This window comes from Ramlibacter sp. (assembly GCF_035548915.1).
GTDB lineage: Bacteria > Pseudomonadota > Gammaproteobacteria > Burkholderiales > Burkholderiaceae_C > Ramlibacter.
This window is the reverse complement of record NZ_DASZSE010000037.1, coordinates 1-162,265: the sequence shown is the minus strand read 5'-3', so window position 1 is coordinate 162,265 and position 162,265 is coordinate 1. Positions and strand designations below refer to the sequence as shown.

Sequence of the window (162,265 nt, the reverse complement as noted above, 5' to 3'; positions counted from 1 at the left end):
CGGGATGTCCACGCGCACCGGGCCTTCGCCAGTGATCACCGTCTTGGCGCTCGTGCCGTTGCGGTGGTTGGCGTCCTCGGCGGGCTGGCCCAGATGGTGGCCCAGCTCGGCTCCCATCACGCGCTCGATCAGCGCCTTCTTGAACGCCAGCGTGGCGGCGTTGACCTCCTCGCCGGTCATGGGCCCGGAGACCAACTGGTCCATCAGCTCCTTGGGGATCTTCGGCAGCGCTGCGCTCCGGGCCGCGATCTCCGCGTTCTTCTGCTTCGTTCTGCTTGGCATAAATGCTCCTGGTCGGTCATGTTATGCCTCACACAAAATTCAGGACAGGCTCTAGCAAACCATTTTCGTAGCACACTTTTTTGCACACCAGCTTTTCACCGCCCGCTAGCCCGCATAAACACTGGCTCTGCGACGGACGCCGCTTCTCATAATCCCTTGGTCGCTGGTTCGAGTCCAGCACGCCCTACCAAGAGAGGGTACGGGCATGGACTGCGGCCTTGAGCCGCGTCTTGCGGTCAGCTCGATGCACCTTCATCCCTGTCAAGCAAGCAATCGATGAAGGCCCGAAGTGCCGGTCGTGGATGCCTGCGGTTGGAGTAGTACAGGTAAAGGCCCGGACTCGTGAGCGACCACCCCGCGAGCACTCGTCTCAGTCGTCCCTGCTGCAGTGCCTCGCTGACGTCATCGATGTCATATGCGTAGAGGATTCCCAGGCCCTGCAGCGCCGCCTGGATCACCACGTCCTGGTGGTTCGAGATGAGCGGCCCCTCGACCGGCATCTCGACTTTCTTGCCTCTTCTCTCGAACTTCCACCGGTAGATCCTGCCGCTTCCAGGCAGACGCCAGTTGATGCATGCATGGCGATGCAGGTCGGATGGCGTGCGAGGTTCACCGTGCTGTTCCAGGTAAGCGGGCGAGGCGACCGCCAACATGGTCACGTCCGGGGTGAGGCGCACAGCCGCCATGTCCTTCTCGAGCCGCTCGCCGACGCGAATGCCGGCATCGAAGCGGCCGGAGACGATGTCGACGAGGCCCTCGTCGACCACGACATCCAGCACCACGTCCGGATGCGCGCGGTGGAAACGGCCTAGACGAGGCGCGATGATCTTTCGCGCGGCGATGCCGAGCGTATTGATGCGCAGCGTTCCGGCGGTGCGGCCCGTCGCGGCGATCGCATCAGCGACCGCGCCATCCAGCTCGTGCAACAAGGGTGCGATGCGATCGTGCAGCCGCAGCCCGGCCGCCGTAGGCGCCACGCTGCGCGTTGTCCGATCGAGAAGCCGGACTCCGAGGCGAGCCTCGAGCTGTCGAATGGTCTGGCTCAGTGCCGAAGGGGACAGCCCGAGGTGATCCGCCGCACGCGCGAAGCTCTGCCGCTCGACGATGGCCGAAAAGGCCTTCATTTCGGCAAATTCAGACCCGCGCATTATGTATTCTTCGCTTCATAGCCTGCGAAGATTTTAGATGATTCCTTTATTGAATGATGAACGCCAAACTGGTGTCACCGTCAAGCAGGAGATAGCCATGACCCAACTGAATCTTCCCGAACCCATCGCTGCCTACTTCGAATCCGACAGGGGCGATGCAGAGGCTGTGGCGCGTTGCTTCACCAACGACGCCGTCGTCCGGGACGAGGGACATACCTACACCGGCATCGCCGCGATCAAGGGGTGGAAGAGCGCCGCGTCCACGAAGTACGCCTACACGAGCAGCCCGCTCTCGGCCGTCCGGCAAGGTGACCGGCATGTCGTGACATGCCGCTTGACCGGCGACTTCCCGGGAAGCCCGGCCGATTTGCGCTACGTGTTCCGCCTCGAGCGCGGACGGATCGCATCGCTCGAGATCAAAGCCTAGTCATTCATTCGCGACCCCGTCGACGAACCATGGAGACATTCATGAACTTCGATCTCGAACGGGCCGGACGCCGCACTCTGGTCACCGGTGGAATCGTCGGCCATGCGAGACATCGCCCGCGCTTGATCTTTGTCAGTTCGGCCCACCCCCACCCCACGTAGAGTCAACTCACTTCGAGGGCAAGCCCGTTTCAGCCGTTCCAACAACAACACAGCCCTCGTCACAAGCCCGCCGTCCCGTACGGCGAATCGAACTCCGGATGCGGCGAATCGCCGCTTTCATTCGACACGAGGTGTGAGTTGGAACGAATCATCGGCCCGATGCGGGGCTTCTACATCGCGTCATACGCCTGCCCCATGGGCGAACTCGGCAACATCTTCCTCGGCCACAGCCGAGTGTTCGACAGCACCAAGCCGCGTTCCTTCTGGGACGCGAAGCCCATTGCCGAAGCCATCGAGCCGGTCACCTGCGCGAGCCTGGAAGAAGCGCACCACCGCGCGCTGCTCACGGGCTTGCAGCAGGCACGGTGCCTCGCCGACGCCTGAGCAGCCGCCCGCCCACGCGGAGCAGTCACGCCGCGCGAGCGGCAGGCCCCAGGCCCGGATACTCCCTGCAGCCGAGCTGCTCCGACATCGCCCGCGCCGCCGCCTTCAGCGTGCGTTCGATCCGCGGCAGCAACGACGCCTTGTATTCGCCGGTCGGAATGCCCACACCGATGGCCGCCACCGGTTGCCCGTTCGCACCGAACACCGGCGCCGCCCAGCCCAGCACACCCGCGATCGATTCCTCGTCGGCATAGCCGATGCCCGTGGCGCGCGTGCGCTCGACGGCGGCCTTGGCTTCGCGCAACGAAGTGCGCGTGCGCGACGTCACCGCGGGACGAGGGCCCGAGAGAATGTCGTCGACCTGCGCGGCAGGCATGAAGGCCAACATCGCGCGGCCCACCGCCGAACAGTACAGCGGCCCGCGCTGTCCCACCTGCAGCGTATGCGCGAAGATCGACGGCAGGCTTTCGGTGCAGACGATCACGTATTCGCGCCCCTGCGGCACACCCATGAACGCGAACTGCGCGAGCGCCGTGAACACCTGCGCGACGAGCGGCTGGCCGATGCGCACCAGATTCAGGTTGCGCAGGTACGAGTTGGCAAGCCACAGCACCTGCACGCCCACGGTGAAGACGGCCGTCTCCGGATGCCGCTGCAGGTAGCCCTTCGACACGAGGTCCTGCAGGAGGACCGTGAGGCTGCTCTTCGGAATCTTCAGCTGCTGCGCGAGCGTCGTGTGGGTGCACCCCGCGGGCTTCTCAGCGATGAACTCCATGATCTCCAGAACACGCAGCGCCGACTTCGACATGCCTCTATGCTACGGCCTCTTCGCGAGGCAGCCCTCAGTTCTGAGGAATGTTGGCCGCCTTCACCACGCGGGCCCACCGCGCGATTTCGGCCTTCTGGAAAGCCGCGAATTGCGCGGGCGAATTGCCCACGGGCAGCGCGCCGAGCTTCAGGATCTGGTCGCGCGTCTCCGGCGCGGCCAGCGCAGCGGCCACCGCCTTGTTCAGCGTGGCGATCACGATCTCGGGCGTGTGCGCCGGCGCGAGCAGGCCCCACCACGTGCTCGCCTCGTACGTGGGCACGCCGATCGCTTCGGCGACCGTCGGCACGTCGGGCAGCGCAGGCAGGCGCGTGCGGCTCGTGACGGCGAGCACGCGCAGCTTGCCGGCCTTCACGTGCGGCAATCCCGAGACGGCGCCGAGAAACATCACCTGCACCTGCCCGCTCAGCAGATCGGTGATGGCCTGGCCGCTGTTCTTGTAGAGCACGTGAACGATGTCGGCGTCGGCGGAGATCCTGAACAGTTCGCCCGCCAGATGCGGCGTGGAACCGGTCCCGACCGATGCGAAATTGAGCGTCCCGGGCTTCTGCCTCGCAAGCGCGACCAGCTCCTTCAGCGTGTTCACGGGCACCGAGGGGTGCACCACGACCAGGTGAGGCATGTCGCCCACCAGCGTGATCGGCGCGAAGTCGCGGTCGAGGTCGTAGGGCAGGGACTTGTAGAGACTCACGTTCGCGCTGTCGGCGTTCGTGTTGAAGAGGATCGTGTAGCCGTCGGGCGCGGCCTTCGCGACGGTGTCGGTCGCGAGGATGCCGTTGGCCCCCGGCTTGTTCTCCACCACCACCTGCTGGCCCATCTGCTCGGAAAGCCTGGCCGCGATGATGCGCGCGAATGCGTCCGTGCTGCCGCCGACGCCGTACTGCACGACGAGCCGGATCGGCTTCTCGGGGTAGGCGGCGAGCGCGACCGTGGCGAATGCGGCGGCGAGCAGCGCCACCACGAATCTTGCGAGAACTCTCATGCTTGTCTCCTTGCGTCGTGATTCATCGTCATGCGATCGTGCGCATCATCGTCTGCGGCAGGCCGGCACGGTCGACCCGAAGCGCGAGCAGCGCGCCGGCCAGCGGCTGCGCCGCCAGCTCGCTCTCACCGAGCCCGTAACGGGCACTCGTGACGCAGAGCGTGCGCATGTCCTCGCCGCCGAACGTGCAGCTCGTGGGTTGGGTGACGGGCAGCGCGATCTGTTGTTCGAGCCTGCCATCGGGTCCGAAGCGCTGGATGCATGCGCCGCCGAAGATCGCGCACCACACCGCGCCTTCGCGGTCGACCGTGAGCCCGTCGGGGCCGCCGCGGCCCTCGGGGATTCGCGCGAAGAGTTCGCGCGGTCCGATCGCGCCCTTCCGCGCGTCGAACGCATAGCGGAAGATCGAGCGGCTGTGCGTCTCGGCGAAGTACATGCAGTCTCCCGCAGGGCTCCACGCGATGCCGTTGGAAACGCAGAAGCCGCGATCCATCTCGACCAGCCCGGCGCCCGGCGCGAAGCGATACAGTGCGCCGACGTCGCGGTGCGTCTTGCGGTCCATCGTGCCGATCCAGAGGCGTCCGTTCGCATCGACCTTCGCGTCGTTGAAGCGCTCTTCGGTCGGGCCCAGTTCGGGCGAACCGCTCAGGGGTCGAAGACCCTCCTCTTCGGACCACACCGCGAACCGCGTGCGGAATGCGACGAGAAGCTTCCCTTCGTCGAGCAGCGCGATGCTCCCCGGCGGCTTCGCGAGCGGCCAGGTTCGCACGTCGCCGGAGGACGGCTTCCATTGCCAGAGCGATGGCTTGTCCACGTCGATCCACCACAAGGTCTGCGTGCGCTCGCACCACACCGGGCTCTCGCCGAGCGAGTTGCGCGCCTCGACGCTGCGCATGCTCATGGGGCGACCTCGCGCGGGAAGAACGTGCTCGCGATGCGGCTTTTCTGGATCTTCCCGGTCGTCGTGAGCGGCAGATCCGTCTCGCGGCTGAAGCAGACGAGCGACGGCACCTTGTAGGCGGCGAGCTGGCCGCGGCAATACGCGCGCACCGCCTCCTCGGTCAGTGTCGCGCCGTCGCGCGGAACGATCACCGCCGCGATGGCCTCGTCGCGCGCCGCATCCGGCACGCCCGTCACCAGCGCGAGCGCGATCTGCGGATGCGCCATCAGCACCGCCTCGATCTCCGCGGGTGCCACGTTGATGCCGCCCGTCTTCACGAGCTCCTTCACGCGGCCGCGAAAGTGCAGGCAGCCCTGCGCATCGACGAAGCCGAGGTCGCCGGTGCGAAAGAAACCCTCTTCGTCGAGCGCGGCCGCGGAGGCCTCGGGCATGCGGTAGTAGCCCGGGCTCACGAAACCCTTCACGCGAATCTCTCCCAGCTCACCGGTCGCCACCGCGACGCCGGTGTCGAGGTCGACGATCCGGTGCCGTACGCCCGGCAGGGGCGGCCCCACGCAGGCGATGCGTTGCGCAAGCGGCATGTCGCGCCCCGCGACGTGGCAGTTGCCGTAGATCTCCGTCAAGCCGTACACGTTGCAGATCTCCGTGGCGCCGAGCTTCACGGCGCGCATGATCTGCTCGGCAGTGCCGATGGTGACGCCGGTGCGCAGGCTCGACAGATCGCGTGTGGCGCGGTCGGCGTGCTCGTCCATCGCCTGCACCATGTTCGGTGTGGCGTAGAGCACCGAACAGCGCTCCCGCTCGATCAGCGCGAGCGCCTCGCCGGCATCGAAACTCTCCTGCAGCACCACGCACGCGCCGTGCGTGAACGCGGCCGGCAGCGCGTTCGAACATCCCAGCCCCCAGAAGAGCGAGACGGCGAGCCAGACGCGATCGCCCGCCGTGAGCGCCTGCCTCTGGCCGATCTGGAATGTATTGCGAAGCATGTCGCCGTGCAGCAGCAGCACGCCTTTCGGATGCGCGGTTGATCCGGACGTGTAGAGGATGAAGGCGACGTTATCCGGCGCGGGGCCCGCCCCGATCGGCGCACCGTTCTTCGGCGATGCGACGCCGTCCCAGGGTGTCCAGCCCGCCGGAAGTGCCGCACCGAGCGCGATGCGATGCCGCACCGCGGGAATGCGCCCGCTGCCCCGCAATTCGCCGATGGCCGCGAGATAGTCGTGCTTCAGATAGCGCGGCGCACACACGAGCGCCACGCTGTCCGACTGCTCGAGGGCATAGGCCATCTCGCGCGGCGTCCACCACGTGTTCAGCGCGACCGTCACCGCGCCGGCGCGCGCGATGGCGAAAGCGGCGATCACCCATTCGGCGCGGTTGCCCATGAGAAGCGCGACCTTGTCGCCGCGCCCGATGCCGAGCGCCTGCAGGCCCGCGGCCGCGGCTTCCACCCGCGCATGAAGCTCGCGCCACGTGAGCCGCAAGCGCGCGTCGACGAGCGCTTCGGCCTGCGGCCGGTGCGCCGCCTGGCACACGAGCAGGTCGCAAAGGGTGAGGGCGGGTGGCCCGAAAGCCTGCAAGACGCCAGCTCCTCGTATGCGTTGGGGGGGGGTCGGCCGGTCGCCGAACTCAGTTCACTACGACGATCCTAGTTCACATGGATGAACAGGTCAAGTACACTGCACGCCAGGCGCGGAAGGCGGTTTCGCGCGAGGAGACGACGGACCATGCCCATGCTGGAAAGCCCGCGCGGCCACGCGATCCACTACGAAGTCGACGACTTCACCGATGCGTGGCGCGACGCGCCCTCCCTCGTTCTGCAGCACGGACTCGGCCGCTCGTCCACGCTGTGGCGCGGCTGGGTGCCGTACCTCTCGCGCTGGTTTCGCATCGTGCGGCTCGACCTGCGCGGCTGCGGCCGGTCCGGCGACGCGCCCGCTCGCAGTCTCGACGACTATGTCGAGGACATCCTCGGCGTGGCGGCGCACGTGGAAGCGAGCACGTTCCACTACTGCGGCGATTCGCTGGGCGGCATCCTCGGCATGAAGCTCGCGGCGGAGCATCCGCGCAAGGTGCGCACGCTCACGCTGCTGTCGTCGCCGGTCTTCCTCGACGAGCAGAACCTCTCGCGCGTCGCGCTCGGCCGGCGCGACGTGCATGCGGCGCTCGACGAACTCGGCTCGCAGGGCTGGGCCGATGCGATGCACGACGGGGTGCTCATGTCGCGCGAGCCGAATCCCGCGATGGCCGCCTGGTTCGCGCAGGACATGGGGTCGAGCCGGCTGAATACATTGCACGAGATGTTCAGCGTGGCGATGGCCGCGGACGCGCGGCCGCTCCTGCCTCGCATCGAAGCACCGGTCCTCGGCCTGTATCCGACGCACGGAACGCTCACGAGCACGCTGCAGGAAGAGCTGCTGCGCCAGCACGTGAAGAACCTGCGCTACATCCGCCTGCCGTCGCCCTATCACATGGCCCAGCACGTCGCACCCGCGACGTGCGCGCTGCAACTGCTGCACTTCGCCGCGCAGGCGGACGGGACGGCCTGCCGTGAGTAAGCGGCGCGCTGGCGCGGCGGTCATCGGCGTGGGCCACACGCGGTTCGGCAATCTGCCGGAGCACAGCCCCTACGACCTCGGCATCTGGGCGTTGAAGGAAGCGCTTTCCGATGCGGTCCTCGCCCTCTCGGAAGTGGACGGCCTCATCGTCAACCGCATCCCCGACTACCAGCGGCTGTGCGAGATGCTGGACTTCAACCCGCGCTTCGTGAGCACCACGCCGGGCCAGGGCCGCTTCAGCGGCAACTGCATCGAGCAGGCCGTGGCCGTGCTGCAGGCCGGCCTCGCGAAGACCGTGGCGCTCGTCTACGGCAACAACGGGCGCTCCGGCGGCGACCGCTACGGGGGCGGCTCCGACGTGTACGGCAGCGGCGGCGCGGGCCTGTGGTTTCCCTACGGCATGACCTCGCCCGGCGCGTTCCACGCGATGATGTTCCAGCGGCACATGCACGAGTTCGGCACGACGCCGGACGATCTCGGCCGCGTCGCCACGACGTTGCGCTCGCACGCGCTGCTCAACCCGGCGGCCGTGATGCGCAAGCCCATGACGATGGACGATTATCGCGAAGCGCGCTTCATCGCCGAGCCGTTGCGCCTCCTGGACTACTGCCTCATCAACGACGGCGGCGTGGCGATGATCCTCACGCTCGCGGACCGTGCGGCCGCGGGCGCGAACAAGCCGGTGTACGTGAGCGGATTCGCGCAGGCGTCGCAGTTCGGCGGCTCCACGTTTCCGCCGGAGGACTACTGGCGCGCGCCCATGCAGGCCGCCGCGGCCGACGTGTATGCGAACGCGGGGCGAAGCCGCGACGAGATGGATGCGCTCATGATCTACGACAACTTCACGCCCGTCGTGCTGTTCGCGCTGGAAGGCTTCGGCTTCTGCCCGCCGGGCGAGAGCGGGCGGTTCGTGGCCGATGGACATCTCGCGCTGGGCGGCCGCTTTCCTGCCAACACGAGCGGCGGCCACCTGTCCGAAAGCTACATGCAGGGCTGGGCGCTCAACGTCGAAGCGGTGCGGCAGATTCGCGGGCAATGCGGCGCGCGGCAGGCCGGCACGGTCGACAACGTGCAGTACATCTGCTGCTCGCCGCTCATCACTTCCATCATCTACAGCAGCTCGCCCGAATGAACACCGACCCGAGCAAACCTCTGCCGGACCCGGACGGCGAGAACGGTCCCTTCTGGGAAGGCGCATCGCGCGGCGAAGTGCGCGTGCAGCGCTGCACCGGCTGCGGACTGCTGCGCTTTCCCGCCTGCCGCTACTGTTCCCGCTGCCTGGGCGAGAAGAGTGAGTGGGTGAGAACGAACGGGCGCGGCGAAGTCGAGACGTTCTGCATCTTCCACCGCGCCTACTTTCCGTCCTTCGCTGCCGACATTCCCTACAACGTCGCGCTCGTGCGGCTCGAGGAAGGGCCGAAGATGTTCACGAACCTCGTGGGCCTGGCGCGGGAAGAACTGCGCATCGGGATGAAGGTGCGTGCCGTCTTCGAGCGCGTGTCCGAAGCGGCGGCGCTCGTGAAGTTCGAGCGCGACGCCGGCGGGTGAGGAGCACCCGCGGACCCGCCCGCCAGCGAAGTCAGCGAATCGCCGGCCCTCACGCGCGCGTGCGAGTCGTTCGCATGCAGCCTGCCGCCTTGCGTCATTTCGCAAGCTCCGGATGAAACTCCGCGACGTACTCGCGCACGATGGCCTCGAACGACGTTGCCGGCTCCAGGCCGATGCGCTTCGCGCGTTCGGCGGTGAGCGCCATCGGCCAGCCGGCCACGATCTTTGCGATGCGCTCGTCGTGCTCGAAGCGCACGAGGCTGCGCACCGGGCGGCCCGCGACCTTCTCGAGCGCTTCGAGCATCTCGCCCACGCGCACGTTCAATGCGGGGAAATTGAGCGCGAGCCGGCCGCCGAGCTGTTCGCGGCCGCACTCGAACACGCGGATGAGGCCCTCCACGGTCTTGCCCGGCGACGACACGGGATGCGCCACGTCGGGCGATACGGGGCAGACCGCCGGCCTGCCCGCGAGCGGCTCGCGAATGATGGAGCTGAAGAACGACGACGCCGCGCCATTGGGCTTGCCGGGGCGTACCGTCACGGTCACGAGCCGCGCCGAGCGCCCGTCGATGAAACCCTTGCGGGTGTAGTCGGCCAAGAGGTATTCGCACATGAGCTTGTGCGTGCCGTAGGAGGTCTGCGGCGCGGGCAGGGTTTCATCCGTAACGACCTGGGGCATCTCATGGCCTTCGTCCGCGCCGAAGACGGCGCTGGAACTGGCGAAGACAAAACGCGTCGGCGGATGGCCGCGGGCGGTGCTCGCGCGCACCGCCTCGAGCAGCGCGCGTGTGCTGTCGAGGTTCGACCGAAGACCCAGTTCGAAATCGAGCTCGCATTCGCCGGACACGGCCGAAGCCAGATGGAAGATGCCGTCGTACGTCTCGTCGCGTAACGCTGCGCATTGATCGAGCAACGGGCCGGTGCGGCACTCGACGCGCGCGTCGCGCCGCAGGTCATCCGCGGGCGCGAACTGGTCGAGCAGCACGAGCCGCTCGACGCGCCTGCCGGCAAGATTGCCGCTTTCGAGGATCTTGCGTGCGAGCCGGTTGCCGATGAAGCCGGCGGCGCCGGTGATCAGGATGTTCATGTGGCGTGTCTCTCGGATCGAAGGGCGATGCCGCTGCCGGCACCGGTCAAGATCGCAACTCTCTTCATGCCCGGCACGATAGCCGTTCACGCGCCGCCTGTGCAAGACGACTTGGCCATCCGCCAATGGGGGACGCTCATCGGCTCTCGCGCCCCCTGCGATCCGAACGGATGGAACGCTGTTCGCATCATGAACGCCGCGGTTCACAAACTCCTTGTCGCTGCACGCGCCTCTTCCTATGCTTTCCGTCGAGCCGGGACTGCGTTCAATTGGTGAACAAGCCGGCCCGTTGGAGACAATCATGCGAGCATTCCGCATCGCTGCCGCCTTGGTGGCGGCCATCCTCTTCGCGGCACCCGCGGCCGCGGCCGCCGCGTACCCCGACCGTCCGGTGAAGATCATCGTCCCGTTCGCTCCCGGCGGCGGCACCGACGTGATCGCGCGGGTACTGGCCCAGCGGCTCGGCGCGATGCTCGGGCAGACCTTCCTCGTCGAGAATCGCCCCGGCGGCGGCGCGATGATCGGCGCCGACGCGGTCGCGCGCAGCTCGCCGGACGGCTACACGCTGCTTCTCGGCAGCAACTCCGAGCTCACGATCTCGCCGTCGCTCTACGGCCATGCGCCCTACGATCCCGCGACCGCGTTCGAGCCCATCGCGCTGCTCGGAACTTCGCCCGCCATCCTCGTGGCCAACCTTCGCTACCCGGGCAACACGCTGCCCGATGTCATCGCCGCGGCGCGCGCCAGGCCCAATTCGCTCACGTTCGGCTCGGGTGGCGTCGGCACGCCGCCCGCGCTCGCGGGCGAGCTGCTCAAGTACATGCAGAAGCTGCAGGCCGTTCACGTCCCCTACAAGGGCGGCGGACCCTTGCAGGTGGCGCTGCTCGGGGGAGAAGTCGAGGTGGGCTTCACCACCATCGCGTCCACGCGCGCGCAGCTGAAGTCGCATCAGGTGAAGGCGCTCGCCGTCATCGCGGCGAGGCGCTCGCCGCTCGTGCCCGATGTGCCTTCGGCCGCGGAGCAGGGCATTGCCGACTACGAAGTCGCGACGTGGTACGGCCTCTTCGCGCCGGCGCAGGTGCCGCGCGAAGTGGCGGATGCGCTGCGCGCGGCCACCGCCCGGGCCATGGCCGACCCGGAGATGCTCTCGCGCCTGGACGCACTCGGCGTCGAGCCCGGCGCCGCGGGGCAGGGCGGTGCTTCGTTGCGGGAGCGGATTCGAACGGAGTCGGCGAAGTGGGGCGACCTCATCCGCGCCGCGGGCCTGAAGGCGGAGTGAACGGATGAACGAGACACGCACCATCGCGCGCTTCGCGCATTCGGTCGCCTTCGAGAGCATCCCGCGCTACGCGATCGACAAGGCCATCGATCTGCTGATCGACCAGCTGGGCATCCAGATCGCATGCGCCACGCTGCCGTGGAGCAAGCAGATCGCGCGCATGGTGGAGGCGCTCGGCGGGCGCGAGGATTGCACGATCGCCTACTACGGCTTCAAGACCTCGCCCGACAACGCGGCCTTCCTCAACACGTGCTTCGGCCATGGCTTCGAGATGGACGACGTGCACATGCGCGCGATCCAGCACCCGGGCTGCCTGGGCGTGCCGCCGGCGCTCGCGCTGTGCGAGAAGCTGCATCTCTCCGGCCGCGACCTGCTGCTCGGAATGATCGTCGCCTTCGAGCTGGTCTCGCGCGTTTCGCTCGTGACGGGTGCCGTGCTGCTGCGCCGCGGCTCGAACACGCATCCCATGAACGGCCCCTTCGGCATCGCGGCGGCTTCCGCGCGCCTGCTCGGGCTGGACGAAGAGGGCGTGCTCAATGCCATCGGCATCGCCGGCAGCCATTGCGCGGCGGGCCTGCGCGAATACACGCAGACGGGCGGCAGCCTGAAGCGCCTGCACTGCGGCATCCCGGCGCAGACCGGCGTTCGCTCCGCGCTGCTCGCGCGCGAGGGGCTCACGGGCCCGCCCACGATCCTGGAGGGCAAGTTCGGCTTTTGCCGCGTCTTCTGCGACATCACCGAGCTGGGGCCGATGGTGCAAGGACTCGGCGAGGAATACATGTTCGTGGAGACCGCGTTCAAGCCGTACTGCACCGTGTACTTCATCCAGGCGCCGATCGAGGCGGCGCGGCGCATCATCGGGAAGCACGCGCCCGATCCGAAGCGCATCCGCGAGATCGTGGTGGGCACGTGCGAAGAGGGCATCCTCCACGCGGGCACCATCGTCGAGCCGCGGGACATCGCGTCCGCGCAGTACAGCACCGCCTTCAGCCTCGGGCTGCGCTTCGTGAAGAACGGCAACGGCATGAACGAATACGTGCCCCGCAACCTGGCCGACCCCGAGGTGCTGGAAGTCGCGCGCAAGGTGCGGCTCGAAGTCGATGCGGAGTCGGAACGCGTCTACCCCGTGCGCTGGATGAGCGTCGTGACGGTGGTGATGGAGGACGGCACGCGTTACAGCGAACGCGTGGGCGCGCTGCGCGGCACGCAGGAGCTGCCGATGACGCGCGAGGAGATCAAGGACAAGTTCCGCGCGCTCGTGGCGGGCAGGCTCTCGCGCACGAACGCCGAAGCCCTGCTGGAACGCATCGAAGATGTGGAGCGTGCCGACGACGTGGCGGTCATCGCCAACCTGCTCGTGGCGCGCTAGAAGCGCAGCTTCCCGATCAGCTCGCCGACATCGGAGAGCGTCTCCAGCGACCAGGTGGCGCGCAGCAGCGCCTGCGCGGCCGTGCGGTCCATCCTGCCTTCGCACAGACGGAAGAATTTCTCCTCCACTTCGGCATCGGTCATCGGATTGAGGTGGTGCCCCTTCGGGTACTCGCCCTGCTCGACGAAGCGCTTGCCGGACCGCGACACGGCTTCGATGCGGCTGTCCATGAACCGCGGATACCGTTGCGAAAATTCGGCGTTCTCATGGATGCGGATACGGTCCATGAGTCCCGGCAGGCGCGGATCGCGGATGCGCTCGTCCGAGAACGACGCCACCGAGATTTCGCCATCCATGAGCGTCACGGCCAGCATGTAGGGCAGGCTGTGGTCGGCCGTCTCGCGCGTGGTCGGTCGCCACTTCTCGGGCTCGCTGCCGATCTCGGTGTAGGTGAAGTTGTAGGTCTGCACGTCGATCGAGTCGATCTGCTCCCACGCGACTTTCTTTCGCAGCTGCAGTGCCAGGTAGATCGGCAACTGCGAGTTGTATTCGGTGGGAACGTATTTGATGGCGCTGCGCTCGATCGCGAAGGGTGACGTGCCGTCGCTGAGCGGCACGAGTTCGAACGGCCCCGTCACCTGCTGGAAGATGCCGTGCCTGCCCTCGAAGGCTTCGGTCGGGCCGGTCATGCCTTCGGCGGCGAGTTGCGCCGCGACGATCGCCGAGCGGGCGGCGGCCGAGGCCGCGCAGCCCTTCCACATGGTGAGCTCGCCGCTGCGCGTCTGGCGCGTGGGAACGTTGGGCGTGCACGCGAGCGCGATGGCGTTGCCCATGCGCTCCACGTCGAGACTCATCAGCCTGCCGACACCCGCGGCCGTGCCGATCGAGATGTACAGGCCGTGGTCGAATCCCTTGCGAAAGAGGTTGCACGAATCGGCGAGCGCCATCTCCACTTCGCATGCGACGACGAGCGCGAGGAGTGTCTCTGGCCCCGAGGCCCGCATGGATTCCGCGACCGAGAGGATCGCGGCGAACATGTCGCTCGGGTGCGATGCCTCCAGCGACATGTAGGTGTCGTTGAAGTCGAGGTAGCGCACCATGACGCCGTTGGCGAATGCCGCGGCGTCCACGGAACTCGCGCGGCCGGAACCCCACACCGTCGCGCCCGGCGTGCTCGAGCACCTGTCGGCGATGCGGCATGCGATGCGCACGGGATCGCTTTCGATTGCGCCGATCGCGCAGCCGAAGCTGTCGAGAAGCAGGCGCCTGGCCGCGTGCACGGCGGCAGGCGTGAGCCGCGACGCGTCGAGCGAGGCGGCGAATTCGGCGATCCGCCGGGTGAATCGGTCCATGTCTGAATTGCCCTCGTGTCTCGCGTGTCCCTACTGCATGCCCCTACTGCATGCCTCTACTGCATGCCCGTCCACCCACCGTCCACCGTGACGATGGTGGCGTTCGTGTAGCTCGATCGATCGGACGCGAGAAAGGCGACTGTGTCGGCCACTTCGCGCACCTGCCCGAGGCGCCCGCGCGGAAAGCCCGCCACGAGCTCGCGCCAGCGGTTTTCCTCGCCCAGCTCCTTCAGCGCGCGAGCCTTCCAGCGCGTGGTCTGCCGCGTGGTTTCGATGGCGCCGGGGTTCACGCCCACCACGCGCACGCCGCGGGCGATGCCTTCCACGCCGAGCGCACGCGTCATCGCCATGAGCCCGGCGTTCGCCATGGAACCCGCGACGTAGTTCGGCACGGGCCGCTCGCCCGCGATGCCGATCACGTTCACGATGACGCCACCGCCGCGCTCGCACATGTCCTTGAAGGCCTGGCGCGTCACGTTGAGGAAGCCGAACACCTTCAGCTCCCAGGCGCTGCGCCACGCCTGGTCGTCGATGTCCTGAAGCCGGCCCTGGGGGATCGCGCCGGCGTTGTTCACGAGAATGTCGAGGCTGCCCGCGCTGCGCACCAGTTGCGCGCACTCCTCGGGCCGGGTGAGGTCGGCGACGTGCACGCGCACCTGCACGCCGTGACGCGCGGCGAGCGTCGAGGCGAGCTGCCGCAGATCGGCTTCACTGCGCGCGGCGAGCTCCAGGTCGCAGCCCTCTTCGGCGAGCGCTTCGGCCACGCCCGCGCCGATGCCTCGCGAGGCACCGGTGATCAGCGCGCGCTTGCCGCGCAGTTGCAAGTCCATGGCATCTCCGGTTTCGCGTATCGGCTACGGGTTCAGCAGGGGCGCGCGTCGAACGCCGCCAGGTCCATCATCTTCTCCAGGCCCGGCGCGCTGTCGAGCGAGTGGATCGCCTCGCGCAGTTCGCGCGAACGCACCTGCCCCATGAGCGGCACGCACAACGCGTCGAACTTGGCGTCGGCCTCCTGGCCGGTGAGCGGATCGAACTGGTGTCCGCGCGGGTAGTCGGCTTCCGCCGAATGCGTGCTCCCGTCGCGCGCCGTGATCGTGACGCGCGCGTGCAGCTTGCGCGGAAACATGCGCGTGAATTCGGGGTTCTCGCTCACGCTGATCCTGCGCATGATCGGCCGCAGTTCGGGGTCCGCGATCCGCGCCTCGCGAAAACTTTCGAGCGTGAGTTCGCCGTCGGCCAGGATCGCGGCGAGCATGAAAGGCAGGCTGTGGTCGGCGGTTTCGCGCGTGCGGGGGTCCCACCGCTCGGGCTCGTCGCCCACCTCGGACCAGCCGCGCTGGTAGGTCTCCACGTGGATGCGCTCGATGTCCTGCAGCGCGACGCGGGTGCGAAGCTGCTGCACCATCGCGAGCGGCACGTGGCTGTGGTATTCGGTGGGGTACCACTTGAGACCCGTGCGTTCGACCCCGAAGCGCCCGGGTGACGCTTGCACCGGAGGAAGGATGAACGGCCCCGTCACCTGATCGAACACGCCGTGCCTGCCTTCGAACGCGCGCGGCGGCCCCGTCATGCCGCGCTGCGCGAGGAGCGCGGCGAAGAGTCCCTCGCGTGCGGAAGCGGCCGTCGCGCAGCCCTTCCACATCGAGAGTTCGCCGCGCCGCGTCTGCCGCGTGGGCACGTTCGCACTGGCTGCAATGGCGAACGCGTTGCAAAGCTGCGCTTCGTCCAGCCGCAGCAGCGAGCCGGCGGCCGCGACGCTCGCGAGGACGATGAAGAAGCCATGGTCCCAGCCGCGTTCCGCAAGGCCGAACGTGTCGGTGCACAGCCCGAAGATCTCGCAGCCGGCCGCGATGCCGACGAGCGCGTCCATGCCGCTCGCCCCGAGCCCTTCCGCCAGCGCGAGCGGGGCCGGCAGCATGTCGCTCGCGTGCCCCTCTCCCACCGACGTGTACGTGTCGTTGAAGTCGAGGTAGCGCAGCATCACCGAATTGGCGAAGCAGGCCATCTCCATCGTGGTCGGCGAGCCGCATCCGATCAGCCGGGCCGTCATCCGGCCCTGCGACTCGCGCGCGAGTTCGCGCGAGACGACGCAGGGCTCGGCCTCGTACGCGCCCACGGCGCATGCGATCGAATCCGCGAGCAGCGTCTTCGTCGCATGCAACGCTGCGGGCGTGAGGCGCTCGCGCGTCACCGAGAGCGTGTGGGCCGCGAGCGTGCGCAGCGTCGCGTCGAAGCCGGTATCGGACACGGTCAGCCGAGCTTGATTCCCGCGCGCTGGATCACGTCGCGGTACTTCCGCACTTCGCCGCGGATGAACTCTTCGAGCTGCTGGGGCGTGGAGGGCGACACGTCCACGCCCTGGTCCTCGAGGCGCTTGGCGACTTCAGGCTGGCGCAGGACCGAGATGACGGCCTGGTTCAGCCGCTGCACGATGTCGGCGGGAAGCCCCTTCGGGCCGACGAGGCCGAAGGATTCGGCCATGACGAAGTCCGGAAATCCGCTTTCCTGCATGGTGGGCACCGAAGGCATGCGCTGCGAGCGCGTCGCCGACGCGATGGCGAGCGCCTTCAGCTTGCCCGAGTTCACGATCGGCAGCACGGTGCCGACAGGCGCGAAGAGCAGGTCCACCTGCCCGCTCATCACGTCGGCCATCGCCGGGCCGCCGCCCTTGTAGGCGATGTGCGTCATGTCCGCGCCCGAGCGGATCTTCAGCAGTTCGCCCGCGATGTGGCTGCCCAGGCCGATGCCGCCCGAGGCGAAGTTGACGACCTTGCCCGCCGCCTTGGCGCGCGCGATCAGGTCGCGCACATCCCGCGCCGGGTTGGACGGGTTCACCACCACCACGAGGGGCGACGCGCCGATGAAGACGATCGGCTGGAAGTCGCGGTCGGTGTCGTACGGCAGCTTCGACATGAGCGTTTCGTTGGCCGCGTGCGCGCCGATCGCGGGAATGCCGAGCGTGTAGCCGTCCGGCGCCGCCTGGGCGACGGCGCCCATGCCGATCGTGCCGCCGCCCCCGCCGCGGTTGTCGATGACGATTTCCTGCGCGAGTTCCTTGCCGAGCGGAACCCCAACGATGCGCGCGATGAGGTCGGTCGTTCCGCCGGGCGCGTAGGGGACGACGATGCGGATGGGCCTTTGCGGGCGCCACTGCGCGTGCGCCGCGAGCGCGGGCCATGCGGCCACGGCCGCGACGATCCTGAGCGCCTGGCGGCGGCTCGGTCGATCCGATGCTTTTGTCTCCATCTCGAGTCTCCGCAAGTCATGACGTGAACACGGCGCCGGATTCGGCGCGTCGCGCGTAGGATAGGACCACACCACCCCGGCATCAACCGCTTTCGCGGCGCATGCGTCCACGATATGAACACACGAACGTCCCGCGCCGCCGACCGCCCCACCGACGGCACGCAGAGCCTGCGCCGAGCCTTCCGGCTGCTTTCCGCGCTGTCGCGCATCAACCGCGACGGCGGCTCCGTGGCGGAACTCGCGGAGATGACGGGGCTGAACCGCACCACCGCCCACCGGATGCTGCGCTGTCTGCAGGACGAGGGTGTGCTGCGCTTCGTGCCGCGTTCGCACAGGTACTTCCTCGGCCCGCTCGCCTACGAGATCGGGCTGGCCGCGGCCGAGCAGGTGAAGCTGCGCACGATTTGCGCGCCGGCCATCGCGCGCATCGCCGCGCAGACGGGCGACACGGTGTTCCTGATCGAGCGGGAGCGCTACGACGGCGTGTGCGTCGACCGCGCCGAGGGCACGTATCCCGTGAAGACGCTCGTGATGTCGGTCGGCGACCGCCGCCCGCTCGGCGTGGGCGCGGCGGGGCTCGCGATTCTCGCGGCCGCCGAGGATGCGGACGACGTGGTCGAACACAACGCCGATCGCTTCTCGTCGTTTCCCGGCCTCACGCTCTCGCGGCTGCGGCGCAGCCTGGCGGAGGCGCGCCAGCGCGGCATCGTATGCGGGCAGGCCATCGGCGTGCCGGGTGTGCGCGCCGTCGGCGTCGCGCTCAGGACGCCGACCGGCACGCCGATCGGCGCGCTCAGCATCGCGGCCATCGAGACGCGCATGACGGACAAGCGCGTCGCGCAGATGCACGAACTTCTCGCGCGCGAGGCGGCTGCGCTCACGCGCGCGTTGGCGCGTTGAGCGGCGGCTGAAGTTCCGGGCGCTCGAGCTCCGATGGGAATCGACGCCGTGCGGCGGCGCATTCTCGCGGACAACCCCGCGTCGCTCCACCGCTGAGCTCGCGCCAGGCGCTCGTCGAGCGTCATGCGCTTTTTTTTATGGAAGCAGTCGGATTCCATATTGGCGCCCCCCCGGGGGCGCCACCTACCATGCGGGCGTTCCCCACACACCCCCGACATACGGAGACCTCCGATGAAACTGCTTCGCGCTTCGCTCCTGTACAGCGCTCCCGCGCTCGCCTGCGGCCTGGCCCTCGCGACCGCGCTCGCGCCCGCCCACGCCCAGGACACGTTCAAGGTCGGCCTCGTGAGCCCCATGAGCGGCCCGAACGCCCGCTACGGCGCTTTCGCCAACAAGGGCGCGGCGCTCGCCGCCCGGGAAATCAACGCCGCGGGCGGTGTGCTCGGCCGCAAGATCGAACTCGTCTCGGGCGATAGCCAGTGCGTGCCCGCCGAAGGCGTCTCGGCCACCAAGCGCATGATCAGCTTCGACAAGCTGCCCGTCATCATCGGCGACATCTGCAGCTCCGTCACGCTCGCGATGCAGCCCCTGGCCGAAGAGTCCGGCGTGCTGCTGCTGAACGCCGCGTCGTCCAACCCGACCATCACCTACAAGGCCGGCGTCGGCGGCTTCAAGTGGACCTTCCGCAACTATCCCACGGATGAGGCGCGTGCCGCCATCGTGCTCGACTACTCGGTGAAGCACCGCGGCCTGAAGAACTTCGCCGTGCTCTCGGTGGACAGCGACTACGGCCGCGGCGCGATCAACTTCACCAAGAAGTACCTGCCGAAGTATCCGGACGCGAAGATCCTGAGCGAGGACTACTACAAGGAATCGGAAACCGACTTCCGCCCGGTCCTGAGCAAGATCCGCAGCGAAGGCGCGCAGGCGATCATCATGTACGGCCAGGCCGACACCACGCCGATCGTCGCGCGCCAGATGCTGGAGCTGGGCCTCGCGGGCAAGGTCGTGCTCGTGGGCAACGGCGAATTCAACACCAAGGCGACGATCGCCGCCGCGCCTTCCGTCATGAACGGCTCCGTGGAAGCAGCCGCGTGGCTGCCCGAATGGACCAGCGCGCGCAGCCAGAAGTTCGTCGAGGACTACAAGAAGGCGTACGGCGGCGAGATGCCGAACAACCACGCCTACACGCACTGGGAAACGACGCACCTGCTTGCCGCCGCCATCGGCGCGGCGAAGAGCCTGAAGCCCGAGGACATCCGCAACGCGCTCGCGAAGATCAAGTACGACAGCGCGATGGGCACCGTCACCTTCGACGACCACAACCAGGCCATCCTGCCGATGGTGCTGCTCGAAGTGGAAGGCGGCAAGCCCGTGATCAAGAGCGCCATCGCGGCCAAGGTCGACTACCCGAAGCCCTGAGGCAGGCGAGCCGGCAGGCACGAACACGCAGGAGTCGCCGTGGGCAGCTTCATTTTCGAACAGATCGTCAACGGGATCATCACCGGCTCGACGTACGCGCTCATCGCGGCCGGCATGACGATGATCTTCGGCGTGCTGCGGGCGATCAACTTCGCGCACGGCGAGTACTACATGCTCGGCACGTTCGCCGCGTGGCTCGTGATCGAGCGGCTCGATGCGCCCTACGCCGTCGCCATCGTCGGCGGCGTCGCGGTGGCGGCGCTCATCGCGGCCGTCATCGGACGGCTCGTCATGCAGCGCCTGATCGGCGCGCCCTTCCAGGCCGGCGTGCTCGCGACGCTCGGCGTCTCGCTCATCCTGCAGAACGCGGTGATCCTCGCCTTCGGCGGCGGCTACAAGGTGTTCAACGGCGGCTGGATCGAACCGGTGCAGGTCTTCGGCGTGGGCATGGCTCAGCAGCGCATCGTGCTCATCGTCGTGGCGGTCGCCGTGTTCGCCGCGCTCGAATGGATGGTGCGCGCCACGCGCATGGGCAAGTCGATCCGCGCGGTGTCGCAGAACATCGAGTGCTGCCATGTGAACGGCATCGACGTCGAGGCGGTCGTGCGGCGCACGTTCCTCATCGGCACCATGCTCGCGGCGCTCTCGGGCATCCTCACCGCGCCCGTGAACGTGAGCGTGTACGGCGGCATGGGCGAGTCGATCACGCTCAAGACCTTCGCGGTGATCGTGATGGGCGGCATGGGCAACGTGCGCGGCACGCTGCTCGCGGGCTGTCTCCTCGGCGTCGTCGAAAGCCTGGTCTCGGGCCTCATCGGCCTGCAGTACCGCGACTCGGTCGCCTTCGTCGCGCTGCTCGCGATGCTGATGCTGCGCCCGAACGGCCTCTTCTCCCTCAAATCGCGGTTCTGACGCGCACCCGGCATGACTTCCATGGCTATCACACTCGACACGCCCCACGCACCCAGCCCGCGGCTGCCGGCGGTGCGCTGGGGCCTGGCGCTCGCGGGCCTGGCCGCCTTGCTCGCCGCGCCGCTCGTGCTGGACAACTACTACCTGCACGCGCTCGTGCTCGCGATGATCTTTCTTCTGCCCGCGCACGGGCTGAACCTGATCCTCGGCTACACGGGCATGCTGTCGCTCGCGCAGGGTGTCTTCTTCGGCATCGGCGCCTATGCGTCGGCGCTGCTCGGCATCCACTTCGGCACGGGCTTCGCCGTGAACTTCCTCTTCGCGGGCGTCGTGGCCGCGCTCATCGCGCTGCCGCTCGGCATCCCGGCGCTGCGCCTGCGCGCCACGTCGTTCGTGATGTGCACGCTGGGGTTCGTCGTGATCGCGCAGGCGGTCGCGAAGAACTGGGTGGATCTCACGCGCGGCGACATGGGTCTCTCGGGCGTCGCGCGGCCGAAGCTCGGCTGGGGCGAACACGCGCTTGCGATCGTGCACATCCCGCAGTACTTCTATCTCGTCCTCGCGGTCGCGGCGCTCGCGACGGCGGCTTTCATCGCGCTGGTCCGCTCTCCGGCCGGTCGGTGCATGGTTGCCATCCGCGACAACGAAACGCTCGCGGAATCGCTCGGCATCCCGACCTGGACGTACAAGCTGCTCGTCTTCATGCTGAGCGCCGCCTTTGCCGGCTTCGGCGGCAGCCTCTACGCGCACTACGAAACGGTGGTGAGCCCGCTCGTGTTCCAGATGTACTACTCCAACACGATCCTCGTGATCGTGCTGGGCGGCGGCCTGGGCCGCATCCCCGGCGCGATCATCGGCAGCGTCGTGTTCGTCGCGGTCACGGAGGCGCTGCGCGTCGCGCCGGAACTGCGCATGGTGCTCTACGGCGCCGTGCTGCTCGCGCTGGTATTCGTCTTCCCGCAGGGGCTCGCGCCGATCTTCGAGAAGCTGACCGATGCGCTCTCGCGGCTGGGCCTGAAGCGCGAAGAAGAGCCGGCCGCGGCCGACGCGAAGCCGCAGGGAGCCGAAGATGCTCGCTGAACCCATCCTGCGCGTCGAGGGCCTGCGCAAGAACTACGGCGGCGTGCCCGCGCTGCAAGGTGTCGACTTCGACATCGCGCGCGGCGAAGTGTGCGGCCTGATCGGCCCCAATGGCTCCGGCAAGTCGACGCTCTTCGACTGCTGCACGGGCCTGCAGGCGAGCGACGCCGGCAAGGTCTTCCTGAAGGGCGCGGACATCACCGGCTGGCCGATGAACCGCATCGCCCGCGAAGGACGGCTTCTTCGCAGCTTTCAGAAGACGGTCGTCTTCCAGAGCATGACTTCGGAGGAGAACCTGATCCTCGCGGGACAGATGAGCCGCTTTCCCGGCGTGGCAAGCACGTTCTCCATCGGCGGCAAGTCGCGCGAGCGCATCAGGGCACTGCGCGAACGGGCGCGGGAGCTGATCGAGATCTCGGGGCTTTCGCGCGTGGCGCACCTGCCCGCGGGCAACATGTCCGGCGGCCAGCAGAAGCTGCTTCAGTTCGCGACGATGCTGATGCCCGAGCCGGAACTCGTGCTGCTCGACGAGCCGCTCGCGGGCATCAACCCGATCCTGATCGAGAAGGTGATCGAAAGCATCGTCGCTGCGAACAGGAAGTTCGGCATCACCTTTCTCGTGATCGAGCACAACACCGACGTGCTGATGAGCTTGAGCCATCGCGTGATCGTGCTGCATCAGGGCAGGAAGCTCGCCGACGACGCGCCCGAGGCGATCGTGCGCAACCCCGAAGTGATCGATGCGTACCTGGGGGGCTGACCGATGAACGAAGCAATGAACGATGCACCGCAACTGCGCATCCGCAACCTGGTGGCGGGCTACGCGCACCTGGACATCCTGCAGGACGTGAGCCTCGATGTGCGCAAGGGCGAATTCGTGACGCTGCTCGGGCCCAACGGCGCGGGCAAGTCCACGCTGCTGAAGACGCTCTTCGGCATGACCACGCACAAGGGCGGCTCCATCACGTGGCACGGCAAGGAGATCGCGGGCGGCAAGCCGAAGCAGTTCCTTGCCAACGGCTTCGGCTACGTTCCGCAGGGCCGCTGCAACTTCCCGCAGATGTCGGTGGACGAGAACCTGGAGATGGCCTCCTACACGATCCGCGACGGAAACATCGCGGCCGAACGCAGGTACGTCTACGACCTGTTCCCGATCCTGCACCAGCGCCGCAACGAGTTCGCGGGCAACATGTCCGGCGGCGAGCAGCAGCTCCTCGAAATGGCGATGGCCGTGCTGCGCCGCCCCGAGATCCTGCTCGTGGACGAACCTTCGGTGGGCCTCTCGCCGCAGGCGATCACGCTCGTCTTCAACGAACTCGGGCGGCTGCACAAGGGCGGCCGCACGATCCTGCTCGTGGAGCAGAACACGCGCAAGGCGATGGACGCCGCCGAACGCGCGGTCGTGCTGCGCCTGGGCAAGGTGATCTGGGACAGCCCCACTTCCGCCCTCGGCCACGACGACCTGGGCGACCTCTTCATGACCGGCCGGGTGCAGGAGCCCTCGGCCCATCACGTCGCCGGCATCCACTGATGCCGCGACGCCGACATCCTGGGAAACACTCGACATGAAACTCGCATTCGACACCGGCGGAACCTTCACCGATTTCGCCTTCTCCGACGACGACGGGACGATCCTGTTGCACAAGGTGCTGAGCACGCCCGACGCGCCCGCGCGCGCCGTGCTGCAGGGCATCGACGAACTGCTCGCCAAGGTCCGCCGGGGCGGCTCGCGCCGCGACGGCGAAGGCGCGCTGCAGATCCTCGGCGCGACCACCGTCGTCACCAACGCCGTGCTGGAACGCAAGGGCGTGGATACGGCGTTCATCACCACCGACGGCTTCCAGGACATGCTGCGCATCCGCACCGAGGGCCGCTACGACCTGTACGACCTGCGCATCCAGTATCCCGACCCGCTCGTGCCGCGCGACCGCTGCTTCGGCGTGAAGGAACGCGTCACGGCGGACGGGGACATCGTCACGCCGCTGGACGAAGAGGGCGTGAAGCGCATCGCGGCGCAACTCGTGCAGCAGGGGATCGGGTCCGTGGCGGTGTGCCTCCTGCATGCGTACAAGTACCCCGCGCACGAGGAACGCATCGGCGAACTGCTGGCCGAATTCGCGCCGGGCGTGTCGGTGTCGCTCTCATCGAGCGTGTGTCCCGAAGTGCGCGAATACGATCGCGCCTCCACCACCGTCGCCAATGCGTACACGCGGCCGCTCATGGTGCAGCACGTGGAGCATCTCGAAGGCGAACTCGGCAAGCGCGGCGTGCAAAGCCAGCTGCTGTGGATGACGTCGAGCGGAGGCGTCGTGCCGAGCGCGAGCGCGGGCCGCACGCCCGTGCGCCTGATCGAATCGGGTCCCGCCGCGGGCGCGGTCGCTGCATCGGAGTACGCGCGCACCGCGGGCGAGCGCAGCGTGCTTTCCTTCGACATGGGCGGCACGACGGCCAAGCTGTGCCTCATCCCCGATGGCCAGCCGCAGATCGCGAACGAACTGGAAGTGGCGCGGCACGAGCGCTTCCGCAAGGGCAGCGGCTTTCCGCTGAAGATCCAGTCGATCCACATGATCGAGATCGGCGCGGGCGGCGGCAGCATCGCGGCGAAGAGCAAGCTGGGCCTGCTCTCGGTGGGCCCGCGCAGCGCCGCGGCCGTGCCGGGGCCCGCGTGCTATGGGCGCGGCGGCACCGACCCGACAGTGACCGATGCGGACTTGCTGCTCGGCTACGTCGACGAGCGCTCGTTCCTCGGGGGCGACTTCCCGCTCGATCGGCCCGCCGCGCGCCGCGCGATGGATCGCCTCGCCGACACGCTGGGCATCTCGCTCGAACGCTGCGCGTTCGGCATTCACGACATGGTCAACGAAAGCATGGCCGAAGCGGCCGCGATGCAGGCGACCGACAGCGGTGTGGATCCGCGCACGCTTCCGATGATCGCTTTCGGCGGCGCGGGGCCCGTGCATGCCTACGGCGTGGCGCGCAAGCTCGGCCTGCGCAAGGTGATCTGCCCGCTGGGCGCCGGCGTGACTTCCGCCGTCGGCCTGCTCGGTGCGCCGGTGGCGGCGGATCTGTCGGCGAGCCTGCCGATGTCGATTCCCGCATGGGACGCGAAGAAGGTTCGCCAGATCCTGGACAAGCTCGCGGCGCAGGGCCGCGACGTGGTGCTCGCGAGCGGCGTGGCCGCCGAAGACGTGCGCTTCTCGTACACGGTGGACATGCGTCACGTCGGGCAGGGCCACGAAATCTCGGTGAACCTGCCCGAGGGCGACCCCGCGTCGGCCGCGTTCCTGGACGAACTGCTCGTGCGCTTCCACGATGCGTACATCAAGCTCTACGGCCGCAACGTTTCCGGAACCGATGCCGAAGTGATCACCTGGCGCATCCGCGCGCGCGGCCCCAAAGGCGAAGTGACGCCCAGCCGCATGCGCGCGAGCGCGAAAAGCACCGGCCGCGCGCTGAAAGGCCGGCGGCCGGTCTACTTCCAGGAAGCCGGCGGCTTCGTGGACACGCCGGTCTACGACCACTACGCCATGACCCCGGGCGAACGGTTCGCCGGCCCCGCGATCGTGGAGCAGCGCGAATCGACCGTCGTGGTCGGGCCGAAGGCGCACTTCGGGCTCGACGACCAATTCAACCTGATCATGCACCTGGACTGACGCCATGAGCGACAAACAAGCCGATTTCAACGACCCCATCACGCTGCAGGTGATGTGGGACCGCCTGGTCTTCATCGCCGACCAGGCCGACAGCGCGCTCGGGCGCACAGCGTTCTCGCCGATCGTGCGCGAGAACCACGACTACGTGACGGTGGTGCTCGATGCGAAGGGCCGCGCGCTGTCGCAGTGCACCTGGTCCATTCCCGTCTTCATCACGTCGCTGCCGATGGCCGCGCAGAACCACTTCCTGCCCGCCTTTCCCGCGCACACGCTGCAAGAGGGCGACGTGCTCGCGACCAACGATCCCGCGATCGGCACGGGGCACCTGCCGGACATGGTGATGCTCACGCCGATCTTCCGCGAGGGCGAGATCGTGGCGTACGCGGGCAGCATCGCGCACATGCCCGACATCGGCGGGCGGCCGCAGTCGCCCGATTCGAGCGACATGTTCGAAGAGGGCATCCGCATTCCGATGCTCAAGCTGTACAAGGCGGGCCAGCCGAACACCGACGTGTTCGCCGTGATCGAGGCGAGCGTGCGCCTGCCCAACGAAGTGCGCGGAGACATCCAGAGCATGGTCGCCGCCAACGAGGTGATGAGCCGGGAGCTGCTGCGCTTCATGGACGAATACGGCCTCGCCGATCTCGAAGGCCTCGCGGCGGCGATTCATGGCCGCTCGGAAGCGCACATGCGCAAGGCGATTTCCGCGTGGCCGAAGGGCAGCTACAAGGCCGAAGTGACGATCGACGGATTCGAGTCGGACGTGAAGCTGTGCGTGGACGTGCAGGTGAAGGGCGATTCGATCCACGTCGACTACACCGGCACGTCGCCGGAAGTGGCGCGCGGCATCAACGTCGTGCCGCACTACCGCGTCGCGCATACGGTGTATGCGCTCAAGTGTCTGCTGGACCCCGACACGCCCAACAACGAAGGCTGCATGCTGCCGATCACCGACGAGGCGCCCCTCGGCACGATTCTCAACCCGCATCCGCACGCGCCGGGCGCCGCGCGCAACCTCGTGGGGCACGTGATTCCGAGCCTCATCTTCCGCGCGCTGCAGCAGGTCGTGCCCGACAAGGTGAAGGGCGACAGCGGCGGCGCGCCGATCTGGGGCATCAACTGCCAGGGCCACAAGTCCGACGGCACCGCTTACGGCAGCGCGCAGAATTTCCACGGCGGACAAGGCGGCCGCTCGACGATGGACGGCCTGGACACGCTCAGCTTCCCGTCGAACTGCAAGGTGACCCCGATCGAGATGTACGAGCTCGCGGTGCCGGTGCTCACCGAATGCAAGGAGCTCATCGCCGACTCCGGCGGCGCGGGGAAGTATCGCGGCGGCCTGGGGCAGCGCGGTGTCTTGCGCAACATCTCCGATCGCGAGATGAACGTCTACCTGTCCACCGAGCGCGTGAAGCATCCTTGCTTCGGCGTCGTGGGCGGCGGCGACGGCCGGCCGGGCGCGGTGCGCCGCAACGGCGAGAAGGTGTTTGCCAAGGGCAAGATCACATTGGCGCCCGGTGAGCGGCTTGAACTCGAGTTGCCGGGCGGCGGCGGCTGGGGCAGTCCGCTCGAGCGTCCGCGCGAGCTGGTGGAGAAGGACTTGCGCGAAGGGCTCGTCTCGCCGGAGCATGCGCGCGAGGTCTACGGATTCGAAGGAGGCGCGGCATGAGTGCACTGCGGGGCCAGGTGGCCATCATCACGGGCGGCGGCACCGGCATCGGGCGGTCGGCGGCGCTGCATCTCGCGCGCGAAGGCGCGCAGGTGGTGCTGGTGGGGCGACGTCGCGAACCGCTCGATGCGGTGGCTTCGGAGATCGAACGCACCGGCGGCCGGGCGCGATCGAAGGTGGCCGATCTCACGGACCGCGAGCAGCTGAAGGCGCTCGTGCGCTGGACCGAAAAGGAAGTGGGACCTGTGCGCATCCTCGTCAACAACGCGGGTGCGTCGAGCCAGGTGCGCAACATCCGCTGGATCGACTCCGAGGATTGGGACAGCACGATCGAAGTCAACCTGAATGCGGTGTACGTGCTGTCGCAGGCCGTGTTGCCCGGCATGCTGGAAGCGGGCGGCGGCACGATCGTCACCGTGTCGTCGCTCGCCGCCGTGCGGCCGGGCCTGCTCGGCGGCGCGCCCTATGGCGCGGCGAAGGCGGGCGTGCAGAACCTGATGCGCTATCTCTATGCGACTTTCCGCAACCAGGGCATTCGCGCGACGACCATCCTACCCGGCGAAGTGAACACGCCGATCATGGATACGCGCGTGCGTCCGCCGAGCGCGGACGAGCGAGCGGCCATGGTGGACCCGGACGACGTGGGCCGCGCGATCCTGCTTTGCTGTTCGCTGCCCGCGCGCGCCACGATCGAGGAACTCGTGATCAGCCCGACGCACGCTCGCGATCAGGGCCCCGACATGGAAATCAGCCGCTGGATGGGCGCGCCCGACGGCACGCCCGGCAATCCTTGAGACATCGCGATGAATGACGACTCCCTGAAAACGCGCCTTTCGAGCGGCACGCCGGTCCTGATGGTGAACCCGAATCATGTTTCGCCCACCCTGTGCGAGAAGCTCGTGCGCTCCGGCGCCGATTCGGTGTTCATCGATTGCGAGCACGGCCTCGCGAGCTACGAGGACATCCATCACATGGCCAAGGCCGCGCGCCACGCGGGTGGCTGGGGCATCGTGCGGCCGCAGAACCAGGAGCGCTCGGTCATCACGCGGTGCCTGAATGCGGGTGCCGATGGCTTGATGGTGCCCTTGATCCACACTGCGGCGATCGCGCGCGACGTCGTGCATCACTTCCGGTATGCGGTGCCGGACGACTACCCGCGCAAGCTTCTGATCGGCATGATCGAATCGACCGAGGCGCTGCGCAATCTCGACGAGATTCTCGCGGTGGAAGGCATCGACGTGTTCTTCGTCGGGCCGGGGGATCTCTCGCAGTCGATGGGGTATTCGCCGAACGTGAAGCCCGGTGAGCGGCGCGCGGCGCCCGTGATCGAGGCGGTGCATGCGACGCTCGGAAAGATTCGGGCTGCGGGGAAGGCGGCAGGGACGCTGGTCGTGAAGCACGACGCGGCGCAGCTCGTGGCGGCAGGCGCGCAGCTTCTCTACTATCACGCCGATCCTTTCGTGACGCAGGGCGTGCGGGAGATGCGGGAGATCGCGGCCACGCCTCGCCATTCCCGCGAAGGCGGGAATCCAAGGCTTCCGGACGCCCCTGGATTCCCGCCTTCGCGGGAATGACCTGGGGGTCTGCATGCCTCGAGCAAGTGCCGTTCGTCTTGACTAAGCCGCCTCCTCGATCCCATACGCCTGCGCCGAACTCGCGAGTTCCCGCACGAGCTGCGCGAGGATGTCGGCCACCGCGAGCGCGGCTTCCGACACCTGCTTGTGTTCCGGCACGCACAACGAAACCGCGGCACTGACCGTCGGCTCGGCCACCCGCCGGATCACCGGCGGCTGCGCGCCCTTGAAAGTATTCGCCACCGCCCACGGCAGGATCGTGGCGCCCAGCCCCGCGGCGATCGCTTCGCGCATCGTCGCCACCGATTCGATTTCCGCGGCCACGCGCGGCACGACGCCCGCCTCGTCGAACGCGCGGTCGATCAACTGGCGCAGCAGATGCATGCGCCCGGGCAAGAGCAGTTCGGTGTCCCGCAGCGAAGCGACCGTCACGGCATCCGTCCCGCCGGAGCCGAAACTCGAATCGGGCGGCGCGATCAGAAACAGCTCCTCCTGCAAGAGCGGCTGGATCTTCACGCTGCGCACCGCGGGCGTCCCGTAGATCACGGCCATGTCCATCGCGCCCGACATCACGAGCTCGCTCAGCACGAGCCCGAAGTTGTCGTTGATGAAGAGATTGATGTGCGGATACTCCTCGCGCACGCGCCGCAGGAGCGGCGCCGCGAGCACCGACACGCTGCTGTACGTCGCAAGCCCCACCGACACGCGCCCGCGCACCACGTTCGCCGTGCGCGGCACTTCGTACTCCGCCGCTTCGAGCTGCTTCAGCATGATGAGCGCATGCCGGTACAGCTCGCGCCCCGCATCGGTCGGCGTGACACCGAGCTTGGAGCGGATCAGAAGCTTCTGCTGAAAGTGCTGTTCGAGCAGGCTGATCTGCTGGCTGAGCGCCGGCTGCGCGATCGACAGCTGCTGCGCCGCGCCCGAGAGGCTCTTGCAGTCGACCGCCTTCACGAAGCTGCTCAGGGTCTTGAAGTTGACGGTCATGGGCTGGCCCACCCCGCTTCGAGCTCCGGCGACTGCGTGGCGCCGATGGACACCGCGAGGTCCTGCGCCAGTTCGAGCAGCACGGATTTCACCGCCGCGGCGGCCGGCGACGGCGCGACCCGGTCCGACGTGCACAGGGCGAGCGCGATCTTGTCGATGGGGTCGCAGATGCGCCAGAGCTGCGCACTGCTCGCCTTGCCCACCAGCTGCGCCGCCGACGCCGGCAGGATGGCCGCGCCCAGGCCGCTCGCCACCGAATCCACGAGGCTCGCGGTCGATTCGAGCTCGGCGATCACTTCGGGCACCACCTTCGCGCGCATGAAAGCCTCGTCGATGATCCTGCGCACCACGTTGTGCGGCCGCAGCATGAGAAGTGGCTTCGCGGCGGCCTGCGCGAGCGTCACGGCATCCGTCTCCTCACCGGGCCGCGCCGGCCCCACCAGCACGAAGTCTTCGTAGAGCAGCGGCAGGAACGCGAGGCCGGGCACGGGCCGCGTTCCGTACAGCACGGCCATGTCCATGCGGCCGTCGGCGATCAGATCGGTGAGGGTCGTTCCGAAGTTCTCGTTGAGATGCAGGAGCACTTGAGGAAAGCGCGCGCGGATCGTGCGCAGCAAGGGCAGCGCGAGTCCCGCGGCCGCCGTGCCGGGCGCGAGGCCCACCGAGACCTTGCCCGCCACCGCACGCGAAGCGTTTCGCACTTCGACGCGGGCCTGTTCGAACTGCTTCAGGATGAGCTGCGCGTGCTTGTAGAGGGTCTTGCCGGCTTCCGTGGGACGCACGCCCTTGGCCGTGCGGACGAGCAACTGCTCGTTGAACTCGCCTTCGAGCGTGGCGATCTGCTGGCTGAGCGCGGGCTGGGCGATGTGCAGCACCTCCGAGGCCTGCGTGAGGCTGCCGATGTCGACAATCTTCACGAAGTACTTGAGCCGCCGCAGGTTCACGGGCTCATGGTAGCAAGGCCTGCGCCGGGGTCAATCGCGGTTCACGAGCAGTCGGCGGTCTCGCGCGCGGCCCTCGGGCCTTGCCGGCTTTCCCTCAGGGGATCGGGTCGAACTTCAGTTCCTTCAGCGGAACGACCTTCTCGTTGCGTACCATCTTGTACTCGGTGTTCGGGCCGAGCCACTTGTTCCACGATCACGCCGCGGTTGGCGATGAGAACGGAATCAAACATCGCGCACCTGCTCGATGACGAAGAGCGGGAGGCCGGCCTCCACTTCCGTGCTGGAGGCGACGAGCACCTTGCCACGCGGCAGGCCTCTTCGGCGCGCACTTCGTTGAAGACCTTCATCGCTTCGATGGTGCAGAGGAGGGCGCCTGCTTCGATCACGTCGCCGGGCTTCACGAAGGGCGGCTCGCCGGGGGCGGACCTCAGGTGCACGATGCCGAACATGGGGGACTGGACTTGCGTCGTTGCCGGTTCCGAAGTCGTGGCGTGCCCAAGCACGTCCTGGGTCCCCGCCTGCGCGGGGACGACGAGTTGGTTGGCGTGCGTGGGGACGACGTGTGGGCTGGCCTGCGCGGGGACGACGTACTCCCCTGTCTGCGCCGGACCTGCGGGAGCCCGGCCGACGGCCTCGCTCCCACCCTCCGTCATTCCCGCGGAAGCCGGAATCCAGACGGCGGGAGCCCGGCCGACGGCCTCGCTCCCACCCTCCGTCATTCCCGCGGAAGCGGGAATCCAGGGCGTCGTGGCACCCCCCACCCGTTCCCGCTCGCGCCGGCACAGCGGACGATGCCCGCCTCACGAGCCGCAGCGTCCAGCCTTCCTGACCGATCTCCATCTCATCCAGGTCCGACGCCGCCATGACGTCGATGCAGGCCTTGATCTGCTGCGCGTCCATGAAACGCTCACCCCCGGCACTCGGGAACGGGCGTCACGAGCGGCTGTCCGGCGAAGTGCGCCCGCAGATTCGCGACCACCAGATCGGCCATCGCCTGGCGCGTGCCGAACGTCGCGCTGCCGATGTGCGGCGTGAGCAGCACGTTGGGCAGCTCGCGCAGCCGCTCGTCGATGTTCGGCTCGTTCTCGAAGACGTCGAGCGCGGCGCCCGCGATCGTCTTGCTCCGAAGGGCTTCGATGAGCGCCGCCTCGTCGACCACCGACCCCCGCGCCACATTCACCAGAATCCCATCGGGCCCCAGCGCGCGCAGCACGTCCGCGCCGATCAGCTTGCGCGTCGCGGCACCGCCGGGCGTGATCACCACGAGGTAGTCGCTCGCAGCGGCCAGTTCCACAGCGTTCGGGAAATACGTGAACGGCAGCTCGGCCCGCGCGTTGCGGGCCGTGTATGCGATCTTCATGTCGAACGCCGCCGCGCGACGCGCGATGCCCCTTCCGATCCGTCCGATGCCGACGATCCCCAGACGCGCTCCGGACATCTTCCGCCCGAGAGCAAGCGGCTCGCGGCTCCACGCGCCGCTTCGCACGTGACAGTCCGCCTGCACGAGCTGCCGCGAGATGCCGAGCATGAGCGCGAGCGCGAGATCGGCCACGTCGTCGTTCAGCACGTCGGGCGTATGCGTGACGGGCACGCCGCGCGCCTTCGCTGCCGCGACGTCGACGCCGTCATAGCCCACTCCCATGATCGTCACGACTTCGAGCGCGGGCAGCCGCGCGATGAGATCGCCCGGCAACACCGATTCGCCGCCGCCGAAGACGCCGCGGATGCGCGGCGCCACCTGCGCGAACCGCTCGGGCGCCATGCCCTGGAATTCGTGCACGAGATAGCCGCCCTCGAGTTGCGGCAGCAACAGCGGCGAGGGCTGCGTCATCGCCAGCAGTTCGATCTTCGATTCGCCCGAGGCCGAGGCAGAGGATGTAGCCATCAGTTGATCGCCTTGGCTTCGAGCGCGTCGAGGAAGGAACGATCCCAGCGGCCGCTCCTGATCTCCTCCATCTGCCACTCTTCCTTCTTCTGCTGCGCGAGCGCCTTGTCGATGACGGCGGGGGCATCGGCTGCAGGAAAGGCGAGCAGGCCGTCGAGGTCGCCCACCACGATATCGCCGGGCTGCACGATCATGCCGCCCACGTTCACCGCCACGTTGATTTCGCCGGGGCCGTTCTTGTACGGACCGCGATGGTTCGTGCCGCGCGCGAAGACGGGAAACTCGCGCTCGCCGATTTCGCCCGCGTCCCGGATCGCGCCATCGACCACCACGCCCGCCAAGCCCAGCATCGCGGCGCCGGCAGTCATGATGCCGCCGATGACGGCGTTGGTGAGGTCGCCGCCCGCATCGATCACAAGCACGTCGCCCGGGCGGCAGAAGTCGAAGGCGCGCAGCACGGCGAGGTTGTCGCCGCCGCGCGTGCGGACCGTGACCGCCGTGCCCGCCATCGTGGACTTCGTGGGCTTGTGCCACGCGCGCAGGCCGACGCTGCCCGTGCCGCGATGGATATTGTCCGAAAGCAGCGGCACCGGGATGCCGCGAACGAGCTCGATGAGCTTGGCGTCGGCTTGCGGTGCGGACGGCTGGCGGCGGGCTCCGAATTGGGTCATGTGAGGTCCTCGTGCAGTGAATGCTTGGGTCGCGGCAAAGAAATGCCGACGGATCGAAGCGTAGGCATCGCGCGTGTTCCGCGCAAAGACCGAATGTGTATTTCTAGATAAGGTTCGCTTATGGGAAGCGAACGGCGCGGCTTCAGGCCGTCTCGGAGTTCGGCACCGCCGGCTGCGGCTGCGGCTGCGGCTTGGCCTTCTTCGGCTTCGGGAAGCTGCCCGGCAGCTCCGCGACGAGTTCGAGCAGGATTTCCTTCACCGCGATCGCCGGCTCCGACAGCGGCAGATGGTCCGACTGGCACAGCGCGAGCGGCGCATCGATCGCGGGCTCGACGATGCGCGCCTGCCAGGCATCGCATTCGACGACGAGTTCGCGAGCGAGCGAGGCCGGTGCGACGGTCGCGCCGAGTCCGTCGCCGATCACGGCCCTCAGCGTCGTCGCCGATTCGATTTCAGCCACGACACGGGGGACGAGGCCGGCGGCCGCGAATGCCTCGTCGACCAGCTTGCGCACGTAGTTGTAGCCGCGCGGCACATAGAGGTCGTAGGCGGCGACGGCCTGCACGGTCACCGTTTCGTCCGGCGCGGGCATGGATTGCGGCCCGACCAGAAACAAAGGTTCGCGCATGAGCGGCACGAAGAGCAAGCCGTGGACTCGCACACGGCCGCCATAGAGCACGGCGAGGTCCATCCGGCCGTTCATGATGAGTTCCGAGAGGGTCGTGCCGTAGTTCTCGTTGAGGTAAGGCACGATGCCCGGGTGGCGCGCGCGCAGGATGCGCAGGAGCGGCAAGGAGAGCGTGGCCGCCAGCGTGCCGGGGGCGAGCCCGATCGACACCGATCCCGAAAGGCCGCGGCTGGCCGCCTGCATGTCGACGACGGCCTGGTCGCACTGGCGCAAGATGAGCTGGGCGTGCCGATAAAGCACCTTGCCCGCCTCGGTGGGGGTCACGCCGCGCTTGGTTCGCAGCAGCAGCTGTTGTCCCACTTCACCTTCGAGCGTGGCAAGCTGCTGGCTGAGGGCGGGCTGGGCGATGTGAAGCAGGTCGGCGGCCTGGGTGAGGCTGCCCACATCGACGATCTTCACGAAGTACTTCAGACGCCGCAGGTTCATCGAGACCATTGTCAATCCATAAGCGTTGCCTATCAAGGCAGACCGAAGCCGTCTTGGCGTTCGCGCCCGATGCGATCTAACGTTATGCCCGTCACACCAACACGACAGACCATGAGCACGCCCCTATTCGCCTCGCGCCTGCGCCGCATCAAGCCTTCGCCCAGCACATCGGCCGCGGACCGCGCCAACGAACTGCGCCGCCAGGGCCGCTCGATCGTCAATCTCGTCGTGGGCGAGCCGGACTTCGACACGCCCGCTTTCATCCGCGCCGCGGCCGCCGAAGCGATGAACAAGGGCCAGACCCGCTACACGCTCATGGCCGGCACGGTCGAGCTGCGCCAGGCCATCGTCGCCAAGCTCGAGCGCGAGAACGGGCTCGCATACGGCATGGACGAGATCATCGCCACGAGCGGCGCGAAGAGCGCGATCTACAGCGCCTTCGCCATCACGCTGGAAGCGGGCGACGAAGTGATCGTTCCCGCGCCGTACTGGGTGTCCTACCCCGACATGGTGCTCGCCTGCGACGGCACGCCCGTCACCGTCGCCTGCCCCGAATCGAACGACTTCAAGCTCACGCCCGGGCAGCTCGAAGCGGCCATCACGCCGCGCACGAAGTGGCTGCTGATCAATTCGCCGAGCAACCCGACCGGTGCGAGCTATACCTTCGAAGAGTACAAGGCGCTGGCCGCCGTGCTCGACCGCCACCCGCACGTGCAGGTGATGACGGACGACATCTACGAGCACATCCGCTTCGACGGGGAACGCACGGCGCACATCCTGCATGCCGCGCCGCAGCTGCGCGACCGCACTCTGATTGTCAACGGCGTTTCCAAGACGTATGCGATGACCGGCTGGCGCATCGGCTACATCGCGGGCCCGCGTCCTTACATCCAGGCGCTCGATACGCTGTTGTCGCAGTCGACCGGCACGTGCTGCGCGGTGAGCCAGGCCGCCGCCGCCGCCGCGATGAACGGCGACCAGAGCTTCATCGGCGAGAGCGTCGCGATCTACAGGCAGCGCCGCGACCGCTGCGTGGCGTTGCTGAACGCCGTGCCGGGCCTGAGCTGCCGCTCGCCGGAAGGGGCGTTCTACCTGTACGTGAATTGCTCGGCCTTGATCGGCCGCATGACGCCGCAAGGCACGCGCATCCAGAACGATGCGGACGTGGTGATGTATCTGCTGGAAAGCGAAGGCGTCGCGGCGGTCGCGGGCGTGGCCTACGGCCTGTCGCCTTACTTTCGCATGTCGATCGCGACTTCGATCGAAGTGCTCGAGGAAGGCTGCCGGCGCATCGCGCGCGCGGTCGCGGCGCTCGACTGACCGCCATGGCCAAGATCGTCGTGATGGGTGTGGCGGGCAGCGGCAAATCCTTGCTCGCCGAAAGCCTGGCGAAGCGGCTCGGCTACCCGATGGTGGAAGGCGACGACTATCACCTTCCGGCGAGCCAGGAGAAGATGCGAGCGGGCGTTGCGCTGGAAGACAGCGACCGCGAGCCGTGGCTCGCGCGCGTCGGCGAGCTCATGGCCGCGCACGAAGGCGGCATCGTGGTCGCGTGCTCGGCGCTCAAGCGCAAGTACCGCGATCAGCTGCGCTCGCACGTGCCGGACCTGAAGTTCGTCTACATCGAGATCGACGTGCACACGGCCGCGCGACGCGTGGGCTCGCGCTCCGGGCACCTCTTTCCCACGAGCCTCGTCACCTCGCAGTTCGTCGCGCTCGAGTCACCCGTGGGTGAACCCGGCGTGCTGGAAGTCTCCGCGCTCGCGACGCCGCAGGCGCAGGTCGACGCAGTCGCGCAATGGCTCGCGGCCGACCGATCCGAATCCCCCAGAACGAAAACACCCGCATGAAATCCGTCCTGGACCAATTCAGCCTCGCGGGCCGCGTGGCCCTCGTCACCGGTTCGAGCACCGGCATCGGCTTCGCCCTGGCGCGCGGCCTCGCGGCGGCGGGCGCCGAAGTCGTGCTCAATGCGCGAAACGCCGAGAAGCTCGAGCAGGCGGCGCAGACCTTGCGCGACGAAGGCGCGCGCGTGCACGCGGTTGCCTTCGATGTGACCGACCGCGCGGCCGTGACCGCGGGCGTCGAGCGGATCGAGCGCGAGATCGGTGCGATCGGCATCCTCGTGAACAACGCGGGCCTGCAGCGCCGTGCGCCGCTGGAGGAATTCGCCGAGTCGGACTGGCACACGCTCATGAAGACCAACGTGGACAGCGTGTTCTTCGTCGGCCAGGCCGTCGCGCGCCACATGATCCCGCGCAAGAGCGGCAAGATCGTCAACATCTGCTCGGTGCAAAGCGAGCTGGGCCGCCCGGGCATCGCGCCGTACACGGCCAGCAAGGGCGCGGTGAAGATGCTCACCAAGGGCATGGCGATCGACTGGGGCCAGCACGGCATCCAGGTGAATGGCCTCGGCCCCGGCTACTTCAGGACGGAGCTCACCGAAGCGCTCGTGAACGACAAGGACTTCAGCGCGTGGCTCATCGGCCGCACGCCTTCGCGCCGCTGGGGCGACGTGGAGGACCTCGTGGGCGCCGCGGTGTTCCTGTCGAGCGATGCCTCGCGCTTCGTGAACGGCCACATCCTCTACGTCGACGGCGGCGTGACCGCCACGCTCTGACGCTTCAACAAAGAGAACATGGAAGCACTCGTCATCCACGCACCCGGCGACCTGCGCGTCGAAGAGGTGGCCACGCCTCGCATGCTGCCGAATCAGCTGCGCGTGCGCGTGCGCTGCGGCGGCATCTGCGGGTCCGACCTGCACTACTTCAACCACGGCGGCTTCGGCACCGTGCGCATCCAGCAGCCGATGATCCTCGGGCACGAAGTGGCGGGCGCGATCGAGGCGGTGGGCACGGCGCTCGAAGGCAAGTTCGGCGTGGGCCAGCGCGTCGCGGTGAGCCCGAGCCGGCCCTGCGGGCAGTGCCGCTATTGCCAGCAAGGATTGCAGAACCACTGCCTCGACATGCAGTACTACGGCAGCGCCATGCGCATGCCGCACGTCCAGGGGGCGTTCCGACAGGAACTCGTCGTCGATGCGCAACAGGCACACCTGCTGGCCGATCCGGTGTCGGATGCGGAAGGCGCGATGGCCGAGCCGCTCTCCGTGGCGTTGCATGCGGTGCGGCGGGCCGGGTCGCTGCTCGGCAAGAGCGTGCTGATCACCGGTTGCGGGCCGATCGGCGCGATGCTCGTGATTGCCGCGCGCCGCGCGGGCGCGACGCACATCACGGTGACGGATGTCGCGGCCGCGCCGCTTCGCAGCGCGCGGAAGGTCGGCGCGGATGAAACGATCGACGTGGCGGAGGATGCCGCGATGCTTGCGCGCTACGAAGCGGACAAGGGTCACTTCGACGTGCTCTTCGAAGCGAGTGGCAACGAGCGCGCCTTGACCGCCGCCTTCGCGGTGCTGCGGCCGCGCGCCGTGATCGTGCAGGTGGGGCTGGGCGGGACGATGAACATCCCCATCAACACCATCGTGGCGAAGGAATTCGACGTGCGCGGTGCGTTTCGCTTCCATGAGGAATTCGCGACCGCCGTGGCGCTTCTGAACAAGGGGCTCGTGAACGTGAAGCCGCTGATTTCGGCGAGCCTGCCGTATCGCGATGCGAGCCGCGCGTTCGCGCTGGCGGCGGATCGGTCGCAGGCGATGAAGGTGATTCTGAACTTCGACTGAAGCGGGCGGCGGAACTTGGCGCAACCCAGCTTCGTCATCCCCGCGAAGGCGGGGATCCAAGGCTGCCCGACGCCTGGGATTGCCGCCATGAGCATGAACCTCGTTCACGCTGCGCCATCTCGCGGCCGATTCTCGGGCGGACTTGTGGGTGACGGGCTACATGCATCGGCACAAAGTCACGCAAGATGACCTGACGCGTAGGACGGTCCGAGCGCGCGGAACGTGCCAGGAAAACCCAACGGCGAACCGCACCGGGCGTGCGCGTGCACGCGCTTCGGCAAGGAGCGGCAGGGCCGCATCACCGTGGTCATCTTCGAGGGGGCCCGAGCCGGCTCGAACGGCTCGAACCGGCTTGGGCCGGGTTCAGCCGGCGCTCGCTCCGGCCCCCGGCAGATCGCCCCAGCCGCTCTCGGCCGCGACGGGCGACGTGTCCAGCGCGCGCGCCGCCTGCAGCACGAGCTGCGTGATCTGCTCGGTCGCGAGCTTGTCCGTGGAGAGCACGATGTCGTAGTGCTCCGGCGCTTCGGAGTCCACGTCGTAGAAGCGCTTCAGGTAGTGCGCCCGCGCTTGGTCGCTCGCCTGGATCGTTTCTGCCGCTTCGCGCGGGCTCTTGCCGCCGCTCTTGGCAAGCCAGCGCTTCGCGCGTGCAAGCGGCGAGCCCGTGATGAGCACGCGCAGCACGTCCTTGCGCGGGCCGAGCACGTAGGACGCCGCGTGGGCCACGATCACCACACTGCCTTCGTTCGCGGTCTCGAGGATCGCGTCGCGGATCACCACGCGGATGTCGTCGCTTTCGGTGGGAAGCGTGCGCTGGCCGGGGATGTAGTTGATGAGTTCGCCCATTCCGCCGCGGCGGATGTCCGCGACGAAGTTCGCGAGGAACGACTTGCGCCGTTCGGCGTCGGCCACGACGCTCGGATCGAGGTTGCGCTTTTCGGCCGCGACCTTGAGGATCTCCTCGTCGACGCAGCGAAAGCCCAGTTCGCGCGCGACGTCGGCCGCGATTTCCTCGGCTCCGACCCAGATGGCGCGTGAGATGCAGATCGCACGAAGACCCATACCACTACCTCCTCGTTGAGTCGCGGGCATTGTCATCTGGAAAGGCAGCTTGTGTCCATGCGCCCCTTTCGTTACACGCGGCAACAACTTATGATGCTTGCGGGCGCCTGACTGCGCCTGAGGACCATTCACCTATTCCCGGAGGACCCAATGAGGAAGTTGAAGTACCTGCTGGCATTCGTCTGTGCGCTGATCCTGTCCGCTTGCGGCGGCGGCAGCGAGGAGGATGTTGCTGCCATCTCACCCCAGTCGATGGCGTCGGTTTCGCGCTCGCTCGCGCCCCAGACCGTGACGCCGGTCCAGGCGGCGGACATCTTCATGAACCTGGTGGAGCAGCTGTTGCCCGGGTTCTTTCCGGCCGGCGCATCCAGCATCACGGTTGGGCCGTTCCGCTTCCGGTACTACGCGTCGGTGAACACGTACGTGATCATCATCGTGGGCAGTGGGACCCCGTTGAGCATGAACGGCATCTATGTCGTGGGGGGTGCGGCGGGCGGCACGTTCGCGAACCCGCACGGGTACGGCACGGTGAACCAGTTGCTGCCGTATCTCACGATCGATCCGAATGCGGGCAATGGCGGGGGCAACAATCACACGCTGACGGTGACTGTGTCCGTCGTCGGGACGACCGTCGGGCCTTTCACCCTGCAGAATGTGCCCGCGCCGAACTCGCAGCAATCGTTCTGCGACGGTCTGGCGAACGACACGACCTTCACGCAGATCGCGGCGCAGGGCCAGGGCACGCTCACGATCAACAGCTGCAGCTACAACGGCAGCGTGGGCAATATTTCCGCGACGCTTGACATCACGGTGCAGACCCCTCTCGGCCCATTCACGACCCATGTGCCGTATACGATAACGTATACGTACACCTGACGGGGTTCCACGGGGGCGGGGGCCGGGGCCGGGTGTGCTCGTAGGGTCCGCGAATGCTCGCTCCTGGCACCTTTGCCGGCTGATGCGCTTGCCTCGAGTCGAGGCGGCGCATCTGCATTGCCAATCGGGGCAGTCGGCGATGGCATGACCGCGGTCGGGTTGCCGGATTTCTCGTGACCAATCACCATGCGTTTTGCGGCGGTGGGGAACGGTTCGCGAGACTGCTATAATCTGCGGCTTCGCGGCTGTAGCTCAGTTGGATAGAGTACTTGGCTACGAACCAAGGGGTCGTGGGTTCGAATCCTGCCAGCCGCGCCAAATGAATCAATGGGTTAGCTTCGAAAGAGGCTAACCCATTTTCTTTTTTTGCGCGAGTTTCGCTTGGCTTGCTCCGCCGTCAAAGGTTCGAGACCAGCCGAGCGACCGCGAAGGAAGCCGCGTCTTCATTCCCTAAAAGAAATGATCGCGAACCCGAGGTCGTGGCCGTGGAGTTCGTGCGCGTCGAGCTCGATGAAGCACAAGCGGGCCTGCGCTACGAGAACGGCGTGCTGGTCGAGATCCTGCCGCCCGCGACGCGACGCGGCGCCTCGAGTGGCGCGGCGTCGTCGACGTGCGGGTCGATGTGGTTGAGATCGCGGGCGATCCGCAGCTGTCCGAGGATCTCGCGCATCGCCTGACGCAGACGCAGCTGCGACAAAGCCCGGTGCCTGCGTCGGCGGCCGACTTTCTCAGGTGAATCTCAGATACGCCCGGCATCATGGGGACAAGGTTTAATTCCATGATGACAAATCGCAATGAACATCCGTTGAGCAAGGTCCCGGAGATCACGTTGACCTTCTGGATCATCAAGGTGGCGGCAACCACCTTGGGTGAAACCGGCGGCGACTGGGTGACGATGTCGCTCGATCTGGGCTATCTGATCGGCTGTGCCATCTTCGCGGCGCTTTTCATCGCCCTCGTGGCTGGACAGGTGAAAGCGAAACGGTTCCACCCGGTTCTCTATTGGGCCACGATCGTGGGAACGACGACGCTCGGCACGACGCTCGCTGACTTTGCGGACCGATCGGTAGGGCTTGGCTATCCGGGCGGAGCCGCCATCGTGGCGACGCTGCTCGTCGCGAGCCTGGCTGTCTGGTATCGCAGCGAGGGCAACGTTTCGGTCCGGCATGTCGATACGGCGCGCGTGGAGTGGTTCTACTGGTGCACGATCCTGTTCTCCCAGACCTTGGGGACCGCACTCGGAGATTGGACGGCCGGCAGCGATCGCGGAGGGCTCGGCCTGGGATACGAGAACGGCGCGTTGATCTTCGGCGCCGGCCTCGCGGTGGTCGCGGCGCTGTACTTTTTCACGCGCGTGTCTCGCACCGCGCTGTTCTGGGCTGCGTTCGTGCTGACCCGCCCACTCGGTGCGACCTTGGGCGACTTCCTGGACAAGCCATTGGCCCAAGGCGGGTTGAACATGAGTCGCCTGTACGCGTCGGCGGCGCTGCTGGTGTTCATGGCCTTGTGCATGATGCTTCTGCCGCAGCGCGCGGCCACACGCGACGCAGGAAGGTAGGCATGCGTCACGTCGCTGCGAAAGCAGTCATCCGATGACGCGCGGATGACGCGCGGATGACGCGCGGGTTGCAGGCGCCCCCTTGACCGCCGGGGCGATTGCGGGGTCGCGACAATCGACGCATGTCTTCTTCAATCATGGCCGATGCCCAGTCCGTCGGCGAGGGGATTTCCCCGCCACGATCGCTGGTCGCGTTGCTCGCCGTGAGCGCCGGCTTCGCGGTCGCCGGGTTGTATTACGGCCAGCCTTTGCTGGGCGTGCTCGGCGCCGAGATGCAGGCGAGCCCGCAGCAGCTGGGCCTGTTGCCCACGCTCACGCAACTGGGCTATGCCCTGGGCATCCTGCTGCTTGCGCCTTTGGGCGACCGCTTCGACCGCAAGTGGATCATCCTGTCCAAGGCAGTGGCGCTGGCACTGGCGCTGCTCGCGACCGCGTTCGCACCGGGCGTCGGCCTCATGCTGGCAACGAGTTTCGCGATCGGCATCACGGCCACCATCGCGCAGGACATCGTGCCCGCCGCCGCGACGATCGCACCCGACGAGCACCGAGGCAAGATCGTCGGGAACGTGATGACCGGCTTGCTGCTGGGCATCCTGCTGTCGCGCGTGGTGAGCGGGGTCGTCGCCGAGCACTTCGGCTGGCGCGCCGTCTACTTCACCGCGACGGCGAGCATCGTGGCGATCGGGGTTGCCTGCGCGCTCTGGCTGCCGAACTTCACGCCCACGACGCGGCTGCACTACGGCGCGTTGCTCGGTTCGATGGCGAAGCTTTGGCGCAAGCATCCCGCCTTGCGGCGCGCGGCGCTGTCGCAAGGCCTGATCTTCATGGCATTCGGCGCGTATTGGTCCACGCTCGCCGTGATGCTGCACGAGTCGTTCGGCCTCGGCAGCGGCGCGGCAGGCGCCTTCGGCCTTGCCGGTGCGGCCGGCGCCCTGGCCGCACCGTTGGCCGGCCGGCTCGCCGATCGCAAGGGCCCCGAGATGGTCACGCGCCTGGGCGCGGCGCTGGCTGCAGTTTCGTTCGCGCTCATGGGCCTCGCGCCGTGGCTGCCCGTGCATGCGCAGCTCGCGCTGATCGCGATCAGCGCGGTCGGCTTCGATTTCGGCAGCCAGGCCGCGCTCATCGCCCACCAGACCATCGTGTACGGCGTCGAGCCGCCCGCGCGCAGCCGCCTCAACGCGCTCTTCTTCACGTCCCTCTTCATCTGCATGGCCGCGGGCGCCGCGCTCGGCAGTCACGCCTTGGCGCTGTGGGGGTGGCAGGGCGTGGTCGCGTTGACTTCACTGGCAAGCCTTGGCGCACTCGTAGTCCGTGTCGTGCGCTGAAGCGTGCGATCAAGCACTTCGAGCGCAAGCGCGGCTTCCTCCAGCCGCCTTGGGTGATGGGACAAAGCCAACGATAGGAAGCGCGGCCGACCGCGCACTGACCGGTTCATGACGAATCCGTCATCCGCGCATCAGTCGCGGGTCATGGCTTCCTTCCTAAGCTGGCGCCACTTCCTTCCAGGCACCCAAGATGATTCCACCGATTCACATCCCCGCGCGCGCTCGCGCCTGGTTCGCGCTGGCCGGCTGCACCGTGCTCACCGCTTGCGCCCCCGCGAAATCCGCGGATGGGCCGCCAGCGCCGCCGCAGGTCGCCGTGGTCACGGTTCACCGCACGAGCGTTCCGATGTCGGTCGAGCTGCCCGGCCGCACGTCGCCTTATCTCGTGGCGCAGGTGCGCGCCCGCGTGGATGGCATCGTGCAGCGGCGCGAGTTCACCGAAGGCAGCGATGTCAAGGCGGGTCAGCCGCTGTACCAGGTCGATCCGGCGCCTTACGCGGCCGCACTGGACAGCGCGAGGGCCGCGTTGCAGCGGGCGCAAGCGAACCTCGCATCGACGACCGCGCTCGCCCAGCGCGACCGGATGCTGATCGACGCGAATGCGGTGAGCCGGCAGGACTACGACAACGCGGTCGCCGCGCAAAGGCAAGCCGCGGCGGACGTCGCCACCGCGCAGGCGCAAGTCCGCACGGCGCAGATCAACCTCGACTACACGCGCGTCACCTCGCCGATCGATGGGCGCAGCGGGCTGTCGCAGGTGACGCAAGGCGCGTATGTGCAGGCCGGCGCGGCCACGCTGCTCACGACGGTGCAGCAGATCGACCCGATCTACGTGGACATCTCGCAGCCGAGCGTGGCGGCCGGACGGATCAAGGCGGCGGCGCCTTCGAAATCGAAGGTCACGCTCTCGCTCGACGACGGCACCGCGTATCCGCTGCCCGGCACCTTGGAGTTCAGCGACATCAGCGTCAACGCGGCGACCGGATCGGTGACGATGCGCGCGCTGTTCCCCAATCCGAACTTCGCGCTGCTGCCCGGCATGTTCGTGCGCGCGCATGTCGACGAAGGCACGCTGGACAACGTCGTGCTCGTGCCGCAGGTGGGCGTGACGCACAACCCGCAGGGTGAAGCGACCGCGATGGTCGTGGGCAGCGACAACCGCGTCGCCTTGCGCACGCTGCGTGTGCGCGGCACGCAGGGCGACCAATGGGTCGCCGAAGCCGGCCTCGCCGACGGCGACCGGGTGATCATCGCCGGCTCGCAAAAGGTCCGGCCCGGCACGCTCGTGAAAACGACGAACTGAGGCAACGCGTGGCCCAGTTCTTCATCCGCCGTCCGATCTTCGCGATCGTCATCGCCCTGCTGATCGTTCTGGCCGGGGCCCTGTCGGTCTGGCAGTTGCCGATCGAACAGTTCCCCCCGATCGCCCCGCCGACGGTGCAGATCGGCACGACGTATCCGGGCGCCTCCGCAAGCACCGTCGAGAACACCGTCGTGCAAGTCATCGAACAGCAGATGAACGGCATCGACCACCTGCTGTACATGGCGTCGAACAGCGACGACACGGGTCAGTCGACCACGACGCTCACGTTCGCGCCCGGAACCGACCCCAACATCGCGCAGGTGCAGGTGCAGAACAAGTTGCAGCTCGCGGTGCCGCAGTTGCCGCAGCAAGTGCAGCAGTCGGGCATCCGTGTCACCAAGTCGACCAACTCGTTCCTGATGGTCGCCGCGTTTTACTCGCGCGACCACAGCATGTCGAAGTTCGACATCGCCAACTACGTCGTGTCGCACGTGCAGGACCCGATCAGCCGCATCGACGGCGTCGGCAACCTCAATGTGTTCGGCTCGCAGTATGCGATGCGCATCTGGCTCGATCCGGAGAAACTGAACAGCTTCGGCCTCACGCCGCTCGATGTGATGGCGGCGGTGCAGGGGCAGAACGTGCAAGTCTCGGGCGGGCAGCTGGGCGGCACCCCGGCGGTCGCCCACCAGCAGCTCACGGCCACGATCACCGAATCGACCTTGATGCGCACGCCAGAGCAGTTCGGGGCCGTACTGCTCAAGGCCCTGCCCGATGGATCGCAAGTGCGGCTGCGCGACGTCTCGCGCATCGCGCTCGGCGCGGAGAGCTTCGCCGTGGACGACCAGTACAACGGCCAGGCCGCCTCGGCCCTGGGCATCCAGCTGGCCACCGGCGCGAACGCGCTCGCCACGGCGAAGGCCGTGCGCGCGCGCATCGACCAGCTCCAGCCGTATTTCCCGCCGGGGCTCGAAGTCGTGTACCCAAACGACGTCACGCCGTTCATCCAGATCTCGATGCAGGAGGTGGTCAAGACCCTGTTCGAAGGCATCGCGCTGGTCGTGCTGGTGATGTACCTGTTCCTGCAGAACGTGCGCGCCACGCTGATCCCGGCGATCGCCGTGCCGGTGGTCCTGCTCGGGACGTTCGGGCTGATGGCCGCGGCCGGCTTCACCATCAACACGCTGTCGATGTTCGGCCTGGTGCTCGCGATCGGCTTGCTCGTGGACGATGCGATCGTCGTCGTCGAGAACGTCGAGCGCGTCATGACCGAGGAAGGCCTGTCCGCGAAAGAGGCGACCGCCAAGGCGATGAGCCAGATCACCGGCGCGCTGCTCGGCGTCGCGCTCGTGATCTCCGCGGTCTTCGTGCCGGTCGCGTTCTCCAGCGGGTCGGTGGGTGCGATCTACCGCGAGTTCGCGCTGACCATCGTGGTGGCGATGCTGCTGTCGGTCTTCGTGGCCCTCACGCTCACGCCGGCGCTGTGCGCCACGATACTGCGCCCGTCCGACGCCGCGCAGGGCCATCACAAGGGCTTCTTCGGTGCGTTCAACCGCGGCTTCGACAGCGGCCGCAATGGCTACCTCGCGGGCGTGCGGCGCGTAGTGGCCCGCACCGGCCGCTGGTTGCTGGTGCACCTTGCCATCTTCGTCGCTGTGGGACTTCTGTTCATGAAGCTGCCCACGTCGTTCCTGCCGAACGAGGACCAGGGCTACTTCTTCGTGCAGGTGCAGGCCCCGCCGGGTGCGACGCAGGAGCGCACGGCCGTTGTGCTGAACGACGTCGTGCAGTACCTGCTGAAGGACGAGGCCGCCAGCGTCACTTCCGCATTCGCGGTCAACGGCTACAGCCCCGCGGGGCGTGGGCAGAACCAGGGCCAGGTCTTCGTGCGCCTGAAGGACTGGGGCGAGCGCACCGGCCCGGGCCAATCCGCGCAGGCGCTGGTCGCGCGCGTCTCGTCCCACTTCGCCGCGTACAAGGACGCGTCGATCACCGCGATCAACCCGCCACCGATCCGCGGGCTCGGGTCCTCCGCCGGTTTCGACCTGCAGCTGGAAGATCGCGGCGGCGCGGGCCACGACGCGCTGGTCAAGGCGCGCGACCAGCTGATCGCGATGGCGGCGAAGGAGTCGTCCATCGCGCAACTGCGCGCGAACGGCGTCGACGACATGCCCACCTTCCACGTCGATGTCGATCGCGAGAAGGCTGGCGTGCTGGGCGTGAGCCTCACCGACGTCGACCAGACGTTCTCGATCTCGTGGGGCTCGCGCTTCGTCGACAATTTCCTCGACACCGACAACCGCATCAAGCGCGTGTACCTGCAGGCCGATGCGCCGTTTCGCATGAACCCCGAGGACCTCGACCGCCTGTACGTGCGCGGCTCGGGCGGCGACATGGTGCCGTTCTCCGCGTTCGCGACCGGCCGCTGGACCTACGGTTCGCCGCAACTGCAGCGCTACAACGGTGTGTCGTCGGTCGAGTTGATCGGACAGGCAGCGCCCGGCCAGAGCACGGGCCAGGCGATGCAGGCCATGGAATCGCTTGCGCGGAAACTGCCCGGTGCGATCGGCTTCGAGTGGACGGGCATCTCGCTGCAACAGCAGCAGGCGGGGGCGCAGGCGCCGTTCTTCTACGCGCTGTCGGTACTCGTCGTGTTCCTGAGCCTCGCGGCGCTATACGAGAGCTGGGCGATCCCGGTGTCCGTGATCCTCGTCGTGCCGATCGGTGTGCTCGGTGCGTTGCTTGCGGCCGCGGCCTTCGGGATGACCAACGGCGTGTACTTCCAGGTCGCGCTGCTCACCACGATCGGCCTGTCGGCCAAGAACGCGATCCTGATCGTGGAGTTCGCGCGCGAGTTGCAGCGCGACGGCCGCAGCGCCTTCGACGCCGCGCTCGAGGCCGCGCGCCTGCGGCTGCGCCCGATCCTGATGACCTCGCTCGCCTTCATCCTGGGCGTGCTGCCGCTCGCGCTCGCGCACGGCGCGGGCTCGGCCAGCCAGAACGAGATCGGCGTTGCCGTCATCGGCGGCATGCTCACGGCTACTTTCGTCGCGCCATTCCTGGTGCCGATGTTCTTCTACGTCGTCGCAGGCGGGTGGTGGCGGCGCAGGAACAGGGCCGCGGCTGTGCAACTCGAAAGCGGGCGCGCGGCATGAGGACGACGAGAAGAGTGATCGCCGCCGCGTGCGCCGCGTGCACCGCGTTGCTCGCAGGCTGTGCGCTTCAGCCGGTGTACGAGCGTCCCGCGCTGCCTGTCCCCGATGGCTATCCCATCACGTCGTCGAGCGATCCGGCGGCGCTGACAGCGGCGGACATCGGCTGGCGCGACTTCCTCACCGACTCGCGCCTGCGGCGACTGGTGGAGATGGCGCTTGCGAACAATCGCGACCTGCGCGTCGCGGCGCTCCATGTCGAACAGGTGCGGGCGCAGTACCGTATCCAGCGATCCGCGGTCTCGCCGCAAGTCGGCGCGACGGCCAGCCTGGCGGCATCGGGCGGCGGTCGCGGCACGAGCATGCGCGACTACTCGGTCGGCCTGTCATTCTCCTGGGAGATCGACTTCTTCGGCCACTTGCGCAGCTTGAGCGACGCGGCGCTGGCGCAATACCTCGCGACGCAGCAGGCCCGCAACGCGCTGCGATTGCTGCTCGTGTCGCAGGTGGCGGACCAGTACCTCGCGACGCTGGCCGACGACGAGATGATCGCCGTCACGCGTCGCACGCTCGCGGCCGCGCAGGCGTCGTACGACTTGACGCAGGTGCAGATGCGCGCCGGCACGGTCACCGAACTCGACGTGCGGCAGGCACAGACGGTGGTGGACCAGGCGCGGGCGAACCTCGCCGCGCAGGAACGCGCGCGGGCGCAGGCGGAAAACGCGCTCGTGCTCCTCGTGGGCCGCGCGATTCCAGCCGACCTCCCGCCGCCGACAGCCCTCGATGCGCTGCAGTTCGTGGCCGACATCCCGGCCGGGCTGCCGTCCCAGCTTCTCACGCGCCGGCCGGACATCATGCAGGCCGAGGCGCAACTGCGCGCCGCGAACGCGAACATCGGTGCCGCGCGCGCGGCGTTCTTTCCTTCGATCGGCCTGACCGGCAGCCTCGGCAGCGCGAGCGCAGCGCTCGGTGGATTGTTCGGCGCCGGTTCGCTCGCGTGGGGCTTCCTGCCTTCGATCACGGTGCCGATCTTCAATGCCGGCCGGCTGCAGGCCGAGCTGGACGTCGCGACGATCCAGAAGGACATCGGCATCGCCCAGTACGAAAGAGCGATCCAGTCGGCGTTCCGGGAAGTGGCCGACGGCCTGGCCGCGCGCGAGACTTACGATCGCGAAGTCCAGGCCATGCAGGCGCTCGACGCCGCCGCCGCGCGTTCGCTCGAGCTTTCCCAACTTCAGTATCGTGCCGGCGTGGCCGGCTACCTCACGGTGTTGACCGCGCAGCGCACGTCCTACGACGCCCAGGTCGCGCTCGTGCAGGCGAAGTACGCGCGCATGAGCAACCTGGTGGATCTGTACCGTTCGCTCGGCGGCGGGTGGAGGCCGCGCACGCAGCTCTGAAAGGCGCGGGTGATGCTCCCTGTTCAACTACTTCATGCGCCACGCGGGCGAGATGTGCTCGCGCACGCTGATCGCCGGGAACGTGCGGGACATGAGCATGACTCGCGAGTCGGACGAAATCAGCTCCGCGGTGACTTCGCAAGCTTCATGCGATGGGTGTATCGATCTTCAGGGTGAGTGCTGACCGTAATCTCCAGTGGCTCGCCGCGCGCCCCCAGGTAGCGCCGCACGATCGTGAGCGCCGGCTCGTTGACGCGGGCGCGCAGCGCGCTCGACATCTCCTTCGTCACCCGACCGACCGCAAAGTCGACTTCGGCACTTGCGACCTTTTCGCCGAAGGTATTCTCGATCTGCTCTACGACAGGAATCCGTTCAGCGCCGCGTTGCCTGGCAATTGCGGCGAATCTCGGCGCGATGAAGATGTCCACCCAGCACAACGGCAGGCTGTCTTCTTCGGCAGTGCGAACCGCTCGAATGCGAATCCACTCCGCGCCCACACTGCAGCCCAGCATCTTTGCAGTCTCCTCGTCGGCCACATACGGCCCGCTGCCCAAATGGCGCCGCCGCACGCCGGGCGGGTAGCTGAGCAGCTGCGAAAGGTTACCTACCGACAGCGTGAAGAGGGCGCGGGCTCCGCTGTTGATCACGGTGGTTCCGAAACCGGCGCGCCGCACGATCAACCCCCGGTCGCCCAGGATGCGCAGCGCCTCGCGCATGGTCTGCCGACTGGTCTCGAACCTCACGGCCAGATCGTTCTCCACCGGCAAGTTCGTGCCGATCGGGTACTTGCCTGCACGAATCTCGGCGGCCAGTTCATCTGCAATGACGCGGTAGCGCGCGGGGCGAGGTGGATGAGACATGTCTGAATGGCTGTAAATGTACACGCATTGCTACCACTACCGCTCGGAGGCCTACCTGACCGATCTGCATAAATGTATGTACAAATGCCGATGGCCGTGCTACAGTCGCGCGGTCCCAATCAATGAGGTGTCGCATGCTGCGTCGTTTGCTCCTGTCTGCCACGTTCGGGTTCTTCGCTTTCGCGCACGGGTGGGCCGGCGCACAGACGTACCCGGCCAGACCCGTCCACGTCATCGTGGGCTTTGCGGCCGGCGGACCCACAGATATCCTTGCGCGGCTCACCGGTGAGCGCCTGTCCAGACTGTGGGGGCAGCCCGTCGTGGTGGAGAACCGGCCGGGTGCCGGCGGGCTGATCGCACTGGACGTCGTCAGGCGCGCGCCGGCGGACGGTTTGGTGTTCGGAGTGCTGAACCTCAATCAAATCGTGGCCGAGGAGCTGCTGCCCAAGCCGACATTCGACATCCAGAAGGAGTTGGTGGCCGTCTCCGGTCTCGCGCAGCAGGGCAACGTGCTGGTCGTCAATCCCGCCATCCCCGCGAAGACACCGTCCGAACTGATCGCCTACCTGAAAGCACACCCCGCGATGGCGAACTATGCTTCCGGCGGCAATGGTTCGCCCGCGCATCTGGCAGGCGAGCTGTTCAAGACCCAAGCCGGCGTGCAGATGACGCACGTCGCCTACAAGGGGGCCGCGCCGGCGTTGCAAGACGTCGTGAGTGGGCAGGTGAACCTGATGTTCGCAGCCGCACCGCCCGCTTTGCCGCTGGTCAAAGCCGGCAAGCTTCGTGCGCTGGCGGTGACGAGCGCCAAGCGCATGGCGCAGTTCCCGGATCTGCCGACACTCGCCGAGAGTGGCATCAGCGTGGATGTCCTCGACTGGCAGGGTTTCGTGGTGCCTCGCGGCACGCCGGCCGCCGTGGTGAGCAAGATCAACGCCGATCTTCTGAAAGTCATGGCCGCACCGGACTTCCGGGAGCGGGTCGGCAGCCTCGGCGGAGAGACCGCGGGCGGCACGCCTTCGGAGTTTGCGGCTCACATCGCCGCCGAGACCCGGAAGTGGCGCAAGGTGATCAAGGAATCGGGCATCACCGCCAACTAATCATTTCCCTGCAGAGAGATCATTCCCATGCCGAAAATCGCATCCATCCAGGTCGCCGTCGCTCGCGTGCCGCTCGACAAGGTCACCTCTTTCGCCACCCGCACCGTGAAGGCGCGCGACTACGCGCTCGTGAAGGTCCGCTCCGAGGACGGGCATGAGGGCATCGGGTTCTGCTATGTCGGCAGCACCGGCGGCCCGATCGCCATGGCAGCCGTGAAAGAGCTGCTCGCTCCGGTGCTCCTTGGCCAGGAGTCCCGGCGCAGCGAGGGCTTGTGGAACGAGATGTACAAAGAGGCGATCCTGCAGGGCCGAGCCGGCACCGTGATGCGCGGCATCAGCATCCTCGACACCGCGCTGTGGGACATGAACGCGCGTGCCGCAGGCGTGCCGCTCACGCAGTACATGGGCTGCTGGAGCACCACTTCGGTACCCGCCTACGCCAGTGGCGGTTACTACGTCGAGGGCAAGACGCCTGCCCACCTTGGCGACGAAATGCGCGGCTACGTCGAGGCCGGGTTCAGGGCGGTGAAGATGAAGGTCGGCCGCTTCAGCCCGCGCGAGGAAGAGGCGCGAGTCCGGGCCGCTCGGCAAGCCGTCGGAGAGGACGTGGAGCTGATGCTCGACGCGAACAACGCCTGGAGCGACTTGCCCACGGCGCTGCGCTACGTGGAGCGCTTCGAGCAGTACGACCCCTACTTCATCGAGGAGCCGTTCAGTCCGGACGACATCGCCAACCACGCGCGTCTGGCCCGCAGCACCAGGATCATGGTGGCCACCGGCGAGATCGAGGTCGGCCGCTGGCGCTTCAAGGAGCTGCTGGACCAGGGCGGCGCCCAGATCCTCCAGACTGACGCCGCCGTTTGCGGCGGTATCACGGAGTGGCGCCGGATCGCGGCTTTGGCGGATGCCTACGGCGTCACGATATGCCCGCATTGGTTCCACGACCTCCACGTTCATCTCGTTGCCTCTGCTGCGAACTCCCGCTATGTCGAGTACTTCCTGGACGACCAGGTGCTGAACTTCAAGCGCCTGGTAAACCGGCAGCTGGAGTTCAAGCAAGGCAACTTGCTGGTGCCGACGGGACCTGGGCTCGGGTTCGAATTCGATGAGCAGGCCGTCTCGCGCTATGCGCTTGGCGAGGGCTGGGTGAACTGTCGCTGAACGGGAAGGAGACGCCATGAAGCCCCTGTACTGCGAGGAAGCATGCCGCATCGTCGCCGGCATCGCCCAGGAGGACGTGCTGATCATCACCATGTCCACCATGAAGACGCTTCCCGGAATTGCCCCGAATGCCAACTTCGTGAGCTGCGTTCCCCTCATGGGGGGCTCGGCATCTCTGGGGCTTGGCGTCGCGGCTGCCCGGCCCGACGTGCGCGTTTGGGTGCTCGATGGCGATGCCAGCCTGCTGATGGAACTGGGCTCGCTCGTCACGGTGGCCGAGGCCATGCCGAAGAACTTCGTTCATCTGCTGTTCAACAACAGCGTGCAGTACGGCGGGACCGCCAACCTCGCGATCCCGCAAGCCGGCAAGGTGGACTTCTGCGGCATGGCTCGGGCTGCCGGATACCGGCGCGTGATGCAGATCGATTCAGCCGAGGAACTGCAGTCCGCTCTCGCCGCGCTGCCGCCCGATGGTGGCCCGGTGTTCGCCTCTGTTCGTGTCGAGCCGGACGCGCCCTACTATTCGGCCGCGACACCCCAGCGCGAGATTCCCGACAACCAGATCACCCGCATGGGCGACGAGGCACGCCGCGTGCGGGCGGTGCTTGCCGCCACGACGCGCTGAAAGGGCCACGATGAGAAACGATATCGACCTCTCGAAGTATTCCGTCGCGGCGCGACACATCCTGGACATCTTTCGCGCAAAGCAGATCACGCACGTCACCACCGTGCCCGATTACGCCCAGTTCTCGGTGCAGATGCGGTTGGAGGAAGGCTACCTGCCCGACACCCGCGTGATGCGATGCTGCACTGAAGACCAGGCCGTCGAATGCGCCGCCGGACTGTGGATCGGCGGAAAGAAGCCTGTGGTGATCATGCAGAACCAAGGGTTCTATGCCTCCATCAATGCCATCCGCGCGGTTGGCATCGATGCGAAGCTGCCCCTGCCGCTCATGATCGGTCCGTGGGGGCGCGAGTTTGCCAACCTCGGAAAGGACCCGCGAACATCGCGTCGCCGCGTGATCGCCATGCTCGAGCCCGTGCTGGACGCGATGGACATTCGCTACTGGCGGGTCGAGTCGCCGGCGGACCTGCATCACGTCGGTGCGGCGCTGGACCATGCGTATGCAATGAACGCTCCGGCAGCGATCCTTCTAGGCGCCTATACCGGCTGGTAGCGATTTCGGTCGCCTGGGCCATCCGCGGCGACGCTCGATCGCCCTGCACTGCCGAATCGAAGGCAGCGCACACACGATCGGTCGCCGTACGAGCCTTCGCCCTGACCGTTCACCGCACCAAAGTCCTGAAGAAATCCCTGCGCCCCGAAACATCGTGCCGCGTCGATACGGTCTGCGACGGACCGCGCTGGAGAAACAGTCCGCTGCCGCGCTCCGCGTGCAATTCGCCTTCCGCGACGACCACGCGTCCGCGGCTCATCACGGTCTCGGGCCAGCCCCGCAGGGTCATGCCCTCATACGGCGTGTAGCCCACGTTGTCGTGCAGGTCTGCGGCGCGCACTTGCGTCACGCGTTCGGGGTCCCAGATCGCAAGGTCGGCATCGAGCCCTTCTGCGATCGAGCCTTTCCGGCCCGCGAGGCCGTAGATCGCCGCATGGTTCGTGGCCGTGAGCGCGACGAACTGCTCGATCGAGATGCGCCCCTTCAGCACGCCTTCCGAAAACAGCAGCGGCATGCGAAGTTCCAGTCCCGGCACGCCATTGGCCATCTCCTTGAACGTGGTCTTGTCGCCCTTGGGGAGTTTGCCCGATTCGTCGAAGCGATAAGGTGCATGGTCCGACGAAAATACCTGGAACGTGTTCTCGCGCAACCCGCGCCACAAAGCCTCCTGCGACTGCGCATCGCGCGGTGGCGGGCTGCAGCAATACTTGGCGCCCTCGAGGCCTTCGCGGTCCGCGTCGTCGGCCGTGAGAAACAGGTATTGCGGGCAGGTCTCGCCGTAGATGCGCACGCCCAGCACCTGCGCATCGTGGATCGCCGCGGCCGCTTCCCGGCCGGAGACATGGACGATGAGAAGGGGCACATCCAGCACCCGCGCAAGATGGATCACGCGGTGCGTGGCCTCGGCCTCGGCGAGCGCGTCGTGCGCGACCGTGTGGAACCTGGGCGCCACGTGGCCGCGCTCCAGCAGTCGCTTCGAGATCCAGCGGATCACATCGTGGTTCTCGGCGTGCACCATCACCATCGCACCGCCGCGGTCCGCGGCGTCCATCACTTCGAGCAGCTGGAAATCGTCCAGTCGCAAGGCGTCGTAGGTGGTGTAGACCTTCAAAGACGTGAGGCCCTCGCGGATCGCGATCGGCAGTTCCCGCCCGAGCACGTCCGGCGTGGGGTCGGTGAGGATCAGGTGGAAGCCGTAATCGACCACGGCCTTCGGGCCGGCACACGCGTGGTAATCGGCCACGACCTTCAGCACCGAGTTGCCGCGATGCTGCGCAGCGAATGGAATGATCGTGGTCGTGCCGCCGAAAGCGGCGGAGACCGTTGCCGAATGGAAGTCGTCGGCGCACATGCGCCCCATGCCCGAGAGCTGTTCGACGTGGCAGTGGCTGTCGATGCCGCCCGGCAGGACCCACTTCCCCGTGGCATCGATTTCGCGTCTTCCTCGCGCCAGACCGCTTCCCAGGGCGACGACGCGGCCCTCGAATACCCCGATATCGGCATCGAAGGTCTCTTGCGCCGTCGAAACCCGGCCGCCTCGCACCACGAGATCGAAATTCATGTGAAATCCTGTTGACATACAGTTGGGATCCCAATAGTATCCATCTGGGCTCCGGCAAACAAGACAGCCAGATGCCTATTGGAGCACCATCTTGGATTTCGGGATTCGCGATCGAACGGCGTTGGTTCTGGGTGCGGCGGGTGGCCTCGGAAGCGCCATCGCCCGCAAGCTGGCAGGCGAGGGCGCGCAGGTCGTTCTCGCGGACCGAGACGAAGCCGCGCTGCGTTCGGTGGCCGAGGCGCTCGTCGCTTCCGGGGCGCGAGCCGCCTGCATGCCTTGCGAGCTGGGTGATCGCGCCGGTGTCGAGGCGGCGCTCGCCCGCATCGAACCCGCCATCGGGCCGATCGACATACTGGTCAACAACACTGGCGGTCCACCTCCCGGTTCGATCCTCGGGCAGACAGCGCAATCCTGGGCCGCGCACTTCGAGTCGATGGTGCTGGCGGTGATCCATCTCACGGACCGGCTGGTGCCTGCGATGCGCTCGCGGCGCTGGGGCCGCGTGATCACCAGCACCTCGTCGGGCGTGATCGCGCCGATCCCGCAGCTCGGGCTTTCCAATTCACTGCGATCCGCGCTCGTCGGCTGGTCCAAGACGCTCGCGGCCGAAGTCGCAGCCGACGGAGTCACCGTCAACGTCACCGTTCCGGGCCGCATCGCTACTGCTCGCATCCGCGAGCTCGACGAAGCCAAAGCGAAGCGCGAGGGCATCGACGCGGCGGAGGTCGGCAAGGCCAGCATGGCTTCGATTCCCGCGCGCCGCTACGGCAACCCCGACGAATACGCCAGCGTGGTCGCGTTTCTCGCGAGTGCGCCGGCTTCCTATGTGACCGGATCCGTCATCCGCGTGGATGGCGGACTCATCGCGAGCGTTTGATCGCTCCCATCACCCCGCAAACATGCCGCAAACCTTGACCACGGACGCGAAGGGCGTCTACGCCATCGCCGCCACGCCTTTCCTGGAGGACGGATCGATCGACTTCGAAAGCATCGACACGCTGGTGGAGTTCTATCTGTCGCACGGCGTGCATGGCATCACCGTGCTCGGCATGATGGGTGAAGCGCCCAAGCTCACGGGCAGCGAGTCCCTGGCGGTGGCCGAGCGCTTCATCCGGCGCGTGGCGGGGCGCGTGCCCGTCGTGGTGGGCGCGAGCGCCTCCGGCTTTGCGCCGATGGCGGAACTCAGCAAGGCCGTGATGGACATGGGGGCGGCCGGCATCATGGTCGCGCCCGCTGCCTATGTGCGCGGAGATGCGGCCATCCATCGTTACTTCGAAGGCGTGATGGCCTCGGTCGACCGCGGGACGCCGGTCGTGGTGCAGGACTTCCCTCAGGCCACCGGCGTGCACATGTCGCCCTCCGCGTATGTGCGGCTGGCGGACGAATTCCCGTCCATCGTGATGCTGAAGCACGAAGACTGCCCCGGCCTCGACAAGATCACGACCATCCGCGCAACGGCGAGGCGCAGAACGAGCCTGCTTGTGGGCAATGGCGCGCTCTACTACGTGCAGGAACTCGAGCGCGGCGCCGACGGCGCCATGACCGGCTTTGCCTACGTCGAGATGCTCGTGCGGGTGCACGACCTGTTCTCGCGCGGCGAACGGCAGCAGGCCGAAGACCTGTTCGACATCTACTTGCCGCTCGTGCGCTTCGAACAGCAGCCGGGCTTCGGCCTGGCCGTGCGCAAGGAAGTCCTCGCGCGCCGTGGCGCCATCGCCAATGCAACGCAGCGCCGGCCGGCCATTCCATTCAGTGCCACCGACCGGCAGCAGCTCGATGGTCTCGTCGAGCGGCTGCATCGAAGGCTTTCCTGAAGGAGCCACCATCCTTCGCATCCTCAGGAGCCCTCCATGCATGCACCGAGCCTGGTCCGCGCGCGAGCTTCCGGCGATGACAACGTTGCATCGCGCGCTCATTTTCCGCAGCGTCGCCTGATCATGGGACGCTTGCGCAAGCTTGCGGTGCCCACCTTGCTGGTGGCGACCTGGCTCGCGCTGTCGCTGAACCATGCGGTGGACCCGCTCTACCTGCCGTCTCCGTCGGACCTGTGGGAAGCCATCGAGGCGCTCTGGCCGCGCCTGCCCTCCGCGTTCGTCTCGAGCGTGTCGGTGACGCTGGCCGGCTTCGTGGCAGGCAGCGTCACCGGCATCCTGTGCGGGTTGGCCATGGCTGCGAGCAAGACGGTTCGCTACCTCTTCGGCGGGTTGCAGGAGGCGATTCGCCCCGTGCCGACCTTCGCGCTCATCCCGCTTTTCGTGCTCTGGTTCGGCCTGGGCAAGGCGCCGCAGATCGCGATGGTCATGTTCGGCAGCGCGATCCTGCTGAGCCTGGCCACCATCGAGGCCGTGCGCAACGTCCCGCCCATCTACGTCCGCGCGTCCCTGCTGCTCGGCGCCGGACGGCTCACGGTCTATCGCACCGTGATCCTTCCGGCCATCGTGCCGCACATCTTCGGCGCACTGCGCGCCGCTGCCGTTGCTTCGTGGGGCCGAGACGTCGCGGCCGAATACGTGGGCGCGCAAGACGGCCTCGGCTATCTCATGATCGTCCAGTCCCAGTACTTCGATACCGCGAGCATGTGGGTGATCATCTTCATCTACAGCCTCCTCGCGATCTCGTTCGATGCGCTCCTGCGTGCGGCACAGCGGCCGCTCACCCAGTGGACGGATCGCAACGCGGAATCCGGCGTCGTTGCCAATGTGTTGGGTCAAACCAGATCATGAAAGGAACTGCTGTGACCATCGATATTCAGCGTAGAGGCCTCTTGCTCGGCTCGTTGGGCGCCGCGGCGCAGATCGTGTCGCCGGGGCTCGCCCGTGCGGCCGAGCTGCAGACGGTTCGCATCGGCCTGCATCCGGTCCTGGACTACCAGCCCTGGGCGATCGCCAAGGAGATGGGCCTGGACAAGGAGCAGGGGCTTTCCTTCGAGATCGTGAGCGTCGCGGCCCAGGCCAACGGCGCCGCCGCGCTGCGGCAGGGTGCGATCGACATCGCATCGGGTTCGCAGGTCGGAACCTTCGCCTACTACAAGGCGATCCCGAACATGCGCACGTGGATCGTGCTGAATCGCTTCAAAGGCTTCATCCTCGTGGGCCGCAAGGGAGGTGTCGAAACGTATTCCTCGCTCGCGGCAAAAGCGGGGCCCGAGGCGGCGCGGCTGCAGATCCTGAAGAGCATGAAGGGCAAGTCCTTCGCGATCAACCCCGTCAGTTACCTCGCCCTGGTGAAAGCCTGTCTCGGCCAGGTCGGCATGACGACGTCCGACGTGAAGCTCTTCGAGTTCCCGGACGATGCCAAGGCGGCGCTCGCGTTCGAAAAGGGCGTGGGCGATTTCTACATGGGCAGCCTCCCGCAGGAAATCAAGCTCCTCGGCCAGCCCGACCTGTACGTGAACGTCGGCGGCGCCGAGATCCTCGGCCCGGCCGGCCTCTGGTACTCCGCGATGATGGGCATGGAGCCGTGGCTGAGCGACAACCGCGAAACGGTGCTCAAGCTGCACGCGATCTGGTATCGCACCGCGCGCTACCTCAACGAGAAGCAGGCGAAGGTCCTGCCGCTGTGGGCATCCAACATCAACTCGCGCGCCGCCGCCTCGTTCACGAGCGACGACATCATGAAGATGTCGAAGTTCCTCGAATATCCGTCCATCGAGCAGGCGAAGGCGGAGGTCTTCAACGACAAGTCGGACCTCGGCTGGCGCAAGGCGATGTCGTTCTACGGGCCGCAGAACACCGACCGGCTGCCGAGCGACTTCACGACCGGCAAGTACCAGCGCGAGCAGGAATTCTTCGAGGCATTCCTCGCGCGGCGCGACCTCGTGAGCTGGGTCAACGCGCCCCTCAAGTAGAGAAACCGCCATGGGCCAGCCCCGGATCCGCATCGAAGGTTTGTCGGTTGCCTACCAGCAAGGGCAGCCGATCCTGCACAACATCAACCTCGACATCGCCAAGGGCGAGATCATTTCGCTGATCGGCGCGAGCGGCTGCGGGAAGTCGACATTGCTGAACGTCATCGCCGGCCTGCTCGCAGCCCACTCGGGCCGCGTGCTGCTCGATGGCAAGCCGATCGATGGGCCGGCCGCGGACCGGGTCATGGTGTTCCAGGACGATGCCGTGTTTCCCTGGATGCGCGTGCGTGCGAACGTCGAGTACGGGCTGCGCATCAAGGGGCTCGGTGCAGCGGAGATGGCGAGGCGCGTCGACGAAGTCCTGGACCTCGTCGAGCTCAAGGCGTGGCAGAACGCGTATCCGAAGGAGCTCTCGGGCGGGATGCGCAAGCGGGTCGACCTGGCTCGCGCCATCGCGGTCGATCCGCAGGTGCTGCTGATGGACGAGCCGTTCGGCGCCCTCGATGCCATGACGAAGGAGCGGCTGCAGGTCGAATACCTGAACATCTGCGAACGCATCGGGATCACTTCCGTCTTCGTGACGCACGACCTCGAGGAGGCGATCTTCCTCGGCGACCGGGTGGTGGTGCTCGGGCGCAACCCCGGCCACATTGCGTCGGTACTCGATGTCGAGTTCGCGCACCCGCGCGATATCGCGATCAAGCGTACCGCGGCGTTCCAGTTCCAGCGCGGGCGGCTGAACTCGCTGATCCGATGATTGCCATGGACGATGACGCGAGGGAAGCGGCATGCAGCACCTGAAATCGACGGCCCTGCGCCTGCTGGTGCCCGCCTTCCTGCTCGCGGCTTGGCTCTGGGTCGTTTCCGAGCATCTGGTCCGGCCGATCTTCGTTCCGGCGCCGGCCGATTTGTGGAGGTCGCTGCTCGGCCTGCTGCCGGGGCTTCCGTCGGCGCTGCCCGCCAGCGTGCTGATGACGCTGGCCGGCCTGCTCGTGGGCACGGCGCTGGGTGTGCTCACCGGCCTGACGATGGCCTACAGCCGGCTCGCACGCGAGCTGTTCGGCGGCCTCGTCTCCTTCGTGGCGCCCATTCCGATCTTCGCGCTGATCCCGCTGTTCGTGCTTTGGTTCGGCATCGGTCGCATGCCCCAGATCGCCATCATCACGATCGGCACCTGGGTGATCATCAGCGTGATGACCATGGAGGCGATCAAGAATGTGCTGCCGGTGCATATCCGCGCGGCGCTGATCTTCGGGGCGGACCGCAAGACCATCTATCGCACCGTGGTGGTCCCTTCCATCTTGCCGCACATGCTGGGCGCCATCCGGGCCGCCGCGGCCGCGTCGTGGGGCCTCGATGTCGCGGCCGAATTCATCGGCGCGCAGACCGGGCTCGGCGTGATGATCATCGCGCGCCAGCAGTATCTCGACACGGCTTCGATGCTCGTGCTGATCGCGATCTACAGTGCGCTCGCGATCGTGCTCGATCGCATCATCATCCGCATCGAGCGGCCATTCACCGCATGGACGGCGCGGCACGGCAATCTGGGCGCCGCGGGCAAGTTGATGGGTACGGAGTAAACATGGACAAAGCGCTATTGCAGGAAGAGGACTCGCCGGAAACCCTGGTGCAGACGACGACGGACGTGATCCGCGAGAAGATCGTCTCGCGGCAACTGCGCGGCGGCGCGAGCCTCAACGAACGGCGGCTATCCGAACAACTGGGCCTGTCGCGCACGCCGGTGCGCGCCGCGCTGCGCCAGCTCGAAGGCGAGGGCCTGCTCGGGCGCGAGGGCCGCACGGTCTTCGTGCGCACCATCACCTTCGAGGAGGTGATGCAGATCCTGGCCGTGCGCCTCGTGCTGGAGATCGAGGCTGTGCGGCTCGCGATCGGGCGATTCGAGCCTGCCCTGATCGCCGAAATCCGAAAGGAGCTGCTCGCCATGACCGACTCGGCGTCGGTCGGCAACGACAAGCACTGGGAGATCGACGACAAGCTGCACCTCGGCATCGCACGCGCGAGCGGCAACGATCTCCTGCACGGCATGATCATGGGCCTCAGAATGCGTACGCGGATGTTCGGGACCAAGCGCATTCCGATGCGCTTCGAGCCCGGCCGGCAGGAGCATCTCACCTTGCTCGACGCCATCGGGGCCGGCGATTCCGAAAGGGCGATCGCGGCCATGCGCGCGCACCTGACCAACACACGCGACAGCATCGTTGCCGCCGTCCAAGGAGGAACGCTATGACCGTTTCCCGAGAGGGCCGCCTGCAGGGCCATGTTTCCGTCATCACCGGCGCGAGCTCCGGCATCGGCCGCGCGGTCGCGCTGCGCTTCGCCCGCGAGGGCGCGCGCACGCTGCTCGTCGACACGGATCGCGCAGGGCTCGATGAAGTCGCTCGCGAGATCGGCCGGGTCGATGCCGAAGCGCGCACCGTCTGCGCCTCGGTCGACGACGAGGCCGCGGCCACTGCGGCCGTCGGCGACACCGTCGGCCGCTGGGGACGCATCGATTCGCTGGTGGCCGTGGCCGGCATCTCGGTCGGAGGCCAGGCATTGCAGACCTCGGTGGCGGACTGGGACAAGGTGTTCTCGGTGAACGTCAAGGGCACGTTCGTGTGGTGCAAGGCCGTGCTGTCGCCGATGTGCGAGCAGGGCGCGGGAAGCATCATCACGGTCGCGTCGCAGCTCGCCCTTGCGGGCGGCCGCAACAACGCGTCCTACGTCGCATCGAAGGGCGCGATTCTGAGCCTCGCGCGGTCGATCGCGCTGGACTATGCCGAGCGCGGCGTGCGGGCCAACGCGCTGGTGCCGGCGGCCATCGATACGCCGATGCTCCAGCGCTCGTTCAAGCGTGCGCCGGACCCCGCCGCCGCCGAGCAGCGGGCCAAGGCCCGCCACCCCGTCGGACGTTTCGGCACTCCGCAAGAAGTGGCCGCCGCCGCGCTGTTCCTCGCCTCCGGCGAGTCGTCTTTCACCACCGGCGGCACGCTTGCCGTCGACGGCGGCTGGCTCGCCGCCTGATCGTTTCAAAGGCACGCCAGCATGACCAAGTTCACGACAGCAGACCAGATCGCCGCGCGCATTCCGGACGGTGCGGTCGTCGCCATTCCCGGCAATGCGAGCATCCTCGTCGTCGACCACTTGCTCCAGGCCATCGAAAGGCGCTTCCTGAAGGAAGGACATCCGCGCGGACTCACGGCTTATCTGCCTTGCACCGCCAGCCTGGGCCCGGGCACGGGGCTGGATCGGCTCGCGCACGAGGGATGCCTGAAACGCATCATCGCCGGCTCCTACCCGATCTACCAGGGCTCGCCGATCGTCGAGCTGGTCGCGAGCGGCAAGGTCGAAGCCTACAACCTGCCCATGGGCATTCTCTATGCGCTGCTGCGCGAGACGGCGGCCGGCCGCGACGGCGTGCTGACCGAAGTGGGGCTCGGCACGTTCGTCGATCCGCGCCAAGGCGGCGGACGCCTCAATGCAGCCACCACGGAGGAACTCGTCGAGCTGGTGCAGTTCCAGGGGCGCGAGCGTCTCTTCTATCGCGCGATCCCGATCGATGTCGCCCTTCTGAAGGCCACCTCCGCCGACGCGAACGGCAACCTGTCGATGGAGCAGGAGCCTCAGACGCTCGGTGCTCGCGCCATGGCCATGGCCGCGCGCGCCAGCGGCGGCATGGTGTTCGCACAGGTCACGCGCGAATCCGGCCCGGCCGGGCTTCATGCCCGCTCGGTGGTCGTTCCCTCGAACCTCGTCGACCAGGTGGTGCTGGCACCCGAAGCGCCCCAGTCGGGCGCTTCGCTCCACGATCCCTCGATCACCGGGGAGACGCGCGTGCCGCTCGATGTCGAGCGCATGCCGGTCGGTCCGGAACGCATCATCCTCATGCGCGCGGCCCAGCACATCCGCCCCGGCTGGTTCGTCAACGTCGGCGTCGGCATCGGCATCGACCTCGCGCGGCTGCTGCACCAGGCGAAGTCGCAAGGCGCGATCATGCTGAGCACCGAACATGGCGCCATGAACGGCCTGCCGATGCACCAGCCGACCTTCGGCGCGCACAAGAATCCGGAAGTGATCATCGATCCGACGGACATGTTCGACATGTACGACGGAGGCCTGCTCGATGCGACGTTCCTCGGAATGGCCGAGGCCGACGAGCTGGGGAACATCAACGTCAGTCGCTTTGGCGGCCGGCTCATGGGCTGCGGCGGCTTCATCGACATCACGAGCCGCACGAAGAACCTGTTCTTCTGCGGCCTGCTGGCGGCCGCGGGTGCCAACGTCTCGGTGGAGGAAGGGCGGCTGCGCATCCACCGCGAAGGCCGCATCAAGAAGCTCGTGAAGCGCGCGCAGCAGATCACCTTGAACGGCCCCGCGGCGCTGAAGAAGGGGCAATCCGTCACGCTCATCACCGAACGCGGGCTCTTTCGCCTGACCGAGCGCGGCTGGATCCTGCACGAAGTGGCGCCCGGTGTCGACCCGGCGCGCGACATCGCGCCCATGATGGAGTTCGAATTGCAGGTGGCGCGCGACCTGCGCGAGTACGAAGCGCCCGTGCTGACGGAAGCGGGATCCGATGCGTGGCTGCGCGAGAAGATCGGCGTCGAGGCCGTGCAAGGATGACCGTGGCCTCCCCGCGCCTGTACTGCTTCTGCGGCGGCTATCTCACGTACGACCAGAGCATCATGACCTTCATGAATGGCATGGGCACGTCGATCGAGGTGCCGACGCTGTTCTTCCTGATCGACCATCCGCAGGGCAAGGTGCTCTTCGAAACCGGATTGCACCCCAACGTCGCAACGGACCCCCGAGCGCACTGGGGCGGCCGCGCCGATGCGCTGAAGCCGCGCATGCGGCCCGACCAATCCGCCGTCGCGCAGCTCGCACGGCTCGGCGTGCGGCCGGATGACATCCGCTACGTCGTGATGTCCTGCCTCATGTACGACCATTGCGGCGGCATGACCTCGTTTCCCGACGCGACCTTCGTCGTCCAGTTCCAGGAGCTGCAGGACGCGTGGTGGCCCGACCGGCGCTACATGAAGAGCTACAACGACGCCGAAATCCTGCCGACGCGGCACCTGCGGTTCCGCGAGCTGCACGGCGAAGACCTCGACCTGTTCGGAGATGGCAGCGTCGTTGTCCTGTCCATTCCATCTCACACCCGCGGCGAGCAGGGACTCGTGGTGCGGCTTGCGCGCACGGGCAGCGTGGTGTTTCCCGCCGGGGCCATCCCGCAGCGTGCCAATCTCGAACACAACATCATGACGGGCACTCCCCGAGCAGGCCCGGCCGTGGCCTATCGGTCCACCGACAAACTCCGCGGCATCATCGAGCGAGAGCGCGCGATGGTCATCTTCCACCACGATCCACACGAGTGGGAACAAATCAAGCAGGCCCCCGATTTCTATGACTGAACCAACCACCGTCCCTGCCGCCACCGTGCCCCGGAACCTGTTCTGGGAGGACGTCGACATCGGCCGCGTGTACGAGTCCGGCTGCCGGCGCATCACGCAAGCGGATATCGACGCATTCGGCCAGGTCACCGGCGACTTCCATCCGCTTCACTCGGATGCGGAGTTCTGCAAGTCGACTCCGTACGGGCGGCCCATCGCCCATGGCCTGTTCGGCGTATCCCTGATGGAGGGCCTGAAGAACCAGCTGAAGCTGTACGACAAGACCTCGATCGGCTCGCTGGGCTGGGACAAGATCCGCTTCATCAAGCCGCTCTTCCCCGAAGACACCGTGCACCTGGACATCACCTTCATCAGCAAGCGCGAGACGCGCAAGCCCGATCGCGGCGTGGTGGTCGAGCGGATCGAGCTGAAGAACCAGCGCGGAGAAGTGCTGTCGCAAGCCGAACACGCCAGCCTCTTGCTGCGCAAAGGCGCCTGATCGGTCTGCGCTCATCGGGCCCCAGCGGGGCAGACGCATGGATGCGGTCGAGCAGAGGCCGCTGGCGCTGTCTCAAGCGGGCGCGTCGATGAGCTCCGATCGCATCATGAGGGCGCAGGCCCCCAGAAGTGGCAGCGCGCAGAAGCACCACTTGTCGATCTCTGTGAACAGGAAGGCGGCGAGACCGCACCCCGCGGCGAACAGCACAACGTTCGACGTCATCGTCTTCAGACGTGCGCGGATGGCTGCGGGCCTTTCCGGAGGATCGCCATGAAGCATGTCGCCCAGATCGAGCATGATCTGCGTCGTCGAGACGGTCATCACGGTCGAGGGCGGTGTGTGAGACAGATGAATTCGATGTGCGGCGTTCTGCACGGCCATCGCGGTCACAAGGATCATCCCGAGGGCAAGCGCAACCCCGGTATCGGTGTTTTCAAACGGCCCCGCCCAAGCCGCGATGCCCGCTGCCACGATCAGCAATGCGAGCTGCAGTGTGAGCATGCTGCGCAGTTCCGGCCTTTTCGCCGCTCGCCAGCGCAAGCCCATGAGCCTCACGAGGAGCACGGTCAGGCAGAAAGTCGGCAGGGCAAGAATCTTCGCGAGCGTGCCACCGCTGCCGAGGACCCATGCGGAGCCGAGAGTCACGAAGTTCCCGGTGACGTGGGACGTGAACAGCCCGCCGAGGGCGAGAAAGCCGCTCGTGTCCGCGTAGCCTGCCATCAGGCTGAGAATTCCGGGCAGTGAGAGTCGCATGAGCGGATTCCTCCGGATCGATTTCGCCGTGCCGATGCCGCTTGCCCATGCGGGGCGGCACATGCTGCCGGGTCCGCCGGCACTCTTCGAGTCTTTACGTAGGCACAACATGCGCTACACATTCGCAGCCGCACGAGCCCGTAACGTACGCGCATGATCCATGCCCCATGCGCGCGCCGCGCCGCGCTCTGCGTGCTCATAGTAACGATTGGCGTCGGTGCCTTGGCGCAAGGCTTTCCCGGCGGCGGCGCGGGCCGGGGCGAAGGCCGCATGCACGGTGGCAATCGGCAATCGCAGCGAAGCGATGCTTCTGCGATGCCGCGCGAAATCGAGTTGCAGCCGCACGCCCTGGTGCTGTTCGCCGTCGCGCTGGAGCGCGACGCCGCATCGATAGCGAGCACCCCCGCCGCCGCATCGGCATTGCGGGACTTCATCCGCGACTTGAAGGACTTCGCCGCGCTCGACGACCGCCATGTGCGCGAGCGCATCGGCTGGGCGCACGCCACCGTGCACGCGAGCGTCGACCTGCAGCGCGACCTCGATGAGGACCGCGAAGCCGCCGGGGAGGTGGCCGCGGCGGCGGGCGACTTGCTCTCGCGCTGGAAGGCGTTGGACGAGCAGCTCGACGACGCGCAGCGCACGCGCGTGCAGTCGCTCTACGGCGCGGCACTGATGGATGCAGCCAAGCTCGCTTCGCAGCGAGCCGCGCCTCGCTGAGCACCGGGAAGACGTCAACGTTCGTGAGGCTGGGCGATCGCACGCTCGGGCGGCGCCATGAACGACGGCGCGATCGGCTCGCCGATGCAGCGCCTGAGGATCGCATCGATGTCGCGCAGGGTGGCGGTGTCGATGTGCCAGCCGGCGACGTCGCCGATCGCGTCGAGCTGCTCGGGACTGCGGGCGCCCCACAGCGCGATCGTGGGCCCTTGGTCGAGCACCCAGCGCACCGCGAGCGCGAGCACGGACTTGTCGAAGCGCTCGCGCGCGAGCCGTGACAATTCGTCCACGGCGGCCAGGTAGTGCCTGAATCGTGCGCCGTTGAATTTCGGATCGATCTTTCGCAAGTCGTCGCCGCGGAAGGTCGTATGGATGTCCATGCGCCCGCTCAGCAAGCCCCGGCACAACGCGCCATAGCACAGCACCGAGAGCCCCGTGCGGCTCGCATAAGGCAGCACGCCGTCTTCCATCTCGCGCTCGAACAGGTTGTACGGCGGTTGCACGGCGTCGAGTTCGGCCGCCGCGCGGAAAACGCTCATCTGCGCCGGCGAGAAGTTGCTGACGCCGATCGCGCCGAGCTTGCCTTGCGTGCGCAGCATTTCCAGCGCGGTCGCGGTCTCCTCGAGCGGCGTTTGCGAGTCGGGCCAATGCACCTGGTACAGGTCGATGTGATCGGTGCCCAGGCGGCGCAGGGAGTCCTCGACTTCGGCACGGATGCGCGTTGCGCGCGAATCGCGGAACACCTGGCCGCCTCGCCATGCGAGGCCGCCCTTCGTTGCGATGCGCACGCGGCTGCGCAGCGGGCCGGCCAGCGCCTTGCCGACGATCTCCTCGGAGCGGCCGAAGCCGTACACCGGCGCAGTGTCGATGAGCGTCACGCCCGAATCCACCGCGCGGCGAATGGTGGCGATGGCTTGCGCTTCATCCGTGCCGCCCCACATCCAGCCGCCGATGGCCCAGGTGCCCAGCGCGATGCGCGAGACTTCGATGCCCGATGCGCCGATCGTGGTCGTTTCCATGTTTCAACCTTTCGTGATGGAATGAATCCACGATACGCGGCGCTGCGTACCCCGCGCTGACCGGTGCATGACGATTCCGTCATTCGCGCATACCCAGGAGAGCCCTGCTGGCGCGCGCATGACACGATTGAAATGTCCGGGTCATCCACGGGGCCGCCGATCGGGCCATACTTGCGAGAACGACGCCATCTCCCCATGCGCATCCTCATCGTCGAAGACGAACCCAAGACCGCCGCCTACGTCCGCAAGGGCCTCACGGAGCAGGGCTACGTCGTGGACGTGGCGAGCGACGGCTTCGACGGCCTGCATCTCGCGACCACCAGCAACTACGACCTCGTGCTGCTCGACGTGATGCTGCCCGGCCTGAACGGCTGGGAACTGCTCGAGGGCCTGCGCGAGCGGCAGGCCACGCCGGTGCTGTTCCTGAGCGCGCGCGACGAGGTGGAAGACCGCGTCAAGGGGCTGAAGCTCGGTGCGGACGACTACCTCGTGAAGCCCTTTGCGTTTTCCGAATTGCTCGCGCGCGTGCAGAACATCCTGCGCCGCGCGCCGCAGCAGCGCGAGCAGCCGCTGCGCTTCGCCGACCTCGAGGTCGACCCCTTGCGGCGGCGGGTGTCCCGCGCCGGCGACCGCATCGACCTCACGGGCAAGGAGTATGCGCTGCTCAACTACTTCATGCGCCACGCGGGCGAGATTTGCTCGCGCACGCTGATCGCCGAGAACGTGTGGGACATGAATTTCGACAGCGATACGAACGTCGTCGACGTGGCCGTGCGGCGCCTGCGCTCGAAGATCGACGATCCGTATGCGCAGAAGCTGATCCACACCATTCGCGGCGTCGGCTACGTGTTCGACGTCCGCTCGCCGTGAAGCAGGCTGCCGCCCGCGCGCTCGGCGCCGTGCGCCATTCGCTCACCGCGCAGATCAGCCTGGCCGTCGCGCTGGTGTCGGTGCTGATGATCCTGTTCTTCGGCACGATGGTGGACCGCTTCCTCGCGCGCGAGCTGCGCGAGCGCAACGAGCTGCTGCTGTCGACGAACATGCTCTTCATCCGCGACGAGCTTGCGGCGGCCGGCGACGCCGCGGACGTGCAGCGGATCGTCGATATCGCGACCCGGCGCACGCCGTGGCTGCATGCGGTGGCCGTCGACGACGCCGGCCGTGTCGTCGCGCAGTCCAAGGGCGTGGCGATTCCGCTGTCGGCGATTCCCCCCGGCGCGGCCAGCGAGATATGGCAAGCGGCGGATGGAACGCGCTACCGCGTCATCGGCCTGCGGATCGCGCCGCTGCGTGTCGGCCTGGCGGTCGAGACCACGCCCACGCGCGAATTGCGATCGCGCAACTGGGCCAACCTGCAGATCGCCCTGTGGGCCGCCGCCGTGCTGGCGAGCCTCTTTGGCGTCTGGATCGCGCGGCAGATCCTCACGGACGTGCGGCGCTTCGGTGCCACCGCGAGCCGCATCAATGCGCTCGAGTTGCGCGAGCGCCTGGACCTGGGAAGCGTCCCCACGGAACTGGTCGAATCGGCTGTCGCCTTCAACCGGATGCTGGATCGCCTGGAGGCCGGCTTCGACCGCCTCGCGCAGTTCTCGTCCGAGCTCGCGCACGACTTGCGCACCCCGATCGGCAACCTCATGGGCGAGGCGCAGGTCGCCCTCTCCCGCTCGCGCAGCGCCGACGAATACCGCGCGGTGATCGAATCCTCGGTCGAGGAGTACGAGCGGCTCTCGCGTATGATCGGCAACATGTTGTTCCTGGCGCGCGCGGACAACAATCCGGCGGCGATCGAGTTGCGGTGGATCGATCTCGACGCGGCGCTGGAGCGCGTGATCGGCTACTTCGAATTGCTGGCCGAAGAGCGCGGCGTGTCGCTTCGCCTCGAGGTGCGCGCACCGGCGGGCGCCGGGCATCGCGCGTGGGCCGACGAGACGATGCTCGTGCGCGCCGTGAGCAACCTGGTCTCGAACGCGCTGCACTACGCGCCACGCGAGACGGTCGTGCTGATCTCCGCGGCCGTCGACGCGCAAGGCGCCTGCGCGCTGCATGTGCAAAACGAGGGCCCTGCGATCGCGCCCGGGCACCACGCGCTCATCTTCGAACGCTTCTATCGCGTCGACGCCTCGCGCCAGGGCTCGGCGTCGGGATCGGGGCTCGGCCTGGCGATCGTGCGTTCGATCATGGACATGCACGCAGGCCGCGCTTGCGTCGAAAGCGCGCCGGGACGGCCTACGGTGTTCACGCTCGAGTTTCCGGCTGCGCCTCGCGCGCGTGCATGACGCGATCGTCATGCGCACCGACTCACGGGCCCGAAACCGCCGCGACGCGCTCGAGGATTCCGTGGATCTCGCAGTGGTGGCTCACGTGGTAGCCGCGGCCGCCCAGGATGCGCAATCCGGGCGCCGCGGGGGTGCTTGCCGTGCGGACCACGACGTCGAACAGGTCGCCGCTGCGAATCGAGCGCAAGGCCGCGCGGAGCAGCCGATGGCGGTGCTCGCGGCGGATGCGGGCAAATACCAGCGCAAGCTCGAGCTGGCCTGCGGCCGGAAGGCCGAGCATCGCGGCTGCCTCCCTGCAGAGCGTCGCCATGCCGTTCGCCAGATCCACCGACCAGAAGCCCAGGCAGGCGCGTTGCGCTTCGCGGCCGATCATCGACTTTCCCTTGTGTGCCGCAATACTTCTTGCGCGCCGATCTTCGTCGGGCGCGGGCGCGCGCGCAAATGAATTCAGCGCATCGCCCCCATGCCCAAATCGAATGGCACACCGCCAATGTCGATCCATACTCGTCCCATGAGTGCACTAGGAGGTGTCGACCTGCGGCGCTTGCGCATGTTCGTACGCGTGGTCGACGAGGGCGGCTTCTCGTCTGCCGCCAAGGCGATGTTCAGCACGCAGTCCACCGTCAGCAAATCCGTGCAGCAGCTCGAACGCGGGCTGGGCGTGACCCTGCTCGATCGCAGCGGGCCGGGGGTGCTGCTCACGGATGCGGGTACGTTCGTCTACGAACATGCGCGGAAGATCCTCGCGGAAGTGGCGGAGCTCTTCGATGGCGTCGACGAGATTCGCGCAGTGCGGCAAGGGACGCTCAGGATCGGCCTTCCGCGCATGGGCATGAACGCGCTGTTCGCGAAACGCTACGCCGCGTTCCGCGAGCTCCATCCCCTGGTCGAGCTGGATATCGTGTCGTTCTCCGTCTGCGAGCTGCTCGCGAAGCTGCGCGCGGGCGAGCTGGACGTCGCCGTCACGATCGCGCCGCTGCCGGGCGACTTCGAGAGCCGGTCGATCCTGTCGTCGCCGACCACGGTTCTGATGCCTGAATCTCATCGCATGGCCGCGAGGCAGGTGGTGGCGATGAGGGACCTCGCCGGTTCGCCGCTGGTCCTGTTCGAGGAGGGGACGCCGATCGAGGAAGCGATCTTCGAAGGCCTCGAACGCTGGGGTGCAAAGCCGGTGGTCGCCTGGCGCACGAGCCAGATCGACCTGTTGTACGGACTGGTCGCGACCGGCGTGGGCGTCGCTTTCGTTCCGAGCGCTGTGGCACGCACGCGCAAGCACCCGGAAGTTCACACCGCCTCGTTGGCTTGCAAGGATATCCGCTGGGACTTCGTGCATGCATGGCGGCGCGGGGCTTACCTGTCGCATTCGGCGCGCGCGTGGCTCGCGTTGCCGGATTCGCCTGCGCCCATCAATTGACAGCGTTGACGAAAACGAGCGCGAATGTCCGGCATTCCAGCGCTCACAGTTCGATCAGGACAAAGAAGGCGGCCCGCGTGGACGCGCGCGAGCTCAGACATCGCTGGTCCGCGGGGCCGCGAGAGTGCCTTCGGGTGCTTCATCCTCGAAGCCGGGCGCGATCGCGAGTATCCGATCTGGCCAACGAAAGGAACTGCCCCGGGGTCACACCGCAGACGACCTTGAAGTGCCGCGACAAGTGGCTCTGGTCGTAGAACCCCGCTTCGCTCGCCGCGCATGCGGGCGGGACACCCCGCCGCATCAACTCTTGCGCGCGCTCGACCCGCCTGCGGCAAATGTAGCGGTGCGGCGAAACGCCCACCTGTTGACGGAACACCGTCGCAAAGCGCCACACGCTCAAGCCCGCGAGCTGCGCAAGCTCCGAAAGCATCAACGGCCGGCTCAGGTTCTGGTCGATGTAGTCACGCGCTCGTTGCACGGCAGCAGCCGAGCGCGCGCGTGGCATGGGTAGGGCAGCCTGGCACATGCCGAGAGCTTAGGATGAGCCCGCAGCCGTTTGCACGCGCATTGAGCCCGCGCGCCAGCAGCAAATGTCGAATCGCGGGTGCGCGCAGCAAAAGCTGCTGCGCCGCCCGTGTGCAGGCTATTGCGCGCTGATTGGGGCTATTGCGCGCCCTGCATGAGGCGCTCGATGGGGTAGTAGTTCTTCACGAACGGCGTCTTGATCACGATGTAGCTGAAATACTTCTCGATGCCGATGTTGCGCTCGAGCAGCCCCTCGATGATTTCCTGATAGTGGTTCACGCCGCGCGTGACGAACTTCAGCAGGTAGTCGTAGCCACCGGACACGAGGTGACATTCGACGATTTCGTCCACCGGCCGGATGTTCGTCTCGAACAGCACGAAGTCTTCGCGCTTGTGGTCCTGCAAGGTCACTTCGGTGAACACGATGAGTGTGTCGCCGAGTTTTTCCAGCCGGATCTGCGCGCCGTAGCCCGCGATGTAGCCCGCCTGCTCGAGCCGCTTCACGCGCACGAGGCAAGGGCTCGGCGACAAGCCCACGGCATCGGCGATCTCGACATTCGTCGCGCGTCCGTTCTTCTGCAGGTGACAAAGGATGCGCAGGTCGAGCCGATCGAGCTTCGGGGTGCCGGTGGCGGTGTTCATCGTCGACCCGTTCTAGGGAAGTTATGTGCCCGAGTCAAGTCCAGCGTCGCATCTGCTAGGCTCAGTAGCCGCGGGAGCGGTCCACAAGACCCTGCATCGGCAACCCTTCATGATAGCGGCGCAGGTTGTCCAGGAGCGCTGCGGCCGCCGTCTCGTCCTGCGTTTCGCTCGCCACGTGGGGAGTGAGCCAGATGCGTGGATGCTCCCAGAAGGCGTGGCCGCGCGGCAGCGGCTCAGGTTCGCAAACATCCAGGATCGCGGCGCAGAGGTGCCCCGCATCGAGCGCGGCCAGCAGGTCGGCTTCCACCAGGTGACCGCCGCGCGCCGCGTTGACTACCGAAGCCCCCGCGGGCAATGCGTCGAAAACGTTCGTGTTCAGGATGGCGCGCGTCTCGCCGGTGAGCGGCAGCAGGCACACGAGGATGTCGGTTCGCGCGATGAACTCGGCGAGCTCGGCCTCGCCCGCATAGCAGCGCACGCCGGGCTCTTCGCGTCGCGAGCGATTCCAGCCGGCGCAGTCGAACCCGAGCGTGCGCAATTGCGCGAGCGCCGCGCAGCCGAGCTGGCCCATGCCCATCACGCCGACGCGCCTCGTCGACGCCGGCTGCACCGAGTGTTGCTTCCACTCGCCGCGCCGCTGCTGCCCCAGGTAGAGCGGCGCTCCACGGTGCAGCGACAGCACCGCCCATGCGACGTATTCCGCCATGCAGGCCACCAGCCCGGGCTCCACCATGCGCACCACACGAACTTCGGCCGGTAGCGCGGACAGGTCGAACTGATCGACCCCGGCGCCCACCGAGAAAAGCACTTCGAGGTTGGGGAAGGTCTGCGCCAAGTCCTCGGGCGCCTGCCACGTGGCGAGAAAGCGCACCTCGCGCGCATCGCCGACGTCGGGCCATGTGCGAAACGGCAGTTGCGGCATGCGGCGCGCGAAGGCGTCCGACCAGACGGCCCCGCGGCGGGCCGCGCCCTTGTACACGAAGGCCATATTCAGCCGAGCGCCTGCGTGACGAGCGCCCAGCCGCCTTGCCGGGGTCCACGCTCGAGCGTGCCACCGCGCACCATGGTCGTCGCGCTGGCCACCCGCGGCAGGCCTTGCGCTTCGAGCCATTCCGGCAGGCCGCTCGCCGCATCGACGTCGATCCTCAGGAACTTGCCCGCGTAGCGGCTGCACCAGTATGCGATGAGGGCCTTGGCACTCTCGAGGTCCGGCGCGACGACGGGGCCGATGGCGTGGCCGCGGCCGAAGCGCCGCACGGTGGCGAAGCCGGCCGTGTCGCCGTCGCTCGCGAGCACGACAGTGTCCGAGTGGGAAAGAAGCCGGCGGATCATCGCGTCGCGCGGCATGCCTCCCGCACGTGTGTCGAGCGCGATGAGCGTGTCCGCGTCGTTGCGGTTCAGGGGCCGCAGCCGCTTCCCGTCGGCGAGCGCGACCACCTGCGACTGCGAGGCCGTCCCCTGGTGCTGCCGCACTTCGCCGGTGATCTCGAACCCCATCCGCTCGTACACGCCGCGGCCTTCGGCGGTCGCATGGAGAAGAACGGTCCGGCCGCCCAGGGTCGCCATCAGGGCATGCATCAGGTGCTGGCCGAGACGCTGCCCTTGCATGCGCGGCGTCACCATGACGTGACCCACGGTGGCATGGCGCGGGCCCCACAGCCAGCGCAGCGCGGTGCCCACGAGTTCGCCGTCGCGCATCGCGACGATTCCTTCGGCGTGGCTGAAGGCAAAGCGCCAGTCCTCGATGCGAAACGGCCACTGGAATCCGTGCGACAGCGCCTGCGCATCCGCGATGTCGTCGGCCGTCATGCGGCGCAGGGACACGCCGTCAGGCAATGCGCGGCCCACCGCATCGTGTGCGGCCTTCGTGTCCAGGACCTGATCGGGCATGGGTGCTCCTTTGACTGTCGCCCGCAATCATCGGGGCGCCCGTGCCCGGCGGCTTGTACGAATTTGGCGCGGCCGCTTCGCATCGCCAGGACGGCACAAACCGCCTGCGCCGCCCCGCACATCCGGGGAATGCTGTGCGGCGGCGGGCCACAACCGCAACATCTGCGGCGGCGGCTGCCTAGCATTCACTCCATCATCCCACCGAGGCGACGACCATGACCTTCCGACCCAAGTACATCACCTTCGACTGCTACGGCACGTTGACCAACTTCCGCATCAACGACATGCCGGCGAAGCTCTACGGCGAGCAGCTCACCGGCGAGCGCCTGGAACGCTTCAAGAAGGATTTCACGGCATACCGCCTCGACGAGGCGATGGGGGACTGGAAGCCGTACGACCAGGTGCTGAAGGCCGCGCTGCGCCGCACCTGCAAGCGCCACGGCATCGCGTACAGCGACGAGGATGGGCAGGCGTGCTACGAGGCGGTGCCCACCTGGGGCCCGCATGCCGATGTGCCCGAAGCGCTCACGCGCGTGGGCAGGGAGATCCCGCTGGTCATCCTGTCGAATGCGATGAACGAGCAGATCCACTCGAACGTGCGCAAGCTCGAAGCGCCGTTCCACAAGGTGTACACGGCGCAGGACGCCGGTGCGTACAAGCCGCGCCTGCAGGCGTTCGAGTACATGCTCGACCAGCTCGGCTGCGCGCCGGGCGAAATCCTGCACGTGTCCTCCAGCCCGCGCTACGACCTCATGTCGGCGCACGACCTGGGCATCGTCAACAAGGTGTTCGTCAACCGCAACCACGAGCCCAAGCCCAACGCGGCGTACACGCACGTCGAAATCCGCGACATCACCGGTCTGCCCGCGCTGGTTGGACTGTGATGGAAGTGCGCTCGACACTGGGGGCCCTTGCGACGCCGTGCCTCGTGCTCGACGCCGACAGGATGGAGCGCAACGTCGCGCGCCTGAAGACGCGCCTGCGCGGCCTGGGCGTGCCGCTGCGCCCGCACCTGAAGACCGCCAAATCGGTCGAGGTGGCCCGGCGCGTGATGGAGTCGCCTTCCGGTCCCGCCACGGTGTCGACGTTGAAAGAAGCGGCGCAGTTCTTCGATGCCGGCGTTCGCGACATTCTCTATGCGGTGGGGATCGCGCCGGCCAAGCTGCAGCAGGTGGTGGACTTGCGTGCGCAAGGCGCCGACCTCACGGTCGTGCTGGACACGGTGGCGCAGGCGCAAGCCGTGGCGCAGGCATCGCGCCGGGCCGGCGCGCGCATTCCCGCGCTGATCGAAATCGACTGCGACGGCCATCGCTCCGGCGTGCTGCCCACGGATCGGGAGCGGCTGGTCGCGATCGGCCGCGCACTCGAGGACGGCGCGCAATTGCGCGGCGTGATGACGCATGCCGGGGCGAGTTACGGGGCGCGCGGCGCCCAGGCCCTGCGCGAGTGCGCGGAGATCGAACGGCGCGCTGTCGTTGACGCGGCGGCGATCCTTCGTGCGGCGGGGCTGCCTTGTCCTGTGGTGAGCGTCGGGTCCACACCCACCGCCCACAATGCCACCGACCTGACCGGCGTGACCGAAGTGCGCGCCGGCGTCTTCATGTTCTTCGACCTCGTGATGGCGGGTGTCGGCGTGTGCGATGTCGACGACATCGCCCTGTCGGTGCTCGCCACCGTGATCGGCCACCAGCGCGAGAAGGACTGGATCCTCATCGATGCGGGCTGGATGGCGATGTCGCAGGATCGCGGCACGCGCAAGCAGGCGGTGGACCAGGGCTACGGGATCGTCTGCGATCTGTCCGGTGTTCCCTATCCCGACCTGATCGTTGTGGACGCCAATCAGGAGCACGGCATCGTTGCGATGCGCACCGGCTCCGGCGCCGGGCTGCCCGACCTCGCGATCGGCGAGCGCGTGCGAATTCTGCCCAACCACGCTTGCGCGACCGGCGCGCAACATTGCGCGTATCACGTCGTGCGCGGGTCGTCGGACACGGTCGAGGCTCGGTGGCCGCGTTTCGGGGGATGGCAATGAAACTCGCTTCGTATTGGCACGAGACAGCCCCGCGCTTCGCCGGGGCCGTGCAGACGCCGCCCGACGGCCGCGCGGATGTGGTCGTCGTGGGCGGGGGTTTCACCGGCCTTTCCGCGGCCCTGGCGTTGGCGAAAAAGGGCGCGCAAGTCGTTGTGCTGGAGGCCGAGCGCGTGGGGGGCGCTGCTTCGGGCCGCAACGGCGGCCACGTGAACAACGGATTCGCCCAGGACTACGGCACGATGTGCGCGCGGCTCGGGACCGAGCGCGCGAACATGCTGTACCGCAGCTTCGACGCCGGCGTGGACACTGTCGAGCGGATCATCGGCGAGGAAGGCATCGACTGCAACTTCCGCCGCACCGGCAAGCTCAAGCTCGCGGCAAAGCCCGCGCACTACGACAAGCTCGCGCGCTCGCAGGAACTGCTGGCGCGCGAGGTCGACCCGGACACGCACATGGTGTCGAAGGCCGCGCTCTCCGATGAACTGGGTTCGGACGTCTATCACGGCGGGCTCGTGTACCGCAAGAGCGCGGGCATGCACATGGGCCAGTTCGTCCACGGGCTGGCGAGCGCAGCTGCGCGCAAGGGTGTGCGCATCCACGAGAACACAGCTTTGACCGCGCTTCGCCGCACGGCAGCGGGGCATGAAGTGCAAACACGCGGCGCGCGCATCCAGGCGCGCCAAGTCCTGCTCGCGACCGGCGCGTCGACGGTGGGTCCTCTCGCCTGGTTCCGGCGGCGCATCGTTCCGGTGGGCGCCTACATCATCGTCACGGAGCCGCTGCCTCGGGATGTCGTCGACCGCATCCTGCCGCAGCGGCGCAACGCGACGAACACGCGCAATCTCGTCAACTTCTTCCGCATCACGCCGGACAACAGGCTTCTCTTCGGCGGCCGTGCGCGGTTCGCCGCCCCCGGCCCGGCATCGGACAGGAAGAGCGGGGAAATCCTGCGCCGCGACATGGTCGCGACCTTCCCTTATCTGTCGAACGTGCGCATCGACTTTTGCTGGGGCGGCCTGGTCGACATGACCCGCGACCGCCTGCCCCGCGCCGGCGAGCGCAACGGCGTCTACTACTCCATGGGCTACAGCGGCCACGGCACGCAGATGTCGATCCTGATGGGAACGATCATGGCGGAGGTCATGGACGGCCGCGCCGACCTGAACCCGTGGAGGAACTTCGACTGGCCCGCCATTCCCGGCCACATCGGCCCGCCCTGGTTCCTGCCGCTGGTGGGCGCCTATTACCGCCTCAAGGACCGCTTCCAATGAACCTGCACGGCCAGTTCTACATCGAGGGTGCATGGCGCGACGCGCAAGGCCGCGAGACGACGGGTGTGGTCAACCCGGCAACCGGGCAGGTCATCGCCGAAGTGCATCTCGGCAACGAAGAAGATGTCGCGATCGCCGTCGCCGCTGCCCGGCGCGCGTTCGCGCAGTGGTCGCAGACAACCCCTGCCGAGCGCGCGGCCCTGCTGGATCGTCTTCACCGCATCGTGCTCGAGCGGCGCGAACAGCTCGCCCAGGCGATGGCCTGCGAGATGGGAGCTGCCATCAGCCACGCCCGAAGCGCGCACGTGGGTTTCGCCGCTGAACATATCCGCGTGGCACGGGACAACGCCGCTGCCTACCCCTTCACTGTGCTGCGGGGGACCACGGCCATCGTGCGCGAGCCCATCGGCGTTTGCGCGCTCATCACGCCCTGGAACTGGCCGCTCTACCAGATCACCGCGAAGGTCGCGCCCGCATTGGCCGCCGGCTGCACGGTGGTGCTCAAGCCGAGCGAACTGTCGCCGTTGACGGCGCTCCTGTTCGCACAGGCGGTGCACGACGCGGGGTGCCCGCCCGGTGTCTTCAACCTCGTCAACGGCACGGGCCCCGTCGTGGGCACTGCGCTCGCGGAGCATCCCGACGTCGACATGATCTCCATCACGGGCTCGACGCGTGCGGGGGTGCTCGTCGCGCAGGCGGCGGCGCCGACAGTGAAGCGCGTGGCGCAGGAGCTGGGCGGCAAATCGCCCAACGTGCTCTTGCCCGATGCGGATTTCGCACGCGTGGTGCCGCTGGGCGTCGCAGCGGCGATGCGCAATGTCGGCCAGTCCTGCAGCGCGCCCACGCGCATGATCGTCCCGCGCTCGCGCCTGCGCGAAGTCGAAAGCCTCGCCGCGGCAGCCGTGGCCGAATTCGTCGTCGGCGATCCGCTCGACGAGCGCACGACCCACGGCCCGATCGCCAACCACGCGCAGTTCGAGCGCGTGCAACACATGATCCGCGTCGGCATCGACGAAGATGCCCGGCTCGTCTGCGGCGGGCCGGGGCGGCCGGAAGGGCTCGCCACCGGCCTGTACGCACGTCCGACAGTTTTCTCGAACGTCCGCACCACGATGGCAATCGCGCAGGAAGAAATCTTCGGGCCGGTGCTCGCGATCCTGCCCTACGACACCATCGATGAAGCGGTCGCCATCGCGAACGACACGGTGTACGGCCTCGGCGCACACGTGCAAGGCGCCGACATCGAAACGATGCGCGCGGTGGCGCGGCGCATCCGCTGCGGCCAGGTGCACCTGAACCATCCCGCCTGGGACCCCAACGCCCCGTTCGGCGGGTACAAGCGCTCGGGCAACGGCCGCGAGTACGGCGTCGAGGGGATGGAGGAATACCTGGAGACGAAGGCCGTCCTGGGCTGGGGCGCCGCCTGAGGCAGCATGCCGCCGCAAGGCGTGCCGGCGCACCCCGTGAACGAAGCGGGATCCGCTGCTGCGGGGAGTGAAAGCGGCATTTCCTCGGCTGCGTGGTTCCTACACTCGTCGCATGAGCTTCATGCCGAAATTCATCAGCTTCGATTGCTACGGGACGCTCATCAACTTCGAGATGGGCCCCGCGGCGAAGCGGCTGTTCGCGGGCCGTGTGCCGGACGATCGCATGCCGGCCTTTCTGGAGAGCTTTCGCGCCTTTCGCCTCGATGAAGTCCTGGGCGCATGGAAGCCCTTCCACGAGGTCATCGAAAACGCCGTCCGTCGTGCATGCAAGGCACATGGCGTGAACTGTCGCGACTCCGACGCTCGCACGTTGTACGACGCGATCCCGGCGTTCCAGCCTCACGCGCACGTGGTCGAAGTGCTGAAGACGCTCGTGCCCCATGTGCCGCTGGTGCTGCTGTCGAATTCGATGATCGACCTCATCCCCGCCAGCGTCATCCATCTGCGCGCGCAGTTCCACGAAGTCATCACCGCCGAAGAGGCCCGCGCATACAAGCCGCGCATGCAGGCGTTCGAGCACATGTTCGATCGTCTCGGCTGCGGCCCCCGGCAGATGATGCACGTGTCGTCCAGCTTCCGGTACGACCTGATGACGGCCACCGACCTCGGGTTCATGGCGCGTGCGTTCATCGACCGCCAGCATGAACCGGCACTCGAAGGCTACGGGGTTTCGCGCATCACCGACATCCGCCAGCTGCCTGGCCTGGTGGGACTTTGATGGGCGTCACCGATCACGCTGCCCTGAGTACCGCAGCGCCCAATCTCTCTGCCGCGGAGGTGCGGGCGCTGGCGCGCGGCCTTTATGGAATCGACGGCAGCGTTCGCAGCCTCGCGGGCGAGCGCGACCAGAACTGCCGCATCGAAACGCCCGACGGCCGCCGCTACGTCCTGAAGATCAGCAACCCGCGCGAGCGTGTCGAGGTCGTGGATTTCCAGGTCGCGGCGCTCGAGCACATTGCCCAGGTCTCGCCCGATCTGCCCGTGCCGCGTGTCGTCCGTACGCTCGGAGGCGGTGCGCGTGGCACAGTCGCACTCGCCGCCGGCATGCATGCCATGGTGCGCATGCTCACGTACCTCGACGGCATCCAGATCCGGGAGACCGTGAGGACGGCGGCGCAGCGCCGCTCGATGGGCAGGGAATTGGCGCGACTGGATCGCGCGCTGCAGGGCTTCTCGCATCCCGGCGCGACAAACGACCTGCTATGGAACGTCTCGGCCGCGCACCGCCTTGCGGGGAAAATCGACGGCATCGTGAATTCCCACCGGCGCGCGTTGGCGAGGGTGTTCATGGCGCGTTTCACGGATCACGTGCTGCCCCGGCTGGACTCGTTGCGGTCCCAGGTGATCCACAACGACTATCACTTCTACAACGTCCTGGTGGCCGACGACGATCGCGAACGCATCGTCGGGATCATCGACTTCGGCGACATGCTGCATGCGCCACGGGTCGGCGAGGTCGGCACGGCGGCTGCCTTTCACATGGATGGCAACGCCGCCGACCCCTTCGAAGGTCCCGCTCAGTTCGTCGCGGCGTATCACGCTGCATTGCCCCTGAAGGAGAGTGAACAGGAAGTCGTGGCCGACCTGATGGCCACGCGCCATCTGATCACGGCGCTGATCTCGGAATGGCGATCTGCGCGCTACCCCGACAACCGGCCGTACATCATGCGCCACAACCCCGCCGCCTGGGAGGCCCTGTCGCTGATGGCGGACCTCTCTCGCGCACAGATGCGCGACCGGCTGCTTGCCGGCATCGCCACCCCAGGAGTGACCCCATGAAAAGCACCATCGACCTGAACATGGTCAACGCCTATGTCCCCGGGCGCGCCAGTGTTGCCCCGGCCACGGCGGCAATGATCGAGCGCCGCGACGCCTTGCTCGGACCTGCTTATCGCCTGATGTACGAGCGGCCGCTGCACATCGTGCGCGGGGAGGGCGCGTGGCTGTTCGATCCGGAGGGCCGCCGCTATCTCGATGCGTACAACAACGTGACTTCGCTCGGGCACTGCCATCCCCGGGTGGCCGATGCGATCTGCCGGCAGGTCCGCACGCTCGCGACGAACACGCGCTATCTGCATGACACGATCCTCGAGCTGGCCGAGCGCCTTCTCGCCACGGTCCGCGGGACCCGCCTGGCTCACCTGATGCTCACTTGCACGGGCAGCGAAGCGAACGATCTGGCCTATCGCATTGCCAAGATGCGCACCGGGGGAACCGGTGTGATCGTCACCGATACCGCTTATCACGGCACCACCGACGCGGTGTCGCAGTTCTCACCGTCGCTCGGCGTGACCGTGGACCTGGGTGCCCACGTTCGGCTGGTGCCGGCACCGCGCCTCTACCATGCCGGCGGTGTCGACCTCGGCGAACGCTTCACGCGTGACGTCGAAGCTGCGATCGCGGACCTGCGCCGACACGGCATCCGGCCGGCGGCGCTGATCGTCGATTCGCTCTTCACGAGCGACGGCATCCTGCCCGAACCCGCGGGCTTCCTCGAGGGGGCTGTGCAAGCCATCAAGCGCGCGGGCGGCCTCTTCATCGCCGACGAGGTCCAGCCTGGTTTCGGCCGTACCGGCGAGCACTTCTGGGGTTTCCAGCGGCATGGCGTCCAACCCGACATCGTCACCATGGGAAAGCCCATGGGCAATGGGCAGCCCATCGCGGGCCTCCTCGCGACGGCCGATGCGCTCGCGGAATTCGGCAAGAACTCGCGCTACTTCAACACGTTCGGCGGCAACACGCTGTCGTGCACGGCGGCGCTCGCGGTGCTCGACGCCATCGAACAGGAGGGCCTTGTGCAACACGCGCGGCCAATCGGCGAGGTTCTGCGCGAGGGGATCTCGGCCCTCGCGCGCCGGCACGCGGCGATCGGCGACGTGCGCGGTGCCGGGATGTTCGTGGGCGTCGAGCTGGTGAGCGACCGCGAGACCCGCACGGCGGATCGCGAACTCACAAGCCGCGTGGTGAACCTCATGCGCGACAAAGGCGTGTTGCTCAGTGCCTGCGCGATGGGGCACAACGTGCTCAAGATCCGTCCGCCGCTCGTGCTGTCGCCGGAGCAGGCGGGCCTCGTGATCCAGGCCCTGGACGAGTCCCTCGGGGAAGCGACGGCGGCCGCGGCGCGGTGACTTCCGCACCACGGCGCGATACCATCGTTTCCATGGGTGCCGTGGCCATCGACAAGTTCGACCTGAAGATCCTCGCGCACCTCCAGCGCGAAGGACGCTGCTCGAACGTCGAGCTGGCCGACGCGGTGGGTTTGAGTCAGAGCCCATGCCTCGCGCGGACCAAGCGGCTCAAGCAGCTTGGCGTGATACGCGGCTACGGCGCCGACATCGCGCTCGAGAAACTGGGCGGCTGCGTCATCGTGTTTTCCGAGGTGACGATCAGCAGCCATCGGCGCCACGACTTTCGCAAGTTCGAGGAAGCCGCGGCCCGCCACCCCGAGATCCTCGAGTGCTACAACGTGAGCGGCGGCTACGACTACCTCGTGAAGGTCGTGGCGCCGAGCGTTGCCCGCTTCCAGGAGCTCATGGAGCGACTGCTGGAAGACGACATCGGCATCGAGAAGTTCTCCAGCCGGATCGTGTTGCGCCAGCCGTTCGAAAACCGCGCGTACCCGCTCGGCCTGATTCGCGATGCGGCCACCTTGCGGTGACGCCGCGCAGCGTCTTCAGGCCACGAGCGCGGCGACGGCCTTTCCGACTTCGACGGTTCCCGCTGAACCCCCAAGGTCGCGCGTCCGTGGCCCATCGCGCAGCACCTGCTCGATCGCGCGCAGGATCGCGTCGTGCGCGCCGCGATGACCCAGGAAGTCCAGCATGAGCGCGCCTGACCAGATCATCGCGATCGGGTTGGCGATGCCCTGGCCGTAAATGTCGGGTGCCGAGCCGTGCACGGGCTCGAAGAGCGACGGAAACTTGCGATCCGGGTTGAGGTTCGCCGAAGGCGCGATGCCTATGGTGCCGGTGCAGGCGGGCCCCAGGTCCGACAGGATGTCGCCGAACAGGTTGGTCGCGACCACGACGTCGAAGCGCTGAGGCTGCAGCACGAAGCGCGCCGACAGGATGTCGATGTGCTGCCTGTCGTGCGTCACGCCGGGATACCGCGCCGCCATGGCGTCGGCGCACTCGTCCCACCAGGGCATGCTGATGGCGATGCCGTTGCTCTTGGTGGCGACGGTCACGTGCTTGCGCGTGCGCTGCTGTGCCAGTTCGAACGCGTAGCGCAGCACGCGGTCCGCGCCGCGCCGCGTGAACACCGACTCCTGGATCACCATCTCGCGATCTGTGCCTTCGAAGATGCGGCCGCCGAGGTTGGTGTATTCGCCTTCGGTGTTCTCGCGCACCACGAAGAAGTCGATGTCGCCGGGCTTGCGGCCCGCGAGCGGGCAGGGCACGCCCTCGAACAGCCGCACCGGCCGCAGGTTGACGTACTGGTCGAACTCGCGGCGGAACTTGATCAGAGAACCCCAGAGCGAGATGTGGTCCGGGACGGTAGCGGGCCAGCCCGCGGCACCGAAGTAGATCGCATCGCAGCCGGCAAGCTGGCCTTTCCAGTCGGCCGGCATCATGGTGCCGTGTTCGGCGTAGTAGTCGCAGCTGGCCCAGTCGATGTGGCGCCACTCGAGCTGGATGCCGAAGCGCCGCGTGGCGGCTTCCAGCACGCGAAGGCCCTCGGGCATCACTTCCTTGCCGATGCCGTCTCCTGGAATCACGGCAATGGTGTGGGTATGGTGGGGCTTGGTGTTCATGCAGCAAGCTTAGGGACCTCCGGCGCGAACTTCAGCGCTTTGCGCCCGCTCGATTCGGCAATTCATGTCGATGTTGCGCGCTGCGCGGCATGTCCTGCCGGACGACAAATGCGTCCAATCCGCAAGGCGTCCCCATCGCTAATTTCGGACTTCGTTTCAACAGCAAAGAGGACGTGAGTTCGTGAGCAACCTGACTTTCTTCAAGTTCGACAAACCCGGCGCCGGCCGCGAGAGCGCACCGCTGCCGGAGCGACTCATCGCCGGCGATCCGCGCTTCACCAGCTGGGACGTGGAGCAGTCGCCCGACGGCAAGGTGCGCACGGGCATCTGGCAAACAACGCCGGGAACCATCCGCTCGATCAAGGGCGGCGTCTGGGAGTTCTGCTACATCCTCTGCGGCGTTTCGGAGCTGATCGAGGACGGCCAGGAGCCGATCCGGGTGCAAGCGGGTGACGCCTTCGTGATGAATCCGGACTACATCGGCCAGTGGCGCTGCATCGAGACGACGCGCAAGATCTGGGTGATCTACGGCAGCCAGTGACGGCATGCCCCGAGGAGAACTTGTCCGGCTGGTGTCGATGCAGCTTCTTGCCAACGCGTGCCTCACGGGCATGCGGATGGCGGCGCCGCTGCACGCGCTTCGACTGGGTCATGGAGAGGTCGCGGTCGGGACCCTCCTGGCGTTGTTCTCCGTTTCCCAGGTCTTTCTTGCGCTTCCCGCGGGCCGCTATTGCGAGCGTCACGGGCTGAAGCGTCCCGTCGTCTTCGGCATCCTCGGGATCGTCGCAGGCGGTGCGATCGCGGCGATCTGGCCGGTTCTCCCCACGCTTTGCATCGGCGCGGTGCTCACGGGAGGCGGCAACGGCATCGTGAGCATCGCGGTCCAGCGCCAGGTCGGGCGAATCGCGGGCGCGGCGGCCGCATTGCGCACCTCTTTTTCGTGGCTGGCCACCGGTCTTGCCCTTTCCAACGTGCTCGGCCCGGTCGTCGCCGGTGTCATGCTCGACGTGTGGGGCATCCGCGCGGCCTTCGCAGCGACCGCGGCGCTGCCGCTCCTTGCCTGCATGCTCCTGCCGGGCGCGACCGATCTCGTCGCAGGCGCTGCTCGTGCACCGCAGGTGCCGGGCGATGCGTGGGACCTCTGGCGCAACCCGGACCTGCGCCGCCTGCTTTGCATCACCTGTGTGCTGGCCGCCTGCTGGGATGTGCACATCTTTCTCGTGCCCGTGCTTGGAAACGAGCGGGGCTTGCCTGCATCGGTGATCGGCACGATCGTGGGAGCATTCGGGGCGGCGGCCGCCGCGGTGCGGTTGCTGACACCTCTCGTCGCCGCGAGGCTGCGTGAATGGGCGATCCTGTTCACAGCCATGCTGGGCACGGCCATCGTCTTTGCGCTCTATCCCTTGATGCCCGCCGCGCTGGCCATGGGCGCTTGCTCCGTGCTTCTGGGATTCACGATGGGCAGCACACAGCCGATGGTGATGAGCCTGCTGAACCAGCTGACGCCGCAGCACAGGTTCGGCGAGGCGGTGGCGATGCGCGTGATGGTGAACAACGTTTCCAGCGTCGGGGTGCCGATGCTGTGCGGCCTGGCCGGTTCCGTTCTCGGGGCCATGGGAGTGTTCTGGGGAGCGGGGTTGGTGGTGGGTGCGGCGAGCCGGCTGGCGCTGAAGCTCGGGACGCCTTAGGTCCGCCTCGCTAAAACTCGGCCACCTCGCCCCACGCGGACCGCCTGAATCGCCCCGGCTTGAAGGGCGCCGGGTCGAAGATCGGCTCCGCCCCGCTCACAAGGTCGGCGATCAGGTGACCGGCGCCTGGCCCGATGCCGAAACCATGACCTGAAAAGCCGGCAGCCAGGATGAATCCAGGAACCTGCGGCACCTCGCCGATGCCCGGCACGCCGTCGGGCGTGCTGTCGATGTAGCCTGCCCAGGTGCTGGCGATGCGGGCATCGCGCAGTGCGGGCATCAGCGCGAGTGCGCGACGATGCGTCTCGCGCGCGCCGGCCGGATCGGGTGCCGGGTCGAGGATGCGCGCACGCTCCATCGGCGTGGGCTCGTCGAGCTTCCACCGCGCCAGCGTCTCGTGTCCCCAGCGCATGCCTTCCAGCCCACCTGGGAACACGTTGCGCCAGCGTTTGGCGAACATCGGCACGAACTGCGGGGCAAAGCGCACGAGCTGCGGTGTCGGATCGACGCGGCCGCGCCCGCTGATCGCAAGCGTGTAGCTGCCGTCACGACGGCGAGTGACCGCGACACGCGCGGTTGCCAACGCATCGGGCAAGCGCTCCTGCACGGGCGAGACTTGCACGATGGTCTGGCGCACCGTTGCGCTGGGAAAGCGAATGCCCAGCTGGCGGCAGAAGGACGAGGCCCATGCACCCCCCGCGAGCACCACGGTTCGCGTCTTGATCGTGCCCGCTTCGGTGACGACACCGCTCACGCGTCCGCCTTCGAGCTCGACACCGCGCGCCGCGCAATTCTGGTGGACGCTGCCGCCCAGCTTGATGAGTGCGCAGGCCACGGCAGGCGCGGCCTTCGAAGGATCGGCCGTTCCATCGGACGGCGAGAAGACGCCGCCTTTCCACGTGCGCCCTGTTGCGCGGCCCCGGTCGGTCGCCTCACGACCGCTCAGCATGTGCGTCGTCACGCCCGCGGTCTTCGCGAAATCGCGCCAGCGCGCCCAGCGCGTGATTTCCTCATCGTCATCGCTCAGGTACAGCAACCCGTGACGCATGAAGCCGGTGTCCTCGCCGGTGTCGGCGGCAAATTGCTCCCAGAGCTCGAGGCTCCTCGTCGCCATCGGCAACTCGCGCGCATCGCGGTTCTGCTGCCGGCACCAGCCCCAGTTGCGGCTCGATTGCTCGGCCCCGATGCGGCCCTTTTCCACCACGGCGACGGACATGCCGCGCCTGGCCATGTAATAGGCCGCGAAGATGCCGATGATGCCGCCGCCGATGACGACCACCTCCGCTTGCGCTGGAAGGCCGGGCGAAGTTTCGATCTGGCGCAGGGGTTGGCGCATGGTGTCGACCTGGGGCTTTGCTCAATCTTGCACAGTTTGTACGACGTAGTACTTGGCGACGCGTTGCGTGCTCTCCCAGCCCACCGGCTCGCCCTGGGGCACGTACACGGAGTCGCCGGCATTCGCCGTCACGGCGGTGCCATCCGCGCACTCGAACCGCACGCTCCCGGCCAGCAGGTGCATGAATTCATTGACGGGATGCGGCCGCACGATGCGGTGATAACCCGTCGAATCCCAGGTGCCCGCGCGGCATCGGGTCTTGTCGTCGGTGAAGACGTTGTCGCTGCGGCACCGCGGCGCCGGTCCGAGGAGTGTTTGCGCCGGCGGCGGCGATGACGGTTCGAAGTCCGCCTCCGCGCGCAACTGCAGCTCGCCGTCGAGGACGACGATCGTCTCGGTGTGCGGGTAACGGTCGACCTCGAGTTCCCCGATGAAGGTGGCGCGGCCCGCGGCCATGTCGCCGCGGCCTTCCCATGCAACTTCGCGATGGCGAGCCAAAGGATCGTCCCTGCCGAGGGCCGTCCGACGGAAGGCGGTCGTGACGGGCTGGCCGTCGCCCCGGTTCAGGACGAGCGCAACGGTCTTTCGGGTCTTGATGGGTGTGTCCATGTTCTTCAGGAAACGGCGCGGCGCACTTCCGGCTGGTCCAGGACTTCGTCGAGCGTGCGATTCAGCCGGTCGAAGAGTTGCTCGAATTCGGCCGGCGTGTAGCAAAGCGCCGGCGCGAAGCCGAGGATGCCGTCGCCGAAAGCGCGGAAGATGAGACCGTTGCGATATCCGGCCGCGGCAACGCGGTCCGCAAGATTCAATGCCGCATCGAAGCGTGTCTTCGCCACCTTGTCGCTCACGAGTTCGAGGGCGCCGAGCAGGCCGCGCGATCGCGCTTCGCCGACAAGCGGGTGATGCGACATCGCCTGCAGGCCCGCTTCGAAATGGCGTGCGACTCGCTGGCCGTTCGCCAGGATGCCGCCTTCCTCGTAGAGGCGAATCACCTCGAGCGCCACCGCCGCACTGACCGGGTGCGCGCAATAGGTTGCACCGTGGCCGACCACGGCGCCTGCGGGCGTGCCGTCGGCGATGCCGGCGTAGACGCGCTCCGAGATCAGGAGGGCGCCCATCGGCGCGTAGCCGGACGTGAGGCCCTTCGCCACCGCCATCAAGTCCGGGGACACGCCCTCGGCTTCGCACGCGAACATCGGGCCCGTCCGGCCGAAGCCGGTGATGACTTCATCGGTCACGAACAGGACGTCGAGTTCGCGGCAAGCCTCGCGCATGGCCTTCAGCCACCCGACCGGTGGAACGATCACGCCGCCCGATCCCTGGATGGGCTCGCAGAAGAAGGCCGCGACGTTCCCGGCGCCCAGCTCGTTCACCTTGGCGCGCAGCGCGGCGACCGACGATGCGATCACTGCTTGCGCATCGTCGCCATGTGGATTTCGATAGGGGTAAGGCGATGCGATGTAGTGCTGTTCGGGCCGCGGCAGGTCGAAGCCGCGGTGGAAGGCGGGCAACGCCGTGAGCCCCGCCCCGGTGGAAGAGGAGCCGTGGTAGCCGCGCTCGATCGAGATGAACTGCTTCTTCTTCGGCCGGCCGGTGCTGTTGTAGTACTGCACGATGAGGCGCACGGCCGCGTCGACGGCTTCCGAGCCGCCGAGAGTCAGGTAGACGTGATCGAGGCCTGCCGGTGCGATTTCGACCAGCTTGGCGGCCAGCTCGATCGCCGGTTCGCTCGCGTAGCCGAAATAGCCCGTCGCGTAGGGGAGCTTGCGCATCTGCCGCGCCGCGGCTTCCACCACGCTTTCGTGGCCGTAGCCGATGTTGACGCACCAGAGACCGGCAAAGGCATCGAGCAGTTCCCGGCCTTCCGCGTCGCGCAGCCATGCGCCGCGTCCGGATTGGAGGACCGTCGCGCCGCGCTGTTCGTGGCCGCGCCAATTGGCGACGGGGTGCACGAGGTGCGCCCGGTCGAGGGCCACCAGCGATTCGTTCAGGGAGAGTTGAGCGGTGGGGATCATGCGGACAATCCTAGACGGCGTGCGCAGACGGTGATGCGGGATCGCGGGTGGCACGCGAACGACCATGCCGTTCTTGGCGCGTGAAAAGAAGAATCTGCGCCCGCTAGTAGCCCTTCGTTCGATCAACCATCCCCACAAGAAAGTCTCCGCGCCGGTGTCGCCGGATGTTGTCCAGCAGGATCGGCGCGGCGGTCTCGGGCTGCGTCATGCTGGCCACATGCGGCGTGACGAACACGCGCGGATGGCCCCAGAACGGGTGACCCGCGGGCAGGGGTTCGGGATCGGTGACGTCGAGAATGGCGCGTGACAGGCGTCCCGAGTCGAGCGCCGCGAGCAGGTCCGCATCGACCACGTGCGGACCGCGGCCCACGTTGATCAGCGACGCGCCGGCAGGAAGCGCAGCGAACACTTCGCGGTTCAGCATGCCTTGGGTCTCCGCCGTGAGCGGCAGCAGGCACACGAGGATGTCGGAGCCTTCGAGAAAGGGCCGCAGCTGCTCGGCGCTGGAGAACGTTTCCACACCCGCCAACGTGCGCGCCGAGCGATTCCATCCGCGCAATCGAAAGCCGTAGACCGCCAGCCGCTCCAGCACCGCGGTGCCCAGGCTTCCGAGCCCCATCACACCGACGCGGCGTGACGAAGCCGGCGGCACTTCGATGGGATTCCAGCTGCGCGACGACTTCTGCGCGACGTAATCGAAGAAGTCGCGGTGCAGCGCAAGCACCGCCAGGCTCACGTATTCCACCATGCCATCGATGATGCCGGGCTCGACCATGCGCACGAGCGGCACATGCGCCGGCAGCGCGGAGAAATCCACGTGGTCCACGCCGGCACCGGAAGAGAACAGGACCCGCAAGCGGGGCAGGGAAGCGATGAATTCGGGCGGCGCCTGCCACGCGATCAGGTATTCGATGTCCGCCAGGTTCCCGGCGTCGGGCCAGACGCGGAAGTCGAGGTCCGGTGCATGTTCCGCGAAGAAGCGTGCCCATGCAGCGCCGCGCGCCGCGTCGGAGCGGTACAGGACGGCCATCGCCTACCAGCCCCCGACCCAGCCGTCGAAGAGGCCCTCGGGCAGTGTGTCGATGTCGGCGCCGCGGAGGAACCCGAAGTCGCAGCCGCGATGCGCTTGTTCCACCTGCGCGTCGTACAGCTTGCGATAGCCGCGCACATGCCTGCGCGGCGGCGGCTTCCAGGCTTCGCGCCGGCGGGCCAGCTCCTCGTCGCTGACGCAAAGGTGCAGGCGTCTCTGGGCGACGTCGAGCTCGATCACGTCGCCGTCGCGCACGAGCGCCAGTGGACCGCCGACGGCTGCTTCCGGAGAAACATGAAGGACGGCGGCGCCATAGGCCGTCCCGCTCATGCGCGCATCGGAGATGCGCAGCATGTCGCGCACGCCGCGCTCCATCAGCCGCCGCGGCAGCGGCAGCATGCCCCACTCGGGCATCGCGGCGCCCACCGGGCCGGCATTGCGCAGCACGAGGACGCTATCCTCGTCGATGTCGAGCGCGGGGTCGTCGATGCGATCCGCGACGGTCTGGACGTCTTCGAACACCACCGCGCGGCCGCGATGCCGGCGCAGCTTCGGGTCCGCGGCACACGTCTTGATGACGGCGCCGTCGGGGGCGAGGTTGCCCTTCACCACCACCAGCGTTTCGCCCGGTTTGACCGGCTTGTCGAGGGGCCGGATCACCTCGGGGTCCAGCACCGTTGCGGCCTCGGCGATCTGCCCGAGGGTGCGGCCGTCCACGGTGGGGGCGTCGAGGTGCAACAAGGGCGCGAGTGTCTTCAGCAACGCGGGCACGCCGCCGGCCGCCATCAGGCGCTCCGTAAGGTGTTCGCCCGCCGGCTGCACGTTGGCGATCAGCGGCACGCGTCGGGCGATCGCGTCGAAGCGGTCCAGGCTCAAGGGGACGCCGACGCGGCCGGCCAGCGCCAGCAGGTGGATGATCGCGTTGGTCGATCCGCCCACCGCACACAGCAACGTGATTGCGTTGTCGAACGCGCGCGCGTCCAGGATCTCTTCCGGACGAGGGCCGCCACTTGCCGCAAGCCCCACGGCACGCCGCCCGGCTTCGCGCGCGAAGTGGCTGCGCCGCCTGTCCGTGGCCGGCACCAGGCTGCTGCCCGGCAGGGCAACGCCCAGCGCTTCGCAGATCACGGACATCGAGGATGCAGTGCCCATCTCCGCGCAGTGGCCCACGGTCCCCATCACGTCCCGCTCGAATGCGGCGAAGTCGCACTGCGAATCCCCGGCGCGTAACTGGTCGACGAGACGCCAGACGCCGGTGGCATTGGCCAGCGGCCCGCCGCCCGCGGAGCGCGGCGTGGCCGGGCCGCTCGCGAGGAACACGAACGGCATGCGCGCGCTCGCCGCCCCCATGAGCAACGCAGGCTGCGTCTTGTCGCAGCCGCCCAGCAGCACCACCGCATCGAAGGGATAGCCGCGCAGCGTTTCCTCGACCTCCATCGCCAGCAGGTTGCGCAACGGGAATGAGGTGGGTTTGACGATGTTCTCGCTGATCGACATCAGCGGCACTTCGAACGGGATGCCGCCCGCCTCCAGCACGCCGGTGCGGAGCTCTTCGGCCAGCGCGCGCAGGTTCAGGTTGCACGGGTTCAGTTCGGACCAGGTGTCGAGGATGCCGATGACGGGGCGTGTCATCAGGTCTTCGCGGCTCCAGCCGGCCGCCGCGAGCGTCGAGCGGTGCACGAAGCCGGGGAGGTCGTCCTTGCGGAACCAGCGGGCGCTGCGCAGCGTGGGATTCTTCGATTGCTTGTCGTCCATCCCGGCATGCTCGCGCCGCGCCGATGGCGCGGGCTAGGACGAATTTGGCGCGAGTCGTCTACGGCACAACGCTGCGTCCGCGCGCCGGACTTCCGGCTTTTGCTGCGTCAGCCGAGGGCACAACCGCAGCATCTGCGGCGCCCGCGACCCTAGCATTCCTGCATCGAACCACACCCTTTCGAGGAGACGCCCGCCATGACCTTCCGCCCCAAATACATCACCTTCGACTGCTACGGGACGCTCACCTACTTCCCGATGCACCAGGTGGCCTACGACATCTACGAAGGCCAGTTGCCGCCCGAGCAGATGCACGGGTTCATCAAGAACTTCGCCGACTATCGGTTCGACGAAGTGATGGCGGACTGGAAGCCCTACCTCGAGGTCATCCACTGCGCGCTGGAGCGTGCGTGCAAGCGGCACGGCCTCGCGTACCGTCCGGAGCACGCGAAGCGGGTCTATGACGCGGTTCCCACCTGGGGCCCGCACGCCGACGTGCCGCACGCGCTCACCCGCGTGGCGAAGAAGATTCCGCTCGTCATCCTGTCCAACGCCATGAACGAGCACATCCAGTCCAACGTGGAGAAGCTCGGGGCGCCTTTCCACAAGATCTACACGGCACAGGACGCCGGTGCGTACAAGCCGCGGCTTCAGGCTTTCGAGTACATGCTGGACCAACTGGGCTGCGCGCCCGAAGACGTCCTGCACGTGTCGGCCAATCCGCGCTACGACATCTTCGCCGCGCACGACGCGGGCATCGTCGACAAGGTGTTCGTGAACCGCGGCCATGAACCGAGGCCCAACGACGCCTACAGCTTCGCGGAGATCCGCGACATCAACGGATTGCCGGCGCTGGTTGGGCTTTAGGACCGGTTCGCGCGCCGCCCACGGCGCGCATCGCGCGCGGTGCGAAGGGGCGCGGGTCGAGCTTCGGTTCGCGACCGAGGATCGCGTCCGCGACCAGGGCACCCGTGACGGCGCCCAGGGTCATCCCGAGATGTCCGTGCCCGCAAGCGACGTAGGCATTCGAAACGACAGTGGACGCTCCGATCACCGGCAATGAGTGCGGCACCGACGGGCGAAACCCCATCCATCGAGTCCACTGCGCCGCGCGCAATCGCGGGAAAGCGGCTCTCGCCCTTTCGACCATCGCATCGGCCCTTCGCCAATCGGGGCTTCTTTCGAGCCCCGCGATCTCCACGGTGCCTGCAAGCCTGAGCCGCCCTTGCATCGTCGACGCGAAGAACGCCCCGTCCGACACCAGGACCGGTCTCGAGAACCGGATGCCGGGGTTCTCGATCTCGACGTGATAGCCCCGCTCGGTATCGAGGGGGATGTCGCACCCTACGTCTGCAGCCAGTCGCCTGGAGAAGGCGCCCGCGGCGACGACGACTGCTGCATCATCAAGAGAAAGTTCGCGACCGTCATCGCAACGGATCGCGCGCGGGCGGCCATGCGCCACGGCGATGCTGTCCGCTGCGACCCGATGGAACGCAGCTCCCAGTTCCGTTGCCCGGTCTGCAAGCCGCCGGCAAAGCAGCGCCGGGCTGTCGAGCGACGCATAGTCCGGGAAGTAGAGGCCCTTGTGCACGGGACCGACATCCGGTTCCATGTCCCGCACGTGCCGCTCGTCCAGGATTTCGATGTTGGCGCCACGCCGGCGCCGCAGTCCGATGGCGGCCTGGGCGCCTGCGAACGAGGCCGGAGAGTGATACAGCATCAGCGCGCCCGTGCGCCGGATGTCGTCCTCGATCCGGAGTTCGCAGAACAGACGCTCGTAGTCCTCCAATGCGAATCGCGCGATCGAATGGAGTGCTCGGGAAATCTGCTCCACCCGGTGCGGCCTGCATGCAAGCAGGAACCGGATCAGCCATGGAAGCGCCTTGACGAAGTAAGCGGGCTTTACCACGATCGGCCCCTGCTGCCGAAGCAGGAAGCCCGCCGCCCCCGTCAGCATGGACGGCATGCCGATGGGGACGGCGGCATCCACCGCGATGACGCCCGCATTGCCGTGCGAGCAGCCGCTGCCCGGGGCGCTCGGATCGACGAACTCGACCTGCATGCCCTGCGCAAGCAGCCGCAGACCGACGTTGAGCCCGATGACGCCGGTGCCGATCACGACGACGCGCCGGACGGTCATGCGTCGAGCCAGACGTGTTCGGCGAAGCTGAACCCCATCAGGCCTCCCAGCGGGATCGGCGACAAGCCACGCAGCTTGCGGTTGTGCCCATCCAGTGCGGACATGAAGTAGGGGATGGCGAGGCTGCCCTCCTCACTGATGATGGATTGCAGGTCCGCGTACATGCGTCCGCGTTTCACATCGTCGATCTCGCCCCTGGCGGCCAGCAGCAGCTGGTCGAACTTCTCGTTCTTCCAGCCGGCCTCGTTTTGTGGTGCATCGGACTTGAAGAAGAGCGACAGCATCACGTCCACGGAAGGCCGCGGCTGGATCATGCCGAAACCCATGGGGTGCTTCATCCAATGCTGCGCCCAGTAGCCGTCCGACGGCATGCGGCGCACGTCCAGGTTGACGCCGGCCTTGCGCGCCTCGTGCTGCAGGATCAGCGCGATCTCGATGGATCCTGCAGCGACCGGCGAAGCCACCATGGGAATGGCCGCCGATGACAGGTTGGCCCGCTGCAGGTGCCATCTGGCCTTGTCGGGATCGTAGGCACGCTGCTTGAGGCCTTTCGCGTAGAAGCGCATGCTGGGATGGATCGGCTGGTCGTTCGCGACGACGCCGTGGCCGAGCATGATCTGGCGGACCATCTGCCCGCGATTGAACAGGCACTTCATGCCCTGGACGAAGTCGGGATTGTTCCCCGGTGCACTGTCGCGGCGCATGACGAGGTCGGTGTAGGGCCCTGCCTTGGTCTCGAAAATGGCGTGCTGGCTGCTCGCCGTGACGCGAGCGACCGAGCGCGGATCGATCGCCAGCGCAAGATCGATTTCGTTGGCGAGCAGGCTGTTCACCCGCGCGGTTTCTTCCGCGATGCCGACGTGCTCGATCTCGTCGATGAACGGCCGGTTCGGTTTCCAGTAGTCCTCGTTGCGCACGCCGATGGCGCGCACCCCGGGCCGGAACTCCTTCAGCCTGTACGGGCCGGTGCCGATGCCGGCGTTGAAGTCCGTCGTGCCGTCCTTGACGATGTGGAAGTGATACGTGCCCAGGATCACCGGCAGGTCGGCATTGGGTGAAGCAAGGCGAATCGTGACTTCGTTGGGACCGCTTGCCGCCACGTCCTCGATCTGGTCGGCCAGCGTCTTCGCGCGCGAGCCCGTCGCGGGATTCTTGTGGCGCATGATCGAGAAGATGACGTCCTGCGGGCTGAGCGGCTTGCCGTCGTGGAAGGTCACGCCCTTGCGCAGCTTGAACACCCAGGTCTTCGCATCCCGGGTCGTGAATTCCTCGGCCAGCTGCGGCTGTGGCGTGAGGCTGCCGTCCAGGTACGTGAGGCCGTTGTAGAACATGAAGCCGCGCACGTAGTCGGTCCCGTTGGACTGCTTCGCGGGGTCGAGGGTGTCGCTCGCAGCCCCCGTCGATCCCGCCACTGTGATGCGGCCGCCTTTGCGCGCCGTCTGCGCGTGCGCCGCCGCCGCTGCCGTTGCCATGCTGCCGGCGAGTGCGGCATGCATCCCCGCGGCCGTGAGTAGCGCAACCACGTCCCGGCGGGTTGCGCCGCGGTTCAGGGCTTCTTTCATCAGCTGCGAGCTTTCATGAGCGCCGACCAGGGTCGGGACGTGGTTGTTTTCCATTGGCGAGTCTCCTGGAGGTCGATCAAAGTCCCACGAGGGCGGGAAGGCCGTTGATGTCGCGAATCTCGGCGTGGCTGAAAGCGGCGTTGGGCGATGGCTCGTGGCCGCGGTTGACGAACACCTTGTTGACGATGCCGAGCTCGTGCGCGGAAAAAATGTCGTAGCGCGGGTTGGCCGAGACGTGGAGGATGTCTTCCGGCGCGCAGCCGAGCTGGTCGAGCATGTATTCGAAGGCGGCAAGCCGGGGCTTGTAGGCACGCGCGTCTTCCGCCGTGTAGACCTTGTGGAAGGGTGCGCGCAGCTTCTCGACGTTCGAGTGGATCTGCGCGTTCATCGCGTTGGACAGGATGACGAGCGGGATCTTCTTGCCCACGCGCGTCAACGCATGCGGCACGTCCGCGTGCGGGCCCCAGGTCGGCACGAGGTCATGGATCCGGCGGGCGTGCTCGTCGCGATACGCCAGCTTGTGCTTCCTGCACGCGCGCTCGAGCGACGAGCGCAGCACGTCCAGGTACGGCTTCCAGTCGCCCATGGCTTCGTCGAAGCGGTAGTCGTTGAAGCTCTCGAGGAACGAGCGCATCTGCTGCGGCGCAAGCTGGCCCTCGTAGATGTCGTATGCCGCCTGGTGCATCGGGTAGTAGGTGAGTGTGCCGTAGCAATCGAAAGTGATGTACTTGGGGCGGAAGGTCATGTTGGCGTTGCTCCTGTGATGAGATGGACAAAGGGGTCGGCCGAATTTAGGAGGCGCAGCAAGGTCGTGCAATCCACGAATTGTTGGAGTCGCTATAACACCAGGTCATGCACAGCCTGCGCCGCAAGCTTCCCAGCGCGAATGCGCTCTTCGCATTCGAGGCCGCGGGTCGCTGCGGCAATTTCACGAAGGCTGCGCTGGAGCTTTACGTCACCCAGCCGGCGGTAAGCCGCATGCTTGCGCGAATGGAAGATCACATCGGGGTGAGGTTGTTCGAGCGCGCGGGGGGACGCGTCATGCTCACCGAAGACGGGCAGATCCTCCATCGGCGGATCGCCGAGGGATTTCGTGGGATCGAGACGGCGCTCGATGAGATCGAGGCGCGCAGGACAGGCATGGAGACCGTCACGCTGTCGATCTCCACCGCATTCACGACGCACTGGCTGATGCCGCGCATGGCCGACCTGCAGAAGGCCTTCCCGCATGTCGAGCTGCGGTTCAAGCTGGTACCCGCGTTCCTGAAAGGTCCCGTGGAAGACGTCGACCTCGGGATCCGCTACCTCGCGCAAGGCGATCCCGGACGCGATCACAGCACGTTCCTCATGCCGGAACTTCTCATGGCGGTATGCAGCCCCGCGTATCGCGATTCGCATCGGGGGGCGCCTTCCCCCGTCGAAGACACCGTGGTCGCGATCAGCGGCGGTGACCGCGATTGGTATGCCCGCTTCGACCGCTTTGCGCAGGAAGGACGGCGGGCGGCGAAAGTGCTGGACTTTTCGGACTATGCGATCGTTGTCCAGGCCGCGCTGCTGGGGCAGGGTGTCGCGCTCGGCCACGTGAACGTCGTGACCCACTGGCTGCTGGAGGGTTCGCTCGTCCCGGCCGTCGATGAAGTGCGAGCCACGGATCGCGACTGCGTGCTCGCATATCCCGGCGCGCGGCCCTTGCGGCCCGTCGTCGCGCAATTGCGAGACTGGATCGTGGAGGAGATGAGATCGGATGTCGCGCGGGTCGACTCGATCCATGCGGCCCTGGACCTTCGCGCGCGAAGTTGCGCCACCGTCCGCCGCAGCTGAATGCCTCGGGCCTCACCAGGGCCACGCGACGCGCGTGCCGAGGTGCAGAGCCTGCGCGCGGGCGTAGACGAGCCTTGCGACGGTGAGATCCTGCAATGCGAGGCCTGTCATGTCGAAGACGGTGATGTCGCCGTCGCCGCGTTCGAACGGCGAATTTCCGAGCAACAGCTGCCCAAGTTCGATGACCGGCGTGTCGCGCGACCACTGGAGCTCGCCGAGCTGCAAAGCCTGTTCACGGTCATCTGCGATCACGCGCGCGCGCTCCAGGACGCCCGCGGGCAGTTCGCGCTTGCCCGCCGTATCCGCGCCGACGCAGTTGAGGTGCGTGCCTGGGCGAATGGCCGAAGCATCGAAGAGCGGTCCGCCGCCCGGCGTCGCTGTGATGATCACGTCACTTTCGGCGACGGCTGCGTTCGCGTCATGCGCGCAGCGGATGTCGCATTGCGCGCGGAACAGAGATTCGAACGCGGCGTCCGTGTCGCGGTTGACGGAAACGTAGTGGACGGTCTCGAGGCGCCGCAGCGTGCGCAGTGCAAACCGCAGTTGGGAAGCGGCCTGCACCCCGGCGCCGAATACGGTGACCCGGCTGCTGTCCGGCCGTGCCAGCGTGCGCAGGCCCAGGCCCCCCGCCGCACCCGTGCGCACCGTCGTGATCGCGTTTCCGTCGATCACGCACAGCGGGCGTCCGGTGGCGGGGTCGAACAGCAGGATGGTCGCCTGGTGCGGCTCGCCACCGCGTTGCCGGTTGTCCGGCCAGAAGCCGGCGGCCTTGAATCCGAGAAGGCCTTTCGACGGCACGTCGCCCGACTTGATCCCGAAGATCCCGCCCGTTGCGAGCTTCTCGCGCACCACGGGAAAGACGCGGCCTTCGCGCCGCCCGTGCAGCAGGAACGCTTCGCGCACGGCGGCTGTGACATCGGCCGGGTCCAGCAGCGCATTCACCGCGTCCCTGTCGATCATGAGCAACGTGGCTTCACTTCTCATCGCGTGCGCTTTCCAGTGCAAGACGTGCCACCGCGACGAACCACTTCACGCCACCCGCGAGTGCGTCGTCGTTGAAGTCGTACGACGGATGGTGCAAGGGAACGCAACCCTGAGCCCCCGCCTGCCCCAGCCAGAGGTAGGCGCCCGGCCGCTCCCGCAACATGAACGCGAAATCTTCCGAGGTGAAGGCAGGCGACGGAGAGACCCGGGCTTGCAGCCCCGCCCGCCGCGCGGCTTCGAGTGCGCAGCCCGCCTCTTTCTCGCTGTTGACGGTGGCCGGGTAGTAGCGGACGTATTGCACTTCGATGGTCGTGCCCGTGCCCAGCGCCACGCCGGCGGCGATGTCGCGCACCGCGCGTTCGATGGTGTCCTGGACGATTGCATCGAAGCTGCGCACGGTGCCGGTGAGCTCCACGGCCGAAGGCAGCACGTTGTGCGACTGGCCGCCGCTGATGCGCGTGACCGACAGCACCGCGTTCTGCGTGGGCGGCACGCGCCGCGACACGATCGTGTGCAGCTGCGAGACCAGCTCGGCCGCTGCAAGCACCGCATCGGGCGTCTGGTGCGGCAAGGCCGCGTGCGCGCCCTTGCCGCGCACGACGATGTCGAAACGATCCGCCGCGGCCATGATCGCGCCCGGCCGCGTGGCGGCAACGCCCACCGGCAGGTCGGGCCAGTTGTGCAGGGCGTAGACCGATTCACAAGGAAAGCGCTCGAACAATCCTTGCTTCACCATCTCGCGCGCGCCGCCTCGGCCTTCTTCGGCGGGCTGGAAGATGAATGCGATCGCGCCGTCGAAATCGCGCGTTCGCGCGAGGTGGCGCGCCGCGCCGAGCAGCATCGCGGTGTGGCCGTCATGGCCGCAGGCATGGTGGACACCGGAAATGCGGCTGGCGTACGGGCGATCGCCTTGTTCGAGGATCGGCAAGGCGTCCATATCGGCGCGCAGGCCCACCATGCGGGTCGGCTCGCCGCTGCGCAGCACACCGACGACGCCGGTTCCCGCGATGCCCTCGTGCACTTCGATCCCCAGTTCGCGCAGCTCGTCGGCAACGCGCCGCGACGTGCGGTGCTCCTCGAAGGCCATCTCGGGGTTGGCATGCAGGTCGCGCCGGAAGGCGACGAGCCCGGGAAGGAGGTCGGCAATCTCGCCGTGCAGTCGTTCGGAGTCCATCTGGGGCCCGATCCTCGGGCCTCGGGCCGCACGCGCGCTAGGACGAACTTGGCGTCTCGCCCGTCTCATTGGAAGCGCCGCAGACCATGCCGCCGCCCCAGCCCAAAACCGCAGTTTTGATCATCCGCCGCCATGCGTTCGCCACACAACGTTTGCGGCGCGGTGCTCCAATGCCGTCAGGTACAGGCCCAAACAGGAGAACGCCATGGAACACGACAAGCCCCTCGCAAGCATCGTTGGCCCGCACGAGAGCACTCGCATCATGGGCGTGCTCCAGCGCGGAGCCAGCCGCCGCGACGTCCTCGCGATGCTCACGGCCGCCGGCATGCAAGTCACGCTCGCGGGCGCCATCGCGAGCGCTGCGGCAAGCGCGCAAGCCGCCACGCCGCGCAAGGGCGGCCGCATCCGGGTCGCAGGCCCGGTGTCGGGGGTGAGCGACACGCTGGACCCCGCGAAGCAAAGCAACCAGGCCGACTACGCGCGCGGCTTCATGTTCTACAACGGCCTCACGGTGCTCGACGGCAGCCTCACGCCTCAGCCGTCGCTCGCCGAGGAGTTCGCCACCAAAGACGCGAAGACCTGGGTCTTCAAGCTGCGCAACGGTGTCACCTTCCACGACGGCAAGCCCCTCACGCCCGCGGACGTGGTGTTCTCTCTGATGCGGCACAAGAATCCGGCCACCGGCTCCAAGGCCAAGGTATTGGCCGACCAGATCGAGGCCGTGACGGCATCCGGCCCCAACGAGGTGACGATCCGCCTCGCCGCACCCAATGCCGACCTGCCCGCCATCCTCGGCACGTACCACTTTCACATCGTCAAGGACGGGACGACGGACTTCAATGCCGGCATCGGCACCGGCCCGTACAAGGTGAAGGAGTTCAGGCCGGGCGTGCGGTCCATTGCCGTGCGCAACGAAAACTACTGGAAGCCCGGGCGGCCGTACCTCGACGAGATCGAGTACGTCGGCATCGCGGACGAACCCGCGCGCGTCAATGCGCTGCTGGCCGGCGAGCTCGACCTGATCGGCACCGTCAATCCGCGCTCCATCGACCGCATCAACGGCAGCGGCAAGGCCACCATCTTCGAAACGAAGGGCGTGTCGTACACCGACCTCATCATGCGGCGCGACAGCGGCCCCGGCGCGAACCCCGATTTCGTGGTGGCGATGAAGCTGCTGTTCAACCGCGAGCAGATGCTGAAGTCGATCCAGCTGGGCCGGGGCGTCGTGGCCAACGACCAGCCTATCAACCCTGCCAACCGGTTCTTCTTCAAGGGCTTGCCGCAGCGCCCCTACGACGCCGACAAGGCCAAGTGGCACCTGAAGAAGGCCAACCTGGGCAGCGCTGCCATTCCCGTGGTGGCGTCGCCGGCCGCCACCAGTTCCGTCGAGATGGCGCTGGTGCTGCAGTACACGGCACGCCAGGCCGGGTTGAATCTCGAGGTGCGCAACATGCCGGCCGACGGCTACTGGTCGCAGCACTGGATGAAGCACCCGATCAGCTTCGGCAACGTCAACACGCGGCCGACCGCCGACCTCGCGATGACGCTCTTCTTCAAGTCCGATGCGCCCTGGAACGAGGCGGGCTGGAAGAACGAGAAGTTCGACCAGCTGCTCGTGGCCGCGCGCGCCGAAACCGACGTCGCCAGGCGCACGCAGATGTACGCCGACATGCAGACGCTCATCAACCACGACGGCGGCATCGGCATCCCGATGTTCCTCTCCAGCCTGGATGGCCAGAATGTGAAGCTGAAGGGCCTGCAGCCGAATTCGCTGGGCGGCATGATGGGCTCCAACTTCGCCGAGAACGTCTGGCTGGAGTCATGAACTCCGCCATCTTCCGGCTCGTGGCGGGCCGCATCGCTTCCGCGGTCGCGTCGCTGCTGGCGGTCTCGGCGGTCGTCTTCGCGATCACCGCGGTGCTGCCGGGCGACGCCGCCGAAGAGAAGCTCGGACAGGAAGCCACGCCTGAAACGCTGGCCGCGCTGCGCAAGGAGATGGGTCTGGATCGCAGTGCGGCCGCGCGGTATCTCGACTGGCTCGGCGGCATCGTGAAGGGCGACGCCGGCAAGTCGGTGGTCACCGGCGTGCCGGTTGCCGAATCGATCAAGAGCCGCCTGCCCAATTCGCTGCTGCTCGCCGCGGTGACGACGGCTTTCGCCGTGCCGCTCGCGCTCGGCCTGGGCATTCTTTGCGCGTTGTGGCGAGGCTCCACCTTCGACCGGATGACGAACATGGCCACCGTTGCCGTCGTGTGCGTGCCCGAATTCCTCGTCGCCACGCTTGCGGTGCTCGTGTTCGCGGTGCACCTCAAATGGTTGCCCGCGCTGTCGTACGAGGTCGAGCTTTCATCGCCCGGTGCGATGCTGCGCTCGTTCGCCCTGCCGGTTTTGAGTCTCGGCAGCGTGATCGTCGCCCAGATGCTTCGCATGACGCGCGCGGCGGTGATCGATCAGCTGTCGGCGCCCTACATCGAAATGGTCCGCCTGAAGGGCGCGAGTGCCGCGCGGACCGTGTGGTTCCACGCGCTGCCCAATGCGATCGGCCCGATCGCGAACGCCGTCGCGCTGAGCCTTTCTTACCTGCTGGGCGGCGTGATCATCATCGAAGTGATCTTCAACTACCCCGGCATCGCCCGCCTGATGGTGGATGCCGTCACCCAGCGCGACATGCCGCTCGTGCAGGCCTGCACGATGATCTTCTGCGCCGGCTACCTGATCCTGGTGCTGCTCGCCGACGTGTGCGGCATCGTCGCCAACCCCCGGCTGAGGCATCGATGAACACTGCCGCACTTCTTCCGCCGGCGGCTGCCGCGCGCAGACGCAAGCTGCTTGCGAGCTGGTCGCGCAGCGGCAAGCTGGGCCTGGCCGTGATCGCGTTCTGGTGCCTCGTCGCACTGGCCGCGCCGTTCCTGCCCGCCGACGCGCTCGGCGAGATGTCGGACGCCGGTGTGTTCCAGGGCATGAGCGTGCAACACTGGCTCGGCACGGACTACCTGGGCCGCGACATGCTGGTGCGCATCGTCGCGGGCACGCCGTACACGATCGGCGTCGCGCTCGTCGCCACGCTCATCGCGTGCGCGTTCGGCGCCGTGCTGGGCTTGCTGGCCGCGGTCGCGGGGGGATGGCTCGACCAGGCGCTCAGCCGCTTTCTCGACACGCTGGTCTCCATCCCGAGCAAGATGCTCGCGCTCGTGATCGTCGCGGGCTTCGGCTCGTCGGTCCCGCTGCTGATCGCGGTGGCCGCCGTCGTGTACACGCCGGGGAGCTACCGGATCATCCGCTCGCTTGCCGTGAACATCAACGCGATGGACTACATCACGGTCGCGCGCGCACGCGGCGAGCGCAGGCCTTACATCATGCGTCGCGAAATCCTGCCGAACATCCTCGGCCCGCTGCTGGCGGACATGGGGCTGCGATTCGTGTATGCGCTGCGCCTGCTCGCGAGCCTCAGTTTTCTCGGGCTGGGCGTGCAGCCGCCCATGGCCGACTGGGGCTCGCTCGTGCGCGAGAACCTCGGCGCGTTGCCGATGGGCGGCGTCTCGGTCCTCGGGCCGTCGCTCGCCATCGCCACGCTCACCATCGCGATCACGCTGGTCATCGACAACCTGCCGGGCCACACGGACGCAGACCGGGAGACACACTGATGGGCGCGACCGTCATCGTGAACGAACTGCGTGTCGTCGCGCAAGCGCCCGGCGGCGCGGAAACGAAGATCGTGAACGACGTGTCGTTCCAGATCGAGCCGGGCGAGGTGCTGGCGCTCATCGGCGAATCGGGGTCGGGCAAGACCACGATCGGCCTGGCCCTCATGGGCTACGCGCGCCGCGGCTGCCGCATCGCGGGCGGCGCCGTGCGAATCGGCGAAACCGACGTGCTGGGGCTTTCCGAGAGCGAGCGTCGCGCATTGCGAGGCCGTCGGGTGTCGTACATCGCGCAAAGCGCGGCCGCGTCGTTCAACCCGTCGCGCACGATCATGGACCAGGTGGTGGAAACCGCGCACATCCACTCGCTGATGCCACGCGCCGAGGCGCAAAGGAAAGCGGTGCAACTGTTCCGCGAACTGGCCCTGCCGCATCCGGAGACCATCGGCTCGCGTTATCCGCACCAGGTCTCGGGCGGGCAGCTGCAGCGCCTGATGGCCGCGATGGCGCTCATGAGCGACCCCGACCTCGTGATCTTCGACGAGCCGACCACGGCGCTGGACGTGACGACGCAGATCGAAGTGCTGCACGCCTTTCGCCGCGTGGTGCGCGAGCGCCGCACGACGGCCGTGTACGTCACGCACGACCTCGCGGTCGTCGCGCAGATGGCCGACCGGATCCTCGTGCTGCGCGACGGCGCGCAGCGCGAGGTCGGCTCGACCGCGCAGATCGTCACGGCGCCGCAGGACGACTACACGCGCAGCCTCATCGCCGCCGCGAACCCGAAGGCGCGCTCGGGCGACGTCGTCGCAGAAGGCGCGAGGCCCTTGCTCGAAGTGCGCGAGCTCATCGCGGGCTACGGCCCCATCGACAGGCACGGCCGGCCGGCGGCCCCGGTGCTGGATGACGTGAGCCTGCGTCTGCATCGCGGCCAGGCGGTCGGCGTGATCGGCGAATCGGGCTCCGGCAAGACCACGCTCGCGCGCGTCGTGGCGGGCCTGCTCGCGCCCACCGGCGGGCAGATCCTCTTCGACGGCAAACCGCTTCCGCGGCGGGTCGAGGAACGCTCGCTCGACCAGCTTCGCCGCATCCAGATCGTCTTCCAGATGGCCGACACGGCGCTGAACCCCGCGCACACGATCGCCGACATCCTGGCGCGGCCGCTGCAGCTCTATCGCGGCCTCAAGGGCGAAGCGCTGCACAAGCGCATCGCGCAGCTGCTGGATCTGGTGCAACTGCCGCAGTCGTGCGCGCGCCGCGCACCGGCGGGGCTTTCCGGCGGGCAGAAGCAGCGCGTGAACCTGGCGCGCGCGCTCGCCGCGGACCCGGACCTGGTGCTGTGCGATGAAGTGACTTCGGCGCTCGACACCGTCGTCGGCGCGGCGATCCTCGACTTGCTCGCGCAGCTGCGCAAGGAGCTCGGCCTCGCGTACATGTTCATCAGCCACGACCTGAACACCGTGCGGGCGGTGTGCGACGACATCGTCGTGCTCTACGCGGGCCAGAAGGTGGAGTCGGTGAGCAGGTCGGCATTCGGGCATGCCGCGCGTCACCCCTATTTCCACCTGCTCGCGACCTCCGTGCCCGAGCTTCGCCAGGGCTGGCTCGATCAGGTCGGAGCCGCGCGCCGGGCCGCACTGCCTCTGGTCGCCGCGCCGGCCGAACGCGCGGGCTTGTGCAGTTTCCTCGACCGTTGCCCGTTGCGTGTGCCCGGCCAGTGCGACACGCGCACGCCGCCGCGCCGGGCGCTCGAGGGCGGCGTCGAGGTGTTTTGCCATCGCAGCGGCGCCGAGCTGATGGCCCTGCAAGGCGGCGACGCCGTGCAGGAACACGCGGCGTGACGGGCGCCGCCGACACGAACAACGGCTTTGCACTGAACGACATGAAGACATTGACCTGCATCGCGGGCCGCTGGCAGGCGGCCCAGGACGGACGCGAGTTCGACGTTCGCAATCCCGCGGACGACTCGCTCGTTGCGCGTGTCGCCGACGGCGGCGCGGCGGATGCCCGGCTCGCGGCCGACGCTGCTGCGCAGGCGCTGGCCGGGTGGAAGGCGCGCACGCCGCGAGACCGCTGCCAGCTGCTCAAGAAATGGCACGCCCTGATCGAACGGGACGGGCAGCCGCTTGCCGAACTGATCTCGCGTGAGCAGGGCAAGCCGCTTGCCGAGGCGCGCGGTGAAATCTCGTACGCCAACGGGTATGTCGAATGGTTCGCGGAAGAGGGCGTGCGCGCCTATGGCGAAATCATTCCCGCGCCGGTGACCTCGCGCCGCATGCTGGTGGTGAAGGAAGCCGTGGGTGTCGTCGCCGTCATCACACCGTGGAACTTCCCGGCCGCGATGATCGCGCGCAAGATCGCGCCCGCGCTCGCCGCGGGTTGCACGGTGGTGGCCAAGCCCGCCGAGGACACGCCGCTCACCTCGCTGGCTCTCGTGGCGCTGGCCGAAGAAGCCGGCGTGCCGCCGGGTGTCCTCAACATCGTTCCGGCGTCGCGCGACCGCACGCCCGAAGTCGCCGGTGCGTGGCTGGCCGATCCGCGCGTGCGCAAGATCAGCTTCACCGGCAGCACCGCGGTCGGCAAACTCCTTGCGCGCGAATCGGCGGCCACGCTGAAGAAGCTGTCGCTGGAGCTCGGAGGCAATGCGCCCTTCATCGTCTTCGAGGATGCGGACATCGCCGCGGCGGTCGAAGGCCTGATGGCGGCGAAGTTCCGCAACGGCGGGCAGACCTGCGTGAGCCCGAACCGCGTGTACGTTCACGAGGCGGTGCATGATCGCTTCGTCGACAAGCTGGCCACGCGGGTCGGTGCCCTGCGCGTCGGGCCCGCGACATGGCCCGATGCGGAGATCGGGCCGATGATCAACGCGCGCGCCGTCGAGAAGATCGAACGTCACGTGAAGGACGCGGTGGCGCGAGGCGCGAAGGTGGCCGTCGGCGGCCAGCGCGTCCGCAACGACGTGGCGAACGGCCCGAACTATTACGCGCCCACGGTGCTCACGGGCGCGACGAAGGACATGGAATTGTCCTGCGAGGAAACCTTCGGTCCGGTGGTGCCCGTCTTCAGGTTCTCGACGGAAGAGGAAGTGATCCGAGAAGCCAACGACACGCCGTTCGGTCTGGCGGGCTACTTCTTTTCGAACGACATCCAGCGCATCTGGCGTGTCGCGGGCGCGCTCGAGACGGGTCTGGTCGGCATCAACGAAGGCGCCATTTCCGCCCCGGCGGCGCCGTTCGGCGGCGTGAAGGAGTCGGGGTACGGGCGCGAAGGCTCGCACTGGGGCCTCGACGAGTACCTGCACACGAAGTATCTGTGCCAGGGCGGCCTCGCATGAAGGTCGTGCCGCGCCTGAGACGGGAGTGACGAGCCGAGCGCCGACCTGCTAGACTGATGCCACAGGAGATGGCATGCCTCCTCGAACCGCCCGGGCGCGACGCCTGGGCTGATGATGCCTACACGGTGGCCGGCGTCGCGCGCGGCTGCGGTGTCGGGATCGTCGCTAGTCTTGCTATCCCGACCTGCAAACGCGCGCTCCGCTGCCAGCCATGGACGAAGGAGCACGATGGAACCGACTGGATTTGCAGCAGTGGGAGCCGGCGCCGCAGCCGGCGCATGGCTTCGCTGGTGGCTCGGCGTACGACTCAACCCCGTCTTTCCGACCATTCCGCTGGGCACCCTGGTGGCCAACCTCGTCGGCGGCTTGCTCGTCGGCGTCGCGGTTGCGTTCTTCGAGCGCAATCCGAACCTGCCGCCCGAGGCCAGGTTGCTGGTCATCACCGGATTCATGGGCGGGCTCACGACGTTCTCGACATTCTCCAGTGAAGTGGTGGGCCTGATCGGTCGCGGCGAATACGGATGGGCGGCGGGCGCGGCCGGCCTTCATCTGTTCGGCTCGCTCGTGCTCACGGGTCTGGGTATCGCGTTCGTCGCGGCGGCGGCAAGGGCCACGGCATGAATCGCGCGCGACCATCGGCTGCCGTGTGCGGCCGGGCAAGGCCACCTCTTCAAGGAGAAGCGACGTGAACGGCTGCTACCTCAAGTTCTACGTGCAGGAAAAGCGGCGACTGCACGGCATCCTCGCTTACGAGTGGATTCTCGAGCAGGCGAAGAAAGCCGGCATCCATGGCGGCTCGGCGTTCCGCGCGATCGCCGGCTACGGCCGCCACGGCGTGCTGCACGAGGACCACTTCTACGAACTCGCGGGCGACTTGCCGGTGGAAGTCGGCTTCGCCGTCACGGAGGAAGACGCCCAGCGGCTGCTGGACCTGCTGGCCGCGGAGCAGGTGTCGCTGTTTTACGTGCGCTTCCCGATCGAATTCGGCGTCATCAACGAGTGAATGCGCGCCCCGCGCACGGGCGCGGGCCAGCCGCTGCTCGGCTCGCCGCTATGGCCTCATGCCGAATCCGCATGCGACTGTTCACGATATCTTATCGATAGTCGCAAAGATCAAAGCATCCCTGAACTAAGCTGCGCCTCCCGAATGTCCCGTTTCCAAGGAGCCTCATGACAACGGTTGTTCTCGGCGTGATCGGCGCCGACTGCCACGCGGTCGGCAACAAGATCATCGATCACTTCCTCACGAACCAGGGTTTCAAGGTCGTGAACCTGGGCGTCATGGTGAGCCAGGACGAATTCGCCGACGCCGCGATCGAAACCGGCGCCCAGGCCATCCTCGTCTCATCCATCTACGGCCACGGGGAAATCGACTGCCTCGGCTTCCGCGGCCGCTGCATCGAGCGCGGCCTGGAAGACGTCGTGCTCTACGTGGGCGGCAACCTCGTCATCGGCAAGCGCGACTTCGCCGAGATCGAACGGCTCTTCCTCGACATGGGATTCGACCGCGTGTTCTCGCCCAGTGTGGACCTCCACGAAGTCGCCCGCATGCTGCGCGAAGACATCGCATCGCGCGCAGCCGGCCTCGAACACCGCGAAGAAGCAATCGCCGCGTAAGCCGATGGCGCCTTGCCTCGCCATCGACATCGGATCGACCTGGACGAAGGGCGCCCGCTTCGACTGGTCGGGCGACGAGCTCGTGCTGCGCCGGCGCGCATCGCATCCGACGACGGTCGCAGACCTCGCCGAAGGCTTTGCGGCCGTGCTCGATGCCCTGTTGCCCGAGGAGAGCATCGGCGACACGTGCGACCGCATCGCGCGCGGAGAGATCGAGCTGCACTATTCCTCCTCGGCCAAGGGCGGCCTCGCGGTCGCCGCGCTGGGCCTCGTGCCCGACATCACGCTCGAGTCGGCCAAGATGGCCGCCTACTCGGCCGGCGCGAGACTGACGCAGGTCCTCTCCTACCGGCTCACGCCATCGGACATTCGCGCCCTCGAAGCCGCGCCGCCGGACATTCTCCTCTTCGCGGGCGGCACCGACGGCGGCAACACCGGGTACGTCCTTGCCAACGCGCAGGCGCTCGCGGCCTCGTCGCTCACGTGCGCGATGGTCTATGCGGGCAACCGTTCGGTGCGCGACGAAGTCTGCGCCCGTCTGGCCGGCAAGTCTCTCGTGGCCGTGGACAACCTGCTGCCGGCGCTCGACAGCCCCCACCCCGAGCCCGCGCGCGAAGCGATCCGCGCGCTCTTCCTCGAGCGCATCGTCAAGGGCAAGGGCCTCGATCGAGTCGTCGCGCTCGCGCGCGGCGAGCCCGCGCCGACGCCGTACGCGATGTTCGAGTTCACCCGGTCCATCCGCGAACACGTCCCGGGCTGGGACGAGTTCCTGCTGCTGGATATCGGAGGCGCCACCACCGACGTGTATTCGGCGCATCGGGAGATGCCCAGCGCCGGCGTCGTCTTGCGCGGACTGCCCGAGCCGGACGTGAAGCGCACGGTCGAAGGCGATCTGGGCATGCGCGTTTCGGCCCGCGCGACGCTCGACGCGGGCCGCCGCGCGATCGCCGATCGGCTCGGCGCGAACGCGCACGCGCTCGCCGCGCTGCAGCGCTACGCGGACGACATCACCGCGGCGCCCGAGCACATTCCGCGGGACAGGGACGCAAGGCAGCTCGATACGCTGCTTGCGGGCATCTGCCTGTCCGAAGCGTGCGCGCGGCACGCGGGCCGATCGCACGAGGTGAGCACGCCCGACGGCCTCGTGCAGCTGCAAGTCGGACGCGACCTGTCGGACGTGACGCGCGTCATCGGCTCCGGGGGGTGGCTCGCCCACGCGCAAGACTTCGATCCCCTGCCGTGGCTGCGCTCGCGCCACCTCGACGAACGAGGCCGCACCGTCTTGCTGCCGCGACGCGTGGAGTACTTCCGCGACGCCGACTATGTCTTTCCCCTGCTGGCCAATGTGGCGCGCAGGCATCCCGCTGCCGCCGCCCGCGCGGCCGTGAGGTCACTTCGTATCGCAACTTCCCTCGACTCCCATGGAACTCACCAACCGGCGCCTGTCGCGTGAGGCGTTCGCCGCCGAACGCGACGGCGTCCTTTCGGCGTGGCCGACCGGCCGCGAAATCAACTTCGCCGATGGCGTGCGCTATCAGACGCGCCTTCCCGACAGCAAGCGCTTCTCCGCGGCCCTCGCCGCGGCCGACGCCAACGCGAAGACGCTCATCCAGCCGCGCGCGGGCGTGGCGCTGCTCGAAGAACACATCGCCCTCCTGAAGTCCCTGGAGGACGTATGCGATGTGCTGCCGACGACGATCGACGCGTACACCCGTCTGAACCGCTATGACGAAGCCGCAACCGGAATCGCCCGATCGAAAGCGGCGGGCGTCTCGCTCCTGAACGGCTTTCCGGCCGTGAACCATGGACTCGGCGCCTGCCGGACGCTCGTCGAGTCGCTCACGAAGCCCGTGCAGGTTCGCCATGGAACGCCCGATGCGCGTCTGCTTGCCGAAATCACGATGGCCGCGGGATTCACCGCATTCGAGGGCGGTGGCATTTCCTACAACGTCCCGTATTCGAAGCGCGTGCCGCTCGAACGCTCGATCCGGCATTGGCAGTATTGCGATCGCCTCATCGGCATGTACGAAGAAGAGGGGGTTCGCATCAACCGCGAACCTTTCGGGCCGCTTTCCGGCACGCTCGTGCCCCCGTTCGTCTCGCATTGCGTGGCGCTGATCGAGGGCCTGCTCGCCCTCGAGCAGGGCGCGAAGTGCATCACGCTCGGCTACGGGCAGGCGGGCAATCTCGCGCAGGACGTCGCCGCGATCCGGTCGCTGCGCGAGCTCGGCGACGAATTCTTTCGTGCGGCCGGCTTCGAGGGCTACCAGCTGAGCACGGTCTTCCACCAATGGATGGGCGGCTTTCCGGACAACGAATCGATGGCGTTCTCGGTGATCTGCTGGGGCGCCGCGACCGCGGCCATGGCCGGCGCGACGAAAGTCATCGTGAAGACGCCGCAGGAGGCGGCCGGCGTGCCGACCGCGGCGGCCAATCGCCAGGGACTCGAAGCCACGACGCAGACGCTGAACATGGTGCGCGGCCAGAACGTCGCGGCGGGCGCGCAAGTGGAGATGGAAGTGGAGCTCATCAAGCGCGAGGTGCGCGCCGTGATGCGCAAGGTGTTCGAGCTCGGCCGAGGCGACGTCGCCGTGGGCGCCGTGCGTGCCTTCGAAGCCGGCGTGATGGACATTCCCTTCGCGCCCGCCGCGTGCAACGCCGGCCGGCTGATGCCGATTCGCGACAACGAGGGCGCGGTGCGCATCTTCGATGCGGGCCACACGCCGCTGCCGGACGACGTGATTCAATTTCACAAGGACAAGATCGCCGAACGAGCGCGAGCGGAGCAGCGCCCAGGGTCGTTCCACATGGTCGTGGACGACATCTCCGCGATCTCGAGAGGCCATCTCGTCGGGAGGCCGGCATGAGCGCGACGGCAGCCGCGAAGTACATCTCCCACGTCGATTTCGTGGCCGGATTCTCTTCGTTCTACTTCGACGACCAGCAGGCGATCAAGTCCGGTGCGCGGCAGGACGGTTTCGTCTACACGGGGGCACCCGCGACGAAGGGCTTCCGTTCGGTCCGCCAGGCCGGCGAGTGCATCTCGGTCGTGCTGACGCTGAGCGACGGCAGCATCGCGGTGGGCGATTGCGCCGCCGTTCAATATTCCGGCGCGGGCGGGCGCGATCCGCTCTTCGTGGCAGCCGACTTCCTGCCGATGCTTCGCACCCGGGTGGCGCCGCTGCTGGAGGGCCGCGACGCCCGCGAGTTCCTCGCGAATGCGCGACACTTCGACCGCATCGAAGTCGACGGCCGGCGGCTTCATACAGCGGTCCGGTACGGGTTGAGCCAGGCCTTTCTGAACGCCGCCTCGCAGGCCGCTTCGGTCCTGCCGGCCGAAATCGTGTGCGAAGCCTACGGTCTGCCGATTCGCGCCGAGCCGATCCCGCTCTTCGGTCAAAGCGGCGACGACCGGTACAGCGCGGTCGACAAGATGATCCTGAAGCGCATCGACGTGCTGCCGCATGGGCTCATCAACCACGTCGACGACAAGCTCGGGCGGCGCGGAGAAAAGCTGCGCGAGTACGTTCGCTGGCTGGTGAAGCGAGTGCAAGACCTCGGGGATTCGGCCTATCGGCCCGAACTGCATCTCGACGTCTACGGCACCGTCGGCATCGCCTTCGACAACGACAGCGCGCGAATCGCCGACTATCTGCAGCGGCTCGAGGAAGACGCGGGGCCGCTGCCGCTTTGCATCGAGGGCCCGGTCGATGCGGGCTCGCGCGAGGCGCAGATCGATGCGCTTCGCGCCATCCGGCGGCACCTGCGCTCTCGCGGCTCGCGGGTTCGCATCGTCGCGGACGAGTGGTGCAACACCTACGAAGATGTCGTCGCATTCACCGATGCCGGCTGCTGCGACATGGTGCAGATCAAGACGCCCGATCTCGGAAGCATCCACAACATCGTCGAGTCGGTCCTTTACTGCAACGCGCACGACATGCAGGCCTACCAGGGCGGCACGTGCAACGAAACCGACGTCTCGGCGCGTGCCTGCGTCCACGTCGCGCTCGCCGCTCGGCCGATGCGGCTGCTCGTGAAGCCGGGGATGGGCTTCGACGAAGGCTACTGCATCGTGCACAACGAGATGCACCGCTCGGTGGCGGTGCTCGCGCGCCGCACGCGGTAGCGCGCCCTTGGGCGATGCGGCCGGCGGCCGCCTGCCTGCTTAGCGCCGAGGCACTTTCCCCGAGCCGGGAAAGATGCTTTCCATGAGCGCGGGCGCGTCCGTGCGCATGAATTCGAGGAACGCCTTGCCCGCCGGCGGAAGGATGTGACTGGCCGCATGCAGCACATACCAGGTGCGTGCGACGGGCAGCCCCTTCACGTCGAGCAGCACGAGCTGGCCCGCGCGGCGTTCGAGTTCGACTGTGTGCAGCGAGATGAAGGCAAGCCCCATGCCCGCGATCACCGCCTGCTTGATCGACTCGTTGCTGGTCATTTCCTGCGAGATGCGCGGCTTGGCCACGTGATGTTCGGCAAGGAACATCTCCATCGCATCGCGCGTGCCCGAGCCGGGCTCCCGCACGATGAATCGTTCTTCGGCGAGGCGTTCGGGCGGCAGTCGCCGCCTTCTGGCAAGCGGATGGTCCGGCGAGGCGATGATGCCGTGCGGATGCCGCGCGAAAGGATGCGCCACCACGGGCAGCCTCGGGGGAGGCCGCCCCATCACGGCGACGTCGATGCGGGACTCCTCCAGCAGCGCGATCGTTCCTTCGCGGTTGGCGATGGACACTTCCACTTCGATTTCGGGGTGCTGCACGCGAAACTGCGAGACCAGCCGGGGAGCGAAGTGGCGCGCGGTGGTCACGAGCCCGACCCGGACGGCGCCGTGCCGCAGGCCTCGGAAGGCCTCGATGGCTTCGCTCGCCTCCCTGAGCGTCTGCTCGATCCTGCGGGCGTAAGGCAGCAGTTGCTCGCCGGCCCGCGTGAGGTGAACCGACCTGCCGCGCTTTTCGAAGAGAGGCAGCCCGACGCAGGCCGAGAGCTTGGTCATCTGCATCGAGATGGCCGGCTGCGTCATGTGGAGTTGTTCGCCGGCGCGCGCGTAGCCACCTCCGGTTGCCGCGGCGATGAAGATCTGAAGCTGCCGCAGCGTGACCTGGCGCAACGGGTCGGTCATGGCCTCAGCGTTGCGCCGCCGACAGCGGCACGTGCGCTCCCCGCGCGGACGTGCCGAGCGCGTCGATCAATGCGTGCAGATCCTTCTCGAGCCGCTTCAGCGCGCGCGGATCGAGCTCGCAAAGCGCCTCGGGCAAGACGCCCGTGAAAGGCCCCGGCGCCGATCGCAGGACGCGCGCGCCCTTCGCGGTGATCTTCAGCCGCGAGGCCCGCTTGTCGAGCGTGTCGCGCTGCGCGGTGACGAGGCCCTGGTCGACGAGCGTGCGAAGCAGGTTGCTCGCGGTGGACTGGTGAACGTCCATGGCCGCCGCGAGATCGTTGACGCCGATGCCCGCGTGATCGCGGATGACGGCCAGCGCCCAGACGTGCGCGCCGCTCACGCCGGCTTTTTTCTCGAGTGCCCGGAAGTGCTTGCGCACCGAGTTGAAGATGATGCGAAAAAGCCGCAGGACGCGGACGGCTTCCGGCGTGAGGTCCGGGCGCGTCCGGTCGCGGCCGCCGCGCCGGCTGCCTTGTACCATGGGGCGATCCTACGCTGAACGCGCGGCGGCAGCAGCGGCAGCGGCGGCGGCGGCGGCGGCCAGGCCCGCTGGATTCACGCCTTGACCGGGAACTTGCCGCGCAGGGCGACGTAGACCGCGGCCGCGACGACGCCGAAGAGCACGTGATCGAGGAAGGTGGTGGGCCCGCGCGAATCCAGGAACCAGGGGAATGCGACCGGCGCGATCACCCAGTAGTCGATCACGTACAGCACGACGCCGGCGCAGGCGCCTGTCGCGAGCGCCGCGAAGCCGTCGAGCCCGCGCACCGCGCCATCGATGATGCGGCCGAACACGATCGCGAGGCCGAAGTGGATGAGAAGGGCGATGCCGATGATGCGCGCGCTGAATTCCGCGGGCGGCGGCAGCTCGTCCGGCCCGAGCAGGATGGCGCCGATGCGCTGCAGCGGCTCGGCGCCTTCGCCGCCGAGAACGGTCGCCGCGAAGATCATCTGCGCCACGAGGTATGCGGCGCCCGCCACCGCGCCGGCGATCACCCCGGCGAACGGATTCAACCCCTTCGAGCGCCGCAACGCGAACAGTGCAACCATGATCGACTCCAAAAAAAATGCCCCGCGGCTCGAGTGCGGGGCAATGCCAACCTGAAGAACACGGGAAGCAATGATCTCTCGCCCGGTGCCGCGAGGTCTTATGGCCTTCGGCACGAAGCCAGTATATCCATTTGCGGCAAATGCAATCTACGTGATTCCACGGAGGGCGGGGCGGCGCACCCCGATGACGCACGCTCCTCACCCTCGACGCAGCGCTCGCCAGAGGGCTGCCGCGAGCACGAGGGCAGCGCCCGCGGCGACGCCCGGGTGCATCGCGGCCCAGGCCTCGGCGCTGCGGTCGTGCGCCTGCGCATCGAAGCGCCCATGCGCGCCGTGATCGCCCGGCACGGGCTGCCACAGGTTGTCGCGGCGGCCCTCGGGCAAGGGCTCGTCCGTTTGCTGTCCCCTCACCGCCGTGCGGCCCAGCATTCGATCGAGCAGGCCGGGGAAGAATTTCTGCGCAAGGATGGCCTGCGCCGCAGTCCACCCCACCCACAGTTCGCGTCGTCTGTGCGTGGCGCTCCAGTAAACGGCGCGCGCCGCGACTTCGGGCTGGAAGATCTTGCCCATGGGGCGCGCACGCCGCTCGAGCGTCGTGCGTCCCCACTCGAATTGCGGCGTGTTGAACGCGGCGAGCTGCACCATCGTGATGTGCACGTCGCTGCGATCGTGCGCGAGCTCGCAGCGGATCGAGTCGGTGAAGCCGCGCAGCGCCGCCTTGGCGCCGCAGTAGGGCGACTGCAGCGGGATGGAGCGGTACGCGAGCGCCGAGCCCACCTGGACGATCGTGCCGCGATTGCGCGGCTTCATCCGGCGCAGCGCCGCGAGCGTGCCCCACACGGCGCCGAGGTAGGTCACGTCCGTCGCGCGGCGGAAATCCGCGGGCGCGATGTCGAGGGCGGGCGAGAAGATCGTCGCCATCGCATCGTTCACCCAGACGTCGATGGCCTGCCACTGCTCTTCCACTCGCCGAGCCGCTGCCTCGACCTGCTCTTCGTCGGCGACATCGGTCGGGATCACGAGCGCTTCGCCCCCCAATGCCTCGATTTCGGCGCGCGCGGCTTCGAGGCCGTCGATGCCGCGCGCGAGCAGGGCCACGCGCCAGCGACGCAGGCCGAACTCGCGCGCGATCGCGCGGCCGATCCCGGCGGAAGCACCCGTGACGACGACGACCGGCATCATGCGCCTCCCATTGCAAGCGGCAGCTCGAGGCGAAACGCCACGCCGCCTTCCTCGTTGCGCGCGTTCACCGCGCCGCGCATCTTCGACATGTAAGTCCGCGCGACGAAGAGGCCCTGGCCCCTGCGCGCGTGCGGCTCGGCCCCTTCGGCGTCGCCATCGGCGTCGCGCACGCCGTATTCGAACATGCGGTCGAGCAGCGCCTCGTCCACCGAAGAGCCGATGTTGTGGATGCGCACGACCGCGCGCTTGCCGCGTGTTTCGAGCGCCATCGCGATCGGCGTGCCGGGCACGCGGTGCCGATCCGCGTTGCGCAGGATGTGCGCGACCACGTCCTCGAGCGAGAACTCGTCCGCCTGCACGACCACCCGGCCCACGCGGCGGTACTCGACGCCTTCGATGCCCGCGAACGCGGCGTTCGAAGCGACGTGGAAGAGAAACTCGTCAAGGTCGAGCGGTTCGAGCTCGAGCTGCGCGGCCTGCAGCGCCTCGCGCGGCGAGGCCTGGCCGTACAGCGCGGCCACCGCCTGCCTCATCCGCTGCACGTAGCGGTAAGCGGGGCCGCCGGGATCGGGAAAGAGCACCATGAGCGACTGCAAGGGCGAAAGGATTTCATGTCCGACCGCTTCGAGCATCTCGCGTTCCCGCCTTGCGCGCATTTCCTCGCGTTCGAGATCGTCTTTCACGCGCTGCAGCAGATCGGCCAGGCCCCCCGCGAGGATGCCCAGCTCGTCGGGGCCGCGCAGGTCGGCCACCTCGAGCTGGCCGATGCGGTTGCCGCCGCGCGCGTCGCGCGACAGCGCCGCCGCGCGGCGCGACAGTACGGTGATGCGGCGGATGAGCCCGACTTCGATCACGAGCCACGCGAGCACGATCGCGGCCAGCATGGCGCTCACGTACCACGAGATGCGCGTCGCGACCGAGCCGAGCGCGGAGTCGATCGAGCTCGCGTCGCCCGCGAGGCGCACCTCGTAGCTGCCGACGGGCGTGACGAGCGTGTCGCGCAGCACGATGCGCTTCGAAGGCGATGCGACCGGCAGCTCGCTCACGAGCCGCAGGAGCCAGGGCGAGCCCGGCTCCGCACGAGGTTCGCGGCCCTTCAGCACGATCGCGTTGCTCTCGGGCAGGTCCAGGCGCACGACCGTGAGCGCCTCGCCGGGCTTGAGCGACTGCACCGGCTCCGCGAGCGCCTCGGGCGGCTGCGCGCCCTGCGCATCGCTGTCGAAGAGTGGCGCGCCTTCGCCCGGCCCGAGGATCGCGACGTGGACGTGCATGCGATCGAGGTCGTCCGGAGGCCACGCGGCGCGCGACCTCGCGCCGCCGCGTTCGCGCAGCGACTTCACCGGTACGCGCATCGCGTAGAACACGCGGCGCGGACAGGTCGGGAGTGCGCCCGAGCCCGCGCAGCTCGCGCTTTGCCACAGACCGCCTCTGAAATCGCGCACCGGATGCGATTGCCAGGCCGCGGCGGCCTCGGACGTGTCGAACGCCGCGATGCGTCCGCGCACGAGGATGTCGTCGGGCCCCGGCAGCCCCTCGAAGGGCGCGACCCACGACTGCTGCTCCTTGCCCGATTCCACGCGGATCACGATCCGGTGCGCCGTGTTCGGCTCACCCGCCGCGTCGCGCCCGACGAGATTCGCCGCGAAGAAGCCGCCCACGAGGTAGAGGAAGCCCGCCGCTTTCTCCGTGCCGCCCACCGCCGCGCACAAGGTGCTCCCGTCGGGGTAGTGCACCGAACACCCCGCCTGGTCCACGAGCTGGTGAACGCTGTTCTGGTCCTGAAAGTCGAGCGTCGCGTACGGCAGCACGAGCGGCGTGAGAGGCGGCACGCGATACGGCCCCGGGTTGAGAAGCGCGAGCAATCCGGCAGGCTGCCGCAGCTTGGCGAGCACGTCGGCGTGCGTCCTGCTGAGCGAGAGGTGATAGTCGCGGTAGCTGCGATCCTTCTCGTCTTGCAGAAGCACGATCGCGAGCGCGATGGTCGCGACGGCCAGCAGCAGGAACACGCCGCGAAAAAGGATGCGCAATCGAAACGCGGCAACGGCGGCAGGTGCGCGCCCGCCGCCCTGCGCGGCAGCGGCATTCATGAGCGGGCCGCGCCGCGGTCGACCCAGCGAAAGCCTCGCATCGGCACGTTCTCGATCGACTCGAACCGCGGGTCCACTTCGCGCAGCGCTTCGCGGATCGTGCTCACGTGCTTGCGGATGTTGTCGCGGTTGCGCCCGCTCTTCACGACGTCGTACAGCTCCTCGTAGCTCACGACCTCGCCGCGGCGCGTATAGAGCGTGGCAAGGATGCGCTGCGCGGTGAGCGGCAGGTTCACGCGCGCTCCGCGCCAGGTGGGCGAGCGCTGCCAGAGCGGATCGAGCAGCAGCTCCTCGCCCGGCCGCTCGCCTTGCGCGGCCTGGGGCTTGCGCTCGCGCGCGACGCGCACCACCTCCAGGAACGTCTCGATGAACTCGGCCTCGCCGAAGGTCGTCTTCTGCAGGTAGTCCCAGGCGTCGAGCGCCTTCATGATGCCGCGGTAGATGGCCGCCGGCATCGCCGACACGACGAGCACCGGCGTGCCGAGCCCCTGCTTGTTGATCGCGTTGATGAGCGCGACGCCCGCGTGCCGCTCGCGGCCGAGCTCGATGTCGAGCACGATCACGTCGTAGGCGGTGCGCGCGAGCGCGGCTTCCGCGTCGTCGCGCGTGAACCACTGGTCGATCCGCATGCCTTCGGCCGCCGAGCCGATCCAGCCGGCGAGCTGGTTGCTCGTCGGCAGATCGTCCTCGATCAGGGCCACCTGAGTCACGCGCCGATTATGGGTCGGCCGAGCCGCCGCACGCCGGCTCGGCGCGGGTGTGTGAAGAAGTCTTCCGCGGACGTGAAGAAACCCTCCCGCGGCGGCATTTTTTCTTCTGCGGCGGCACTCCGAGAATGGCCGCGAGGCGGTGATGCGGCATTCACCCTTGAGCGGGTCACGAGTCTTCCTTCCTCCGAAAGCCGCGCCGAAATCGCGCCCAAGCACCGTCACCGTGCCGGCACGCCAATTCAGTGAGCAGGAAAGAGCCGTGTCACGATCGAATTCCGTCGCGAGCCGCAAGCCTTCGTCCGCCTATTCGACTTGCATGACCGCTTGCGAGGCGTGCGTGCTGGCATGCGGGGATTGCACGCTTCACCTGCGCGCGAACGCCGCGCTCGAGCCGAGGCTTCTCCACGACGTGGGCGTGTGCATGCAGGTGTGCGAGCTGGCGCTTCGCGCGATGTCGGGCGACGGGGCGCTCGTGCCGGCCGCGTGCGCCGCCTCCGCGCGATGCTGCGAGGCGCTCGCGAGCCGCTGCATGCTGATGCCCGAGCCGGAATACATGCGCTGCGCGCGCGCCTGCTACCGCGCCGCGCAGGAGTGCATGCGCGTGGCGCAGTCGCGCGGAAGCGCCGTGCCGCACCCGCTGCGCCTCACCGGCACGGGCGGCGGCGCGCGGCTTACCGCGCGGTAAGCGGCAGCTCCAGCGCGAAGACGGCGCCCCGGCCCGGCCCGTCGCTGTGCACGGTGAGCTTGCCTCCCATTTCGACCGCCGCGAGCGCGCTGCTGTGCAGGCCGAAGCCGTGGCCGTCGCGGCGCGTCGTGAAACCGTGAGAGAAGATGCGCGAAAGGTTTTCCGGCGCGATGCCTTCTCCCGTGTCCTCCACCGTGATGCGCAGTGTCTCGCCGCTGCCGCCGGAGACGATGGCGGCGGCCACCGTGAGCTCCCTCGCCTCGAGGGGCATGTCGTGCATCGCCTGCGCCGCGTTCGAGACGAGGTTCACGAGGATCTGCAGCAGGCGCGGGCGGTCGAGCGACACCGCGGGCACGCCGTCGCTGCGCACGACGACATGCACCGCGCCTTGCGCGATCGCTTCGGTGCTCAGCCGAAGCGCCTCCTCGATGATCTCCTGCGGCCGGGCCGTCTCCAGCACGGTGGAGGGCCCCGCGTGCGACTGCTGCGCGGCCACCACCCAGCTGATGTGGGCCACGCTGTCGATGACCCGCTCGATGTCGGACATCGCCTCGTCGTGCTCGTGCCGCAGCGTGCCCTCCAGCTCGCCCAGGTAGGCGAGCAGCGCTTTGGCGCGGTCGTCGCGGCCCATGAACTCCGCGAGGTCGTCCTGATGCTCGTGCAGGAGCGCCACCACGCGGCCGAGCCCGTGCAGCCTCGAATTGCCGATCGTGCGGCGCACGACGCTGGCCGATACGTTGATGCTGTTGAGCACATTGCCCACGTTGTGCAGCACGTTGGTCGCGACTTCGGCCTTGCCCGCGCGGCGCGCGGTGGCGACGAGCTGAGCCTGCATCTCCTGCAGCTCGCGGGTGCGCGACTGCACACGCTGCTCCAGGCTTTCGTAGAGCTGCGCGTTGGCGAGCGACACCGCGAGCTGGCCGGCGATCAGCATCACGGCGTCCAGGCGCTGCGCGTTGAACGCCGCGCGCCCGTCCGTGTTTTCGAGCATCAGCATCGCGCGCGCCGCGCCCTGGCCCGCGATCGGCACGACGAGAAGCGAGCACTGCGCGTGGTCGGCGAAATACGGATCGCGCGCGAACCGGTCGTCGGCAATGGCATCGTCCACGAGCAGCGGCTCGCGCGTGCGTTCCGCATAGCCGATTGCCGACACGGGCACCATCCCGCGTTCGGCCGCGTCGCGAAGCGGCAGCGACGCTTCACCGGCCGCGGGCGCGAGCAGCCACCACTCGTCGTGGCTCCACGCGAGCACGAGGACCTTCGTCGCGCCGGTGAGCGCGGCCAGCACCTCCGTCACGCGGGCGATCAGCCGCTCGAGGCCGGTTTCGGAGCTCAAGGCCTGCGAGGCGCTCAGCACTCCCATCAGGTCGAGCGCGTCCGAGGAGATGCCGCTCGTGCTGCCGCGCGAGGAGCGGCTCGTGGACCCACTACTCGCACGAGCCGCATCGCTCGCGCCCGGCTGCGGCTCGTGCGGCCGCAGGAAATCGTGTTCGCGCTCCAGGGCTTGCACCTTCGCGCTCGCGCCCCAGGCGGCGAACTGTTCGCGCGCTTCGGCAAGCAGCCCGCGGCCGGCGTGCACGAGTCCACGGCTCAGATGGAAAAGCGCGGCCCGCTCGGTGATCACCGCCCGGTGCCAGGGGCGCTGCGCATCGAGCGATTCGGCCAGCGCGCGATCGAAAGCGGCCGCGGCCTTCCAGCCGTCGCCGAGGACCCACGCCTCTTCGGCTTGCACCAGGTGCGACAGGTGCGCGAAGTTGTGCGGCTGGTCCAGGGCGCGCGCGGCGAGCCAGGCCCGGCTCTCCTCGAGCGCGGCCAAGAGCGCCGCCCTGTCGGCGCCGGTGCCTTCGGTCTGCAACTGCCGGGCTCGTGCCATCGCGTGGAAGAAATGCGCGTACACGGTCATGTAGTAGCCCGCGACGTCGCCCGCGGTGGACATGCCGAGCAGCGCGTTGGGCACGAGGAGGCTCGCGTTGCCCATGATCAGGCCGTGCATGGCGCGGCACTCGGCGTAGGTGTGCCGCATGTAGGGAAGACTGCCCAGCCGCGCGAGGAAGTCCGCTTCGGCGAACTGCGCATCGTCGAAGCTCTCGGGCGAGGAGGTCCGGCCCGCGAGCGCGCGCAGCATCTGCAGCTCGCAGGTGTGCTGCGCGGCCGCATGCACATTGCCCACCCGAGCGCACAGGGCGATGCCGGATTCGACTTCGGCGACGGACTGCTCGATCGTCGGCGCGGTCTCCAGCACGCTCGTGATCAGCCCCGCGTGCACGTAGCCCGCGTAGGAGGCATCGCCCGATGCGCGCACCCCTTCGAAGGCACGCCGGCTCTGGCGCAGAACGTCTTCGACGCGCTCGAACCAGTGGCCCGCGAACGTGCAGAAGATGAACCGCGCCTCCGACGTCTGCGGCTCCCACGCGAACGCCTCGCCGACGGCAAGCACGTGGCGAGCAATCTCGTATGCGGTGCGATAGTCCTGCCGCAAGGTGATGAGCATGCTGCTCATGCGGCCGAGGCTCGCGACGAGCTCCGGGCACGGGCCGTGCTCGGCCCACATGCGCTGGCTTTCGAGCAGCAGCCAGCGAAATGCCAGGCTGCCCGGCGAGAAGTACGCGGGCCGCGCGAGGCGCGTGAGCAGCTTCGCGATGGCAAGCAGGCGCGGCTCGCGAATCGGCGTGCGCCCGGCGTGCGCCCGCGCGGCGTCCTCGCGCACCCACTGCGCGAGCGAATCCATGCGCGCCTGCGCATCGGGGGTGGTGTAGTCCGGCGGCGCCTCGAGGCCGAGCCGCGCGAGCAGCGCGAGGCCGAGCTCCTTGGCCGCCTGAGTGCGCCCGCGCATGAAGAGGCTTCGCATCTGCAGGCAGGTGGGCTCGACCATCGCGAGTGGGTCTGCCGCGCTCGACTGCATGGCCTCGAACTGCGGATCGGATTCTTCGAGCCGCCCGAGGCTGTAGAGCGCGGCATGGCGGCCGGCCGCCACTTCGAAGAGCGAACCGGCATCGGTGGGGTCGCCCACGGCGCGCAGCAGGTCGCCCGCGGCCGCGAGATAGCGATCGGCCAGCTGATAGGTCGCGGTGGCGGCGAGCTTGCGCGCAAGATCGAGGAAAAGCCGCGCCGCGCGCTGCTGCTCCGCGCGATCGTGAAGCCGCCCGATGCAAGGCAGGTACTGCTGGGCCGCCTCGCTCTCGAACCCCGGATGCGCCGCGAGCCGGCGCGCCATCGCGTGCTGCTGCCGCGCGCGGTGCTCGTGGTCCATCGCGGCCATCACGGCTTGCTGCACCCGGTCGTGCCGGAAGCGAAGGGCGGGCGCGTCCTGGGCCGGCTCGTTCATGACGAGTCCGTCCTCCAAGGCGGGCGCGAGGCGGCGCCGCAATTCGTCTTCGTCCGCGCCGGCGGCGATGGCAAGGAGCCCGCGCTCCACCGAGTTGCCGAGGCAGCCCATGAGCTCCATCAGCTCCCGCGTATCGGCGCTCAGCCGGGCGATGCGCGCGGCGAGCAGGTCCACGACGTTGCCGCCGCCCACGAAGCGCCGCACTTCGGCCGAATTCCATCGCCAGCCCGCATCGTCCAGCCGCAGCACGCCGTCGTTGCGCAGCGCGTTGACCATTTCGACCGTGTCGAACGGATTGCCGGCCGTGAGACTGTGCACGGCGCGGGCGAGCTGCAAGGCGCCTTCCACGGGCAGGCGCAGCATGCCGCCGACCAGCTCGGCCAGGTCGGCCTCGCCCAGGTTGGCGAGCGAGATGCGCAACGGCGGCTGCGGCAGGCCGCTCCATTGCGCGAGCATCGGCGCGAGCGCATGGCCCTCCACCAGTTCCTCGGAGCGCCAGGCGCCCACGAGGACCACGCCGCGCAGCCCCGGCTCGCCGACGAGCCGCCCGAATCCGCGCAGGGAAAGCGCTCCGGCCCACTGCAAGTCGTCGATCACCACGACGAGCGGCCGCTTGGGCGACGCGACCGCCGCGAGCAGATCGACCACCGCCTGCTGCAGATGCAGCTCGGCCTGCCGCGGATCCTCGTGCACCACCTCGGGCTGCTCGCCCAGCAGCAGCGCGAATTCCGGCGACATGCGCGTCACGACGGCGGCGTTGCGACCGAGCCGCTCGAGAATGCGGCGGCGTTCGACGGCGAGCTGCTCGGGCGGCAGCGCAAGCAGCAGGCGGCCGAGCGCGCGCCCCGCGTGCGTGACCGCGCCCGCCGTGGCGGCGTCCTTCTGGTACTGGTCGAACTTGCCGTGCACGAACCAGCCGCCCGCGGCGGCCACGATGGGCCTCAGCTCGCCCACGAGCGCGCTCTTGCCCACGCCCGCGGGTCCTTCGACGAGCACCGTTGCGTGCGAGCTCCTCTGCGATTCGGCGAACGCGGCGCGCAGCGTCGCGATTTCGCTCGCGCGGCCCACGAGCGCTCGCGGCGGCGCGAGCCGGGCCGGGAAGTCGCGCTCGCCGAGCTCGAAGAGGCCCGGCCGGCCCGCATCGAGCTCGCCACGCAGCCGCTGCAGGTCGTGCAGCAAGCCCTCGGCGCCCTGATAGCGTTGGCCGGGTGCCTTGGCCATCAGGCGCATGACGATGGCCGAGAAGCCCGCCGGCACGCGCGCGTCCAGCTGCGAAGGCGCCAGGGGCTCTCGGACCATGTGGTGGTGAATCAGCTGCAGCGTATCCTGCGCCTCGAAGGGCAGGCGACCGGTCGCGAGCTCGTAGAGCGTGACGCCGAGCGCGTAGAGGTCGGCGCGCTGGTCCACGATGCGCCCCGTGCGCCCCGTCTGTTCCGGTGCGAGATAGGCGAGCGTGCCGAGAAGATGCCCTTCCTCGCCGGCGGCCGGGTGCTGATCGGCCCGCATGGCCAGATCGAAGTCGATCAGGACGGCGTCGCCGGTGGCGGCAAGCAGGATGTTTGCGGGGTTGATGTCGCGGTGGATCACACCGCGGCGATGGACCGCGGCCAGCGTGCGGGCAAGCTGCTGCGCAAGCGGCAGGATCGCATCGAGCCGGATGCCGCGCGATCGCAGCACCTGGGCGAGCGAGACCCCGCCGCAGTCCTGCAGCGCGAGCGCGCCCTGCGGACTGAGACCGGCAGCCAGATGCGCGACGCCTTCGACGCCGGCAAGCCGCTCCAGCATGGCGCGTTCGTGGCGGATGCGCTCGGGCGCGTCGGCCCCGAGGGGTTCCTTGCAGACGATCGCGCCGAGCGGCCCGAGCTCCCGAAAGACGCGCGTCGTCGGGCTTTCGTACAGGAGTTCGATTCGGCCTTCGGCGCCGCGCCCGGACAGCGCAAAGCTCGAGCCCGTCATGAATTGCGCTCCATGTGCGCGTCGATCGCCTTTCTTCTCTACGCATCCGCAAGTTCGCGGTGCCTGGGGAGGATGCCGATTGCCACTTTCGGTCCACATTGTCGGTTCATTTTGCGCGTACCGCCTCGGGTTCGCGGCGCCGGCGGCCGGACGGCGCGGCGGCTTGCCACGCCGCGGCGTACCTTGTAGTCTCCCCCACCCATGAGCCTCTTTCCGCAGGAAGCCCTGAACCCCGGCGTGCGCAAGCGCGAAGTCTTCGGCTGGGCGATGTACGACTTCGCCAATTCCGGGTACACCACGGTCGTCATCACGGCGGTGTTCGCCGCGTATTTCGTGAGCGGCGTCGCGCAGAAGGCGCCCTGGGCCACGTTCGCCTGGACGCTCGCGCTCAGCATCTCGCACGCGATCGTGATGATCACGATGCCCAGCATCGGCGCGTATGCGGACCTGCGCGCGGCGAAGAAGCGCGTGCTCGCGATCATCACGGTGGCGTGCGTGCTGTGCACCGCGGCGCTCGCCTGGGCGCAGCCCGGGGGCGTGGCGCTCGCCATGGTGCTCATCGTGCTTTCGAACGTGTTCTACACGTACGGCGAGTCGCTCACGGCGGCGTTCCTGCCGGAGCTCGCCCGGCCCGAATCGCTCGGAAAGGTAAGCGGCTGGGGCTGGAGCTTCGGCTACTTCGGCGGCATGCTCACGCTCGGCCTGTGCCTCGCGTACGTGATCCAGGCGCAGGGGCAGAAGATTCCCGCGTCGCAGTTCGTGCCGGTCACGATGCTGATCACGGCCGTGATGTACGGCGCGGCCTCGCTCGCGACGTTCTGGCTGCTCACCGAACGCGCGAAACCCAATCCGCAGGCGTTGCGCGAAAGCGGGTTCGCGGCTTCCCTGCACCAGCTGCAGCGCACGGCGAGCCAGGCGCGCCGCTACAAGGACTTCGTGTGGCTCATGGCGTGCGCCGTCTTCTACCAGGGCGGCATCGCGGTGGCGATCGCGCTGGCCGCGATCTATGCCGAATCGGTGATCGGCTTCAAGCCGCAAGAGACGATGGTGCTGATCTTCGTGCTGAATCTCGCGGCGGCGGCAGGCGCCTTCGCATGGGGTTATCTGCAGGACCGGGTGGGCCACAAGCTCGCGCTCGGCACGACGCTCGTGGGCTGGGCGGCCGTCTGCATCATCGCTTCGGTCTCGACGACCAAAGGGGAATTCTGGATCGCGTCCACGATCGCCGGGCTCTGCATGGGGTCGAGCCAGTCGGCCGGGCGCGCGCTCGCGGGCATGTTTGCGCCGCCGAAGCAGCTCGCGGAGTTCTACGGCCTGTGGACCTTCGCGCTCAGGATCGCGAGCATCATCGGGCCGCTCTCGTACGGCGCGATCACGTGGGTGACCGGAGGCAACCAGCGTCTTGCGATCATGTCGACCGCGGGGCTCTTCGTGATCGGGCTCGCGCTGCTCGTGCGCGTGAATGTGGAGCGGGGAAGGCAGGCGGCGCTCGCGGCGCCGTGATCGCCGCGCGACTCGCTGTTTCGCTGGATTGGTCAGCCTTCGGTGGCGGCAGGCGTCGGCGTATCGGTGGCGTTTGCCTCGCCCGTACGATTCTGCGCGAGATGATGCAGTTGCGGCGTCGACAGGATGAGTGTGTTCCAGACGTCGTCGGACTCCGGATCGTCCTGCACTCTGGCGACCACCGAGATTCCGCGTTCGGCCATCGCCCGCAGGAACCCTGCGAGCGTCATGTCATGGCCCACTTGGGACACGCTATAGCCGGTCCCCCATCTGTCCAGGTCGTGATCGAACTGCGAACCGCGAACCACCAGCACGACGGGCCTGTCGGCTGCGAGCGCCTGATCGACTGCAGCGTAGAGCGCATCGAGCTTTTCCCTTGGCAGGCCGGGGAATGCGGGATAGAGGGGATTTTCCGCGGATGGGTAAGGAAGCTGCACCGGCGCGGTTCCCGGGCATTCGACCGCGGTGCCCGACGCGTTGCAGACGAGGTAGGCAAGAGGCGCGCCGATCACGACGCGTCCATCGAGGGCGAACGTGTCATTCCAGAGCGACTCGGTCGGATCGTCGAGTCCGACCGGCACCGCTTTCATCCGGCCGTCGCCCATGAGGCCGGTGTACGCTCGCACCCACGTCCATTCGCTCGCAACGAATTCGTGTCCGCCGCCGCGGTTCCACTTGCAGACGAGCTCGGTAAATTGGTGGATCGCATGGGGGTCTCGCCGATCCAGTCCTTGCTGGAGCTTGACGCGATCCGCCGCGCTGAGGCTTCGTGCCGCCTGATGGACGGTGACCGGGGTGACCGGGCCGTTCCCGCTCAGACCTGCCGCGACTTCGTACATCATCTTCTCGTTGCTGTCGCAGGGGACCCACCCGCCGGACGCGGGCGTCTGCCCCATCAGATAGGCAGCGCGATCGGAAAGACCCAGGCGTTCGAGTTCGGCCTGGCACGCCGCGATGGCCTCGCTCACGTTCGCGGTGTTCGCGATAGGCCCCGTGGCGTTCGCGGTTGGCTCGTGGGCCCGTTCCGCGGCCTGCGGCAGGTGGAGGGTCACCTCAGGGGGTTGCCAAGGGTGCAGCGCAACCTCCGACATGCGACCGGCGATGCCCAGAAAGAAGAGGCACACGACGGTCTTCGTGCCGACCGCACGGGCTTGCGTCCTGCCGCCCGAGGAGGCCGCATCGGCAGGCCGGCACGTCCCTTCCGACCCGGGAGGGTCCGCGACATTCAGGACATGATCGGGCAGCAACCTGACGGTTTGACCCGCGTCGGGAACAGGCAGAGGCGAAGTCCTTCCCGGGTAGTCGCCATTGGCGGGAGTCGATTGCGAAGCCGATTCCGGCGGAGTCCGAATGTCCATCCTGCGTTCCACGCCTTTCGATCGATAGGTTGCGATCCGGTCATCCTATTGAGGCGAACACCGTGTCGCGACAGACTTCGGTCTGAGGCAAGACCTTCGGCATTCGCATAGCATCCTTCGCATGACCCCCGTTCGCTTCGAAGGCCTCTGCGCGAGCCTGTGCGAGCTCTTCGGAATCGCACCGCCCGCGATCGCCGAGGACGCCTCGGGCGTGAGCGCCGTCACCTTCGAGGTCGACGGCGTCGCCACCAGCGTGATGCACATCCGCGCGCTGGGCGACTCCATCGTCATCGCGGCGAAGCTCGGCTCGGTCGGCCCCGACGAGGAGCTGCACGCCTGCCGGGCCTTCCTCGAGGCGAACTTCCTCATGGCCGGCCGCGCGGCATCGCCTTCCATCGGCCGCGACCCCGCGACCGGCGACTTCGTCGTCAACTACGCGAGGCCGCTCGACACCGCGACCGCGCCCGATCTCTATCAGGCCGTCATGCGCATGACCGAACTCGCCACCCAGTGGCGAGCGCACCTGGTGCCGGCCCGGCCCGCCGTCGATTCGCTTGCGATGCTCGCGACGGCGCATCGCGCCTGACTCCCGGGCGGGCGGCGCCGCTCACGCAAGCGGCAGCTGCAATGCGAACTTCGCGCCCTTTCCCGGGCCGTCGCTGAAGGCGGTGAGGCTGCCGCCCAGTTCCTGCGCCGCGATGACGCAGCTGTGCAGCCCGAATCCGTGGCTGTCCGGCTTCGTCGTGAAGCCGTGCGAAAAAATGCGGTCCAGGTTCTCCCGCGCGATGCCGCAGCCGGTGTCGCGCACGGTCACCACGATACGATCGATCTCCTCGCGCAGCGTGACGGTGAGGCGCCGCTCGCCGTCGACGCCCAGCATCGCTTCGCGCGCATTGGCGAAGAGGTGCGAGAGGATGTGCATCACGCGCGCCTTGTCGAGGCGTGTCGCCTCCATCGGCGCGTAGTCGCGCCGCACCGCCACGCCGTCGCGCGCGAGGTCCGCTTCGTGCGGGCGCAGGGCTTCGTCGGCGAGCTCGTCGATGCGAGCGAGTTCCAGCACGCGGCCGTCGCCGGCGTACGCCTCCTGCATGGCGACCACGTTGCGGATGTGCTCCACGCTGCCGCACAGCCGCTGCAATTCCGCGAGCATCTGGTCGCGCTCGCTCGCGAGCGCTTCGTCCAGTTGGCGCAGGTAGGCCGGAACGAGCCGGCCCTTGGCGCCGGGCGCGAAGAACGCCGGCAGGTCGTCGGCCTCGTCCTGCAGCAACTGGGAAAGCCGTGTGAGGCGCGAGGCCGACGAGTCGCGCACCCGGGCTTCCAGCATGTGCGCGGAGACGTTCATGCTCGTGAGCACATTGCCGACGTTGTGCAGCACGTTGGCCGCGATCTGGGCCATCCCCGCACGGCGTGCCTCGGCAAGCAGGTGCGACTGCGCTTCGCGCAGCTGCCGCGCCCGCTCCTCGACCTTTCGCTCGAGCCTCTCGTACAGGCGCGCGTTCTCGAGCGACATCGCGAGTTGCCCGGCGATCAGCACGACGGCGTCGAGGCACTCGGTGCCGAATGCGCCGCTGCGCGCGTCGTTCTCGAGCACCAGCATCGCGCGCACCGCCGCCTGATGCACGACCGGCACGGCCATCAACGAGCATCGCGCCATGTCCCGGAAATACGGGTCCCCCGCGAAGCGCTCGTCGGCAAGCGCATCGTCGATGAGGAGCGGCACCGCCTGCGCCATCGCGTGCGCCAGCACGGACACGGGCGCGCGGTCTCCGACACTCTCCTCGCAGCCGGGGCTGAGGCCGTCCTCGGCGGGAAGCACCCAGTCGTTCGCATCCGGGTCCCGGCGAACGAGCGTCACCTTCGTGGCGCCGGAGACTCTGCGCAGGACCTCGCGCACGCGCGCATCGAGCGCCGCCGCATCGCCTTCGCGCTGCAGGACCCGCGCGGTGCGCAGCACGGCGAGCGTGTCCATCCGGCTCGCGTCCGCCGCGCACCATGACGCGCTGTCCGGCGCGAGCGGCACGCGGTCGCGCGCCACGAGCTGCGCCGCCTTCGCGGTCGCGCCCCATTGCGTGTAGAGCCTGTGCGCCTCGGCGAGCAGTTCGCCGCCGCGGCTCGCGCGGCCTCGCGCGCGGTGGAACTGTCCTGCCCGTTCCGTGATGAAGGCGCGGTGCCACGGACGCGTACCCGTCGCGCAGAGACCGAGCGCGGCATCGAAGCGCGTGGCCGCGGCGGTGTCGTCGCCCTGAGCCCACGCCTGTTCCGCCAGAACGTGCAGGCAGATGTGCCGGAAGTTCGCGGGCGCATCGATCGCGCGAAGCTCCAGCCACGCGGCCCGCTCGGCGAGGTCGGCCTTCCACATGCCGTCGCGCTGCGGCGCATGAAGCCGCGTGTCCTGCAGCTTCCACGCCGCGGCCAGGGCCGCGAGCCAGTGCGCCCAGGCCACCGTGTAGGTCCCCTGGCCCGCCGAGAGAGCGAGGGACGCTTTCGCATGCGCATAGAGAGCGGGTGTGTCCGCGAAGATCGCGGCGCCGAGCGCACGGTGAACGTGGAACATGAAGGTCGCCCGGGGCCGCGCCGCGTGGCCGGCGAGATGCCGCGCCTCGGCGAATTCGGCGTCGTCGAAGGACCCCGTGGCCGATGTCTCGCCCCGCAGTGCCCGCGCCAGTTGGCGCGGCGCGAGCAGCGCGGCGGCCAGCTCCTTCATCCCGTTGCGCTCGGCGAGGCCGAGGCCGGCATCCGCTTGCCTTGCCCATTCCTGCACCGTCGCCGCGCACTCCTGCAGGCCCGGCACGGTGACCCAGTAGCTCGAACACGCGGCCTGCGTTCGCCCGCGCGCGAGCAGGCCTTCGCATGCCTCGGTCGCGAGCTGGAGACCCCGCTCGAGCGGCTCGAACCAATGCACGCCGGCGAGGGCGAATCGCTGTCGCGCGTGCAAACCAGCGGCCTGCCATTGCTTCGCGTCGCACAGCGCGATCATGCGGCGGGCCGCCAGGTAGCCCGTGCGCCAATCCGCCCGCGCGATGGCGACGCTGCTGCCGGCCATCGACAGGCTCGCGGCCAGTCCCGGGCACGGGCCGTGCCGGTGCCAGAGGTCCAGGCTCGCACGCACGATGGCGCAGCGAGCGCCGTCGTGCAACGCTTGGGCCGACAGCGCAAGCTGCGCGAGCATGTCGGCCGCGGCGATGACGCACGCGTCGCGCGCTTCGGGCTGCGCCGCTTCATGGGCGTCGTCGAAGGTTTCGACCCAGCCGCGGAGCGCTTCGGCCGCGGCCGCCGCATCGGCGGCGCCGAGGTGCTCTTGTGTCTCGAATCCGAGGCCGCGCAGGAACCGCGCGCCATGCGTGATCGCCCGCGCGTCGGCTTCACGGGCGTGCAGGCTTTCTGCGTGCGTGAGCGCCGCATCCGCGAGCACCAGGGGATCGGGATCGCGCAGTTCGATCCACGCGTAGAGCTCCGCGGCCTCGTCGGTGCGGCCGAGCCGGCTGAGCGCCGCGTGCAGATCGAGCTCGCAGCGTAGTTGAGATGCCGCGGTGTCCTTGCCGTTCGCCGCGGCGCGCCCGAGCAGGCCGAGCGCGCCCCGCAGCAGCGGCTCGGCGCCCGCGAAGTCGGCGTGCGACGCAAGACGGGTCGCGGCGCGATGCATGAGGGTGCCCGCTGCCGCGCATTCTTCGGCATCCGTCACGGCGCAAGCCGCGCTCAGGTACTGCCCGGCGGCTTCCAGCTCGAATGCCGCCACGGCGGCGAGCCTGCGGGCGAAGTCCAGGTGCATCTGCATCCTGCGGCCAGCGTCGGCAGACGCGCAGGCGGCGCGCCGCACCGGTTCATGCAGGCGCAGCCTGGCTGCCGGACCCGGATCGAGCAGCACCATGCCTTCGGCTTCGAGCCGCGCGCAGCGCGCGTGCAGCTCGCGCGAACCGAGCCCCGTCGCGGCCCCGAGCGCGGGCATCGGCACGTCCCCGCCCAGGCAGGCGAGCGCCTCCAGCAGTTCGCGCGCGGCGCGCGGCAGGCGCGATACGCGCTCGCGCAGCAGGTCCGTCATGCTCGCCCCGTTCGCATGGCGCTCGATTTCGCGGGCATCCCACCGCCACCCGTGCGCGCCCGGGCGCAAGACGCCGTCGCGGCGCAGCGCGTTCACGAGCTCCACCGTGTCGCGCGGATTGCCGCCGCACCGCACGGAAAGCGCACGAGCGAGCTCCTCGGACGAGTCTGCAGGCAGCCGCAGCATCTCGCCCAGCATGCGCGCGAGATCGGGCGACTTCAGATTCGCAAGCCGCAGCAGTTCGAAGCGCGGCCGACTGCCACTCCATCGATCGATCGCGACTGCGAGGGGATGCGGCGGCACCAGCTCGTCGTCGCGGCAGGTGCCGATCACGAGCAGGCCTGGCGGGTCTTCGTCGCAGAGCACCCGGTCGATGAGGTCGATCGCGGCATCCGCGTTCCAGTGCAGATCTTCGAGCACGAGCACCACCGGCCGCCCCGGCGACGCCGCCGCGCGAAGCAAATCGGCGGCAAGCGCCGCGGGCTGCGCCGCGCTCTGCGGCAGACCGAGCGCCTGACGCAAGGCACACGTGCCTGCGCCGCCCTTGGCCGCCCGGCCGACGAAGAGGCTGCCGTCGCGCGATTCCACGACACGGCGCACTGCATCCACGAGCGCCGTCTTGCCCACGCCCGCGGCTCCCGCTACCAGAACGACACGTGTTGCTCCGTCCGATGCCGCGTCGAACGCGCCTCGGAGGCGTTCGAGTTCCCCGTCACGTCCGACGGGGTGGCACGGCGCCGCGAGCCGGTCGCCGAAGTCGAGGCGGCCCAGAGCGAAGTCGGTCGCACCCCCGCGCGCGAGGGCGCGGCGCAAGCGGCGCAGGTCGTGCGCAAGGCCTTCGGCGCTCTGGTAGCGCCTGGCGGGCTCCTTCTCGAGCAGGCGCATCACGATGTCGGAAAAGGCGCCGGGCAGCTCGGGTCGCACCACCGAAGGCGGCACGGGCGCGAAGGTGAGCCGCTCGTGCAGCGCGGCAAGCGGGTCGTCCTGCGCGAACGCGGCGCGGCCGGTCGCCCAGTCGTACAGGACCGCGCCCAGCGCGTAGAGGTCCGCTCGCCGGTCGGCGCCGTGCGCGGTGCGGCCCGTGAGCTCCGGCGCGAGCCAGGGAAGCGCCGCAAGCGGCTGCGGCGCGTGGGTCCGGCCGTGCGCATGCCGCAGGCACTGCGTGGCCGCGAGCGCGCTTTCGGCGAGCGAGAGGAGCGTCGGGTCGATCGTTGGATGAAGCGTCGGATGCATTCGTGGCCTTCAACCTATCCGAATGGATGGTCACCGGGTCTGCGGTGCGCGCAGGAGCGTTTCGCTACTTCCGTATGGTTTAATTTCAGCGGTTCATCGCCCAAACTGATTCCCATGGGACCCGTAACGGGCCCGCAAGGAGCAAGGCAATGAACCCGTCCGCATCGATTTGCTTCCAGCTGATCTTCCGTTCCCTCTTCAAGAGTGGCCGCGGCTTCGCGTTCCCGTGTGACGAACGCGGCCAGGTCGACATGGACCGCATGCCGGAGAGGGCGCGCAACAACTATCTGTTCGCCCGTGCGATGGTGGGCCGCGATTTCAGCCCGCCCGCCGTCGAGCTCGTCGCCGCGTGATGCGTGCAGGCCCCACCGGGCCGCTTCGCGAAGCGGGGCGGCTCCGGCCGACGGTCGTCGACCGGCTCCGCAGCCGCCAGGTTGCCTGAAGCTCACGAATCGGGGCGACTTCAGGCAGCGGGCGAAGCCGGCAACTGAAGAACGAACGTCGCCCCATGCCCCGGCCCCTCGCTATAGGCCGCGAGGCTGCCCCCCATCTCCTCGGCCGCGATCGAGCAGCTATGCAGCCCGAATCCGTGGCCTTCCGTCTTGGTCGTGAAGCCGTGCGAGAAGATGTGCTGCATGTTCTCGGGCGAGATGCCGCATCCGCAATCGCGCACGCTCACGACGATGGAGCCGGCCGCCTGGCGCACGGCGACATCCAGGCGGCGCTCGCCCGGGACTTCGTCCATCGCCTGACGCGCGTTCTCCACGAGGTTCACGAGAATCTGCATCACGCGCGTGCGGTCCATCGCGGCGATTTCGACCGGGGCATAGTCGCGCAGCACCTGCACGTGGTGGCGCGACATCGACGCCTCCTGGATGCGAAGCGCGTCCTCCACGAGGTCGGTGATGAGCGCGCGCTCCATGAGGCGCCCCGAGCTGGCGTACGACTGCTGCATCGCGATGACGTTCTTGATGTGCTCCACGCTCGCGCAAAGCCGCTGAAGTTCGGCAAGCAGCTGCTGCCGCTCCGCCTCCAGCGCCTGGGAGAGCTCGCGCAGGTAGGCGGGCACGTGCTGCCCCTTTCCGCCCGGGCCGAAGAACGCCTGGAGGTCGTCGCTCGCCTCGGAAAGCAGTTGCGCGACGTCGGCGATGCGCGAGGACGGAGACTCCTGCACCTGCTTGGACACCACGTGCGCGGAGACATTCACGCTCGTGAGGACGTTGCCCACGTTGTGCAGCACGTTCGTCGCGATCTGTGCCCTGCCGTCGCTGCGCGAGAGCGCGGCGATCCGCGCCTGCGCATCGCGCAGCTGCTGGGCCTGCTCGATGACGCGGCGCTCCAGGCGTTCGTACGAGCGGGCGTTGTCGAGCGTCACGATCAGAAGCCAGGCGATCGCCGAGACGGTCTCGAGCTGCGAGTCGCCGAAGGCCCCCGGCGCGGCGCGGTTCTCGAAGATCAGGACGGCGCGCGGCGACCCGCGCCGCACGAGCGGAATCGCCATCGCCGAACAGCATTCGACGTCCCGGAAGTACGGGTCCATCGAGAAACGGTGATCGGCAAGGGCGTCGGCGACCACGAGCGGCTTGGCCGTGTGCACCGCGTGGCTCAGCAGCGACAGCGGAACCGGCCCCGCGATCGCGGCGTCGCCGATGGCCGCCGCGCGGTCGTTCGAGCGCGGCAGCCAGTCGTTCGCTTCTTCGTCCCACAGGGCGAGCAAGACGCTCGTGGCGCCCACGATGCCGCCCAGTACGGCTTCGATGCGGGCCTCCAGGCTTGCGGGGTCCGTGTCGGCACAGAGCGTGTGCAATGCACGCATGACGGCCATCGGATCGACGCAATTGCCTTTGCAGAAGTCCGGTGATGCTTCATTGACCGAAAGCGCCATTGCCTTCTCCTTACGCCGGATAAAGGTAGCATGCGAATGTGCGCGTCGCCAGCCGGTTCGCTGGGCCCTATACCAAAGGATAGGCCCGCTGCCTTCGGGGTTGCCGGCGCCGCCGGAGATGGCGAAGGACTACCTCGGCACCGCCGAGGGCAGCGTGAAGTACACGGTGGTCCCGTGTTCCGGTCGCGAGTCGGCCCAGATCTGTCCGCCGTGCCGCTCGATGATCCGGCCGACCGTGGCGAGGCCAACGCCGCCGCCCGGATACTCGCCGAATTCGTGCAGGCGCTGGAACTTCTGGAACAGGTGGTCCGCGCGCGACATGTCGAACCCGCAGCCGGAGTCGCGCACGAAGAACACCGTGTCGCCCTCGGCGCCGAAATCCGCGCCGAAGGTGATGGCGGCGATCTTCTGGCGGCCCGTGAACTTCCAGGCGTTGCCCAGAAGATGCTTGAGCGCGACGCGCACGAGCTGGCTGTCGCCCCAGGCCCTGAGGCCATCCTGGATGCTGATCGACACCTGCCGCTGCGGCTCGCGGTTGCGCTCCTCGTCGATCAGTTCACGGCCCATGCGGGTGAGATCCAGCGATTCGTGCGAGGGCTGCGCCACCACGACTTCGGTGAGCGACAGCACGCCGTCGATCAGGAGTTCGCCGCAGCGCGCGCCGTTGCGCATCTGGTCGAGGTACTCGTCGACCTTGTCGCTGCGATGGCCGCCCAGTTCCTGCGTGAGCAAGGAGCTGAGGATGCCGATGGCCGCGAGAGGCGAGCGCAGGTTCTGCGAGACGTTCTTTTGCACGGCCTCGAGGTCGTGGTTGCGCCGGCGCAGCTCCTCGGCGGCCTGCTGCACTTCGTGCAGCACCCGCTCGAGGTTCGAGAGGTGCGTCGCGGCCTCGTGCGCCACGCGGCGCTTCGCGACCAATGCGCGGGCGAGCTGGATCACTTCGATCGGATCGAAGGGCTTCTTCAGCACGAGCAGGCGATCGGGCGAACCGAGCCTGCCGAGCGCCTGCTCGAGCGGATTGTCCGAATAGGCCGTGCAGATCACGACCTGCAGTTCGCCGTCCTCGCGCCAGAGTTCCTCGATCGTGCGCACGCCGTCCCAGCCCGCGGGCATTCGCATGTCCACGAAAGCGAGCGCGTACGGCCGGCCCTCGAGGGCGGCGGCCTTCAGCAGGCGCAGGCCCTCTTCGCCGCTCGAGGCGCAATCGAGCTCCAGCGGCGTGCGCGGAGAAGACGCGGAGCCGAACAGCACGCTTTCGGCCTCATCGAGCGAAGCCGACCCCCGATTGGGCGTAAGCACCTTTCGGAAGTCTTCGTGGATCGACGGCATGTCGTCGATCAGGAGAATACGGCTGAATTGCGTGTTCATCGAGGTCGCCATCGGATTTGGCCATATTTAACACCGCAACGGATCCGCCGCTAGCCCCCTGTGCCCGAACCTATACGGATGGGTGGGCGATGTGCGGACCATACGAAAGTCTAGGCAGGTTTCCCTTGTGCGCAGCGGCCCAAGTGCAAGAATGACAACGTCCACAGGGAGGACGTCAGGCGGAGAGGAAACGGACCGGCCGGCTCGAGGCAGCGGCCCCCGCCCTCCGAACAGAAAGAGTGCAGGCTCGGCCGATGGTTTCGTGGTTTCCGTCCCGGCATCCCGACCAGGTCCGCATCGCGCAATCGGTGGCGACGGTCCAGCAGCTCGGTAGCAACACGGGCTTCATCATCTGCATGATGGCGCTTGGCCTGACCGTGCAGTTTCAGCACGGTTTCGGCTGGCTGGCCGCGGCCTGGCAATGTGCCATGGGCGCGCTCGGGTTCGCCGCGTTCAACAGCTGGTCGCGGCTGAGCGGGCTGCCGCCGCCCGAGCGCGTGTCGGTGCGCCACATCCGCGACGTGGTGCTTTCCTCGGGCCTCGGCGGCACGATCTGGTCGGTGGGCCTCGTCGCGTGGGCCTCGCAGGCCGACCAGCAGCTCGCGCTGATGGCGGTTGCCGTGTCCATGACCTTCACGGTTCACGCGGTGGCGAGCGGCTATTTCGTGCCGTGGTCCGTGGTCGCGTTTTCCGCTCCCGTGATCGCGGCTTCCATCTTCGTCCTCTTCTACGCGCTCGACGCGCCGGTGGCCAACATCGGCGTCCTGCTCATCGCGTTTCACAGCCTCGCGTCGTTTCGGCAGCTGAAGAAGAACTGGAACAAGTTCTCCCACGCGATCGACATCGACGTCGAGAGAAACCGCCTCGCGGCGATGCTGCAGGAGCAAAAGGAAATCGCGGAGCGCGCGGTGCAGGTGAAGACGCGCTTTCTCGCCTCGGCGAGCCACGACCTGCGCCAGCCGATGCACGCCATCTCGCTCTATCTCGACGGACTGGCGGAGGTGGAGCTGCCCCCGCGCGTTCGCGAAGTCATCTCCGATGCGCGGGTCTGCGCGCACGACATGAACGACATGTTCCGCTCGCTGCTGGACATCTCGCGGCTGGATGCAAGGCAGGCGGTGCCGGCCTTGAGCACCTTCAGCGTCGCGTCGCTGCTTTCGCGCATCGAAAAGGAATTCCAGCCGCTCGCGGCGGCGCGCGGCATCCGCCTGAAGGTCCGGCACTGTTCGGACCACGTCTACAGCGATCCGGTCATGGTGGAGCGGATCGCCCTCAACTTCGTGAGCAACGCGGTGCGCCACACGAGCAAGGGCGGCGTGCTCGTGGGCTGCCGGCTGCGCGGGCCGATGCTGCGCTTCACGGTGTACGACACGGCCGGCGGCATCCCGGAGTCGGAGCAGGAATCGATCTTCGAGGAGTTCCACCGGCTCGATTCCGCGCCGCCGAGCGACAACACGGGCGGAGTCGGCCTGGGCCTCGCGATCGTGCGGCGCCTCGCGCAGGCGCTGCGGCTGAACCTCGTCATGCGCTCCACGCCCGGGCGCGGTTCGATGTTCGCGGTGGACATGCCGCTCGTTCACGTCGCGCGGGGTCAGGCGGCCGTGGGCGTCCCCGAACGCCGGCTCGCGGGCCGCCTCGTCGTGGTCGTCGACGACGAACCGTCGATCCTGAGCGCCGCATCGTTCATCCTCGAGAGCGCGGGCTGCGACGTCGTGTGCGCACGCTCGGGCGTGGAAGCGATGCAGTCGCTCGCGGGCAGCTTGCGCCCGCCCGATGTGATCATCTGCGACTACGAGCTCAGCCAGGCGTCCAAGGGATCGGACGTCATTCGAGAACTGAGGCAGGAGTTCAATTCCGACATCCCCGCATTGCTGGTCACGGGCAATACGGCGGGCGGCATGGCCGAGAAATCCGCGAAGGGTCTCGGGGTTCCCGTGATGTACAAGCCGCTGGAAGCATCAGCGTTGAAAGGCTCGCTGGAGCAACTCCTGCAGCCTCGAGGAGCAATGACATGAGCAAGACCGTACTCGTGGTCGACGACCATCCCCTCTTTCGCAAAGCACTTGTGGGCCTCGTCGAGGAAAGCGGTGCGGGCGCGAGCGTGCTTGCCGCGGCGAGCGCCGAGGAGGGCCTGCAGCGGGTGCGCGAAAGCACGGTGGACCTGATCCTGCTGGACCTGGGACTGCCCGGCGCGGCGAGCGCCGATGCGATCGCTCTCTTTCGCCGCGCGTGCAGCGCCGACATCGTGGTGGTGTCCGCTTCGGAGCACAGGCAGGAAATCGCCGCGGCCACCCGGGCGGGCGCGAGCATGGTCGTGTCCAAGAGCGTTTCCATGGATACGCTCAAGGAGATCGTGCAGCGGGCGCTCGAGGGGGCGGTGTCCGAACAGAAGTGGATTCGCCCGGCCGGCTCGCTGTCGCTCACGGAAGAAAGCGGCCACGGATTGACGACGCGCCAGCAGGAAATCGCGGCGCTCCTCATGAACGGCTACTCCAACAAGGAGATCGGCATGCGCCTCGGGCTCGCCGAGATCACCGTCAAGACGCACCTCACCGCGATCTTCCGTCTGCTGGGCGTCGTGAATCGCACGCAGGCCGTCGTGGCGATCCGCAGGCTGGGTATCGCGTACGGGGCCGCCGAGGGCAGCCCTGTGGCCGGATCGCCCTGAGGCGCGTCCGGCTGCGAAGCGCCCGCGGGCGCAAATCATGCAAGGGAGTGAAAGGACACCATGAAGCATTCGACCGTCGCGGCTCACGCCGCATGCGCAGCATTGGCCCTGTTGGCCCTGGCCGCGGGGCCTGCGAGCGCGGACACCCTGAAGAAGATCGAAGAGACCGGCCGCTTCGCGCTCGGCTACCGCGAATCCTCCATCCCGTTTTCCTACGTTGCCACCGCGGGCAAGCCCGTGGGCTTCGGGCAGGACATCGCACAGGCCGTCGTTCAGGAGGTGCGCCGGCGCACCGCCGCCCGGGCGATCGATGTCGAGTACGTGGCGGTGACCTCGGCGAACCGCATTCCGCTGCTGCAAAACGGCACCATCGACCTCGAATGCGGCTCCACCACCAACAACACCGCGCGCAGCAAAGAAGTCGCCTTCGCGCTCAACTACTTCTATAGCGGCACGCGCCTGCTGGTCAAGAAGAGCTCGGGCATCGGCAACTATTCGGACCTCGCCGGCAAGACCGTCGCATCGACCTCCGGCACGACGAATGCGCAGGTGCTGCGCCGCTACAACCAGGAAAAGCAGCTTGGCATGCAGATTCTCCTTGCGAAGGACCACGCCGATGCGATGCTGCTCGTGCAGACGGACCGCGCCGCGGCTTTCGCGATGGACGACATCCTGCTATACGGCCTGATTCCCGGCGCACGCCAGCCGTCGGACTGGCAAGTGGTGGGCGACACCCTGCAGGTCGAGCCCTATGCGTGCATGCTGCGCAAGGACGATCCCGCGTTCAAGGCACTCGTGGACGGCGTGATCGCATCGATGATGCGCTCGGGCGAGTTCGAGCGGCTGTACCGGAAGTGGTTTGTCTCGCCGATCCCGCCGCGCGGGATCAACCTGAATGTTCCGATGAGTCCGCAACTGCGCGACAACCTGTCGCAGCCCTCGGACAAGCCCGAGGTCTGAGAGGGGCGGGGGCGGCGGGGCCCCGCTTCCCTCTCGACTCGCCTATCGATTCTCGGCGGCCCGGTCGGCGTACCACGCCGCTGTGTAGAGCACGCCGGATGCCGCCATGCCGCAGACCGGACCCCCCACGAGGAAGGTTTCGATCAGCGGGGTCAGTTCGTTGCAGGCGACGAGTCCGAAGCCCCCGGCGATGCCCGCGATGCTGCCGCCGAATGCCACCGAATGCCCCCAGGTCATGAGCGAATCGGCAAGCAGGCGCAGGTTGATCCGGTGGGGCGCACCGGGCATCGGTTGCGCCTCGCAGCCGGGATGAATCAAGTGTCGCTGGGAGAACATGAGGCACCTCCTCGGACGGCTTCGCCGCCTCACCCAGATGCTACGGAGCGCATCCGCTTTGACCATCAGACGAAGGTCTGTGCGCTTTTCGCGCTGGCGCCACCGCTCAGGCGGCAGGCCCTACGTCCGGTTCGGTGCGATCCGACTCGCGCCGCCGCCACGCTCCGGCTCCGAGCGCTTGCGGGCTCGGGCAAAGTTGCGTTCAAAGGGGACGGAAATGAGCGGCTCGTCGCCATCGTGGACATTGTTTTCGCAGCGGCTGCACAGCCACCGGCGGCGCAGGGTGCGGCCCGCCCTGCGCGAATCCGAGCGGGTCACCCGCCGCATCTGCATGCGGCTGGACCGCGGAGCGACCGAGGTCATCCCGGAGGTGGACGAGGGCATGCTCGTGCGCGTGGCCGAGGGGAGCCTCTGGATCACGCACGACGGCGACCCGAAGGACGTGATCGTGGATCGGCAGCAGAGCTACGAGCCCCACCGCGAACGCGCGATGCGCATGCATGCGCTCGCACCGTGCGTGGTGGAGATTCAGTTCGAGGACGACTGGGAGCGATAGCGCGTGGTACGGTGGCGGTGCGGCCCGTGCGCTCATTCACCCGCACGGCTCGCCTTACCGACTCACATGCACTCGAATGGAGACACAGCATGACCCCCAAGAACACGATCTGCCTCTGGTATGACGCCACCGCGCTCGAAGCCGCCCAGTTCTACGCGAAGACCTTTGCGGACAGCTCGGTCGGCGCCATCCATCGCGCGCCGGGCGACTATCCGTCCGGCAAGGAGGGCGCGGTCCTGATGGTGGAGTTCACCGTTCTCGGCATCCCTTGCATCGGCCTCAACGGCGGGCCCGAGTTCCGCCACAGCGAGGCCTTTTCGTTCCAGGTTGCAACCGACGATCAGGCTGAAACCGACCGCCTGTGGAACGCGATCGTGGGCAACGGCGGCGAGGAAAGCGCGTGCGGCTGGTGCAAGGACAAGTGGGGCCTCTCATGGCAGATCACGCCGCGCGTGCTCATGCAAGCCGTGACGAGCCCGGACCGCGCGGCGGCCAAGCGCGCATTCGACGCGATGATGCCGATGAGAAAGATCGATATCGCGACGATCGAAGCGGCCGTGCGGGGGGTGTGAGACGCATGAAGCTGCGTTTTGCCCTCGTCGGTGCTGCGCTGTTCTTCTCGGCCGGTGCGGCGTCGGCGTTCGGGTTCTTCGGCGGCGATGTCGCGCCCGGCACGGCGCGCGACGAGGTCATCGCGCGCATGGGCCGCCCCACCGCCGTCGTGCCGCTGCCGGGCGGCGCAGAGCGGCTGCAGTATTCGCAGCAGCCCGCCGGCCAGTATGCGTGGATGGTCGACGTCGATGCGAACGGCCGCGTCACGGCGTCGCGTCAGGCGCTCACGCAGGCGAACTTCGAGCGCATCGTGCCGGGACAGTGGACGCGCACCGACGTCGAGCGTGAATTCGGGCCGCCCGCGCGCATCGAACGCGTCGCGAGCTGGGACGGCCCGATCATGACGTACCGCTGGCGCGACGCAGGGGGCGCGGACATGTTCTACTCGGTCTATCTCGACGCGCAGGGGATCGTGCGCCGTGCGCACCCGAGCATGGAAGTGCGGGACCGCTTCTTCGACTTCCGGTTCTGAGGCGAGAACCGAGCCCCCGCAGCATGTATGCTGGAGCGCAACACCCACTTGCCGTGACCTCCTGTCCGAACTTCCCCGAATGAAGCGCATGTTTGCCGCCGCTCCGCTCGTCGCGCTCACCGCGTACTACAACCCGTTTCGCGGCGCCCGGCGGCTGCGCAACTACCACGTGTTCCGCAAGAACCTGGGCGACGTGCCGCTCGTCGCGGTCGAATGGTCGCCGGACGGCCGTTTCGACCTTCGCCCCGACGACGCCGACGTGCTGATCCGCGTGCAGGGCGGCGACCTGATGTGGCAGAAGGAGCGGCTCCTCAATCGCGGCCTCGCACGCATCCGTGCCGAAGGGCTCGCGCGCGACGTGGCGATCATCGATGCCGACGTCGTCTTCGCCGAGGCCGACTGGGTGCGGCGAATTCTCACGGCGCTCGAGACGCGGCCCTTGATCCAGTGCCACAGGCAGGTGGACTACATGCCCGACATCGCGCGCGAGATCCGCGAACGCGATGCGCTCGCGCGCGTCGAGCCCGAACGGTCCCTGCCGTCACTCGCGTACGCGTTGGGCCACGGCGAACCCCTGTTCACCTCGGATCCCGAGCGCATGCGCGCCTTTGCCTTTCACGGGACCACCGCGCCCTCGTCGGGCAATGCGGGCATCGCCATCGCCGTGCGTCTCACGGACCTGCCGCGCTTCGAGTTGTACGACGCCAACATCGTGGGCGGCGCGGATCTGCTGCTCGCCACGAGCTACATCGGCCGGACTCAGGAGTTCTTCGAGCCCCGCGGCTACAGCCTGGCGCATCGCGCCGACGCGGCCGCCTGGGCGGCGCGCTGCCTGCCGCCGCCGCCGCGGCCTCCGATCGGCTGGGCCGACAATCGCGCCCTGCACCTGTGGCACGGCCCTCTCGAAGACCGGCAGTACGCCCAGCGCCTTCGCATCCTCGGGCCGCGCAACTACGATCCGGCGCGCGACATCGACCGCAGCGGCGAGGCACTGCGGTTTCGGGACACGGCGGCGGAGCTGAAAGCCGCGGTGGGGCAATACCTCGCTTCGCGGCACGATGCCTGAGAGCTTTCGAGCGGTTCTTCCGCGAATCTGGAAGAAGGAATCGGCGCGGAAGGCGTGGCTCGCCGAGACTAGCTGAACCGCCGCGCGGCAGCCGGATCGGCTTGGCAGCGGATGCACAGAAGGGCCGCGGGCACCGCGAGCAGGCGCTGCTCGTCGATCGCTTCGCCGCACGAAGGGCAGGTGCCGTACGTGCCCTGGGCGATGCGCTGTCGCGCGGCGGCGATGGCTTCGAGTTCCTTCGCGGCGCGGGCCGCGACGGCATCCTCGAGCAAAGCCTCGGTTTCCTCCTCGGCCGCCTCCTTGCCATCGAACACTTCGGTGCGGTCATGCTCGTGCGCGGCCACGTCCGTCTGCGCGGCGATCACCGCTTGCAGTTCGGCTTCGCGCCGGTCGAGCAGGCCTTCGATGCGTGCCTGCAGGAATTCGGGCGTGGGGCGCGTCATAGGCCGCATCCGAGCGAAGTCACGGGAAGGATCGAGGCCGCCGCCGCTGCGAATTCGAAGCGGCGGCGCCAGTCGTGGGTGCCGGCTTCCGCCGGGGCGAGTCGGATCGGGTTCATGCGGTCCATTGGGCCAGCGAAGCTCGCCACCTGGCCTGACGAATGTCAAAGCCCCGCGAATCGGCTGCCGCGGCGCGAGGCGCGAGGCGCGCAACGCGAGGCCGGCGCTCCTACAACAGCGTTTCCGGCGCGACGAAGGGGTACCCCAGGTCGCGCGCGACCGCTTCGTACGTCACGCGGCCTTCACAGACATTGAGACCCTGGCGCAAATGCGCGTCGTCGCGCATCGCGGCCTTCCAGCCCTTGCCCGCGAGCGCGATCGCGTGGCCGATGGTGGCGTTGTTGAGTGCGAACGTGGAGGTTCGCGCCACCGCGCCCGGCATGTTGGCCACGCAGTAGTGCACGACGCCGTCGACGACGTACACGGGGTCGGCGTGCGTGGTGGGGTGCGACGTCTCGAAGCAGCCGCCCTGGTCGATGGCCACGTCCACGACCACCGCGCCTTTTTTCATGCGCGACACGTGCGAACGCGTGACGAGCTTCGGCGCCGCCGCGCCCGGCACCAGCACGCCGCCGATGACGAGGTCCGCATCGAGCACGGCCTCCTCGAGGCTGTGCGCGTTCGAATACGTGGTATTGATCCGGTTGCCGAAGACGAGGTCGAGCTCACGCAGACGATCCACGTTCTTGTCCAGGACCGTGACTCGAGCGCCCATGCCCACCGCCATCTGCACGGCGTTGGTACCGACCACACCCGCGCCGATCACGGCCACGTGGCCGGGCGCGACGCCGGGCACACCGCCCAGCAGCACGCCGCGTCCGCCGTGAGCGATCTCGAGGTAGTGCGCGCCGGCCTGCACCGCCATGCGGCCGGCCACTTCGCTCATCGGCGCGAGCAGGGGCAGCCCGCCGCCCGGACCGGTGATGGTCTCGTACGCGATGCACACGGCGCCCGAATCCACCAGCGCGCGTGTCTGCGCCGGATCGGGCGCGAGGTGCAGGTAGGTGTAGAGGATCTGTCCCGGGCGAAGCATCTCGCATTCGGCGCTCTGGGGTTCCTTCACCTTCACGATCATGTCGGCGCTTGCGAAGATGCCGGCCGCGTCGTCGGCCATCTTCGCGCCCGCCGCGCGGTATTGGCCGTCGTCCAGGCCGATCGCGGCACCCGCGCCGGACTGCACGATGACTTCGTGGCCGTGCGCGATGAGTTCGCGCACGCTCGCCGGCGTGAGGCCCACGCGGTATTCGTGGTTCTTGATTTCCCTGGGTACGCCGATCAGCATGGCCGGTCTCCTCGAAGCGCTTGCTGCCGCGATTGTGCGCACGAGCTTGCGTGCAAGGCCAACCCGTTCAGCAAAGTAGCGGGGGCAGTAGACGGGCTAACGAGGCGGGCTAACGAGGCGGGCTAACGAGGCGGCATCAACCGCCGGCAACGATTGCTTCGTACTCCGGATGTTTCTTCACATACCCCGCCATGAACGGACAGACCAGCTTCGCCTTCAGGCCGCGCCGCGCGATGTCCTGCATCACGAACGCGGCCAGCTTCGACGCGAGCCCCTGGCCCTCGTACGCCGGGTCCACTTCGGTGTGGATCAGGCTGATGACTCCAGCTTCCAACCGATATTCGGCGCGCGCGGCCAGGCGGCCGTCCACGCTGAGTTCGTAGCGGTGCTGGGCCGGGTGGTCGGCAATCTGCGGCTCGGACATTCGATGCACTCCTTTCGATTCCCACCCTATCAGCTTATCGCGGCGCTTGGCCGTCAACGGGTCGAGCACCTATGATTTGACGCATGGCCTACATGCTCCTCATTCTCGAAGACCCCCGCCAGCGCGCAACGCGCACCGAATCCGAGGGCCATGCGGTGTACGGCCGCATGGTCGAGTTCGCAGCCGGCCTGAAGGAGCAAGGCGTGCTGCTCGCGGTGGAATCGCTCGCGTCGCAGCGCGACGCCGCGCGCGTGAAGGTGAGGGAAGGCCGGCCGCAGGTGATCGACGGCCCCTTCGCCGAGGCCAAGGAAATGGTGGGCGGCTTTTTTCTGCTCGATTGCCGCACGCGCGAGGAGGCCCTCGGCTTCGCGCGCCGGTGCCCGGCCGCCGAATGGGCGACGATCGAGGTTCGCGAGACCGGGCCCTGCTATACGTAGCACCATACGTGTCCGGCCGTGTCGATCGTGGCCGATGTGCTTCGTCGTGGAAAGTGAGAAGCCGCGAATTCACGCGCTTGTCATCCACAGGAGAAGGAACAACCATGCGATTCATGATCATCGTCAAGGCCACCCCCGAGAGCGAGGCCGGCGGCTGGCCCGAAGGCAGCGACAAGCTCTTCGAGGCCATGGGCGCCTACCACGAGGAACTCGCCCGGGCCGGCGCACTGCTCGACGCCTCGGGCCTGCAGCCGAGCAGCAAGGGCTGGCGCATCCGCTACGGCGCGAACGACAAGCGCACCGTGATCGACGGGCCGTTCACCGAGAGCAAGGAACTCGTCGCGGGCTACACGCTCATCCAGACTCGCACGCGCGAGGAAGCGCTCGAATGGACAAGGCGTTTCCCGAATCCGGTGGGTTTCGATGCGCAGGGCGTGGAGATCGAGGTGCGGCAGCTCTACGAGCTGGAAGACTTCGAAGGCATCGCGCCCAAGCAGGAGATCGAGAAATTCAAAGAGATCGGGATGAAGTGAGGGGGAATGCCGCCATGGCCCGCAAGATCTTCGTCAACCTGCCCGTGCGCGACCTGCAACGCTCGCAGGCGTTCTTCAAGGCGCTCGGCTTCTCGGTCAATCCGCAGTTCACCAACGAGCAGGGCGCCTGCATGGTGATTTCCGGGGACATCTTCGCGATGCTGCTGGTCGAGCCCTTCTTCCAGACCTTCACGAACAAGCCGCTCGCCGATGCGGCCAGGTCGACCGAAGTGCTCGTCGCGCTCTCGTGCGACAGCCGCGAGGAGGTCGATACGTTCGTGAAGAAGGCGCTCGCGGCGGGCGGCACCTCGCCCATGAAGCCGCAGGACCACGGCTTCATGTACGGCCACGGCTTCACCGATCCCGACGGCCACATGTGGGAAGTGGTCTGGATGGACCCGGCGCACGTTCAGAGGTAGCCGCGCCTTGCATTCGGCCACGCACGATGCCATCGCCGCGGTCTGGCGCATCGAGTCGGCGAGGATCGTCGCGGTCGTCGCGCGCATGGTGCGCGACATCGGCCTCGCCGAGGACCTCGCGCAGGACGCGCTCGTCGCCGCGCTCGAACACTGGCCCGCCGACGGCGTGCCGCGCAGTCCCGGTGCGTGGCTCATGGCGGCGGCGAAGAACCGCGCGCTCGACTACCTGCGCCACGCGCGCATGCGCGAGGGCAAGCTCGAAGAGATCGGCGCCGATCTCGAGGCGCAGGAGGCGCTAGTCGTGCCCGATTTCGTCGACGCCCTCGACGCGGCCCGCCAGGACGAAATCGGCGACGACCTGCTGCGCCTCATCTTCACGGCGTGCCATCCGGTGCTCGCGACCGAAGCGCGCGTGGCGCTCACGCTGAAACTCCTCGCCGGCCTCACCACGCACGAGATCGCGCGCGCGTACCTCGTGCCCGAGCCGACGGTGGCGCAGCGCATCGTGCGCGCGAAGCGCACGCTCGGCGAGGCGAAGGTGGCGTTCGAAGTGCCGCGCGGCGAGGAACTCGGCCGCAGGCTCGCGTCCGTTCTCGAAGTCATCTATCTCGTCTTCAACGAAGGCTACACCGCGACGGCGGGCGACGACTGGATGCGCACGTCGCTCATGGAAGAGGCGCTGCGCCTCGCGCGCATCCTCGCGCAGCTCGCGCCGCGCGAAGCCGAAGCGCAGGGGCTCGCGGCGCTCCTGGAGCTGCAGGCCTCTCGCACCCGGGCGCGCACGGACGCGCAGGGCCGAGCGGTGCTGCTCGCGCACCAGGATCGCGGGCGCTGGGACTGGCTGCTGATTCGTCGCGGGCTGGCCGCGCTGGAGCGCTCGGAAGCCCTCTCGCCGCAACGCGGCCCTTATGCGCTGCAAGCGGCGATCGCCGCTTGCCATGCACGCGCCGCGTCGGTGGAGACGACCGACTGGAAGCGCATCGCCGCGCTCTACGGCGAACTCGCGCGAGCCGCGCCCTCGCCCGTGGTGCAGCTCAACCGCGCAGTGGCGGTGTCGATGGCCGAAGGGCCCGAGGCGGGCCTGGCGATCATCGATGCGCTCGCACAGGAGAAGTCGCTGAAGAACTATCACTGGCTGCCCAGTGTGAAGGCGGACCTGCTCGCAAAGCTCGGTCGCCATGAAGAGGCTCGCGCAGAATTCCTGCGCGCGGCGGCGATGGCGACGAACGAGCGCGAGAAGGAATTGCTCGCGCAGCGGGCGCGGCAGCCGCAAGGGCGGCCGTGACGCCTCGTCGCCGCGATCGATTCGCAAGGAGCATTCCCGACATGACAGATGCCATCACCGTCCGCCGCGTGGCGCCAGGCGAAGCCGAAGGGCTCATCGATGCGCTCGCCGACCTTCTGATCGATTGCGTCGAAGGCGGCGCCTCCGTGGGGTTCATGCTGCCGATCACGCACGAGCGCGCCGCGCGATTCTGGCGCGAGGTGGCCGGCGGCGTCGACCGGGGCGAGCGCGTGCTGCTGGTCGCGCACGACGCGCAAGGCTGTCTCGTCGGCACGGTGCAGCTGATCCTGTCGCTGCCCGAGAACCAGCCGCATCGTGCCGACGTCGCGAAGATGCAGGTGGCGAGCCGCGCGCGCCGCCAGGGCATCGCCGCGCGCCTCATGACCCATGTCGATGAAGAAGCCCGGCGCGAAGGGCGCACGCTCCTCGTGCTCGATGCCGTGACCGGTGGCGACGCGGAGCGGGTCTATGAACGCGCCGGCTGGACGAAGGTGGGGTCGATCCCGAACTACGCGCTGTATCCGGGCGGGGGCCTGTGCGCGACGACCTACATGTACAAGGCGCTGTGAGGGCGGCCTTCACAGCCGCCCGGGCGTGAACGAGCCGAGCACCCGCGGCCCTTCGGCGCCGGTGGCCGAAGGGGCGTTGCAGGGCAGCCGGTTCATGTGCGCCCACGCGAGCGCCGCGAACGCGACCGCTTCCTTCGCGTCGCCGTCGATGCCGAGCGCATCGCCCGTCAGCACCGGAATCGGCGCGAGCTCCTCGCGCAGCATGTCCATCAAGACGGGGTTGCGCGCGCCGCCACCCGTCACGAAGACCTCGTCCAGCCCGCGCGGGATGAGCCAGCGGCGATACGCATGCGCGATGCTGCGCGCGGTGAGCGCCGTGAGCGTGGCGATCAGGTCGTCCCATTGAAGGGGATGCCGCGCCGCGATGTCCTTCACCGTCGCGCGGCCGAAGAGCTCGCGGCCGGTGGACTTCGGCGGCATGCGCCCGTAGAAGGGGTGCTGCAGCAACTGCGCGAGCACGAGCTCGCTCACCTTGCCGCGCGCGGCGCGCTGGCCGTTGCGGTCGAACGTTTCGCGGCCCTGCGACGCCATCTCCACTGCCGCATCGATGAGCACATTGCCGGGGCCCGTGTCGAACGCGAGGAGCTCGTCGCGGCTGTCGCGTTCGGGCAGCCACGTCACGTTGCCGATGCCGCCGATGTTCTGCAAGGCGCGCTTCGAGCCGGCTGCGCGGAAGAGCGCCCGATCGACCCAGGGCACGAGCGGCGCGCCGTGGCCGCCCGCGGCGACGTCGCGCGCGCGAAAGTCGCTCACAACCGCGATGCCTGTGCGCTCCGCGATGGTCGCGGCGTCGCCCAGTTGCAGCGTGAAGCCGCGTTCGCGGTCGCTCGGCGGCTGGTGCCACACCGTCTGGCCGTGCGATCCGATCACGTCGACGGAGGCGGCGTCGATGCCGCTTGCGCGGCAGACTTCGAGCACGGCGCAGGCGAACCATTCGCCGAGCCGGCCGTGCACTTCGCAGAGCTGCGCTGGGCCGCCTTCGGTCATCGCCCTGTGCAGCAGCTCGCGCTGCGCCCACGTGTAGGGCACCGTGAGAAAGCCCTTGCACGCCCATCGCAAGCTGTCTTCGGCCGTGCCCTCGAAGTCGACGATGGCCGCGTCGATGCCGTCCAGCGACGTGCCGGACATGAGGCCGATCACGCGCATGCTGTCGTGCACCTCATCGCGCACCCAGGTCGCCCACCACGTCGGCGATGGAGCCGCCCGCCACGTCCAGCTCGCGGCGGGCGTCCTGCGCATCCAGGCCCAGTTTGTTCATCACGATCGCGATCTTGACATGCCCGCCGGATTCGTCCAGCAGGTGCGTCGCCTCCCAGCGCTCGATGCCGAGCGTCTCCATCAGGATGCGCTCGCCGCGGTCCTGCAGCTTCTGGCAGGTGACCTGCAGGTCCACCATCAGGTTGCCGTAGACCTTGCCCGTCCGCACCATCGCCGCGGTGCTGATGGTGTTGAGCACCATCTTCGTCGCGGTGCCGGCCTTCATGCGCGTGGAGCCGGTGATGACCTCCGGCCCCACGAGCGGCGCGATCACGACGTCGTGGGACTGCATCAGCTTCTCGGACGGATACGTGCACAGCAGGAAGCCGGTGCGCGCGCCGAGTTCGCGCGCGCGCTTCAGGGCGCCGTGCACGAAGGGCGTCGTGCCGGAGGCGGCGATGCCCAGCACGAAGTCGTTCGTGTTCACCTGCCGCTCGTCGATCGCGCTCGCGCCGTCTTGCGGACGGTCTTCCGCGCCTTCCTGCGCGCGCACGAGCGCGTCGAGGCCGCCCGCGATGATGCCCTGGACCATGCCGGGATCGGTGCTGTAGGTGGGCGGCATCTCGGAGGCGTCGAGCACGCCGAGCCGGCCCGACGTGCCGGCTCCCACGTAGAAGAGGCGTCCGCCCTTGCGAAAGCAATCGACGGCGATGTCGATCGCGTGGGCGATCTGCTGGCGCTCTTCGGCGACGGCGGCCGCGACCATCTGGTCCTCGGCGTTGATGAGGTCGACGATTTCGAGGGTGGAAAGCTGGTCGATGCGGGTGCTGCGCGGGTTGCGCTGCTCGGTCAGCCGCGTGTCCGGGGTGGGCATGCGGCAGTTTAGCGCCGGCGGTGATTGCGGTGGGGTGAGCGAGCGCCACCCTCAAGGCCCGTCGATCGCTCGCCTGAGCGCCGCGCGCGCGATGAGCCGCGTCGAATCCAGCGTGGGCAGCGGCGAATTCGCGTCGCTCAGGATGAGCGGAATTTCCGTGCATCCGAGCACCACCGCGTCGCATCCCTCGCCCTTCAGCCGCTCGATCACCCGCTGGAAATACGCGACACCCTCCGGCTTGAAGACGCCGTACACGAGCTCGTCCATGATGATGCGGTTGATCTCCTCGCGCTCGCCTTCTTCGGGGCGCACGAACTCGAGCCCGCGTTCGCGCAGTTTGTCCGGATACACCTCGCTTTGCACGAGCCACTTCGTGCCCGTGAGGGCGAGCCTGCCCAGGCCGCGGCGCGACGCCTCTTCGGCCACGACCTGCGCAATGTGCAGCCAGGGGCGCGGCGAGCGCTCCAGCACGTAGGGCAGGGCCTGGTGGATGGTGTTGTCCGGGCAGATCAGGAAATCGGCGCCGATCGAAGCCAGCTTCTGCGCCGAAGCGAGCATCATTTCGCCGACCGCCGGCCAGTCGCCCCGGTAGATGTGCTCCATGTACTCCGAAAAGGGCGGCGTGTGCATCGACACCTCCGGGTGGCCGTGCGGCCCGAGCCACTGCGCGCCTTCGGAGCAGATCGTGCGGTAGCAAAGCGCCGCGCCTTCCGCGGAGCAGGCGACGATGCCGATGTGCCCTGTCATGCCCAACTCCTTTTCGACTTTTTCAAAATGGTCAGGAGCATCCTACCCACTTCATGCACGAGTTGCCCAGTCGCGGTATCGTTGCGGGTTTTCTCCCCGAACCCCAAACTCCGATGGCTGTTCCGATGCGAACCTTCTTCGCGCTCGCTCTGGCGTACCTTCTCACCGCATGCGGGCAAGGCAGCGGTGGCAGCGCCGCTGCCCAGAACGCGGGCAACGCCCCGCCGCCGCCCGAGGTCGGCGTGGTCACCGTCGCCACGGGCGACATCGGCCTCGTCACCGAACTCCCCGGCCGGCTCGAAGCCTCGCGCGTGGCGCAGGTGCGCGCGCGTGCCGCGGGCATCGTGCTGAAGCGCGTCTTCCGCGAGGGCAGCGACGTGCGCGCGGGCCAGGTGCTTTATCGCATCGACGCCGCGCCCTACGTGGCCGCGCACGCGAGCGCGCAGGCGCAACTCGCGCGCGCCGAAGCCAATCTCGGCCAGGCGGCGGCGCTCGCGCGGCGGTACAAGCCGCTCGTGGAAGCCAACGCGATCAGCCAGCAGGACTACGCGAATGCGGTGGCGGCCGAAAAGCAGGCCGAGGCCGACGTCGCCGCGGCGCGCGCGGCGGTGAAGACGGCCGAGATCAACCTCGGCTATGCGTCCGTCACGGCGCCGATTTCCGGGCGCATCGGCCGCTCGCTCGTCACCGAAGGCGCGCTCGTGGGGCAGGGGGAGGCCACGCCCCTTGCGGTGATCCAGCAGATCGATCCGCTTTACGTGAACTTCACGCAGTCCGTCACCGAAGTGCTGAACCTGCGCCGCGCGATGTCGGAAGGGCGCCTGAAGCGCGCGGGCCAGGAAGGCGCGCAGGTTCGCGTCGCGCTGGAAGACGGCACCGATTATCCGCTTGCGGGCAAGCTGCTCTTCGCCGACTTGTCGGTGGACCAGACGACCGGCCAGGTGACGCTGCGCGCCGAAGTACCCAACCCCCACGGGCTGCTCTTGCCCGGCATGTACGTGCGCGTGCGGCTGGAACAGGCGAAGGCGGGCAACGCGTTGCTGCTGCCGCAGCAAGCAGTGAGCCGCTCGCCGCAGGGCGACACGGTGATGGTCGTGGCGCCCGACGGGCAGGTCGCGCCGCGGCCGGTGAAAGTGGGCGGCTCGCAGGGCAGCCAGTGGGTGATCCTCGACGGGCTGAAGCCGGGCGAGATGGTGATGGTCGACGGCTTCCAGAAGCTGCGTCCTGGCTCGCCCGTGAAGCCCGTGCCGTGGGGCGCGCAATCGGCCTCGCCGAAACCGGCGGCCTCCGCCGCGTCGCAACCCGCGAAGAGCTGAGGACTCGCCGATGTCGAAGTTCTTCATCGACCGGCCGATCTTCGCGTGGGTGATCGCGCTCTTCATCCTCGTGATGGGTTCGGTCGCCATCACGAGGCTGCCCGTTGCGCAATACCCCACGGTCGCGCCGCCTTCGATCAACGTGACGGCGGTGTACCCCGGCGCGTCGGCGCAGACACTCGAAGAAAGCGTGCTCTCCGTCATCGAGCAGGAGATGAACGGCTCGCCCGGCCTCATCTACATGGAATCGGTGGCGCAGGCGAACGGCTCGGGCCAGATCACGCTCACGTTCGAGACCGGCACCAACCCCGACCTCGCGCAGGTGGACGTGCAAAACCGCCTCTCGCGCGCCGCGCCCCGCCTGCCCGCGGCGGTGACGCAGCAGGGCGTGCGCGTGGACAAGTCGCGCTCGAACTTCCTGCTCTTCATCATCATGTCCTCGGACAAGGGCGAGTTCGACCCGGTCGCGCTCGGCGACTACGCGTCGCGCGTGGTGCTGCCCGAAATCCAGCGCCTTCCGGGCGTCGGTCAGGCGCAGCTCTTCGGCACCGAACGCGCGATGCGCATCTGGATCGACCCGGCCAAGCTCGTCGCGTTCAACCTGTCGGCGCGCGACGTCGACGCGGCGATCGCCGCGCAGAACGCGCAAGTGTCCTCCGGCACCATCGGCGACCTGCCGAACGTGCCGGGGCAGGCGATGTCCGCGACGGTGGTGGTGAACGGCCAGCTCACGTCGGTGGAACAGTTCGGCGGCATCTTGCTTCGCACGAACCCGGATGGCTCCTCCGTGCGGCTGAAGGACGTCGCGCGCATCGAGCTCGGCGCGCAAGGCTATGCCGTGTCGGCGCGCCTGAACGGGCAGCCCTCCACCGGCATCGGCGTGCAGCTTTCGCCCACCGGCAACGCGCTTGCCACGGCCACGGCGATCCGCGCGCGCATGGAGGAGCTCGCGAAGTTCTTCCCCGCCGGCATGAAGTGGGGCATTCCGTACGACAGCTCGCGATTCGTGAAGATTTCCATCTCGCAGGTGGTCGAGACGCTGCTGGAGGCGATGGCGCTCGTCTTCCTCGTGATGTACGTGTTCCTGCAGAACCTGCGCTACACGGTGATCCCGGCGGTCGTGGTGCCGGTGGCGCTCCTCGGCACGTTCGGCGTGCTCTACGCGCTAGGGTTCTCCATCAACGTGCTCACGATGTTCGGCATGGTGCTCGTGATCGGCATCGTCGTGGACGACGCCATCGTCGTCGTGGAGAACGTGGAACGCATCATGAGCGAGGAGGGGCTGCCGCCGCGCGAGGCCACGCGCAAGGCGATGGGCCAGATCCAGGGCGCGATCGTCGGCGTGACCGTGGTGCTGATCTCGGTGTTCGTGCCGCTCGCCTTCTTCGGCGGCGCGGTCGGCAACATCTACAAGCAGTTCTCCGCGGTGATGCTGTCGTCGATCTCGTTCTCTGCGTTCATGGCCCTGTCGCTGTCGCCGGCGCTCTGCGCCACGCTGCTGAAGCCGGTTCAGGCGGGGCATCACCTCGAGAAGGGCGGCATCTGGGGCCGGTTCAACCGCGGCTTCAAGGCGACCGCGCACGGCTACGAAGGCTTCGTCGCGAAGATCCTGAAGCGCACCGGCCGCGTGCTGGCGGTCTATGTCGCGATCATCGGCGCCGTGATCGTCCTCTTCCTGCACCTGCCGACTTCGTTCCTGCCGAGCGAGGACCAGGGCTACATGATCGTGAACATCCAGCTGCCGCCGGGCGCGACCACCGACCGCACGCAGGCCGTGGCCGAGCAGGTGGAAAACTACATCCTGAAGCAGCCCGAAGTGCAGAGCATGGTGAGCGTGCTCGGCTTCAGCTTCTCGGGGCAGGGGCAGAACGCGGGGCTTGCGTTCGTCACGCTCAAGGACTGGAGCGAGCGCAAGGGCGCCGAACATTCGGCGCAAGGCATTGCCGGGCGGGCGTTCGTCGCGCTTTCGAAGATCCGCGACGCATTCATCTTCCCGCTGAGCCCGCCCGCGATTCCCGAACTGGGCACGGCCACCGGCTTCAACTTCCGGCTGGAAGACCGCGGCGGCAACGGCCACGCCGCGCTCGTCGCCGCGCGCAACCAGCTGCTCGGCCTCGCCGCGCGCAGCAAGATCGTGAGCGGCGTGCGTCCCGACGGCCTGGAGGATGCGCCGCAATTGCAGATCGACATCGACCGCGACAAGGCAAGCGCGCTCGGCGTGGGGTTCGATGCGATCAACGCGTCGCTTTCGACGGTGCTCGGCTCGGCCTACGTGAACGACTTCCCGAATCGCGGGCGGCTGCAACGCGTCGTGGTGCAGGCGGACGCGCCGGCGCGCATGCAGCCGGAGGACCTGCTTCGCATTCCCGTGGTGAACTCGCGCGGCGCGTCCGTGCCGCTGAGCGCCTTCGCGACGACGCGGTGGATCACGGGGCCCATGCAGACCATCCGCTACAACGGCTACCCCGCGATGCGCATCTCGGGCGACGCCGCGCCGGGCAAGAGCACCGGCGAGGCGATGGACGAGATGGAGCGGCTCGCGGGGCAGCTCCCCGCGGGCTTCGCGTACGAATGGACGGGGCAGTCGCGCGAAGAACGCCTCTCGGGCTCCACCGCGTTCATCCTGCTCGGCTTTTCGCTGCTGTCGGTGTTCCTCTGTCTCGCGGCGCTCTACGAAAGCTGGTCGATTCCGCTGTCGGTGATCCTCGTGGTGCCGCTCGGCATCGTGGGCGCGCTGCTCGGCGCGAACCTGCGGGGCTTTCCGAACGACGTGTACTTCAAGGTGGGCCTCGTGACGATCATGGGTCTGTCGGCGAAGAATGCCGTGCTGATCATCGAGTACGCGAAAGACCTGCACGCGCAGGGCAAGTCGCTCATCGATGCGGCGCTGGCCGCGTGCCACCTGCGGTTCCGTCCGATCGTGATGACGTCGATGGCGTTCATCCTCGGCGTGCTGCCGCTGGCCATCGCGACCGGCGCGGGTTCCGCGTCGCAGCGCGCGATCGGCACGGGCGTGATCGGCGGCATGTTCACTGCGACGGCGCTCGCGGTGCTCTTCGTGCCGGTGTTCTTCGTGGTGGTGCGGCGCATCTTCAAGGGCAGCGAGCGGCAGCGGCGGATGTATTCGCACGAGCTCGATGCGCCAGCGGCGGAGTAGTTGCATGCGAAAGATCGTTTTGGACGCAGAGAACGCAAAGGTGACGCAGAGAACGCAAAGGTCATGGATGGGGCTCCCTTCGCGGCCTGTGCGCATCCTCTGCGCACTCAGCGTTTCCTTGGTGGCAGCGTGCTCGTTCGCACCGACGTACGAGCGGCCCGCGCCGCCCGTGCCGGGTGCGTTCCCGTATCCCTCCGCGACGCAGGGCGTGCCTGCCGCCGAACTCGGCTGGCAGAAGTTCTTCGCGGACGAACGCCTGAAGGCGCTCATCGGCACCGCACTCGCCAACAACCGCGACCTGCGCGTGGCGATCCTTGCGATCGAACAGGCGCGCGCGCAGTACGACATCCGCAACGCCGACCGGTTTCCCACGATCGGGGCGACTGTCACGGGTTCGCGTGCGCCCGGCTCGAGCGGCAATTCGAGCACCGTCTACACCGCGGGCATCGGCACGACCGCGTGGGAAGTCGATCTCTTCGGCCGTGTCGCGAGTCTCAGCGCATCGGCGCTCGCGCAATACCTCGCGACCGAGGAAGGACGCAAGGCCGCGCAGACCGCGCTCATCGCCTCGGTCGCGACGGCGTGGCTGAACGTCGTGTCCGACGAGGAACTGCTGAAGGTCACGCAGGACACGCTCGCCACGCGCGAGGAGTCGCTGCGCCTCACGAAGCTCAGATTCGAAAACGGCGCGTCGTCGGAGATCGACTATCGCCTCGCGGAATCGCTGGCCGAAACGGCGCGCGCGCTCCTCGCGCAGTTGCAGCGCCAGCGCGCGCAGGACATCAACGCGCTCGGCCTGCTCGTGGGGCAGGCCGTGGCGCCGGACTTCCGCACCGGCGTATCGACGGACTCGGTGACGCTGCCCGACCTGCCGGCGGGCACGCCCTCCGACGTGCTCGTGAAGCGGCCCGACGTGCGCCAGGCCGAAGAGCAGCTGATCGCCGCGAACGCGAACATCGGCGCGGCGCGCGCGGCGTTCTTTCCGCGCATCACGCTCACCGCGGGCATCGGCAGCGCGAGCAGCGACCTGTCGGACCTCTTCAAGGGCGGCGCCTGGGGCTGGACGGTCGCGCCCGCGCTCGTGCAGACGATCTTCGATTTCGGGCGCAATCGCGCGGGCGTCGCGTCGGCCACGGCGCAGCGCGACATCGCCATCGCGCAGTACGAACGTGCGATCCAGTCGGCGTTCCGAGAAGTGTCGGATGCGCTCGCCGGCCGCGCGACCTTTGGAGACCAGCTCGCCGCGCAGACCGCCGTGGTGCGCGCGGAGACCGTGCGCACGCGGCTTGCGAAACTGCGCTACGACAACGGCGTGGCGAGCTATCTCGATTTCCTCGATGCGCAGCGGTCGCTCTTCGCGGCGCAGCAGTTGCTCGTGCAGGTGAGGCTCGCGCGGCTGCAAAACCAGGTGCAGCTCTATCGCGTGCTGGGGGGCGGTTGGCTTGCTTGACGGCCGGCGGCGGGCGTTCGCTCGAGCAATGCACGGTGCTTGTCGGACTCGTCGTCGCGCCCAGCCCTGCGTGGGCTGAAGCGGACGACTGGCGTTGACCCGCGGATCGCGCGCTGGCACACTGCGCTCCTTCTTCAACTCGCCACAGGAGATTGCCATGGAAAGAAATGACCTTGCCCTCCCGTCGGCTGCCTGAGCCTCGCGCGCGTTCCAGCGTTCGTTGATCGCCGCGGGTTCTCCGCGGCCGGCACACACAACCTCTGACTGAAACCGTGCCCGCGTTGCGGGCGCGGTGGGGTGCGCTTGCGCTTGCCCCACCCGACAACTCCACATCGAGACTGCGGCGGATCGCAGGGCAGGGTCACCGAAGGGCACCCCGCCTGCGCCGCCGCGTGCTCCTCAACGAATTTACCGGCACCGCAATGATCGACATCGATTTTCAATCCCTGCGCCGCATCGGGCTCACGCAAACCATCGTGGGCGCACTCGGCATGCTGCGCGACGCATCGGGGACCCTGATGCGAATCGTCGAAGTACAACGCGAACACTTCGCGCTGCACGACGGCACCACCGAGCACCGCGCGAGAGCGCTGCCCCAGCTCTTGCGCGAACTGCAGGCAGGCAACGAGAGCTGCACCATCGGCGACTGGGTCGTCGTGCAAACGGACGACGCGGGCGACTTATGGATGGCCGCGCGGCTGGCGCCCGCGACTGTCATCGCGCGCCGCGCCAACGACGGCCGGCGCCAGCTCCTCGCGAGCAACGTCGACACGGCGCTGCTCACGATGGGGCTGGACGCCGACTTCAACCCGCGCCGCGTGGAGCGCTCCATCGCCATGGTCACCGCCGCGCGGGTCGAGCCCGTGGTGGTCCTCACGAAGAAGGACCTCTCGGTCGACGCGGCGAGCCGCGTGGACTCCCTGCGCGAGCGATTGCCGCCGCGCGTGCCCGTCGTCGCGGTCAATGGCCAGAGCGACACCGCGCGCGACGACCTCGCGCCCTGGCTCGGCATGGGGCGCACGCTCGTGCTGCTCGGCTCCTCGGGCGCGGGCAAGTCGACGCTCACCAACACGCTCGCTGCCGCGTCGCAGTCGACGGGGGGCGTGCGCAAGGGCGACGGGCGCGGGCGACACACGACGACCGCACGCTCGCTGCATCCGTGCGCGGATGGCGCTTGCATCATCGACACGCCCGGTCTGCGCACGTGGCGCCCGGATGCGGACGAACGCTCGCTCGCGGCGGCATTCGACGACATCGAGGCGCTGGCCACCCGGTGCCGCTATCGCGACTGCCGCCACGGCGGCGAGCCCGGTTGCGCCGTGCGCACGGAAGTGGGCGCCGACCGGCTCTTCAACTTCCAGAAGCTGTTGCGCGATGCGAGGCGCATCGAGATGACGCAGCTCGAGCGCGCGATGCTGCGGCGCAAATGGAAGGCGATCGGCAAGTCGGGCGAGGAGCGCGCGCGGGAGAAGAGAAGGCCTCCGTAGGCACGGTGCGCGGCGAGCGGGAGCGGGCGCATCAGGACATCAGCTCGCGCATCGTTCGCTGCCCGACGCGCCGCCCCGGGGGCATGCCCTTTTTCGCGCGCTCCTCCTCGATCGCGTCGCGCGTGTTCCTGCCGGCGACGCCGTCGGCCACCACGAGCGTGTGCCCCTGCGCGATGAGCCAGGCCTGCAGCTCGCGAATCTGCGCGCGCGAGAGACCGGGGTCGTCCGTCGGCCAGGGCGTGACGATGCCCGGCCCGCCCGCGATGCGGTTTGCGAGCGTCGCCACTTCCAGCACGTAGCGCACCGAGTTGTTGTAGCGGTAGATCGTGTCGAAGTTGCGCGAGACGAGGAAGGCCGGTCCCGGCAGTCCCACCGGCAGGAAGGGGTACAGCTCGGGGTCGCCGTCGAGCGCGAGCGGCAGCACCGCGCCTTCCGGACCGATCGCCTTCCAGCCCGCTGCCGCCCATTCGGAAGCTTTTCTCATGCGATCGGCAAGCCGGATCGTCTCGCCGTTGCCCATGAATTCGGCCTGCTGTTCGGCGGGCACGCGGACTTCGACGTACACCGGCGCGTCGGGAATCCAGCCACCGCGGCGCACGAGGTGATTCGCGGTCGATGCCCACGCGTCGGGCTCGGAGTTCACGATGTCGGCGATGCCGTCGCCGTCACCGTCGACCGCGAGCTGCTCGTAGCTGTCGGGCTCGAACTGCGTGCGGCCGAACGCGCCGGCCCAGGAGCCGACGAACGTTTCGGGTACGACGCGCGAATCGCGCAGCAGCCGCACCGCGGTGAACGCGCGCTCGCGCGCGAGGCAGCGCCCGTTCGGATCGGGGCAGGGCCTGAGGCACGCGAGGCTCAGCGTGGCGTCGAGCACCGGGATGCGCCCGGCGGCCGGGCCGTAGTTGGTCTCGATGCCGTAGAGCGCGACGATGATCTCTTTCGGCACGCCGAACTGCGCCTCGATGCGCTGCAGCGGCGCGGCCGCGCGCGAGAGGACGGCGCGGCCGTCTTCGACCCGCTGGTCATCCGTGGTGGCCGCGAGCTCGTCCCACCAGTAGGTCGGCTCCCCCTTCACGACCAGCAGCGCGCGCCGCACGCGGTCGTCGTACTTCGCGCCGGCCGCGATCCGCAGGAAATCCTCGCGCGCGAGGGGCTTGCTCGAGCTCTGCGTTTGGTCCGCGAGCGACTGCACGCAGTCGGCGAAGTCCCCGGGCGTCATCGGCGCGTCGAGCGCGGCCGCGGCGCAGACGGCGGCAAAGAGGCAAGCCGCGGCCGCGGCAAGGAGTCGCACGACCTTCATTCGGCGCGGCTGAACTGCATCTCGATTTCGCTGTCCTTCACGGCATGCAGCATCATGCGCTCGCCGCGTTGCGCCGTATAGCTCTGCTCGGGCTCCAGCACGACGTCGCGCGGGTCGCCGTCGTGCGTGATCCAGAGCTGGCCGCTTCTCAAGCGCACCTGGACCCCGTTTGCCGGCCGCGCCACGACCTCACTCGCGCCGTGGTGCAGCTGGAGCGTGAAGCGCCAGTTCCCCGGCGAATCCGCGAACACGATCATGGTCAGGCTCCTTTTCGATGCATCCGCGGACGATGCCGCTGTTCCCGTGTCCTGCTGTCCCCGTGTCCCGCTGTCCCGGGCCGCCGGGAGATTCGGGAATGCCCGAGCATGCCCCGCCGCAGCCGCGGGCCGCATCGGCGGATTCTTACGGCCGGCGTCAGCCGCGGCCTCGTGCAAGCCGGCGCGCGGGCAAGGGGGCGTTCTCATGATTTGTGCAAATGCAAATAGAATGGATCGGCCATATCGAGGGAGCCATCGTGAGAACTTTCCGCCTGCAACTGCGCTTTCTCCTCCCGCTGGTGGCGATCCTGATCGGTGCGGCCTACGTGTCGGTGCCCGTCATGGACCGCCTCACGCTGCGCTGGTTCGCGCGCGACCTCAACATGCGCGGCGCCCTCGTGGCCAACACCCTGTCCGAAGCGGTGGCCGAAGCCCAGCAGGACGCGCACGGGCGAAAGCTTCAGACGCTCTTGGACCGCACCGTGCAGGACGAGCGGCTCGTCGCGATCGGCTGGTGCTCGACCACGGGCGAGCTCATGCGTCGCACCGCCAAGTTTCCGAAGACGCTCGATTGCGCCCAGGCCGCCGAACGAGCGGCCTCGCCGGACCCGCAGATGAACATCGAAGGCGGCCCCGTGCAGGTGAGCGTGCACCCGATCACGGCGGAGTCGGGGCCGGTGGGCCAGCTCGTGATCCTGCACGACCTGAGCTTCATCGAGCGCCGCAGCCAGGACACGCGCCGCTACCTCGTCGAGCTGATCGCGGCCATGGGGGCAGTGATCGCGCTCGTGACGGTGATCGTGGCGCAGCTCAGCTGGCGCGGCTGGGTGTCCGGCGCTCGGGCGTTGCTGCGCGGCGAAGGGCTCGTGCGGCCGATGCTGCCCGCGTCGCCCGAGCTTGCGCCCATCGCGGCCGACCTGCGCGCGCGACTGCGCGAGCTGGAAGACGAATATCGCCGAGTGCAGGGGCCCGCCGTGGCATGGGACGCGCAAAGGCTCCAATCGCTGCTGCGCACGCAGTTGCGTGGCGACCAGGTCATCGTCGTTTCCAATCGCGAGCCCTACCTGCACGAGAAGGTCGCGGGGATGGTGATGGTGCGGCGCCCCGCGAGCGGCCTCGTCACCGCCGTGGAGCCGGTGATGCGGGCGTGCTCGGGCACGTGGATCGCGCACGGCAGCGGCAGCGCCGACCGCGAGGCCGTGGACCGCCACGATCACGTCGCGCTGCCGCCGGGCCATCACGACTACGTGCTGCGGCGCCTGTGGCTCACGGCCGAGCAGGAGCAGGGCTACTACTACGGCTTCGCGAACGAAGGGCTCTGGCCGCTTTGCCACGTCGCCCACGTGCGGCCGGTGTTCCGCGAGGGCGACTGGCAGCACTATCGCGAAGTGAACGAGCTCTTCGCCGAAGCCGTGATCGCGGAGGCGCGCGGCGAGGACCCGGTGGTGCTGGTGCAGGACTATCACTTCGCGCTCGTGCCCGCGCTCGTGCGCAAGAAACTGCCGCGCGCGACGATCATCACGTTCTGGCACATTCCCTGGCCGAATCCGGAGTCGTTCGGCATCTGCCCGTGGCGGGGCGAGATTCTCGAGGGCATGCTCGGCAGCACGATCCTCGGCTTCCACACGCAATACCACTGCAAGAATTTCATCGAGACGGTGGACCGCTACCTCGAAGCGCGCATCGAGCACGAGCATTCGACCGTGAGTTTCCAGGGCCGCCCGACGCTCGTGGAGGCCTACCCCATCTCGATCGAGTGGCCCACGCCCGAGGAGGTGCGCGAGTGGCCTTCGCCCGGGCAGTGCCGAGCCGACGTGTTCGAGCGCCTGCAGATCCCGCGCAAGCATCGCATCGCGGTCGGAATCGATCGCTTCGACTACACGAAGGGCATCCTCGAGCGGCTGAATGCGGTGGATCGCATGCTCGAGAAGCATCCCGAGTGGCGGGACCGCTTCACCTTCGTGCAGGTGGCCGCGCCTTCGCGCGGCGTGCTGGAGGAGTACCAGGCCTTTCGCACGCGCATCGAGCAGGTGGCGCAGCGCATCAACGCGAAGTTCGGCCGGCCCGTGGTGCAACTGCTCGTGCAGCATCACGACCGCGACGAGGTGAACAAGCTCTATCGCGCGGCCGACGTGTGCCTCGTGACGAGCCTGCACGACGGCATGAACCTCGTGTGCAAGGAGTTCATCGCCGCGCGCGACGACGAGCAGGGCGTGCTGGTGTTGAGCCGCTTCGCCGGCGCGGCGCGCGAACTGCCCGAAGCGCTCGTCGTGAATCCGTATCACGTGGAGGAAACGGCGGATGCGCTTTACCAGGCGCTTTCCATGCCGCCCGCGGAACAGCGCGAACGCATGGCGAGCCTGCGCGCGACGGTGCGCGAATTCAACGTGTTCCGCTGGGCGGGGCGAATGCTTTCCGACGCCGCGCGCCTCAGGCTGCGTGAACGCGTCTCGCAGCGGCTGCTGCGCCACCAGGTGACCGAAGCGGTGGAGTAAAGCGCCGGGCGAAGATTGCCGCGCGTTTGCTTGCTAGAAGTCAAGGCGTCTGCTAACGTGCCGCGCCATGGAGTCCTCCGTGGCGGCAGCCTTGCTTGCCAAGCGTCCGCGCGGGCGATTCGTCTTCGCGCCGCGACTCTCGTGCGACGGCTCTCACCGCTGCGTGACGCCGAAGGTGTTGCGCGAATGAATTTCCGATCGAGCTGGAACCCGCGAAGCGCCACCGCGCAGGTGCGTCGCGAGGCGATGCTCGCGCACATCGCGCAGTTGCGTGCGCTCGAGGAGCGCGCCGCCGCGAAGTCCGCGGAGGCGAAGGCGGTGTTCGACCGGCGCGGGCAGCTGCTGCCGCGCGAGCGCGTCGGGTTGCTGCTCGATGCGGGCATGCCGTATCTGCCTCTGTGTTCGCTCGCGGGCTGGCTGCACGACACGAAGGACCCGGGCTCTTCCGTGCCGGGCGCGGGGATCATCGCCGGCATCGGCTTCGTGAGCGGTGTGCGCTGCATGGTGGTGGCGAGCGATTCGGGCATCGATGCCGGCGCGATCCAGCCGATGGGCCTGGAGAAGATCCTGCGCGTGCAGGAGATCGCGCTGGAGAACAAGCTGCCTTTCATTCACCTCGTCGAAAGCGCGGGCGCGAACCTGATGCGCTATCGGGTGGAAGGTTTCGTGCGCGGCGGGGCACTCTTTCGCAATCTGGCGCGCCTGTCGGCCGCGGGTATTGCCGTGATCACGGTGCAGCATGGATCGGGCACGGCGGGCGGGGCGTACATGCCGGGGCTGTCGGACATCGTGATCATGGTGCGGGGAAGATCGCGGGCCTTTCTCGCGGGGCCGCCGCTGCTGAAGGCGGCCACCGGGGAGATTGCGACGGAGGAGGAGCTGGGCGGCGCGGAGATGCACGCGAGCGTGTCGGGGCTCGGGGAGTATCTGGCGGAAGACGATCGGCATGCGTTGGGGATTTGCCGGGAGGTGGTGAGGAGTTTGCAGTCATTTCCGCGAAGGCCCGCCGCGCCGTCGTTCCCGCAAGAGCCCGCCACGGCGTCATTCCCGTCAATGCCTGCCACGCCGTCATTCACGCGCCCGATGCCTGCCACGCCGTCATTCCCGCCGATGCCCGCCACGCCGTCATTCCCGCGAAGGCGGGCATG

At 68.0% G+C, this 162,265-nt stretch carries 149 protein-coding genes, 1 tRNA gene, 1 pseudogene and 1 riboswitch; of the genes and pseudogenes, 92 read left to right on the top strand and 59 right to left on the bottom strand.

The features are described from left to right. Together VHA82_RS14075 and VHA82_RS14070 are read right to left on the bottom strand one after the other, a co-directional pair. Positions 1–282 (bottom strand): annotated as a pseudogene (locus VHA82_RS14075) (IS256 family transposase); the annotation flags it as partial. Positions 283–518: 236 nt separating this feature from the next. After that, the gene (locus VHA82_RS14070) at positions 519–1,430 is read right to left on the bottom strand and encodes a LysR family transcriptional regulator (RefSeq protein ID WP_325544695.1); all 912 of its coding nucleotides are present in this window, start codon (positions 1,428–1,430) and stop codon (positions 519–521) included. 37 nt (positions 1,431–1,467) lie between these two features. Here VHA82_RS14070 and VHA82_RS14065 point away from each other — a divergent pair, with 37 nt between their 5' ends. Next, positions 1,468–1,857 (top strand): nuclear transport factor 2 family protein, encoded by a 390-nt coding sequence (locus VHA82_RS14065; RefSeq protein ID WP_325544693.1) that lies wholly within the window; start codon positions 1,468–1,470, stop codon positions 1,855–1,857. Positions 1,858–2,156: 299 nt separating this feature from the next. Further along, positions 2,157–2,402 (top strand): hypothetical protein, encoded by a 246-nt coding sequence (locus VHA82_RS14060; protein ID WP_325544691.1) that lies wholly within the window; start codon positions 2,157–2,159, stop codon positions 2,400–2,402. Between the two features lie 25 nt (positions 2,403–2,427). Here the strand turns inward: VHA82_RS14060 and VHA82_RS14055 are convergent, their stop codons facing one another. The 4 genes from VHA82_RS14055 to VHA82_RS14040 are packed head-to-tail and all read right to left on the bottom strand — an operon-like array spanning position 2,428 to position 6,688. Then, entirely contained in the window at positions 2,428–3,210 is a 783-nt protein-coding gene (locus VHA82_RS14055; RefSeq protein ID WP_325544688.1) for an IclR family transcriptional regulator, read from the bottom strand. A gap of 34 nt (positions 3,211–3,244) precedes the next feature. After that, positions 3,245–4,210 (bottom strand): tripartite tricarboxylate transporter substrate binding protein, encoded by a 966-nt coding sequence (locus VHA82_RS14050; RefSeq protein WP_325544686.1) that lies wholly within the window; start codon positions 4,208–4,210, stop codon positions 3,245–3,247. Between the two features lie 28 nt (positions 4,211–4,238). Further along, positions 4,239–5,111, bottom strand: a complete 873-nt coding sequence (locus VHA82_RS14045) for an SMP-30/gluconolactonase/LRE family protein (RefSeq protein WP_325544684.1) — start codon at positions 5,109–5,111, stop codon at positions 4,239–4,241. Beyond that, positions 5,108–6,688: an AMP-binding protein gene (locus VHA82_RS14040; protein WP_325544682.1), complete on the bottom strand. Its 1,581-nt coding sequence runs from the start codon at positions 6,686–6,688 to the stop codon at positions 5,108–5,110. Before VHA82_RS14040 ends, VHA82_RS14045 begins: the two co-directional genes overlap by 4 nt. A 147-nt stretch (positions 6,689–6,835) precedes the next feature. On the opposite strand from VHA82_RS14040, the gene VHA82_RS14035 reads away from it, so the two are divergent. The 3 genes from VHA82_RS14035 to VHA82_RS14025 are packed head-to-tail and all read left to right on the top strand — an operon-like array spanning position 6,836 to position 9,214. After that, positions 6,836–7,666, top strand: coding sequence for an alpha/beta hydrolase (locus VHA82_RS14035; protein ID WP_325544680.1), 831 nt, complete (start codon positions 6,836–6,838; stop codon positions 7,664–7,666). After that, positions 7,659–8,798, top strand: coding sequence for a thiolase family protein (locus VHA82_RS14030; protein ID WP_325544678.1), 1,140 nt, complete (start codon positions 7,659–7,661; stop codon positions 8,796–8,798). The genes VHA82_RS14035 and VHA82_RS14030 overlap by 8 nt, the downstream gene beginning before the upstream one ends. Continuing rightward, the gene (locus tag VHA82_RS14025) at positions 8,795–9,214 is read left to right on the top strand and encodes a Zn-ribbon domain-containing OB-fold protein (RefSeq protein WP_325544676.1); all 420 of its coding nucleotides are present in this window, start codon (positions 8,795–8,797) and stop codon (positions 9,212–9,214) included. Before VHA82_RS14030 ends, VHA82_RS14025 begins: the two co-directional genes overlap by 4 nt. 94 nt (positions 9,215–9,308) lie before the next feature. On the opposite strand, the gene denD is transcribed toward VHA82_RS14025, so the two are convergent. After that, entirely contained in the window at positions 9,309–10,301 is a 993-nt protein-coding gene (gene denD / locus VHA82_RS14020) for a D-erythronate dehydrogenase (protein WP_325544673.1), read from the bottom strand. A gap of 301 nt (positions 10,302–10,602) precedes the next feature. On the opposite strand from denD, the gene VHA82_RS14015 reads away from it, so the two are divergent. Both VHA82_RS14015 and VHA82_RS14010 read left to right on the top strand, forming a co-directional pair. Then, positions 10,603–11,580: a tripartite tricarboxylate transporter substrate binding protein gene (locus VHA82_RS14015; protein WP_325544671.1), complete on the top strand. Its 978-nt coding sequence runs from the start codon at positions 10,603–10,605 to the stop codon at positions 11,578–11,580. A 4-nt stretch (positions 11,581–11,584) separates the two neighbouring features. Next, the gene (locus VHA82_RS14010; RefSeq protein WP_325544669.1) at positions 11,585–12,949 is read left to right on the top strand and encodes an MmgE/PrpD family protein; all 1,365 of its coding nucleotides are present in this window, start codon (positions 11,585–11,587) and stop codon (positions 12,947–12,949) included. Here the strand turns inward: VHA82_RS14010 and VHA82_RS14005 are convergent. Genes VHA82_RS14005 through VHA82_RS13990 form a run of 4 tightly spaced genes read right to left on the bottom strand, consistent with a single transcriptional unit; the run spans position 12,946 to position 17,547 of the window. Beyond that, a complete protein-coding gene (locus VHA82_RS14005) occupies positions 12,946–14,301 on the bottom strand; it encodes an MmgE/PrpD family protein (RefSeq protein ID WP_325544665.1) in 1,356 nt (451 codons plus the stop codon). The genes VHA82_RS14010 and VHA82_RS14005 overlap by 4 nt on opposite strands. A 56-nt stretch (positions 14,302–14,357) precedes the next feature. After that, entirely contained in the window at positions 14,358–15,131 is a 774-nt protein-coding gene (locus VHA82_RS14000; RefSeq protein ID WP_325544663.1) for a short-chain dehydrogenase/reductase, read from the bottom strand. A gap of 32 nt (positions 15,132–15,163) precedes the next feature. Continuing rightward, complete coding sequence (locus VHA82_RS13995) at positions 15,164–16,549, bottom strand: MmgE/PrpD family protein (protein ID WP_325544661.1); 1,386 nt, start codon at positions 16,547–16,549, stop codon at positions 15,164–15,166. Positions 16,550–16,551: 2 nt separating this feature from the next. Further along, positions 16,552–17,547: a tripartite tricarboxylate transporter substrate binding protein gene (locus VHA82_RS13990; RefSeq protein WP_325544659.1), complete on the bottom strand. Its 996-nt coding sequence runs from the start codon at positions 17,545–17,547 to the stop codon at positions 16,552–16,554. Positions 17,548–17,661: 114 nt separating this feature from the next. Here VHA82_RS13990 and VHA82_RS13985 point away from each other — a divergent pair, with 114 nt between their 5' ends. From VHA82_RS13985 to VHA82_RS13940, 10 genes are all read left to right on the top strand, one after another. Further along, positions 17,662–18,447: an IclR family transcriptional regulator gene (locus tag VHA82_RS13985; RefSeq protein ID WP_325544656.1), complete on the top strand. Its 786-nt coding sequence runs from the start codon at positions 17,662–17,664 to the stop codon at positions 18,445–18,447. A gap of 231 nt (positions 18,448–18,678) precedes the next feature. After that, complete coding sequence (locus tag VHA82_RS13980) at positions 18,679–19,869, top strand: ABC transporter substrate-binding protein (RefSeq protein ID WP_325544654.1); 1,191 nt, start codon at positions 18,679–18,681, stop codon at positions 19,867–19,869. 39 nt (positions 19,870–19,908) lie between these two features. Further along, positions 19,909–20,781, top strand: coding sequence for a branched-chain amino acid ABC transporter permease (locus VHA82_RS13975; RefSeq protein ID WP_325544652.1), 873 nt, complete (start codon positions 19,909–19,911; stop codon positions 20,779–20,781). Positions 20,782–20,802: 21 nt separating this feature from the next. Further along, entirely contained in the window at positions 20,803–21,861 is a 1,059-nt protein-coding gene (locus VHA82_RS13970; protein ID WP_325544650.1) for a branched-chain amino acid ABC transporter permease, read from the top strand. Then, positions 21,851–22,621 (top strand): ABC transporter ATP-binding protein, encoded by a 771-nt coding sequence (locus VHA82_RS13965; protein ID WP_325544647.1) that lies wholly within the window; start codon positions 21,851–21,853, stop codon positions 22,619–22,621. Before VHA82_RS13970 ends, VHA82_RS13965 begins: the two co-directional genes overlap by 11 nt. 3 nt (positions 22,622–22,624) lie before the next feature. Next, positions 22,625–23,392 (top strand): ABC transporter ATP-binding protein, encoded by a 768-nt coding sequence (locus tag VHA82_RS13960; RefSeq protein ID WP_325544645.1) that lies wholly within the window; start codon positions 22,625–22,627, stop codon positions 23,390–23,392. Positions 23,393–23,426: 34 nt separating this feature from the next. Further along, the gene (locus tag VHA82_RS13955) at positions 23,427–25,514 is read left to right on the top strand and encodes a hydantoinase/oxoprolinase family protein (protein ID WP_325544643.1); all 2,088 of its coding nucleotides are present in this window, start codon (positions 23,427–23,429) and stop codon (positions 25,512–25,514) included. 4 nt (positions 25,515–25,518) lie between these two features. Further along, on the top strand, positions 25,519–27,183 hold the full coding sequence (locus tag VHA82_RS13950) for a hydantoinase B/oxoprolinase family protein (protein WP_325544641.1): 1,665 nt from the start codon (positions 25,519–25,521) through the stop codon (positions 27,181–27,183). After that, the gene (locus tag VHA82_RS13945) at positions 27,180–27,977 is read left to right on the top strand and encodes an SDR family oxidoreductase (RefSeq protein ID WP_325544639.1); all 798 of its coding nucleotides are present in this window, start codon (positions 27,180–27,182) and stop codon (positions 27,975–27,977) included. The genes VHA82_RS13950 and VHA82_RS13945 overlap by 4 nt, the downstream gene beginning before the upstream one ends. Before the next feature lie 9 nt (positions 27,978–27,986). After that, a complete protein-coding gene (locus tag VHA82_RS13940; RefSeq protein WP_325544637.1) occupies positions 27,987–28,757 on the top strand; it encodes an HpcH/HpaI aldolase family protein in 771 nt (256 codons plus the stop codon). Positions 28,758–28,799: 42 nt separating this feature from the next. On the opposite strand, the gene VHA82_RS13935 is transcribed toward VHA82_RS13940, so the two are convergent. From VHA82_RS13935 to nac (VHA82_RS13910), 6 genes are all read right to left on the bottom strand, one after another. Next, positions 28,800–29,744 (bottom strand): LysR substrate-binding domain-containing protein, encoded by a 945-nt coding sequence (locus VHA82_RS13935; protein ID WP_325544635.1) that lies wholly within the window; start codon positions 29,742–29,744, stop codon positions 28,800–28,802. Then, entirely contained in the window at positions 29,741–30,688 is a 948-nt protein-coding gene (nac, locus tag VHA82_RS13930) for a nitrogen assimilation transcriptional regulator NAC (RefSeq protein ID WP_325544633.1), read from the bottom strand. The genes VHA82_RS13935 and nac (VHA82_RS13930) overlap by 4 nt, the downstream gene beginning before the upstream one ends. A gap of 41 nt (positions 30,689–30,729) precedes the next feature. After that, entirely contained in the window at positions 30,730–31,137 is a 408-nt protein-coding gene (locus tag VHA82_RS13925) for an acetyl-CoA carboxylase biotin carboxyl carrier protein subunit (RefSeq protein WP_325544631.1), read from the bottom strand. Between the two features lie 458 nt (positions 31,138–31,595). Beyond that, positions 31,596–32,573 carry a 2-hydroxyacid dehydrogenase gene (locus VHA82_RS13920; protein WP_325544629.1) on the bottom strand — a complete coding sequence of 326 codons (978 nt, stop codon included), beginning with the start codon at positions 32,571–32,573 and terminating at the stop codon, positions 31,596–31,598. Continuing rightward, positions 32,573–33,244 carry an RraA family protein gene (locus VHA82_RS13915; protein ID WP_325544627.1) on the bottom strand — a complete coding sequence of 224 codons (672 nt, stop codon included), beginning with the start codon at positions 33,242–33,244 and terminating at the stop codon, positions 32,573–32,575. The genes VHA82_RS13920 and VHA82_RS13915 overlap by 1 nt, the downstream gene beginning before the upstream one ends. A 142-nt stretch (positions 33,245–33,386) precedes the next feature. Then, positions 33,387–34,358 (bottom strand): nitrogen assimilation transcriptional regulator NAC, encoded by a 972-nt coding sequence (nac, locus tag VHA82_RS13910; RefSeq protein ID WP_325544625.1) that lies wholly within the window; start codon positions 34,356–34,358, stop codon positions 33,387–33,389. A gap of 111 nt (positions 34,359–34,469) precedes the next feature. Between nac (VHA82_RS13910) and VHA82_RS13905 the strand changes: the two genes are divergently transcribed. From VHA82_RS13905 to VHA82_RS13890, 4 genes are read left to right on the top strand one after another with little or no spacing between them, the layout of a single operon-like run. Beyond that, positions 34,470–35,678 (top strand): aspartate transaminase, encoded by a 1,209-nt coding sequence (locus VHA82_RS13905; protein ID WP_325544623.1) that lies wholly within the window; start codon positions 34,470–34,472, stop codon positions 35,676–35,678. 5 nt (positions 35,679–35,683) lie between these two features. Next, a complete protein-coding gene (locus VHA82_RS13900) occupies positions 35,684–36,208 on the top strand; it encodes a gluconokinase (RefSeq protein WP_325544621.1) in 525 nt (174 codons plus the stop codon). Continuing rightward, entirely contained in the window at positions 36,205–36,978 is a 774-nt protein-coding gene (locus VHA82_RS13895; RefSeq protein ID WP_325544619.1) for a glucose 1-dehydrogenase, read from the top strand. The genes VHA82_RS13900 and VHA82_RS13895 overlap by 4 nt, the downstream gene beginning before the upstream one ends. Positions 36,979–36,996: 18 nt before the next feature. Continuing rightward, positions 36,997–38,034: an L-idonate 5-dehydrogenase gene (locus VHA82_RS13890; protein ID WP_325544617.1), complete on the top strand. Its 1,038-nt coding sequence runs from the start codon at positions 36,997–36,999 to the stop codon at positions 38,032–38,034. Positions 38,035–38,397: 363 nt separating this feature from the next. Here the strand turns inward: VHA82_RS13890 and VHA82_RS13885 are convergent, their stop codons facing one another. Then, positions 38,398–39,093, bottom strand: coding sequence for a cytidylate kinase-like family protein (locus VHA82_RS13885; protein ID WP_325544615.1), 696 nt, complete (start codon positions 39,091–39,093; stop codon positions 38,398–38,400). Positions 39,094–39,243: 150 nt separating this feature from the next. Between VHA82_RS13885 and VHA82_RS13880 the strand changes: the two genes are divergently transcribed. Further along, the gene (locus tag VHA82_RS13880; protein ID WP_325544613.1) at positions 39,244–39,969 is read left to right on the top strand and encodes a hypothetical protein; all 726 of its coding nucleotides are present in this window, start codon (positions 39,244–39,246) and stop codon (positions 39,967–39,969) included. 241 nt (positions 39,970–40,210) lie between these two features. Further along, positions 40,211–40,287 (top strand) — tRNA-Arg (locus VHA82_RS13875). A gap of 214 nt (positions 40,288–40,501) precedes the next feature. Here the strand turns inward: VHA82_RS13875 and VHA82_RS13870 are convergent. After that, on the bottom strand, positions 40,502–40,666 hold the full coding sequence (locus tag VHA82_RS13870; RefSeq protein WP_325544611.1) for a hypothetical protein: 165 nt from the start codon (positions 40,664–40,666) through the stop codon (positions 40,502–40,504). Between the two features lie 81 nt (positions 40,667–40,747). Here VHA82_RS13870 and VHA82_RS13865 point away from each other — a divergent pair, with 81 nt between their 5' ends. The 5 genes from VHA82_RS13865 to VHA82_RS13845 all read left to right on the top strand — a co-directional run bounded on the left by VHA82_RS13865 (position 40,748) and on the right by VHA82_RS13845 (position 48,707). Beyond that, positions 40,748–41,527, top strand: coding sequence for a hypothetical protein (locus VHA82_RS13865; protein ID WP_414708653.1), 780 nt, complete (start codon positions 40,748–40,750; stop codon positions 41,525–41,527). 122 nt (positions 41,528–41,649) lie between these two features. Then, positions 41,650–42,852: an MFS transporter gene (locus tag VHA82_RS13860; RefSeq protein WP_325544609.1), complete on the top strand. Its 1,203-nt coding sequence runs from the start codon at positions 41,650–41,652 to the stop codon at positions 42,850–42,852. Positions 42,853–43,042: 190 nt separating this feature from the next. Then, positions 43,043–44,155 (top strand): efflux RND transporter periplasmic adaptor subunit, encoded by a 1,113-nt coding sequence (locus VHA82_RS13855; protein ID WP_325544607.1) that lies wholly within the window; start codon positions 43,043–43,045, stop codon positions 44,153–44,155. A gap of 8 nt (positions 44,156–44,163) precedes the next feature. Then, positions 44,164–47,310, top strand: coding sequence for an efflux RND transporter permease subunit (locus tag VHA82_RS13850; RefSeq protein ID WP_325544605.1), 3,147 nt, complete (start codon positions 44,164–44,166; stop codon positions 47,308–47,310). Then, on the top strand, positions 47,307–48,707 hold the full coding sequence (locus VHA82_RS13845; protein WP_325544603.1) for an efflux transporter outer membrane subunit: 1,401 nt from the start codon (positions 47,307–47,309) through the stop codon (positions 48,705–48,707). Before VHA82_RS13850 ends, VHA82_RS13845 begins: the two co-directional genes overlap by 4 nt. A 119-nt stretch (positions 48,708–48,826) precedes the next feature. Here the strand turns inward: VHA82_RS13845 and VHA82_RS13840 are convergent, their stop codons facing one another. Then, positions 48,827–49,567: a GntR family transcriptional regulator gene (locus VHA82_RS13840; protein ID WP_325544601.1), complete on the bottom strand. Its 741-nt coding sequence runs from the start codon at positions 49,565–49,567 to the stop codon at positions 48,827–48,829. Between the two features lie 134 nt (positions 49,568–49,701). On the opposite strand from VHA82_RS13840, the gene VHA82_RS13835 reads away from it, so the two are divergent. The 4 genes from VHA82_RS13835 to VHA82_RS13820 are packed head-to-tail and all read left to right on the top strand — an operon-like array spanning position 49,702 to position 53,006. Beyond that, positions 49,702–50,667, top strand: coding sequence for a tripartite tricarboxylate transporter substrate binding protein (locus VHA82_RS13835; protein ID WP_325544599.1), 966 nt, complete (start codon positions 49,702–49,704; stop codon positions 50,665–50,667). Positions 50,668–50,694: 27 nt separating this feature from the next. Further along, positions 50,695–51,828, top strand: a complete 1,134-nt coding sequence (locus tag VHA82_RS13830; protein WP_325544597.1) for a mandelate racemase/muconate lactonizing enzyme family protein — start codon at positions 50,695–50,697, stop codon at positions 51,826–51,828. 16 nt (positions 51,829–51,844) lie between these two features. Further along, a complete protein-coding gene (locus VHA82_RS13825; RefSeq protein WP_325544595.1) occupies positions 51,845–52,453 on the top strand; it encodes a thiamine pyrophosphate-dependent enzyme in 609 nt (202 codons plus the stop codon). A 10-nt stretch (positions 52,454–52,463) separates the two neighbouring features. Further along, positions 52,464–53,006 (top strand): thiamine pyrophosphate-binding protein, encoded by a 543-nt coding sequence (locus VHA82_RS13820; protein WP_325544593.1) that lies wholly within the window; start codon positions 52,464–52,466, stop codon positions 53,004–53,006. Between the two features lie 109 nt (positions 53,007–53,115). Here the strand turns inward: VHA82_RS13820 and hydA are convergent, their stop codons facing one another. Then, entirely contained in the window at positions 53,116–54,567 is a 1,452-nt protein-coding gene (gene hydA, locus VHA82_RS13815) for a dihydropyrimidinase (RefSeq protein WP_325544591.1), read from the bottom strand. A gap of 91 nt (positions 54,568–54,658) precedes the next feature. Here hydA and VHA82_RS13810 point away from each other — a divergent pair, with 91 nt between their 5' ends. From VHA82_RS13810 to VHA82_RS13760, 11 genes are all read left to right on the top strand, one after another. Further along, positions 54,659–55,444 (top strand): SDR family oxidoreductase, encoded by a 786-nt coding sequence (locus VHA82_RS13810; protein ID WP_325544589.1) that lies wholly within the window; start codon positions 54,659–54,661, stop codon positions 55,442–55,444. Between the two features lie 22 nt (positions 55,445–55,466). Then, positions 55,467–56,381 carry a dihydrodipicolinate synthase family protein gene (locus VHA82_RS13805; RefSeq protein ID WP_325544587.1) on the top strand — a complete coding sequence of 305 codons (915 nt, stop codon included), beginning with the start codon at positions 55,467–55,469 and terminating at the stop codon, positions 56,379–56,381. Positions 56,382–56,504: 123 nt separating this feature from the next. After that, entirely contained in the window at positions 56,505–57,290 is a 786-nt protein-coding gene (locus tag VHA82_RS13800; protein WP_325544585.1) for an ABC transporter permease, read from the top strand. 11 nt (positions 57,291–57,301) lie between these two features. Then, the gene (locus VHA82_RS13795) at positions 57,302–58,414 is read left to right on the top strand and encodes an ABC transporter substrate-binding protein (protein WP_325544583.1); all 1,113 of its coding nucleotides are present in this window, start codon (positions 57,302–57,304) and stop codon (positions 58,412–58,414) included. Between the two features lie 10 nt (positions 58,415–58,424). Next, positions 58,425–59,171, top strand: coding sequence for an ABC transporter ATP-binding protein (locus VHA82_RS13790; protein WP_325544582.1), 747 nt, complete (start codon positions 58,425–58,427; stop codon positions 59,169–59,171). 67 nt (positions 59,172–59,238) lie between these two features. Then, entirely contained in the window at positions 59,239–59,994 is a 756-nt protein-coding gene (locus VHA82_RS13785) for an ABC transporter permease (RefSeq protein WP_325544581.1), read from the top strand. After that, positions 59,937–60,662, top strand: coding sequence for a GntR family transcriptional regulator (locus VHA82_RS13780; protein ID WP_325544579.1), 726 nt, complete (start codon positions 59,937–59,939; stop codon positions 60,660–60,662). Before VHA82_RS13785 ends, VHA82_RS13780 begins: the two co-directional genes overlap by 58 nt. Beyond that, positions 60,659–61,438 carry a glucose 1-dehydrogenase gene (locus tag VHA82_RS13775; protein WP_325544577.1) on the top strand — a complete coding sequence of 260 codons (780 nt, stop codon included), beginning with the start codon at positions 60,659–60,661 and terminating at the stop codon, positions 61,436–61,438. Before VHA82_RS13780 ends, VHA82_RS13775 begins: the two co-directional genes overlap by 4 nt. A gap of 21 nt (positions 61,439–61,459) precedes the next feature. Continuing rightward, positions 61,460–63,037 carry a CoA-transferase gene (locus VHA82_RS13770; protein ID WP_325544575.1) on the top strand — a complete coding sequence of 526 codons (1,578 nt, stop codon included), beginning with the start codon at positions 61,460–61,462 and terminating at the stop codon, positions 63,035–63,037. Then, entirely contained in the window at positions 63,034–63,828 is a 795-nt protein-coding gene (locus VHA82_RS13765) for an N-acyl homoserine lactonase family protein (RefSeq protein WP_325544573.1), read from the top strand. Before VHA82_RS13770 ends, VHA82_RS13765 begins: the two co-directional genes overlap by 4 nt. Before the next feature lie 25 nt (positions 63,829–63,853). Continuing rightward, complete coding sequence (locus VHA82_RS13760; RefSeq protein ID WP_325544570.1) at positions 63,854–64,306, top strand: MaoC family dehydratase; 453 nt, start codon at positions 63,854–63,856, stop codon at positions 64,304–64,306. A gap of 72 nt (positions 64,307–64,378) precedes the next feature. On the opposite strand, the gene VHA82_RS13755 is transcribed toward VHA82_RS13760, so the two are convergent. Continuing rightward, positions 64,379–65,059 carry a YoaK family protein gene (locus tag VHA82_RS13755; protein WP_325544568.1) on the bottom strand — a complete coding sequence of 227 codons (681 nt, stop codon included), beginning with the start codon at positions 65,057–65,059 and terminating at the stop codon, positions 64,379–64,381. Positions 65,060–65,374: 315 nt separating this feature from the next. On the opposite strand from VHA82_RS13755, the gene VHA82_RS13750 reads away from it, so the two are divergent. Beyond that, positions 65,375–65,776, top strand: coding sequence for a hypothetical protein (locus VHA82_RS13750; RefSeq protein ID WP_325544566.1), 402 nt, complete (start codon positions 65,375–65,377; stop codon positions 65,774–65,776). A 14-nt stretch (positions 65,777–65,790) separates the two neighbouring features. Here VHA82_RS13750 and VHA82_RS13745 read toward each other — a convergent pair whose 3' ends face one another. Beyond that, positions 65,791–66,795, bottom strand: a complete 1,005-nt coding sequence (locus VHA82_RS13745; RefSeq protein WP_325544564.1) for an aldo/keto reductase — start codon at positions 66,793–66,795, stop codon at positions 65,791–65,793. Positions 66,796–66,990: 195 nt separating this feature from the next. Between VHA82_RS13745 and VHA82_RS13740 the strand changes: the two genes are divergently transcribed. Beyond that, positions 66,991–67,665, top strand: coding sequence for a heavy metal response regulator transcription factor (locus VHA82_RS13740; RefSeq protein WP_325544562.1), 675 nt, complete (start codon positions 66,991–66,993; stop codon positions 67,663–67,665). Then, the gene (locus tag VHA82_RS13735) at positions 67,662–69,071 is read left to right on the top strand and encodes a heavy metal sensor histidine kinase (protein WP_325544560.1); all 1,410 of its coding nucleotides are present in this window, start codon (positions 67,662–67,664) and stop codon (positions 69,069–69,071) included. The genes VHA82_RS13740 and VHA82_RS13735 overlap by 4 nt, the downstream gene beginning before the upstream one ends. Positions 69,072–69,093: 22 nt before the next feature. Here VHA82_RS13735 and VHA82_RS13730 read toward each other — a convergent pair whose 3' ends face one another. Then, a complete protein-coding gene (locus VHA82_RS13730) occupies positions 69,094–69,444 on the bottom strand; it encodes a hypothetical protein (protein WP_325544558.1) in 351 nt (116 codons plus the stop codon). Between the two features lie 138 nt (positions 69,445–69,582). On the opposite strand from VHA82_RS13730, the gene VHA82_RS13725 reads away from it, so the two are divergent. Beyond that, the gene (locus tag VHA82_RS13725) at positions 69,583–70,485 is read left to right on the top strand and encodes a LysR family transcriptional regulator (RefSeq protein WP_325544556.1); all 903 of its coding nucleotides are present in this window, start codon (positions 69,583–69,585) and stop codon (positions 70,483–70,485) included. Positions 70,486–70,624: 139 nt separating this feature from the next. Here the strand turns inward: VHA82_RS13725 and VHA82_RS13720 are convergent, their stop codons facing one another. The 4 genes from VHA82_RS13720 to VHA82_RS13705 form a co-directional block, all read right to left on the bottom strand. After that, on the bottom strand, positions 70,625–70,990 hold the full coding sequence (locus tag VHA82_RS13720; RefSeq protein WP_325544554.1) for an AraC family transcriptional regulator: 366 nt from the start codon (positions 70,988–70,990) through the stop codon (positions 70,625–70,627). 158 nt (positions 70,991–71,148) lie between these two features. Beyond that, positions 71,149–71,652 carry an Lrp/AsnC family transcriptional regulator gene (locus VHA82_RS13715; protein ID WP_325544552.1) on the bottom strand — a complete coding sequence of 168 codons (504 nt, stop codon included), beginning with the start codon at positions 71,650–71,652 and terminating at the stop codon, positions 71,149–71,151. A gap of 61 nt (positions 71,653–71,713) precedes the next feature. Further along, positions 71,714–72,640 carry a glyoxylate/hydroxypyruvate reductase A gene (locus VHA82_RS13710; RefSeq protein ID WP_325544550.1) on the bottom strand — a complete coding sequence of 309 codons (927 nt, stop codon included), beginning with the start codon at positions 72,638–72,640 and terminating at the stop codon, positions 71,714–71,716. 2 nt (positions 72,641–72,642) lie between these two features. Beyond that, a complete protein-coding gene (locus VHA82_RS13705; RefSeq protein ID WP_325544548.1) occupies positions 72,643–73,542 on the bottom strand; it encodes a GNAT family N-acetyltransferase in 900 nt (299 codons plus the stop codon). Between the two features lie 215 nt (positions 73,543–73,757). On the opposite strand from VHA82_RS13705, the gene VHA82_RS13700 reads away from it, so the two are divergent. From VHA82_RS13700 to VHA82_RS13665, 8 genes are all read left to right on the top strand, one after another. Further along, entirely contained in the window at positions 73,758–74,426 is a 669-nt protein-coding gene (locus VHA82_RS13700) for a haloacid dehalogenase type II (protein WP_325544546.1), read from the top strand. Further along, positions 74,426–75,574, top strand: a complete 1,149-nt coding sequence (locus VHA82_RS13695; RefSeq protein ID WP_325544544.1) for a DSD1 family PLP-dependent enzyme — start codon at positions 74,426–74,428, stop codon at positions 75,572–75,574. Before VHA82_RS13700 ends, VHA82_RS13695 begins: the two co-directional genes overlap by 1 nt. Next, positions 75,571–76,845 (top strand): FAD-binding oxidoreductase, encoded by a 1,275-nt coding sequence (locus VHA82_RS13690; RefSeq protein ID WP_325544542.1) that lies wholly within the window; start codon positions 75,571–75,573, stop codon positions 76,843–76,845. The genes VHA82_RS13695 and VHA82_RS13690 overlap by 4 nt, the downstream gene beginning before the upstream one ends. Then, positions 76,842–78,272 carry an aldehyde dehydrogenase family protein gene (locus VHA82_RS13685; RefSeq protein ID WP_325544540.1) on the top strand — a complete coding sequence of 477 codons (1,431 nt, stop codon included), beginning with the start codon at positions 76,842–76,844 and terminating at the stop codon, positions 78,270–78,272. Before VHA82_RS13690 ends, VHA82_RS13685 begins: the two co-directional genes overlap by 4 nt. A gap of 112 nt (positions 78,273–78,384) precedes the next feature. Continuing rightward, entirely contained in the window at positions 78,385–79,050 is a 666-nt protein-coding gene (locus VHA82_RS13680) for a haloacid dehalogenase type II (RefSeq protein WP_325544538.1), read from the top strand. After that, positions 79,050–80,111 carry a phosphotransferase gene (locus VHA82_RS13675; RefSeq protein ID WP_325544536.1) on the top strand — a complete coding sequence of 354 codons (1,062 nt, stop codon included), beginning with the start codon at positions 79,050–79,052 and terminating at the stop codon, positions 80,109–80,111. The genes VHA82_RS13680 and VHA82_RS13675 overlap by 1 nt, the downstream gene beginning before the upstream one ends. Further along, positions 80,108–81,460, top strand: coding sequence for an aspartate aminotransferase family protein (locus VHA82_RS13670; RefSeq protein WP_325544534.1), 1,353 nt, complete (start codon positions 80,108–80,110; stop codon positions 81,458–81,460). Before VHA82_RS13675 ends, VHA82_RS13670 begins: the two co-directional genes overlap by 4 nt. A 32-nt stretch (positions 81,461–81,492) precedes the next feature. Then, the gene (locus VHA82_RS13665) at positions 81,493–81,990 is read left to right on the top strand and encodes an Lrp/AsnC family transcriptional regulator (RefSeq protein WP_325544532.1); all 498 of its coding nucleotides are present in this window, start codon (positions 81,493–81,495) and stop codon (positions 81,988–81,990) included. Between the two features lie 15 nt (positions 81,991–82,005). Here the strand turns inward: VHA82_RS13665 and VHA82_RS13660 are convergent, their stop codons facing one another. After that, positions 82,006–83,085 (bottom strand): tartrate dehydrogenase, encoded by a 1,080-nt coding sequence (locus VHA82_RS13660; RefSeq protein WP_325544530.1) that lies wholly within the window; start codon positions 83,083–83,085, stop codon positions 82,006–82,008. Positions 83,086–83,266: 181 nt separating this feature from the next. On the opposite strand from VHA82_RS13660, the gene VHA82_RS13655 reads away from it, so the two are divergent. Together VHA82_RS13655 and VHA82_RS13650 are read left to right on the top strand one after the other, a co-directional pair. Continuing rightward, positions 83,267–83,626 carry a cupin domain-containing protein gene (locus tag VHA82_RS13655; RefSeq protein ID WP_325544528.1) on the top strand — a complete coding sequence of 120 codons (360 nt, stop codon included), beginning with the start codon at positions 83,267–83,269 and terminating at the stop codon, positions 83,624–83,626. A 4-nt stretch (positions 83,627–83,630) separates the two neighbouring features. After that, a complete protein-coding gene (locus VHA82_RS13650; RefSeq protein ID WP_325544526.1) occupies positions 83,631–84,773 on the top strand; it encodes an MFS transporter in 1,143 nt (380 codons plus the stop codon). 10 nt (positions 84,774–84,783) lie between these two features. Here the strand turns inward: VHA82_RS13650 and VHA82_RS13645 are convergent, their stop codons facing one another. The 5 genes from VHA82_RS13645 to VHA82_RS13625 all read right to left on the bottom strand — a co-directional run bounded on the left by VHA82_RS13645 (position 84,784) and on the right by VHA82_RS13625 (position 90,909). Beyond that, entirely contained in the window at positions 84,784–86,109 is a 1,326-nt protein-coding gene (locus tag VHA82_RS13645; protein WP_325544524.1) for an FAD-binding oxidoreductase, read from the bottom strand. A gap of 21 nt (positions 86,110–86,130) precedes the next feature. Then, entirely contained in the window at positions 86,131–86,718 is a 588-nt protein-coding gene (locus tag VHA82_RS13640; RefSeq protein ID WP_325544523.1) for a cupin domain-containing protein, read from the bottom strand. Between the two features lie 5 nt (positions 86,719–86,723). Next, the gene (locus tag VHA82_RS13635; protein WP_325544522.1) at positions 86,724–88,124 is read right to left on the bottom strand and encodes an aspartate aminotransferase family protein; all 1,401 of its coding nucleotides are present in this window, start codon (positions 88,122–88,124) and stop codon (positions 86,724–86,726) included. 103 nt (positions 88,125–88,227) lie between these two features. Continuing rightward, positions 88,228–89,154 carry a glyoxylate/hydroxypyruvate reductase A gene (locus tag VHA82_RS13630; RefSeq protein WP_325544521.1) on the bottom strand — a complete coding sequence of 309 codons (927 nt, stop codon included), beginning with the start codon at positions 89,152–89,154 and terminating at the stop codon, positions 88,228–88,230. 3 nt (positions 89,155–89,157) lie between these two features. Further along, the gene (locus VHA82_RS13625; RefSeq protein WP_325544520.1) at positions 89,158–90,909 is read right to left on the bottom strand and encodes a dihydroxy-acid dehydratase; all 1,752 of its coding nucleotides are present in this window, start codon (positions 90,907–90,909) and stop codon (positions 89,158–89,160) included. A gap of 195 nt (positions 90,910–91,104) precedes the next feature. Here VHA82_RS13625 and VHA82_RS13620 point away from each other — a divergent pair, with 195 nt between their 5' ends. Then, complete coding sequence (locus VHA82_RS13620; protein WP_325544519.1) at positions 91,105–91,773, top strand: haloacid dehalogenase type II; 669 nt, start codon at positions 91,105–91,107, stop codon at positions 91,771–91,773. Here VHA82_RS13620 and VHA82_RS13615 read toward each other — a convergent pair. Genes VHA82_RS13615 through VHA82_RS13605 form a run of 3 tightly spaced genes read right to left on the bottom strand, consistent with a single transcriptional unit; the run spans position 91,742 to position 95,353 of the window. Further along, positions 91,742–93,046, bottom strand: coding sequence for an NAD(P)/FAD-dependent oxidoreductase (locus VHA82_RS13615; protein WP_325544518.1), 1,305 nt, complete (start codon positions 93,044–93,046; stop codon positions 91,742–91,744). The genes VHA82_RS13620 and VHA82_RS13615 overlap by 32 nt on opposite strands. After that, positions 93,043–94,662, bottom strand: a complete 1,620-nt coding sequence (locus tag VHA82_RS13610; RefSeq protein WP_325544516.1) for an ABC transporter substrate-binding protein — start codon at positions 94,660–94,662, stop codon at positions 93,043–93,045. Before VHA82_RS13610 ends, VHA82_RS13615 begins: the two co-directional genes overlap by 4 nt. Before the next feature lie 22 nt (positions 94,663–94,684). Continuing rightward, the gene (locus VHA82_RS13605) at positions 94,685–95,353 is read right to left on the bottom strand and encodes a haloacid dehalogenase type II (RefSeq protein ID WP_325544514.1); all 669 of its coding nucleotides are present in this window, start codon (positions 95,351–95,353) and stop codon (positions 94,685–94,687) included. 107 nt (positions 95,354–95,460) lie between these two features. Between VHA82_RS13605 and VHA82_RS13600 the strand changes: the two genes are divergently transcribed. Next, positions 95,461–96,429: a LysR substrate-binding domain-containing protein gene (locus VHA82_RS13600; protein ID WP_325544512.1), complete on the top strand. Its 969-nt coding sequence runs from the start codon at positions 95,461–95,463 to the stop codon at positions 96,427–96,429. Between the two features lie 12 nt (positions 96,430–96,441). Here the strand turns inward: VHA82_RS13600 and VHA82_RS13595 are convergent, their stop codons facing one another. Next, positions 96,442–97,413 carry an ornithine cyclodeaminase family protein gene (locus VHA82_RS13595; RefSeq protein WP_325544510.1) on the bottom strand — a complete coding sequence of 324 codons (972 nt, stop codon included), beginning with the start codon at positions 97,411–97,413 and terminating at the stop codon, positions 96,442–96,444. Further along, the gene (locus VHA82_RS13590; RefSeq protein ID WP_325544508.1) at positions 97,403–98,587 is read right to left on the bottom strand and encodes a M20 aminoacylase family protein; all 1,185 of its coding nucleotides are present in this window, start codon (positions 98,585–98,587) and stop codon (positions 97,403–97,405) included. Before VHA82_RS13590 ends, VHA82_RS13595 begins: the two co-directional genes overlap by 11 nt. A gap of 205 nt (positions 98,588–98,792) precedes the next feature. Between VHA82_RS13590 and VHA82_RS13585 the strand changes: the two genes are divergently transcribed. From VHA82_RS13585 to VHA82_RS13535, 11 genes are all read left to right on the top strand, one after another. Further along, positions 98,793–100,412 (top strand): ABC transporter substrate-binding protein, encoded by a 1,620-nt coding sequence (locus VHA82_RS13585; protein ID WP_325544505.1) that lies wholly within the window; start codon positions 98,793–98,795, stop codon positions 100,410–100,412. Further along, positions 100,409–101,365, top strand: coding sequence for an ABC transporter permease (locus VHA82_RS13580; protein WP_325544503.1), 957 nt, complete (start codon positions 100,409–100,411; stop codon positions 101,363–101,365). The genes VHA82_RS13585 and VHA82_RS13580 overlap by 4 nt, the downstream gene beginning before the upstream one ends. Continuing rightward, positions 101,362–102,231: an ABC transporter permease gene (locus VHA82_RS13575; protein ID WP_325544501.1), complete on the top strand. Its 870-nt coding sequence runs from the start codon at positions 101,362–101,364 to the stop codon at positions 102,229–102,231. The genes VHA82_RS13580 and VHA82_RS13575 overlap by 4 nt, the downstream gene beginning before the upstream one ends. After that, positions 102,231–104,069, top strand: coding sequence for an ABC transporter ATP-binding protein (locus tag VHA82_RS13570; protein ID WP_325544499.1), 1,839 nt, complete (start codon positions 102,231–102,233; stop codon positions 104,067–104,069). The genes VHA82_RS13575 and VHA82_RS13570 overlap by 1 nt, the downstream gene beginning before the upstream one ends. Before the next feature lie 41 nt (positions 104,070–104,110). Then, positions 104,111–105,562 (top strand): NAD-dependent succinate-semialdehyde dehydrogenase, encoded by a 1,452-nt coding sequence (locus VHA82_RS13565; RefSeq protein WP_325544697.1) that lies wholly within the window; start codon positions 104,111–104,113, stop codon positions 105,560–105,562. A 55-nt stretch (positions 105,563–105,617) separates the two neighbouring features. After that, a riboswitch (Fluoride riboswitch) is annotated at positions 105,618–105,690 on the top strand. 100 nt (positions 105,691–105,790) lie between these two features. Continuing rightward, entirely contained in the window at positions 105,791–106,183 is a 393-nt protein-coding gene (gene crcB / locus VHA82_RS13560; protein WP_325544497.1) for a fluoride efflux transporter CrcB, read from the top strand. Positions 106,184–106,247: 64 nt separating this feature from the next. Next, a complete protein-coding gene (locus VHA82_RS13555; RefSeq protein WP_325544495.1) occupies positions 106,248–106,565 on the top strand; it encodes a DUF190 domain-containing protein in 318 nt (105 codons plus the stop codon). Between the two features lie 167 nt (positions 106,566–106,732). Then, positions 106,733–107,179 (top strand): methylaspartate mutase subunit S, encoded by a 447-nt coding sequence (glmS, locus tag VHA82_RS13550; protein ID WP_325544493.1) that lies wholly within the window; start codon positions 106,733–106,735, stop codon positions 107,177–107,179. 4 nt (positions 107,180–107,183) lie between these two features. Beyond that, positions 107,184–108,632: a glutamate mutase L gene (locus VHA82_RS13545; RefSeq protein ID WP_325544491.1), complete on the top strand. Its 1,449-nt coding sequence runs from the start codon at positions 107,184–107,186 to the stop codon at positions 108,630–108,632. After that, a complete protein-coding gene (locus VHA82_RS13540) occupies positions 108,601–110,046 on the top strand; it encodes a methylaspartate mutase subunit E (protein ID WP_325544489.1) in 1,446 nt (481 codons plus the stop codon). Before VHA82_RS13545 ends, VHA82_RS13540 begins: the two co-directional genes overlap by 32 nt. Further along, the gene (locus tag VHA82_RS13535; RefSeq protein ID WP_325544487.1) at positions 110,043–111,305 is read left to right on the top strand and encodes a methylaspartate ammonia-lyase; all 1,263 of its coding nucleotides are present in this window, start codon (positions 110,043–110,045) and stop codon (positions 111,303–111,305) included. Before VHA82_RS13540 ends, VHA82_RS13535 begins: the two co-directional genes overlap by 4 nt. Before the next feature lie 39 nt (positions 111,306–111,344). Here VHA82_RS13535 and VHA82_RS13530 read toward each other — a convergent pair whose 3' ends face one another. The 6 genes from VHA82_RS13530 to VHA82_RS13505 form a co-directional block, all read right to left on the bottom strand. Further along, entirely contained in the window at positions 111,345–112,298 is a 954-nt protein-coding gene (locus VHA82_RS13530) for a LysR substrate-binding domain-containing protein (protein WP_325544485.1), read from the bottom strand. A 4-nt stretch (positions 112,299–112,302) separates the two neighbouring features. Next, positions 112,303–112,818, bottom strand: coding sequence for a MarR family winged helix-turn-helix transcriptional regulator (locus tag VHA82_RS13525; protein WP_325544483.1), 516 nt, complete (start codon positions 112,816–112,818; stop codon positions 112,303–112,305). Between the two features lie 74 nt (positions 112,819–112,892). Further along, on the bottom strand, positions 112,893–113,387 hold the full coding sequence (locus VHA82_RS13520; RefSeq protein WP_325544481.1) for a hypothetical protein: 495 nt from the start codon (positions 113,385–113,387) through the stop codon (positions 112,893–112,895). Between the two features lie 198 nt (positions 113,388–113,585). Continuing rightward, positions 113,586–114,569, bottom strand: coding sequence for an SDR family oxidoreductase (locus tag VHA82_RS13515; protein ID WP_414708652.1), 984 nt, complete (start codon positions 114,567–114,569; stop codon positions 113,586–113,588). Continuing rightward, positions 114,566–116,656, bottom strand: a complete 2,091-nt coding sequence (locus VHA82_RS13510) for a HAMP domain-containing sensor histidine kinase (protein WP_325544477.1) — start codon at positions 116,654–116,656, stop codon at positions 114,566–114,568. The genes VHA82_RS13515 and VHA82_RS13510 overlap by 4 nt, the downstream gene beginning before the upstream one ends. Beyond that, positions 116,653–117,366 (bottom strand): response regulator transcription factor, encoded by a 714-nt coding sequence (locus VHA82_RS13505; RefSeq protein ID WP_325544474.1) that lies wholly within the window; start codon positions 117,364–117,366, stop codon positions 116,653–116,655. Before VHA82_RS13505 ends, VHA82_RS13510 begins: the two co-directional genes overlap by 4 nt. 259 nt (positions 117,367–117,625) lie before the next feature. Between VHA82_RS13505 and VHA82_RS13500 the strand changes: the two genes are divergently transcribed. Further along, positions 117,626–118,051, top strand: coding sequence for a hypothetical protein (locus VHA82_RS13500; RefSeq protein ID WP_325544472.1), 426 nt, complete (start codon positions 117,626–117,628; stop codon positions 118,049–118,051). Here the strand turns inward: VHA82_RS13500 and VHA82_RS13495 are convergent. After that, entirely contained in the window at positions 118,038–123,332 is a 5,295-nt protein-coding gene (locus VHA82_RS13495) for a trifunctional serine/threonine-protein kinase/ATP-binding protein/sensor histidine kinase (protein WP_325544470.1), read from the bottom strand. The genes VHA82_RS13500 and VHA82_RS13495 overlap by 14 nt on opposite strands. A gap of 201 nt (positions 123,333–123,533) precedes the next feature. On the opposite strand from VHA82_RS13495, the gene VHA82_RS13490 reads away from it, so the two are divergent. After that, positions 123,534–124,835 carry an MFS transporter gene (locus tag VHA82_RS13490; protein WP_325544468.1) on the top strand — a complete coding sequence of 434 codons (1,302 nt, stop codon included), beginning with the start codon at positions 123,534–123,536 and terminating at the stop codon, positions 124,833–124,835. A 32-nt stretch (positions 124,836–124,867) separates the two neighbouring features. On the opposite strand, the gene VHA82_RS13485 is transcribed toward VHA82_RS13490, so the two are convergent. Beyond that, positions 124,868–125,959 (bottom strand): hypothetical protein, encoded by a 1,092-nt coding sequence (locus VHA82_RS13485; RefSeq protein WP_325544466.1) that lies wholly within the window; start codon positions 125,957–125,959, stop codon positions 124,868–124,870. Between the two features lie 355 nt (positions 125,960–126,314). On the opposite strand from VHA82_RS13485, the gene VHA82_RS13480 reads away from it, so the two are divergent. Next, positions 126,315–126,779: a CesT family type III secretion system chaperone gene (locus VHA82_RS13480; RefSeq protein ID WP_325544464.1), complete on the top strand. Its 465-nt coding sequence runs from the start codon at positions 126,315–126,317 to the stop codon at positions 126,777–126,779. A gap of 21 nt (positions 126,780–126,800) precedes the next feature. Here the strand turns inward: VHA82_RS13480 and VHA82_RS13475 are convergent, their stop codons facing one another. Further along, positions 126,801–131,465, bottom strand: coding sequence for a trifunctional serine/threonine-protein kinase/ATP-binding protein/sensor histidine kinase (locus VHA82_RS13475; RefSeq protein ID WP_325544461.1), 4,665 nt, complete (start codon positions 131,463–131,465; stop codon positions 126,801–126,803). Positions 131,466–131,614: 149 nt separating this feature from the next. On the opposite strand from VHA82_RS13475, the gene VHA82_RS13470 reads away from it, so the two are divergent. Beyond that, positions 131,615–131,818, top strand: coding sequence for a hypothetical protein (locus tag VHA82_RS13470; protein ID WP_325544460.1), 204 nt, complete (start codon positions 131,615–131,617; stop codon positions 131,816–131,818). Positions 131,819–131,928: 110 nt separating this feature from the next. On the opposite strand, the gene VHA82_RS13465 is transcribed toward VHA82_RS13470, so the two are convergent. Continuing rightward, positions 131,929–133,350, bottom strand: a complete 1,422-nt coding sequence (locus VHA82_RS13465) for a sensor histidine kinase (RefSeq protein ID WP_325544457.1) — start codon at positions 133,348–133,350, stop codon at positions 131,929–131,931. A gap of 129 nt (positions 133,351–133,479) precedes the next feature. Next, the gene (locus VHA82_RS13460) at positions 133,480–134,718 is read right to left on the bottom strand and encodes an ATP-binding protein (protein WP_325544455.1); all 1,239 of its coding nucleotides are present in this window, start codon (positions 134,716–134,718) and stop codon (positions 133,480–133,482) included. Positions 134,719–134,972: 254 nt separating this feature from the next. On the opposite strand from VHA82_RS13460, the gene VHA82_RS13455 reads away from it, so the two are divergent. From VHA82_RS13455 to VHA82_RS13445, 3 genes are read left to right on the top strand one after another with little or no spacing between them, the layout of a single operon-like run. Beyond that, positions 134,973–136,733, top strand: coding sequence for a hybrid sensor histidine kinase/response regulator (locus VHA82_RS13455; protein WP_325544453.1), 1,761 nt, complete (start codon positions 134,973–134,975; stop codon positions 136,731–136,733). Then, positions 136,730–137,386 (top strand): response regulator transcription factor, encoded by a 657-nt coding sequence (locus VHA82_RS13450; RefSeq protein ID WP_325544451.1) that lies wholly within the window; start codon positions 136,730–136,732, stop codon positions 137,384–137,386. The genes VHA82_RS13455 and VHA82_RS13450 overlap by 4 nt, the downstream gene beginning before the upstream one ends. Before the next feature lie 60 nt (positions 137,387–137,446). After that, on the top strand, positions 137,447–138,346 hold the full coding sequence (locus tag VHA82_RS13445) for an amino acid ABC transporter substrate-binding protein (RefSeq protein ID WP_325544449.1): 900 nt from the start codon (positions 137,447–137,449) through the stop codon (positions 138,344–138,346). Between the two features lie 42 nt (positions 138,347–138,388). Here the strand turns inward: VHA82_RS13445 and VHA82_RS13440 are convergent, their stop codons facing one another. Beyond that, positions 138,389–138,634, bottom strand: a complete 246-nt coding sequence (locus VHA82_RS13440) for a hypothetical protein (protein ID WP_325544447.1) — start codon at positions 138,632–138,634, stop codon at positions 138,389–138,391. Between the two features lie 265 nt (positions 138,635–138,899). Between VHA82_RS13440 and VHA82_RS13435 the strand changes: the two genes are divergently transcribed. The 4 genes from VHA82_RS13435 to VHA82_RS13420 all read left to right on the top strand — a co-directional run bounded on the left by VHA82_RS13435 (position 138,900) and on the right by VHA82_RS13420 (position 141,388). Continuing rightward, positions 138,900–139,238, top strand: a complete 339-nt coding sequence (locus tag VHA82_RS13435; RefSeq protein WP_325544445.1) for a DUF2917 domain-containing protein — start codon at positions 138,900–138,902, stop codon at positions 139,236–139,238. An 89-nt stretch (positions 139,239–139,327) separates the two neighbouring features. Next, positions 139,328–139,810, top strand: a complete 483-nt coding sequence (locus VHA82_RS13430) for a VOC family protein (RefSeq protein WP_325544443.1) — start codon at positions 139,328–139,330, stop codon at positions 139,808–139,810. Between the two features lie 5 nt (positions 139,811–139,815). Then, entirely contained in the window at positions 139,816–140,322 is a 507-nt protein-coding gene (locus VHA82_RS13425; protein WP_325544441.1) for a hypothetical protein, read from the top strand. Between the two features lie 88 nt (positions 140,323–140,410). Further along, positions 140,411–141,388, top strand: coding sequence for a hypothetical protein (locus VHA82_RS13420; protein WP_325544439.1), 978 nt, complete (start codon positions 140,411–140,413; stop codon positions 141,386–141,388). Positions 141,389–141,456: 68 nt separating this feature from the next. Here VHA82_RS13420 and VHA82_RS13415 read toward each other — a convergent pair whose 3' ends face one another. From VHA82_RS13415 to VHA82_RS13405, 3 genes are all read right to left on the bottom strand, one after another. After that, positions 141,457–141,831 (bottom strand): TraR/DksA C4-type zinc finger protein, encoded by a 375-nt coding sequence (locus VHA82_RS13415; protein ID WP_325544437.1) that lies wholly within the window; start codon positions 141,829–141,831, stop codon positions 141,457–141,459. 226 nt (positions 141,832–142,057) lie between these two features. Continuing rightward, entirely contained in the window at positions 142,058–143,170 is a 1,113-nt protein-coding gene (gene ald, locus VHA82_RS13410) for an alanine dehydrogenase (protein ID WP_325544435.1), read from the bottom strand. A gap of 136 nt (positions 143,171–143,306) precedes the next feature. Further along, entirely contained in the window at positions 143,307–143,663 is a 357-nt protein-coding gene (locus VHA82_RS13405; protein WP_325544433.1) for a GNAT family N-acetyltransferase, read from the bottom strand. Between the two features lie 14 nt (positions 143,664–143,677). Between VHA82_RS13405 and VHA82_RS13400 the strand changes: the two genes are divergently transcribed. The 5 genes from VHA82_RS13400 to VHA82_RS13380 all read left to right on the top strand — a co-directional run bounded on the left by VHA82_RS13400 (position 143,678) and on the right by VHA82_RS13380 (position 146,837). Beyond that, positions 143,678–144,031: a YciI family protein gene (locus VHA82_RS13400; protein ID WP_325544431.1), complete on the top strand. Its 354-nt coding sequence runs from the start codon at positions 143,678–143,680 to the stop codon at positions 144,029–144,031. Positions 144,032–144,135: 104 nt separating this feature from the next. Continuing rightward, positions 144,136–144,564 carry a YciI family protein gene (locus VHA82_RS13395; RefSeq protein ID WP_325544429.1) on the top strand — a complete coding sequence of 143 codons (429 nt, stop codon included), beginning with the start codon at positions 144,136–144,138 and terminating at the stop codon, positions 144,562–144,564. A gap of 14 nt (positions 144,565–144,578) precedes the next feature. Next, positions 144,579–144,983 (top strand): VOC family protein, encoded by a 405-nt coding sequence (locus VHA82_RS13390; protein WP_325544427.1) that lies wholly within the window; start codon positions 144,579–144,581, stop codon positions 144,981–144,983. A gap of 7 nt (positions 144,984–144,990) precedes the next feature. Beyond that, entirely contained in the window at positions 144,991–146,268 is a 1,278-nt protein-coding gene (locus tag VHA82_RS13385; RefSeq protein ID WP_325544425.1) for an RNA polymerase sigma factor, read from the top strand. Positions 146,269–146,309: 41 nt separating this feature from the next. Then, the gene (locus tag VHA82_RS13380; RefSeq protein ID WP_325544423.1) at positions 146,310–146,837 is read left to right on the top strand and encodes a GNAT family N-acetyltransferase; all 528 of its coding nucleotides are present in this window, start codon (positions 146,310–146,312) and stop codon (positions 146,835–146,837) included. A gap of 9 nt (positions 146,838–146,846) precedes the next feature. On the opposite strand, the gene VHA82_RS13375 is transcribed toward VHA82_RS13380, so the two are convergent. From VHA82_RS13375 to VHA82_RS13365, 3 genes are read right to left on the bottom strand one after another with little or no spacing between them, the layout of a single operon-like run. Then, a complete protein-coding gene (locus tag VHA82_RS13375) occupies positions 146,847–148,076 on the bottom strand; it encodes an anhydro-N-acetylmuramic acid kinase (RefSeq protein WP_325544421.1) in 1,230 nt (409 codons plus the stop codon). Further along, positions 147,997–148,908 (bottom strand): N-acetylmuramic acid 6-phosphate etherase, encoded by a 912-nt coding sequence (murQ, locus tag VHA82_RS13370; RefSeq protein ID WP_325544418.1) that lies wholly within the window; start codon positions 148,906–148,908, stop codon positions 147,997–147,999. Before murQ ends, VHA82_RS13375 begins: the two co-directional genes overlap by 80 nt. A 51-nt stretch (positions 148,909–148,959) precedes the next feature. Then, positions 148,960–149,655 (bottom strand): aspartate/glutamate racemase family protein, encoded by a 696-nt coding sequence (locus tag VHA82_RS13365; RefSeq protein ID WP_325544416.1) that lies wholly within the window; start codon positions 149,653–149,655, stop codon positions 148,960–148,962. Between the two features lie 113 nt (positions 149,656–149,768). Here VHA82_RS13365 and VHA82_RS13360 point away from each other — a divergent pair, with 113 nt between their 5' ends. The 4 genes from VHA82_RS13360 (at position 149,769) to rsgA (ending at position 157,065) form a co-directional block, all read left to right on the top strand. Beyond that, complete coding sequence (locus VHA82_RS13360; protein ID WP_414708651.1) at positions 149,769–150,971, top strand: efflux RND transporter periplasmic adaptor subunit; 1,203 nt, start codon at positions 149,769–149,771, stop codon at positions 150,969–150,971. Positions 150,972–150,981: 10 nt separating this feature from the next. Continuing rightward, positions 150,982–154,128 carry an efflux RND transporter permease subunit gene (locus VHA82_RS13355; protein ID WP_325544412.1) on the top strand — a complete coding sequence of 1,049 codons (3,147 nt, stop codon included), beginning with the start codon at positions 150,982–150,984 and terminating at the stop codon, positions 154,126–154,128. A 67-nt stretch (positions 154,129–154,195) separates the two neighbouring features. Then, complete coding sequence (locus VHA82_RS13350) at positions 154,196–155,578, top strand: efflux transporter outer membrane subunit (RefSeq protein ID WP_325544411.1); 1,383 nt, start codon at positions 154,196–154,198, stop codon at positions 155,576–155,578. Positions 155,579–156,000: 422 nt separating this feature from the next. Then, positions 156,001–157,065 (top strand): ribosome small subunit-dependent GTPase A, encoded by a 1,065-nt coding sequence (gene rsgA, locus VHA82_RS13345; protein WP_325544410.1) that lies wholly within the window; start codon positions 156,001–156,003, stop codon positions 157,063–157,065. 31 nt (positions 157,066–157,096) lie between these two features. On the opposite strand, the gene VHA82_RS13340 is transcribed toward rsgA, so the two are convergent. Beyond that, on the bottom strand, positions 157,097–158,365 hold the full coding sequence (locus tag VHA82_RS13340; RefSeq protein ID WP_325544408.1) for a lytic murein transglycosylase: 1,269 nt from the start codon (positions 158,363–158,365) through the stop codon (positions 157,097–157,099). Next, on the bottom strand, positions 158,362–158,622 hold the full coding sequence (locus VHA82_RS13335; RefSeq protein WP_325544406.1) for a DUF2917 domain-containing protein: 261 nt from the start codon (positions 158,620–158,622) through the stop codon (positions 158,362–158,364). Before VHA82_RS13335 ends, VHA82_RS13340 begins: the two co-directional genes overlap by 4 nt. A 257-nt stretch (positions 158,623–158,879) precedes the next feature. On the opposite strand from VHA82_RS13335, the gene VHA82_RS13330 reads away from it, so the two are divergent. Together VHA82_RS13330 and VHA82_RS13325 are read left to right on the top strand one after the other, a co-directional pair. Then, entirely contained in the window at positions 158,880–161,117 is a 2,238-nt protein-coding gene (locus VHA82_RS13330) for a trehalose-6-phosphate synthase (protein ID WP_325544404.1), read from the top strand. A 186-nt stretch (positions 161,118–161,303) separates the two neighbouring features. After that, positions 161,304–162,265, top strand: a 962-nt coding sequence (locus VHA82_RS13325; RefSeq protein WP_325544402.1) for a carboxyl transferase domain-containing protein, incomplete at its 3' end; no start/stop codon positions are given.

Coding starts and splice junctions, on each gene's coding strand:
- murQ (WP_325544418.1), bottom strand. CDS start 148,908: ATGCCCACCCCGGACACGCGGCTGACCGAGCAGCGCAACCCGCGCAGC.
- VHA82_RS13570 (WP_325544499.1), top strand. CDS start 102,231: ATGGGCGCGACCGTCATCGTGAACGAACTGCGTGTCGTCGCGCAAGCG.
- VHA82_RS13740 (WP_325544562.1), top strand. CDS start 66,991: ATGCGCATCCTCATCGTCGAAGACGAACCCAAGACCGCCGCCTACGTC.
- VHA82_RS13830 (WP_325544597.1), top strand. CDS start 50,695: ATGCCGAAAATCGCATCCATCCAGGTCGCCGTCGCTCGCGTGCCGCTC.
- VHA82_RS13855 (WP_325544607.1), top strand. CDS start 43,043: ATGATTCCACCGATTCACATCCCCGCGCGCGCTCGCGCCTGGTTCGCG.
- VHA82_RS13625 (WP_325544520.1), bottom strand. CDS start 90,909: ATGGACGACAAGCAATCGAAGAATCCCACGCTGCGCAGCGCCCGCTGG.
- VHA82_RS13800 (WP_325544585.1), top strand. CDS start 56,505: ATGGGACGCTTGCGCAAGCTTGCGGTGCCCACCTTGCTGGTGGCGACC.
- VHA82_RS13825 (WP_325544595.1), top strand. CDS start 51,845: ATGAAGCCCCTGTACTGCGAGGAAGCATGCCGCATCGTCGCCGGCATC.
- VHA82_RS13675 (WP_325544536.1), top strand. CDS start 79,050: ATGGGCGTCACCGATCACGCTGCCCTGAGTACCGCAGCGCCCAATCTC.
- VHA82_RS13350 (WP_325544411.1), top strand. CDS start 154,196: ATGGGGCTCCCTTCGCGGCCTGTGCGCATCCTCTGCGCACTCAGCGTT.
- ald (WP_325544435.1), bottom strand. CDS start 143,170: ATGCTGATCGGCGTACCCAGGGAAATCAAGAACCACGAATACCGCGTG.
- VHA82_RS13990 (WP_325544659.1), bottom strand. CDS start 17,547: ATGGAGACAAAAGCATCGGATCGACCGAGCCGCCGCCAGGCGCTCAGG.
- VHA82_RS13340 (WP_325544408.1), bottom strand. CDS start 158,365: ATGAAGGTCGTGCGACTCCTTGCCGCGGCCGCGGCTTGCCTCTTTGCC.
- VHA82_RS13750 (WP_325544566.1), top strand. CDS start 65,375: ATGCCGCGCGAAATCGAGTTGCAGCCGCACGCCCTGGTGCTGTTCGCC.
- VHA82_RS13985 (WP_325544656.1), top strand. CDS start 17,662: ATGAACACACGAACGTCCCGCGCCGCCGACCGCCCCACCGACGGCACG.
- VHA82_RS14005 (WP_325544665.1), bottom strand. CDS start 14,301: ATGGACCGATTCACCCGGCGGATCGCCGAATTCGCCGCCTCGCTCGAC.
- VHA82_RS13755 (WP_325544568.1), bottom strand. CDS start 65,059: ATGCGACTCTCACTGCCCGGAATTCTCAGCCTGATGGCAGGCTACGCG.
- VHA82_RS13515 (WP_414708652.1), bottom strand. CDS start 114,569: ATGATGCCGGTCGTCGTCGTCACGGGTGCTTCCGCCGGGATCGGCCGC.
- VHA82_RS13415 (WP_325544437.1), bottom strand. CDS start 141,831: ATGACGCGCCCCACGCCCGAATTCCTGCAGGCACGCATCGAAGGCCTG.
- VHA82_RS14010 (WP_325544669.1), top strand. CDS start 11,585: ATGAACGAGACACGCACCATCGCGCGCTTCGCGCATTCGGTCGCCTTC.
- VHA82_RS13925 (WP_325544631.1), bottom strand. CDS start 31,137: ATGTTCGGCATCGTGCACCTGAGGTCCGCCCCCGGCGAGCCGCCCTTC.
- VHA82_RS13770 (WP_325544575.1), top strand. CDS start 61,460: ATGACCAAGTTCACGACAGCAGACCAGATCGCCGCGCGCATTCCGGAC.
- VHA82_RS13615 (WP_325544518.1), bottom strand. CDS start 93,046: ATGACCGTCCGGCGCGTCGTCGTGATCGGCACCGGCGTCATCGGGCTC.
- VHA82_RS13475 (WP_325544461.1), bottom strand. CDS start 131,465: ATGCATCCGACGCTTCATCCAACGATCGACCCGACGCTCCTCTCGCTC.
- VHA82_RS13495 (WP_325544470.1), bottom strand. CDS start 123,332: ATGACGGGCTCGAGCTTTGCGCTGTCCGGGCGCGGCGCCGAAGGCCGA.
- VHA82_RS13540 (WP_325544489.1), top strand. CDS start 108,601: ATGGAACTCACCAACCGGCGCCTGTCGCGTGAGGCGTTCGCCGCCGAA.
- VHA82_RS13660 (WP_325544530.1), bottom strand. CDS start 83,085: ATGAACACCAAGCCCCACCATACCCACACCATTGCCGTGATTCCAGGA.
- VHA82_RS13390 (WP_325544427.1), top strand. CDS start 144,579: ATGGCCCGCAAGATCTTCGTCAACCTGCCCGTGCGCGACCTGCAACGC.
- VHA82_RS13980 (WP_325544654.1), top strand. CDS start 18,679: ATGAAACTGCTTCGCGCTTCGCTCCTGTACAGCGCTCCCGCGCTCGCC.
- VHA82_RS13375 (WP_325544421.1), bottom strand. CDS start 148,076: ATGCGCAGGACGCCCGCCGCGAGCTGGACGTGGCGGGCGGCTCCATCG.
- VHA82_RS13865 (WP_414708653.1), top strand. CDS start 40,748: ATGATGACAAATCGCAATGAACATCCGTTGAGCAAGGTCCCGGAGATC.
- VHA82_RS13965 (WP_325544647.1), top strand. CDS start 21,851: ATGCTCGCTGAACCCATCCTGCGCGTCGAGGGCCTGCGCAAGAACTAC.
- VHA82_RS13535 (WP_325544487.1), top strand. CDS start 110,043: ATGAGCGCGACGGCAGCCGCGAAGTACATCTCCCACGTCGATTTCGTG.
- VHA82_RS13565 (WP_325544697.1), top strand. CDS start 104,111: ATGAAGACATTGACCTGCATCGCGGGCCGCTGGCAGGCGGCCCAGGAC.
- VHA82_RS13635 (WP_325544522.1), bottom strand. CDS start 88,124: ATGATCCCCACCGCTCAACTCTCCCTGAACGAATCGCTGGTGGCCCTC.
- VHA82_RS13380 (WP_325544423.1), top strand. CDS start 146,310: ATGACAGATGCCATCACCGTCCGCCGCGTGGCGCCAGGCGAAGCCGAA.
- VHA82_RS13940 (WP_325544637.1), top strand. CDS start 27,987: ATGAATGACGACTCCCTGAAAACGCGCCTTTCGAGCGGCACGCCGGTC.
- VHA82_RS13685 (WP_325544540.1), top strand. CDS start 76,842: ATGAACCTGCACGGCCAGTTCTACATCGAGGGTGCATGGCGCGACGCG.
- VHA82_RS13950 (WP_325544641.1), top strand. CDS start 25,519: ATGAGCGACAAACAAGCCGATTTCAACGACCCCATCACGCTGCAGGTG.
- VHA82_RS13630 (WP_325544521.1), bottom strand. CDS start 89,154: ATGGCCGTCCTGTACCGCTCCGACGCGGCGCGCGGCGCTGCATGGGCA.
- VHA82_RS13720 (WP_325544554.1), bottom strand. CDS start 70,990: ATGCCACGCGCGCGCTCGGCTGCTGCCGTGCAACGAGCGCGTGACTAC.
- rsgA (WP_325544410.1), top strand. CDS start 156,001: ATGATCGACATCGATTTTCAATCCCTGCGCCGCATCGGGCTCACGCAA.
- VHA82_RS13955 (WP_325544643.1), top strand. CDS start 23,427: ATGAAACTCGCATTCGACACCGGCGGAACCTTCACCGATTTCGCCTTC.
- VHA82_RS13710 (WP_325544550.1), bottom strand. CDS start 72,640: ATGGCCTTCGTGTACAAGGGCGCGGCCCGCCGCGGGGCCGTCTGGTCG.
- VHA82_RS13900 (WP_325544621.1), top strand. CDS start 35,684: ATGGCCAAGATCGTCGTGATGGGTGTGGCGGGCAGCGGCAAATCCTTG.
- VHA82_RS13430 (WP_325544443.1), top strand. CDS start 139,328: ATGACCCCCAAGAACACGATCTGCCTCTGGTATGACGCCACCGCGCTC.
- VHA82_RS13885 (WP_325544615.1), bottom strand. CDS start 39,093: ATGGGTCTTCGTGCGATCTGCATCTCACGCGCCATCTGGGTCGGAGCC.
- VHA82_RS14065 (WP_325544693.1), top strand. CDS start 1,468: ATGATTCCTTTATTGAATGATGAACGCCAAACTGGTGTCACCGTCAAG.
- VHA82_RS13915 (WP_325544627.1), bottom strand. CDS start 33,244: ATGACCCAATTCGGAGCCCGCCGCCAGCCGTCCGCACCGCAAGCCGAC.
- VHA82_RS13360 (WP_414708651.1), top strand. CDS start 149,769: ATGGCTGTTCCGATGCGAACCTTCTTCGCGCTCGCTCTGGCGTACCTT.
- VHA82_RS13440 (WP_325544447.1), bottom strand. CDS start 138,634: ATGCCCGGTGCGCCCCACCGGATCAACCTGCGCCTGCTTGCCGATTCG.
- denD (WP_325544673.1), bottom strand. CDS start 10,301: ATGAACATCCTGATCACCGGCGCCGCCGGCTTCATCGGCAACCGGCTC.
- VHA82_RS13765 (WP_325544573.1), top strand. CDS start 63,034: ATGACCGTGGCCTCCCCGCGCCTGTACTGCTTCTGCGGCGGCTATCTC.
- crcB (WP_325544497.1), top strand. CDS start 105,791: ATGGAACCGACTGGATTTGCAGCAGTGGGAGCCGGCGCCGCAGCCGGC.
- VHA82_RS13480 (WP_325544464.1), top strand. CDS start 126,315: ATGACCCCCGTTCGCTTCGAAGGCCTCTGCGCGAGCCTGTGCGAGCTC.
- VHA82_RS13470 (WP_325544460.1), top strand. CDS start 131,615: ATGAACCCGTCCGCATCGATTTGCTTCCAGCTGATCTTCCGTTCCCTC.
- VHA82_RS13920 (WP_325544629.1), bottom strand. CDS start 32,573: ATGGCTACATCCTCTGCCTCGGCCTCGGGCGAATCGAAGATCGAACTG.
- VHA82_RS13860 (WP_325544609.1), top strand. CDS start 41,650: ATGTCTTCTTCAATCATGGCCGATGCCCAGTCCGTCGGCGAGGGGATT.
- VHA82_RS13590 (WP_325544508.1), bottom strand. CDS start 98,587: ATGGACTCCGAACGACTGCACGGCGAGATTGCCGACCTCCTTCCCGGG.
- VHA82_RS13905 (WP_325544623.1), top strand. CDS start 34,470: ATGAGCACGCCCCTATTCGCCTCGCGCCTGCGCCGCATCAAGCCTTCG.
- VHA82_RS13445 (WP_325544449.1), top strand. CDS start 137,447: ATGAAGCATTCGACCGTCGCGGCTCACGCCGCATGCGCAGCATTGGCC.
- VHA82_RS13820 (WP_325544593.1), top strand. CDS start 52,464: ATGAGAAACGATATCGACCTCTCGAAGTATTCCGTCGCGGCGCGACAC.
- VHA82_RS13960 (WP_325544645.1), top strand. CDS start 22,625: ATGAACGAAGCAATGAACGATGCACCGCAACTGCGCATCCGCAACCTG.
- VHA82_RS14045 (WP_325544684.1), bottom strand. CDS start 5,111: ATGAGCATGCGCAGCGTCGAGGCGCGCAACTCGCTCGGCGAGAGCCCG.
- VHA82_RS14000 (WP_325544663.1), bottom strand. CDS start 15,131: ATGGACTTGCAACTGCGCGGCAAGCGCGCGCTGATCACCGGTGCCTCG.
- VHA82_RS13585 (WP_325544505.1), top strand. CDS start 98,793: ATGGAACACGACAAGCCCCTCGCAAGCATCGTTGGCCCGCACGAGAGC.
- VHA82_RS13605 (WP_325544514.1), bottom strand. CDS start 95,353: ATGACCTTCCGCCCCAAGTACATCACTTTCGATTGCTACGGCACACTC.
- VHA82_RS13705 (WP_325544548.1), bottom strand. CDS start 73,542: ATGCCCGATCAGGTCCTGGACACGAAGGCCGCACACGATGCGGTGGGC.
- VHA82_RS13460 (WP_325544455.1), bottom strand. CDS start 134,718: ATGAACACGCAATTCAGCCGTATTCTCCTGATCGACGACATGCCGTCG.
- VHA82_RS13700 (WP_325544546.1), top strand. CDS start 73,758: ATGACCTTCCGACCCAAGTACATCACCTTCGACTGCTACGGCACGTTG.
- VHA82_RS13835 (WP_325544599.1), top strand. CDS start 49,702: ATGCTGCGTCGTTTGCTCCTGTCTGCCACGTTCGGGTTCTTCGCTTTC.
- VHA82_RS13595 (WP_325544510.1), bottom strand. CDS start 97,413: ATGAGAAGTGAAGCCACGTTGCTCATGATCGACAGGGACGCGGTGAAT.
- VHA82_RS13790 (WP_325544582.1), top strand. CDS start 58,425: ATGGGCCAGCCCCGGATCCGCATCGAAGGTTTGTCGGTTGCCTACCAG.
- VHA82_RS13465 (WP_325544457.1), bottom strand. CDS start 133,350: ATGGCGCTTTCGGTCAATGAAGCATCACCGGACTTCTGCAAAGGCAAT.
- VHA82_RS14025 (WP_325544676.1), top strand. CDS start 8,795: ATGAACACCGACCCGAGCAAACCTCTGCCGGACCCGGACGGCGAGAAC.
- nac (WP_325544625.1), bottom strand. CDS start 34,358: ATGAACCTGCGGCGTCTGAAGTACTTCGTGAAGATCGTCGATGTGGGC.
- hydA (WP_325544591.1), bottom strand. CDS start 54,567: ATGAATTTCGATCTCGTGGTGCGAGGCGGCCGGGTTTCGACGGCGCAA.
- VHA82_RS13600 (WP_325544512.1), top strand. CDS start 95,461: ATGCACAGCCTGCGCCGCAAGCTTCCCAGCGCGAATGCGCTCTTCGCA.
- VHA82_RS13880 (WP_325544613.1), top strand. CDS start 39,244: ATGAGGAAGTTGAAGTACCTGCTGGCATTCGTCTGTGCGCTGATCCTG.
- VHA82_RS13775 (WP_325544577.1), top strand. CDS start 60,659: ATGACCGTTTCCCGAGAGGGCCGCCTGCAGGGCCATGTTTCCGTCATC.
- VHA82_RS13690 (WP_325544542.1), top strand. CDS start 75,571: ATGAAACTCGCTTCGTATTGGCACGAGACAGCCCCGCGCTTCGCCGGG.
- VHA82_RS13425 (WP_325544441.1), top strand. CDS start 139,816: ATGAAGCTGCGTTTTGCCCTCGTCGGTGCTGCGCTGTTCTTCTCGGCC.
- VHA82_RS13400 (WP_325544431.1), top strand. CDS start 143,678: ATGGCCTACATGCTCCTCATTCTCGAAGACCCCCGCCAGCGCGCAACG.
- VHA82_RS13680 (WP_325544538.1), top strand. CDS start 78,385: ATGAGCTTCATGCCGAAATTCATCAGCTTCGATTGCTACGGGACGCTC.
- VHA82_RS13970 (WP_325544650.1), top strand. CDS start 20,803: ATGGCTATCACACTCGACACGCCCCACGCACCCAGCCCGCGGCTGCCG.
- VHA82_RS13725 (WP_325544556.1), top strand. CDS start 69,583: ATGAGTGCACTAGGAGGTGTCGACCTGCGGCGCTTGCGCATGTTCGTA.
- VHA82_RS13780 (WP_325544579.1), top strand. CDS start 59,937: ATGGACGGCGCGGCACGGCAATCTGGGCGCCGCGGGCAAGTTGATGGG.
- VHA82_RS13395 (WP_325544429.1), top strand. CDS start 144,136: ATGCGATTCATGATCATCGTCAAGGCCACCCCCGAGAGCGAGGCCGGC.
- VHA82_RS13945 (WP_325544639.1), top strand. CDS start 27,180: ATGAGTGCACTGCGGGGCCAGGTGGCCATCATCACGGGCGGCGGCACC.
- VHA82_RS13640 (WP_325544523.1), bottom strand. CDS start 86,718: ATGGACACACCCATCAAGACCCGAAAGACCGTTGCGCTCGTCCTGAAC.
- VHA82_RS13895 (WP_325544619.1), top strand. CDS start 36,205: ATGAAATCCGTCCTGGACCAATTCAGCCTCGCGGGCCGCGTGGCCCTC.
- VHA82_RS13490 (WP_325544468.1), top strand. CDS start 123,534: ATGAGCCTCTTTCCGCAGGAAGCCCTGAACCCCGGCGTGCGCAAGCGC.
- VHA82_RS13520 (WP_325544481.1), bottom strand. CDS start 113,387: ATGGTTGCACTGTTCGCGTTGCGGCGCTCGAAGGGGTTGAATCCGTTC.
- VHA82_RS13695 (WP_325544544.1), top strand. CDS start 74,426: ATGGAAGTGCGCTCGACACTGGGGGCCCTTGCGACGCCGTGCCTCGTG.
- VHA82_RS14050 (WP_325544686.1), bottom strand. CDS start 4,210: ATGAGAGTTCTCGCAAGATTCGTGGTGGCGCTGCTCGCCGCCGCATTC.
- VHA82_RS13455 (WP_325544453.1), top strand. CDS start 134,973: ATGGTTTCGTGGTTTCCGTCCCGGCATCCCGACCAGGTCCGCATCGCG.
- VHA82_RS13580 (WP_325544503.1), top strand. CDS start 100,409: ATGAACTCCGCCATCTTCCGGCTCGTGGCGGGCCGCATCGCTTCCGCG.
- VHA82_RS13365 (WP_325544416.1), bottom strand. CDS start 149,655: ATGACAGGGCACATCGGCATCGTCGCCTGCTCCGCGGAAGGCGCGGCG.
- VHA82_RS13715 (WP_325544552.1), bottom strand. CDS start 71,652: ATGAACACCGCCACCGGCACCCCGAAGCTCGATCGGCTCGACCTGCGC.
- VHA82_RS13670 (WP_325544534.1), top strand. CDS start 80,108: ATGAAAAGCACCATCGACCTGAACATGGTCAACGCCTATGTCCCCGGG.
- VHA82_RS13745 (WP_325544564.1), bottom strand. CDS start 66,795: ATGGAAACGACCACGATCGGCGCATCGGGCATCGAAGTCTCGCGCATC.
- VHA82_RS13335 (WP_325544406.1), bottom strand. CDS start 158,622: ATGATCGTGTTCGCGGATTCGCCGGGGAACTGGCGCTTCACGCTCCAG.
- VHA82_RS13545 (WP_325544491.1), top strand. CDS start 107,184: ATGGCGCCTTGCCTCGCCATCGACATCGGATCGACCTGGACGAAGGGC.
- VHA82_RS13665 (WP_325544532.1), top strand. CDS start 81,493: ATGGGTGCCGTGGCCATCGACAAGTTCGACCTGAAGATCCTCGCGCAC.
- VHA82_RS13435 (WP_325544445.1), top strand. CDS start 138,900: ATGAGCGGCTCGTCGCCATCGTGGACATTGTTTTCGCAGCGGCTGCAC.
- VHA82_RS13730 (WP_325544558.1), bottom strand. CDS start 69,444: ATGATCGGCCGCGAAGCGCAACGCGCCTGCCTGGGCTTCTGGTCGGTG.
- VHA82_RS13420 (WP_325544439.1), top strand. CDS start 140,411: ATGTTTGCCGCCGCTCCGCTCGTCGCGCTCACCGCGTACTACAACCCG.
- VHA82_RS13355 (WP_325544412.1), top strand. CDS start 150,982: ATGTCGAAGTTCTTCATCGACCGGCCGATCTTCGCGTGGGTGATCGCG.
- VHA82_RS13525 (WP_325544483.1), bottom strand. CDS start 112,818: ATGGTACAAGGCAGCCGGCGCGGCGGCCGCGACCGGACGCGCCCGGAC.
- VHA82_RS13805 (WP_325544587.1), top strand. CDS start 55,467: ATGCCGCAAACCTTGACCACGGACGCGAAGGGCGTCTACGCCATCGCC.
- VHA82_RS13530 (WP_325544485.1), bottom strand. CDS start 112,298: ATGACCGACCCGTTGCGCCAGGTCACGCTGCGGCAGCTTCAGATCTTC.
- VHA82_RS13575 (WP_325544501.1), top strand. CDS start 101,362: ATGAACACTGCCGCACTTCTTCCGCCGGCGGCTGCCGCGCGCAGACGC.
- VHA82_RS13890 (WP_325544617.1), top strand. CDS start 36,997: ATGGAAGCACTCGTCATCCACGCACCCGGCGACCTGCGCGTCGAAGAG.
- VHA82_RS14035 (WP_325544680.1), top strand. CDS start 6,836: ATGCCCATGCTGGAAAGCCCGCGCGGCCACGCGATCCACTACGAAGTC.
- glmS (WP_325544493.1), top strand. CDS start 106,733: ATGACAACGGTTGTTCTCGGCGTGATCGGCGCCGACTGCCACGCGGTC.
- VHA82_RS13840 (WP_325544601.1), bottom strand. CDS start 49,567: ATGTCTCATCCACCTCGCCCCGCGCGCTACCGCGTCATTGCAGATGAA.
- VHA82_RS13845 (WP_325544603.1), top strand. CDS start 47,307: ATGAGGACGACGAGAAGAGTGATCGCCGCCGCGTGCGCCGCGTGCACC.
- VHA82_RS13645 (WP_325544524.1), bottom strand. CDS start 86,109: ATGCGCCAACCCCTGCGCCAGATCGAAACTTCGCCCGGCCTTCCAGCG.
- VHA82_RS13610 (WP_325544516.1), bottom strand. CDS start 94,662: ATGGAAAACAACCACGTCCCGACCCTGGTCGGCGCTCATGAAAGCTCG.
- VHA82_RS13510 (WP_325544477.1), bottom strand. CDS start 116,656: ATGAATGCCGCTGCCGCGCAGGGCGGCGGGCGCGCACCTGCCGCCGTT.
- VHA82_RS14055 (WP_325544688.1), bottom strand. CDS start 3,210: ATGTCGAAGTCGGCGCTGCGTGTTCTGGAGATCATGGAGTTCATCGCT.
- VHA82_RS14015 (WP_325544671.1), top strand. CDS start 10,603: ATGCGAGCATTCCGCATCGCTGCCGCCTTGGTGGCGGCCATCCTCTTC.
- VHA82_RS13450 (WP_325544451.1), top strand. CDS start 136,730: ATGAGCAAGACCGTACTCGTGGTCGACGACCATCCCCTCTTTCGCAAA.
- VHA82_RS13935 (WP_325544635.1), bottom strand. CDS start 29,744: ATGACCGTCAACTTCAAGACCCTGAGCAGCTTCGTGAAGGCGGTCGAC.
- VHA82_RS14070 (WP_325544695.1), bottom strand. CDS start 1,430: ATGCGCGGGTCTGAATTTGCCGAAATGAAGGCCTTTTCGGCCATCGTC.
- VHA82_RS13650 (WP_325544526.1), top strand. CDS start 83,631: ATGCCCCGAGGAGAACTTGTCCGGCTGGTGTCGATGCAGCTTCTTGCC.
- VHA82_RS13620 (WP_325544519.1), top strand. CDS start 91,105: ATGACCTTCCGCCCCAAATACATCACCTTCGACTGCTACGGGACGCTC.